Raw genomic sequence first — 222,757 nt, 5'->3', positions numbered from 1 at the left:
CGGGTTGGTCCCGGCCCCGCTGCCGCCCATCTCCTCGGGCGGGTTCACGACGACGTCGAGCTTGCCGTCGTCGGTCGCGACCCGGCCGTCGCGGCCGTTCTCGGCGGTGGCGACGGCGGTGTACAGGACGTCGTTCTGCGTGATGGGCATGCGGGTGTCCTCCTCCTCGGTCCGCCGCGACTCGCGCCCACGATCGACGGCGGATTTCGGAAAGAAGTTACCGCATGCCGAAATCGGCAGGGAAGGGCGGCCGGGGCCTCAGAGCTTGACGATCATCTTCCCGATGTTGTCGCCGCGCAGGACCCCGAGGAACGCCTCCAGGTTGTTCTCGATGCCCTCGACGACCGTCTCGCGGTACTTCAGCTCGCCCGAGGCGACCCACGGCGCGACCTTCTGGACGAACTCGGGCTGCAGGTCGTAGTGGTCGCCGACCAGGAAGCCCTCGATGCGGCCCCGGGTCTGGATCAGCCGGGCGAGGTTCCTCGGGCCGGGCGCGGGCTCGGTGTTGTTGTAGACCGAGATCATGCCGCAGACGGCGATCCGGCCGCCCTCGCGGAGCGAGCCGATCGCTGCTTCCAGGTGCTCGCCGCCGACGTTGTCGAAGTAGACGTCGATGCCGTCGGGCGCGGCCTCGCGCAGCTGCTCGGCGACCGGGCCGTTCTTGTAGTTGAACGCCGCGTCGAAGCCGTACTCCTCGACCAGCAGCTTGACCTTCTCGTCGGAGCCGGCCGAGCCGATGACCCGGGAGGCGCCGAGCAGCTTGGCGAGCTGGCCGACCTCGCTGCCCACGGCACCCGCGGCGCCGGAGACGAACACGATGTCGCCCTCCTTGAAGGAGGCGGTGCGCAGCAGACCGGCGTAGGCGGTCAGGCCGGTCATGCCGAGCACGCCGAGGTACGCCGACAGCGGCACCTCGTGGGCCTGGTCGTCGACCTTGACGGCCGGGATGACCGCAGGGCCCACCTTGACGGCGTTCTTCGCGTCCACGGCCGCGTACTCGCGCCAGCCGAAGAAGTGCAGGATGTGGTCGCCGACCTCGATGCCCTCGGCGTTGGACTCGATCACCTCGCCGACCGCGCCGCCCTGCATGACCTTGCCCAGCTCGAACGGGGCGGCGTACGACTTCGCGGCACTCATCCGGCCGCGCATGTACGGGTCCACGGAGAGGTACTTGTTCCGCACCAGCACCTGGCCCTCGCGGGGGGTCGGGACCTCGGTCTCGACCAGGGCGAAGTCCTCGGGCTTCGGCCAGCCGACGGGACGGCTGAGCAGGTGCCACTCGCGGTTGATCATGACGGGCCTTTCTTCGTGCTGCTGACGGGGGGTGCTGATTGCTGCAAATACTTCAGTACCTGAAACAACCATGCTCCTGAATATTTCATGATGTCAAGTAACGGAGTATCCTGGAGCGCATGTCCACTCCGTCGTCCGCTCCGTCCAGTCCCTTGAGGACCCGCCGCCCCGACGCCCTGACCCTGGAGGTCGTCGAGCTGATCGGCGACGTCGTGGCCCGCTTCTACGCGGACTACGAGAAGGCGGCGGGCGAGCACACGCTGACCGGCCCGCAGGCCCGGCTGCTCAGCCTGCTCTCGCTGGAGCCGCTGCCGATGCGCAAACTCGCGCAGAAGCTGAAGTGCGAGCCGTCCAACGTGACCGGGATCGTGGACCGCCTGGAGTCCCGGGGACTGGTCGAGCGGCGCCCGGACCCCGCCGACCGCCGGGTCAAGCTGGCCGCCGCCACCGACGAGGGCCTGCGCATGGCCAAGGACCTGCGCGAGGGCCTGCGCTTCGCCCGCGAACCCCTCGCCGGCCTCTCCGACGACGAGCGCCGCTCGCTGCGCGACCTGCTGCGGCGGATGCTGGACGACTGATGCCCGGGGCGTGATCCCGCGGGTAAAGTCTCGGCCATGCGTGATCTCGGGGTGGGGTTCGGCTATCTGCTGCGGGGCCAGCGCTGGGCCGGCCGGCACGGCAGGCAGTACCGCTTCGGGCTGCTGCCCGGGCTGATCACCCTGGTCCTGTACGCGGCGGCGCTGGTCGCGCTCGCCGTGTGGGGCGAGGACGCCGTCACCTGGGCGACGCCGTTCGCGGACCACTGGTCCAGCCCCTGGCAGGGCCTGTTCCGCGGCTTCCTCACCGCCGTCCTGTTCGCCCTCGGCCTGCTGCTGGCCGTGCTCACCTTCACGGCCGTGACCCTGCTGGTCGGCCAGCCCTTCTACGAGAGCCTGTCGGAGAAGGCCGACGCGGACGTCTCGCCCGACGGCACCGCCCCGCGCTCGGACCTCCCGCTCTGGCGCGAGCTGTGGATCTCGGGCCGCGACAGCCTGCGCGTGCTGGTGCGGGCCGGGCTCTGGGGCGTCCTGCTCTTCGCGCTGGGCCTCCTGCCGTTCGTCGGCCAGACCGTGGTCCCCGTGCTCGGCTTCTTCGTCACCGGCTTCTTCCTCACCGAGGAACTGGCCGCCGTGGCCCTCCAGCGCCGCGGCGTGGAACTGCGCGCCCGGCTCGTCCTGCTCCGCTCCCGCAAGACCCTGGTCTGGGGCTTCGGCACCCCGCTCGGCCTGGCCTTCCTGGTCCCGTTCGCCGCGGTGTTCCTGATGCCGGGAGCGGTGGTGGGCGCGACGCTGCTGGCCCGGGACCTGCTGGGGGAGGAGACCGAGGAAGGCGGGGCGGGCGGGGCGGGCACCGAAGGCCCCGCGCCCGACGGGCGCCCGCACCCACAGGGCGTCATCCCCTAGCCAGGGGGTGTCGTTTGGATCATCCCGGCGTCGCGGGGTCTGGCACGCGCGGGTCCGCCGGCCCGCACTGTTCCTCACGGCCGACCTGATCCAAACGACACCCCCTGGCCCACCCCCGGCCCGGAATCCGTGCGGCCGCCTCCGGCGTGGTGCGGGAGCCGCCCGCGATCCGGGGCCACTCGCCCGGGGCGCCCCGGCAGCGGCCACCCGTCGGCCGCACCCCGCCCGCCGCTCGCTCCAGCGCCTCGCCGCGGCCCATTGGCCGCGCCGGGCCCGGTACGGGGCGCGGACCGGCGTGGAGACCACCACCGGCTCGACGAATACGGCTTCGTGCGCCGGGAGTTCTGCACGGGGACGCCGCCGACGCAGGAAGTCCCGGAACGGGTCTTGATTCCTTCGCAGGTGGCGGAGGCAGGATTGAGGCGTTCACGCACGCCGACGAGGAGGCACCGCGATGACGGGACCCCGGCCCACCCCGGCCGACTCGACCCGCGAGGCGGTCGTGGAGGCGGCGCTGCGGCGCCTCGGCCTCGACGCCAAGGCGCGGCTGCTGGCCGGGCAGGACGTGTGGACCCTGCCCGCTCTCCCGGAGATCGGCCTGGCCTCGCTCGTCATGTCCGACGGGCCCGTCGGCGTGCGCGGCGTGCGCTGGAGCGCCGACGACCCCTCCGTCGCCCTGTCCTCGCCGACCGCGCTCGCCGCCACCTGGGACCCCGCACTCGCCCGCCGCGCCGGCGTGCTGCTCGCCCAGGAGGCCCGCCGCAAGGGCGTCCATGTGCTGCTCGCCCCCACCGTCAACCTCCACCGCTCCCCGCTCGGCGGCCGCCACTTCGAGGCCTACAGCGAGGACCCGTACCTGACCGGCGCGATCGGCACCGGATACGTCAGCGGCGTCCAGTCCGGCGGCGTCGGCACCACTGTCAAGCACTTCGTCGCCAACGACGCCGAGACCGACCGCTTCACCGTGGACAACCTGGTTCCCGAACGCGCCCTGCGCGAGCTGTACCTGGCCCCCTTCGAGGCGATCGTCACCGGCGCCCGCCCCTGGGGCGTCATGACCGCCTACAACACGGTCAACGGCACGACCATGACCGAGCACCACCACCTGGTCGACGAAGTCCTGCGCGGCGAATGGGGCTTCGACGGCCTCAACGTCTCCGACTGGATGGCCGCCCGGGACACCGTCGGCTGCATCGAGGGCGGCCTCGACGTCGCCATGCCGGGCCCCCGCACCGTCTACGGCGCCGCCCTCGCCCGGGCCGTCCGGGAGGGCCGGGTCGCCGAGGCCGCCGTCGACGCCGCCGTACGGCGCGTGCTGCGGCTCGCCGCCCGCGTCGGGATCCTCGACGGCGCCGAACCCGTCGTCACCGAACCGCCGGAGAGCGTCGACGGCGCCGAACTGGCCCGCGAGATCGCCCGCCGCTCCTTCGTCCTGGTACGCAACGAGCGCGGCGCCCTCCCGCTGAAGCAGAACGGCACCGTGGCCCTCATCGGTGCCGCCGCCCGCGACGCCCGCGTCCTCGGCGGGGGTTCCGCCACCGTCTTCCCGGCCCGGATCGTCTCCCCGCTCGACGGCCTCACCGCCGCACTGGCCGAGGGCACGCTCAGCTACGCGGTCGGCGCCGACCCGGCCACCGAACTCGCCGTCGCCGGACCCGGGTTCACACTCAGGGCCGTGTGCCGGGACAGCGCCGGCACCGTCATCGGCACCCGCTCGGCGCCGGGCGGGCTGATCCAGTGGATGGGGTCCGACCTCCCCGAGGGCGTCACGCACGAGAACCTCCACACCGTCGAGCTGACCGGCACCTTCACGCCCCGCGAGTCCGGCCCGCACACCTTCGGCATCAAGGGCACGGGCCCTTTCACGCTCACCGTCGACGGCACGACGTACTACGACGACGTCCAGCGCCCCGGCAAGGACGACCCCTTCGAGGCCTTCTTCGCCGCCCCCGTACCCCGCGCCCGGGCCGAACTCACCGCCGGCGAACCGGTCGAGGTCTCCCTCGCCCACGTCGTCCGGCTTCCCGACGACCTCCCGATGCGCGTCGTCGCCTTCGCCCTCGCCCACGCCGAGCCGCAGCGCGACGCCGACGAACTGATCGCCGAGGCCGTCCGGGCGGCGCGCGGCGCCGACACCGCCGTCGTCATGGTCGCCACCACCGACCGCGTCGAGTCCGAGGGCTTCGACCGCACCGACCTGCGCCTGCCCGGCCGCCAGGACGACCTGGTCCGCGCGGTCGCCGCCGCCAACCCGAACACCGTGGTGGTCGTCAACTCCGGCTCCCCGGTGGAACTGCCCTGGCGCGAGGACGTGGCCGCCGTCCTGCTGACCTGGTTCCCCGGCCAGGAGGGCGGCGCCGCCCTCGTCGACGTCCTCACCGGCGCCCACGAGCCCGGCGGCCGGCTCCCCACCACCTGGGGCTCCCTCGCCGACGCCCCGGTCACCCGGGTCGTCCCGACCGACGGCCAACTGCCGTACACCGAGGGCGTGTTCATCGGCTACCGCGCCTGGGAGCGGGCCGGCCGCACCCCGGCGTACCCCTTCGGGCACGGCCTCGGCTACACCGACTGGACCTACGAGTCCCTCGCGGCCGCCCCGCGGGCCGACGGCACCGTCACGGCCCGCGTCCGGTTGCGCAACACCGGTGAACGGCCCGGCCGCGAGGTCGTCCAGGTCTACCTCGCCCCGGCCGAGCCCGACCCCGAGCGCCCGGCCCGCCGGCTCGCCGGCTTCGCCTGCGCCCCGGCCGGACCCGGCGAGAGCGCCGAGGTGACGGTCACCCTCCCGCGCCGCGCCTTCGAGGTCTGGGACGAGAAGGCGAACGCGTGGGTGTTTGTGAAGGGTTCGTACGAGATCACCGCCGGACGCTCGATCGCGGACCACCGGCTCGCCGCGCCGATTAACGTCTGATCCGGGACAAGTCCCCCACATGCAGCCCCGGTCCGGGACCTGACCCCTGGACCGGGGCTCGTGGCGTCCGGGCGGGTGTGGCAGACTCCCGGCCCGCGAGAGACACCGGACACACCGGGTACGGGGGAGAGACGACGTGTATCCAGGCCAGCAGCAACCGGGGCCCTACGGCCAGCAACCGCCGGCCGGGCCGTACGGCCCGCAACCGCCCGCCGGGCCGTACGGACAGCAGCCGCAGTACCCGTATCCCCCGTACCAGCAGCCGCAGTACCAGCAGCCGCAGTACCAGCAGCCCTACGCTCCGCAGCAGCCGTACCCGCCGCAGCAACCCGCCCCGGTGCACGGCCAGGAGGTCGGTGAGGGGCGCATGCGGCTGGATCCCGGCCTGACGCCCGCCCAGCGCGAGCTGACGCAGAAGATCCAGGCGAAGTCCAAGCCGATGGCCTACGGCATGGTCCTCGGCCTTCCGCTCACCTTCGGCGGCGTCCACTACGGCATCACGCGGCAGCCCCTCGGATTCGTCGCCGCGCTCGTCGGACTGGGCCTGCTGGGCTTCGGCGTCTACTCACTGCTGCAGATGCAGGCCCTCAAGCGGCAGCTGCGGCTCATCACGGCGGACGCCTGGCGCTCCCCGGCCGCGCACCTGCCCAGCGCCCGCAAGGCCGCGACCCAGGCCGCCTATCTCAACGGCGTGCTGGCGCTGCTGTCCCTGGCCGCGAGCGGCTACCTGCTCTACAAGGGCGCCGGCTGGGGCGCGTACGGCAACTCCTTCGGCTTCGGCGCGCTGGTGACCGCCGCCGCGCTGCCCTTCGGGATGGCGCTGGCGGCCGCGAGCACCATCCCGCAGCTGCTCCAGGTGATCCCGGCCGGCGCCCGGGTCGGCCGGAGCCTGTACTCGATCCTCTTCGCGCTGGCCACGACCGTGACGGTCGAGGGCATCAAGGGCCACGACGTCCCGCAGATCGCGGGCGGCGCGGTGGCCCTGCTCATCTGCGGCGGCGCCATGTCCCTGCTGGGCAAGGCGGTGAAGCGGATGCGGGGCGAACCGGTCTGACCCGACCGCGTCCAGGGCCCGTCCTAGCGGACCGAGAAGGCGTACACCGTCTCCGACCTGAACACCTCGCCCGGCCGCAGCACCGTGCCCGGGAACTCCGGGCGGTTCGGGGAGTCCGGGAAGTGCTGGGTCTCCAGGGCGATGCCGGCGCCCGGGGCGAACGGCTCGGGCAGGTGGTCGGCGGTGTAGAGCTGGAGGCCCGGTTCGGTCGTCGAGAGGGTCAGGGTGCGGCCGGAGGCCGGGTCGTGCAGTTCGGCGGCCTCCTCCGCGGTCGCGGTCAGGCCCTTGTCCAGCACGAAGTTGTGGTCGTAGCCCGAGCCGCTCTTGCGGGCCTCGCGGAAGTCGAAACGGGTGCCGGTCACGTCCGCGAGGACGCCCGTCGGGATCAGGTCCGCGTCGACCGGGGTGAAGCGGGAGGCGGCGATGCGCAGTTCGTGGCCGCCCGCGTGGTCGGCGTCCCGGCCGGCCAGGTTGACGTAGCCGTGGCTCGTGAGGTTGAGGACCGTCGGCGCGTCCGTCGTCGCCTCGTAGGCGAGGCGCAGGGCGCCGGACGCGTCCAGCGTGTACGTGACCGACACCGCCAGCCGGCCCGGGAAACCCTCCTCGCCGTGCGGGCTGACCCGGCTCAGCCGCAGGCCGTGCTCGACCGGCTCGGCGTCCCACACCCGCTTGTCGAAGCCGCGGGCGCCGCCGTGCAGGCAGTTGCGTCCGTCGTTCGGCTCCAGGGCGTGGACCGCGCCGTCCAGCGGGAAGCGGGCGTTCGCGATCCGGTTGGCGTACCGGCCGACCAGGGCGCCGAAGTACGGCTCCGGGTGGGCGAGATAGCCGTCCAGGGAGGAGAAGCCGAGGACCACGTTCGCCCGCAGGCCCTCGCGGTCCGGCACCTCCAGCGCGCGCACGATGCCGCCGTACGTCAGGATCTCGACGCGCGTTCCGCCGCGCTCCAGGGTCCAGCGGTGGACATCCGTGCCGTCGGAAAGTGTGCCGAAAAGTTCGCTCATGTGGGAAACCCTAGGTCAGGGCCGCTTCGCCGTCACAGTCTCGCCGTCACCGTGCGGTAGGCGATCTCGGCCAGTCGGGCCTGGCCGTCCTTGCTGGGGTGGAACCAGTCCCAGTGGCTGAGCTGGTCGGTGCCGAAGTCGTAGGCGTACACCGCGCCCCCGTCGAAGCGGCAGCGGCGGTCCTGGGCGCAGACGTCCTTCAGCACCTTGTTGTACTCCACCACCCGCTGCTGCACCTGGTCCCGGCGCCGGCCGGCCGAGCCGGTCAGGTCGTCCGCGTCGGACAGCATCGACGGGCAGATGCCGAGCTTCCACACCTGCCTGCCCAGCGGATTGGTCCGGCCCTCGGCCCACAGCCGCTTCAGGTTCGGCACACTCGCCACGTACACCTGCGTCTTCGGCGCCTCCTTGCGCAGCGTGCGCAGCGCCTCCTCGAAGTCCGCGCGGAAGTCGGCCACCGGGGTCATCGCCGACGCCGAGTCGCGGCAGGCGTCGTTCGCGCCCGCCATCACCGTGACCAACCCGGGGCTGTGCGCCGCCGCCTGGGTCATCTGCTCGGGCAGGTCCGCCATCCGGGCGCCGGTCACCGCGTAGTTCCAGCTGTTGCGGGCCGCGCCCGTCGCACCGAGCAGGCGCACCGCCAGGCTGTCCACCTGCGCGTCGCTGCCCGTCGCCCACGACACCTCGGGGCAGTCCGACAGCACCGTGCACGCGTCGAAGCCGCGGGTGATGGAGTCGCCGACCGCGGCGATCGAGTCCGGGCTGCGGTTCCACAGCGGGGCGGACCTCGCGGCGCGCGCCTTGGTGGCGTCCGGCGCGGGTGCGCTGCCGCCGCCGGCGTCGCAACCGGCGACTCCCAGCGCGGCCACCGCCACGACGGCGAGAGCGGCTCGCGTACGGCTGCTCGGCTTGCCCATCCCCTGCTGATCCCCTCGTCGTCGGCGCCCGGTGCCACTCCGGTCGTCGTAGGTGCTTCCTCCCCTCACAACGTGCGAGGGTTCCCGGGTCGGGCACCCTGGAACGGCGCACCCCCGTACAAGCGTCCCCCTGGGTGAATGGCGGGGGTTTCCTGGCACCGGGACCGACGGTACGTCACACTCCTTGCGCCGCCGCAGGGTAGCCTCGCCATCAACGCGGCCGTCGCCCCACTGCCGCCCGCCAGTCCGCAAGATGTCCCGCTCTGTCCGGAGGTTCCGGTGACGACACGTGGAGTTCTGTACGTGCACTCCGCGCCGCGCGCGCTGTGCCCGCACGTCGAGTGGGCCGTCGCCGGGGTGCTCGGCACGCGCGTCAACCTCGACTGGATCCGGCAGCCCGCGGCCCCCGGCACCTGGCGCTCGGAGTTCTCCTGGCAGGGCGAGGCCGGTACGGCGTCCAAGCTCGCCTCGGCCCTGCGCGGCTGGCACCTGCTCCGCTTCGAGGTCACCGCCGAGCCCTGCCCGACCGCCGAGGGCGAGCGCTACAGCTGCACCCCCGACCTCGGCATCTTCCACGCCGTCACCGGCATCCACGGCGACATCCTCATCCCCGAGGACCGGCTGCGCGCCGCCCTCCAGCGCAGCCAGCGCGGCGAGACCGACCTGGAGGCCGAAGTGTCCAAGCTGCTGGGCAAGCCGTGGGACGACGAGCTGGAGCCGTTCCGGTACGCGGGCGAGGGCGCGCCGGTGCGCTGGCTGCACCAGGTGGTGTGAGCGGTCGCCGTCGTCCGCCCGGGGACGGGAAAGGGCCCCTGCCGGTCGGCAGGGGCCCTTCGCGCAGGTGTCTCAGACGGTCCGGAAGGCCAGCACCACGTTGTGGCCGCCGAAGCCGAACGAGTCGTTCAGCGCGGCGATCCGGCCCTCGGGCAGCGGGCGGGCCTCGCCGCGGACGATGTCCGCGTTGACCTCGGGGTCGACGTTGTCGAGGTTGATCGTCGGCGGCGCCGTGCGGTTCACGAGCGCCAGGATCGACGCGACGGTCTCGATGCCGCCCGCGCCACCGAGCAGGTGACCGGTCATCGACTTGGTCGCGGAGATCGCCATGTGGTCGACGTCGTCGCCGAACACCTTGCGCAGCGCCTTGATCTCGGCCACGTCGCCCTGCGGCGTCGAGGTGGCGTGCGCGTTCACGTGCACGATCTCGGCCGGCTTCAGGTCGGTGTTGTCCATCAGGTTCTGCAGCGCGTGCGCGATGCCGTCGCCGGACGGCTCGGGCTGCGTGATGTGGTGGGCGTCGGCGGAGATGCCCTGGCCGACCGCCTCGACGTAGATCCGGGCGCCGCGGGCCTTCGCGTGCTCCTCGGACTCCAGGACGATCGCACCGGCGCCCTCGCCGAGCACGAAGCCGTTGCGGTCGGCGTCGTAGGGCCGCGAGGCGCCCTGCGGGTCGTCGTTGTTCTTGCTCATCGCCATCATGTTGCCGAACGCGGCGATGGGCAGCGGGTGGATGGCGGCCTCGGTACCACCGGCCACGACCACGTCCGCACGCCCGGTGCGGATCATCTCGATCGCGTACCCGATGGCCTCCGCGCCCGAGGCGCAGGCCGAGACCGGGGTGTGCACACCGGCGCGGGCACCCAGCTCGATACCGACGTTGGCCGCCGGGGAGTTGGGCATCAGCATCGGCACGGTGTGCGGGGAGACGCGGCGTACGCCCTTCTCCTTGAGGATGTCGTACTGGTCCAGGAGCGTCGTCACGCCGCCGATGCCGGAGGCGATGACCGCGCCCAGACGGTCGGGGTTCACGGACGCGTCCTCACCGGCCCTGGCGGTGAAACCGGCGTCCTTCCAGGCCTCCTGAGCCGCGATCAGCGCGAACTGCGCGGACCGGTCCAGCTTGCGGGCCTGCGGCCGGGGGATGATCTCGCCCGGCTCGACGGCGATCTGCGCGGCGATCTTGACCGGCAGCTCGGCCGCCCACTCCTGCTCCAGCAGGCCGACGCCGGACGTGCCGGCGACGAGGGCGTCCCAGAACGACGCCGCGGTGCCACCCAGCGGTGTGGTTGCGCCGATACCGGTGACGACCACGGTGCGATTGGTCGGGCTCACGGGAATTCTTTCTCCAAGCGGATGGGGATTCTACGGCGAAACACCGCCGGGTGGCGGGGCCTAGCGGGGAGGCTGAGGGGTGGCTCAGCCCTGGTGCTTGAGGATGTAGTCGGTCGCGTCGCCGACGGTCTTGAGGTTCTTGACGTCCTCGTCGGGGATCTTGACGTCGAAGCGCTCCTCGGCGGCGACGACGACCTCGACCATGGACAGCGAGTCGACGTCCAGGTCGTCGGTGAAGGACTTGTCCAGCTGGACGTCCTCAACCGGGATGCCGGCGATCTCGTTCACGATGTCGGCGAGACCGGCGACGATCTCTTCCTGAGTGGCGGCCATGTTGGCGCTCCTTCTTCGATGTTCAGACGGTTTGTGGCAGTTGTCCCCCTGCCGGACCAGGTGATCCGGCACGGAGTGCCTAGGGGAGGGTAACGACCGTGGCGGCGTAGACGAGACCCGCCCCGAATCCGATGACGAGCGCGGTGTCGCCGCTCTTCGCCTCCCCGGTCGCCAGGAGCCGCTCCATCGCGAGCGGAATCGAGGCGGCCGAGGTGTTGCCGGTGGTGCGGATGTCACGGGCGACCGTGACGTGCTCCGGCAGTTTGAGGGTCTTCACCATCGAGTCGATGATCCGCACGTTGGCCTGGTGCGGGATGAAGACGTCCAGGTCGTCCGGGGTGATCCCGGCCGCGTCCAGCGCCTGCTGGGCGACCTTCGCCATCTCGAACACGGCCCAGCGGAACACCGCCTGGCCCTCCTGCGTGATCGCGGGGAACTTGACGTTGCCCTCGCTGTCCAGCGGCAGCTCGGAGACGTCGCCGATCCGGAAGCGGTCCCAGGCCACGGTCTGCTTGATGGTCTCCGACTTGTCGCCCTCGGAACCCCACACCGTCGGGCCGATGGCCGGCTCCTTCGAGGGGCCGACGACGACCGCGCCGGCGCCGTCGCCGAACAGGAAGGCCGTGGCCCGGTCCTCCAGGTCGGTCAGGTCGCTGAGCCGCTCCACGCCGATGACGAGCACGTACTCGGCGGAACCCTCCGCCACCATGCCCTTGGCGAGCGTGAGGCCGTAGCCGAAGCCCGCGCAGCCGGCTGAGATGTCGAAGGCGGCGGCCTTGTTCGTGCCCAGCGTGTCGGCGATCTCGGTGGCGATGGCCGGGGTCTGCTTGAAGTGCGAGACGGTCGAGACGACCACGGCGCCGATCTGCTCGGCGGAGATGCCGGCGTCCGCGATCGCCTTGCCGGCGGCCTCGACGGACATCGCGGCCACGGTCTCCTCGGGACCGGCCCAGTGCCGGGTCTCGATGCCGGAGCGCGAGCGGATCCACTCGTCGGACGAGTCGATCTTCTCCAGGATCACCTCGTTGGGCACCACCCGGGTCGGGCGGTAGCCGCCGACACCGAGGATGCGCGCATAGGGGGCGCCCTTGCTGGGCCTGATCTTCGCCATCTACGGCTCCTTAGGCGCCGGCGCCGGCGTGCTCAGCGATGAGCGCGCGGGCCGCTTCGAGGTCGTCGGGGGTCTTCAGAGCGAGCGTCTTCACACCGGGCAGGGCGCGCTTGGCCAGGCCGGTCAGCGTGCCGCCCGGGCACACCTCAAGCAGTGCGGTGACGCCCAGCTCCTTGAAGGTCTCCATGCACAGGTCCCAGCGCACGGGGTTGGCGACCTGGCCGGCCAGCCGCTCCAGGACCTCGGCGCCGTTGCCGACCGTCCTGCCGTCCTTGTTGGAGACGTAGGCGACCTTCGGGTCGGCCGGCGTCAGCTCCGCGATGGCCTTCTCCAGCGTCTCGACGGCCGGAGCCATGTGACGGGTGTGGAAGGCGCCGGCGACCTTCAGCGCGACGACCTTGCGGACGCCCTCGGGCTTGTCCTCGGCCAGCGCGGCCAGCTGCTCCAGCGTTCCCGCCGCGACGATCTGGCCCGCGCCGTTGATGTTCGCCGGGGTCAGCCCCAGCTTCTCCAGGTGCGGGACGGTCACCTCGGGGTCACCGCCGAGCAGCGCCGACATGCCGGTCTCGGTGATCGCGGCGGCGTCGGCCATCGCCAGACCCCGCCGGCGGACCAGACGCAGCGCGTCGGTGTCGTCCAGGACCCCGGCGAAGGCGGCCGCGGTGATCTCACCGACGCTGTGGCCCGCGACCGCGCCCGGCGCGACCTCGGAGATGTCACCGAGTGCCGCGGCGGACAGCAGGCCGGCGGCGACCAGCAGCGGCTGGGCCACGGCCGTGTCACGGATGGCGTCGGCGTCGGCCTCGGTGCCGTAGTGGACCAGGTCCAGGTCGATGGCGTCCGACCAGGCGGCGACGCGGTCCTTGGCGCCGGGCAGTTCGAGCCAGGGGGTCAGGAAGCCGGGCGTCTGGGCGCCCTGGCCGGGAGCGACGAGTACGAGCACTCTCACACTCTCTCTTGGGGACGGCCGGGGCCGCCCGTGGGGACAGGGACGAAGAACACGGGGGCGTTTTGTGGGCCCCCGACAAAACCCTATGTCTGAGGTTCGCCGTCGACCAGACGCCCCAGGATGAGCGCGATCCGCAGCGTGAAGGCGGATCGTACATCCGAGGGTGACCAGCCGGTGACGTCAGTCACACGTCGGAGCCGGTAGCGCACGGTGTTCGGGTGAACGAAGAGCATCCGGGCCGCGCCCTCCAGACTGCTCGCCTGCTCCAGGTAGACACTCAGGGTTTCCAGGAGCGCGGAGCCCGCTTCCTCCAACGGTCTGTAGATCTCCTCCACCAGCTGCTCGCGGGCGCTCGGATCGCCCGCGATGGCCCGCTCCGGCAGGAGATCGTCCGCCAGCACCGGCCGCGGCGCGTCCTGCCAGGCGGAACACGCCTTCAGTCCGGCGGCGGCGGCCTGCGCGGACCGGGTGGCGGCCAGCAGATCCGGTACGACGGGCCCGGCGACGACCGGTCCGGCGGCGAACGGGCCGATCAGCGACTTGGCGACGGCGAGCGGATTGTCGCTGCCGCCCGCGATGACGACGAGCCGGTCCCCGAGCACCCCGGTGAGCACCTGGAGCTTGGCGTGCCGGGCGGCCCGCCGGATGGCCTCCACGGTCAGCTCGCTGTCCCCGTCGGGCGCGGTCCCGAGGACGACGCACACATGCTCGGGCGAGTTCCAGCCGAGCGCGGCCGCCCGGCTGACGGCCCCCTCGTCGGCCTCCCCGCTGAGCACGGCGTTCACGACCAGCGACTCCAGCCGCGCGTCCCAGGCACCGCGTGCCTCGGCGGCCTGGGCGTACACCTGGGCGGTGGCGAAGGCGATCTCGCGGGCGTACACGAGCAGCGCCTCGCGCAGCACCCGCTCGTCGCCGGGAGCGGCCACCTCGTCGATGGCGCTCTCCATGACCTCGATCGTGGTCCGCACCATCTCCACGGTCTGGCGCAGCGTGATCGCCCGGGTCAGCTCCCGCGGCGCGGTCCCGAAGACGTCGGTGGAGATCGCCTGCGGGGCGTCCGGGTACCGGAACCACTCGGTGAAGGCGGCGATACCCGCCTGGGCCACGAGCCCGATCCAGGAACGGTTCTCCGGTGGCATCGCCCGGTACCACGGCAGCGTCTCGTCCATCCGCGCGATGGCCTGCGCGGCGAGCGATCCGGAGGACTTCTCCAGCCGTTTCAGCGTCGCGGAGTGCGGGTGGACGGCGGGTGCGCGGTGATCGGCGCGGGAATCCGCGTGGGGATCGCTGCTGCGGGATTCGGGTTCGGGCACGGGGACAAGACTGCCTTATCCGGACGACCCCGTGCGCCGCAGGGTGGGAGGCAGGTGAGAGGCAGGAGGCGCGGCGGGGCTACCGTGGTGCCCGTGATGGAGGTACGGCGCGCCGCTGAGCGCTATCGCGGAGGGGACCCGCAGGCCGGGATCGACACCTGGCACGCCTTTTCCTTCGGCCCGCACTACGACCCCGGCAACCTGCGCTTCGGCGCCGTGATCGCCTGCAACGAGGAGCACCTCGCGCCCGGCGCCGGCTTCGACGAACACCCGCACAGCCACACCGAGATCGTCACCTGGGTGATCGAGGGCGAGCTGACCCACCGCGACTCCGCGGGCCACGAGACGACGGTCCGCCCCGGCGACGTGCAGCACCTCGGCGCCGCGGCGGGCGTCCGCCACGTGGAACGCAACGACGGCGCGGCCCCGCTGGTCTTCCTCCAGATGTGGCTGGCGCCGAGGGAGCCGGGCGGCGACCCGTCGTACACCATCGTCCCCGGCATCGCCGACTCCACGCCCTACGCCCTCCCGGCGGCCGGCGCCATGCTCCACGTCCGCCGCCTGGCCCCGGGGGAGCGGACGGCGGTCCCGGACGGTGCGTACGTCTACGTCCATGTGATCCGGGGCACGGTCCGGCTCGCGGAAGAGGAGCTGGCGGCGGGCGACTCGGCCCGGATCACCGGCGCCCAGGGCCTGGCGGCGGTGGGGACGACGGAGGCGGAGCTGCTGGTGTGGGAGATGGCGGGGTGAGGGCCGGCTCAGCCGCGCAGTTCCGCCAGCACCGCGTCCGTGAACACCGGCCACGCCTCGATCGCCCAGGGCCCGAACGCGCGGTCCGCGAGGGCGACCGCCGCCACCCCCGCATCCGGGTCGATCCACAGGAACGTACCCGCCTGGCCGAAGTGACCGAAGGTCCGCGGGGACGACGAACTCCCCGTCCAGTGCGGTGACTTGGCGTCGCGGATCTCGAAGCCCAGCCCCCAGTCGTTCGGGTTCTGGTGGCCGTAGCCCGGCAGCACGCCCTTCGTCCCCGGGTACTGCACCGTCATCGCCTGCGCCACTGTCCGCGGATCCAGCAGCCGGGGCGCCTGCACCTCCGCCGCGAACCGCAGCAGGTCCGCGACCGTGGACACCCCGTCCTTGGCGGGCGAGCCCGCCAGCGACGTCGACGTCATCCCCAGCGGCTCCAGCACCGCCTGCCGCAGATACTCGGCGAACGGAATGTCCGTCGCCTTGGCGATGTGGTCGCCGAGCTGCTCGAAACCGGCGTTGGAGTACAGCCGCCGCTCCCCGGCCGGAGCCGTCACCCGGTGTTCGTCGAAGGCCAGTCCGGAGGTGTGCGCGAGCAGGTGCCGCACGGTCGCACCGGGCGGACCGGCGGGCTCGTCCAGCTCGATCGCGCCCTCCTCGTACGCCACGAGCGCCGCGTACGCCGCCAGCGGCTTGGTGACCGAGGCGAGCGGAAAGCGGTGCTCGACGGGTCCGTGCGTGCCGAGGACGGTCCCGTCGGCCCGTACGACACCCGTCGCCGCGGTGGGCACGGGCCAGTTCTCGATCGACGCGAGGCTCTTCAGCGACATGGGGAACGACATGGGGGCGAGCCTATGCGGCTCACAGGCGCAGCCGCATCGACGGGTCCGGGTCACGCGTGAAGCCGAGGGAGGCGTACAGCGGCTCGGCCTGCGGGGAGGCGTTGAGCAGCACGTGCCCGGCGCCCCGCGCACGGAACCAGGCCAGCAGCTCCTCCATGCACGCGCGCGCGTACCCGCGCCGCCGGGCGTCCGGGTCGGTCGCCACGCTGAAGACGTACCCGACGCGACCGTGCGGGTTGCCGGCCTTCCCGATGCGGTACTCCAGCGCCCCGGCCACCAGCGCGGCCAGCGCCCCCGGCCGGTCGGGGTGGTCCACGACGAAGGCCGCGAAGTCCCCGTCCTCCTCGGCCAGCCGCGCGCGCAGCGTCGGCAGCGACGCCGTGTGCCAGTCGGTCGATCCGTCAGGTCCCGCGATCGGCAGCGCGTCCAGCATGACCTGGCGCAGCCGCAGCACTTCCACGGCGTCCTCGGGCAGGGCCCGGCGTACAAGACTCATGCGGCGCACGCTAGCCATCCGCCCGGCGGTGTGTCCCCCGTATTTCTTACCGGGTTCCGCTTGCCTGGAGTGCACTCGAAGGCCATAGCGTGGGGCCATGACGGTGATGCAGACCAAGCCGGCGGACCCCGCACGCACGGCCTCCGCAGACATCTGCTCCGCCCCGCCCAGACGCCATCCGCGCCCCGAGGGGCAGGACCGCTACACGATCAGCGAAGTCGTCGCGTTCACCGGCCTGACGGCGCACACCCTGCGCTGGTACGAGCGGATCGGGCTGATGCCGCACGTCGACCGCTCCCACACCGGCCAGCGCCGCTACAGCAACCGCGACCTGGACTGGCTGGACTTCGTGACCAAGCTGCGGCTGACGGGCATGCCGGTGGCGGACATGGTGCGGTACGCGGAGCTGGTGCGGGAGGGCGAGAGTACCTACGCCGAGCGCCAGGAACTGCTGGAGTCGACCCGCAGGGACGTCCTGACCCGCATCGCGGAACTGCACGACACCCTGTCCGTCCTGGACCGCAAGATCAGCTTCTACGCGGCGGGGAAGTGATCCCCCAGAGCTGATCCCCGAGAGCTGATCCCCTACAGCTCGGCCAGCAACTCGGCCTTCTTGGAGGAGAATTCCTCGTCGGTGACCAGCCCGGCCTGATGCAGTTCCCCGAGATGCCGGATCCGCTCGGCGATGTCGGCGGGATCCCGCCGCGCCGGGGCCGGCAGCGCGGGTACCGGCCCCCTCGTGCGCACGGCCGCCAGGACCGCCGCGGCGAACGGCAGCGACTCGTGCACCGGGCCGTACCCCAGCCCGAAGACCACGGCCGCCGGGTCCTGGTCGGCCTGCACCGCCGGGGCCGCCGAGTCGGCCGAGCGCCTGATCAGCCGCAGATGCCCCTCGAAGACCTCCGGCGAGCGCCACTGCACCCCGCTGAGGTCGGTGACCGGAAAGCTCTGGTCGCCCGCCTTCCACTTCGCCGAGGACGCGCCCGTCCAGGACCAGCGGAACTGCACGGCTGTCCCGTCGAAGGAGGCCTTCGCGTCGTACGCCTTGAAGTGCAGCGGCGCCTCGGGCGCGGGCACCATGTGGCGGTCGACCGGCCCGGACTCGGTCAGCAGCCCCTTCAGCTCGTCCGCGTAGTACGCGGCGAGCGTCTCCCGCTCGGCCGGCAGCACCAGCCGGTACGGATCGGAGCCGTCCTTGAGCTGCCCGTCGGCCGCCTCCAGCAGCGGATCGGCGCCGGCGCGCGGCAGCAGCCGCAGGACGACGGTGCCACGCCTGCCCGGGGTGAGGCTCACGTCCTCGACCGCGGACAGCGGGATGCGCCGTCCGCCGAGCGCCTGGAACAGCTTCGGTGTTCGAATCCCCCGTTCGTAACGGATGAGCACGGAGTCGGACTCGAACTCCCAGACGGCATGAAATCCCGCCAGTACGTCACCCATGCGGCTCATCGTATGCGGCACGTGCTCCTCCGTCGCCACCCGCGCAGACCGCACTTCCTGCTGTTTCTACGCGCGTCCGGCCGTAGCCGTGCCGGGCGCACCGGCCCGGCACGCGTCGTTGTCCCGGGCGCACGTCACCGCGGCGTACGCGCCGACGCCGACGTCGGCGAGGTTGCGCAGGCTGTCCGTGCCCGGCTGGAAATAGCCGGCGTGACCCTGGGCGTCCCGGGCCGACAGCACACGCGCGCCGAACGCCGAGGACACCGGGTCGGCACCGTGCCCGAGCCCGCCCAGCTCCAGGTACGGCACGTCCTGGATCCAGTCGGTGGCGTCCCGCATCGCCCACACCCGGGCGCCGGTGCGCAGATGAGAGGCCTCGGAGACCCGCATGCCGGGGCTCGCGGCCACCGCTATGTCGGACACCCGGCGGGGCATGTCGTGCGCGGCGACGCCGCAGACCACCGTGCCGTAGCTGTGGCAGATCGCCGTCACCGGCGCGGTGCCCGGCAGGGCTTCCAGCAGGGAGTTCAGCCGCAGGGCCCCCTCCGCGGCGCGCAGGCCGGTGGCCGCGTCCACGCCGAGCCCGTCGGGCGCGGTGTAGTCGGCCCAGGCGATCACGGCCGTGCGGGTGCCGGGGCTCGCCTTGCGCTCCTGCGCGTACAGCGCCGTGGCCATGCCGACCGGGGCGGTGTACGGCCGGTTCGTCTTCTGGAAGGTGAGCAGGTCGGTGTCGACGCCGGGGACGACGACCGAGATCCGCTGGGCCCGGTCCAGGTTTCCGAACACCTCGGCGATCCGGCCCGTGCCCTCGGGGTCGAAGGAGAGGATCTGCCGGCCGGGCGTGAGCAGGGACTCGTAGCGGTGCATACGGCGGCCCGCGTCCTGGTGCCCGGCCGTGCTGAGCCGGCTGTCGTGCATGCGCTCCTGCTCGACCTTGCGGGCCTGCTCCAGCGCGACGCGGTTGGCGCGGTAGCGCAAGGTGACCGGGGCGCCGTTCATGTTGCCGACCGCGAGCGGATAGCGGTGGGCGAGGCGGCTCTGGTCCGCGGGGGAGAGGGACGCGAAGAAGCGGGTGAGCCGCGCCGGGTCGCCCTCGGGGTCCGGCAGGTGGTGGCCGTGCAGCCGGCCGTGCTCCCACGTGGCGAGCGAGGCCTGAAGGGCCGTCGACTCACGGTGGCTGCGCAGGGCGGTCCAGCCGGTGGTCGCGAGCATCACGAACACCACGGCCAGCGCCAGCAGTGCGCGCCAGACGTTCAGTTGCGGGGAGGTGTCGAAGGAAGTCACTGGGAGGACACACTAGGAGAACGGGACGGTCTCGCGGTAACCGAGTGACAGGTATCACGTTTCGTCGAAGATCGAACGCCCTGTCAGTCCGGTCGACGAGCCCCGCCCGCACGCCAGTTGCCGGTGAGCGCCGGACCCACCTGATCCAGGTAGGACGCGGTGAGTTGACGGATCGACTCCAGGCTGAAGTCCTCGCCCGTGCACCACTGCCGCTCGGTGACCCTTATCACCCCGCCGAAAACGGCCACCGCCAGCCTCGGCCGGGGGTCGGCGTCCGGGTCGACGCCCTCGCGCTCGGCCAGCAGCCGCGCGACCGCCTCCTCGGTCGCGGCCGAGCGGCGCAGGTGCGTGGCGAGCAGCGCCGGCGTCGACTCGATCGTGCGGTACATGCGCAGGTACAGCTCGACCGGCACCGCCGACTCGACCGTCTCGCGGATCGCGTCCCAGCCCTCCAGCACCGCCTGGCGCAGCGCCTCCATCGGGGACTCGTGCGCGGGCCGCGCCCGCACGCACGCCAGGAAGTGCTGTTCGGTCATGTCCTGCACCGCGAACGCCGCGTCCTCCTTGCCGGCGAAGTACCGGAAGAAGGTGCGCTGCGAGACGTCGACGGCCTCGGCGATCTCGTCGACGGTGGTGTGCTCGTACCCCTGGGTCGTGAACAGTTCGAGGGCGGCTCGCAGCAGCGACTCCCGGGTGCGCTGTTTCTTGCGTTCGCGCAGAGTTTTCACACGTGTCAGTTACTGACATGTGAAATTGTTTGTCAACTGTCAGCAGCTGTCACTAGCCTCGAACGTATGACTAGTCAGACCACCATCGACGCCTCGGGGGCGGGGGACGGGGCGCCGGCGGCCCCGTTCGAGGCGCCCCCTCCCGCGGGGCTGCGCGGCCATCCGTGGTTCACCCTCATCACCGTCGCCGTCGGGGTCATGATGGTGGCCCTCGACGGCACCATCGTGGCCATCGCGAACCCCGCGATCCAGAAGGACCTCAAGGCGAGCTTCGCCGACGTCCAGTGGATCACCAACGGATACTTCCTCGCCCTCGCGGTCTCCCTGATCACCGCGGGCAAGCTCGGCGACCGCTTCGGGCACCGCCAGACCTTCCTGATAGGCGTGACCGGCTTCGCCGCCGCCTCCGGCGCCATCGGACTGTCGAACAGCATCGCCGCCGTCGTCACCTTCCGCGTCTTCCAGGGCCTGTTCGGCGCCCTGCTGATGCCGGCCGCGCTCGGCCTGCTGCGGGCCACCTTCCCGGCCGAGAAGCTCAACATGGCGATCGGCATCTGGGGCATGGTGATCGGCGCGTCCACCGCGGGCGGCCCGATCCTCGGCGGCGTCCTCGTCGAGCGCGTCAGCTGGCAGTCCGTGTTCTTCATCAACGTGCCGGTCGGTGCCGTCGCCCTGGTCCTCGGCCTGCTGATCCTGCTCGACCACCGCGCCGAGAACGCCCCGCGCTCCTTCGACATCCTCGGCATCGGGCTGCTCTCCGGCGCCATGTTCTGCCTGGTCTGGGCGCTCATCAAGGCCCCGACGTGGGGCTGGGGCGACGGGAAGACCTGGGCGTTCATCGCCGCCTCGGTGCTGCTCTTCGCGCTCTTCTCGGTCTGGGAGACGAGGGTCGCGGAGCCGCTGATCCCCCTCGGCCTGTTCCGCTCGGTCCCGCTCTCGGCCGGCGTGGTCCTCATGGTCCTGATGGCCATCGCCTTCATGGGCGGCCTGTTCTTCGTGACGTTCTACCTCCAGAACGTGCACGGGCTGACCCCGATCAAGGCCGGTCTGCACCTCTTGCCGCTCACCGGCATGATGATCGTCGGCTCACCGCTGGCCGGCGCCGCGATCACCAAGCTCGGCCCGCGCATCCCGCTGGCCGGCGGCATGGCCGCCACCGCCGTCGCCATGTACGGCATGTCGACGCTCAAGGCCGACACCGGCAGCGGCGTCATGTCGATCTGGTTCGCGCTGCTCGGCTTCGGCCTCGCGCCGGTCATGGTCGGCGCCACCGAGGTCATCGTCGGCAACGCCCCCATGGAGCTGTCCGGTGTCGCGGGCGGCCTCCAGCAGGCGGCCATGCAGATCGGCGGCAGCCTCGGTACGGCCGTGCTCGGCGCCGTGATGGCCTCCAAGGTCGACAGCGACCTGGCGGGCAACTGGACGGGGGCGGGGCTGCCGAAGCTGACCCCGGCCCAGCTGAGCCAGGCCTCCGAGGCGGTCCAGGTCGGCGTGGCGCCGCTGCCCAAGGGCACGCCGGAGCCGGTCGCCGCGAAGATCACCGAGGTCGCGCACCACACCTTCATCTCCGGCATGAGCCTCGCCTCCCTGGTCGCGGCGGGCGTCGCGGCGGTCGCCATCCTCGTCGCGCTGCTCACCAAGCGGGGCGTGAACGCCGAGGCGGGCGCGGGCGTGGGTCACATCTGACGCCGATCCGGGCGGAGTTCACCTATCAGGGTGACGCCGCTCAAGATCCCTCGCACCGGGCGCGCGCCGCAGGTCACAGTGGGTCAAGTCCTCCGCAGGGCATGGGAGGACGGCCGGGCCACGGCGCGCGCTGCGGAGGGGGCAGTGCGCGCTTGGCCGACGGAGCCGCAACTCCCCAAGGGGCGCGGGGAACTGCGCGACCAGCCACGCAGTCACCCGCACCCGGCCACGACCCGCAGGCCCTCCCCGGTCGCCGTCGGCCAAGGCCAAGCGCAGCGTTACGCGTCTCCGCCGGCCGCTCCGGGATGCGCCGCCGAGACATCCAGCAGCTGGTACCGGTCGATGGCCTGCTTCAGTACGGAGCGGTCGACCTTGCCCTCCCGGGCCAGCTCGGTCAGGACCGCCACCACGATCGACTGGGCGTCGATGTGGAAGAAGCGCCGCGCCGCGCCCCGGGTGTCGGCGAAGCCGAAGCCGTCCGCGCCCAGCGACTGGTACGTGCCCGGCACCCACCGCGCGATCTGGTCCGGAACCGAGCGCATCCAGTCGGACACGGCCACGAACGGCCCCTCGGCGCCGCCGAGTTTGCGCGTCACGTACGGCACGCGCTGCTCCTCCTCCGGGTGGAGCAGGTTGTGCTCCTCGCACGCCACGGCCTCGCGGCGCAGCTCGTTCCAGGAGGTGGCCGACCAGACGTCGGCCTTCACGTTCCAGTCCTCGGCGAGGATCCTCTGCGCCTCCAGTGCCCACGGCACCGCCACGCCCGACGCCATGATCTGCGCCGGGATCGAGCCCGCCGTGGCCGGGCCGATCCGGTGGACGCCCCTGAGGATGCCCTCGACGTCCACGTCGGCCGGTTCGGCCGGGTGCTGGATGGGCTCGTTGTAGACGGTCAGGTAGTAGAAGACGTCCTCGCCGTGCGGGTGTTCGGCGTCGCCGCCGTACATCCGGCGCAGGCCGTCCTGCACGATGTGCGCGATCTCGTACGCGTACGCCGGGTCGTAGGCCACGCACGCCGGGTTGGTCGAGGCGAGCAACTGCGAGTGTCCGTCGGCGTGTTGGAGGCCCTCACCGGTCAGGGTCGTACGGCCCGCGGTCGCGCCCAGTACGAAACCGCGCGCCAACTGGTCGGCCATCTGCCAGAACTGGTCGCCGGTGCGCTGGAAACCGAACATCGAGTAGAAGACGTAGACCGGGATCAGCGGCTCGCCGTGCGTGGCGTAGGCCGAGCCCGCCGCGATCAGCGACGCCGTGCAGCCCGCCTCGGAGATGCCGTCGTGCAGCATCTGGCCGGTCGGCGACTCCTTGTAGGCGAGCAGCAGTTCACGGTCCACCGACTCGTACTGCTGGCCCAGCGGGTTGTAGATCTTCGCGCTCGGGAAGAAGGAGTCCATGCCGAACGTGCGGTACTCGTCCGGCGCGATCAGCACGAAGCGCCGGCCGATCTCCTTGTCCCGCATGAGGTCCTTGAGGAGCCGGACGAACGCCATCGTCGTCGCGATGGACTGCTGGCCCGTGCCCTTCTTCACCGTCGCGTACGTCTTGTCGTCCGGCAGCGCGAGCGGCTTCGAGCGCACGACGCGCGTCGGGACGTACCCGCCGCACTGCTTGCGCATGTCGTGCATGTACTGGATCTCGTCGGTGTCCCGGCCCGGGTGGTAGTACGGCGGCGGGCCCGACTCCAGCCGCTGGTCCGTGATCGGCAGGTGCAGGCGGTCCCGGAAGCGCTTGAGGTCGTCGACCGTCAGCTTCTTCATCTGGTGCGTGGCGTTGCGGCCCTCGAAGTTGGGGCCCAGCGTCCAGCCCTTGATCGTCTTGGCCAGGATGACCGTCGGCTGGCCCTTGTGCTCCTTGGCCGCCGTGAACGCCGCGTAGATCTTGCGGTGGTCGTGGCCGCCGCGGCCCAGGTGCAGGATCTGGTCGTCGGTCATGTTCTCGACCATGGCGCGCAGCCGGTGGTCGTCGCCGAAGAAGTGGTCCCGGATGTAGGCGCCCGACTCCGTGGCGTACGTCTGGAACTGGCCGTCCGGGGTGTTGTTCATCTTGTTGACGAGGATGCCGTCCCGGTCCTGCGCGAGCAGCGGGTCCCAGGTGCGGTCCCAGATCAGCTTGATCACGTTCCACCCGGCGCCCCGGAAGATCGACTCCAGCTCCTGGATGATCTTGCCGTTGCCGCGCACCGGGCCGTCGAGGCGCTGGAGGTTGCAGTTGACCACGAAGGTCAGGTTGTCCAGGCCCTCGCGGGCGGCGATGGACAGCTGGCCGAGCGACTCCGGCTCGTCCATCTCGCCGTCGCCGAGGAACGCCCACACATGGGAGCCGGAGGTGTCGGCGATGCCGCGCGCCTCCATGTAGCGGTTCATCCGGGCCTGGAAGATCGCGCCGAGCGGGCCGAGGCCCATGGAGACCGTCGGGAACTCCCAGAAGTCCGGCATCGAGCGCGGGTGGGGGTAGCTGGACAGGCCGTTCGGGTACTTCGACTTCTCCTGGCGGAAGCCGTCGAGCTGGTCCTCGGTGAGCCGGTCGAGCAGGTACGCGCGCGCATAGATGCCGGGGGAGGCGTGGCCCTGGAAGAAGACCTGGTCGCCGCCCTTGCCGTCGTCCTTGCCGCGGAAGAAGTGGTTGAAGCCGACGTCGTACAGCGAGGCGGAGGAGGCGAAGGTGGCGATGTGGCCGCCGACCCCGATGCCGGGGCGCTGGGCGCGCGAGACCATCACGGCCGCGTTCCAGCGGGTCGCGTTGAGGATCCTGCGCTCGATCTCCTCGTTGCCCGGGAAGAACGGCTCGCTCTTGGTCGGGATCGTGTTGACGTAGTCCGTGCTGCGCATCTCGGGCACGGCCACGCGCTTCTCGCGGGCCCGCTCGATCAGGCGGAGCATGAGATAGCGGGCCCGCTCCCGGCCGCGCTCGTCCACGGCGGCGTCGAGGGAGTCGAGCCACTCCTGGGTCTCTTCGGGATCGAAGTCAGGGACCTGACTCGGAAGGCCGCCAATGATGATCGGGTTGCGATCGGATCCGGAAGGCACGCTGTTCCTTACCTGTCAGAGGGCCGTTTTTCTGCTGTTTCCTGCGGTTTCCTGCTTGTCCGCACCTGCCTGCGCCGTTCCCCATCGTCTACCTCGGGGCGGCGTACGTCATCTCCACCAGTGATTTCCGTTGGCGGAGGAGGCTCCGTAAAACAGGCAAATGTGTGTGATTTGGGTCACTCTGGATCAGGATGCGGTGCCAGAAGTTGCGGTGACAAGGCCGGGATCGTCACCGTTTCGGCGGTCCCGGGGGCCGGGTACTTGCGCGATCCGCCCCGCACGTGTGGACTACGGCCAAGCATCACGCGCACGCGCGTGGCTGAGTTGTTCCCGAAAACATGATCAGGAGGCAGACCGTGAGCGCGACCGCGGACCACGCGGAGACGAGCCTGGCCGTCAGGCTGGGTTTCCAGCCCGACCAGGTGGTCCAGGAGATCGGCTACGACGACGACGTCGACCAGGAACTCCGCGAGTCCATCGAGCAGGTCATCGGCTCCGAGCTGATGGACGAGGACTACGACGACGTGGCCGATGCCGTGTTGCTGTGGTTCCGTGACGAGGACGGCGACCTGACGGACGCGCTGGTCGATGCCATCGGCTTCCTCGAAGAGGACGGCCACATCGTCCTGCTGACGCCGAAGACCGGCCGGGACGGATACGTCGAGCCCAGCGACATCAACGACGCCGCGCAGACGGCCGGCCTGTCGCAGACCAAGAGCACCAGCGCGGGCAAGGACTGGGTGGGCACCCGACTGCTGAGCCCCAAGGCCGCCAGGAAGTGACCGCCTCCCGCAGGTGAGCGAGGCGGGGGCGGCGGTCCCTCCGGGTGACCGCCGCCCCTTCGCCGTAGGCTGTTCTCCTCCGAACAGCCCACCGAAAGGGAAACATCCCGATGGCGATCCAGGTCGGCGACAAGGCCCCCGACTTCGAGCTCAAGGACAACCACGGCGCCACCGTGAAGCTCTCGGACTTCCGGGGCGAGAAGAACGTCGTCCTGCTCTTCTACCCCTTCGCCTTCACCGGTGTGTGCACCGGCGAGCTGTGCGAGGTGCGCGACAACCTGCCCCACTTCGCCGACCGCGACACCCAGGTGCTCGCCGTCTCCAACGACTCCATCCACACCCTGCGCGTCTTCGCCGAGCAGGAGGGCCTGGAGTACCCGCTGCTGAGCGACTTCTGGCCGCACGGCAACGTCTCGCGCGCGTACGGCGTCTTCGACGAGGACAAGGGTTGCGCCGTGCGGGGCACCTTCATCCTCGACAAGGAGGGCGTCGTGCGCTGGACCGTGGTCAACGGCCTGCCGGACGCCCGTGACCTGAACGAGTACGTGAAGGCGCTCGACACCCTGTAGGCCGACCGTGGGCCGACACCTGTGCGTCGTCGGGTCCAGGGTCTGCGGGGGGCGGGAACCCGTCACTAGGATCGGCACGTTGATCCCGTATCCGAAGCACGACGGGGCTCCCCGCCCCCGGACACCACATGGAGGACTCGTGGGAGTCAGCCTCAGCAAGGGCGGCAACGTATCGCTGACGAAGGAGGCCCCGGGCCTGACCGCGGTCCTGGTCGGTCTGGGCTGGGACGCCCGCACCACGACCGGCAGTGACTTCGACCTCGACGCCAGCGCGCTGCTGCTGAACAACTCCGGCAAGGTCGCGAGCGACCAGCACTTCGTCTTCTTCAACAACCTCAAGAGCCCCGACGGCTCCGTCGAGCACACCGGTGACAACATCACCGGCGAGGGCGAGGGCGACGACGAGGCCATCAAGGTCAACCTGGCCGGCGTCCCGGCCGACATCGAGAAGATCGTCTTCCCGGTGTCGATCTACGACGCCGAGAACCGCCAGCAGTCCTTCGGCCAGGTCCGCAACGCCTACATCCGTGTGCTGAACCAGGCCGGCGGCCAGGAGATCGCCCGCTACGACCTGAGCGAGGACGCCTCCACCGAGACCGCGATGGTCTTCGGCGAGCTGTACCGGCACGGCGCGGAGTGGAAGTTCCGCGCCATCGGCCAGGGCTACGCCTCCGGTCTGCGCGGCATCGCCCAGGACTTCGGCGTCAACGTCTGACGGCCGACGTCCGACCCCGCAACCGTCCGGCGCCGCACCGTTTAGGGGCGGCGCCGGACGCGCAGGACAACCAGAGAAGCACCACTAGGGGAGGACCAGCATCATGGGCGTCACGCTCGCCAAGGGAGGCAACGTCTCCCTCTCCAAAGCCGCACCCAACCTCACGAACGTCATGATCGGGCTCGGCTGGGACGCGCGGTCCACCACCGGCGCCCCCTTCGACCTGGACGCCAGCGCGCTGCTGTGCGGCGCCGGCAACCGAGTGCTGGGCGACGAGTGGTTCGTCTTCTACAACCAGCTCAAGAGCCCCGACGGCTCCGTCGAGCACACCGGTGACAACCTCACCGGTGAGGGCGAGGGGGACGACGAATCGATTCTGGTCGACCTCGCCAAGGTCCCGCCGCAGTGCGAGAAGATCGCCTTCCCCGTCTCGATCCACATGGCGGACGAGCGCGGTCAGACCTTCGGCCAGGTCTCCAACGCCTTCATCCGCGTGGTCAACCAGGCCGACGGCCAGGAGCTGGCGCGCTACGACCTGAGCGAGGACGCCTCCACCGAGACCGCCATGATCTTCGGCGAGCTGTACCGCTACCAGGGAGAGTGGAAGTTCCGGGCCGTGGGCCAGGGCTATGCCTCGGGTCTGCGCGGTATCGCCCTGGACTTCGGGGTGAACGTTTCGTAGCCGCTGGTACCGCCGGTAGGGTGCACCTCTACACTCGGGGTCAACGTTTAGCAAAGCCGAGTACGGCGCGGGGGAGACCCGTACCTAGATGATTGGGTAGCCAGTGCTTCTGAAAACCTTCGGCTGGTCGTTCGCGGTGACCGCGCTCGGCCTGGTCGCCGCGGTCTTCTACGGGGGGTGGGAGGCCTTCGGCGTCGTGGCGATCCTCGCCGTCCTGGAGATCTCGCTGTCGTTCGACAACGCGGTCGTCAACGCCGGGATCCTGAAGAAGATGAACGCCTTCTGGCAGAAGATCTTCCTCACGGTCGGCGTTCTCATCGCGGTCTTCGGCATGCGGCTGGTCTTCCCGGTCGTCATCGTGGCCATCACCGCCAAGCTCAGCCCCGTCGACGCGGTCCACCTCGCCTTCAGCGACAAGGACCGCTACCAGCAGCTGGTCACCGACGCCCACCCGGCGATCGCCGCCTTCGGCGGGATGTTCCTGCTGATGATCTTCCTCGACTTCATCTTCGAGGACCGGGACATCCAGTGGCTGCGCTGGATCGAGCGGCCCCTGGCCAAGCTCGGCAAGGTCGACATGCTGTCGGTCTGCATCGCCCTGATCGTCCTGCTGATCACCTCCTTCACCTTCGCCGTCCACGCCCACCAGCACGGCGGCGCCCATGTCGACAAGGCGCAGACGGTCCTGATCGCCGGCATCGCCGGCCTGATCACGTACATGATCGTCGGCGGTCTGTCCGGCTACTTCGAGGACCGGCTGGAGGAAGAGGAGGAGCGCGAGCACGAGGAGGAGGAAGAGGCCGCCCGCACCGGCAGGAAGAAGTCGGCGGTGCTGCTGGCCGGCCAGGCCGCGTTCTTCATGTTCCTCTACCTGGAGGTCCTGGACGCGTCCTTCTCCTTCGACGGTGTGATCGGCGCCTTCGCCATCACCAACGACATCGTGATGATGGCCCTCGGCCTCGGCATCGGCGCGATGTACGTCCGCTCGCTCACGGTCTACCTGGTCCGCCAGGGCACCCTCGACGACTACGTCTACCTGGAGCACGGCGCCCACTACGCCATCGGCGCCCTGGCCGTGATCCTCATGGTCACCATCCAGTACGAGATCAACGAGGTCATCACCGGTCTCGTCGGCGTCGTCCTGATCGCCCTGTCCTTCTGGTCCTCCGTCCGCCGCAACCGCGCGCTCGAAGCCGCCGGCGAGGACAGCGACGCCCCGGCCGAGGTGTCCTCAGGGGTGTGACGCCCCCGCGGGTGAGGAACGCTCTGAGCGGGGCGGCCGGCACGGGCCGGCCGCCCCGACGGCGTACAGGGGCATCGACGTACCGGCGCACAGCCGCGTGACCTGGGGGCGGGAATGGGTTTCTTCGACGGACTGCGGGGCGCCAGCGCCGCCAACTTCGACTCGGGCGAGGCCGCGACCGGCTCCATCCAGATGTCCGCCCGGCATCACACGGTCTCCCTCACCAAACAGGGCGCGGCCACGGGCAACCTGCGGGTCAACCTGACCTGGCGGATGCGCACGTCCGACGACTTCGACACCGCCCCGCGCGCCGGCCTCTTCCGGCACCCCTTCAGGGTGCTCAAACCGCCGGAGGTGCTCGGGCACGGCCAGAGCATGGTCAACGTCGACCTCGACCTCGGCTGCCTGTACGAACTGGCCGACGGCACCAAGGGCGTCGTCCAGCCGCTCGGCAACCTCCTCGGCGATGTCAACGCCCCGCCGTACATCAAGCTCAGCGGCGACGACCGGTTCGGCTCGGCGTCGGGCGAGACGATGTACGTCAACCTCGACCACCGCGACCAGATCAAACGCCTGCTGGTCTTCGTCTACATCTACGACCAGACCCCGGCCTTCGACCGTACCCATGCCATCGTCACGCTCTATCCCAGCAACGGCCCGCGCATAGAGATCGGCCTCGACGAACGCCATCCGCAGGCGCGCTCGTGTGCCGTGGTGATGATCGAGAACGTGAAGGACGAACTGCTCGTCCGCCGCGAGGTGAAGTTCGTGTACGGCTTCCAGGGCGAGCTGGACCGGCTGTACGGCTGGGGCCTGCAGTGGGGCAGGGGCTACAAGACGGCGGACCGGTGAGGGCGGGCCGCCCCCCTCACCGCCCGATGAACTGGGGCCCCTGCGGCGGCAGCCGGAAGTTCGGGTCCAGCGGCCCGGCGGGCACCGGCACGGGCTGCGGCTGGGGGTAGCCGTACGCAGGCCCGGCCGACGTCGGCTGCGGATAGCCGTACGCGGGCGGCTGCTGCGGCACGACCGACGTCGGCTGCTCGGGAGGCAGCGGCTGGGACGTCGTGGGCTCCGGCGCCGGCTCCGCCCCCTCCGACTCGTCCACCGAGATGCCGAAGTCCGTCGCGAGGCCCTTCAGCCCGTCCTGGTACCCCTCGCCCAGCGCGCGGAACTTCCAGCCCTCCCCGCGCCGGTACAGCTCACCGCAGATCAGAGCCGTCTCCGCGCCGGTCTCCGGCTTGATCTCGAAGGTGGCCAGCGGCTCCCCGTCGGCGGCCGCGTCGTACAGCAGGATGCACAGCGCCGGCACCTGGTCGAACGTGACGCCGTCTGCGGAGGCCACGAGCACGATCCGCCCGACACTCGGCTCGACACCGGGAAGGTCCGACTGGATCGTGTCCGTCAGCCCCTCGGTGACCCGCTTCTTGCCGAGCCGCCACACCTTTCCGGACGGATGCCGGGGCTGGTTGTAGAAGACGAAGTCCTCGTCCGAGCGCACACGGCCGTCGGGTCCCAGCAGCAGGGCCGAGGCGTCCACGTCCGGGACCCCCTGCCCGGGCGTCCAGCGCAGCACGGCGCGGACCGTGGTGGCATCCAGCGGGACGTTCGATCCCTTCAGCATGGCGTGCGTCATGCGGTCATCCTGCCCTCTCGGTCCTGGTCACGACAATGCGGGGGCAGGGCCGCCGACGGCCGCCGACACAAGCGGGTTACCGGAAATTCATGCCCGCAGGGAACCCAGGACATGGATCCGTACGTACTATTACCGGCCACCTTTTACCGAACTCAAACACTCGGGCCCGTGCCCTGGGGGAGTCCTATGCGTCATTTCGGGCACATCGCCCCCGAGGTGCGGCAGCGCCTTTTCCACCGGGAGCCGGCCGCGTTCACCGCCGACTCCCCGGCCCGGCTGCTCGCCGCCGCCCTCGGCGCCACCCTGTACAGCCCGGCCACCCGGCCGCGGCTCGCCGACGACATCGTCAAACAGGCCGGGAACGGCGTGATCTCGATGGTGCTGTGCCTGGAGGACTCCATCGACGACGCGGACGTCATGGCCGGCGAGGAGAACCTCGTCCGCCAGTTCGCCGACCTCGCCGCCCGGCCCGGCTGCGAGCCGCCGCTGCTCTTCATCCGGGTGCGCGCCCCCGAGCAGATACCCGACCTCGTACGGCGGCTCGGCGCGTCCGTCCGGCTGCTGTCCGGGTTCGTGCTGCCCAAGTTCACCGAGGAGCGCGGCATCCCGTTCCTGGAGGCCCTGACGGCCGCCGAGGCCGAGAGCGGCCGCCGGCTGTTCGCCATGCCCGTCCTGGAGTCCCCCGAGCTGCTCTACCGCGAGTCCCGGGTGGACACCCTGGAGGGCATCTTCCGCGCGGTCGACAAGTTCCGCGACCGGGTGCTCGCGCTGCGCCTCGGCGTCACCGACTTCTGCTCCTCCTACGGCCTGCGCCGCGCCCCCGACATGACCGCCTACGACGTCCAGATCGTCGCCTCGGTGATCGCCGACGTCGTGAACATGCTGGGCCGGGCCGACGGCACCGGATTCACCGTGACCGGGCCCGTGTGGGAGTACTTCCGCCTCTCGGAGCGCATGTTCAAGCCCCAGCTGCGGCAGAGCCCCTTCCTGGAGGTGCAGGCCGTCGAGCTGCGCGAGAAGCTGATCGAGCACGCCATGGACGGACTGCTGCGGGAGATCTCCCTCGACCACGCCAACGGCCTGCTCGGCAAGACCTGCATCCACCCCTCCCACGTGCTGCCCGTGCACGCGCTGTCCGTGGTCAGCCACGAGGAGTACAGCGACGCCCAGGACATCCTGCGGCCGGAACGCGGCGGCGGGGGTGTCCTCAGATCGGCCTACACGAACAAGATGAACGAAGTGAAGCCGCATCGCGCCTGGGCCGAGCGGACTCTGCTGCGCGCCGAGGCGTTCGGCGTGGCCCGCGAGGAGGTCGGCTTCGTGGAGCTGCTCGCCGCCGGGATAAGGGACGCATGAGGAACGCAGTGAACGACGGGGTCTGGTCCGGCAGTTGGGTCGCGCAGCGGCTCGGGGTCGAACTCGTGGGGGACGACGGGCTGCGGCCCCTGCTGGGGCTCGCCCTGCGGCGCAACCCGAAGCGGGCCCATCTGCTGGTGTCGAACGTCCTCGGCAAGCACGTCCCGCAGTCGCCCTCCGTGGTGTACGGGCACGGGGTCCGGCTGGGCCGCCGGGTGGCCGGTCTGCTCGGCGAGTCGGAGGCGGCCCGAGCGGTCGTCCTCGGGTACGCGGAGACGGCCACCGGGCTGGGCCACGCCGTCGCCGACGGGCTCGGTACGGCGCCGTACCTGCACTCCACGCGGCGGCCGGTCGCCGGGGTCGCCCGTGCGGGCGGCTTCGAGGAGTCGCACTCGCACGCCACGTCGCACCTGCTGCTGCCGGAGGATCCCGCGCTGCTGGCCGGGGACGGCCCGCTGGTGCTGGTCGACGACGAGTTCTCGACCGGCAACACCGTGCTGAACACGGTGCGTGATCTGCACGCGCGGTATCCGCGGGAGCGGTATGTGGTGGTAGCGCTGGTCGACATGCGGTCGGCGGAGGACGTCGACCGGATGAAACGGTTCGCCACGGAGATCGGGGCGCGGGTGGACCTGGTCGCCGCCGCGTCCGGGACGGTGCGGCTGCCGTCGGACGTGCTGGAGAAGGGGCGGCGACTGGTGGCCCGGCACGAGGGCGCCGGGTGCGGGTCCGCCGTGACCGACCCGACGTCCCCGTACGGCCGAATCGAGCTGCACTGGCCGCACCGCCTCCCCGACGGCGGCCGGCACGGGTTCACCCCCGCCCACCGCGCCCGCCTCGAAGCCGCCCTTCCCGAGATGGCCGCCCGCCTCGCCGACGCCCTGCCCGCCTTCGCCCGCCGCGTCCTCGTCCTCGGCTTCGAGGAGCTGATGTACGCCCCGCTGCGGCTCGCCCGGGAGCTGGAGCAGGTCATGGACGCCGAGGTGCGGTTCTCCACCACCACCCGCTCGCCCGTGCTCGCGCTGGACGACCCCGGCTACGCCATCCGCACCCGCCTGGTCTTCCCCGCCCACGACGACCCGGCCGACGGGCCCGGCGAGCGGTACGCCTACAACGTCGCAGGCGGGGGGTTCGACGCCGTCGTCGCCGTGGTCGACTCCGTCGCCGACACCCCGGCCCTGCACGCGCCCGACGGGCTGGCGGCCCAGCTCGCGGCGCACGTCCCGCACGTCCTGCTCGCGGTCGTCCCGTCCTACGTCCCCGAGCCCCAGCACGCTCCCGAAAGGCCGGCCATGCTGCCCGAGCCCCTCCGCGGCCCCGCATTCTCCTCGTACGCGCCCGAGGAGGTCGGCTGGCTGCTCCAGGACCTCTCCGACGTGAGCCTGGAGGCGCCGACCGAGGAGCGGGAGGAGGCCATCCAGAGCGGCGGGGCGCACTACGCCGAGTCGCTGCCGGTGGAGTACCAGCCCAGCGAGCAGTACCAGGAGCTGTTCCAGGCCGCCCTCGACGCCTCCGCCGCCCGGATCGCGCAGGCCGTCGGCGTGGTGACGGAGACGGTGCTCGCCGAGCGGTCGCCACGGCCGGTGCTGGTGTCGCTGGCCCGGGCCGGCACCCCGGTCGGGGTCCTCATGCGCCGCTGGGCGCAGTTCCGGCACGGGCTCGACCTCCCGCACTACGCCGTCTCGATCGTGCGCGGCCGGGGCATCGACGCCACCGCGCTGCGCTGGCTGGCCGCGCACCACGACCCGCGGGACGTCGTCTTCGTGGACGGCTGGACCGGCAAGGGCGCGATCACCCGGGAACTCGCCCGGGCCGTCGAGGAGTTCGAGCAGGCGGAGGGCATCGGCGGCTTCGACCCGGAGATCGCCGTCCTCGCCGACCCGGGCTCCTGTGTGCGCACCTACGGCACCCGGGAGGACTTCCTCATCCCCTCGGCCTGCCTCAACTCGACGGTCTCCGGCCTGATATCCCGTACGGTGCTGCGCGCCGACCTGGTCGGTCCGGACGACTTCCACGGCGCCAAGTTCTACCGCGAACTCGCCGGCTCCGACGTCTCCGTGGCCTTCCTCGACGCCGTCGCCGCCCGCTTCCCGGAGGTCGCCGACGTGGCCGGGACCGCCGCCAAGGAGCTGATGGCCGAGGACCGCACCCCGACCTGGGAGGGCTGGCGGGCCGTGGAGCGGATCAGCGAGGAGCACGGCATCCACGACGTGAACCTCGTCAAGCCCGGCGTCGGCGAGACCACCCGGGTGCTGCTGCGCCGGGTGCCCTGGAAGATCCTGGCCCGCAAGGGCGCGGGCGCCGACCTCGACCATGTGCGCCTGCTCGCGGACCAGAGGGGCGTACCCGTCGAGGAGGTCGGCGAGCTGCCGTACACCTGCGTCGGGCTGATCCACCCCAAGTACACCCGAGGGGCGACCGGCGCCGACGGCAGGGCGGTGAACGTCTGATGCCGGTGCTGGTGGCGAGCGACCTAGACCGTACGCTGATCTACTCCTCGGCGGCCCTCGCGCTGACCATGCCGGACGCCCGGGCGCCCCGGCTGCTGTGCGTGGAGGTGCACGAGGCGAAGCCGCTGTCGTACCTGACGGAGACGGCCGCGCAGTTGCTGACCGAGCTCGGGGACGCGGCCGTGTTCGTGCCGACGACGACCCGGACCCGCAAGCAGTACCAGCGGATCAGCCTGCCGGGACCGCCTCCCGCGTACGCGGTCTGTGCCAACGGCGGCCATCTGCTGGTCGACGGGGTCACCGACGCCGACTGGCACGCGCGCGTGCAGGCGCGCCTGGCCGCCGCGTGCGCGCCGCTGGCGGAGGTGCACGACCATCTGGCGCGGACGGCCGACCCGGCGTGGCTGCGCAAGCACCGGGTCGCCGAGGGGCTGTTCACCTACCTGGTGGTGGAGCGCGAGCTGCTGCCCGAGGAGTGGGTGAAGGAGCTGGCGGCCTGGGCGGAGGGCCGGGGCTGGGCCGTCTCGCTCCAGGGCCGCAAGCTCTACGCCGTGCCGCGGCCGCTCACCAAGAGCGCCGCGGTCCGCGAGGTGGCCCGCCGCACGGGCGCGGACCTGACCCTGGCCGCCGGTGACTCCCTGCTGGACGCCGACCTCCTGCTCGCCGCCGACCGGGGCTGGCGCCCCGGCCACGGCGAGCTGGCCGACACGGGCTGGACGGCACCGGGGATCACCGCGCTGCCGGAGCGGGGGGTCCTCGCGGGGGAGCGAATTCTCAGGGAATTCTTGCAATCCGCCCGGCAGGGTTAGGGGGTGTCGTTCGGATCAGGCCGGCCGTGAGGAACGGCGCCTGTCGGCTGACCCGAGCGGGGTCTGGTGCGTGCAGCTGCAAGGCGGAGGAGTGAGTCGACGCGGAGCGTCGGCGAGCGACGACAACGCCGCAGATGGGCGTGCCAGGCCCCGCGACGCCGGGATGATCCGAACGGCATCCCCTAACCGCAGCAGCCTCCGCCGCAGCACCCGCCTCCGCCGCCCCCACCGGCCGCGGGGGCCTGCGCGGCCGTACCCCCGACCGCCACGGCCGAGAGCAACTTCACCGTGTCGTCATGGCCGCCCGGGCACGACGCGGGTGCGGCCGACTCCGCCATCGGTCGGCTCAGTTCGAACGTGTCGCCGCAGGTCCGGCAGCGGTACTCATAGCGAGGCATGGGCCCAGGGTAGCCGCCGGGGCCCGGTTCGGGCTCTTGTGATCCGGGCGTGATCCATATCGAACGGGCTTCTTCACAGACACATGTGTGAGGGTTTCGAAAATACGCTGATAGCTTGTTTGCGCCGTTGCGAGAACGCTCAGCTCACCGCGCGAGCAAGAGCGAGTGCGGAGGGGAGACGCCGTCGTGACTGACGCGTCGCGGGGACAGGATCGTCCTCAAGGGGGGGACCATGGTGAGGAGTTGCCCGACAGCGAGGCGACCCTGCACATAAGGGTCGGTGCCGCCCGGGCGGACGAGACCATGCAGTTGCGGGTGCCCGCGCCGCCGGAGCCGCCCGAGCGGGCCGGGGGCGGCCGGGCCGAGCGCCGGCGCAGCGCCCGCCTCTCGGCGCGCCAGCGCGCCGAGGCGACCGCCCGGCGCCTCCTCGCGCTGCTCGCCCCCCTGGCGCCGTACGTCCGCCGGCTCGCGCCCTACGCGCGCCGGCTCAAGCCCGTCTACCCGCGCCCCGGCCGCACCGGCTGGCGCCGCTGGATGCCCTCGTGGCGGCAGTGGATCGGCGGTGTCCTCACGTCGTTCGGCCTGCTCTCCGCCTTCCTCGTCACGGCGTACGCGATGACGGACATTCCGAGCAACCTGAACTCGTACGCCACCCAGCAGGACAACGTCTTCTTCTGGTCCGACGGCACCCCCATGGCCCGCACGGGCTGGGTGCAGCGGCAGGCCATGCCGCTCAAGGACATCCCCCAGGACGTGCGCTGGGCGGTGCTGGCGGCGGAGAACGAGACGTTCTACACGGACCCCGGCATCTCCGTGCGGGGCATCACCCGCGGCCTGTGGCAGACGGTGGGCGAGGGGGACACCGCGGGCGGGTCCACCATCACCCAGCAGTACGTCAAAAACGTGTATCTCAACCAGAACCGGACGATCAGCCGCAAGTTCACCGAGGCGATGATCGCCCTCAAGCTCGACAACAAGATGAGCAAGGACCAGATCCTGGAGGGCTACCTCAACACCAGCTGGTTCGGCCGCGGCAGCTACGGCATCCAGCGCGCCGCCCAGGCGTACTACGGCAAGGACGTCAGCAAGCTCGACGTCTCCGAGGCGGCCATGCTCGCCGGACTGCTCAAGGGCGCCGGCCTGTACGACCCGACGCTCAGCGCGGCCAACCACCACCGGGCCGAGGAGCGCTGGAAGTGGATCCTGGACCGCATGGTCAAGATCCACAAGCTGACCCCGCAGCAGCGTGCCGCGTACAAGGCGTTCCCCGAGCCGCTGAAGACCAACCCGCTCTACAACACCGGTGCGCAGAGCGACTACCTGGTCGAACTGGCCTCGCAGTACGCGAAGAAGGCCGCCCATCTGACCGACCAGCAGTTCGACCTGGGCGGCTACCAGATCTACACGACCTTCGACCGCACACGGGAACAGGCGCTCACCGACGCCGTCACCAAGGCCCGCAAGCAGGCGAAGCAGAAGGATCCGGGCCCGGCGAAGGACGCCCACTACGGCGCCTCCTCCGTCGCCGCGGACGGACGGATCCTCGCGGTCTACGGCGGCCCGGACCACCGTACGCAGGGCTACAACGAGTCCAACGCGGCCACCGTCCCGGCCGGCACCGCCTTCCTGCCGTTCGTCTACGCCGCCGGGCTGGAGCACGGCGTCCACAAGACCCGCGGCGGGCCCGCCACCCCCGTCACCCCGGACAGCGTCTACGACGGCGACGACAACATCCCCGTCATGACCCCCGAGGGGCCGTACTGGGACCGCAGCGGCAAGAAGGTCGCCGCGCACAACGACGGCAACACGTCGTACGGGAAGATCACCCTGCGTCAGGCGCTCGCCCGGTCGGTGAACACCCCGTTCATGCAACTCGGCATGGACGCCGGCCTGGACAAGGTGCGGCAGACCGCCGAGGCCGCCGGGCTGCTGTCCGACAGCTTCGGCCCGCAGGTGCCCGCGCTGTCCCTCGGCACCTCCACGCCGAGCGCGATCCGGATGGCGAGCGGGTACGCCACGTTCGCCGCCGGCGGCACCCACACCGAGCCGTACTCGGTGCGCCGGATCACCCGCAACGGCGCGCCGCTCCCCCTGAACACGCCGCAACCGCAGCGCGCGGTCGCCACCGCGGTGGCCCAGGACGTCACCGACGCGCTCGCCGACTCCTTCCGCGCCGCCCACCCGTCCACGGCCGCCGCGCGGCCGCACCTGGCGGGGAAGGCCGGCACCGCCGCCAACGACACCGCAGCCTGGTACGCCGGCAGCGACGACTCCGTCTCCACGGCGGTGGTCGTCTACCGGATGAACCTGGCCGAGTCCCTGGAGCCGCTGCCACTCCAGGGGCTGGCCGGAACGTCCGCCGACAGCGTGCCGTACCGACTCTGGTCGGCAGCCATGGGACTGGGCTGACCCCCGGACCCGCACCCGCACCCGCCGCCCTCCTCGCAGATTGAGCCGCGCATGTCCCGCAAGAAGTCGCCGCGCCGCAGGCAAGCGCCCGCCCCGGCCCTCATACGCCGGCCGCAGGTCCTGACACTGGCCGCCTTTCTCGTCGTCGCCTCGCTGGTGGCCGGGTACCTGGCCCTGACCCGCGCGGACCGCACCGCACCGACGGCCGCCTCCGGGCCCCAGCCGAAGACCACCGCCAAGCCCAGCCCGACCCCCTCCTGGGACGGCAGGACCAAGATCCTCGGCGACGGCTCCACCTCCTACACCGGCCCGCAGAAGGGCACGCTCAAGCCGGTGCCGCTCAAACCCGGCGAGAAGCCGCCGCAGTTCGTGGTCTTCTCCTGGGACGGCGCGCTGGAGGGCGACGACCATCTCTTCTCGCACTACCGGGAGATGGCCAAGGAGTACAACGCCCACATGACCTTCTTCCTCACCGGCATCTACCTGCTGCCCAAGAGCGAGAAGTCGAAGTACCAGGGCCCGATGCACAGCCCCGGCGACGCCGCGATCGACTACGCCACCGACGAGCACATCCGCACCACACTGGAGCAGTTGGGCCTCGCCTACGAGCAGGGCAACGAGGTCGGCACGCACTTCAACGGCCACTTCTGCGGCGCCAAGGGCGGCGGCGACTGGAGCGTCGAGCAGTGGAAGAGCGAGATCGACCAGTTCTACTCGTTCGTGGAGAACTGGAAGACCAACACCGGCTTCAAGGACGTCCCCGCCCTGCCCTTCGACTTCAAGCAGGAGGTCGTCGGCGGCCGTGCGCCCTGCCTGGAGGGCCAGCCGAACCTGCTGAAGGCCCTGCAGAAGTACGGCTACGGCTGGCGCTACGACGCCAGCTCGCCGGGCGACTTCCAGATCTGGCCGACGAAGAAGAACGGCGTCTGGGACTTCCCGCTCGAAATGCTCCCGTACGCGGGCAAGGACTTCCAGGGCCTGTCGATGGACTTCAACTTCCTCTACAACCAGTCCAACGGCGAGGTGCACGGCGACCCGGCCAAGTACCCGCAGTGGGAACAGCAGACCGTCCAGTCCTACATGGACGGCTTCAACCGCGTGTACTACGGCAGCCGCGCACCGCTGTTCATCGGCAACCACTTCGAGAACTGGAACGGCGGCATCTACATGAAGGCCATCGACCAGGTCATCCCGAAGATCTGCACCAAGAAGGGCGTCAAGTGCGTGTCCTTCAAGGAACTGGCCGACTGGCTCGACGTCCAGAAGCCGCAGACCCTCGCGGCGCTGCGCGCCCTCGACCCGGCGCAGTCGCCGGACTGGTCGGCGGTCGTCCGGTGAACGTCCTCAAGTGACAAGCGAGTAACAGTAGTTCCGCTTGTGCAGCTGTCTTCACACCAGTCACACGATCCGTGCGAGGATGCGTACCGCTCGGTAGGCCTACCGGCATAGAGGGGAACATCATTGAGATCGAGAAAACTGAGCCGTAGCCGCCGCCGCGCCACCATAGTGGGCGCCGCGGCCGCCTCGCTGGTCGCAGGCGTGGCCCTGCTGCCCAACTGGACCGCGGGCGCCGCCGTCGTCGACGACCCGACGGTGAACGCGGCCACCAAGGCGACCTTCCAGAAGCTGGCCGACGCGGTCTTCACCGACCGCACCCAGGCCCTCGTGGACGGCGCCGGCAGCAAGGGCACGCGGCACACGGCGGGCTTCTCCGGGTCCGTGCGCATGTCCGGCGGGCAGAGCCACCAGGAGTCGTCCGCCGTGAAGACGCTGGCGGCCCGCAAGAACCTGCTGGCCAAGCTCGGCGAGAAGTACCGCGCCGGCAGCACGCAGGTCACGCTCGACGCGACCGAGGTGCACGGCCGCAGAGCCAAGGTCGCCGTCACCGAGACCACGACCCTGACCTACGAGAAGCCGTCGGCCAAGGGGCCGAAGACCACCGGCTTCCAGGCCCACCACGAGCTGACCTTCAAGGCGGACCGTCACGGCGACTGGCAGCTGACCGGCATCAAGGACACCGACAACGGCTACCTCGCCGTGAACCAGGTCGTCACGCCGTCGGTCGCCAAGGCGAAGACCACGCCCGCCGACGACGGCCCGCCGGACGCGCCCCGCGCCGCCACCAGCTGGCCCGCACCGGCCAACCCGAAGAAGCTCACCGGCGGCGCCTACGACTACCAGGCCATGGTGGCGTACGCGCAGAAGTACTGGCGCAACTACAACCCGGACTACCCGGACTTCAACGGCGAGGCCGACGGCGGTGACTGCACCAACTTCGTCAGCCAGACCCTGAAGGCGGGCGGCTGGAAGCACGTCCCGGGTGACGGCACGGACTTCCACAAGTGGTTCGGCAACTCCGAGATCCAGTCGGACTCCTTCGTCGGCGTCAACGAGTTCTCCTGGTTCGCCCTGTCCTCCAAGCGCGTCACGCCGCTGGCCGACGTCTACCAGGCGGACCTCGGCGACGTGATCCAGATGGACTTCAACCGGGACGGGTCCAAGGACCACTCGATGATCGTCACGTACCGCGACCGCTACGGCGTTCCGTACGTGACGTACCACTCGAACAACACCTACAACCGGTCGGTGGCGAGCCTCGTCGCGTCGTACCCGGGCGCGTACTTCTACGCCTACCGCACCTGATCGTCCTCACGCCGCTCGGGCTCGCCCTCCGAGGGATGGCGGGCCCGCCAGTACGGGTTGTCGTGCGGCAGGGTCGAGCCGACCCTGCCGTACATGCCGAAGGTCATCAGCAGCAGGCCCACGACGAAGCTGAAGAACACGTTCTGGATCTTGAACGCCAGGAAGTTCTGCGGTGTGTCCAGCAAGCCGAGGAACAGGAAGCCGGCCAGCAGGAACAGCACCCCGAACACCATGTTCAGCGTGGACGCCACGTTTCCGCCGATCACCATGCCGGCCAGCAGGACCGCCCCGACGACGATCGACAGCACGCTCAGGGTGTCGTTGGTGTTCAGCCCGACGACCTCGGCACCGCCGGTGCTGAAGAAGCCGATGTTGTGGAGCAGACCCAGAATGCCGAAGGCGACGAGGAACGCGCCGATCAGGCCCGCGCCGATCCGGTAGACCGTGTTCAGCCGATGGTCCACGGGCAGATGCTGATCGAACCGGATCCGCTGCCGCTGTGGTGGGTGCGCTGCGTGTGTGGCCATATCCGCCTCCCTCGGGCGTGTAGCGGAGGCCATCCGTCCACCCAATATCCGCCCACCTCACCGGGTGGGGCAACAGCAGCGCCCGGCGCTCAGTGCCCCCCGCGCTCCTCACGAATCCGCGCGACGACCTCCGCCGCGGCCCGCCGCACGGCATCCGTCTCGGTCAGGAAATGCCAGTAGTCGGGGTGGCGCCCCTCCAGCGAAGCCGCGGCCCGCTCCAGCCGCCCCACCGCCTCGTCCAACGGCGCCGCATGTCGCGGATCCGGCGTCGCCCGCCCGCTCATCGCCAGCCGCTGGGCGTCCCGGATCGCGAACCGCGTGCGCTCGATCTCGGCCTGCGGATCCTTCTGTACGGCGTTCAGCCTGGTCAGCCGGTCACCGGCGGCCGACACGGCCTCGTCGGTGGTGTTCAGCAACGCCCGGACCGTCGACAACAGCGACGTGGCGTCCGGCCAGCGCTGCGCCTCTCGGGCGGACTGCGCCTCACGGAGCTTCAGCTCGGCCTGCCGTACGTTCTGCGCGGCCTGCTCGGGCACGTGCTGCAGATCCTGCCAGCAGGCCGCCGCGAACCGCCGCCGCAGCTCGCTGAGGACCGGGTCCACCTGCCCGGCCCGCGTGGTCAGCGCCTGCGCGCGCGTGCGCAGCGAGACCAGCCGGTGGTCGATCTCGGCCGCCAGCTCCGGCAGCCGCTCGGCCTCGGCCCGGATCGCCCCGGCCTCCCGCTGCACCCGCTCGGCCCGCTCCAGCGTCTGCTGCACGCCGTGCTGCCCGGCGCCCTGGTTCAGCTTCGTCAGCTCCGGGGACAGCGCGGCGAGCCGGCCCGCGAGGTCGTCGGCCCGCAGCCCGCGCTCCCGTACGGCGTCCAGCGCGTTGCTCGCGCCCAGCAGGGCCTGCCGGGCCCGCTCCACGGCGGGCGCCACCCGGGCCAGCTGGGTCTCGGCCTTGCCCAGCAGCGGCCCGAGCGAGCCGCCGAACCGGTCCAGCTCCTGCTTGACGCGCAGCAGCTCGTCCTTGGCGGCGGTCAGCTCCGAGCGCGCGCGGGACGCGGCGGCGGCCTCCAGGTCGTCCCGGTCGAGATCATGGGCGTCGACGGCCTGGATGTACCGTTGGCTGACCTCGTCGATCCGGCCGCCGAGCGCCGCGAAGTCGCTCGCGGCGCGCCGGGCGGCCGGGGTGTCGTCCACCGCCGTGATGGTCTCGACGGAGATCCGCAGATCCCGCTGGGCGGTGTCCAGTTCGTAGAACGCGGCCGCCGCCGCGTCCTTCGCCGCCTGCGCCTCGGCCCGCTGGCTCTCCGCCCGGCCGCCGAACCAGCGCCGGGTGCCGCCGCCGGCGAACGCGGCGGGCAGCGCGAGCGCGGCCAGCACCGGCAGGCCGATCAGAGTGAGGGTGTCGCGCAGAGCCGTGGATCTGAGAGCCGTGGGCCCTCTCCTCGCCGTCACATCCCTCTCCCGTGCTGTGGTCCGCCCTGGGTGGAGTCATTCTCCCACCCGTGGAAGACGAACACACGGGCCGGTCAGTTGCCGTGGGGCGGGCCGTCAGTTCGCCGTACGGACCGTGATCCCGCCGTTGGAGGTGTCGGCCGTCACCGTGTGCGCGCTGCTGTCGGAGCGCGGCACGGACACCGTGACTCTGCCGTTGGCGGAGCCGGTCCGGACGCGGTAGTCCGCGCGGGGCACGGTGATCGTCACGGATCCGTTGCTGCTGTGGGCGTTCACGCTGTCGGGTATGGAGCTCAGGGCGAGGTGCACCGCGCCGTTGCTCGTGCCGGCCCGGACCTGCCGGGAGGAGGCCTCGGCGCTGACCGCGCCGTTGCCGGAGTGCAGTTCGAGCGGTCCGCTGGAGTCGGTGACGCGCACCGCGCCGTTGCTGCTGCGGATGCTGACCGGATCCGAGAAGCCCTGCGCGCGCACGCCTCCGTTGCTGTCGGTCACCGTCAGGGCGATCCCGCGCGGCACCTCGATGCGGTACTTGGCCGAGCAGTCCGCGATCAATCCGGTGCAGTGCAGGCGCAGCTTCAGCCGGTCGTCCTGGAAGGACCAGCTCACCCTGGGGCTGCCGCCGACGACGACCTTGCCCTGGAACCACCGGGTGACCTGGACCGTGCCCGCCTTGGCGCCCCGCGCGGAGACTATCTCCAGTGCCGCGTCGTCGGAGTCGACGGTGAGCGTGCGGCCGTGCAGCCCGAAGGACTTGTGGTCGGGGTGTTTGTCGTTCCCGGCGGAGGCGCCGCAGGCGCTCACCCCCGCGAGGAGCACCCCGGTGACCACGGCCATGACGGCGGCGCGGACGGCGACGGAACGGGCCATGCGATATCTCCCCCTGAACCGGCCCGCCGGGTGCGGCGGCCGGACTGTGTCGGTCTGTCATGACCGTAGAAGATCGCGGCCGGTCCGGGAATCAGGGAGCCTCCCGGACCTTTGCTGGGGACAACCCCCGTAAAACCCTGACCGAATCCCTGACCGGCCCCCTGCCCGACACCCTGATCGCCCGCCGGAACGGGTTTGCGGTACACGGGCCCCGGCAAGGTAGGCTGTCGACTCGACCTGGGCACTCGCCCGGGTGTTCGGGGTGCGTAGCTCAGGGGTAGAGCGCCTGCCTTACAAGCAGGATGTCGGCGGTTCGAAACCGTCCGCGCCCACCGACGAGGAGCCCCCGGCCGCACGGCCGGGGGCTCCTCTTCATCTACTCCTCTGTCCACTCGGGGGCGTGCTTCAGCCGGGTGCGTATCTCCACCCGGTCCGGCGCCGCGACGTCGGCCCAGAAGCGGTGCGTGCTGATGAACACCGCCAGCTCGTGCTCGCGCCGTCGCAGCTTCTCCACCGCGGCCTGCTCGTCCTCGGTCCAGCCCGGGGACGCGGGCCGCTCCACCTTGCGCCAGCCGGTGTCGTCACTGAACCCGTCCATCGGCGCCACCGACCAGGGCAACTTCTTGAGCAGGGCCGACAGCTCGGCCCTGACCTGATGCAGCTCCTCCTGACCGGCGAGGAGGTCACTGGGGAATTCGTAGGGCGTAGCCACACGGCAATGCTACGCCTGTTCGATTTTGAGGTGCGAGCTCGTTCGCGGGGTCAGAGGGAGGTTCAGCCGAACGGGTGGCGGAGGAGGGAGTGGGGGATGCGGGGCGAACGGACCGGCCCGCCGCCCCGCACCAGGTCAGTGGCCGTCGCCCCGCACCGGGTCAGTGGCCGGCGGCCCGCAACTCGTCCACCAGGCGGTACGTCACCGGTACCGGTACGTCGTGCCGGCCTGCCGCGCGCAGCAGTGCCCCGCCGACGGCGTCCAGCTCCAGTGGGCGGCCCGCCTCGGCGTCGCGCTGCATGGACGACTTGGCCGCGGGCGGGAAGGCGTCGTAGCGGGTGAGGGCGCGGGCCGGGTCGGCGGGGGCGCCGCAGGCGCGGCTGACCGCGGCCGTCTCGGCGACGAGGGACTCCAGCTCCTCGCGGTGCCGGGTGCGGACCTCGCCGAGCGGGAGGCCGTATCGCGTGGTGAGGAGGGCGAACGGCGCCAGGAACGCCATCTTGGCCCACAGTGCCGCCGTCTCGTCCTCGACCACGCGGGCGGCCGTACCGGCGTCGGCGAGCACGGCGGCGAGGGCGTCCAGCCGGGCGCGCGGCACGCCGTCCCCGGCGAGGTCGATCTCCGTGAACGGGCTGCCGTGCTCGATCACGCCGGGGGAGACGCGGGTGGACTCCACGCGGATCACCGCCGGGGCGACCCGGTCGGCGCGGTACCTGGCGCGCAGCGCGGCGGGGTGCTCGACGCCGTTCAGCAGCGGGACGACCAGGGCGTCGCCGAGCACGGCGGGCGGGACACGGGTCAGGGCGGCGTCGAGCGCGGTGTGCTTGACGGCGACCAGGCAGGCGTCCACCGGTTCGCGCAGCTCGGTGTCCGCCTCGACGGACGCGGTGAACACGCCGAACTGCGCGCTGCGGACGGCGATTCCGGTGCGGCGCAGGGTGCCGGCCGTGCCGTCCTGGGCCAGGCAGACGACGCGGTGGCCGGCGCGGGAGAGCAGGGCGGCGAGGAGCCCGCCCGTGCCGCCGGGGCCGAGGACGGCCACGGTGCTCCGCGGGCTCCTGCCGCTCCCGCTCGTGTCGATGGGCCCGCTGTGCTCGGTGGACTCGGCAGGCTCGGCGGGGCCCGCGGGGTCGGTGTGCTCGGTGGCCATACGGCTGTTCCTTTCGACGGTCGGCCCCGGGGATCGGTGGCCGCCTTCGCCGTGATCATCGCAGGGGCGGGCGGCGAGCGGGAGACTGAAGGCATGTGCCGAAGTATCAAGACGCTGCGCCCGCCCGTCCTGCCCGGCGAGGCCACGGACGAGGACATCCATGCCGCCGCGCTCCAGTACGTGCGCAAGGTCTCGGGCTTCCGTGCCCCCGCCGCCCACAACCGCGAGGTCTTCGAGCGGGCGGTGGCCGCGGTGGCCGAGGCGACGGCGGAACTGCTCGACGGGCTGGAGGTGAAGGGGCGGACGCACCCTAATGTTGAACTTGCAAGTACTGATTAGGTTCGCCTAACCTGTGACCCTCGCTCGGTACACCCCCCACGACCGGCCACGTCCCCGGCCGGCGCCGAAGAGGAGAACCCCCACATGTACGCACGCCTCAACTCCGCCCAGCCGTACGCCATCGCGCTCTTCCGCGTCGTCGTCGGCCTGCTCTTCGCCGTGCACGGCGCCGCCTCCCTCTTCGGCGTGCTCGGCGGCGCCGCGGGCACCAACGGCGGCACGATCCCGTCCGGCACCTGGCCGGGCTGGTACGCCGCGGTGATCCAACTGGCCGCCGGCGCCCTGGTGTTCGTCGGCCTCGGCACCCGTGGCGCCGCGCTGATCGCCTCGGGCTCGATGGCGTACGCCTACTTCGACGTGCACCAGCAGGCCGCGCTGTGGCCCATCCAGAACGGCGGCGAGCTGTCCGTCCTGTTCTGCTGGGCGTTCTTCCTGCTGGTCTTCACCGGCTCCGGCGCCTTCGGCCTCGACCGGCTCTTCGGCGGGGGCGCGGCCGCGACCGGCGAGCGGGCCCCGACGGCCGCCTGACGCGCGCCTGACGCGCCCCGCGCCCGGCGCGGGACGGCGCCCTTCCCCGTCACGAAGGGGGAGGGCGCCGCTCTGTGCTGTCAGGCCGTCAGGCCGTCACCGTCACCGGCGTCTTCGCCGACGACGTACGCCGGCCGTCGCTCACGACGCGTTGCCGAACGGCACGGTGAAGCAGGCCGCCCGGGCCCCCTTCGTGCCGGGCTCGCTGTGGATCACCACCGAGGCGGCCTGGCCCTTGCGGAAGGCCCAGTCGTGCCGCGCGGTCGCGTGGCCGATGCCGTTCGCGTCGGCCTTGAAGTCCAGCCAGGCCTCGTTCTTGTCGTTGACGTGGGCGGCGTCCGTGCCGGCCTTGTCCTGGTAGTGCTTGCCGGCGGCGTCGGGCTTGGCCCCGCAGGCCTTCTGGTGGATGTGGGCCCCGTACTGGTGGCCGGCCTTGAGGCCTGCCACCCGCAGCTCGACCGTCGTGGCGCCGCCTGGCCTGGTCTGCTGCCGGACGTTGATCAAGGCGCCCGCCGGGACGAGTTTCTGGTCGTACGTCACGGCCTTCGACGCGACGGTCGCGGTCGGCGGGCTGAACACGCCGGAGGCGTCCAGCGTGAAGCCGGGCGCGCTTGCGGTCCCGGTCGCGAACAGGGCTGCGGCGAGGGCGCCCGTGTATACGGCTGCCACCATGAGTGCACCTTTTCCTGCGCTAATGCGCCGTTTCGTTACTTCATATGCCTTCTGTCCGAAGACAGGCCTCTCTACGTTGCTACGGGACATGGGACCGCTCCGCCGCACGGGGGGCGCCGGAAGAGTGAACCGACGCCCGGAATCGCCCCATCGGCCCCCCTGGCCCCGGCTGTCACACCTCCCGCGTACGCTGTATGGCTGTCAACGGGGGAGCAACGGGAGTCGTGGTGTTCGAGAGTGTGGGGTCACTGGCCGATGGGCCGTGGATCTACGCGGTGGTGGCCCTGTCCGTGCTGCTCGACGTGTTCGTACCGGTGCTGCCGAGCGGTGTGCTCGTCATCGCGTCGGGCACGGCCGCGGCGGCGGGCTCCGGCGCGGCCACCGGCCAGGTCCCGCACGGCGTGCCGGACCTGCTCGTCCTGATCGTCTGCGCGGCGACCGCCTCGGTCCTCGGCGATCTCGTGGCCTACCGCCTGGCCTGGCGGGGCGGGGAGCGGCTGGACCGGGCCATAGCGCGCTCCCGGCGGCTGACCACCGCGCAGGAACGTCTCGGTGACGCGCTGGCCCGGGGCGGCGGCGCGCTCGTCGTGCTGGCCCGCTTCGCCCCCGCCGGCCGCTCGGTCGTCTCCTTCTGCGCCGGCGCCGCCCATCGCCGCGCCCGCGACTTCGTCCCGTGGTCCGCGCTGGCGGGTCTGTCCTGGGCGGCGTACAGCGTCGCCCTCGGCTACTACGGTGCCCAGTGGCTCGGCGCGACCTGGCTCGCCACGGGCGTCTCCCTGGCGGCCCTGTTCGGCGCGGGCGCGGCCGCGGGCTTCCTGGTGCGCCGCCGCCCGGCCTCCTGACCGGCGGCGCGGAGACGGCGGGCCGGACCGGCCCGCCGTTACTCACGAGGCGGCGTTGCCGCGAGGTGAGCGTTCGGTGAGAAACCAATGACGCGTTCATGGCACAGCAAGCCTCGGCTGGTTCACGGCCGAACTTTCACATCCCGTACGATGGGTCGCGCAGAAGGGGAGTAGCTCTTCGCCGGACCGTCGACATACTGCTCAGCGAGCCTGAGCCGGCGCCCGGAGGCGGACCACCGAGTCTCATCGGGATCCGTCGGCGAGACCTTCGGCAAGCAGTGCACGTCCGCGCCCACCGGCGCGGGCGCCGAGTGTGCTGCCATGCCGAGGTGTCATCGCGTGACGTACCACACTCTCGGCGGGGCGGCCCGACCGATTGAGGAACCTTGATCAGCATCACCGTGACGGCGCTCGTCTTCGGCGTCATCTTCCTCGCCGAACTGCCGGACAAGACCGCGCTCGCCGGTCTGGTCCTCGGCACCCGCTACCGGGCGAGCTACGTCTTCGCGGGCGTCGCCGCCGCCTTCCTGCTGCATGTCGTGCTGGCCGTCGCGGCCGGCAGCGTGCTGACCCTGCTGCCGCAGCAGATCGTGCACGCGATCACCGGAGTCCTCTTCCTCGGGGGCGCGGCGATGCTGCTGCTGCAGAAGCCGGAGGACGAGGAGGAGATCAAGAAGCCCGCCGACCAGTCCTTCTGGAAGGTCGCGGGCACGGGCTTCACGCTCATCCTCGTCGCCGAGTTCGGCGACCTGACCCAGATCATGACCGCCAATCTCGCCGCCCGCTACAACGACCCGATCTCCGTCGGTCTCGGCGCGACGCTCGGCCTGTGGGCCGTCGCCGGACTCGGCATCGTCGGCGGAAAGGCCCTGATGAGGAAGGTGCCGCTGCGGCTGATCACGCAGATCGCGGCGCTGCTGATGCTGGGGCTGGGCGTGTGGAGCCTGTACGAGGGCATCGCCGGCTGAGCTGAACGGCGGGTGAACCCTCGACGGAGCCGCTGGCGGGATCGGGAGCTGTTTTGTACCGTGGAGGAACAAAGTAGCTCCCGCCCGTTTTCCCTGACCGGCGGGCGGGGCTCCTTTGTCCCCTGCGGTCCCTCCCCGCGGGGATCCTCTCGTTCCTGGAGCTGCCGATGACGGCCACCGCCACGCCCACCGTCCTCACCGCCCGCGCCCTCCTGCTCGACATGGACGGCACCCTCGTCAACTCGGACGCCGTGGTCGAGCGCATCTGGCGGCGCTGGGCCGAGCGGCACGGGCTGGCCGGCGACGAGGTGATGAAGGTCGTCCACGGCCGCCAGGGGCACGCCTCCATGGCCGTCCTGCTGCCCGAGCGGTCCGTCGAGCAGAACCTCGCCGACAACGCCCGCATGCTCGCCGAGGAGACCGCCGACACGGACGGCGTGGTGGAGATCCCCGGCGCGAGCGCCTTCCTGGCCGCCCTGCGCGGTCTCCCGCACGCCCTGGTGACCTCCGCGGACGTCGCGCTGTCCACCGCGCGCATGAACGCCGCCGGGCTGCCGCTGCCGCAGGTCCGGATCACCGCCGAGTCGGTGGGCGCGAGCAAGCCCGACCCCGAGGGCTTCCTGAAGGGCGCCGCCGAGCTGGGCGTGGCCCCGGCCGACTGCGTGGTCTTCGAGGACTCCGGGGCCGGGATCGCGGCCGGGCGGGCCGCGGGGATGACCGTGGTGGGCATCGGCCCCCGGGCCGGCCTGCACGAGCCCGACGTGGCCGTGGCCGACCTCACGCGCGTACGGGTCGAGGCGGGCGCCGACGGGACCGTCCGGCTGCACATCGGCTGACGCGGGCGGACCGGAGCCGCCGAGCGCTCCGCCGGGAGTGCCGGACGGTGCACGTCGGTCGTCTGCGGCGCCGGTGTGGCCGGTCGCGCCCCCGCGGCGGAGCCGCATATCGATGGAGCCCCGCGCCCCTTCCGGGCGAACGCGGGGCCCGCCCTCACTGCTGCGAGGGCTGTGACGTCTCCGACTCCAGACGCTGCCGGGTCGCAGGGCCGTACTCCCCGTAGGGGTCACCGGTGATGCCCCGGGCCTGCTGGTAGGTGCGCACCGCGTCCTCCACGGGGCGGGTGAAGACGCCGTCGACCTGGTCGGCGTACAGGTTCAACTGGCGCAGCCGCTCCTGGAGTTCGGTCACCTGCGGGCCCTGGTCGCCGCGGCGCAGCACCGGCGCGGCCGCGGGTGTGGTCCGCGCGCTCGCGGAAGCCGTCGCGGTGGGGGAGGGCGAGCGGGACGCCGTGGGGGACGGTGCCGCGGAGGTCGGCGACGCGGACGGCGTGGCCGGCCGGGCCGGGGTCGGCGGGGCCGAGGACGGACGCGCCAGCGAGCGGGACACGGGCGGGGAATCCGCCGCCGGCGAGGAAGACGACACCGGCGCGCTCACGTCCGGAACGCTCGCCCGGACCTCCTGGGCGGCGGAACGGTCCCGGGACGACGGGGTGTCGTACGAGAACAGCCCGCTCGCCAGGCCGGCCGCCGCCACGACCGCCACGCCCGCGCCGGCGGCCGACAGCAGGACGGCGCGCCGGGGACGCCGGCGCGGCGCCTCGCCCGGCACGGTCTCCGCCGTGGCCGCGCCGTCCGCCCCGCTCCCCTCGAACATCCGCAGGTCCGTCGTGCTCGGCCCCGGTATGGGGCGCAGGGGCAGCGTGGCCTCGACGGGCGGCACCGCGCCGGTCTGCGCGGGCTCGTCCACCTCGACGTACGGGCGGATCCGTAACGGGTCGAAGTCCTCCGCCGCTGCCGCCTCGGCCGTCCGCGTCTCCCGCAGGGCCTCGGCCGCCCGCTCGGTGCAGTCGCACGACGGACTCCGGTCCAGGCCCCTCGGCGCCCCGCACCGCGGGCACGTACGGCCCTCGGGACTCCCGGGACTCTCCGGACCCCCCGGCCTCGCGGAATCACTCATGTGTTCGTCCTCCCCTTGCGGACTTCCGAGACTATGCGGACCTTGTCCGCATCCGCCGTCAAAAACGCGGGACTCGACAGGCCATAACCGGTCACACCGACGACGATGGAGAAGGTGCATTCCGAGCCTCCCGGGAGGTCTCCATGACCCTCGACACGCACGGCACGACGAAGGACGTGAAGGACGGCGAACACGTCCCCGGCAATGTGTTCGTCCCCATCGGCGCCCTGCTGCTCGGACTGCTGCTCGCCGCGCTCGACCAGACCATCGTCTCGACCGCGCTGCCGACGATCGTGAGCGATCTCGGCGGCCTGGAGCATCTGTCCTGGGTGGTCACCGCCTATCTGCTGGCCTCGACCGCCGCGACCCCGCTGTGGGGCAAGCTCGGCGACCAGTACGGCCGGAAACGGTTGTTCCAGACGGCAATCGTGATCTTTCTCATCGGCTCGGCGCTTTGCGGCATGGCGCAGAACATGGGCGAGCTGATCGGGTTCCGCGCACTCCAGGGCCTCGGCGGCGGCGGGCTGATGGTGCTGTCGATGGCGATCGTCGGCGACCTCGTACCGCCACGCGAACGCGGCCGCTACCAGGGGCTGTTCGGGGCCGTCTTCGGCGCGACCAGCGTGCTCGGGCCGCTGCTCGGCGGGCTGCTCACGGAGCATCTGAGCTGGCGCTGGGTGTTCTACGTCAACCTCCCCGTGGGCGTCGTCGCGCTGGCCGCGATCGCCACCGCGCTGCGCCTGCCGCGCCGCAGCGAGCGCCACGTCATCGACTACCTCGGCACCTTCCTGATCGCCGCCGTCGCCACCTGCCTGGTCCTCGTCGCCTCGCTCGGCGGTACGACCTGGCCCTGGGCCTCGGCGCAGATCATCGGGCTCGCCGTGCTGGGCGTGCTGCTGGCCGTGGCCTTCGTGGCCGTCGAGCGGCGGGCCGCCGAACCGGTGCTGCCGCTGAAGCTGTTCGGCATCCGCACCTTCACGCTCGCCGCCGTGATCAGCTTCATCGTCGGCTTCGCCATGTTCGGCGCGATGACCTATCTGCCGACCTTCCTCCAGGTCGTGCACGGCGTCTCGCCGACCGTGTCCGGGGTGTACATGCTGCCCATGGTGTTCGGCCTGCTGCTGTCCTCGACCGTGTCCGGACAGATCGTCAGCCGCACCGGGCGCTGGAAGGTGTTCCCGGTCACCGGCACCGCCGTCACCGCCATCGGCCTGCTCCTGCTGCACCGCCTCACCGAGCACAGCCCGACCGCCGTGATGAGCGTCTACTTCTTCGTCTTCGGTCTCGGCCTCGGCCTGGTCATGCAGGTGCTGATCCTCATCGTGCAGAACGCGGTCTCGTACGAGGACCTGGGCGTGGCCACCTCCGGCGCGACCTTCTTCCGCTCCATCGGCGCCTCCTTCGGCGTGGCCATCTTCGGCACGATCTTCGCGAGCCGCCTCGGCGACAAGCTCACCGCCGCCTTCCGGGGAGTCCCCCTGCCGCCCGGCGCCAGTGCGAACGCCGTGAAGTCCGACCCGCGGGGCATCGCCGCGCTGCCGCCGACGCTGCGCCCGGCCGCGCTGCACGCGTACGCCTCCGCCATCACGGACGTCTTCCTCTACGCCGCGCCGGTCGCCCTGCTCGGCTTCCTGCTGGCGTGGTTCCTGAAGGAGGACCCGCTGCGCGGCTCGGTCACCGCACCGGACGTCTCCGAGACCCTCGCGCCCAATCCGGTCGAGCGTTCCTCCTACGACGAGTGCTGCCGCGCGCTGTCCGTGCTCGGCACCCGCGAGGGCCGCCGGGAGATCTACGAGAAGATCACCGCACGGGCCGGCTACGACCTGCTGCCCGCCGCCGGCTGGCTGCTGCTGCGCATCCGCAGGTACGGCTCGGTCGAACCCTGCGTGCTCGCCGAGCACGGCCCCGTCCCGCTGGAGGTCCTCCTCGCCGCCGCCCGCCAGGTCGAGGAACGGCGCCTTGCGCAACGCGAGGGCCTGGACCTGTACCTGACCGACACAGGCCGCGAGGTCGCCGACCGGCTGGCCGCGGCCCGCGAGGAGTCGCTGGCCGAACTCCTCGGCGACTGGTGGCAGCCGGACCGCTCGACCGACCTGACGGAGCTGGTGAAGGAACTCACCGGCGAACTGTGCGGCTCGGCGCGCGAACAGCCACGCGAACGACCGCACGGCCGGCCGGTGACCGGGCTCAGCTGACGGTCAGTTCCTTGCGGAACCAGTGCTCGGCGTACGCGGCGTCGTTGTGCGGCTCGGTCTCCGCGTAGCCGAGGCGGGCGTACAGGGCGCGGGCCTCGACCAGATCGCCGCGGGTGTCGAGCACGATCCGCCGGGCCCCGAGGGCGCGGGCGGCCTCCTCGGCGGCGGCCACGAGCAGCGGGGCGCCGCCCTTGCCGCGCAGGTGATCGTGCACGAACACCCGGGTGAGTTCGGCGGTGTCCGGGCCGAGCAGCCGTACCCCCGCCGAGCCGCCCGCCTCACCCGCGTACCAGCCCACCAGCAACTGCCCGGCGGGCGGCGCGAGTTCGGCCCCGTTCTCGGCCGCGATCTCCCGCTCCAGCTCGCCGGGGTCGGTGCGGTGCCCCTCGTGCAGCACGTACCAGCGGTCGCTGACCTCGGTGTAGTACGCCCGCCACAGGACGGCGGCGATGGGGGAGTCGTACGGTTCCGGGGCGATGGTCCACGTCATGCCGGAGTATCACCCCCGGCCCGTCGCCGGTGCCACTCCCTTACGACCTCCTCGACGTCGTACGGCTTCCTGCCCAGCGGGGGGCCGGGCGGGGGCTTGAACATCATGTCCTTGATCTTGACGTTGACGTCCTCGACGATCTTCCGGGCGATCCGCTCCGAGGGGGCCGCGTAGGCCGCGTCGAGGGCGTCCTCGGCCTCCTTGCGGAGGGCGAGCGCGGGCGGCAGGACGGACAGGCCCTCGCGCGTCATCTTCCGTTTGATCCACCACAGTTCGTCATAGGTGGAGTCGACCTCGCTCGGCAGCGGCTCGCCCGCTCCCGGCAGTCGCTCGAATTCACCGCGCCCCTGCGCGTCACGGATCTGCTTGTCGACAAACGAGTCGAACGACACACCCGGTGGCTTTCGCTCGGTCATGACTCCATTGTGCCGGACGCGGCCCGGCGGGGCGTTCTATCATGCGGCGGCGGCAGGCCGATCCGGCCTCGTCGCGAGGACGTGCACGGACGGTGCACGGACGTGCACGGACATCACAGGGGGAACGCACGTGCTCGAACTCACCATGGCCACCGTCTCCGAGGCCGACTCCGGCGCCACGGCCGGTATGACGATGGCCGACGCGCCGAGCGAGCCGGGCGCCGCGCTCCGGGTCGGCAGGGACGCGGCGGTGTGCAAGCTGGTCACGCCCGACGACTGGCTGTTCGTCTCCCGCGTCCACCTGGAATTCGTGTGCGCCCCCGACGGCGGCTGGCAACTGACCTGGCTGCGCGGCTCACAGGCCGAGCCGTCCGCCGAAGTGCGCCTGGTCTCGGGGGAGTTCAGCCAGCCCCTCGGCTACGGCGCGACCGTACGGCTGCCGCACGGCGGGTCCGGCGAGATCGTCGTCCAGGACCGCACCGCGCCGCGCAGCGTCAACGTCGGCTTCTACCACGAGGCGTAGCGCCACCCACGCACCCGGTGCGGCTCAGGCGAGCACCCGGGCCAGCGCGAACCCGTCGTAGCCCTTGGTGCCGACCGTCTGGAGCGCCGTACCGCTCAGCCTCGGGTGGGTGGCGATCAGGTCGATCGCGGCGCGGGTGCCGATCACGTCCGGATCGGTGCTGTCCGGGTCGGCGACCCGGCCGCCGCGCACCACGTTGTCGATCACGATCACGCTGCCCGCACGGGTGAGCCGCAGCGCCCACTCCACGTAGTGCGCGTTGTTGGCCTTGTCGGCGTCGATGAAGACCAGGTCGAACGGGGGCGGGTTCTCGTCGGCCAGCTTGGGCAGCGACTCCAGGGCCGGGCCGACCCGCACCTCCGCGATCCGGTCCAGGCCCGCCCGGGCGATGTTCCGCACGGCGACCTCGGCGTGCCGGGCGCTGTACTCCAGGGAGACCAGCCGGCCGTCCTCGGGCAGCGCCCGGGCCAGCCAGATCGTGCTGTACCCGCCGAGCGTGCCGATCTCCAGCACGGTGCGCGCGCCCTGCAACTGCGCGAGGAGCTGGAGGAACTTGGCCTGTGCGGCCGTGACGGCGATGTCCGGCAGCCCGGCCGCCTCGTTCTCCCGCAAGGCCGCCTGAAGCGCCTCGTCGTCGGGCGCCAGGTGGCTGATGAAGTAGTCGTCGACGTCGTCCCAGAGCTGCGAGCCGGTCATGCTCCTGCTGCCTTTCCCGAGTGCCTGCGCTTCCCCTGCGCGGTCATCGTCTCAGCCGAGGGGCACCGACGGGGAGATCGGCGGCGGGGCCCGGACCGGTGGCGGCGCGGCCCACGCCGGGAACCTGGCGACGGCGAGGACCGCCTACCGCGCCTCCCGGCCCTCCACCGCCGGCGCCGACCCCGGAAGCGGGCGTCCCGCCGACTCCGCCATCCGCCACACCGCGAACCCGCCCACGACGGCCGCGGCCATCATGTAGTACGCGGGCATCATCATGTTCCCCGTCGCCCCGATCAGCGCGGTCACCACCAGCGGAGTCGTGCCGCCGAACAGGGACACCGACACGTTGAAGCCGATGGACAGGGAGCCGTAGCGCACCCGGGTCGGGAAGAGCGCGGGCAGCGCGGCCGGCATGGCCGCCGTGAAGCAGACCAGAAGCAGGCCCAGCGCGCCCATGCCCAGCGCGACGGCGAGCAGGCTGCCCTGGCGGATCAGCAGCAGGGCGGGGACGGACAGGAGGAGGAAGCCCGCGCAACCGGCCGCGATCACCGGGCGGCGGCCCACCCGGTCGCTCAGCGCGCCCGCGAACGGCTGGACGATCATCATCAGGGCCATCACGCCCAGCACGACCAGCAGCCCGTGCGTCTCGTCGTACTTCAGCTCGCTCGTCAGATAGCTCGGCATGTACGACAGCAGCATGTAGTCGGTGACGTTGAAGACCAGCACCAGCCCCATGCACACGAGCAGGGCCTTCCACTGGCCCGCGACCATCTCGCGCAGCGGCACCTTGGGGCGCCGCGCCTCCGCCTTCTCGACCTGTGCCGCGAACGCCGGGGTCTCCTCCAGCCGCATCCGCAGGTACAGGCCGATGACACCCATCGGACCCGCGATCAGGAACGGGATCCGCCAGCCCCAGGACAGCAGGTCGGCGGGCGACAGCAGGGCCGTCATCAGCGTCACCAGGCCCGCGCCGCAGATGTAGCCCGCCAGCGTGCCGAACTCCAGCCAGCTGCCGAAGAAGCCGCGCTTCCTGTCGGGCGCGTACTCGGCGATGAAGGTCGACGCGCCCGCGTACTCGCCGCCCGTCGAGAAGCCCTGCACCAGACGGGCGGCCAGCAACAGCAGCGGCGCACCCACGCCGATCGACGCGTACGACGGGACCAGGCCGATGGCGAACGTGCCCGCCGCCATCATGATCATCGTGACGGCGAGGACCTTCTGGCGGCCCACCCGGTCGCCCAGCGGACCGAAGACCATGCCGCCCAGCGGCCGGACCAGGAACGCCGCGGCGAAGGCGCCGAACGTCGACAGCAACTGCGCGGTCGGGCTGCCGGAGGGGAAGAAGACCTTGCCCAGGGTGACCGCGATGTAGCTGTAGACACCGAAGTCGAACCACTCCATGGCGTTGCCGAGCGCCGCCGCCTTCACGGCGCGCCTGACGAGCGCGGGGTCGACGACGGTGACGTCGGTGGGGGCCTGCGCGGCCCGCGGGGTCTTCGGGTGCGGGGTGACGGCTGTGGCGACGGCCAAAACGGGGCTCGCCTACCTTTCGACGGGGACAGGGGCAAAAAGTGACCATAGGTGGCTTTCAGGTCCTTACGTGGTGCAAGCGGACGGCTGCACAGCGCAGCCAAAGGGGGTGTGTACAGGCAGGTCCGCACGCTGCGGCCGCGCTCCCCGGCGCCCCCGCTGTGACCCTTCTCGCGCCCCGGCCCCGCAACCGCACAGGGTGCGCACTATCGTCATCCGGACAAAAGGCGGACGAAAACCGGGCGGACGTCAGGTGAAGTGGGGGTTGCCCGCGTCTCTGTCCAGAGCCGGTGGGAATCTCATAGGGTTTTGAGAAGGACGGGGCGGGAGGCCGACGGGGCGTGGCGAACGTGGAGCACAGCGGGCGGCCGACGGATGCCTTCGGGCAGGACTCCCCGGGAGCACGACTGCATGCGGCCAGGCTGGGACTGTGGGCGGTCGCGGCGATCCTCGCCGTACGGCAGATGGCCGCCGTCCTCAGCACCCCGAGCGGCGAGCGGCTGACCGACCTGGAGACCTGGGTCGGCCCGCACGGCGTCCTGCACGTGGACGGCTCGATCTACGACTCCTCCCGCTTCACCGGCACCCCCTTCGGCGGGCTGGTCCTCAAGCCGCTGACCCGCTCCGCCGAGGCCGCGCTCGGCTGGGGCTGGACCTTCGGCACGCTGCTGCTCGTCGTCGCCCTCGGCCTGGCCGCCGCCCGCGCGCTGCCCCAGCCGGTCAGCCGCCGCACCTCGCTGCTGGCCGCGCCGGTCGCGATCAGCCTGCTCATGCTGTCGCTGCCGGTCCGCAACGCGCTGTGGCTCGGCCAGACCAGCGTCCTGCCGGTGCTGCTCGTCCTGCTCGGTCTGTTCGCGGTCCGCGGGGAGCGGGCCAGCGGCCTGTGCATAGGCCTCGCCGCCGCGTTCCAGCCGACCCTGCTGCTGTTCGCCCCGCTGGTGTGGTTCACCGGCCGCCGCCGGGCCGCGCTCAGCACGGCCGGCACCTTCGCCGCCCTGACCGCGCTCGCCTGGGCCGCGCTGCCGCACGACTCGTACGCGTACTGGGTGCACCACATGGCCGGGGCGGGCCTCGGCGGCAAGGCCGACGCCCTCGGCAACCAGTCACTGCACGGCGCGCTGCTGCGGCTCGGCGTGTCCGGGTGGCCGGAGATCACCGTCTTCCTGCTGCTGGCCTCCGCCGTCGCGGCCCTCGCCATGCGCCGCGCGGTGCACTACGCGGCCGACGGGCAACTGCTGCTCGCGGTCGCCGTCACCGGCTGTGCCGTCGTCGCCGTCTCGCCCACCGCCTGGCAGTACCAACTGCTGTGGGTGCTGCTCGCGGTCGTCGGCCGGGTCGGCAGGAAGGCCTCCGACCGCTACGTCTGGCCGGTGGCCGTCGTCCTCGTCACGACGCTCCCGGCGAAGATGATGCTGCCGAACACGCCGGCGCTGTACCCGCTGCGCGACAACCTGGTGCTGCTCGCGGCCCTGGCCGCCGCGACGACGGTCCCCTTCCTCTCTCGAACCTCCCCCTACTACCAGACCCCGATCCGCACGGAGTACGCCCCACCGGTCCCGGCTCGCTTTCGACGCGTCCCCCTCCTCCCCTTCCTGCGCCGCGTCCTGACCCGCCCGAACCTGCTGCTGGAACTGCTCCTCATCCGGGTCGTCTACGCCGCCTACTCACAGGTCCGCCTCGCCGCGACCGGCGGCACCGTCTCCGGCGGCCGGGCGCGCGCCGAGCACCACGGGCACATCGTGCTCGACATCGAGCGGTTCCTGCACATCGACATCGAGCACGGGGTCAACCACACCGTGGCGAAGATCGAGTGGCTGCGGGACTTCTTCAGCTTCTACTACGAGTCCTTCCACTTCGTGTTCCCGCTGACGGTCCTCGCCGTCCTCTACTGGCGCCGCCCGGTCGACTACCGCTGGGCCCGCGCCTCCCTCGGCTTCGCCACCTTCCTTGCCCTGATCGGCTTCTGGTTCTTCCCGCTGGCTCCGCCGCGCCTGATGCCGCACCTCGGCATCATCGACACCGTCCACGGCGCGCAGGACTTCTCCAAGCCGGACTACGGCGCGCTGACCGCGCTCACCAACCAGTACGCGGCGATGCCCTCGCTGCACTTCGGCTGGGCCCTGTGGTGCGGCGTGGTCATCGCGGTCATCGCCCCGAAGCGCTGGATGAAGGCCCTCGGCCTGCTGCACCCCCTCCTCACCGTCTCGGCCATCATCGCGACCGGCAACCACTGGGTGCTCGACGCGATCGGCGGCGCGGTGGTGGTCGCCGCCGGCTTCGGGCTGTCGTACGTGCTTCAGGGGCCGAGGTCGAAGAGGGTCACGGGGATGACAGGCGCCCAGGAGGAGGCAGAGAAGGTGAGCGTCGGCAGCACGTGACCGTGGGGCTCCACGGTCACTCCTCGACTCCGCACTCGAACCACACCGTCTTACGGCCCAGCACCCACGGGGTCACGCCCCACTTGCCGACCACGGCATCCAGCAGTGCGAGTCCCCGGCCGCCCTCTGCATCAAGGTCCAACTGGCGGGGCGGTTGGGGCAGTTGGGAGAACCCGTCGGCCACCTCGACCCGGACGCCGGCGGTCTGCCGTACGAGCAGGACGGTGCAGCGCCGGTCGGGAACGTGCCGCACGACATTGGTGACCAGCTCACTCAGGCCCAGCTCCACGGCGAACGTCAGCTCCGCCAGCTCCCATTCGTGGAGCAGCGAGCGGGCGATACGGCGGATGTGGCGTACCGAGTGCTCGCCGACGGTGAGGTGCATGCGGTACTGGGGAGTGCGGGGAATGTTGAGGTTCACAGGGCGAGGCTGACCTGGGATCACTACGCTGGGCAACTGGACGAACACAACAGGTCCGGGAGGGGACTTGGCATGGTGAACATCAACACCCTCGACCCCAGCGCCTCACCGCTCGACTACTACGGCTTCGAGCTGCGCCGGTACCGGGAGGCGGCAGGACTGACGCAGAGGCAGTTCGGGGACATCATCAACTACACGGGGTCGATGGTCGGCCAGGTGGAGACGGCCCGGAAGCTGCCGACGCTGGACTTCAGCCAGCGGGCGGACGCGGCGCTGGGAACGGGCGGGTTGCTGACGCGGCTCCACCCGCTGGTGATGCGCAGCCAACTTCCGGCGTGGTTCCAGCAGGTGGCGGAGTTGGAGGTGCGGGCGACGGAGATCTGCACGTTCCAGACCCATGTGATCCACGGTCTGCTTCAGTCCCCGTCCTATGTGCGCGCGGTGCTCGGAGTGCTGGATCAGGACAAACTCGGGGATCGCGCGGCCGTTCGGCTCGCTCGCCAGGGCATCTTCGAGAAGGAGGAGCCGCCGGTCTTCTGGATGGTCCTCAGCGAGGCCGCGCTGCACCAGGAGATCGGCGGCCACGAGGTCATGCGCGAGCAACTGGCTCATCTGTTGACCTTCGAGGGCGATCCGCGGGTCAACGTGCAGATCCTGCCGTACTCGGTAGGGGAGCATCCAGGGCTGCAAGGCTCGTTCAACGTCTACCGCTTCGTCGGTGACCCGAGCATCGTCTACACCGAGGGGTACGGCAGCGGGCATACGACCGCCAACCCGGACACCGTCAAGGACTGCTCGCTCCGTTACGATCATCTACGAGCCGCCGCGCTCTCTATCAAGGACTCGGCGGCGCTGATCCGACGGGTGATGGAGGACCGCTATGGAGAGCAACTGGCGTAAGTCCAGCTACAGCGGAGACCAGGGCGGTGATTGCGTCGAGATCGCAGAAGCTCCCACCACCATCGCCATCCGCGACTCCAAGTCCCCGGCGGGACCGATCCTCACCCTCGACCCCGCCGCCTTCACCACCTTCGTCACCTGGACGTCGGCTACAGCCGCTGAATGATCGTCCCCGTCGCCAGCCCCCCGCCCGCGCACATCGTGATCAGCGCGAACTCCTTGTCCGTGCGCTCCAGTTCGTGCAGGGCGGTGGTGATGAGGCGGGCCCCCGTCGCCCCGACCGGATGCCCCAGGGCGATCCCACCGCCATTCACGTTGACCTTGTCCAGGTCCTGCTCGAAGACCTGGGCCCAGCTCAACACCACTGATGCGAAAGCCTCGTTGATCTCCACGAGGTCGATGTCCTTCAACGACATCCCCGCCTTGCCCAGCACCGCGCGCGTCGCGTCGATCGGGCCGTCGAGGTGGAAGTGCGGGTCGGCGCCGACCAGCGCCTGAGCGACGATCCGTGCCCTCGGCCTCAGCTTCAGGGCGCGGGCCATCCGTTTCGACGCCCACATGATGGCCGCCGCCCCGTCCGAGATCTGCGACGAGTTGCCCGCCGTGTGGACCGCCGTCGGCATCACCGGCTTCAGCCTCGCCAGTGCCTCCATCGAGGTGTCCCGCAGGCCCTCGTCCTTGTCGACCAGGCGCCACATGCCCTGGCCGGCGTACTGCTCCTCCTCGGTCGTCGGCACCTGCACGGCGAACGTCTCGCGCTTGAAGCGTTCCTCCGCCCACGCCAGAGCCGCCCGCTCCTGGGACCGCAGCCCCAGTGCGTCGACGTCCTCCCGCGTCAACCCCCGGTGGCGGGCGATGCGTTCGGCGGCCTCGAACTGGTTCGGCAGGTCGACGTTCCACTCGTCCGGGAACGGCTTCCCCGGGCCGTGCTTCGACCCCGACCCGAGCGGGACCCGGCTCATCGCCTCCACGCCGCAGCTGATCCCCACGTCGATCACGCCGCCGGCGACCATGTTGGCCACCATGTGCGAGGCCTGCTGCGAGGAGCCGCACTGGCAGTCGACGGTCGTCGCGGCCGTCTCGTAGGGCAGGCCCATGGTCAGCCAGGCCGTGCGCGCGGGGTTCATGGACTGTTCGCCGGCATGGGTGACGGTGCCGCCGACGATCTGCTCGACCGCGTCGGCGGGGATGCCGGTGCGGCCGAGGAGTTCACGGTAGGTCTCGCCCAGGAGATAGGCGGGGTGCAGGTTGGCGAGCGCGCCGCCGCGCTTGCCGATCGGGGTGCGGACGGCTTCGACGATCACGGGTTCGGCGGCCATGGGTGCGGGTCCTCTCCGAGGGCTCTGCGAGGGCTCTGCGGGGCTCTCCTCCAGAACGTGCAGAACTAGTACGCGTTCTAGTTCTCAGAGCAGTTTGCTGACGTGATGTCCATCACCGCAAGGGTCTTGCAGCGGGTGGAGCCGGATTGGGGGCGTCATGCCTCTTGTGAGTTGTAGAACCCGTTACTACGGTCACGGCATTCAGCATCCACTGATGGACCGTCAGGACTTGACGACGGGAGCCACCGATGCCCTGTCCCGCGCTGCCCGACGGGTTGGACCTCACCGACCCCGATCTTCTCCACCACCGCGTGCCCCTCCCGGAGTTCGCCGAGCTGCGCCGCACCGAGCCGGTCCGCTGGATCCCGCAGCCGCACGGCGTCGCGGGCTTCGCCGACGCCGGCTACTGGGCCGTGACCCGGCACGCGGACGTCAGGTACGTCTCCACGCACCCCGAGCTCTTCTCCTCCACCCTCAACACCGCGATCATCCGCTTCAACGAGCACATCCAGCGCGACGCGATCGACGCACAGCGCCTCATCCTGCTCAACATGGATCCTCCGGAACATACGCGCGTCCGGCAGATCGTGCAGCGGGGCTTCACGCCACGTTCCATCCGCGCCCTGGAGGAGCGGCTGCGGGCCCGCGCCGAGTCCATCGTCGCGGCCGCCCGCGCCCGCTCCGGGCCCTTCGACTTCGTCACCGAGGTCGCCTGCGAACTGCCGCTCCAGGCCATCGCCGAGCTGATCGGCGTACCCCAGGAGGACCGGTCCAAGATCTTCGACTGGTCCAACAAGATGATCGCCTACGACGACCCCGAGTACGCCATCACGGAGGAGGTCGGCGCCCAGTCGGCCGCCGAGATCATCGCCTACGCCATGAACATGGCCGCCGAGCGCAAGCAGTGCCCGGCCCGCGACATCGTGACGACCCTGGTGGCGGCGGAGGACGAAGGCAACCTGAACTCCGACGAGTTCGGCTTCTTCGTGCTGATGCTGGCGGTGGCCGGGAACGAGACCACGCGCAACGCGATCACCCATGGGATGCACGCGTTCCTGACCCACCCCGAGCAGTGGGACCTCTTCCGGCGGGAGCGGCCCGGGACGACGGCCGAGGAGGTCGTGCGCTGGGCGACCCCCGTCAACGCCTTCCAGCGGACGGCCACCCAGGACACCGAACTGGGCGGGGTGCTGATCAAGGAGGGGGACCGGGTCGGGCTCTTCTACGCCTCCGCCAACCACGACCCCGAGGTCTTCGCCGACCCCGACGCCTTCGACATCACCCGCGACCCCAACCCGCACCTGGGCTTCGGCGGCGGCGGTCCGCACTTCTGCCTCGGCAAGTCCCTCGCCGTCCTGGAGATCGACCTGATCTTCAACGCCATCGCCGACGCCATGCCCGGCCTGCGGCTGGCCGACGAGCCTCGGCGGCTGCGCTCGGCCTGGATCAACGGGGTCAAGGAACTCCAGGTCACCACCGGATGACGCACCGTCGTCCGCGCCCGCCCGCTGCTGTGCTCCCGGCTCACTCCTGGCCGGATGCCACCACCGCCAGCACGGCGGAGACGGCCGCCGCGAGGGCGAGCGGCAGACCGAGGCCGTGGTGCAGGACCAGCCACGCGCCCAGGAAGGCACCGGCGAGCATGGCGATCACCGAGGCCGTACGGCGCGGGGAGCGGTGACCGGTGGCGTCGCCGAGCCGGGACTCGGAGGCGAGGCCGGTCAGGGTCATCGTCAGCACGGTGGTCGTCAGGTCGGCGACGCCCAGCTTGCGGACCGTGGCGTTGCGCAGGCCCATCGCGTACCCGGTCAGGGCGATCAGGGCGTAGACGGTGCCGGTGGCGTGCGGCCAGCCGAAGGCGACGGCCGCGGACACGCCGACCAGGGCCGCCTCGGCCACGAGGGTCAGCCGGGTCCAGCGGCGGCGCGAGCCCCCGCCGACGCGGGCGGCGAGCCGGCCGCCGGTCACCGCGCCCAGCAGGAAGCAGCCCAGCGAGGCGGCCGTGTGCGGGACGGAGAAGCCGGGCGCTCCGGCGGCCGCGAAACCGAGGACGACGACGTTGCCGGTCATGTTCGCCGTGAAGACGCGGCCCAGCCCCAGATAGCTGACGGCGTCGATGAGCCCGCTGACCACCGTGAGCATCAGCAGCACGAGCACGAGCCGCAGCCCGCGCGTCTCGGGGTCGAAGGTCTCCTGTGCGGGTGCGTCGTCCGCTGGGCTCATCGCCCCAGTGGACCATGCCGGGGCGGGAGAACGCCGAAGGCGGCGGCCCCGGATCGGGGCCGCCGCCTTCGGCGGTGGTGCGGTGCGGGCCGGCTCAGTACCAGCCGTTCGCCTGCCAGAAGCTCCAGGCCTTGGCCGGGCTGCCGTAGCGGGAGTTCATGTAGTCCAGGCCCCACTTGATCTGGGTGGCCGGGTTGGTCTTCCAGTCACCGCCGGCGGAGGCCATCTTCGAACCGGGCAGGGCCTGGACCAGGCCGTAGGCGCCGGAGGAGGAGTTGGTCGCGGCCGGGTTCCAGCCGCTCTCGTGCGAGACGATCTTGCTGAACGCGTTGAACTGCGCGGCGTCCGGGATCATCTTGTGCGCGATCGCCTGGGCGGAGGAGGCCGTGGCGGGCGTGGCGGCCTGGGCGGGCGCCGCGGTCAGAGCCAGACCGGCGGTGGCGGCGGCCACGGCGGCGGTCGTGAGGGCCTTCTTCGGGGAAGCGATGCGGCGGATGAAGGAGACGGTCACGGAGAACCTCTTGCGTCGGGGACAGGAGATCGCCGGTATGCCGTGCACCGCCGCTCGCGCGTCGGCCGCATCCGTTTGCATACGTCGGCGCCGCGGCCCGGGTGGGCTCGTGGCGCCTGGCGACGTCCTCCACAGAAGCAGGCCCCGAAGCCGCCCGCAATGCCCCCTTTTACTAGTTGTGGCCGGATCCATGGGAATCGTCGGGTCTGTGGCGTGGCTCTCACTGCGCAGGTCAAGAGGGGTGCCAGGGGGGACGTAACGGATATGTGGCACTACGACCCCGGGTCGTAGGTGATCCGGGTCATGTGGGGTGCTTCACCGCCGGGGTGCCGCTGGGTGAGGTGCCGTACTCGTCCGGTGAGGGATCCCGGGCGTCGAATGTGACCGCGGTCTCGAAGGCGGCCCGCCGGGTGGCCCGGCGCAGCGCGCGCAGCACCGCCGGGCCGAGGAACAGGGTCAGCACCACCGTGCACACGGCCCGGCCCAGGTCCCAGCCGAGCGAGGTGGCCAGGCAGTACGCGATGAAACGGGCCAGGTTGGCGGGGACGGAGGCGTGCGCGTCGAAGGAGATGTCCGAGGCGGCGGTGGCGAGGAAGGGCCAGCCGGCGAGGTTCATGACGGTGCCGTAGGCGAGGGAGGCGAGGAAGCCGTAGCCGGCGAGGAGGAACAGCTCCCCCCTGCCCCGCAGGCGCACCGCCCCCGGCAGCAGCCCGGCGCCCATCGTGAACCACCCCATCGACAGCATCTGGAACGGCAGCCACGGCCCGACCCCGCCGGTGAGCAGGGCCGACGCGAACATCGTCACCGAGCCCAGGGTGAACCCGAAGCCCGGGCCGAGGACCCGGCCGCTGAGCACCATCAGGAAGAACATCGGCTCGATCCCGGCCGTCCCCGCGCCGATCGGGCGCAGCGCCGCCCCGGTCGCGGCCAGCACGCCCAGCATGGCCACGGCCTTCGGCCCGAGGTCCGACTCCGAGATCGTCGCCGCCACGACCGCGACCAGCAGGACGAGCAGGCCCGCGAAGAGCCAGGGGGCGTCCTGGGCGTGGGCGCTCAGCTGCGAGGCGGGCGGGGCGAGGAAGGGCCAGCCGAAGGCGACGACGCCCACCGCGCCGACCAGTACGAGCGCGGCGACGGAGCGGGGGCGGACGCGGACGGCGTGCAGGCGGGTCCTCGCGGGCGGGGCGCTCATGCCAGCGCCTCGCGCACCTCGGCCACCGTGAGCCACCGCTGCGGGGCGAGGACCTTCGTCACCTGCGGGGCGAAGGACGGCGACGAGACGACGATGTGGGCGGTCGGCCCGTCGGCGATGACCTCCCCCTCGGCGAGCAGCACCACCCGGTGCGCGATCTCGGCCGCCAGCTCCACGTCGTGCGTGGCCAGCACGATCGCGTGCCCCTCGGCGGCGAGCGCGCGCAGCACGGTCACCAGACGGGCCTTGGCCGCGTAGTCCAGGCCGCGCGTCGGCTCGTCGAGCAGCAGCAGGGGCGGCCGGCCGGTCAGCACGACGGCCAGGGCGAGCGCCAGACACTGCCCCTCGGACAGGTCGCGGGGGTGCGTGTCGTCCGTGATGCCCGGCAGCAGCTCGGACACCAGCGCCCGGCAGGTCCCCGGCTCGGCCCGGGCGTCCCGGTCCGCCGCCGCGCACTCGTCGCCGACCGTGTCGGCGTACAGCAGGTCACGCGGCTCCTGCGGGACCAGGCCGACGCGGCGCACGAGGTCGGGCGGTGCGGTGCGATGGGGGATGACCCCGCCGACGGTCACGCCGCCCGTGGTGGGGGTCACGAGGCCGACGAGGGAGCCGAGCAGGGTGGACTTTCCGGCGCCGTTGCGGCCCATGAGGGCGACGGTCTCGCCGGGCGCCACGGTGAGGTCGATGTGGCGCAGGGCGGTGATGCGGTCGCGGCGCACCGAGAGGGCGCGGATCTCGGCGGCGGCGGACGAGACGTCGGTGAGCGGGGCGGGGGAGTTGCGGCGGCGGAGGCGGAATCGGCGACCGGTACCGGTGTCGGCCGGGAGTGGCATCGCTTGCCGGCGCCCGCCGGGTGCCTCCCCCGCTCTCGGCTTCGCTCGCGCGGGGGGACCCCCGTCGCCCACCCGTGCCGCCCTGGCGGCACGACTGCCCGCAGCTGGGGCGGCTGCCAGTCGTTCCCGCAGGTCACCCGCTCTGCGCCGGGCGTCACGGACCGTCAGGGGAAGGGGCGTCCAGCCGGCCAGCCGGCCCAGGGCGACCACCGGCGGGTACACCGGGGAGACCGCCATGACCTCGGCCGGGGTGCCCACGACCGGGGCCTCGCCGGGGGCCGGGAGCAGGACGACCCGGTCGGCGTAGTGGACGACGCGTTCCAGGCGGTGTTCGGCCATCAGGATCGTCGTGCCGAGGTCGTGCACCAGGCGCTGGAGCACCGCCAGCACCTCCTCCGCCGCGGCCGGGTCCAGGGCGGAGGTCGGCTCGTCCAGGACCAGGACCCGGGGGTGCGGGGTGAGGACCGAGCCGATCGCGACGCGCTGGCGCTGGCCGCCTGAGAGGGTGGCGATCGGGCGGTCGCGGAGCCCGGCGAGCCCCAGCAGGTCGAGGGTCTCCTCGACCCGGCGCCGCATCACCTCGGGGGCGAGGCCCAACGACTCCATCCCGTAGGCGAGTTCGTCCTCCACGGTGTCCGTGACGAAGTGGGCGAGCGGGTCCTGGCCCACCGTGCCGACCACGTCGGCGAGTTCGCGCGGCTTGTGGGTGCGGGTGTCGCGGCCGGCGACGGTGACGCGGCCGCGCAGGGTGCCGCCGGTGAAGTGCGGCACCAGCCCGCTCACCGCGCCGAGCACGGTGGACTTGCCGACCCCGGACGGGCCGACGAGCAGCACCAGTTCGCCCTCCGGCACCTCGAAGTCGATGCCCTGGACACAGGGTTCGGCCGCGCCGTCGTACACCACGGCGACGTCCTCGAAGCGGATCACGACGGCTCCTCGGGGTGCGTGGGTACGGCGAAGGCGGGCAGGAGGGAGAGGAGGACCGCCGCGGCGGGCCACAGGGGCAGGGCCGGGGCGACCAGGGGAACGACCCCCGGGTGCAGCGCCTGCGGGTCGCGGTCGGCGGCGAGGGTGAGGAGCGCGGCGACGGCGGCGCCGGAACCGGCCACCAGCCAGGCGCGCGCGTCCCACGGGTCCGGGCGGTACCGGGTGCGCAGCGAGCGCCGGCCGCCCAGCTTCAGCCCCGCGAGCGCGGCGGCGACCCCGGCGAGCAGCACCGGCAGCCCGTAGGTGCCGCCCTCCGCGGTCAGCAGCCCGTACGTCCCCGCGCACACGCCGAGCAGGCCGCCGAGGGTGAGCGCGGCCGTCGTACGGCGGACCCGGGCGGGAACCTCGGCGCTGCGGCCGTACCCCCGGGCCTCCATCGCGGCGGCGAGCGCGACCGAGCGTTCCAACGCGCCCTCCAGGACCGGCAGTCCGACCTGGAGCAGGCCGCGCAGGCCGCGGTCCGGGCGGCCGCGCAGCCGGCGGGCGGCGCGCAGCCGCTGGACGTCGGCGACGAGGTGCGGCGCGAAGGTGAGGGCGACGACGACGGCCACGCCGGTCTCGTACAGCGCGCCGGGCAGGGACTTGAGCAGGCGGCCCGGACTGGCGAGGGCGTTCGCCGCGCCGACGCAGATCAGGAGCGTCGCCAGTTTCAGGCCGTCGTACGCCGCGAAGACCAGCGCCTCGGCGGTCACCTTCCCGCCCAGCCGGATGCCCTGCGCCCAGTGGGGGAGCGGGACTTCGGGGAGCGTGAACAGGGTGTGGGTGCCAGGGATGGGGGAGCCGAGCGCCACCGCGAACAGGAGGCGGACGAGCAGGACGGCGAGGGCGAGCCTGAGGAAGGCGGCGTAGGAGCGGGCGAGGGGGGCGGGGGTGCGGTGCGTCGCGACGACGTACGCCGACGCGGATATGAGGAGGGCGAGCAGGAGGGGGTTGGTGGTGCGGGTGGCGGCGGTGCCGAGGCTCAGGGCCCACAGCCACCAGGCACCGGGGTGAACGGCACGCCCGCCCTGCTCAGCCATTCCGTTCGTTCCGTCGCCGCCGCGTCTGCCACACCGCCGCGCCCGCCAGCAGGACGACCGCTCCCACGCCGATCGGCAGCCCCAGCGCGGGCCCGTCCGAGGGGCTCTTCTCGGCGCCGTGCCCCGTGATGCGGCGCGGCTTCCGCGTGTCCGACACCTGCTCGCCGCACCCCCGGTGCGGATACCCGGCGATCGCGCACAGCAGGGCGTCGGTGTCGTAGCGCAGCGGCGGCGCGACGGCGGCCAGGGCGTCGGCGGTCGTCGCGTCGTCCGGCACCCGGGCACAGGCCGTACGGCCGGCCGGCGGGCTCTCGCCGGACGGCGCGTCCGCCGGGGTGCCGAAGTCGAGGACCAGCGCCACCCGTTTCATGCCGGACCTGGCCGGCGTGGCCGCGCAGATCGTCCGGAAGTCCGCGGTGCCGCGCGGCCGGCTCGCGTCGGCCGAGTCCGCGCTGACCGCGAAGCGGAAACCCGCCACCGCGCCGTCGTCGGGACGGACGCTCGCCGGGCCCTGCGTGGCGTACGTCCACCGGCCGTCGGTGCGCTCCCAGAAGGACCAGTAGCGGTAGCCGGCGGCATGCGCCTGGGTCACCGCGGCCGCGAGCAGGACGAACGCGGCCAGCGTCAGGCTCACCGCACGGCGGCCCCCGGTCACGGCTGCTGCTTCTTCCGGCCGCTGAGCAGGAAGCCGATGCCGATGCCCGCGACGAGGCAGACACCGACGAACCACCAGAGGCCGAACGGCGAACCGCCGTCGGACTTCTCGGACTTCTCGGGGCTCGTGGACGCGTGCCCGGCGGATTCCATGCTCGGCGCCGGGCCCTGCGCGTTGAGCGAGCGGACCAGGCTGGTGCCGCCGAAGTCGCCCGGTTGCGCGCCCACCGCGTGCGCGGCGAGGATCAGCTGCGCGTACGCCGCCGGGCCGCTCTGCTCGGCCCAGCGCGTGGCGTTGTGCTCCAGCCACGTGTACGACCGCGACGCCTGCTCGCCGCGCCCGTCGGCGGCGAGCGCGACGACCGCGTCCGCCGTGTTGCCGTAGTCCGGCTGGTCCGTGGCGCCGGGCAGCGCGGACGTCAGATGGCCGGTCTTCGCGACGGCCGACGCGAGGTTGGCACCAGCGTTGTCCGCGATCTGCGCCGGGGTGAGGTGCTCGCCGGCGGTGCACGCGCCGCTGCCGGGCGCCTTGCCGGCCGTCGCGACGAACCCCTTGCCGAGCGCGCCGAGTACGCCGGCCGCCGTCGCGTCCGCGTTGGCCGCCAGGGCGCCCTTCTTGTCCGGCTGGAAGGCGAGAGCGCCGCCGCCGGGCTGCTCGCAGGGCACGGACAGGGCGGCGAGGAGGTCGTAGGGGGACTTGCCCGCCCTGGTGGTCCGCGCCGGGTCCGCGCCGGTCGCGGCGAGGGCGCCGATGACGACGGAGGTGGAGTTGGTGTCGCTGGCGCCGCCCGGGTTGTAGCCCCAGCCGCCGTCCGTGTTCTGCACGGACTTCAGCCAGGCGACCGCCTTGCCGACCGCGTCGTCGTGCCCGCCGGTCGCCCGCAGGGCCTGGACGGCGGCGGCCGTGCTGTTGGTGTCCACGACGACCTTGCTGTCGCAGGCCTTGTCCGGGGCGGCGCGGAACGCGGCGAACGCGCCGTTCGCGCACTGCTGGCCGGCGAGCCAGCCGACGGCCTGCGCGGCGGGCCGGTAGCCGAGCGTGCGCTGCGCGACCAGCGTCAGCGACTGGCGCCACACACCGTCGTAGGTCGGGTCGCCCGTGCCGTACAGCCCGGCCGGGATCGTGAGCTTCGCAGACGGCGACGGGGCCGGGGACGCTCCGGCGGCCGTGGCGGGCGCGGCGGCGGCCAGCACGCCTACGGCGGCGAGAGCCGCTGCGCTGCGGCGGACGTTCATGGTCGGCGACTGCCTCTCCTGCGGGGAGCCGGGCAGCGCGCGGGAACCCCCCGGGCGGCTCGACTCCGTAGACCTCGACGGTGCCGTGCGCGGCGGGTCGCCGACGCACGTGAGCCGGTCAACGTCCCGTCCCGGGCGGTCCGGCTCACCGTCCGGCGACGGACGGTTCACGGTTGCGGGCTCAGCGCCGGAATTGCACCGGCTTCCCCCTGTACGGGTGTGATGACGACCCCGCCACCTTACCGGCAGGCATGCGCGAGCCGGGGGGTGGCCGTGGGCACAGGGCGGCGGTGACCGGGGTCACGGTGATCCGGGTGCGACGTCGGAGTGGGCGGGCCCCCTGCACCGGCGATGCCGTCAGGCGGCACCGAGCGCCCGGTCGCACTCCGCCGCGTCCTCCCCCTCCGCCACCCAGTACACCCGGGTCGGCAGACACGCGCCGCCCGCCGACTCCGCGAAGCGGATCGCGGCGGCCCGCTGCCGGCTCGGCGTGGCGTCCACAAACGTCCCGCACGCCATCGCCAGCGCCACCCCGGCCAGATCCACCCCGGTGGCCCGCTCCACCAGCCAGGGAATGAGGTCGCCCGGAAGGAACGGCACGACCCCGGTCACCCGCGGGCCCCGGCCGGTCAGCCGCAGCCGCACGTGCGCCACGGTGTGCGTGAGGCCGAGCGCCCGCACCGCCCGCTCGACCGTCTGCCGCAGGAAGCGGTTGTGCAGCAGGCCATCGTGGGCGTGGACCGAGTGCCGCAGCGGCAGGCCCCCCGGCGCCCCCGGGGTCGTACGGGTGAGCGCGGCGATGCGGACCTCGTCGTCCAGGACCACCGTCTCCGCGGACACCAGCGGGCCGTCGAGGTCACCGGGCCCGTCCGGGGCCAGGCGGTGCCGGGCGAGCAGTGCCGTGGACGTCACGGGGTCGGTGCAGGCCCCGGCCGTCTCGTACGACAGGCCCGGCAGCCCCAGATGCCCGGTGATCCGCGCGGCGGTGCGCAGATGCTCCCTGGTCCAGGTCAGCACGCCCGCGACCGGATGCCGGTCCGCGTACCGCGCGAGCGCACCGGCCGTCTCCGCCTCGTGCGTGGGGTCGGCCGGGAGATGGCCGGACAGGAAGGGCCGCGCCCAGCCGGGGACGGCGGTGTCGACCAGGATCACGGGGCGGGCCTCGGCGATCCGCTCCAGCGGGACCCCGTACGCGGCGGGGCCGGCCCCGAGCAGAAGGACGGGCTGCGGCATCGGCGCTTCACCTTTGCGGGAGAGGCAGGGCGGGACGGCGAGGCGGGACGGTCGTACGGGCAGCGGAACACCCCGGGTGCCGCTCCCCCCGTGTGCGGCACCCGGGGCGGGTCGAAATCTTGCTCTCTGTGTCGTGATCCTCACCCACCGCACGCTCAACTGTCAACTATTCCTGCCTCGTTGGGCAGGGAGCCTTGTCAGATCTGGTCGGCGAACGGACGACCGGGTACCCTCGCCTCTCGTCCCGTCGCCCGGTCGAGGGGACGGACGCCACATGCTCAGGGGGGCCTCGGTGAGTGACGCCTACACCTCGCTGGCCGAAGTTCTGGCCAGACTCGGGGAGTTGACCGGCCGGCCCGGCCGGCTTCCGGAAGCCCTCGACGTGGCCGGCCTCTCCCATCGCACCGGCATCCCCGTCGGCACCGTCGTGGAGCTGCTCGGCGGCGGCCGGGCGGCCGAGGCCGGACTGGCCCAACGCGTGCGCCAGCGGCTGGACTTCATCCGCGAGACCCGGCGCCGGCCGGACGGCAAACGGTACTCGCTGGACGAGCTGGCCAGGATCGCCGGCACCAGCCGGCAGTGGCTGAGCGAGTGGCGCAAGAGCGGGCTGCCGAGCCTGGAGCACACCGACCGGCTGCGCAGGTTCTTCGGGCTGCCGGCCGGCTTCTTCACGGCCGACGAACCGGAGGCGCTGCACGAGGCGTTACAGCCGGTGCTCCAGGGCCTGGAGGCCGAGGCGGACCCGCTGCTGCGGCTGCGCGAGAGCGGCCTGGTCCGGCTCGCCGCGCGGGCCCCGCAGATGAACGCCCGCCAGCTCGCCACGCTCGCCGACCTCGCCGAGATGATCGTCCTCTCGGAACGGGCTTCCTCGGACCGGACTCCCTCGGGCCGGGTCTCCTCGGACCGGGTGGGGGACGCGAGCCGGTGAGGCCTTCCAGGTCACCGAAGCGCTTCCTCGACCGGCTGGTGCGGGACACGGCCCGTACCCTCACCGCGCCGACCGGTGCCGAGGCCTTCCTGCACGCGCTGTGCGACACGCTCAGCCCGCAGCTGGACCGCCCGGTCCGGCTGAAGTTCGTCACCTTCCCGCCCGGGCTGGACGTCTCCGGGATCACGCTCGCGATGGACGAGCGGTACATCGTCGTGGTCGAGAGCCGCGCCCCCGACCCGCACAAGTTCGTCATCGCCGGGCACGAGATCGGCCACATCCACTACGGCACCCTCGACGTGCACCACCCGGCCGGACCGCCCGCTGCCGCCCGCCGCCTGCTGTCCCGGTACGCCGGTGACACCGGGGACGCCGGGGACGCCGGGCGCACCGCAGACGACGCCATCCCCTGGGGGCAGGTCGTCGCCATGGCCACCCGGTGCCCGGCCGCCGCTGCCGCCGCCGCGGCCGAGTGGGAGGCCGAGGAGTGCGGGCTGCGCCTCGCCGCGAAGTTCCCCAGGGTCGTCGGGCCCGGCGCGGCCGCCGGCCGCAGCACCCAGGACACCCTCACCGGCCGCCTGTCGTCCTCCCTGGGCAACATCGGCGGACCCTGATGCGCTGGGACGTCTCCGGCACCGTCGCCGCCTACGCGGTCCCCGGTGCCCTGCTCGCCGTGGCGTTCGTCATCAAACTCCCGCTGCTGCGCCGCGCCTGGCAGGAGGACCCCATCCTGCGGGCCACCGCGCTGCTGCTCGGCATCGGCGCGGTCGTCTTCGCCTCGCTGCCGCCGGCCAACCTGCACCGCCTCAACGCGTTCACCGGCATCCCCAACTTCGCGGGCGTGTGGGTGTACTCACTCCTCACCGCCTACTGCGGCGCCTGCCTCTGGCTCATCATCACCTGGCGCGAACCCCCCTCCGCGGCGCGCCGCCGGCGCACCCGGCTGGTGTGGATCGCGTACACGGCCATCATCGCGGGCCTGTGGACGACGTTCTCGCTCGGCGACCACCACGTGGAGCGGCTGCGCGACCTCGACACCTACTACGCCGACACGCCCTGGATGCGCGAGTTCGGGATGCTGTACCTGGCCGCGCACCTGGTGTCCGCGCTGGTCGCGGCCCGCATGCTGTGGGCCTGGTACAAGGAGGTCGAGGACACCTGGCTGCGCCGGGCCGTCATCTTCCTCCAGGTCGCCTACGCCCTCGGGCTCGTCTTCGACGTCGCCAAGCTCGCCGCGGTCAGCGCCCGTTGGAGCGGCCGTGACTGGGACTGGCTGTCGACGTACGCCGCCCCGCCGTTCGCCATGGCCGAGGCGCTGCTGGTCGCCACCGGATTCATCGCCGGGCAGGCCGGACCGGCGGTCGAGGAGCGCCGCCGGCTGGTGCGGACCCACCGGCTGCTGCGTCCGCTGTGGCAGACCATGCTGGCGGTCGCCGCGCCGGCGGCCCCCGCGACCGGCCGGGTCAGCGGGGCCGCCCTGCGCCTCGAACTGCGCCGGGCCGCCATCAACGACGGCCTGCTCAAACTGGCCCCGCACCTCAGCCGCGCCCGCCGCGAACGGATCCGTACGGCGGCCCGGTCCGCCGGCCACCCGGACGCCGAGGCGCGGGGCATCGCCGGCGCGGTGGACATCCTGATCGCGGCCGACGTGCTGCACGCCCCGGCCGGCGGGGGCGAACCGCCCGCCGCCGCCCACGAGGAACACGCGGACCACGCGGGCCGGACCGGCGCCGCGGCGGGCCTGTCCGACAGCGAGCTGGAGTGCATCGCGCACGCGCTGCGACTCCACGCGCCGGTCGTCGAAAGCTTCCGCCGGCAGACGGCCGCCACGGAGGGGCTCACGCACGGCGGCAGGCCTCAACCAGCCGTGCCGGCCTGGGGAGTCGGCCCCGCGAAGGGCAGCCGCAGCACCCGGTGGACCAGCAGCCACCGGCCGTCGACCCGGCGGAACGAGTCCTCGTAGGTCCCGACCTGGACGGGCGGTCCGGCGGGCACCATGCCTCCGCCGTACCCGTCGACGCGGTAGGTCGCGAAGTACGAGACGGCGGTGGCGGTGTCCCGCCCGGTCACGGTGACGAGGACGTTGGACATGAACCGGCGCGAGAGCCGGTCGGCGGGCCGGGAGCCGAAGTACTCCCGCAGCGCCTCCCGCCCCGCCACCCGCCGTCCGTCCCCCGGCGGGGGCCACTCCCAGACGCCGTCCTCGGTGAACAGCCCGGCCACGCCGGCCGGTTCGCCGAGGTCGAGGCGGTGGACGAAGTCGGTGATCAGGCGCTCGCAGGCGCGTTCGGCGAGCAGAAGCTCCAAAGGTTCCATGAGGCTGTCTACAGGAAATCCGCGCCCGAGGTGACCCGGCTGCCGGTCACACCGCCATGTACGCCACCGGTTCGCTCCCCGTCACCGCCTCCGCCCGGCCCTGTTTCACGAGCCGGCGCAGATGGGCCTCGGCCTCCGAGACGGCGATGTTCCTGGAGCCGTACGGGATCTGTTCCCACGGGCGGTTCCACTCCATCCGCGTGGCGAGCTGCCAGGCGGTGAGCGGCTCGGCGAGCAGGGCGAGCAGGCCGGCCAGCCGTTCCTCGTGGTGATCGAGCAACTCCCGTACCCGGCCCGGCGCGTCGGTGAAGGTGTGCTCGTGTGCGGGGAGGACCTCGGCGGGGGCGAGCCGGCCGATCCGCTCCAGGGAGTCGAGGTAGTCGCCGAGGGGGTCGGTGACGGTCGTGTCGTCGGGGTCCTCGTACAGGCCGATGTGCGGGGTGATCCCCGGGAGCAGGTGATCGCCGCTGAACAGCCGTCCGTGACCGGTGAGTCGGGCCGGATGCTCCTCCTCCAGATGCAGGCACACATGCCCGGGCGTGTGCCCCGGCGTCCAGATCGCGCGCAGCCGGCGGCCGGGCAGGTCGAGGAGTTCGCCCGGGACGATCTCCCGGTCCGGGAGGGCGGGGGAGAGGCCGGGCAGGGGCCGCGGGCGCAGGGTGCGCAGGGGAGCCACGTGCGTTTCGGGCGCCCCGGCAGCCGTCAGCTTGGCCGCCATGTACGTGTACCACCGCTCGGGCGGCGTCTCCCGCGTCCTGCGCACGATCGCCGCGTCGGCCGGATGCAGCGCCACCCAGGCACCGGAGGCCTCACGCACCCGCGCGGACAGCCCGTGGTGGTCCGGGTGATGGTGGGTGACGACGACGCCGTACACCTCGCCCACCGCCGTGCCGCACGCCGCGAGCCCCGCCACGAGGGTGTCCCAGGAACCGGGATCGTCCCACCCGGTGTCCACCAGCACCGGCCCCCGGTCGCTCTCCACGACGTACACCAGCGTGTGCCCGAGGGGGTTGTCCGGGATCGGCACCGCAACGGACCGTACTCCCCCGCCGTGATCGAACGTCGTCGCCATCTGTCCTCCGCCCCACCGCCATTGCTCACTATAACTAGAACTGATATCAGTTCTGAAACAGCGTCAGAAAGGTGGCGGCGGCCATGACCGAGCTCATGGAACACGGACAGCTGTTCATCGGCGGGGAGTTGACCGACCCCGCGGGCAAGGACGTCATCGAGGTGATCTCGCCGCACACCGAGGAGGTCATCGGCCGGGTGCCGCACGCCTCCCGGGCGGACGTCGACCATGCGGTGGCCGTGGCGCGCCGCGCCTTCGACGAGGGGCCCTGGCCGCGGGCGACACAGGAGGAGCGGATCGAGGTCGTCACCCGCATCAAGGACGGCATCGCCGCCCGGCACGAGGAGATCGCCCGGGTGATCTCCTCGGAGAACGGCTCGCCGTACTCCTGGAGCGTCCTCGCCCAGGCGCTCGGCGCGATGATGGTGTGGGACGCGGCGATCAGGGTCGCCCAGGGGTATGTGTACGAGGAGCGGCGCGACGGCGTCCTCGGGCCGATCCTCGTCCGGCGGGAGCCGGTCGGGGTGGTCGCGGCCGTGGTCCCGTGGAACGTCCCCCAGTTCGTCGCCGCCGCCAAGCTCGCGCCCGCGCTGCTGGCCGGCTGCACGGTCGTGCTGAAGCCGTCCCCGGAGTCCCCGCTGGACGCCTACCTGCTGGCCGAGATCGCCCGGGACGCCGGCCTTCCCGAGGGGGTGCTCTCGGTCCTCCCCGCCGACCGGGAGGTCAGCGAGCACCTGGTCGGGCACCCCGGCATCGACAAGGTCTCCTTCACCGGCTCGGTCGCGGCCGGCAAGCGCGTGATGGAGGTCGCCGCCCGCCATCTGACCCGGGTCACCCTGGAGTTGGGCGGCAAGTCGGCGGCGGTCGTGCTGCCCGACGCGGACGTGGCGACGGCGGTCGCCGGCATCGTCCCGGCCGCCTGGATGAACAACGGGCAGGCGTGCGTCGCCCAGACCCGCATCCTCGTCCCGCGCACCCGCTACGACGAGTACGCCGACGCCTTCGCGGCCGCGGCGAGCGCGCTCAGGGTCGGCGACCCGCTGGACCCGGCGACCCAGGTCGGCCCGCTGGTCGCCCGCCGCCAGCAGCAGCGCAACCTCGACTACATCCGGATCGGCCAGGAGGAAGGCGCCAAGATCCTCACCGGCGGCGGCCGCCCGGCGGGCCTGGAGCGCGGCTGGTACGTCGAACCGACCCTCTTCGGCGACGTCCACAACGGCATGCGGATCGCCCGCGAGGAGATCTTCGGCCCGGTGATCTGCCTGCTCCCGTACGGCGACGAGGACGAGGCCGTGAAGATCGCCAACGACTCGGACTACGGTCTGTCGGGCAGCGTGTGGACGGCCGACGTCGAGCACGGCATCGAGGTCGCCCGCCGGGTCCGCACCGGCACCTACTCGGTCAACACCTTCAGCCTGGACATGCTCGGCCCGTTCGGCGGCTACAAGAACTCCGGCCTGGGGCGGGAGTTCGGCCCGGAGGGCTACGGCGAGTACCTCGAACACAAGATGATCCACCTGCCGGCGGGAGCGTGAGCATGGGCGACCGCTGGCACGTCGAGGTCGACCGTTCGGTGTGCATCGGCTCGGCCCAGTGCCTCCACCACGCCCCCGACGCCTTCCGCCTCGACTCCGCCCGCCAGTCCCACCCGGTCGCCCCGGACACGGACGCGACGGAGTCCGTCCTGGAGGCGGCCGAGAGCTGTCCGGTGGAGGCGATTGCGATCACGTTGGCGGGAAGCGGGGAGGGTGTGTTTCCGCCGGAGGAGTGAGGGCCGGGTCAGCCTCTCCAGGTCCGTTCCAGCGTCGTGAATTCGTCGGCGTACGCGCCGTTCGGGAGCGCCGCCCGCAGGTGGGGGAGGTCGGTGGGGCGGCCCGCCTGGCGGGTGCCGATCAGGAGGTCCGGCTGGGCGTCCCGCCAACAGCGCGCGGTCTGGAGCGCGGACGACAGCAGCTCCCGTGACTCCGACGACAGCTGCGACTTCCACAGCATGGCGCGCCGCGGCCAGTTGTCGACGAGGTGCTCGGACCCCACGAACGCCGACGCGTGCACGGCGCCCCCCCCCGCCAGCACCGCGACCAGGAGCAGGTTCGCCTCGTACACCGCGTTCCGGTACGTCCTGGTCACCGCTGCCGGTGCGTGTCCTGGATCGGAACGGTGCGGATCCCACTCGGCCGCCTTGAACAGGGTGGCCAGGAGCGTGGGCAACCGGTCCCGGCCCGTCGGCCAGGCCGTCAGCATGTCACCGAGGTTCTGTACCAGTTGCGCCCGGTCCGTGAGCGGGGTGAAGGACAGCAGCGCGTACAGCTCGCCGTCGTCCACGGCTCCGGACTCCGCCAGCCGGCGCAATGCCCGGTCGATCAGCCGCGCGGCCAGGTGCTCGCCGAAGGTCGCGTGCAGGAACTCGTAGCTGCGCAGGGGCTGTTCCGTCACCACCGCCTGTGCCTCGTGCACGAAGAAGAAGCGGCCGAACAGCGGCTCGGCACCGCGGGGCTCCCCGTGCGGCTCCTCGGTGGCGAATGCGCGCAGGTCCCGGTCCGCCTGCTCGCCACCGATGGCCTGGGTCCCGCGGTGGAGCATCCCGAGGGCGATCACCGACAGGCGGTGCAGCTCGCGGTCGACCGCCGCGTCCTGCTCGGCCACGGGCAGCGGGCCGTCCTTGACGACCTGGCGGCGGGCGAACTCCGTGAGCAGGCGCTCGTACAACTGGGTGCGGCTGATGCGCTCGTAGCGCATCCTGTGCAGGTCGCCGCTGACCGAGTCGTACAGGGCGAGCATCAGCAACAGCAGGGGCTGGGCGGCGAGTTCCGCGTGCTGGAGGACGGGGGCGAGGGCGAGCGGGTGCAGGCCGTGCCGCTCGAAATAGGACCGGTTCGCGCTGTTCCAGATGTCCAGCCAGCGCTCGATCTCGCTCTCGCCGAACGGCTCCAGCCGCAGCACCTGACTCCTCGCGGGGATCTCCGAGCGGTCCGCGACCACGGTGCGGCTCGTCACCAGTACGATCAGCGGACGGCCCTGCTCCGCCTCGCGCGCCTGGAAGCGCTCGATCTCCCGCAGATAGCTCCACTGCCGGGCGGAGTCCAGGAGTTGGGCGCCCGCCTGGAGCAGTTCGTCGAGGCCGTCCAGGAGGACGACCGGGATGGCCCCGGGCACGGCCTCGGACCAGTCGGGCCAGCCGACCGCGCGTCCGGTCTCCCGCCTCAGCGCGTGCTCCAACTGGGCCTGGAGATCCGCCTCCGCCGGTGTGTGCCGCAACTGCACCCGCAGCGGGCGGAACTCGCCGGCCGGGAGCCGGGCGGCCAGCAGTGTCCAGCCGCCCGTGCTCCTCGCCGCCCTCGTCTTCCTCGCCCTCTACGGCGGAGTCGTCCTGCCCGCCGTATGGTCGCGCAAGCCCGCCCGCCGTGCCGCGGCGCTCACGGTGCTCGGCCGGCTCCTGGACACGCTGCGGCACTGGACGCGGCGGTGATCAGGAATGCCCGCCCGGCTCCGTCAGGTCGATCAGGCGGCACACCGTCTCGATGTCGATCTTCACCTGGGCGATGGAGGCACGGCCCGACAGCCAGGTGATGAGGGCCGAGTGCCAGGTGTGTTCGATGACACGCACCGCCGAGAGCTGCTCGGGGGTGGGGTGCTCCAGGCCCATCGCGTCCAGGATGATCACCGTCGTCTGGCGGGAGACCTGGTCGACCTCGGGGGAGACGCTGCGGTCGGCGAAGGTGAGGGCCCGGACCATCGCGTCGGCGAGGTGCGGCTCGCGCTGCAGGGCGCGGAAGGCGCGCATCAGGGTCTCCGCGACGCGCTCGGCGGCCGTGTCGCCCGCCGGGGGCTTCTTGCGCAGCGTGCCGTGCATGTGCTCCAGCTGGTCCTGCATGGTGGCGACCAGCAGGTGCACCTTGGAGGGGAAGTAGCGGTACAGGGTGCCGAGGGCGACCTGGGAGGACTCGGCGACCTCGCGCATCTGGACGGCGTCGAAACCGCCCCGGCTGGCCAGCTGGGCGCTGGCGTGCAGGATCCTGCGACGGCGGGCCTCCTGCCGCTCGGTGAGCGGCGACGAGGCCGACGACGAGGGCCGGACCGTACTCGCTTCCAGCTTGGATTCCGCAGGCATGGGTCCCGCTCCGTGACAGTCGGTGAGGGCGTCTGTAGGGCACGTGATCAAACAGCATGACAGAGCGGTCTGCCGTGGCGTGAATCACCTGATCCACCGCTCACAGCTCCCTTACCTGCCGGTAGATTCAGAGCCTCTTGAACGATCAAGTCTGAAACTTGTTCTAGATTAGCGTCCCGGCGTAGTCTCGCGGGACAGCGCAGGCAGAAGGGGGCACGGAGTGACCGCTGAGGCCCGTGCCGCGGGTGTCCAGGAGGATCCTGCGGCCGACGGCGGGCGACCGCTCGACATCGCGCTCCTCACCTATAAAGGGAACCCGTTCTGCGGCGGCCAGGGTGTCTACGTACGGCATCTCTCGCGCGAGCTGGCCCGCCTCGGACACCGGGTCGAGGTGATCGGCTCGCAGCCGTACCCGGTCCTCGACGAGGGATGTCCCGGGCTCACGCTCACGGAGCTGCCGAGCCTCGACCTGTACCGCCAGCCCGACCCCTTCCGCACCCCCGGACGGGGCGAGTACCGGGACTGGATCGACGGACTCGAAGTCGCGACCATGTGGACCGGCGGGTTTCCCGAGCCGCTGACGTTCTCCCTGCGCGCCCGGCGCCATCTGCTGGCCCGGCGAGGTGAGTTCGACGTCGTCCACGACAACCAGACCCTGGGATACGGGCTGTTGGGCGACATCGGCGCGCCCCTCGTCACCACCATCCACCATCCCATCACCGTCGACCGGCAGCTGGAGCTGGACGCGGCCGAGGGCTGGCAGCGCCGCTACTCGGTCCGGCGCTGGTACGCCTTCACCCGGATGCAGAAGCGCGTCGCCCGCCGGCTGCCCTCCGTCCTCACCGTCTCCGGCACCTCCCGCCAGGAGATCGTGGACCACCTCGGCGTGCGCGACGACCGTATCCACGTGGTCCACATCGGCGCCGACACCGACCTGTTCTCGCCGAATCCGGCCGTGCCCGAGGTACCGGGCCGGATCGTCACCACCTCCAGCGCCGACGTGCCGCTGAAGGGCCTGGTCTTCCTCGTGGAAGCGCTCGCCAAGGTGCGCACCGAGCACCCGGCCGCCCACCTCGTCGTCGTCGGCAAGCGCCCCGAGGAGGGGCCGGTGGCCCAGGCCGTCGAGCGGTACGGCCTCGCCGGCTCCGTCGAGTTCGTCAAGGGCATCTCCGACGCCGAACTCGTCGACCTGATCCGCTCCGCCGAGGTCGCCTGCGTGCCCTCGCTCTACGAGGGCTTCTCGCTGCCCGCCGCCGAGGCCATGGCCACCGGCACCCCGCTGCTCGCCACGACCGGCGGCGCGATCCCCGAGGTCGCCGGCCGCGACGGCGAGACCTGTCTGGCCGTACCGACCGGCGACGCGGGCGCGCTCGCCGCCGGGCTCGTACGGCTGCTCGGCGACCCGGAGCTGCGCGCCCGGCTCGGCCGGGCCGGCCGGCAGCGGGTGCTCGCGCGCTTCACCTGGGCCCGGGCCGCCGAGGGGACCGTCACCCGCTACCGCGAGGCCGTCGCACGCACCGGCGGCCTGCGCCGCAAGCCCCCCATCGAGAGCCGCCCCGCGGCCGCAGCAACAGGCGTCTACACCGAAAGCAGGGCCACGTGCTGACCGTCGACTTCTCCCGGTTCCCGCTCGCCCCGGGCGACCGTGTCCTGGACCTCGGCTGCGGCGCCGGCCGGCACGCCTTCGAGTGCTACCGGCGCGGCGCCCAGGTCGTGGCCCTGGACCAGAACGGCGAGGAGATCCGCGAGGTCGCCAAGTGGTTCGCGGCGATGAAGGAGGCCGGCGAGGCGCCCGAAGGAGCCACCGCCACCGCGATGGAGGGCGACGCCCTCGCACTCCCCTTCCCCGACGAGTCCTTCGACGTCGTCATCATCTCCGAGGTGATGGAGCACATCCCCGACGACAAGGGCGTGCTCGCCGAGATGGTCCGCGTCCTCAGGCCGGGCGGCCGCATCGCCATCACCGTCCCCCGCTACGGCCCCGAGAAGGTCTGCTGGGCGCTGTCCGACGCCTACCACGAGGTCGAGGGCGGCCACATCCGCATCTACAAGGCCGACGAACTGACGGCGAAGGTCCGCGAGGCCGGCCTCAGGCCCTACGGCAGCCACCACGCGCACGCGCTGCACTCGCCGTACTGGTGGCTGAAGTGCGCGTTCGGCGTCGACAACGACAAGGCGCTGCCCGTGCGGGCGTACCACAAGCTGCTGGTCTGGGACATCATGAAGAAGCCGCTGGCCACCCGGGTCGCCGAGCAGGCACTCAACCCGGTCATCGGCAAGAGCTTCGTGGTCTACGCCACCAAGCCGCACCTGCCGCGCGTCGCGGAGAGTGCGCACGAGGCGGCCGCCAAGTGACCACCCCCCGGACAGAACACCTCGTCCTGCCCGGGGTCCTCACCGCCGGGCAGGCCGCCGCGACCGTCCGCGGCATCCTCGCCGTACAGCGGGAGGACGGCGCGATCCCGTGGTTCCGCGGGCATCACCTGGACCCCTGGGACCACACCGAGGCCGCGATGGCCCTGGACGCGGCCGGCGAGCACACGGCCGCCGAGCGGGCGTACACCTGGCTGGCCCGGCACCAGAACGAGGACGGCTCCTGGTACGCCGCCTACGCCGACGGCGCCCACGACGACGTCACCGACCGCGGCCGCGAGTCGAACTTCGTCGCCTACATAGCCGTCGGCGTCTGGCACCACTACCTCTCCACCGGCGACGACACCTTCCTGGACCGCATGTGGCCCAGCGTCTACGCGGCCGTGGAATGGGTCCTGCGGCTCCAGCGGCCCGGCGGCCAGATCGGCTGGCGGCAGGACGACGACGGCACGCCCGCCACGGACGCCCTGCTCACCGGCAGCTCCTCCGTCCACCACGCGCTGCGCTGCGCCCTCGCGATCGCCGAGCAGCGCGAAGAGCCGCAGCCGGACTGGGAGTTGGCGGCCGGCGCGCTGCGCCACGCGATCCGCCGCCACCCGGAGCGCTTCCTCGACAAGGACCGCTACTCGATGGACTGGTACTACCCGGTCCTCGGCGGCGCCCTCACCGGCGAGGAGGCCAGGGCCCGCATCGCCGAGTCCTGGGACCGCTTCGTCGTCCCCGGCCTGGGCGTGCGCTGCGTGGTCCCCAACCCGTGGGTGACCGGCGGCGAGTCCAGCGAGCTCGCCCTCGCCCTGTGGGCCGTGGGGGAGTCGGACCGGGCCCTGACCGTCCTCCAGTCCATCCAGCACCTGCGCGACCCCGACAGCGGCCTGTACTGGACCGGCTACGTCTTCGACGACGACGCGATCTGGCCGCGCGAGCTGACCACCTGGACGGCGGGCTCCCTGCTGCTCGCGGTGGCGGCCCTGGGCGGCCACGAGGCGACGTGCGCGGTGTTCGGGGGCGAGCAGCTGCCGGCGGGACTGGACCCGGACTGTTGTAACTGAGCCCCGCGCCCGCGGGAGAGATCGCAACCGGAAGTCCCCCAAGTGGCGCACCCCGGCCAACCGCGCCACCCTGCCAAGGGAACGAAAAACTCGGGGAAAACGTCCGGAGGACCCCGTGCGCGTACCGAACCGACGCCACGTCGTGGCGCTCACGCTCTCCACCGCCCTGCTGGCCGGTACCGCGGCCTGCGGAACCGGCGAGATGACCAGTACGAAGGACACGAAGGACACCGTGGCGGTCCGGGCCGTCCCCGCTGCCGCCAAGCCCAGCCCGACCACCTCGGCGGAACGCCAGAAGTTCGCCAAGACCCGGTTCGTGGCGAACGCGGGCCTCGCGGCCGGCGCCACCTACCAGTGGATCGTGAAGCCCTGGAAGGCGGGCAAGTTCAAGAAGGGCGCCCACGGCCGCAAGTCGGCCCTGGTGAAGGCCGCGCTGGCCGGTGCCTTCACCTACAACCGCCTCAAGGCCGCCGAGCGCAACGCCCAGGGCGACCCGGCGCTCGCCAAGGCGCTCGCGCCGCTCTCCTCGGGCATCGACGCGCTGAAGAACCTGCCGGCCAAGCTCAAGAACGGCGACGCCGGCGCGGTCGGCTCCTTCAACGACACGATCAACAAGGTCAAGGGCGCGGGCGCGGGCGCGGGCGCCCCGGTCCAGAACAAGGTGCCCTCGGCCGCGCAGCTCACCAAGGGCTAGGCGGCGTCTGGGAGTTCAGCTCCGCCAGCACCCTGAGCGTGTGCGGGTCCGGTGACACGGCCAGCAGGTCCGTCACCGGGCCCGCCCGCCACGCCTCCAGCCGCTCGGCGATCCGCGCACGCGGGCCGACCAGCGAGATCTCGTCGGCGAAGGCGTCCGGCACGGCGCGTACGGCCTCCTCGCGCCGCCCGGCCAGGAACAGCTCCTGGATCCGCCGGGCCTGCTCCTCGTACCCCATGCGGGCCATCAGGTCGGCGTGGAAGTTGCGGGCCGCGTGTCCCATCCCGCCGATGTAGAAGCCGAGCATGGCCTTGACGGGCAGCAGCCCCTCGGCCACGTCGTCGCAGACCCGCACCTGGGCCAGCGGCGCCACCATGAACCCCTCGGGCAGCTTCCGCACCGCCTCCCCGTACGCCTCGGGCCGGCTCGGCGCCCAGTACAGCGGCAGCCACCCGTCGGCGATCCGGATCGTCTGGGCGACGTTCCTCGGCCCCTCGGCACCGAGCAGGACGGGCAGGCCGGGCCGGAGCGGATGCGTGATCGACTTCAGCGGCCGGCCGAGCCCGGTGCCGTCCGGTCCCCGGTACGGCAGCGGATGGAACCGCCCGTCCAGCGCCACGGGCCCGTCCCTGCGCAGGACTTGCCGTACGACGTCCACGTACTCCCGGGTCGCGGTCAGCGGCGAGGCCGGGAACGGACGGCCGTACCACCCCTCCACCACCTGCGGCCCCGACAGTCCGAGACCGAGCATCATCCGCCCGCCGGAGAGATGGTCCAGGGTGAGGGCGTGCATGGCGGTGGCGGTCGGTGTGCGGGCGGCCATCTGGGCAACTCCCGTACCCAGTCTGATCGTCGAGGTCCGCGCCGCGATCCAGGTGAGCGGTGTGAAGGCGTCGGATCCCCAGGACTCCGCGGTCCACACCGAGTCGTACCCGAGCCGCTCCGCCTCGACGGCCAGCGGTACGTGCCCGGCGTCCGGACCGCGTCCCCAGTACCCGAGTGCGAGGCCGAGCCGCATACGCCACCTGCCTTCCGAGCTATCTGACGTAACGTCAGATCACTGACCGGAAGCCGAGGTTACGACAACGGCCCCCCGCCCGGAAGGGCGAGGGGCCGTACGTCCCGGCGTGCGGGGCTCAGCCGCGCTGGATGCCGGAGGTGTCCTGGAGGACGCCGCGACGGCCGTCCTGGGTCTGCGCGACGAGCGTGGCACCGCGCTGCTCGACGGCCAGGTACCAGGTGCCCGGCGCCAGTTCGGCGATCGGGGTCGGCGCGCCGTCCTCACCGAACAGCGGCCGGGTCACCGGCACGGCGAACCAGAACGGCGAGAAGTCCGCCGGGGCCGGCTGCGCGCCGGCCGGAGCGGCCGCCTGCGGCTGCGCGGCGGCGGGCGGCTGCTGCTGCCCGAAGGGCTGACCGGGCTGCGGCTGCGCACCGTACGGCTGCTGCGGGGCCGGGGCACCCGGGTAGCCGTAACCGCTCGGCGGCTGGGCGCCGTAGGGCTGCGGAGCGGCCGGCTTGGCAGCCGGGACCAGGGCGGCCTGGAGGGCGGGGACGAGGGGGGTGGCGATGGCGGCGCCCGCCATGACCAGCGTGGCGATGAGGGCGATGATCAGGCCGGTGCCGGCGCTGAAGCCGTTGCCCGTGGCGTTGCCGATGTTGTCGACGCCGCCCGCCGGGTCGAAGATGTTGCCGAGCGCGCTCCAGGCGGCGAACACGGTGAACGCGACACCGAACTGACGGAGGTCGAGACCGGCGACCTTGGGCGCCTGCGGCAGCCCGCGAGCGACGACGATCAGGGCGGCCCCGATGACGCCCGCCAGGATGACGCCCAGCAGGACCGGGCCGCTGCTCCAGGCGTTGGGGATCTCCGAGCTGCTGACTCCGTCGATCGAGTAGAGGCTGAGGAACGACGCGATCAACAGCACCACCGCTGCTCCGATCACCACGCCGTCGCCTCTAGTGAGGGAGCGGATATTCACTTCAGGTCCTTCGTAGGTCGTCTCTCGTCGTCGGTAGACACTACCGTCCGCAAGATCCGGCCGTCCGGCCGTATCCGCCCGCCGGTCACGACTCGCGCAGGAAACTCACGATTCCGTCAGACATCCCTTGCGCCGCCTTCTGCCGCCAGGCTCCGCTGGTCAGCAGTGCCGAGTCCTTGCTATCGCGCATGTTGCCGCACTCGATGAACACCTTCGGAACTGTTGACAGATTGAGACCACCCAGGTCCGTACGCGTGACGAGACCGGTGCCCTTGCCGACGTAGTTGGAGGGCGGCTCCGCGGTGTCGCGCAGGAAGTTGCCCGCGACGCGGGTGCCCAGGTCGCGGGAGGGGCCGACGATCTTCCGGGTGTCGGCGGCGCCGGCGTGCACGGACCCCGGCAGGATCACGTGGAAGCCGCGGTCGCCCTCGGCGGCGCCGTCGGCGTGGATGGAGATGGCGGCGTCGGCATGGGCGTCGTTCCCGAACCGGGCCCGCTCGTCCACGCACGGCCCCCAGGCCGGGCTGTCCCCGTCACGGGTCAGCTTCACCGTGGCGCCCTGCTTCTCCAGCAGCGTGCGCAGCCGGTGAGCGACGTCGAGGGTGAACCGGGCCTCGGTGTAACCGTCGTTGGTGGACGTACCGGTGGTGTCGCACTCCTTCTTGTTCGTCCCGATGTCGACCTGGCGGTTGATCTCGCCGGCGTGCTGGAAGTTGCCCTGGTTGTGCCCGGGGTCGATGACGACGACCTTCCCCGCGAGCGAACCGGACCCGTCGGCCGCGTCCTTGCCGTCGCCGGCGGGCGAGGCGGAGTCGGTCGAGGGGGACGAGTGGGACGGGTGGGACGAGGACGCGGTGGAGGTGCCGGAGGCCGACGCGGCGGAAGCGGCGTGGTCCGAGCCGCCGCCTCCCACGGCCTCGTACACCGCCCAGCCGAGCAGCGCACCGGGCACCAGCGCGGCGAGCGCCACGGTCAGGGGGCCGCGCCGGGGCCGGCGCGGCTGCGGGGTTTCGAATTCCGGGCCTGTGTACGACACGTCTGCGACTCTAACCGGGGCCTCAGATCCCCGCGCGCGTTCGCCGCAGGACACGGAGCGAACCGGTGACGGAGATCTCCTCGAACGCCCCGGACGCGAGAGCCCTCAGGTACACGCGGTACGGCGCCTGCCCGGTGAACTCGTCCTCGGGCTCCGGGAAGACGTCGTGGATGACGAGGAGGCCCCCCTCGGCGACGTGCGGCGCCCAGCCCTCGTAGTCGGCGCTCGCGTGTTCGTCCGTATGGCCCCCGTCGATGAAGACGAGGCCGAGCGGGGAGTTCCAGACCGCCGCGATCTGCGGGGAACGGCCGACCAGGGCGACCACGTGCTCCTCCAGCCCGGCCCGGAACAGCGTGCGGCGGAAGGCGGGCAGCGTGTCCATCAGCCCGATCTCGGGGTCGACGGTCTCCGGGTCGTGGTAGTCCCAGCCCGGCTGCTGCTCTTCGCTGCCCCGGTGATGGTCGACGGTCAGCGCGCTGACCCCGGCCGCGCGGGCCGCGTCGGCGAGCAGCACGGTGGACCGCCCGCAGTACGTCCCGACCTCCAGCAACGGCAACCCCGCCCGCCCGGCCGCCACGGCCGCGGCATACAGCGCCAGCCCCTCGTCCACGGGCATGAACCCCTTGGCCGCCTCGAACGCGGCGAGGATCTCGGGTGCGGGGGCGGACACAGGGGCGGAGGCGGTTGACATGGGGAGCCTTCCGGTTCGTACGGCGTTTCCGACCGCCCATGCTGCCGCACTCCCGGTCACTGCGTGACAGGGGGTGCGTGCGGTGCCCCGTAAGGGGCGCGGGGAACTGCGCGATCAACCACGACGGCGGGTCTCCCGCGAACCGAACAGCCCCCCGGGCTCCTAGGCGTTCACAACCTCCCCCGGCAACGAGAGATCCAGATCGACAGCCAATTCCTCACCCGGGTGCGTGGCGGACGAAGCCCGCGGCCCATGGCCGGAGGCCTTCGCCGCCAGCACATACGCCCCCCGCTCCGGCACGGCCAGCGCATACGTGCCGTCGGAGCCGGACACCGTCGTCCCCGCCTGCCGCCCGCGCCGGTCGATCAGCGTGACCTTGGCCCGGGCGACCGGAACACCGGTGGCGTCGAGAACGCGCCCGCGGAAGCCGCGCAGCACCTCCTCGGCCCGCTCCAGCACCTCGTCCTCCTCACTGCTGGCCCGCAGCTGCGTGTGCTGCTGCGGGGCCGGCCGGTTGGCCTTCGGCAGGAACAGGGCGAGCAGCAGGCCCACGGCGACGGCGGCCGTGGCGATGAGGAAGGAGACCCGGAAGCCGTGCATGGTGGGGATCGCGAGTCCGCCGACGTTCTTCGCCGTGTTGGCCAGCACCATGCCGACGACGGCGCTCGACACCGATGTGCCGATGGAACGCATCAGCGTGTTCAGGCCGTTGGCCGCGCCGGTCTCCGAGGCGGGCACGGCGCCCACGATCAGTGCCGGCAGGGACGAGTACGCGAGACCGATGCCCGCGCCGAGGACGACGGACGTGACGATCGTCTGCCAGGCCGCGTCCATCAGGCCGAGGCCGCCGCCGTAGCCGATCGCGATGATCAGCAGGCCGAGGATGAGGGTGGTCTTCGGGCCGTAGCGCGCGGACAGGCGGGCGTACACCGGCGCGGTGAACATCATCGTCAGGCCCAGCGGGGCCACGCACAGGCCCGCGACGACCATGGACTGGCCGAGGCCGTAGCCGGTGGCCTTCGGCAGCTGGAGCAGCTGGGGCAGGACGAGCGAGACGACGTAGAACGCGACGCCGACCATGATCGACGCGAGGTTCGTGAAGAGCACGGCGGGGCGTGCGGTGGTGCGCAGGTCGACCAGCGGCGCCGCGCTGCGCAGTTCGAACAGGCCCCACAGGACGAGGACGACGACGGATGCGCCGAACAGGCCGAGCGTGGTGCCGGAGGACCAGCCCCAGTCGCTGCCCTTGGTGATGGGCAGCAGGAGCAGCACCAGACCGGCGGACAGGCCGAGCGCGCCGACCAGGTCGAAGGAGCCCTCGGCGCGCATCGGGGACTCGGGCACGGTGAGGAGGGTGAGGAGGATGGCGAGCACGCCGAGGCCGGCGGCGCCGTAGAAGAGGGCGTGCCAGTTCGTGTGCTGCGCGACCAGGGCGGCGGCGGGCAGCGCGAGGCCGCCGCCCACGCCTATGGAGGAGCTCATCAGGGCCATGGCCGAGCCGAGCTTCTCGCGCGGCAGCATGTCGCGCATCAGGCCGATGCCGAGGGGGATCGCGCCCATCGCGAAGCCCTGGAGCGTACGGCCGACGATCATGAGGAGCAGTTGGCTGGTGAACGCGCTGATCAGCGCGCCGACCACCATGATGGCGAGGCTGAGGACCAGCATCCGCCGCTTGCCGTACAGGTCGCCGAGGCGGCCCATGATCGGGGTGGCGACGGCACCGGAGAGCAGGGTCGAGGTCAGGACCCAGGTGGCGTTGCTGGGCGCGGTGCTCAGCAGCTGCGGCAGGTCCTTGATGACCGGCACGAGCAGCGTCTGCATCACCGCGACGACGATGCCCGCGAAGGCGAGCACCGGGACCACGGCCCCGCTCGCCTGCTTCGGCGGCGGCTGGTCGGTCGTCGTGTGGGTCATTGAGTGAGGCCTCCCGTGAACATAAGTGTCGGGTAAACCTCGTATGCACAGGCAACTATTCCGTTGCTTCGAGCCCCTAACGAATCCTTGACCCACCCATGGGTTTCTGACGTTGCGTCAAGTCTGGTGAGTTGATGGAACACGTTCTAGTCTTGCGTGCCGTGAAGGCCTATGTCGCCGGGGTCGGGATGACCAGGTTCGAGAAGCCCGAGACCCGTTCATGGCAGTACTGGGACATGGTGCGGGAAGCGGGCGAGGCGGCTCTCGCCGACGCCGGGATCGCCTATACGGATGTGGAACAGGTTCCCGTCGGCTACTGTTTCCAGCCCTCCACCGCCGGACAGCGCGCCGTGTACGAGCTGGGTCTCACCGGCGTCCCCGTCTACAACGTCAACAACAACTGCGCCACCGGCGCGACCGCCCTGATGCTCGCCCGGCAGCTCGTCGAGGGCGGTGCCTGCGACTGCGTCCTGGCCCTGGGCTTCGAGAAGATGAAGAAGGGCGCGCTGGGCGGCGGGGCGGACGGCGGCGACTTCGCGACGTCTCCGGTCGCCCGGCACTACGGCGTCATGGCCGCCCGGCACGGCTTCGAACCGGCCCCGCCGACCGCGCAGATCTTCGGCGACGCGGCCCGCGAGCACATGGAGCGGTACGGCACGACGCAGGCGCAGCTCGCCGCCGTCGCCGCCAAGAACCACCGGCACTCCGCGCACAACCCGTACGCGCAGTTCCGGGACGTGTACGAGGTGGCCGACATCCTGTCCGCCCGGACGGTGCACCGGCCGCTGACCAAGCTCCAGTGCTCGCCGACCTCGGACGGCGCGGCGGCCGCGGTGGTGGTGTCGCGGCGGTTCGCCGACGCGCGCGGGCTCACCGGGCTCGTGGAGATCACCGGACAGGCCATGGCCACGGACACCGAGGAGTCCTTCGCCTCCGGTTCCTGCATCGACGTCGTCGGACAGCCGATGTCGCGCGAGGCGGCGCGGCGGGCGTACGCGTTGTCCGGGCTCGGCATCGAGGACGTCGACGTGATCGAGCTGCACGACTGCTTCTCCGTCAACGAGCTGCTGACGTACGAGGCGCTCGGCATGTGCGAGGCGGGGGAGTCCGGGAAGCTGGTCGAGTCGGGCGCGACGACGTACGGCGGCCGCTGGGTGGTGAACCCCTCCGGCGGGCTGATCTCCAAGGGCCACCCGCTGGGCGCGACCGGCCTCGCCCAAACCGCCGAACTGGTCTGGCAGTTGCGCGGCCGGGCGGAGGAGCGGCAGGTGCCCGGTGCGCGGGTCGGACTCGCGCACAACATCGGCCTGGGCGGCGCGGCGGTGGTGACGCTGCTGCGGGGGGTGTGAGGGACACACCGAAGAAGCGGTCCGACGGGGGCGCCCGGCGGGACCGCTCGGCGGATGTCGTCTGGTGGGGGCAGTCCGATGGCGCCGCCCGGCGGAGGCCGTCCGATGTGGGCGCCCGGTGGGGGCAGTCTGGCGGAGGCCGCCCGGTGGGGGCAGTCCGATGGCCCCGCCTGGCGGGGCCGCCTGGCGGGGCCGACCGGTGGAGGGCGTCCGCTGGAGGCGGTCCGGGGAGGCAGTCCGATGGCGCCGCCCGGTGGCGGCTGTCCGGTGGAGGCCGTCCGATGTGGGTGCCCGGTGGGGGCAGTCTGGCGGAGGCCGCTCGGTGGGGGCAGTCCGATGGCGCCGCCCGGCGGGGTCGCCCGATGGGGGCAGTCTGATGGAGGCCGTCCGCTCGGGGCTGTCCGGTGGGGTCGCCCCGCGGAGGCCGTCTGCTGGAATCCGTACGATGCCCGCGCGGCTCAGAGCCACCCCTGTTGTCGGGCCTCCCGTACTGCCTCCGCTCGGTTCCGGGTGGAGGTCTTGCCGATCGCCGAGGACAGGTAGTTGCGGACGGTGGACTCGGACAGATGCAGTCGGCCGGCGATGTCGGCGACCGTCGCCCCGTCCACCGACGCCTTCAGCACGTCGCGCTCCCGGGCCGTCAGCGGGCTCGGCCCGGCGCTGAGCGCGGCGGCGGCCAGCGCGGGATCGACCACGGTCTCGCCCGTGAGCACCCGCCGGATCGCCGCGGCCAGGTCCTCCACGGGCCCGTCCTTGACGAGGAACCCGGCCGCCCCGGCCTCCATGGCCCGGCGCAGATAGCCGGGCCGGCCGAAGGTGGTGAGGATCAGCACCCGGCAGTCGGGCGCCTGCTCGCGCAGCTCCGCCGCCGCGTCCAGCCCGCTCGCGCCCGGGAGTTCGATGTCCAGCAGGGCCACGTCCGGCCGGTGCAGCAGCGCCTCCTCGACGATCGCGTCACCCCGGGCGACCTGGGCGACGACCTCGATGTCGTCCTCCATGCCGAGCAGCAGCGCGAGGGCCCCGCGCATCATCCCCTGGTCCTCGGCCAGCAGCACCCGGATGCACGTGGCGGGTCTGCCGTCCCGGGGCATCTCGTTCATGGGCTCAGCCTACGGCCACCGGGGCGCACGGGCCGTCGGCAAAGAATCCGGTTGATTCGGTGCGGCGGGGGTTGACGGCCGCCAGTGGCGTGAAAACAATCGCCTCTGCATTTCTGAAATCGCCCCCGAAATTCGGCAGTTGAATAGGTTCGTCATTTCGATCGAACGTTGTCCGAGATTCCGAACGAGCCGCTGCCCCACACGAACCGAGGTACACCTTGCTCCCCGGAACCCCCCGCTCAGGGCGCCTGAGAAGCGCCGTCCTCTCCCTGCTCGCCGTCTGCGCCACCGTCGCCGCGCTGCTCCTCGGCACCGGCGCGCCCCAGGCGGCCGCCGCGAGTTCGCTGCCCTGTGACGTCTACGCCGCCGCGGGCACCCCCTGCGTCGCCGCGCACAGCATGGTCCGGGCGCTGTACTCCTCGTACAACGGCTCGCTGTACCAGGTGCAGCGGGCCTCGGACGGCGCCACGAAGAACATCGGGCCGCTCTCCGCCGGCGGCTACGCCGACTCCGCCGCCCAGGACTCCTTCTGCTCCGGCACGACCTGCGTCGTCACCCGGATCTACGACCAGTCCGCCCGCCACAACGACCTCACGGTCGAGGGCGCGGGCGGGGCCGGCAAGGCCGACGTCGGGGCGCCCGCGGACGCGCTGCCGGTGACCGTCGGCGGCCACCAGGTGTACGGCCTGGAGATCTCCGCCGGCATGGGCTACCGCAACGACGCCACCTCGGGCGTCGCCACCAACGGCGCCGCCGAGGGGATGTACATGGTGACCTCCGGCACCCACGTCAACGGCTCCTGCTGCTTCGACTACGGCAACGCCGAGACGAACAACAAGGACACCGGCAACGGGCACATGGACGCCATCAACTTCGGCACCGAGTGCTGGTTCTCCCCGTGCTACGGCTCCGGACCCTGGGTGCAGGCCGACCTGGAGAACGGGCTGTTCCAGTCCGACGCCGGATACAGCAAGAACTCCTCCGACACCGGCACGGGCGCGCTGCCGTTCGTGACCGCGCTGCTGAAGAACAACGGGCAGAACCATTTCGCGCTTAAATGGGGGAATGCGCAATCAGGTGGACTCACGACCACCTATTCCGGCGGTGAGCCGACCACGAGCGGATACTCGCCGATGCACCAGGAGGGCGCGATCGTCCTCGGCACCGGCGGCGACAACAGCAACGGCTCCATCGGGTCCTTCTTCGAGGGCGTGATGACCTCCGGCATCCCGACGGACGCCGCCGACAACTCCGTGCAGTCGAACATCGTCTCCGTCGGCTACGGCGCCGCGACCGGCAGCGCCGGCACGCTGAACGCCGGCTCGGAGATCTCCCTGCGCGCGACCACGTCCTGCTGCACCAGCGACTACGTCCGCCACCAGAACGACGCGGGCGTGCTGTCGTCCATCACCTCGGCCAGCTCCGCCCTCGACAAGAACGACGCCACCTGGATCGTCCGCGAGGGCCTCGCCGACAGTTCCTGCGTCTCCTTCGAGTCGCGCAACTACCCCGGCGACTTCCTGCGCCACTCCGACTTCAAGCTCTACCGGCAACCCATGGACGGCACCGCCCAGTTCCGGCAGGACGCCACCTTCTGCCCACAGGCCGGCAAGAGCGGCACCGGCACCTCGTTCGCCTCGTACAACTACCCGACGAGGTACCTGCGCCACTACGACTACAACCTCTACATAGCGAGCGACGGCGGGTCCAACGCCTTCGACAGCAGCACCTCCTGGACCGACGACGTGAGCTGGGCCGTCAGTACGCCCTGGGCGCCGTAACCACGAAGTCCGACGACTCCGCCGACTCCGCTGATTCCACCGGGAGTTCGGCGGTGACCGTGAAGCCGCCGCGCGGCGACGGGCCGGCCGTCAGGGAGCCGCCCGCCGCCGCGAGGCGCTCGGTCAGCCCCTTCAGGCCGGTGCCGCCGATGCCCTGCTGGGGCCTGCTGACCGGCTTGCCGGTGCCGTTGTCGGTGACGGCGAGCCGGGCCTGTTCGGCGCCGCTCTCCACGGTGATCTCGCAGCGGCTCGCGTCGCTGTGCCGGACCACGTTGGTCACCGCCTCGCGCACCACCCAGCCGAGCAGCGCCTCGGTCTGCGGGGCGAGCGGCACCCCGGACTGGCGGACCTGCGGCTCGATGCTCGCCGCGGACAGCGCCGAGCGGGCCCGGGTCAGCTCGGTGGCGAGGCTTCCCTCCCGGTAGCCGGTCACCGCCTCGCGGATCTCGGTGAGCGCCTGCCGGCCCACCGACTCGATGTCCGCGATCTGGCCCAGCGCCGCGTCCATGTCGCGCGGGGCCAGCCGCCGGGCCGCCTCCGACTTCACCACGATCACCGACAGCGTGTGCCCGAGCAGATCGTGCAGGTCCCGCGAGAACCGCATCCGCTCCTTCTCCACCGCGCGCCGGGCCAACTCCTCGCGCGCGGCCCGCAGTTCCCGCACCGCCTCGGACAGGCCGAGGATCGCGGCGGTCACCATGCTGGAGAGGAACGTGGCGTAGGCGATGTTGACCGCGTCCGAGCCCTCGTGGACTCCGGAGATCGCGCCCGCGTACGCGGCCAGCAGGATGCCCGTCCGGCCCAGCCACGGGCCGCGCAGCGTCGCCCCCGTCGCAAGGCCCAGCAGGGGGAAGAACATCAGCCAGTTGCCGCCGTAGCCGAGGGCCAGGCCCGTGGTCAGCAGGACCATGATCGCCAGCGCCACCCGGGTGGAGACCGCCTCGCGCTTCTCACGGTGGAAGGAGCGGAAGGTGACGTAGACGTACAGCGAGTTGAAGAGCAGCAGGCCCAGGCCGCCGATCAGCGGGTTCGGGGTCTTGCCCTGGAGGAGGTTGGAGAAGGAGCCCATCCCCATCAGCAGCCAGGGCAGCAGTGCGTAGCCGGTGGGCGGCGGGCCCGGGTGGTCGACGGCCGGGGACTTGCCCGTCTTCCTGGCGGCGCGCGCCGCGGCGGTGAAGCGCTTGTGGTCGGCCTTCCAGCGGTCGCGCTCCGCCCTCCATTCGAGCCGCGTCGCCTGCCAGGAGCGTGCCCGGCATTGAATTCCCCGTATCAACGACATCCAGGACTTCCACGACATATCAGATTCCCCCGTCAGACCGTGCCCGCCCCGCGGCGGTACGACAGCACAGCGTACGAACCGAAAAGTCCCAGCCATGCCGTCAGCACGATGATGGCACCGGTTCCCGGGGCGCGCCCCTCCGCGACGGCGGTGCCCAGCTGGGCGAACCGGTGGGTGGGGGTGTACGCCGACACGGCGCGCAGCCAGCCGGGGAAGAGGCTGACGGGGAACCACAGCCCGCCGAGCACCGAGAGCCCCAGACCGCACAGCATGTTCGCCACACCCGTGGCGGGCCCGGTCAGCCGGTAGCCGTTGCCGAGGCCGAGCAGGGTGAACGGCAGCGAGCCGAACCACAGCAGCAGCACGATCGCCGCCCACTGCCACACGGCCAGCCGCACCCCGTTGACCAGCCCGCCCGCCGCCAGCACGGCGAGGATCGCGGGCAGCACGGTCACCGCGCCGGTCAGGGTCCGCCCGGTCACCACCTCGCGCGGGGTCATCGGGGTCACGCGCAACTGCCGCAGCCAGCCGACGGCGCGGTCCTCGGCCACCGCGCTTCCGGTGTTGAGGGCCGAGCCGACGGCGCCGTAGGCGGCCATGCCGACCATCGACGCCGCCTTCCAACTCCCGTCGCTCTGGCCGATGTTCGTGAACAGCAGGTACATCAGCACGGGCATGGCGATGCCGCCGATGACGAAGCCGGGGTCGCGGAGGGTGCGGCGGGTTTCCAGACGTACGTAGGCGAGCATCAGCGGGGCTCCAGGTCGTGGGAGTCGGGTACGGTCCGGGGGCCGGTCAGCGTCAGGAACGCGTCGTCCAGGGACGCCGGTGCCACCTCCAGCCCCCGTATCGCCCCCAGTTCCGCCAGCGCGATCACCGTGGCGTCCGAGTCGTCCGTGCGCAGCCGCGCCCGCTCGCCCCGCACCTCCACCGAGCGGACCCCGGGCAGCAGGGCCAGTCCCTCCGGGTCGCGGCCCGCCAGGTCGAGCGAGACCAGGTTGCCGCCCGCCGCGCGGCGCAGTTCCTCGCCGGTGCCGTCGGCGACGATCCGGCCCCGGTCGATGATCAGGATCCGGTCGGCGTGGGCGTCGGCCTCCTCCAGGTAGTGCGTGGAGAACAGCACGGTGTGGCCGTGCCGGGCGTAGTCGCGCATGGAGTCCCAGAAGGCGTGCCGGGCCTCCACGTCGAGCGCCGCCGTCGGCTCGTCCAGCACCAGCAGCGCAGGGTCCCCGGCCAGCGCGACCGCGAACCGCACCCGCTGCACCTGCCCGCCGGACAGCCGGTCCACGCGCCGCCCGGCCAGGCCGGCGATGCCGGCCAGCTCCAGCGCCCGGCCCGCCGGCATCGGCGCCGGATAGCGGGAGGCGACGAACGCGACCAGCTCCCCGACCGTGACCCGGGGTACCGGGCGCGCCTCCTGGAGCATCGCGCCCACCCGTCCCGCGCGCACCGAGCGCTCGGGCGGCGCGCCGAACAGCTCCACGGCGCCCGCGTCGGGCTCGTACAGCCCGAGCAGCAGCCCGATCGTGGTCGACTTGCCGGCGCCGTTGCGGCCCAGCAGGGCCACGGTCTCGCCGGGCGCGATGTCCAGGTCGACGCCGTCCACGGCGCGGACCTCGCCGTACGCCTTGACCGCCCCCGTGAAGGAGACGGCCCCTCCTCGTTGCCCCCGTTGTGTCATGGGTACGACGGTACGAGGCCAGACCCGGCCTCCGGCAGATGCGCATGTACGGACTCGGGCAGTACAAATGTCACTGCCGACGAGATCTGACACGACGTCAGGAGCCTTCACAAGTGCGGAGTGCTCGGCTATACAAGGGGCGCCGGACTGGAACGCGTTCTAGATCGGCCCGTAGCGACCTCGGTGCGGCCGACGGTGCGGACGGCCGTGCCGGGGTCTTTCACCGCGCAGCCCATGTCAGGAGCCGTATGCCCATCGACGCAGCGTTGGCCCTCGCCGCCGAACCCCGGACCGGCGAGATCACCTGGGACCACAAGGACGTCCAGCTCTACCACCTCGGCATCGGCGCCGGCGTCCCCGCCACCGATCCCGGCGAGCTGCGCTACACCCTGGAGTCCCGGCTGCACGTCCTGCCCAGCTTCGCCACCGTCGCGGGCGCCGGCTCGCCCGGCGTGATCGGCGGTCTGTCCATGCCGGGCGTGGAGGTCGACCTCGCCAAGGTGCTGCACGGCGGGCAGCGCCTGGAGATCCACCGCCCGATCCCCACCCGGGGCACCGCCACCGCCACCTCCCGCATCGCCGCCGTGTACGACAAGGGCAAGGCGGCCGTCCTCGTCATGCGCACCGAGGTCGCCGACGCCGACGGCCCGCTGTGGACCAACGACGCCCAGATCTTCGTACGGGGAGAAGGCGGGTGGGGCGGCGACCGCGGCCCGGGCACACGCCTCGACCCGCCCGCCGGAGAGCCCGACCGGACCGTCGAACGGGCCGTCCGCGAGGACCAGGCGCTGCTCTACCGCCTGAGCGGCGACCGGAACCCGCTGCACGCCGACCCCGACTTCGCCAAGCGCGCCGGATTCGACCGGCCCATCCTGCACGGGCTGTGCACCTACGGCATCACGCTCAAGGCGGTCGTCGACACGCTGCTCGGCGGGGACGTGAGCCGGGTGCGGTCCTACACCACCCGGTTCACCGGAGTCGTCTTCCCGGGCGAGACCCTGCGCATCCGCATGTGGCAGGAGGGGGGGAACGCCGTCCGGGTGGCCGTGAGCGCGATCGAGCGGGACGACGCGCCCGTCCTCGCCGACACCATCGTCCAACACTCCTGATCCAGGCTGTAGTCGAGGGGAGAGCCGCACCATGCGCGCAGCCGTACTGCACGAGATCGGCCAGGAAAAGCTCGACGTCGTCGATGACGTCGAGGCCGTGGGCTTCGGGCCCGGCAAGGTCAGGGTCCGGGTGCGCGCCACCGGACTGTGCCACTCGGACCTGTCCGCGATGAGCGGGGTGCTGCCGCAGCCCGCGCCGTTCGTACCCGGCCACGAGGGCGCGGGCGAGATCCTCGAAGTCGGCGAGAACGTACGGAACATGAAACCCGGTGACCGGGTCGTGCTCTGCTGGCTGCCCGCCTGCGGCGCCTGTGCCGCCTGCAAGCGCGGCCAGACCCAGCTGTGCCTGGCCGGGTTCATGAACGCCGGTACCCCCAACTTCAGGCGCGCCAGCGGCAGTTCCTCCGACGTGTTCGGCTTCGCGGGCACCGGCACCTTCGCCGAGGAGGTCGTGGTCGACGCGGGCTGCGCCGTGCCCATCCCCGAGGACGTGCCCTTCGACATCGCCGCCCTGATCGGCTGCGGGGTCACCACCGGACTCGGCGCCGCCCTCAACACCGCCGATGTGCAGGCCGGTTCGTCGGTCGCCGTCATCGGCTGCGGAGGCGTCGGCATCTCGGCGGTGCAGGGCGCGCGGCTGAAGGGCGCGGCCGAGATCGTCGCCGTGGACCCGGTCGCCTCCCGCCGCGAGGCCGCCCTCCGGTTCGGCGCCACGAAGGCCGTCCCGCCCGACGGACTGGCCGACGCCAAGCAGCGGATCACCGGCGGCGAGGGCTTCGACTACGTCTTCGAGGTCGTCGGCCGCTCCGCCACCGCCCGCACCGCCTACGAGAACACCCGGCGCGGCGGCACCCTCGTCGTGGTCGGGGCGGGCGCCATGGACGACTTCCTCCAGCTCAACATGTTCGAGCTGTTCTTCGACGAGAAGCGCATCCTGCCGTCCATGTACGGCGGCGGGGACGTGCTGCGCTCCTACGAGCGCGCGATCGCCCTGTGGCGGGCCGGCCGGATCGATCTGGCGGGCCTGATCACCCACCGGGTGCCGCTGGCCGAGATCAACGAGGCCCTGGACCAGATGCGTACCGGGACCGCCCTGCGCACGTGCATCGAGATCTGAGGGCGCCGGCCATGACACTGCCACTGGAGGGGATGTCCGCGATCGTCACCGGCGCCGGGCGCGGCCTCGGCCGGGCCGAGGCACTCGAACTCGCCCGGCTCGGCGCGGCCGTCGTGGTCAACGACTACGGGCAGCCCGGCCGGGACGGCTCGGGGCAGGCGTCGGCCGGGCCCGCCGAGGAGGTGGCGCGGGAGATCCGCGCGGCCGGCGGCACGGCGCTCGCCCACACCGGGGACGTCGCCGACTTCCGACAGGCCGCGGAACTGGTCGAGTCGGCGATCGGCGCGTACGGCAAGCTCGACATCCTCGTCAACAACGCGGGCATCCTGCGCGACCGCATGGTCTTCTCCATGACCGAGGACGAGTGGGACCCGGTGATCCGGGTCCACCTCAAGGGCCACTTCAACACCACCCACTTCGCCGCCGCGCACTGGCGGGAGCGGTCCAAGGCGGCCGGCGGCGGGAAGGTCTACGGCCGGATCGTGAACACCTCCTCGGAAGCGTTCCTCGCCGGCTCCGCGGGCCAGCCCAACTACGCGGCCGCGAAGGGCGGAATCGTCGGCCTGACCACCTCGACCGCCCTGGCCCTCGCCAAGTACGGCGTCACGGCCAACGCGATCTGCCCGCGCGCCCGGACCCGGATGACCGAGGACGTCTTCGCGGGCTTCCAGCAGCCGGAGGAGGGCCTGGACCCGCTGGCCCCCGAGCACGTCGCCCCGCTCGTCGGCTATCTGGCCGCACCGGCCGCCGCGGGGATCAACGGCCAGTTGCTCGTCGTCCACGGCGGCATGGTCGCGATCGTCGAACGGCCGCGGGTGCAGGCCAAGTTCGACAGCAAGCAGGAGACGTTCACGTACGACGAACTCGACGCGCTGCTCACCCCGCACTACGCGCAGCGGCCGCCGGGGGAGACGTTCGCGGCGGCGGAGGTGCTGGGGCTGAAACGGGGGTAGGGACAGCGGAAATGGAAAGGGGCGCCCGCCGGGCGGGCGCCCCTTGTGCCACGTACCGTCAGGCAGCTGCCTCGGCGGTCTCCACGGTCGGCTTGCGGTGCTTGCCGTGCGGAGCCGCCTCATTGTCCTGGGCCGCTACCGGGCCCCGGTGCCGACCGTGACCGTCTGTTTCCAGAGAGCCGGCAGACAGCTGCTCGGTGGTGCTGGTGTCGCTCATCGGAAGAATTCACCCCGTCAACATGATCTTTCGTACAGCCCGGCGAGTGTAACCGGCACACCACCGGCCGAATCCAGGCGCACACGCCAACCGGCACTAGTTCGTTACAAGACGTCCGAGCGGCGCCTGCTGCAACGGCACCGGACGCGCCACCACCGGCTGCGGAACCACCGGGGCCGCGGGCTCCACGGGATCCGGAGGATCCGGTTCCGCCGGCCGCCGTGGCGCCTCGGGCGCCCCGTCGGCCGTGCCGTCCCGGCCCGGACCCTCCGGACCCGCCTCCCCCGAGCCCCCCGTCTCCCCCGCGGCCACGGTGGTACCGCCTGCCACGGCCGCCTCCCCCCAGGGCACCGTCGGCTCCGCCACGCCGCAGGGAGTCTCCCGCGTGGCGTACGGCAGCCGCAGCACCCCGTCCGGCGTCCACAGCCCGGTGCCGGTCAGCCACCCCTCGGGCGCCGGGAGGTGGTTCACCCGCCGCCCGGCCGGCCGCCAGGCGCCCACCCAGCTGCCGAGCGGGCCGTCGATCCGCAGCGCCACCGCGCAGTTCTCCGGCGTCAGCACCTGCCCCGGCTGGATCGCGAACGGCGTCACCACGCAGTCGGGCATCCGCAGGGACTCCGGGAAGCGCACCGGCAGCGTGCTGCCGAGCACGCCCCAGCCCAGCCGCTCCCGCCCGGGCGAGGGCGCGTCGGAGGAGAGGAGCAGCAGTCCGCTGTCGGGGTCGGCGAGCAGCAGCCGGTCGTGGCTGCCGGCCGCGATCTGGAGCAGGGGCGAGACTTCGGCGCGCGCCAGGTCCACCACGACCGTCTTCACCGGGCCGCCGGCCGGCCGCCGGTCGAGGGCCAGCATCCGCCCGGCACGGTCCAGCCACACCCCGCCCGAACAACGCCCCGGCACCTCGGCCAGCCGCTCCGGACCGAAGGCCCCGCCCGCCACCAGCCAGACCGTGCTGGAGTGCGGACCGGCGGCGAGGGCGTACGCGCGCGTGCCCCCCGGCGCGGGCGGCAGCAGCGTGAGCCGGGTGCCGGGCTCGGTGCACTCCACCGCGCCCAGCGGCAGCTCACCGGTGCCGGGGCCGGTCGGATAGAGCAGCGAGAAGGCGTGCCGCCGCTCGATCAGCCGGTGGATCAGCACCCGGCCGTCGGCGAGCGGCTGCACCTCGGTGCCCGGCTCCTCCGGCTGGTCGCCGGGCAGCGGCACCGCGTACGGCTCCGGGCCGTCCAGCGTCCAGCGCTCCGGGAACCAGCAGTCCCCGGCCGGCGCGAGCCGGGCGGCGTACGCCCCGTCCGCCGTGAGAGCGCAGCCGCTCCCCCCGGCGTCCGCGCCGGGACCGCCGGTATGGGGTGGTTCGATCGCACAGGCCGTCATCGTTCGGTCACCTCCGGCGACGAAGCTAGTTTTCGTACGCACACGCGGGGGACGGGCCGCTGGCCACTTCACACATACGGGTGGCGCAGAAGCGATTCAGCTGAGGAAGCCGGGGCGTCTGTGCTGACCGGGACAAGACCGTGCGCATGCGGTACGGCCGGGCCGGACGGCCAGGTAGCCTTTTCCCGTGCCCCGTCTGTCTGAAGTCATCGCCGCGCTGGACAACCTGTGGCCCGCCGAGCGGGCCGAGTCCTGGGACGCGGTCGGCACGGTCGTGGGCGACCCCGGCCAGGAGGTCACCCGCGTCCTGTTCGCCGTCGACCCCGTGCAGGACGTCGTCGACGAGGCGGTGAAACTCGGCGCCGACCTGCTGGTCACCCACCACCCGCTCTACCTGCGCGGTACGACGACGGTGGCGGCGACCCACTTCAAGGGCCGCGTCGTGCACACGCTGATCAAGCACGACATCGCCCTGCACGTCGCCCACACCAACGCGGACACGGCGGACCCGGGCGTCTCCGACGCCCTCGCCGGCGCGCTGGACCTGCGGGTCGTACGCCCCCTCGTCCCGGACCCGGCCGACCCGGCGGGCCGCCGGGGCCTCGGCCGGATCTGCGAACTCGACCACCCCCTCACGGTCCGCGAGCTGGCCGCCCGCGCCGCCGAGCGGCTGCCCGCCACCGCGCAGGGCATCCGGGTGGCCGGCGACCCCGAGGCCGTCGTCCGCACGGTCGCCGTCAGCGGCGGCTCCGGCGACAGCCTCTTCGACCAGGTCCGCGCGGCCGGCGTCGACGCCTTCCTCACCGCCGACCTGCGTCACCACCCCGCCTCCGAGGCGGTGGCCACGAGCCCTCTCGTGCTGCTCGACGCGGCGCACTGGGCCACCGAGTGGCCCTGGTGCGAGCTGGCCGCGAGCCAGCTCGACGAGATCTCCGACCGCCACGGATGGGACCTGCGCGTCCACGTCTCCACGACGGTCACCGACCCCTGGACCGCCCACGCGGCGTCCACCACCCCGAACAGCTAACAGGAGCCCCCAACTGAACGCCGCGCCCGCCGACCAGATCCGTCTCCTCGACGTCCAGGCCCTCGACGTCCGCCTCCAGCAGCTCGCGCACAAGCGGAAGTCGCTGCCCGAGCACGCCGAGATCGACTCGCTGAACAAGGACCTCACGCAACTGCGCGACCTGCTGGTCGCCGCGCAGACCGAGGAGAGCGACACCGCCCGCGAGCAGATCAAGGCCGAGCAGGACGTGGACCAGGTGCGCCAGCGCGCCACCCGCGACCAGCAGCGACTGGACTCCGGCGCGGTCACCTCGCCGAAGGACCTGGAGAACCTGCAGAAGGAGATCGTCTCCCTCGCCAAGCGCCAGGGCGACCTGGAGGACGTGGTCCTGGAGGTCATGGAGCGCCGCGAGTCCGCGCAGGAGCGGGTGGCCGAACTGACCGAGCGGGTCGGGTCGGTCCAGTCGAGGATCGACGACGCGACCGGGCGCCGGGGCGCGGCCTTCGAGGAGATCGACGGCGAGGTCGCGACGGTGACGAAGGAGCGCGAGGTCGTGGCCGCGTCCGTCCCGGCGGACCTCCTCAAGCTCTACGACAAGCTGCGCGAGCAGCAGGGCGGTATCGGCGCGGCCAAGCTGTACGCGCGCACCTGCCAGGGCTGCCGCCAGGAGCTGGCCATCACCGAACTGAACGAGGTCCGCGCGGCCGCGCCGGACACCGTGGTGCGCTGCGAGAACTGCCGCCGCATCCTGGTGCGCACGGCCGAGTCGGGTCTGTAGACCTCTGTAGACCTTCGCAGACAAGGGGCTTGTCGGGTGCGGGAGTTCATCGTCGAGGCCGACGGCGGGTCACGGGGCAACCCGGGGCCGGCCGGCTACGGCGCCGTGGTCAGTGACGCGGCGACGGGGGAGACGCTGGCGGAGGAGGCCGAGTTCCTCGGCGTCGTCACCAACAACGTGGCCGAGTACCGGGGTCTGCTGGCCGGCCTGCGCGCCGCCCACGCCCTCGACCCGACGGCCACGGTCCACGTCCGCATGGACTCCAAGCTCGTCGTCGAGCAGATGTCGGGCCGCTGGAAGATCAAACACCCCGACATGAAGCCCCTGGCGACCCAGGCCCGCTCCGTCTTCCCACCCGACCAGGTCACCTACGAGTGGATCCCCCGGGAGCGGAACAAACACGCGGACCGACTGGCGAACGAGGCGATGGACGCGGGGACGAAGGGAGAGACCTGGTCACCGGCCTCGTCCCGGGCGGCGCTGGCGGAGGTCCGCGCGGCGGGCGGCGGCGAGTCCGCCGCAGCTGCGGGCAGTCGTGCCGCTGGGGCGGCACGGGTGGGCGCAGCGGCACCTCCGAGCGAGCAGCGTCCGGAAGCCCCCGATGAGCACGGCGGGGTCAGTACCCCCGACCAGCAGCGCACCTCCGCCCCCGGCTGGAGCTCCGCCCCCGACCTCGGCGCCCCCGCCACCTTCGTGCTGCTCCGGCACGGTGAAACCCCGCTGACCCCCCAGAAGCGCTTCTCGGGCAGCGGCGGCACCGACCCCTCCCTCTCCGAGGCCGGCCGCGAACAGGCCCGCCGTGCCGCCGAGGCCCTCGCCCGGCGCGGCACCATCCAGGCCGTCGTCGCCTCCCCCCTCGCCCGCACCCGCGAGACCGCCGGCATCGTCGCCGAGCGCCTCGGCCTGGACGTGACGATCGAGGACGGCCTGCGCGAGACGGACTTCGGCGCCTGGGAGGGCCTCACCTTCGGCGAGGTCCGCGAGCGTCACCCGGACGACCTGACCGCCTGGCTCGCCGACCCCGAGGCCCACCCCACGGGCGGCGGCGAGAGCTTCGCCGAGACGGCCACCCGGATCGCCGCCGCCCAGGAGAAGCTGGTCGCGGCCTACGCGGGCCGCACGGTCCTGCTGGTCAGCCATGTGACCCCGATCAAGACGTTCATCCGGCTCGCCCTCGGCGCCCCGCCCGAGTCCCTGTTCCGCATGGAGCTCTCCGCGGCCTCCCTGTCGGCGGTGGCGTACTACGCCGACGGCAACGCCAGCGTCCGGCTCTTCAACGACACGTCCCACCTGCGTCCCTGAGCCCGCCGAGCCCGGCCGCCGCCCGCGCCAGCTCCTCGATCCGCGCCCAGTCCCCGGCGGCCACCGCGTCCGCCGGGACCATCCAACTCCCGCCCACACAGCCGACGTTGGGCAGGGCGAGGTACTCCGGCGCGTTCGCCGGACCGATCCCGCCGGTCGGACAGAACCGGGCCTGCGGCAACGGCCCGGCCAGCGACCGCAGATACGCCGTGCCGCCCGCCGCCTGCGCCGGGAAGAACTTCATGTCCCGCACCCCGCGCTCCAGCAGCGCGACGACCTCCGAGGTGGTCGACACCCCGGGCAGGAACGGCAGCCCCGATCCGCGCATCGCCGCCAGCAGTACGTCCGTCCACCCGGGGCTGACCAGGAACCGCGCCCCCGCCGCCGTACTCGCGCTCACCTGCTCCGGCGTGATCACCGTGCCCGCCCCGACCACGGCGGCGGGCACCTCCGCGGCGATCGCGCGGATCGCGGCCTGCGCCGCCGGCGTCCGCAGGGTCACCTCGATCGCGGGCAGCCCGCCCGCCACCAGCGCCCGCGCCAGCGGCACGGCGTCGGCGACGTCGGAGACGACCACCACGGGGACGACGGGCGCCGGCGCGACGAGATCGTGCACGGAGGCAGGCGAGGGCGAGGGCAGCGGTGAGGTCATGCCCTCATCGTGCCCAGCCGCTGCATTGTGCGCAATGAGCGTTGCGCATGCTGCAATACGAAGCCTGGTGGGCGGTGAACCTGGTGAACCTAGTGGATCAGTGGATCTCCTCCACCAGCACGTCCAGCGCCCACGCCCGGCCCGCCTTCTCCGGCGCCTGCGCCTCCACCTCGTACCCGAGGTCCCGCAACGCCTCCACCAGCTCGGCCGGGTTCTTCGGCGCGGCGCCCTCCGACAGCAGGCTGCGCACGATCCGGCCCTTGGTCGCCTTGTTGAAGTGGCTGACCACCTTCCGGGTCGGTGCGTGCAGCACCCGCACCGTCGCCGTCCGCCCGGCGACCTCGCCCTTCGGCTTCCAGGCCGCCGCGTACGCCGCCGAGCGCAGGTCCAGCACCAGGCCGCTCCCGGCCGCCTCGGGCAGCACGTCCGCCATCGGCGCCCGCCAGTGCGCGCCCAGCGCGCCGAGCCCGGGCAGCTTCACGCCCATCGAGCAGCGGTAGGAGGGGATCCGGTCGGTCACGCGCACGGCGCCCCACAGCCCGGAGAACACCAGCAGCGAGCGCGCCGCGCGCTGCTTCGCCGCCGTGTCCAGCGTGGCCAGGCCGAGGGCGTCGTAGAGGACACCGGTGTAGATCTCCCCGGCCGGGCGGGCGCCCGCCGTCGGCAGGCCGGCGTTCTTCGCGACCTCGCCGCGCAGCCCCTCGCTCAGTCCCAGCACCTCGCGCGCCTTCTCGTTCTGGTCGGGGTCCCCGGCGCACAGCTCGACCAGTTCGCCGAGCACCGCCTCCCGCGCGGCGGTCAGCCCCGGCAGGGACAGCGACTCAAGCTTCAGCGGGGCACCCGCGCCCGAGTTCGCCTTGCCCTCGGACGGCGGCAGCAGGACCAGCACCACGTACTCCTCACCTAGACCTCCGCGACAGCGTACGGCGTGCCGGGCCCCTGCCCGCGACCTACGCTCGCTGTATGCCCCGCCGCAAGATCCGCGTGACCGGTGCCCCCGAGGCCCCGCTCCGGGCCGCGCTCGCCGCGCTGCGCACCGAACTCGGCATCCCGCAGGACTTCCCGCCCCCGGTCCGGGAGGAGGCCGAGCGCGCGGCGAAGGCGCCCGCCGTACCGTCGTACGACGCCACCGACATCCCCTTCTTCACCCTCGACCCGCCCGCCTCCCTGGACCTCGACCAGGCCACCCACCTGTCCCGGCGGGCCGCCGGCTACCGGGTCCGCTACGCCATCGCCGACGTCCCCGCCTTCGTCGCACCCGGCGGCGCGCTGGACGCGGAGGCGCACCGGCGCGTCAACACCCTGTACTTCCCCGACGAGAAGGTGCCGCTGCACCCCGTCGTGCTGAGCGAGGGCGCCGCGAGCCTGCTGCCGGACCGGGTCCGCCCGGCCGTGCTGTGGACGATCGACCTGGACACGGACGGGCGGACCACCGCCGTCGACGTGCGCCGCGCCCTGGTCCGCAGCCGCGTCAAGCTCGACTACGCGCGCGTGCAGCGGCAGATCGACGCCGGGACCGCCGAGGAACCCGTCGCACTGCTCAGGGAGATCGGCGAGGCGCGGGAACGGCTGGAGGTGGAGCGCGGCGGCATCTCCCTCAACGTGCCCGAGCAGGAGATCACCGCGCAGGACCACACCTACGTCCTCGGCTACCGCGCCCCGCTGCCCGCCGACGGCTGGAACGCCCAGCTCTCCCTGCTCACCGGCATGGCCGCCGCCGAGCTGATGCTCGCCCACGGCACCGGCGTACTGCGCACCCTCCCGGCCGCGCCGGACGGTGCCGTCGCCCGGCTGCGCCGTACCGCGACCGCGCTGCACATCGACTGGCCGCACCATGTGTCGTACGCGGCCCTGATCCGCTCCCTCGACCCGAGCGACCCGCGTGACGCGGCCTTCCTCCAGGAGTGCACGACCCTGCTGCGCGGCGCCGGGTACACCGTCTTCACCGGCGGCGACCTGCCCGCGATCACCACACACGCCGCCGTCGCCGCCCCGTACACCCACTGCACGGCCCCGCTGCGCCGCCTCGCCGACCGGTACGCCGCCGAGATCTGCCTCGCCGCCGTCGCGGACCAGACCCCGCCCGACTGGGTGCTCGCCGCGCTCGACACGCTGCCCCGGCGGATGGCCGACGGCGCCCGGATCGCCGGGACGGTCGAGCGGGAGTGCATCGACCTGGTGGAGGCGGCCCTGCTCAAGGACCGGATCGGGGACGTCTTCGAGGCCTGCGTGGTGGACGTCGAGGAGCGCCGACCGACCGTCGGCACCGTGCAGTTGATCTCCCCGGCCGTCATCGGCCGCATCGAGGGCGACCACCTCCCGCTCGGCGAACGCCTGCGGGTACGCCTCGCCCAGGCCGAACCGGGCACCTCGAAGATCCTCTTCACGGCCGTGTGAGCGCCCTGACCAGGCCGCCGGAGTTCGAGCGCGCCCTCGGCCGGGGTGTGCGTCAGACGTGTGTCCCGGCGTACGGCGCCGATCGCGGACAGCGGGATCCGCAGGTCCACGTGCGGCCCGTACCGCACCCGGAGCGCATCCGGCGGATCACCTCGGCCTGGGCGGAGCCCCCGGTGGCCCGGCCCGGCCGACGGAGCTGTTCGGGAGCCGTCGACCGCTGCGCAGCGCACGTGCGGGGTCAGTACGACAAGGTCAAGCGGCATCGGTCCGGGGGCCCAGCCAGTGCTCCAGGGCCTTCGGCAGGTCCTTCGTCCCCGCGTCCTCCGGTTCCGTGTCGGCGGCCCAGGCCACGAACCCGTCCGGACGGACGAACAGCGCCCCGAGGCCGGGCCGGGCCGGGCAGGCCAGCGTGCGGACCTCCAGCCGGTCGCCGTAGCCCTCGGCGTGTGCGCGCACCCCGGGGTCGTCGGCGAGGTCGAGCAGCAGGGCGCGGCCGGTGTGCAGATGGTCGCCGAGCCGGCTGCCGTCGGACAGCTCCAGGTCGGGCGCGCTCGCGCCGGTCAGCGGGTGCCCGCCGGGCAGGTCGTAGCGCTGCCAGACGCCGGAGATCTTCGTGACGAGGTACGTCGTGCCCGTCGTGGTCAGCGCCAGGTCGGTCACCACCCGGCGCAGCGCGCGGGCGTGCCGGTCGGGGCGCATCACCGCGATCTGGGCCCGGGTCCAGTCGAGTACCCAGGCGCCGAGCGGATGCCGTTCGGCGGTGTAGGTGTCCAGCAGGGACTCGGTCGCCTGCCCGCGTACGACGGCGGCCAGCTTCCAGCCCAGGTTCATCGCGTCCCCGAGGCCGAGGTTCAGGCCCTGTCCGCCGAACGGCGAGTGCACGTGCGCCGCGTCCCCCGCGAGCAGCACCCGGCCCTTGCGGTAGTCGGCGGCCTGGCGGGCGTTGTCCGTGAACCGGGTGGCGCTGAGCACCTTGGTGACGGTCACCTCCGGCACCTCTGCCACCCGGCGCAGACTGGCCTGGAGTTCCCCTGCGGTGACGGGGGCCGTGCGGTCGGCCGGGGGGCCGTCGAACTCCACGGTGAGGATCCGCCCGGGGAACGGCCCGTGGACGTACGTCCCGGTGTCGGTCGTGTTCCAGCCCTCGCGCAGCCGCTCGCCGCCGGTCAGCTCCACGATCGCCTGATAGCCGGTGATCTCCGGGTCCGTGCCCGGGAAGTCGAAGCCGGCGGTCTTGCGGACCGTGCTGCGCCCGCCGTCACAGCCGACCAGCCAGCCCGCGCGGATCGTCCCCCGACCGGTGTGTACGACGACCCCGTCCGCGCCCGCGTCGAAGCCGGTCAGCTCCACGCCCCGGCGCACCTCGACCCCGAGCCGCTCGGCCCGCCGGGCCAGGATCCGCTCCAGCTCGGCCTGCGGCACGCCGAGCCCGGAGCCGCCGGCCGGGCCGACCTCGGCCCAGGCGGGGTCGGAGCCGTCGAACAGGGCCTGGTCCATCGGGATCCCGGCGAAGTGCCCGGCGAACTTGGGCGGCATCCTCGACTCGGCGTCCTCGCCCCTGAAGGCGCGTATCCGCCGGAGCGCCGCCTCCCACACCGCCGCCAGCTCGGGCAGCAGCCCGCGCCGGTAGAGGGCGACCGCGCTCGGGATGTTGATCGCGCCCGCCTTGATCGTCTCGTCCACCTCGGTCAGCCGCTCCACGACCAGCACCCGCGCCCCACCGAGGCGCAGCTCGCACGCGAGGAAGAGCCCCACGGGCCCGGCACCCGCCACCACCACGTCGTACACGTCGTCGTCAGTCGTCGTCATCGTCATGGCTTTCACTGTAGTCACTAAAAGTTTTGAGCGGATATAGTTTTCTTATGAACGACGAACGCGCGAGCGATGACGAACTCTCCCTGCGGGAGCGCAAGAAGCGCGAGACGCGGCAGCGCATCTCGGACATCGCCACGGGTCTGTTCGCCGAGCGCGGCTTCGACGCGGTGACGGTCGCCGAGGTGGCGCGGGCGGCGGGCGTGTCCGCGATGACGGTCTTCAACTACTTCCCGCGCAAGGAGGACCTGTTCCTCGACCGCATCCCGCAGGCCGCCGAACTCTTCGCCGGAGCCGTCCGCGACCGCGCCCCGGGCGAGTCGCCGCTCGCCGCCCTGCGCCGCCTCACCCTCCGCCTCCTCGACGAGCGGCACCCGCTGAGCGGGGTGGGGGAGCGCTACCCGCGCTTCTTCCGCATCGTCATCGCATCCCCGGCCCTGCGCTCCCGCGCCCGCGAGGGCGTCGAGGAGGTGGAGCGCGGCCTCGCCGCCGCCCTCACGGAAGCGGGTGCGACGGACCCCCACCTCCTCGCCGCCCTGACCGTCGCCGCCTACCGCACGGTCTTCCTCGCCTCCGTGGACCGCCTGCTGGCCGGCGACCCGGTGGCCGAGACGGCCCGGAGCCACCGGGCGCGCCTCGCGGCCGCGTTCACGGCCCTGGAGCGGACGGGCCTTGACGGCTAATGGTGTTAGCCGTACGGTCGCAGGCGAGGCTAACGACGTTAGCCTCGCCGCTCGGCCCTCGCCGAAAGCACCGAAAGCACCGAGAGCGCCGAGGGCATCGAGGACACCGAGAGAGCCGTACGACACCGGAGGCAGCCATGGCCGCACTGGCCGGTACCACCCGCACGTCCCGCTCCCCGCTCACCGTTCTGCGCCGCACCGCCTGGCTGGCGCTCGCCCTGTTCTGGTCGGCCTTCGCGGTGCTGGAGGGCATGAACCACGGCCGGCTCGCCGGCGCCCTGGCCCTCGTCTTCTTCGTCCTGCCGGACCTGGCCTTCCTGGTGGCCCTCGGCGACGCGCCCCGCATGGCCAAGGGACAACTGCCGCCGCGCGCGGTGCCGTACTACAACACACTGCACCGCGCCCTCGTCCCGCTCGCGCTGCTCGTCGCCTACACGCTCCTGCCGGTCTCCTGGCCGCCCGCCTTCGCGGCCCTGTGCGGCTGGCTCGCCCACATCGCGTACGACCGCGCCTTCGGCTACGGCCTGCGCACCAGGGAGGGCTTCCAGCGTGGCTGACCGACCGGGCACCGCACTCACCCCGAGGGCGCGCGAGATCGTGGCCGCCGCCCGGGAGCTGCTGGAGGAGTCCGGACTCGACCGGCTCACCATGCGCACCCTCGCCGACCGCCTCGGCATCAAGGCCCCGTCCCTCTACAAGCACTTCGCCGACAAACACGCCGTCGAGGTCGAGCTGACCGCGCAGATGCTCGCGGAGTCGGCCGAGGCCCTTGAGGCGGCCGAGGCCCGCGCACCCGGCTCCCTCGAAGCCCTCGCCGGGGCCTACCGCTCCTACGCCCTCGCCCACCCGCACCTGTACTGCCTCGCCACCGAACGCCCCCTGCCCCGCGCCGAACTCCCCGAGGGACTGGAGGACCGCGCGGCGCTGCCGCTCATCCGGGTGTGCGGCGGGGACATCGACCGGGCCCGCGCGCTGTGGGCCTTCGCGCACGGCATGGTCATCCTGGAGATCCACGGCCGCTTTCCCGGCGACGCCGACCTGGAGGCGGCATGGAAACGTGGCCTGAAGGCGTTGCACCCCTGACGGGTTCAGTACGACGTACGGCGTTCCGTACGACAAGGGGGTGTTCCATGGCGGAACAGGCGCTGTGGACACGGGCCCGACTGGGCCACTGCGGGCCCCCGCTCGACCTGCTGACCGCGAACTTCCGCCGCCACACCTACGCCCCGCACGCCCACGAGGAGTACACGATCGGCGTCTGCGTCGGCGGCAACGAGGTCATCGACTACCGGGGCGGCCGCATCCGCACCGGGCCCGGCACGATCGTCGTCCTCGACCCCGGCGAGACGCACACCGGCGGCCCCGCCAACGCCACCGACGGCTACGCCTACCGCGCTCTGTACGCCGAGCCGTCCCTGCTGGCCGACGGCGTCCTCGGCGGCCTGCCGTACTTCCGCGAGCCGCTCCTCCAGGACGCCGAACTCGCCGCCGCGCTCCGCCTCGCCCACACCGAGCTGAGCCGCTGCCCCGACCCGCTGGAGGCCGAGTCCCGCATGCCGTGGCTGCTGACGGCCCTGGCCCGCCGCCACTCCACGGCCCGGCCCTGCCCCGACCTGGTGCCGGGCGCGGCCGCCATCGCCCTGACGGTCCGCGACCGCCTGGCCGACGAGCTGACGGCCCCGCCGACGCTCGCCTCCCTCGCCGCCGACCTGGACCTGTCCCGCTACCAGCTCCTGCGCGCCTTCCGTACGACGATGGGCCTGCCGCCGTACGCCTGGCTCGCCCAGTACCGGGTGAGCAGGGCGCGGGTGCTGCTGGAGAGCGGGCTGCGCCCGGCCGAGGTGGCGGGCCTGGTGGGCTTCGCCGACCAGGCGCACCTGACCCGCTGGTTCCGCCGGGTGCTCGGGGTGACCCCGGCGGCCTACCGCAACAGCGTTCAAGACACGCACTGACCGCGCGGCCGAAACTCACCGCATGACTGCACGCGGCTGGTTCCTCTTCTCCCTCATGGGAGTGATCTGGGGCATCCCCTATCTGCTGATCAAGGTGGCGGTGGCCGAGGTGTCCCCGCCGACGCTGGTCTTCACGCGCTGCGCCCTCGGCGCACTCCTGCTGCTCCCCTTCGCCCTGCGCCAGGGCGGCCTGCCCGCGACGATCCGGGCCCACTGGCGCCCCATGCTGGCCTTCGCGGTCCTGGAGATCGTCGTCCCCTGGTTCACCCTCACCGACGCGGAGCGGCACCTGTCCAGCTCCACGTCCGGCCTGCTGATCGCGGGCGTGCCGATCGTCGGGGTCGTGGTGGCCCGTCTGTTCGGCGACACGGAACGGCTGGGCGCCCGGCGCATCACCGGCCTCGCCCTCGGCCTGGCGGGCGTGACGGTCCTGGTGCTGCCCCACCTGACCGGCGGCGACACGCGCTCCCTGGCCGAGGTGCTGGTGACGGTCATCGGCTACGCGACCGCCCCGGCGATAGCGGCCCGCCGTCTGAAGGACGTGCCCTCCCTGCACCTCACCGCGGCCTGCCTGACCCTGGCGGCCGTGATCTACGCCCCGGTGGCGGCCGCGAACCTCCCCTCCTCCGTCCCCTCCGCCTCCGTCCTGGCCGCGCTGGCCGGCCTCGGCGTGATCTGCACGGCGGTGGCCTTCGTCGCCTTCCTGGAGCTGATCAAGGAGGCGGGCCCGGCCCGGGCGACGGTCATCACGTACGTCAACCCGGCGGTCGCGGTCGCCGCCGGCGCCGTCTTCCTGAGCGAGCCCCTGACCTCCACGGTCCTGGTGGCCTTCGCCCTGATCCTCGCGGGCTCGGTCCTGGCGACGGCGGCCACCGGTCCTCGCCGCCCCCGGCTCCCGGTACCATGGTCGACACGGCAGACGAGCCGGGCGGGCGGCCGCGTGGAGTCCCCCTAGGGGGCTTCCCGAGGAACGTCCGGGCTCCACAGGGCAGGGTGGTGGCTAACGGCCACCCGGGGTGACCCGCGGGACAGTGCCACAGAAAGCAGACCGCCGGGGCTGTGCTCTTTTACAGAGTGCGGTCCTCGGTAAGGGTGAAACGGTGGTGTAAGAGACCACCAGTGCCCAGGGTGACCTGGGCAGCTAGGTAAACCCCACCCGGAGCAAGGTCAAAAGGAGCGCCGTGAAACGCGCTCTGCGCGGACGTTCGAGGGCTGCCCGCCCGAGTCCGCGGGTAGACCGCACGAGGCCGGCGGCAACGCCGGCCCTAGATGGATGGCCGTCGCCCCGGCACCCGCGAGGGTCCCGGGGAACAGAACCCGGCGTACAGCCCGACTCGTCTGCCCGCTTCCGCTCTCCCTACGGCCGGCCCGTCACGGCCCGTCACGCGCCTCGTCCCGGTTCACACCGGCGGCCTCGTCCCCCGCTCCCGCACCCTCTCCACATGCCGCTCGAACACCTCGCGTGCCTCCGGTGTCAGCGTGCGCAGGGCGACGAGGGCTGTGATGGCCACGTCGCACAGTTCCGCCTGGACGTCGTCCCAGTCGTGGGTGACGCCCTTGCGGGGGTTCTGGCCGGTCGCCCCGATCACCGCCTCCGCGACCTCACCGACCTCCTCCGACAGCTTGAGGATGCGCAGCAGGAGGCCCTCCTGGCCGGTGTGGGTCCGAGTGGACTCCAGGCGGGACCAGAGGTCGTCGACGGCCGGCCAGAGAGGGGCGGCGGGGTCCTGATCGGTCATGCCGCCCAGCGTCCCACGCCGTACCGCCGGCCACGCCGGCAGTCGGGCTATTCCTCGAACAACGCCTCCTGCTCGCCCTCCTCCTTGAACCGCACCCGGCAGTTCCGGGCACCCACCACCACGGCCGTGGCCGCCGCCGTGACGCCGAGGGCCACCGGGACCATCCAGCCGCGGTCGAAGACGTGGCCGAGGGCGTGGTCGAGGGAGAGCCGGCCGGGGCCGGTCACCGAGAGGCCGGCCGCCGCGAGGCCCAGGGTCGCCGCGTACTCGTAGCCGCCCGCCTGGGCGAAGAAGCCGTTGGGCAGGTGGACCGCCGCCGCCCCTGCCATCGCGCCGGCCGCCGCCGCGCCCGCGGCCGGGGTCGCGAGGCCCAGGGCGAGGAGGGTGCCGCCGCCCGCCTCCGCGAGGCCCGCCGCCGTCGCGCTCGCCTTGCCCGGCCGGTAGCCGACGGACTCCATGAACTGGCCGGTGCCCTCCAGACCGTGCCCGCCGAACCAGCCGAACAGCTTCTGCGCGCCGTGCGCGGCCAGCACCCCGCCGGTGCCCAGCCGGAGCAGCAGCAGGCCCAGATCACGTCGGTCGAAACAGCTCACGGCGACTCCCAGCAGACGGGCGGACAGGAGAAGGACCCCGCTTCCCACCGTCGCAGGCCTCACCCTCACGGGCGCGTCGGGGAGGGCGTTCGGGTGGCGGGGCCGGGGGAGCGGTGTGAGCCTGGCGCCATGACGATCAAACCAGCCAATCTCAGCGACCCGGCCGTCCGGGCCTTCGTCACCGCCGTCAACTCCCATGACCGGGAGGGCCTGCTGCACCTCCTCGCGCCCGGCGCGACCATGGCCGACGACGGCCGCGACCGGGAACTCGACCAGTGGATCGAGGACGAGATCTTCTCCTCCAACGGCCACATGGAGGTCGAGAAGGAGTCCGACGGCGGCCGGGCGCTGCGTGCCCGCTACCGCAACGACACCTACGGCGAGATGAGCACCCAGTGGCGCTTCACCGTCGACGACGAGGGACAGATCTCCCGGTTCGAGACCGGGCAGGCGTGAAGGACGTCCCGGGAATCGTCGTTCCAGGGCTTGTCCTCGTGTGCGCTCCAACTCCTAGCGTCCACAGGCATGACACAAGAGACCAGGAGGACCCTGGGGCGATGGGGGTCCCCCCGCTCGAGCGAAGCCGAGAGTGGGGGAGGGATCGGGGTCAGCGCGCTCGGTTTCGGGTGCTGGGCCATCGGCGGTGAGTGGCAGGCCGTGGACGGGCAGCCGCTCGGGTGGGGCACGGTGGACGACGAGGAGTCCGTACGGGCGGTCCACCGCGCCCTCGACCTCGGCGTCACCTTCTTCGACACCGCCGACTGCTACGGCACCGGGCACAGCGAGCGCATCCTCGGCCGGGCGCTGGGCAAGCGGCGGGACGACGTGGTCGTCGCCACCAAGTGGGGCAACCTCTTCGACGAGCGCACGCGCACCGCCGACGGCCAGGACGACACCCCGGCCCACGCCCGCCGCGCCCTGACCGACTCGCTGCGCCGGCTCGGCACGGACCACATCGACCTCTACCAGCTCCATCTCTCCGACGCCGACCCGGAGCGGGCGGCCGGACTCCGGGAGGCCTGCGAGGAGTTCGTGCGGGAGGGAACCGTGCGTGCCTACGCGTGGAGCACCGACGACCCCGACCGCGCCGCCGTCTTCGCCGAGGGGGAGCACTGCGCGGCCGTACAGCACGCGCTCAACGTGCTGCAGGACGCCCCCGACATGCTGGCGCGGTGCGAGCAGTGGGGGCTCGCGAGCATCAACAGGAGCCCGCTGGCCATGGGGTTGCTGGCCGGGAGGGGGCGGGGGCGGCCGGCGGCCGGGGACATCCGGAGCAGGCCGCCGGCGTGGCTGCCCGGATACGACGCGGACGGGTCCGGCGCCGACGTGGAGTGGCTGGCCCGGATCGACGCCGTGCGGGACGTCCTCACGAGCGACGGCCGCACCCTCGCCCAGGGCGCCCTCGCCTGGCTGTGGGCGCGCAGCCCGCGCACCATCCCGATCCCCGGGTTCCGCACGGTCGCGCAGGCCGAGGAGAACGCCGGGGCCATGGCGAAGGGGCCGCTCACCGCAGGGCAGTTCACCGAGATCGAGCGGCTGCTCGGGCGATGAGCGGATCTGCAGCCGTAAGGGCCGGGAAACGTGAGTAACTCATCGTATTTTCATGACGCGGCAAATTCCGCGCCGTCCAGCACCCCGGTTCAGGAAGTCGCCGCTGGTCGCGGTGTACGGTCCCGGAGTGCGTGAATGTTCCCGGATCAGCCGGCGTGCCGTCCTCGGTCTGACTGCCGCCGCCCTTCCCCTGTCCACGGCTGCAGCCCTTCCCCTGGCCACGGCCGCCGCAGCCGCGCCCGCCGTCGTCGGGGGCGAGCAACTGGCCCGCGGCGGCGTCCAGGTGCGCGGCGCCACCGGCCTTCCCGCGAAGATCACCGCCCGCTCCTGGCTGATCGCCGACTGCGACAGCGGCGAGGTGCTCGCCTCGTTCAACGCGCACCGGCGGCTCCCGCCCGCGTCCACGCTGAAGATGCTGTTCGCCGACACCGTGCTGCAGAAGTTCGACCGCACCCAGCGGTACACGGTCAAGGACTCCGACCTCGCCGACATCCCGGTCGGCTCCAGCCTGGTCGGCATCAAGGCCGGCATCACCTACACCGTCGAGCAGCTGTGGCAGGGCGTGTTCCTGCGCTCCGGCAACGACGCCGTGCACGTGCTGTCCCACATGAACGGCGGCATCGGCACGACGGTCGCCGAGATGCAGGCCAAGGCCACGGACCTGCAAGCCCTGGACACGCACGTGGTCAGTCCCGACGGCTTCGACCACCCGGGCCAGATCTCCTCGGCGTACGACCTCACGCTCTTCGCCCGCCACGGGCTGAAGAACACCGACTTCCGCGGCTACTGCGGCACCCGCGTCGCGAACTTCCCGGCGGGCGGCAAGAAGACCTTCCAGATCCAGAACACCGACCGCCTGCTGACCGGGGCGATGGGCCTGAGGACGTACGACGGCCTGATCGGTGTCAAGAACGGCTACACCAGCAACGCCGGCAACACCTTCACCGGCGCCGCCACCCGGGGCGGACGGACCCTGCTGGTGACGGTCATGCACCCCGCCGAGGGCAGCAACGCCGTCTACGAACAGACCGCCGCGCTGCTCGACTGGGGCTTCGGGGGCGGGCGTTCGGCCCAGGCGGTGGGCACGTTGGTCGAGCCGCTCAGCGAGGGCGGCGCGAAGGCGAGCCCGGCGCCGGGGGCCAAGGGGGCGCAGCCGGCGGGCGGCGGCGCATCGGCGTCGTCCGGCGGCCCGTCCGCCGGCCGCCTGGTGGAGGGTGCCGCGGGTACGGCACTGCTGCTGGCGGCGGGCGCCTGGGTGGTGAAGCGGCGGCGCAGGGCGGTCGCGGCGGCCGAGGCGGCCGCGCCGCCGGAACCCCAGCCGGCGGATCCGGGCGGCGGCCGCCACCGGCGCTGAACCGGCTGCCCCCGAACCGCTCGGACCCTTCGAACCGCTGAACAGCGCGGCGGCCGTTCCACCGACCGGTGCGCACCCCGCGTCCCCGCGAGGTCCACCCCCAACTCCGGTCCGGTGGAACGGCCGCCGCCTTCCCCCCCTCGGTATGGCTTGCGGAATCCACGCGCTCCAACTGTGAAGCTCTCGTGGAGGAAAGTTGAGCATATGCGCTCGACCGGCCGCAATACCGCGGATGTTCGAACTCCGTTTGTGGTAAAGGGGGCCGGTGCGGTCTCAGCCCCGTCCGACGTACGGCATCGCCGTCGCCAGCACCGTCGCGAACTGCACGTTCGCCTCCAGCGGCAGCTCGGCCATGTGCCGCACCGTGCGCGCCACGTCGGCCACGTCCATCACCGGCTCCGGCACCGTCTCGCCGTTCGCCTGCAGCGCGCCGACCCGCATCCGGGCCGTCATGTCGGTCGCCGCGTTGCCGATGTCGATCTGCCCGACCGCGATCCGGTACGGCCGCCCGTCCAGCGACAGCGACTTGGTCAGCCCGGTCAGCGCGTGCTTGGTCGCCGTGTAGGCCACCGAGTGCGGGCGGGGCGTGTGCGCGGAGATCGAGCCGTTGTTGATGATCCGGCCGCCCTGCGGGTCCTGCTCCTTCATCCGCCGGTACGCCGCCTGCGCGCACAGGAACGCCCCGGTGAGGTTGGTGTCCACGACGTGCCGCCAGGCGTCGTGGGGGAGTTCCTCGACCGGGACCCCGCCGGGCCCGAAGGTCCCCGCGTTGTTGAACAGCAGGTCCACCCGCCCGAACCGCGCCACGGTCGCCGCGAACAGCGCGTCCACGTCCTCGGGCCGGGAGACGTCGGTGCGCACGGCGAGCGCGCCGCCCTGCGGGACCAGCGCCGCCGTCTCCTCCAGCGTCCCGGTGCGCCGGCCGGCCAGCGCCACCGACCAGCCGGCCCGCAGCAGCTCCACCGCGACGGCCCGCCCGATACCGGAACCGGCGCCGGTCACCACCGCGATCTTCGATTGCCTGTCAGTCATGGCTCCGCAGCGTAGGCGGGAAGTCCGCCATGCGGAACGCCATGTCCGCCATACGGCTATCCGGCGCCGGTGCGGTGTCCGTATCGCCAGGACCCCCGGGCCCACCCTCCGTTCCGTCGGCCCGGCCGGCTCCGCCCTCGCTCATGTGTGCCCCGGCAGTGTGTGCGAGCTGAGAGCATGGGTGCCGGTTGTCTCGCAGAGGGAGGGAAACATGCGCGAGCGCACGGCACCGGCCGCATCGCGGACCGGGCACCCGGCACCGCTTTCGGCCGCCGCCCGCCGCACCGGCCTGCTCGTCACCTTCATCCTGGGCGGCCTCACCGCGACACCCCCGCTGGCGATGGACATGTACCTGCCCTCGCTGCCCGAGGTCACCACGTCCCTGCACGCCCCCGCCGCCACCGTCCAGCTCACGCTCACCGCGTGCCTGGCCGGCATGGCGCTCGGGCAGCTGGTCGTCGGCCCGATGAGCGACCGCTGGGGACGCCGCCGGCCGCTGCTCACCGGCCTCGCCGTCTACGTCCTCGCGACCGCCCTGTGCGGGTTCGCACCGAACGTCGAGACGCTGGTCGCCTTCCGCCTCGCCCAGGGCCTCGCGGGCGCCGCCGGGATCGTCATCGCCCGGGCCGTCGTACGCGACCTGTACGACGGCGTCGCCATGGCCCGGTTCTTCTCCACCCTGATGCTCATCTCCGGGGTCGCCCCGATCGTGGCCCCGCTGATCGGCGGGCAGATCCTCCGGGTGACCGACTGGCGGGGCGTGTTCGTCCTGCTCACCGTCGTGGGCACACTGCTCGCCGCGCTCGTCTGGCTGCGGCTGCCCGAGACGCTCCCGCCCGAGGAACGGCACGACGGGGGAGCGGCAGAAGCCCTGCGCGCCATGCGGGCACTCCTCACCGACCTGCCCTTCACCGGCTACATGCTGGCCGGCGGCTTCGCCTTCGCCGCGCTGTTCGCCTACATCTCCGCGTCCCCCTACGTCGTCCAGGAGATCTACGGCGCCTCCCCGCAGACCTTCAGCCTGCTGTTCGGCCTCAACTCGGTGGGTCTGGTGGCCGCCGGACAGCTCAACGGCAAGGTGCTGGTCGGCCGGGTCGCCCTGGAGAAGGTGCTGGGCGCGGGCCTCGCGGTGATCATTCTCGCCGCGACGGCGCTGCTGCTGATGGCGACGGGCGCCTTCAGCGACGTCGGCCTCGCCCCGATCGCCACGGCCCTCTTCGTCCTGATGTCGGCGATGGGCGTCACGCTCCCCAACGCCCAGTCCCTCGCCCTGCTGCGCACCCGGCACGCCGCCGGCTCCGCCTCCGCGCTGCTCGGCACCACCTCCTTCCTCGTCGGCGCGGTCGCCTCCCCCCTCGTCGGCGTCGCCGGAGAACGCACCGCCGTACCCATGGCGCTCGTCCAACTGGCCGGAGCACTGGTCGCGGCGGCCTGCTTCGTGGGAATGTGCCGTCCCTGGGACACACGGGGGAACACCCGTACGGGGTCGGAGGGAGACGAGCACTGAGCGCACCGAGACTGCGCGTCGACACGCCGGAACGGGCCGGGCTCGACCCGGCCGCCGTCGAGCACCTGATCGGCGAGCTGCACGCCCTCACCCACGGGGACCGCCCCTGGGCGCCCGGCGCCGTCGCCCTCGCCGGCCGCGGACCCGTGATCGCCGTCGCCGCGGCCGCGGGCTGGGCGGTGCGGTACGCCGGCCACGACGCCGAGACCGACACCGGCATCGAACTGCCGCCCGAGGCCCGGGTCCCGGCGACCGTCGACACGCCCTTCGATCTGGCCTCCCTCACCAAGCTGTTCACCTCGGTGGCGGCCGTGCAGCAGATCGAGCGCGGCACCCTCGGCATGGACGCCCGCGTCGGCGACTACCTGCCCGACTTCCACGCCGCGGCCGCCCACGGCATCACCGTCCGCCAACTCCTCACGCACACCTCGGGGCTGCGCCCCGAACTCCCGCTGTACGACTGCCCGGACGACACCGCCCGCCGCTCGCTGCTGCGGGCCGAGGCCCCGACGGGCGAGCCGGGCACCTACCTCTACTCGGACCTGAACATGCTCCTGCTCCAGTCCGTGCTGGAGCGCATCACCGGCCGCACCCTGAACGTCCTGATCGAGGACGGCATCACGCGCCCGCTCGGCATGACGGCGACCCGCTTCGGCCCCTGCCCCGGCGCGGCGGCCACCGAGGACCAGCGGCGGCCGTGGGCCAAGGCGGAGCGGGGGATGCTGCGGGGCCTGGTCCACGACGAGAACGCCTGGGCGCTCGGCGGCGTCGCCGGCCACGCGGGCCTCTTCTCGACCGCCCCCGACCTGGCGGTCTTCTGCCGCACCCTGCTCGCCGGCGGCTCCTACGGCCCCGCCCGCATCCTCGGCCCCGACTTCGTCGAACTGCTGCTGACCCCGCCCGGACTGGGCTTCGCCGTCGACCAGTCCTGGTTCATGGGCGAACTGGCGGGCGCCGGAGCGGCGGGCCACACGGGTTTCACCGGTACGTCGCTGGTCCTGGACCCGGCGACGGACACGTTCCTGGTGCTCCTGGCGAACACGGTCCACCCGAGGCGCCGGCCACCGGACAGCGGGCCCCGGGCCGCGCTGGCGACACGGCTGGCGAGCGCGGTCATCTGAGCACCGCCGTAGGTTCCGCGGTCGGCCGGCGCCGTAGAATCGCCGGGTGAACGCCCCCGTACCACCGGCCGAAGCCCTGCGCCGAAGCCTCGCCGAACTGCTCGACGGACTCCCGCCCCGGCAGGCCGCCGCGGCCGTCGACCGGCTCATCGCCAACTACCGGGGCGACACCCCCACCTCCGCCCCGATCCTGCGCGACCGCGCCGACGTCGCCGCCTACGCCGCCTACCGGATGCCCGCCACCTTCGAGGCCGTCCGCTCCGCGCTGGCGGCGTTCGCCGACGCCGCCCCCGACTGGACGCCCGGCAGCCATGTCGACGTCGGCGGCGGCACCGGCGCCGCGACCTGGGCCGTCACCGCGACCTGGCCCGGCGAGCGCGCCGTCACCGTGCTGGACTGGGCCGAGCCCGCCCTCGCCCTCGGTCGCGAGCTCGCCGCCGCCAACCCGGCCCTGCGGGGCGCCCGTTGGCGGCGCGCCCGGATCGGCGCGGACCTCGCCCTGGACGACACCGACCTCGTCACGGTGTCGTACGTCCTCAACGAACTCGCCGAGCCCGACCGCGCCGCCCTCGTCGACGCCGCTGCCGCCGCCGCGCAGGCCGTGGTGATCGTGGAGGCCGGCACCCCGGCCGGCTACGCCCGCGTCATCGAGGCCCGCGACCGCCTGATCCGGGCCGGGCTGCGCGTCGTCGCCCCCTGCCCGCACAGCGCCGCCTGCCCCATCGAGCCCGGCCGGGACTGGTGCCACTTCTCCGCCCGGGTGAGCCGCTCCTCCCTGCACCGCCAGGTCAAGGGCGGCACCCTGCCGTACGAGGACGAGAAGTTCTCCTACGTCGCCGCGAGCCGCCTGCCCGCGCAGCCGGCCCCCGCCCGGATCGTCCGGCGCCCCCAGATCCGCAAGGGGCAGGTGCTGCTCGATCTCTGCGAGGCCGAGGGGAGGCTGGACCGTACGACGGTGACCAAGCGGCACGGTGACCTGTACAAGGCGGCGCGGGACGCGGAGTGGGGGGACCCCTGGCCGCCCGCGGATCCGGACGAGTGAGGGGCGCTTGTTAGCGTCGGTCCCATGGCCAAGAACCCCGCCCCCGACGCCAGCCGTCGCAGCGAGAAGTCCCGTCGGGCGATCTACGCCGCCGCCCTCGCCCTGGTCGGCGACGTCGGGTACCCGAAGACCACCGTCGAGGGGATCGCCGCCCGGGCCGGGGTCGGCAAGCAGACGATCTACCGCTGGTGGCCGTCCAAGGCCGCCGTGCTGCTGGAGGCGTTCCTCGACCTCTCGATGCAGGCGGCACAGGAAGCGGGGCAGGCGCCGTACGTCATCCCGGACACCGGCGACCTCGCCGCCGACCTCAAGACCGTGCTGCGGATCACGGTGGACCAGATGGCCGACCCGCGCTTCGAGGTGCCCGCCCGGGCGCTGGCCGCCGAGGGCCTGGTGAACGAGCCGCTGGGCCGCGAGTTCGTCGCCAAGCTGCTCGAACCCCAGCTCCAGCTGTACGTCGACCGGCTGCGGGCCGCGCAGGCCACCGGGGCGGTACGGGCCGACGTCGATCCCCGTATCGCCCTGGAGCTGTTCGTCTCGCCCCTGGCCCAGCGCTGGCTCCAGCACACCGGCCCGATCACCCACGCCTACACGGACACCCTCGTCGACTACGCCCTGTACGGCCTGAGTCCCCGCTGATCCGTGTGAGGCGCGTCTCGTCCGGTTCCTCCGGATCCGCCCCGCGGCCCCCCGAAGCGGAGGAGGATGGGACGATAAGGCATGCTGTCCGCACACCAGCGAGGCACACCAGCGAGGCGATCTGCGAGGCGAGGGGATAGATGAGCGCGACGTTCGGCGGCCGGTCCGGCCGGCAGGGCAGGCTCTCCCAGTGGTTGCGCGGACGCCGGCCGAAGGAGACCGCCGACGACGGCGGCCGTGAGGCCCTGCTGCTCGCCGCTGCCAGAGCGGGCCTGCCGCTCGCCCCCGCCGCGCACCCCGCCCCCGGCTACCGCTGTTCCTGCGACCGCGTCGGCTGTCCCACCCCGGCCCGGCACCCGGTGTCGTTCGCCTGGCAGACGCAGTCCACCACCGACCGCGCCCAGATCGAGCGCTGGGTCCGCCACCAGCCGCAGGCCAACTTCATCACCGCCACCGGCATGACCCACGACGTCCTGGACGTACCCCTGCGGGCCGGCCGGGAGGCGCTGGAGCGGCTGCTCGGATCCGGCGTCGAGGTCGGCCCGGTCGCCGAGAGCGACGACGGCCGCATGCTGTTCTTCACGCTCACCCGCGGCACCCCCGAGGACGAGGACGAGTGGTGGCCGTGCGAGCTGGACTGCCACCCCGAGACCATGGACGAGCACCCCGGCCTGCGCTGGCACTGCCGGGGGTCGTACGTGCTCGTGCCGCCCGCCCGGCTGCCCGGCGACGACCAGCGGGTGCACTGGACACGCGGCCCGGAGCACCCGCTCCCGGACCCGCTCAGCCTGCTGGAGACCCTCACCGACGCCTGCGCCCGGTACGCGGGCGCCGAGCACCAGGCCACCGTCTGGCCGCTGCGGCACTGAGCCGCTCGGCCACCGGTCCTCCGGTCGCTATCCGCCCTGCGCCGACGTCAGCCCCGGCACCCGTCCCAGCAGGGACACCGCGCCGCTGCCCGCCGGGTCCAGGGCGACCTCGTTGGACATGAACTCCAGCGTCAGGGACTGGTTCACCTCGCCCTGGGTCAGCGCCTGCACGTCCTTGTTGTCGGGCGGCATCGTGGTGCCCGCGGCGGCCGTCCGCTTCTCGTAGTGGCGCGAGGAGAAGAACACCAGCGCCCCGCCGTCCGCCGTGCGCAGCGCCAGCGGCTGGTAGTCGCCGCTCGTGAGCGGCTTGTCGATGAACTGCGTGACCAGACCCGGCTTGCGGGCCCGCTGGGCGCGGTTCGCCCGCTCGACGCTCGTGTACGCGCCGTCGGCGAAGGTCTTCCCGCCCTTCTGGAGGTACGCCGCGAAGTCCGCGCTCAACGCGCCGGGCGCGACGGCGAGTTGGGCCGAGCCGGCCGGTACGGCCTCGGCCCAGCCGTCCTTGTCCGTCGTGAACCGCGGTACGGCGCCCGGTGCGACCAGTGTCAGGTACGCCACCTGCCAGCGCTCGTTCAGACCGCTGCGGGTGAACACCAGCAGCCAGCGCGCGTCGCCCGCCTTGTTGCCCCGGGCGTCGGCGAGGAACCAGCGCGGCCAGCCCGCCTTCTCGGGAATGGTGATCTTCACGTCCGACAGCTTCAGCGGCACGTGGTCCGCGTTGCCCGAGGGGCTGTTGACGTGCCCGGCCTTCAGCCGCGCGGCGTCGATGTCGCCGAACGGGCCGGTGACGTAGGGCGCGTCCAGGGAGCTGTCGTAGGCCTTGTCGGCCTTGTTGTACGCGGTCGTGAACGCGGCGACCGCCTTGGCGGCCTCGGCGCGGGTGGCGGCGGGCAGCACCTCGCGCTCCCCGTGCACCACCACGCACCCGCTCGCCGTCAGTGACAGTGCGGTCAGCGAGGCCGCCGTGAGTGCGCCCCGGCGCACCGCCGCGCGTGCGTCGCCGGCACGCCTGCGGAGCCTGCGCGGGCTGCGATCCCTGCTCATCGGGTCCCTTCACCTTCCCCTTCCCGGAGGCGAACCCTACCGGGGCGAGGAACACCGTGAGTGCCGGGACCGGGTACAGCGGCCACACCGTGACCTGGCCGAGCCGCGTCACGACCCCGTGGGCCGCGATGTTTCAATTCCCGGGTGACTGACTACGACATACTCCGCGTCTTCTGCGGACCGGACGGCGGCCACGGCAACGCACTCGGTGTCGTCCGCGACGGCTCGGTGCTGCCCGAGCGCGGCGACCGGCAGAAGCTGGCGGCCGAGCTCGGCTTCAGCGAGACCGTGTTCGTGGACGACCCCGAGCGCGGTGTCATCGACATCTACACCCCCACCCTGCGGCTGCCCTTCGCCGGTCACCCCTGCGTCGGCACCGCCTGGCTGCTCGACGTGCCCGAACTCGTCACCCCCGCCGGAGTCGTCGGGGCCCGGCTGGACGGCGAGTTCAGCTGGATCGAGGCCCGCGCCGAGTGGGCCCCGCCGCGCACCCTGCGCCAGTACGCGACCGCGGCCGAGGTGGACGCCCTGGACGTGCCGCCGCCGGGGGAGTGGCTCTACGCCTGGGCCTGGCAGGACGAGGCCGCCGGCCGGATCCGCGCCCGCGCCTTCCCCGGGCGCGGTGACGGCATCGACGAGGACGAGGCGACGGGCGCGGCGGCCCTTCTCCTCACCGACCGGCTGGGCCGCGCCCTCAACATCACCCAGGGCAAGGGCTCCCAGATCCTCACCGCCCCGCAGCCGCACGGCTGGGTGGAGATCGGCGGCCGGGTGTTCCTGGAGCGCTAGGGGGTGTCGTTTGGATCATCCCGGCGTCGCGGGCCCTGGCACGCTAGGCGCTCAGCGGGAACTCGTCCCCGAGTGCCCTGAACACCGCGGTGTTCAGGGCGAAAGCCCGCCTGCACTCCGCCACGACCCGCTGCCGCTCCAGGTCGTCGACCTGTACGGCGTCCAGCAGCTCGCGGTAACTCCGCTTGAACGCGGCCGGGTTGGCGACCCCCTCGAAGACGTAGAAGCGCACCCCGTCACCCTTCTTCGCGAAGCCCCACGTCTTCTCCGCCCTGTCCCGGATGATCTGGCCCCCGGACAGGTCGCCCAGGTAGCGGGTGTAGTGGTGGGCGACATAGCCGCCGGGCCAGCGTTCGGCGCACTCGCGCACCCGGGCCGCGTACCCCTGCGTGGCGGGCAGGGCGCTCAGGCCTGCCCGCCACCCCGGCCCCCGCAGATGCGCCAGGTCCCGCTCCAGCGCGGCCAGCCGGAACAGCTCGGGCCGCACGAACGGCCCCGCCACCGGGTCCGCCGCCAGTCGCCCGGCGCCGCGCTCCAGGGCCTCGTACACGAACCACAGCTGCTCGGTGTAGCGCGCGAAGGCGGCCACGCCCAGCCTGCCGGCGAGCAGGTCGCTCATGAAGGTCGAGGTCTCCGCCTCCAGGTGCTGCGCGTGGGAGGCGGTCCGGATGAGTGCCGAGAAGGAGTCCATGAGCCCGTCCCTGGATGGTCCGCGGAGCTTTGCCGACACCTTGTCGGTAAAAGTCTACAAGACAAAGCCCACCCCGGCACGGAGTGGGCAAGTCGGTGATCAGGGAAGAGTCAGGATCTCCGCGCCCGAGTCCGTCACCACCAGCGTGTGCTCGAACTGGGCCGTCCGCTTGCGGTCCTTCGTCACGACCGTCCAGCCGTCGTCCCACAGGTCGTACTCGTACGTGCCCAGCGTCAGCATCGGCTCGATCGTGAACGTCATGCCGGGCTGCATGACCGTCGTCGCGTGCGGGCTGTCGTAGTGCGGGATGATCAGGCCGGAGTGGAACGACGAGTTGATCCCGTGTCCGGTGAAGTCACGGACGACGCCGTAGCCGAAGCGCTTGGCGTAGGACTCGATGACCCGGCCGATGACGTTGATCTGGCGGCCCGGCCGGACCGCCTTGATCGCGCGGTTCAGGGCCTCGCGGGTCCGCTCCACCAGCAGCCGCGACTCCTCGTCCACGTCCCCGACCAGGTACGTGGCGTTGTTGTCGCCGTGCACCCCGCCGATGTACGCCGTCACGTCCAGGTTGACGATGTCACCGTCGTTCAGGACCGTCGAGTCCGGGATGCCGTGGCAGATGACCTCGTTGACCGACGTGCACAGCGACTTGGGGAAACCGCGGTAGCCGAGCGTGGACGGGTAGGCGCCGTGGTCGCACATGTAGTCGTGGGCGACCTTGTCCAGCTGGTCCGTGGTGACCCCGGGCGCGATGATCTTCGCGGCCTCCTCCATCGCCTGCGCGGCGATGCGGCCGGCGATCCGCATCGCCTCGATGATCTCGGGGGTCTGCACCTCCGGCCCGGTGTACGGCGCCGGCGCGGGCTTGCCGACGTACGCGGGGCGGCGGATGTTTCCGGGGACCGAACGGGTGGGGGACAGCTCCCCTGGTACGAGCAGCGACTGGCCAGACATGCCAGCGAGTCTATCGAGCGGAGATGGGGGAACATGTCCGTGGCGAGAGGAGCTGTCCATGCCCCTGTTCAAGAAGCGCACCGTCGGCAAGCCGGGCGAGTGGTTCTACTGCCTGGAACACAAGAAGGTCGAGGAGGGGCCGGAGTGCCCGGGCAAGGACCGCTTCGGGCCCTACGCCTCGCCCGAGGAGGCCCGGCGGGCGATGGAGACCGCCGCCGAGCGCAACCTCCAGTGGGAGAACGACCCGCGCTGGCACGACGCGACCGCGCGGGGGAACACCGACGAGGAGTGATCAGCTCACGGCCTGTCCGGCGGCGGCGCGCCGCTCGCGCATGCGCACGGAGTGCTCGTTGGTCCGGGCGTCGTACGTCATGAGCCCCGGCAGGCACAGGGCGAGCAGCCCCATGGCCCCCGCGCAGGCCAGACCGCCGGAGACGACCGAGGTCCGCACGCCCGCCCAGGCGGCGAGAGAGCCCGCGCGGACCTGGCCGAGCTGCGGGCCGACCGAGTAGGACAGCAGCTCGATCCCGGCGAGCCGGCCGCGCAGCTCGTCGGGGATCGTCTGGTTCCACAGGGCGGCCCGGAAGATCCCGGAGACCATGTCGAAGCCGCCGCCGACGGTCAGGAACAGCAGCACCAGCCAGACGTTCCCGCACGCGCCCGCCGCCGCGACGGCGAGACCCCAGCCGGCGGCCGACACCACGACCAGCAGCCCGTGCCGGTGCACCCGGGAGGTCCAGCCGCCGGTCAGGCTCACCAGCAGGGAGCCGGCCGGGAGGGCGGCGTACATCAGCCCGAGCGACCAGTCGGCGTGCAGCTCGTCGGCGAGGAACGGCAGGACCGCGAGCGGCATGGCCAGGAACATCGCCGCGAGGTCGACGGCGTAGGTGCCGAGGAGCTCCTTGCGGCTCCACGCGTACCGGGCGCCCTCCAGGACGGCGTTCAGCGAGGGCTTCGAGGCCTCGTGGGCGGCGGGGGACGGGGCGATCCGCACGATGTACAGCAGTGACACGGCGAAGGTCAGCACGTCGGCGGCGTACGCCCAGCCGAGGCCCGCGTAGGCGACGACCACGCCCGCGACCGCCGGTCCGGCGACTCCGCCGACCGTCCAGCGCAGCGAGTTCAGCGAGGCGGCGGCGGGCAGGTCGGCGTGGGCCACGAGCCGGGGCCAGAGCGAGTCCAGCGCCGGGCGCTGGACCGACCCCAGGGCGGCGGAGAGCGCCGCGACGGCGTACAGCGGCCAGAGCGCGGGGTGCGGGAGCAGGGCGTCGACCAGCAGCGCCGCACTCAGCAGCCCCTGCCCGGCCTCCGTCCACACGATCAGCTTCCGCTTGTCCAGGGCGTCGGCGAGGGCGCCGCCGTAGAGCCCGCAGACGATGAGCGGCAGCAGCTCCACGGCACCGATCGCGCCCACCGCCGCCGCGGAACCGGTGAGGTCCTTCAGCTGGACGGGCAGCGCGACGAAGGTCAGAAAGCTGCCGAAGTTGCTGATCAGCCCTGATTTCCACAGCCGCCGGAAGTCCGCGGAGGCCTTCCAGGGGGACAGGTCGGGCAGGAGGTCACGGAGAAGGTCGCGGGGCACAAGGGGTCATGCTCGGTCGGCCGCGCACTGCGGGCAACCGGATTTCCGGGCACGGGCCACGAAAGCGCAGGTCACCGGCGCGCGGTCACCAAGGGGCCGGCGGCGGTGCCGTCAGGATCTCCGCCAGCCTCGACAACCGGTCACGAAAACCCCGCTGAACCCGCGCGGAGCCCGCGCTGTTCTCGCCGGCCCCCGCGCTCACCAGGTGCTGCACCGAGTCCAGGTCCAGTTCCGCCCCCTGCGGTACCGCCAGCGACTCGTGGGCCATCGCGGCCAGCTCGCCCCCGCCCGCGCCGAGCGCCAGCACCGTCACCCCGGCCCGCCGGGCCGCGTGCACCCGCTCCAGCAGCGGCGCGGGCTCCTCGGGCGCCACGACCAGCAGGGTCTCGCCCCGCCCCGCCGCCTCGATGCGGCCCGGTCCGACGGCCAGATGCGGCGGGTCCGAGGGGCGCACCCGGTGCCGTACGAGCGTCGGCGCCAGCTCCGGCGTACCCGACCACGCGGCCTCGTCCACCAGATGCGCCGCCAGATGCCACGGCTCGTACTCCGGCGTGCCGACCAGCAGCAGCCCGCCCCCGTGCGCCACCACCGACCCGCGCAGCGCCCCCGCGAACCTCCGGGTGGCCCCCAGCCACTCCGTCCCGGCGAGCACTTCCCGCAGCAACGCGACCCGTACGGCGTCCATGCGACCGCATCCTGCCGCAACCGGCCACTCGTGACCCGGAGTTCACCCGGAATTCGCCCGCCTCGGGGACAAGCAGCGGTCACCGCGCGACCCGTACGACCCAGCCGAGCCCGAGGAGCGCCCATGAGCGACGTCACCGTCCCCTTCCGCGCCGGACACGACGGCTACGCCAGTTTCCGGATCGCGGCGATCGTGGCCACCGGCGCCGGCACGCTGCTCGCCCTCTGCGAGGGACGCCACGACTCCGCCGCCGACCACGGCCGCATCGACATCGTGCTCAAGCGCTCCACCGACTGCGGCCGCACCTGGGGCCCCCTCGTCGTCGCCGCGAGCAACGGCACCGGCCTCGCCGGCAACCCCGCCCCCGTCGTCCTCGACACCGGCCGCGTCCTGCTCGTGCACGTCCGCGCCGCCGCCCGGGCCACCGAGGACGCCGTCATGCGCGGCCGGGTCCCGGACGCCGACGGGCGCCGGGTGTGGGTGCAGCGCAGCGACGACGAGGGTCTGACCTGGTCCGCGCCCACCGACATCACCGCGCAGGTCAGGCGGCCCGGCTGGCGCTGGTACGCCACCACCCCCGGGCACGCCCTCCAGCTCGGCGGCGGGCGCGTGGTCGTCCCCGCCAACCACTCCGTGCCGCCCACCGGCACCGACACCGGGGCCGAGCCGCGGTACTACTGCGGCCACTGCCTGCTCAGCGACGACGGGGGCGAGAGCTGGTACCTCGGGTACGTCGACGAGAACACCGACGGGTACATCAACGCGAACGAGACCACGGCCGCCGAACTCCCCGACGGACGCGTCTACTTCAACACCCGCAACATCCCCGGCGCCGGGCCGGCCCCCGGCACCCGCGCCGACGCCCACTCCACCGACGGCGGCCGCACCCTCGCCCTGCCCTTCCGGCCCCAGGCCGGGCTCGCCGGACCGGTCTGCCAGGGCTCCGTCCTCCAGCTCCGCGACCCCGACCTGCTCCTCTACGCCGGCCCGGCCGACCCCGCCGCCCGCGCCCTGATGACCCTGCGCGCCTCCGCCGACGGCGGCACCACCTGGCGCCCGGCGTTCACCGCCGACGGGCTGCCCGCCGCCTACGGCGACCTGGTCCGCGTCGACGCCGGCACGGTCGGACTCCTCTACGAGACCGGCGACTTCGGCCCTTACGAGCGGATCGCGTTCCGCCGGGTCCCGCTGCACCGCCTCACCTGACCAGGTGCCGTGTCGGCCACGGACGTAGAGTCGGGCGCATGACCTCTACCGACAGCGCACAGACCCCTGCCAAGGCCCCCGCCAAGGACCCCTGGGACCTGCCCGACGTCTCCGGGTACGTCGTCGGCGTCCTCGGCGGCACCGGCCCGCAGGGCAAGGGCCTCGCCTACCGGCTCGCCCGGGCCGGCCAGAAGGTGATCATCGGCTCGCGGTCCGCCGAGCGGGCACAGGCCGCCGCCGACGAACTCGGCCACGGTGTCGAGGGCGCCGACAACGCCGAGACCGCGCGCCGCAGCGACATCGTGATCGTCGCCGTACCGTGGGACGGCCACGGCGACACGCTGGCCGCCCTGCGCGCGGACCTGTCCGGCAAGCTCGTCGTGGACTGCGTCAACCCGCTCGGCTTCGACAAGAAGGGCGCCTACGCCCTCAAGCCCGAGGAGGGCAGCGCCGCCGAGCAGGCCGCCGCCCTGCTGCCGGACTCCCGGGTCACCGCCGCCTTCCACCACCTGTCGGCCGTCCTGCTCCAGGACCCGGAGATCGACGAGATCGACACCGACGTGATGGTGCTGGGCGAGCAGCGGGCCGACGTGGAGATCGTGCAGGCCCTCGCCGGGCGCATCCCCGGTATGCGCGGCGTCTTCGCCGGGCGGCTGCGCAATGCCCACCAGGTCGAGTCGCTCGTCGCGAACCTGATCTCCGTCAACCGCCGCTACAAGGCACACGCCGGGCTGCGCGTCACCGACGTGTGAGCCGCGCGGGGCGATGGGGGACACTGGTCGGCGAAGCAGTTCCGAGCAGTGTCCCCGACCGGATCCGACAGGAGCCACCCCGCCATGCCCCGCATCGCCCTCTACCCCCTCGTCGTCTGCGTCCTCGCCGTGGCCGCCGCCGTCGTCTCCTTCGTCCAGGGCAGCTGGCTGGGGATCGTGTGGGTGCTGCTGGCGGGCCTGTCGTCCAACATGAGCTGGTACTACGTCAAGCGCGCCCGGAACGCCGCCGGGCCCGGCGAGTCCGTCACCGGCTGATCGTGCAGATCTCCGGGGTGCCGCGCCAGAAGCGGTACAGCTCCTGGCCGCAGTAGCGGGAGTAGTCGTCGACGCCGAGGAAGCGCAGGACCGCGTCGATCGCGTCGAAGAACACGCTGTTGACCGACGGCACCCACAGCAGCGCGAACACGAACAGCAGGCCGAACTGCGCGTACGGCGCCAGCTGCCGCTTGATCCGGTACGACAGCCACGGCTCGATCACGCCGTAGCCGTCCAGGCCCGGCACCGGCAGGAGGTTCAGGATCGACGCGGTCACCTGGAGCAGCACCAGGAACGCCAGCGCGAACCGGAAGTCCGCGGGCACTCCGTCCAGCGCGTGCAGCCAGAACGGCGCGCTGCACACCGCGGCGAACAGCACGTTCGTCAGCGGGCCCGCCGCCGAGATCAGGCTGTGCTTCCAGCGGCCCCGGATCCGGCCGCGCTCGATGAACACCGCGCCGCCGGGCAGCCCGATCCCGCCCATGACCAGGAAGACCACCGGGAGCACGATGCTCAGCAGCGCGTGCGTGTACTTCAGCGGGTTCAGCGTGAGGTAGCCCTTCGCGCCCACCGTGATGTCCCCGCCGTGCAGCGCCGTGCGCGCGTGCGCGTACTCGTGCAGACACAGGGAGACGACCCAGGCCGCCGTCACGAACAGGAACACCGCGACGCCCGGCTGCGCCGCGTACCCGCTCCAGGTGGCCCAGCCGGTCACCGCCGTCACGGCCATGATCCCGACGAACACGGGACTGACCCGGCGGTCACTGGAGCGGGTGGTGGCGGTGGTCATCTGGGGGCTCCTGTGTGCGGGGACCGTCGGAAAGGCGACCGTACCGGCCGTGCGGTCGTGGGGGAAACGTCTCGCGCAGGCCGTCCGGTTCCTGGAAGGGTGGGGGGATGGTCCCCCCGACGACGCGTCCGACGGCCGTCCTGACCGAACCTGAGCCTCCAGGGACAATGGACCCCGTGCGCTATCGGCTTCTCGGCACCACCCAGGCACTCCGTCCCGACGGTACGACCGTCCCGGTCGGCGGGGCGCGGCTGCGCGCCCTGCTGAGTGTGCTCGCGCTCAGGGCGGGGCGGACCGTGCCTGTGGGCGTGCTCGTGGACGAGGTGTGGGGCGCCGACCCGCCCGCCGACGCCGCCGGCGCGCTCCAGGCGCTGGTCGGCCGGCTGCGCCGTACCCTCGGCGCGGCCGCCGTCGCCTCCGCCGAGGGCGGCTACCGGCTCACCGCCGCCTTTGACGACGTCGACCTCAACCGGTTCGAGCGGCTGACCGGCGACGGGCTCGCCGCGCTCGCCGACGGCGACCCGGCCAAGGCCGCCGCGGTCCTGGACGACGCGCTCGCCCTGTGGCACGGCCCCGCCCTCGCCGACCTGCCCGACCACTCCGCCGAGGCGGCCCGCTGGGAGACGCGCCGGCTGGACGCGCTGCGCGCCCTGCACACCGCCGCCCTCGCCCTCGGCCGGGCCGAGCAGTCGCTGCCCGAGCTGACCGCGCTGTGCGACGAGCACCCGCTGGACGAGCCGCTCCAGGCGCTGCGGCTGCGCGCCCTGCGCGACACCGGCCGCCCCGCCCGGGCGCTCGCCGCCTACGAGGACGTACGACGGCTGCTCGCGGACCGGCTCGGCGTCGGCCCCGGACCCGAACTGCGCGCCCTGCACGCCGAGTTGCTGACGGCCGAGGCGCAGGAACCCCCGAAGCCGCAGCAGGCGCGGCCCGCCGTGGGCAACCTGCCCGCCCGGCTCACCTCCTTCGTGGGCCGGGAAGCCGACATCGACGCCATCGGCGCCGATCTCGCGCGGGCCCGGCTGGTCACCCTGCTCGGGCCCGGCGGCGCCGGCAAGACCCGGCTGTCCCAGGAGGCCGCCGAGGCGGTACGGCACACCGTCCGCGACGGCGTGTGGCTGGCCGAGCTGGCCCCCGTGGACGACCCCGGGGCCGTACCGCAGGCCGTGGTCACCGCGATCGGCGCCCGCGAGACCGTGCTGCACGGCGCCGGCGTCGAGAACATGCGCGCGGTCGCCGACCGGCACGACGAACCCCTCGAACGGCTCCTGGAGCACTGCGCCCGGCGCCGGATGCTGATCGTCCTCGACAACTGCGAGCATGTCGTGGAGGCCGCGGCCGAGCTGGTCGCCCGGCTGCTGGAGCGCTGCCCGGGGCTGGTCGTCCTCGCCACCAGCCGTGAACCCCTCGGTGTACCGGGGGAGTTGGTGCGCCCGGTGGAGCCGCTGCCGGAACCGGTCGCGCTGCGGCTGCTCGCCGAGCGGGGCGCGGCGGCCCGGCCCGGCTTCCGCACCGGGGACGATCCGGAGGCCTGCGCGGAGATCTGCCGGCGGCTCGACGGGCTGCCCCTCGCGATCGAGCTGGCCGCGGCCCGGCTGCGCATGCTGACGCCCCGCCAGATAGCGGAGCGGCTGGACGACCGCTTCCGCCTGCTCACCTCCGGCAGCCGGACCGTGCTGCCCCGCCAGCAGACCCTGCGGGCCGTCGTGGACTGGTCCTGGGACCTGCTGGACGCGGACGAACGGGCCGTCCTCGCCCGGCTGTCGGTGTTCGCGGGCGGCTGCGACCTGGCCGCCGCCGAGGCCGTGTGCGGCCCCGTCGCACTCGACGCGCTCGGCTCCCTGGTGGACAAGTCCCTGGTGGTGGCCGCTCCGTCGGGCGACGGCGGGATGCGCTACCGCCTCCTGGAGACCGTCGCCGAGTACGCCGCCGAACGGCTGGACGAGACCGGTGGCCGCGGCGGCGCCGAACACGCGCATCTGACGTACTACCGCGAACTCGCCCGTACCACGGACCCGTTGCTGCGCGGCCCCGAACAGCGCACCGCCATCGAGCGGTTCCAGCTGGAGTACGAGAACCTGCGCACCGCCCTGCGGCACGCCGTCGCCCTCGGCGACGAGCAGGAGGCGCTGTGCCTGGTGCTGTCCCTGCTGTGGTTCTGGCAGATGCGCGACCAGCGCCTGGAGACCCGCACCTGGTGCGTGGAGGTGATGCGGCTCGGCCCCGACCCGTTCGCCGCACCGGTCCGCCCGGCCCGCCCGGTGTGGCAGAGCTGCACCGACGCCCCGCCCCCGTACACCGGAGAGGTGCTCGCCGAGGCCCGGCGCGGCGTCCATCTGGCCCATCTCGCTTGCATGGAGACCGAGTTGGAGGCCTGGCAGACGCCCGAGGCGCAGGAAAAGCTGAGAGCCGTCACCGAGGTCTACGAGCCCGGCCTGCCGCAGACCTGCCGGGCCCCGGGGATGCTGTGGTTCTTCGCCGAGATGCTGACCGGCGGCATGGACCGGCTGCGCACGATCATGGACGCCACGGTGAAGACGTGCCGGAGCACCCCCGGCTACGAGTGGGAGCTGGCCGGTGCCCTCCAGATGCGCGCCGGCCTGCTCGCCAACCGCACCTCCTGGGCGGGCGACGCCTCCCGCGACGCCGACGAGGCGCTGGAGATCTACCGCCGCATCGGTGACGCGTGGGGCACCGCCGAGGCGCTGTCCGCGCGGGGCGAGGCCCATGAGCGCAAGGGGGCCTACGAGGCCGCGGCCGACGACTACCAGGCCGCCATCGCGTACGCCGAACGCCTCGGCGCCCGCGCCCAGATGGCCGTCCTGGGCGCCCGGTTCGGCAGCGTGCTCATGGAGCAGGGCGAACTGGAGCGCGGCGAGAAGATGCTCCGCGACGTCATCGCCAGCCAGGACGGCTCCTTCAACGAGGCGATGCCCGCCGCCCGGCTCTTCCTCGCCTGCTGGCTCGGCGTGTACGGCCGCACCGGCGAGGCGCGCGAGCAACTCCGGCTGCTCCGCGAGGAGTTCAAGATCGCGCACTTCGTGGTCTTCGACGTGATGATCCTCGTTCAGGAGGCCTGGCTGGACGCCCTCGACCGGCTGCCGGAGCAGGCCCTGGACCGGGTCCGGCAGGCGCTGCGGCTCGCCCAGGACCCGCTGTCCGAGGCCATCAGCCCGCACCTGCCGTCCGTCTGTCTGGCCGTCGCCGCGATGGCCCTGGCCGAGCGCGGTGAGGAGGGTGCCCTGGCCGGGGCCCGCTGTCTGGGCGCCGCCGACGCCATCCTGCCGCCCGGGCACGTCCGCTCCGGCATGGAGCGCCAGGCGCAGGACCTGACCGTGGCCCGCATCCGCGAACGGCTCGACGCCGCCGGATACGCGGCGGCGTACGCCGAGGGCGGTGGCCTCTCCCTCGCGGAGGCCACCGCCCTGTTCTGACCCACGGCGGACGTCAGGTCTTCGTGCGGAACTTGTGGATCGCGACCGGTGCCATCACCACGGTGATCGCCACCGACCAGCCCACCGTCATCCACACGGAGTGGGCGACCGGACCGCCGTTCATGAGGCCGCGGGCCGAGTCGGCGAGCGTCGACAGCGGGTTGTAGTCGGTGAAGTGCCGCAGCCAGCCCGGCATCGACCGGGGCGGGGCGAAGATGGACGACCCGAACTGCAGCGGGAACAGCACCAGGAAGCCCATCGCCTGCACGGACTGCGCGTTCTTCAGGACGACACCGAGGGTGAGGAACACCCACATGATCGAGGTGGCGAACAGCGCGGACAGCCCCACGGTCGCGAGCAGCCCGGGCCAGCTGCTGATGTGGAAACCGACCAGGACCGCGACGACCATCAGGATGGCCGTGGCGAACAGCATCCGCGCCAGCTCCACGGCGATCTTCGCGAACAGCACGGAGCCGCGCCCGATCGGCAGCGAGCGGAACCGGTCCATGACCCCGCTGTTGAAGTCCTGGCTGAACCCGGTGCCGACGCCCTGCGACAGGGTCATGCTCATCATCGCGATCATGCCGGGGATGACGTACTGCACGTACTGCCCCTGGCCGCCGCCGAGCGCCTGCCCGATCGAGCCGCCGAAGACGTACACGAACAGCAGCGTGAAGACGATCGGCATGAGCAGTGCGTCGAACATCGACTCCGGGTCCTGGCGGATCCAGAGCAGATTGCGCCGGACGAGCGCGCCGGTGTGCCGCAGATGCCCGCGCAGCGGGATCCGGCCGTCGGCCTCGGCGACGGTGGTGGTGATCGAGCTCATGCGGCGATCTCCTGACGGGTGTCGGCGGGCGTGGCGTCCTTCTCCGGCGCACCGGCACGGTGGCCGGTGAGGGACAGGAACACCTCGTCCAGGCTGGGCAGTTCGGTGGTGATGGAGGAGATGGTGATGCCGCGCGCGGTGACCGCGCCGACCACCGCGGTCAGCTGCTCGTCGCTGAGGATCGGCACCAGCAGCGTCCCGGACTCGGAGTCGACGGTGGTGGCGGCGAGCCCGGTGATGCCCAGCTCGTCCAGCATGTCGGCGAGCGGGCGCAGCTGCAGCGGATCGACGGGCCGCACGCGCAGGGTGCGGCCGCCGACCTTGGCCTTCAGCTGCTCGATCCCGCCGGTGGCGATGACCTTGCCGCGGTCCACCACGGTCAGCTCGGAGGCGAGCTGCTCGGCCTCCTCCATGTACTGGGTGGTGAGCAGCACGGTGACGCCGTCGCCGACCATGGCCTTCACCTCGTCCCACACCTCGTTGCGGGTGCGGGGGTCGAGCCCGGTGGTCGGCTCGTCGAGATACAACACGGCGGGCCGCCCGATCATGGATGCGGCGAGGTCCAGCCGCCGCCGCATGCCGCCGGAGTACGTACTGGCGGGCCGCTTGGCCGCCTCGGTGAGGGAGAACCGCTCCAGCAGCGCGTCCGCGCGGGCGCGGGCGTCCTTGCGGGAGAGATCGAGCAGCCGCCCGATCATGTACAGGTTCTCCCAGCCGGGCAGCTTCTCGTCGACGGAGGCGTACTGCCCGGTCAGCCCTATGACCCGGCGCAGCTGCCGGGGCTGGCGCAGGACGTCGTACCCGGCCACGGTGGCCTGTCCGGCGTCGGGAGTGATCAGGGTGGACAGGATCCGTACGAGGGTCGTCTTGCCGGCGCCGTTCGGTCCGAGGACGCCCATCACGGTGCCCTCGCGCACGTCCAGGTCGACGCCGTCCAGCGCCTTGGTCTCGCCGTAGTGCTTGACCAGTCCCCGCACCGTCACCGCACGGCCCGCGCCGACGGGGTTGTCATCGATTCGCGTCATGCCACAGACGGTGCCAGGCCCCACCGACAAACGACCGACAAGCCGCCGACGGCCACCGACAGCGGGCCGGCGCGTCCCTCACACAGGGGCAGCCCGCCGACGGGGGAAGATCGGCGGGCTGCCCGGGGTGTTTCCGCAGTGGCTCAGTGGCAACGCCTAGTGGACGGAGTGCTCCTCCTGCGGGAACGTTCCGCCGACGACGTCCTCCGCGTAGGCCTTCGCCGCGCTCGTCATGACCTCACGCAGGTCGGCGTACTTCTTGACGAACTTGGGGACCCGGCCGGAGGTCAGGCCCAGCATGTCCGTCCAGACCAGGACCTGCGCGTCGCACTCCGGTCCCGCGCCGATGCCGACCGTCGGGATGTGCAGCACGCGCGTCACCTCGGCCGCCAGCTCCGCCGGGACCAGCTCCAGGACCACCGCGAAGGCGCCCGCGTCCTGTACGGCCTTGGCGTCGCGGAGCAGCTGCTGCGCCGCCTCCTCGCCGCGCCCCTGCACGCGGTAGCCCATCGCGTTCACGGACTGCGGGGTCAGCCCGATGTGCGCGCACACCGGGATGCCGGCCTCCACCAGCAGGCGGATCTGCTCGTGCGAGCGCTCGCCGCCCTCCAGCTTGACCGCGCCGGCCCCGGCCTCCTTGACCAGCCGGGTCGCCGAGCGCAGCGCCTGCACCGGACCCTCCTGGTACGAGCCGAACGGCAGGTCGGCCACGATCAGCGCGCGCTGCGTGCCGCGCACCACGGCGGCCGACAGCATGGTCATCTCGTCCAGCGTGACGGGCACGGTCGTCTCGTACCCGAGGTGGCAGTTGCCCGCCGAGTCGCCGACCAGGATCACCGGGATCCCGGCCTCGTCGAAGACGGAGGCGGTCATCGCGTCGTAGGCGGTGAGCATGGGCCACTTCTCGCCGCGTTCCTTGGCGAGGGCGATGTCGCGAACGGTGATACGGCGTGTGCCCTTGCCCCCGTACAGCGCCTTGCTGCCGTCGGAGGGCTTCGTCGGGGCAGCCGAAAGCTGCGTCATTGCAACGGCTCCTTCAGTCATCTCGAGGCGCCCGTACGGCGTCCCCGGATCGCCTCCATGGTGGCACTTCGTGCCGGGCAGGGCCAGAGGGGCCCGCCGTGATCCCGTCGTGTAAGGGCTTGGTAAAGGAATTAGATACGAGACCGTTCCGTATCGAAATGAACGTAGTCTCGAACACATGACAAGTCCCGTCCCTGCCTCCCGAATACCGGAAGCGGTGCACCGGCGCCGATGGGCGATCCTCGGCGTCCTGATGCTGAGCCTGCTCATCGTGGTGCTCGACAACTCGATCCTGAACGTCGCCATCAAGACCATCTCCACCCCGGCGCCCGTCGGCCTCGGTGCCAGCCAGGGGCAGATCGAGTGGGCGATCAACGCCTACACCCTCGTCTTCGCCGGCCTGCTGTTCACGGCCGGTCTCGTCGGCGACCGCCTCGGCCGCAAGAAGGTGCTGATCGGCGGCATCGCCGTGTTTGGCATCGGCTCCGCGCTGGCCGCCGAGTCCGGCTCCCCGGCCCAGCTGATCGCGTTCCGCGCGCTGATGGCCCTCGGTGCCGCCTTCGTCATGCCCGCCACCCTCGCCGTCCTGATGAACGTCTTCGAGCGCGAGGAGCAGCCCAAGGCCATCGGCATCTGGGCCGGCGGCGTCGGCCTCGCCATCGCCATCGGCCCGATCACCGGCGGCGCCCTCCTCGACCACTTCTGGTGGGGCTCGGTCTTCTTCGTCAACGTGCCGATCGTGATCGTCGCGCTGGTCCTGATGGCCTGGCTGGTGCCCGACTCCCGCGACCCCAGCCCGGGCCGCCTCGACCCGATCGGCGTGGTCCTGTCCGTCGTCGGCCTCGTCCTGCTGGTCTACGGCATCATCAAGGGCGGCGAGCTGGCCGACTTCACCGACCCGAAGGTGCTGGCGACGGCCGGCGCGGGCGTCGTCGTGCTCATCGCCTTCGTGCTCTTCGAGAAGCGCAGCGACCATCCGTCGCTCGACGTCACCTACTTCAAGAACAAGGTCTTCTCGGCCGCCATGGCCGCCATCGCGCTGGTCTTCTTCGCGCTGATGGGCGTCACCTTCTTCTCGGTCTTCTACACCCAGAGCGTGCGCGGGTACTCGCCGCTGGAGTCCGGTGTGCTGATGCTGCCGCTGGCCGCCGCGCAGATGATCTTCGCGCCGCGCGCCCGGCTGGTGGTCGACCGGTTCGGCAACCGGGCCACCACCACCGCGGGCCTGGTGCTGATCGCCGCGACGCTCGCCGCGTTCGCCACCTTCGAGGCCGACACCCCGATCTGGCTGCTGGAGGTGATCTTCTTCCTCATGGGCACCGGCATGGCGCACATCATGACGCCGACCTCGGTCGTCATCATGCAGGCCCTGCCGCGCGAGAAGGCCGGCTCGGCCTCGGCGCTGAGCAACACCTTCCGCCAGGTCGGCGGCGCGCTCGGCATCGCCGTGCTCGGCTCGGTGCTCGCCACGTCGTACCGCACCGGCGTCGAGGGCAAGCTCGGCCCGCTGCCGCCCGCCCTGCGCGAGAAGGCCGGCGAGTCCATCGAGGCCACCCTCGGCATCGCGAGCAGGCTCGGCCCGCAGGGCAAGGCCCTCGTCACGCCCGCCAACGACGCGTTCCTGCACGCGATGCACGTGACCGCCCTGTGCGGTACGGGCGTCGCGCTGATCGGCGCCGTGGTGACCGTCCTGTTCCTGCCGGGCAGGCCGACGGCCGGTCAAGAGGGCGACAAAGAGCCGGAGTTGGTCGTGGCGGCGGACTGAGCAGCGGCCGCGGACCGCGTACGGATCGATACATGCACGGGGGAAGGAGGCGGCTGCGGGACGATTCCCGCAGCGCAGTGAGAGGACGGGAACCACGTGAGCCTTGCCGACACCGGTACCGGCGCCGACCGCGACACCGAGGGCCCGCTGCGACCCTGCGGACCCGTACGGGGCAGGCCCCGCAGCGAGGCCGTCGAGCGCGCCATCCTCGACAGCGTGATGAAGCTCCTGGAGGACGGCGTCCCCCTCGCCGAGCTCTCCATCGAGCGCGTCGCCCGCACGGCCGGGGTCGGCAAGGCCACCATCTACCGCCGCTGGAACGGCAAGGACGAGCTGTTCATCGACGTCGTGCGGGCCGCCGAGCCCCCCGACCCCGAACTCCCCGGCACCAGCCTGCGCGACGACCTCGTCGCCCTGCTGGAGTCCCTGCGGCAGCGCGGCCTCGCCACCCGCTCCTCGGCGATCCTGCACAACGTGTACGCCCAGATGAAGTCCAGCCCCAAGATCTGGTCCGCGTACCACGCCGGCGTCGTCGCCCCCCGCCGCGAGCTCGTCCTCCAGGTGCTGCGCCGGGGGCGGGAGAGCGGCGAACTCCGGCCGGACATCGACCTGGAGCTGGCGGGCGACCTGTTCGTCGGCCCCATGCTCGTCCGCACCACCCTGCGCCCCGACGGCGAGCTGCCCGAGGGCCTCGCGGAGGAGATCGTCGACACGGTCCTCGAAGGCCTACGTCCCGTCAGGTCGACAGCCTCGTAGCATCCATGTGCGCGTTTCGTCACAGACCCCGCCCGTCCCGGGGGTGAACGGAACTCGCGGCCCCGACCCGTTCGTCCTCGACTTCCGTACGGCCGTCACGGGACGGCGGGAACAGGGCCGATCATCCCCTAGGGTCGACACAGCGCGGGGGAACGACGGCGTGCACGGCAGTGAGGCAGACGGTATGGCGCAGCAGGCGTATGTTTCGGAGACGGCGGGCGGCGGCTCGGGGCCGAAGCGACCCGGATCCCGGCTCCGACGCCTGTTCACCGGCTGGCGCGGCGACCCGCGCGTCTGGCGCCGGGGCATCGTCCTCGCACTCCTCGCGCTCCTGCTGGCCCTGGTGATGCTGCTGCACTCGCACATCCCCAACCAGGTGGGCAACCTCGGCAGCCTCACGGAGACCTTCCTGCCCTGGCTGGGCCTCGCCATCCCGCTGCTGCTGCTCTGCGCCGTGCTCCGCAGGTCGGCGACGGCCCTGCTCGCGGTCCTCCTCCCGGTGATCGTGTGGCTGAACCTCTTCGGCGGGCTGATCGTCGACCGGACCGGGCCGGGCGGCAACCTGATGGTGGCCACGCACAACGTCAACGCCCAGAACCCCGACCCCACCGGGACCGCCACCGCCGTCGCCGCCTCCGGCGCCGACGTGCTCGCCCTGGAGGAGGTCCCGAACACCGCCGTACCCGTCTACGAGAAGGCGCTCGCGCCGACGTACAAGTACCACGCGGTCGTCGGCACGGTCGGGCTGTGGAGCAAGTACCCGATGTCCGACGTCCAGGCCGTCGACATCAAGCTCGGCTGGAAGCGGGCGATGCGCGCCACCGTGACGACGCCCGAGGGCCCGATCGCGGTGTACGTCGCCCACATGCCCTCGGTCCGGGTGAAGGTGGAGGCCGGCTTCACCGCGCGGCAGCGCGACACGAGCGCCGACGCGCTGGGCGAGGCCATCGCCGGTGAGCCGCTGAAGCGTGTGATCCTGCTCGGCGATCTGAACGGTACGATGAACGACCGTTCGCTCAACGCGGTCACCGCCCAGATGCGCTCCACGCAGGGCGCGGCGGGCAGCGGATTCGGGTTCAGCTGGCCGGCGGCGTTCCCGATGGCCCGGATCGACCAGATCATGGTCAAGGGCATCCAGCCCACGAGCTCCTGGACCCTGCCGCGCACGGGCAGCGACCACCTTCCGGTGGCCGCCCGTGTGAAGCTGGACACGTCGTCGTAACCCGCCGGAATACCGGGCCTGAGAGACTTTGTTCCGTAGCTGAACTTAGACTGTACGGAACCCCTCTCCCCTGAAAGGCAAAGGCCCTTCATGCCCCTGGCCCTGCTCGCTCTGGCCGTCGGCGCGTTCGGAATCGGTACGACCGAGTTCGTGATGATGGGCCTGCTGCCCGACGTCGCGGACGACCTGCACATCTCCATCCCCTCGGCCGGACACCTGGTCTCGGCGTACGCGCTCGGCGTCGTGATCGGCGCCCCGCTGCTCGCCGCCGTGACGGCCCGGATGTCCCGCCGCACGGTGCTGATCGCCCTGATGGGACTGTTCGTCGTGGGCAACGCCCTGTCGGCGTTCGCCCCGGGCGACGACTCACTCCTCGCGGCCCGCTTCCTCAGCGGCCTGCCGCACGGCGCCTTCTTCGGCGTCGGCGCGGTCGTCGCGACCTCGATGGTCGCCCCGGAGCGCAAGGCCCGCTCCGTGTCGCTGATGTTCCTCGGCCTGACCGTCGCCAACATCGCGGGCGTCCCGGCGGCCACGCTGATGGGCCAGCACCTCGGCTGGCGGGCGGCCTTCCTGGGCGTGAGCGTGATCGGCCTCGCGGCCATCGCCGCGCTCGCCCTGCTGATCCCGCGGGACGGCGGCCACGCCGCCCCGCAGACGGGCCTGCGCGGCGAACTGGCGGCGCTGAGGTCCCTGCCGGTCTGGCTCGCCCTCGGTACGACGGTGGCGGGCTTCGGCGCGCTCTTCGCGGCGTACAGCTACGTCACCCCGATGCTGACGCGGTCGGCCGGTTTCGCCGAGTCGAACGTGACCCTGCTCCTGGCCCTGTTCGGGGTGGGCGCGACGGCGGGCAACCTGCTGGGCGGCCGGCTGGCGGACCACTCCCTGCGCGGCACGCTCTTCGGCGGCCTGGCGTCGCTGGGCGCGGTGCTGGCGCTGTTCCCGCTGCTGATGCGGGCGGAGTGGAGCGCGGCCCTCGCGGTGACCCTGCTGGGCATGGCGGCGTTCATCACCGGTTCCCCGCTCCAGCTGATGGTCATGGAGAAGGCCTCGGCGGCCCCGTCCCTGGCCTCCTCGGCCAACCAGGCGGCCTTCAACCTGGCCAACGCCGGCGGTGCCTGGATCGGCGGCCTGGCCATCGCGGCCGGCTTCGGCGTCACGTCCCCGGCACCGGCCGGCGCGGCCCTGGCCGTCCTGGGGCTGGGCGTGGCGAGCGTGGCGTACGCGGTGGACCGGCGCCGGGCGACTCCGTCGGCGGGGCGGATCGTCACCTCCCACGTGCCCGACGAGCCGGCGGCGCTGCACCACTGACTGAGGCCCCGGCCCGCCTGCCCGTCCCGGGACGGGCAGGCGGGCCGACGGTCAGCGCCGGCGCGTGCTGTGCAGCACGCGTGAGCTGCCGCCACAGGTCGCCGCCACCGGACGGAATTTGCAGCTGAAGTCCAGAGGGATGTCCAGGGCCAGGAAGTTCTTCCCGCTCCCCGTCCGTGCGCGCAGCCGGATCCGGTGCCGGGCCACCGGCACCGTCTCGGGAATCCGAAGCGTCCACGTCTGCTGCCACGGCCCGGCCGGCAGCCTCGGGTCACCGGGCAGTCTCGCCCCTATGCGCGCCAGCAGATCGGGCAGCCGGTAGCTGCGGTCCAGCATCTTCACCGGACCGAACTTCATGATCACATTGCAGGTGACCCGGGTCAGGTCGACGGTTTCCTTGAGGCGACCGCTCATCTCCCAACGGACCTGCCGCCCGAGCCATGGCAATGCCGGGGTCAACGTGATGTCGAGGATGTCCAGGACGTAGGTGTCGTCGCTCGTGTCCTCCACCAGGCGCATGCTCATCTCGCCCACCCTGCGGTGTCGTGGATACGAAGGGTGCCTCCCCGCCCGCCGGACAGCGGGAGGGGAGGCCGGGACGACCACTGCGCCGTGCCGCTTGCGCCGAGTTGCCGTGCGCGCCCTTTCGCACCCGTTCGGGGTGGGGTTACGCCGGGGAAGGAAGCCGGCGGCCACGCCACGGGGGTAGCGCCCGCAGGGGGCGTTCGGGTGACTGGCACCAGGAAGGGTCGGCTGGCGAGGGCAGGGACGGCCGCCCGTACGACAGGCTGAGGTACCTGGCGTCCGGCTCGGCGGGGTGTGGACGGCGCGGGGTTGTCGGACAATGCCGGGGACGGAGTCCCCGGCCCGATTGCGGCGGGCCGGGGTTCCGCATCACGGGGTCGGCGCCGGACTAGTCCCAGTCCCCGCCGTGGCCGTGGTGCCGGACCACCCGGAAGCTGGCCAGCACGCCGTCCTTGACCCTGACCCCCTCGGGCGGGCACGCGCGCACGCCGAAGCTGTCGCTGTGGGGGCCGACGGTGGCGATCGGAGCGCCGTTGTCGCAGACCGCTCCACGGAACACCTCAACGGTCTTGTGGCTGTCGTTGCGGATGTTCAGGGTCTTGGCGCCCAGGCCGCTGACGACGGTGATGCAGTCGCCCGGGTGCGCGGAGTAGGACCGTTCGTTGATCATGATGCGGCCCTCCCTGTGCTCCCTGCGCTCACCGCCCCGGCGGCCCTCGTTGCCCTTGCCCTCGTTGCCCTTGCCCCAGTTGTCGTTGTTGTTGTTCTGGTTGTTGTTGCTGCTGCCGCTCCCGCCGAAGGGGGCGGCGACAGCGGCAGCCGGGGCCTCCTGCGGGGCGGAGGCGGCGGAGGCATAGGTGATGCCGGTGACGGCAAGACCCGCGGCGCCTGCGACGGCGCCGGCCATCATGGTGGAACGGGCGAGCTTCATCGTGGTGCTCCTGTCTCGTCTCTCGGAGATGCCGACCGTCGGCCGGTTCGAGATCAAAAGTACTGAGATCTGACATCTCGGCAATTTCAGGAGAGTGACACCAAGGCGCCAATCGGGGTATTTGTGGGGTCGAATGCCGCGTTTTCGAGCGAGCGGTGGGAGGTCAAATCGCCATAGAAAAGGTGGGATTGAAATACTATTAGCCCTTCAGAGTGATCTCCTGGCTCCCTCTCACCCGTCGTCAGAACGTGTCGGTGCGTACGTGATGCGGCGAGTCGTGCTAAACGGCCCCGCTCGGAAGGCTCGTGCACCGGAAAACAGAGAAGGGGGCGTGAGGTCCGTCAGGACCCCACGCCCCCGCCGCTCAGCGGAGCGTCAGTGCTGCTTCGCGGCCTTCGCGTACGACTGCACGTAGCCGTCGGCCGGAGAGCCGACGCCCGTCACGTCGTCGTAGCCCTTCGTCGCGGACAGCGAGCTGTCCTTGCCGAGGCTGCGGACCGAGTACAGCAGGCCGCCCTTGGCGTCCAGGCCGTTGGCGAAGTCCACGCGGGCGACCGCCAGGCCGGAGCCCGTCGGGTTGTCCGTGACGTCGTGGAAGACGCCCTTCTTGCCGTAGCCGGCGTAGATCGTCGGGTTGGCGAAGCCGATCGCCCTGCCGCCCTGCGCCTCCTGGGCCAGGGCCTGGATGGCCGCGATGGTCGGCGCGGCCAGCGACGTGCCGCCGATGCGGTACTCGCTGTACTGCTGCGACCCGTCCGGGAAGGTCTGGGTCTGGCCGACCAGGAAGCCGGTGTTCGGGTCGGCGATGGCCGCGATGTCCGGGACGACGCGGTTGGCCGTGGTGCCGTTCGCCTTCGCGAGCGCGTCCGGGACGACGCCCTTCTGGTAGTACGGCTGGGCCACCGTCTTGCTGGTGCCGCCGCCCGCGCCCGAGGTGAAGGCGCCGGGGAAGTTCGTCCAGCTCTTGCCGTCGGCCGACAGGGTCGCCTTCTCGGTGCCCCAGCCGGTCTCCCACTGGTACGTGTCGCCCTTGCCGACGGCCAGGGACGTACCGCCGACCGCGGTCACCCAGGCGGAGTTGGCCGGGGTGTCGACCTGCTTCGTGCCGGTGTTGGCGACCTCGTCGCCGTTGTCACCGGAGGAGAAGTAGAAGCCGATGCCCTGCACCGCGCCCAGCTGGAAGACCTGGTCGTAGGCGGCCGCGAGGTCCGGGGTCTGGCTGGCCTCGACGTCGCCCCAGGAGTTGGAGACGATGTCGGCGAGGTGGTTGTCGACCACCTTGCTGAGCGCGCCGAGCAGGTCGTCGTCGTAGCAGGAGGCCGCACCGACGTACGTGACGTCGGCGTTCGGGGCCACGGCGTGCACGGCCTCGACGTCGAGGGTCTCCTCGCCGTACCAGCCGGCCGCCTTGCACTCGGTGGTCCTGGTCCAGCTGCCCGGCAGCGACTGGTGCAGCTGGCTGGTCTTCCAGGCCTGGTCGCCGTTCTTCGCCGCGTACGTGCCGGCGTCGTAGGCGATGGTCGGCGAGGCGTAGGCGTCGGTGATGGCGACGCGGACACCCTTGCCGGTGTACGTGCCGGCGCCGTAGGCGGCGCGCAGCTGCTTGCCCGTGTAGCCCTTGATGGCGTACGGGATCTTCTGGCCGTACGCGTCCGGCAGCGTGCTCGCGATCTTCGAGCCGTAGTACGACGAGAACGGCCCGGCGTTCTTGAACACGGCGTCCGGCGCCGGCAGCGTGTCGTCGTGGTTCGCCATGTGCGGGGCGTTGTCCAGGCCGGTGACGGTCAGGACGGCGCCCTGGAGGCCGGCCGGGACCGAGGCGGCCTGCGCGGGGGCGCGGTAGGTCTTCGTGCCCTTGGTGTAGTTGTGCAGCTGGGTGCCGAACGCCTTCTCGGCGGCGGCCACGTCACCGGAGACGGCGACGTAGTGCTGGGTGACCTCGGTGACCTTCAGGCCGGCCGACGTCAGCCAGGACTTGACCGCGGCCACCTGGGCCTTGGTGGCCCCGAAGCGGGCCTGCGTCGTCTTGGCGCTCAGGTACTTGCCGTGCAGCGGCGAGCTCGGGTCGGACACGGCCTTGGCGTAGGCGGCGAGGCCCGCCGCGTCCTTGCCGGCCAGGTAGACCTTGGCGTTCACCTGGGCGCTGTTCGCGGTCGCACCCTTGTCCGCCTTGGCCGTCGCCCAGAGGGGCTTGGTGCCCTTCAGGGACTGACGAGCGGGGCTGTCCGCGGCGTGGGCCGCGGGTATGCCCAGCGCCAGCGCACCGGCGATCATGGGCAGCGTCGCTGCCATGCTCACGGTGCGCAGCTTGGCGCGGTTGGATCTCATAGAACCCCCTGCGATGCGGTTCGCATGCATGTCGTGGTCGGTACGTCATGCGGTCCGCGTGCCGGCCCGGCGGCGGTTCGACCGGCCGTATGGATCACACGATGGGGGTCACTCTCTCCGATGAACCGTTCATGTCAGGGGAACGGAAAGGTCAAGAGACACTCAAGTAACCGTCAGGTGGGGGGATTTGGATCCATTTATCCTTACGGCTGTGTTACGAAACCGCTTGTCCGCTGTTCACAACCGCTCGCCCGCTCTTCACATGCGCGGTCACGAACGCGGCTTCGCGCCCCGCTCCTTGAGCATCCCGGCCATCACCTGAAGCTCCGACTGCTGGGCGTCGACCATGCCCTGCGCGAGCCGCTTCTCCACGCCGACGGTGCACCTGGCCACGCACCCCTCGGCCATGTGGATGCCGCCCTTGTGGTGGTCCGTCATCAGCTGGAGGTAGAAGACCTCGGCCTGCTTGCCGCTCAGCGACTGGAGCTTCCTCAGCTCCGTGTTCGTCGCCATGCCCGGCATCAGCGAGCCGTCCCCCCGCTCGGGCATGTCACCCATGCCCATCCAGGCCATCGGCGCCTTGGCCGACACCTTCGGCAGCCCCCACAGATCCAGCCAGCCCAGCAGCATGCCGCGCTGGTTGGCCTGCGTCTGCGCGATGTCGTAGGCGAGCCGCCGGACGTCCGCGTTCGTCGTGCGGTCGCGGACGATGTACGACATCTCGACGGCCTGCTGGTGGTGCACGGCCATGTCCCGGGCGAAGCCGGCGTCGGCCGACTCCGCTCCCGGCACCGTCGACCGCGCCCCGCCACCGCCCGAGTCCTCGGCGACCGCGTACGTGACCCCGCCGGCCGCGACGAGCACCGCCGCCGCGGCCCCGGCGATCCAGCCGATGCGCCGGCGGGTCACTTCATGGCTCCGCCGGTGCACGAGGCACCCGGCTCGGGCGTCTGCGGGCCCTGCACGTACGCGGCGAAGAACTTGGCGACCTCGGGGTCCTTCGCGCTCTTCACGGCCACCTGGCGACCCCACGCCGACAGGATCAGCGGCGCGGCCTGGTTCTCGTACGGGCTCATCAGCGAGTACGGCGTCCGCTTCACCTTCGCCGCGAGCGCGACGACGTCCGCCGTGCTCGCCTTGGCGGTGTACGTCACCCAGACGGCGCCGTGCTCCAGCGCGTGCACGGCGTTCTCGTCCTGCACCGGCGCGGTGTAGACGTCACCGTTGCAGTTCAGCCAGACCGGGTTGTGGTTGCCGCCGACCGGCGGGTGCATCGGGTACGACACCTTCGTCATCACGTGCGTGCGCGACAGCGTGCCGCTCCAGGTCATCACCCCGTCCTTGCCCTTGACGAAGTGTCCGGAGTCACCGGAGGTCCCGGCGTTCTTGCCGTCGCTCGCCGTGTCCGACGTCTTGGCCGAGGAGGACTGGGAGTTCACGAGGACCACTCCGCCGGCCACGAGGGCGGCGACGACCACCACGCTCGCGCTGACGGCCAGGATCCGGTTGCGGCGCTCGCGGGCGCGCTCCGCGCGTCGCATCTCCTCTATGCGCGCCGTGCGCGCCGCGCTGCCGTTGCTCTTGGCGGAACCCATGAGGCGTGTGTCCTTCTGGGGGAAAGGGACGGACGGGTGGGGTGGGGCGTGCTGATCGTAATGGGGAACCCGTGCCGCACCGTAGAGCACGACAGCAAACAGATAATTTGAACCCCGGATGCGTATTACCTAGGCTCGCGGTATGCGGCTCCTGCGCTCCACCGACCTGGCCCTGCGGGTCCTGATGCGACTCGCCGTCGCCGCCGACGCCACGCCCACCACCCGCCAGGTGGCGGCGGACATGGACGTGCCCTACACGCATGCCGCGAAGGTCGTCGCCGAACTCCAGCACCTGGGCCTGGTGGACGCCCGGCGCGGCCGGGGCGGCGGCCTCACGCTCACCGGGAAGGGCCGTACGGCGTCGGTGGGCGCCGTCGTGCGGGTCTTCGAGGGCGACGGCGACGTGGTCGAGTGCGAGGGCGCGACGCCGTGCCCGCTGCGCTTCGGCTGCCGGCTGCGGGGCGCGCTGCGACAGGCCCAGGAGGCGTTCTACGCCAGCCTGGACCCGATCACGATCACGGAGATCGTCGCGGAGCCGACGGGACCCCTGCTGCTGGGGATCTCCCGGGCCCCGGCCGGCTGACGGCCGCGGCCGCCCGGCGTTCACCTGGTCACCTCCCTGAGCTCGCACCCCACGGACCACGAGGTGGGCGTGCTGGCGCCGCCCACCGGATCCGGTCTGCGGACGCTGCCGGCGGACAGCGCTCTGGTGCAGTCCTTCGCCGGACACTCCAGGCTGCTCGTGGTCGGCCTGGCCCAGTGGCCGGACGGCCGCGGCGCCGACTACCAGAGCCTTGTCGCGAGGCTCCAGCCGCTCCTGGACAAGGTGACCGAGGTGGCCGCCGGACACGACCGGGGCCGACCCCGTCAGGCGGCCTGATGCGCCAGCCACAGGTCCGGACCGAACACCTCGTAGTGGACGTCGGCCGGGGCCACGCCCTTGTCGATCAGCTGGGTGCGGACCGCGCGCATGAAGGGCAGCGGGCCGCACAGGTACGCGCGCGTGCCGGGGGCCACGGCGACGTCGGCGAGGTCGACCAGGCCGGTGCGGGTGCCGGGCTCGGCGTCGCGCTCGTAGAAGAGGTGGACCGAGGCGTCCGGGAGCTTCGCGGCCCAGGCCTCGTGGTCGCCGCGCAGGGCGTGGTCGGCGGGGGAGCGGTCGCCGTGCACGACGGTGACCGGGGCGCGGTGGCCGTCGGCGGCCAGCGCGGCGAGCATCGCGACCATCGGGGTCACCCCGATGCCCGCGGAGGCGAGCAGCAGGGGACGGTCCCCGGTGTCGCCGAGGACGAGGTCGCCGTACGGCTCGGACAGGAGCACGACGTCACCGGCCCGCACGCGCGCGTGGAGGTGGTTCGAGACCTCGCCGCCGGGCGTTGCGCCGTCGCCCGGTACGCGCTTGACGCTGAACTGGCGCACGTCCTCGCCCGGCGCGCCGGACAGGCTGTACTGGCGTATCTGGCGGGCGCCGTCGGGCAGTTCGACCTGGACGGAGACGTACTGGCCGGCCCGGAAGCCGCGCACCGGGCCGCCGTCGGCCGGGCGCAGCCGGAAGGTGACGACGTCCGCCGTCTCCTCGACGCGCTCCACGACCTCCCACGGCCGCCGCCCGGTGCTGCCGCTCTCCTCGTACAGCCGCTTCTCGACGGCGATGAGCGCGTTGGCCATCAGCCAGTAGACCTCGTCCCAGGCGGCGGCCACCTCGGGCGTGACGGCCTCGCCGAGGACCTCGGTGATCGCGGCGAGGAGGTGCTCGTGGACGATCGGGTAGTGCTCGGGGGCCACGCCCAGGGCGGCGTGCTTGTGCGCGATCCGGCCGAGCATGGCGTCGGGCCGCTGGTCCGGGTGCTGGACGAGATGCGTGGCGAACGCGGCGATGGAGCCGGCGAGGGCCTGCTTCTGGGCGCCGGAGGCCTGGTTGCCCCGGTTGAACAGGTCGCGCAGCAGCTCGGGGCGGGCGGCGAAGAGCCGGTCGTAGAAGCGCTCGGTGATCTCGCCGATGGCCGCACCGACGGCGGGAAGGGTGGCGCGGACGGTGCTCGCGGACTGCTCGGACAGCATCGGATCTCCTCGGATCTCGTCGGATCTCTTCACATCGCGGCTGATCGGCACGCTATGAAAACTTGCATCTGAGATGCAAATTAAACGGGCGTGGTCTCCCTCACGTCCCGCGAGGATCCGGCCATGACGAATGCCGGTCCGAGCGGGCAAGATGGGCGGGAGACGGCAGTACACCTGTCGTACGAGAGCCGTTCAGGCCGAGGACGCTCGGGCGATCAAGGTCCGCAACGCGCTCGAAACGCTGTTGTGGTGTGATGCTCAGGTGCCCGACCGTCTCCCGCGCTCGCGTGTGAAGGCGGCCTGACCAGCAAGGATGGGGAAGCGGAAGATGGACAAGCAGCAGGAGTTCGTGCTCCGGACATTGGAGGAGCGCGACATCCGGTTCGTACGCCTGTGGTTCACGGACGTGCTGGGCTTCCTCAAGTCCGTCGCCGTGGCCCCCGCCGAGCTGGAGCAGGCCTTCGACGAGGGCATCGGTTTCGACGGCTCGGCCATCGAGGGCTTCGCCCGCGTCTACGAGTCCGACATGATCGCCAAGCCGGACCCCTCCACCTTCCAGGTCCTGCCCTGGCGCGCCGAGACCCCCGGCACCGCCCGCATGTTCTGCGACATCCTCATGCCGGACGGCTCCCCGTCCTTCGCCGACCCGCGCTACGTCCTCAAGCGCGCCCTGGCCCGCACCTCCGACCTGGGCTTCACCTTCTACACCCACCCGGAGATCGAGTTCTTCCTGCTGAAGGACCGCCCGCTGGACGGCACGCGCCCCACCCCGGCCGACAACTCCGGCTACTTCGACCACACCCCGACCAACGTCGGCATGGACTTCCGCCGCCAGGCGATCACCATGCTGGAGTCGATGGGCATCTCGGTCGAGTTCTCCCACCACGAGGGCGCCCCCGGCCAGCAGGAGATCGACCTGCGCTACGCCGACGCGCTCTCCACGGCCGACAACATCATGACGTTCCGCCTGGTCATGAAGCAGGTGGCCCTGGAGCAGGGCGTGCAGGCGACCTTCATGCCGAAGCCTTTCTCCGAGCACCCGGGCAGCGGCATGCACACCCACCTGTCCCTCTTCGAGGGCGACCGCAACGCGTTCTACGAGTCGGGCGCCGAGTACCAGCTCTCCAAGGTCGGCCGTTCCTTCATCGCGGGTCTGCTCAGGCACGCGGCGGAGATCTCGGCGGTCACCAACCAGTGGGTGAACTCCTACAAGCGCATCTGGGGCGGCTCCGAGCGCACGGCCGGCGCCGGCGGCGAGGCCCCGTCGTACATCTGCTGGGGCCACAACAACCGCAGCGCCCTGGTCCGCGTCCCCATGTACAAGCCCGGCAAGACCGGCTCCGCGCGCGTGGAGGTCCGCTCCCTGGACTCGGGCGCCAACCCCTACCTGGCCTACGCCCTGCTCCTGGCCTCCGGCCTGAAGGGCATCGAGGAGGGCTACGAACTGCCGCCCGGCGCCGAGGACGACGTCTGGGCCCTGTCCGACGCCGAGCGCCGCGCGATGGGCATCGAGCCCCTGCCCCAGAACCTGGGCGAGGCCCTCGCCCTGATGGAACGCAGCGACCTGGTCGCCGAGACCCTCGGCGAGCACGTCTTCGACTTCTTCCTGCGCAACAAGCAGGCCGAGTGGCACGAGTACCGCAGCGAGGTCACCGCGTTCGAGCTGAGGAAGAACCTGCCGGTGCTGTAGGGCCGCCGTCGCAACCCGGCCCCTCGTGGGCCGGGTTGGCGGTACGGCGCAGGGGTGACTCTCCGGCGCGGGTCGGCTACGGTCGGTTCTTCTCGTCCCTCGGGCCGCCGTGGGTGCGCTGCGTTAGGCTGGGAAAAAGGTGTCCGGCCCCGCCGGTCTCCCCTCGGGGGCGGGGCGGTTGTCCACCGCAGGCCGGTTCTCCGTAGGTCGGTTCTCATGGACCTCAACACCATCACCGAAGTAGTCCGGCGACCGTCCGAACGGCCGGGCGCGGACTGGCGCGAGGGGGACGCCTGGCTCGCCGGGGGGACGTGGCTCTATTCCGTGGAGCAACCGGACCTGAGCCGGCTGATCGACCTGACGGCGCTGCGCTGGGAGCCCCTCGTCCGCAGCGACGAGGGCCTGGAGATCGGTGCCACCTGCACCGTCCGCGACCTGTACGCCCAGACCTGGCCCCTGGACTGGACGGCGGGCATCCTCTTCCACGCGGCCTGCGACGCCTTCCTGTCCTCGTTCAAGGTCTGGAACGCGGCGACCGTCGGCGGCAACATCTGCATGTCCCTGCCCGCCGGCCCGATGATCACGCTGGCCGTGGCGCTGGAGGCGCGGTACGAACTGTGGGCTCCCGACGGCTCCGGGCGCTTCGTCGACGCCCTCGATTTCGTCACGGGCGAGCACCACAACATCCTCACGCCCGGCGAGATCCTGCGGCGCGTCACCATTCCCGCGCACGCCCTGCGCAGACGCACCGCGCACCGCCGCTTCAGCCTGACCCGGCTCGGCCGTTCGACGGTGTTCCTCGTCGGCACCCAGCGACGGGGCGGGAGCGACCTGGCGCTCACCCTCACCGCCGGCACCACCCGGCCCGTCCGCATCGCCTTCCCCTCCGTGCCCGATGCCCGGACCCTGCGGCAGCGCATCGACGCCCTGCCGGCCGACGTCTGGTTCGCCGATCCCAACGGGACCCCCGAGCACCGCCGCCATCTGACGTACCACTTCGCCGAGGAGATCCGCCGCGAGCTCACGGCTGGGGACCTGCCATGACCTACCTCGTGAACGGCCGGACGTTCGACCGGGAACCGGCCCCCGGCCAGTGCCTGCGTACCTTCCTGCGCGAACTCGGCCACTACGGCGTCAAGAAGGGGTGCGACGCGGGCGACTGCGGAGCCTGCACGGTATGGCTGGACGGCGACCCCGTACACAGCTGCATCACCCCCGCGTTCCGGGCGGACGGACGTGCGGTGACCACGATCGAGGGCCTCGGGCGGCCCGGCGCACCGCATCCCGTGCAGCGGCGGTTCGAGGAAGCCCCGGGATTCCAGTGCGGCTTCTGCACCGCCGGGATGATCATGACGTCGGCCACCTTCACCGAGGAGCAGAAGGCCGATCTGCCCCGGGCGCTGAAGGGCAACCTCTGCCGCTGCACCGGCTACCGGGCGATCGAGGACGCCGTGAAGGGCGTCGGCGCGGTCGAGACGGCCGCGCCCGGCAAGGCCGTCGGGACGAGCGTCGGCGCGCCCGCGGGCCACGACGTGGTCACCGGCCACGCCGAGTTCACGATGGACACGCACATCGACGGCATGCTGCACCTCAAGGTGCTGCACTCGCCCCACGCACACGCCCGGATCCTCTCGATCGACAGGAGCGCCGCGCTCGCGGTGCCCGGCGTGCACCGGGTCTACACCTGGCAGGACGTGCCCCGTAAGCGCTTCACCACGGCGATCCACACCGACCACCTGGTCGACCCGGACGACACCTTCGTCCTCGACGACACGGTCCGCTTCGCCGGCCAGCGCGTCGCCGCGGTCCTGGCCGACACGGTCGGCGCGGCGGAGGAGGGCTGCCGCCGCCTGGACGTGGAGTACGAGATGCTGCCGGCGGTGTTCGACCCCGAGGAGGCGATGGCCGACGGCGCACCCCGGCTGCACGGCTCGGACGACCCGTTCGTGCGCGACCCCGACCACAACATCCTGGTCGAACTGCACTCCCGCATCGGCGACGTCGACACCGGCTTCGCCCAGGCCGACGTGATCCACGAGGGCACGTACTTCTCGCCGCGGGTGCAGCACGTCCATCTGGAGACCCATGGCGCGATGGCCTGGCTTCAGGACGGCCGGCTGAACGTCCGCACCAGTTCGCAGTCACCGTCGATCGCCAAGGTCAAACTGGAGTACCTGTTCGCGCTGCGGCCCGAACAGGTGCGGGTGTTCTGCAAGCGCGTCGGCGGCGGATTCGGCGGCAAACAGGAGGTGATAGCGGAGGACCTGGTCGCGCTCGCCACCCTGGACACCGGGCGGCCCACCTGCCTGGAGTACACCCGCGAGGAGGAGTTCACCACCGCCTCGCCGCGGCACCCCATGACCCTGACGGTCAAGCTCGGCGCGAAGGCGGACGGCACGCTCACCGCCTTCCAGGTGCGCAACGTGTCCAACACCGGCGCCTACGGCAACCACGGCGGCGAGACGCTGTACGCGGGCGGCGCCGCCGTCATGGTCTACCGCTGCCCCAACAAGAGGTACGACGCCTACTCCGTCTACACGAACACCGTGCCGAGCGGCGCCCTGCGCGGCTACGGGATGACCCAGCCGGCGTTCGCGGTCGAGTCCGCGATGGACGAACTCGCCCGCGCCCTGCACCTCGACCCGCTCGAACTGCGCCGGCGCAACATCGTGCGGCCCGGCGAGCCCCTGGTCGCCCTGCACGACGGCCCCGACGATGTGGTCTTCACCGAGGACGCCCTCGCGCGGTGCATCGATCTGGTGGGCGACGCCCTGGCCCGTACCGCCGGCCGGCCGCCCCCCGGCCCCGAGTGGCTCGTCGGGACCGGCGTGGCGAGCTCCCTGCACGAGACCGCGCCCCCGACCGAGCACCTCTCCGAGGCCTGGGTCACGCTCGGCGACGACCTCGTCTACGAACTGGCCGTGGGAACGGTCGAGTTCGGGGAGGGCACCTCCACCGCCCATGTCCAGATCGCGGCCGGCCAACTGCGCACGACGCCGGCGCGGATCCGTCTGGTGCAGTCCGACACCGACCGCAACGGATTCGACACCGGCGCCTTCGCGAGCGCGGGCCTCTCCGTGGCCGGCAACGCCGTGCTGCGCGCGGCCGGTGCCGTACGCGACCGCATCCTGGAGTTCGCCGCGGCGCACACGGGCGTGCACGTCGTGCTGTGCTCCATGGACGACGACGGAGTCGTCTGCGGGGACCGGCGGGTGTCGCTGGCCGAGCTCGTCGCCGCCGCCCGGGCGCGCGGCATCCGGTTCACCGCCGCCCGCAAGGCCTACGGCTCGCCCCGAAGCGTCACCTCCAACACCCAGGGGTTCCGGGTTGCCGTGCACCGGGTGACGGGGGAGATACGGATCCTGTACAGCGTGCAGGCGGCGGACGTCGGCGTGGTGATCAACCCCGCCCAGGTCCGCGGGCAGGTGGAGGGCGGTGTCGCCCAGGGGATCGGCTTCGCGCTGACCGAGAACCACCACGTCGACGACCACGGCGTCATGACCAACCCCAGCCTGCGGAACTACCGCATCCCCACCTACGCGGACGTCCCCCGCACCGAGGTCCTCCTGGTCGGCTCGGCGGACTCGGTGGGGCCCCTGCACGCGAAGGGCATGGCGGAGTGCTGCATCAACCCGGTGGCCCCCGCGCTGGCGAACGCGGTCCATGACGCGACCGGCATCCGCTACCGTGCGCTGCCGCTGACCCCGGAACGGATCTACGGCCGGCTCCAGGCACAGCAGTCGGTGGCGGCAGGCCGAGCACCATGAACACCGCGAGGAACGTGAACACCGCGAAGAACGTGGCCGCCGCCGCCACGGCGATCATCGGTCAGAAGGTCCTGCCCGGGGCCGAGGAGGACTTCGCGTCCTGGCAGGCGGACCTCAACACCGCGGCCTCCTCCTACCCCGGTTTCCTCGGCGCCGAGACCTCGCGGCCGACACCGCTGCAACCCGACTGGGTCGTCGTGTACCGCTTCGACTCGGTGCCGCATCTGCAGACGTGGATCAACAGCGCGACCCGGCAGGCGTATCTCGACGCCGGTGCCGGGTACTTCGACGGCCCGGCGACCCAGCAGGTGGTCAGCAGCGGCACCCAGACCCTCGACCCCCTCGTGACCGTGGTGGTCACTCACCGGGTCGCCCCGCGGCACGTCGACGAGTTCCTCGACTGGCAGCACCGCATGACACAGGAGGAGAGCAAGTTCGCGGGGTTCCGCGGGACCGAGCTCTTCCGCCCCGTCGAGGGCCTCCAGGAGGAGTGGACGACCCTGTACCGCTACGACAGCGCGGAGCACCTCGACGCCTGGCTGACGTCACCGCAGCGGCAGCGGATCCTGGCCGAGGGCGAGAAGTTCGACGACTTCCGACTGCACACGATCGACAACTCGTTCGGCAGCTGGTTCGCCTTCGGGGGCGACGGCGAGGAGACACCGCCGCCGCCCTCCGTGACGAAGACCTCGCTCGCCGTCTGGGTCGGGCTCTACCCGACCGTCGTACTCCTGACGCTCGCCCTGTTCCCGCTGCACCTGCCGCTCTGGATCGGCCTGCTCGTCGGCAACCTGCTGTCGAGCTTCCTCATGAGCTTCCTCACGATGCCCTACTACGTGAACCCGCTGCTCGGCCGCTGGCTGCGTCCCCCCGCCGCCGAGCCGTCGCTCGGAGCCAACATCCGCGGCCTGGGCATCGTGGCGGCGGCGATGGTCTTCTGGGCCGCCGTCTTCTATCTGGTCACCGTCAGGTTCTGGACGCTGCCCTGACCGGGGGCCTCAGTCCGGGAACGCGGGGGACAGCGCGGCGGAGGCGATCCGGCGCGGCACGCCGGAGCCGTCCGCGGGAACGGTGTACAGGTCGGCGCCGTAGTCGGCCGGCAGCGCGTACACGAGCGTGCGCGCGTCGCGCCACACCACCTGATCGTCCACGCTCCTCGACTCGGCCAGGGCGGTCTCCTTCATCGTCCGCAGGTCGAGGACGTACAGATGCCAAGGGGCGTCCTTGGGCAGGCCCTTGACGCGCTTCTTGTAGGCGACGCGCGTGCCGTCCGGCGACAGCGACGGGCACTCCACGTTCGCGTGCAGGGTCGTCACCGTACGCGTGCGCAGGTCGCCCCGGACCAGGTAGGTGCTCCCGCCCGTGGCGAGCGTGGCGTAGAAGGTGCGGTCGTCCGCCGCGAACGTGACTCCCCAGAAGTTGGCGTCGGCCGCCCGGTACGGATGCCCGTCCTTGACGATCCGGAAGTCCTCCAGCGACGGGATCAGCTCACCGCTCCGCGTGTCCACGATGGCCGCGCGGGTGGAGAAGTTCGTACCGGCATAGCTGTCACCGCCCACGAACGCGGTCCAGGCGGCGAAATGGCCCGTCGGCGACACCCGCGCCCGCGACGGGATGCCCGGCACGTCGTAGCGGTGCACCGTCCGCAGCCGCGCGTCCAGGATCACCGCCCGGTACGTGTCCGACACCGGGCCGTGCACGGCCTGGAGGCACACCCCCACGCCCGAAGCGGCGTAGAAACGCAGGCACTTGACGCCGGAGGCCGTGCGCGTCCCACCCGGGTCGTCCGCCGGAACCGACGTCAGCTCGTCCCGGTGCGGCCCCCAGGACATGTTCCGGAAGACCATCCGCCCCTTCCCGCTCCCGGTCCCGGTCAGCGTGACCGTCCCCGGGGCGACCCGCGGCCCGCCCGCCTGAACCTGGTCACGACGTTCGGCGCGGGCCGAGGCGTGCAGGACGGAGGCCACCCCGATCGCGGCCAGCACGGCGACGGCCGAGACCAGGACCAGGATGCGGTTGCGTACGCTCATGCGGTGGTCACCGTCCCCTTCGGACGCACGGTCAGGGCGAACGCGGCACAGCCGACCAGCGCCACCGCGGCCCCGGACAGCGCCGCCCGGTCGCCCCACACCGTCCAGGCCGCCCCGAACAGCAGCGAGCAGGCGAACCGGGCCATCGCCTGCCCGGTCTGCACGAGCGCCAGCCCGGACGAACGCAGCGCCTCCGGCACCCCCTCCGAGGCCGCCGCCATCAGCACCCCGTCCGTGGCCGCGTAGAAGGTGCCGTGCAGGGCGAGGACGACGTACGGCAGCCCGGCGCCGTGCCACGACGTGAGGAGAAGCGCGTACGCGACGAGCAGCGCCCCGTGCCCGCCCAGGAACACGGCCCACCTCCCCACCCGGTCCGCGAGCCGGCCGAGCGGGACCGCCAGCAGCAGGAACGCGCCGGCCGTGCCGAGCGGCAGCAACGCGAACCACCGGTCGGGCACGCCCAGCCGCCGCTGGAGCAGCAGATACACGAACGAGTCACTGACCGTCGCCAGACCCAGCAGCAGCGCGCACACGGTGATCCGGCGCAGATCACGGCGCCCCAGCAGCCGCAGGGCGGCCGACAGGGTGGGCCGCTCGCCAGGAACCGCGCCCGCGCCCGCGCCACGGTCCCCCCGCCCGCCCGGCACGAACAGCACCAGCACCAGCACGCCGAGCACCGCGACGCAGAAGCTGACGGTGAACACGGCGTCGTACCCGTCCACCGTCGCCCGCAGGATCAGGAACGCCACCAGCGGTCCGAGCAGCGCGCCCGCCGTGTCCATGGCCCGGTGCACCCCGAAGGCCCGCCCTCGCGCCTGCGGCGTACTGGACAACGAGATCAGGGCGTCCCTCGGCGCCGTCCGCAGCCCCTTCCCGGTCCGGTCGGCGGCGAGCACGAGCCCGATCGGCGTCAGCGAGTGGGCGACCAGCAACAGCGGCTTGCACAGGGCCGAGAGACCGTACCCGAACCCGGCGACCCACTTGTGCCGCCCGCCGCCCCGGTCCGCCAAGTGCCCGCCCACGAGCCGTACGAGCGCCGAGAAACCGTTGTAGACGCCGTCGAGCAGCCCGAAGCCCAGCGGCGACAGACCGAGCCCCGTCACCAGGTACAACGGCAGCACGGCCGTGACCATCTCCGACGACACGTCCGTGACGAGACTGACGGCACCCAGGGCGAGGACGGCAGGAGCGACCACGCTCCGGCGCCGCCCGGCCGAAGGCCGGGCGGCGCCGTCGGCGGACGTCTGCCGTGTCGCGCGGCTGTCCGCTACGTACACCTCAGGACGCCCAGATCCCGGTGATGTCCTGAGCGGAGGAGGCGTTGCCGGCGTGCGTGCTCAGCCCCTGCGTGTCCTCCAGGGTGCGCAGCAGGTCGTAGTGGTTGTACGTCGTGGAGCTGGACGCCCCGGCCGTGACCGGCTGCCCGTACAGAACCGTCGGAATGCGGTTGCCGCTCAGCCGGTTGTCCTCGTCGAACGTGACGACGAGCAGGCTGTTGTGGGTCTTGGCCCACGTGGCGTACGCGCCGAGGTTGTTCTTCAGCCAGGTGTCACCGGTGGACACCGAGCAGTCGTGCATGTCGCTGCACAGGTTGGGGATGACGTACGACATCTGCGGGAGCTGGGTGTAGTCCGTCGGGAACTGGTCGAACGTCATGGCGCTGTCCGTCGGGATGTTGCTGAACCCGAACCAGGGGTTGTGCTTCTGGGCGTAGTCGCCGCTGCTGCACGAGGTGTCGCCCTGGCTGGGCAGATCCTCGTTGTAGCTGGCCCAGGTCCGGCCCGCGGCGATCACCTCGGACGCCAGGTTCGCGGCCGACGAGAACCCGGGGGTGACACAGCTGTCGTCCGTCACCCCCTGCGTGTCGCCGGAGAACATGGCGTAGTAGTTCGGCTGGCTGGGGTGGGTCTCGGCGTACGACTGCGTCAGCTTGGCACCTCCCGACACCAGCGAGTTGATGTAGGGGGCGCTGGAGGAACCGATGACCTGGCTGTACGCATGGTTCTCAAGGACCACGACGACCACGTGATCCGGGCTCGGAACGGCGCTCGCGGCGTGCGCGGACGCGCCTCCGAGGCCGGTCCACAGCCCGACCGCGACCGCGGCGAAGGCGGTTGTCGACGCCACGGCCGTACGGGCACGGCGGTAGACGGAACTGCCGGACACATCAACCTCCGGGTGGGGGGGAGGAACGGGGTTGGCGGTGCGGACAGAGCATGCACACGCCAACATTCCCCCACCCCAAGCCCCTCAACCCAGACGGTGAAGACCGGATGAACGCCTGGCGCGACCGACGCTCCCCGAACCCGACCGGACGGACGGCCGCCCACGGACGACGACCGGCGCTTCCCGTGGCCGCCCGGACGACCGCCCACGGACGGCGCCCGGTCCTCCCCGGAACCAGACGGACGGCCGCGGACGGCGACGGGCGCTTCCCGCGGCCGCGACCGGGGGATGGCCGCACACGGCGGGAAGGGGACGTGCCGGGTGGTGTCCGCCCGCAGCGGCCGGCGCACACACCGCCCCACCCCTCTCCCAAGAGTCCGCCGGACCGAGGACGGACACCACCCGGCGCGGCACCGACCCACCGCCCCCCTGGGCGCGACCCGCACCCCCACGGGCCCGCACGGGCCGCCGCAGGCATCCACCCACCACCTCCGCGCAGGCGCGGCACCGACTCCCCACCCGCCTGGGCGCGACCTGCACCCCCACGGCCCCGCACGGGCCGCCGCAGGCATGTCAGCCCCGCACCCCGCACCCGCACCCCGCACCCGCACCCCCGCCCCGGCCCCACCACCCGCTCCCCACCCCCCCGCATCCGGCTAGGCTCGGCCCAGGACGACCGAGATCCCCAGGGGAGGCCGAGCATGACGCCGGGCCGCAGGAGCAGCACCTTCACCCGCCTGCTACGACACGGCTTCACCGACCCCTCCGCCGCCGAGCGCCTCCTCGACGGCCCCGAACTGGCCCCCGTCCGCAACGACCCCGTCCTCCTGGCAGCCCTGGGCGCGACCGCCGACCCCGACCTGGCCCTGCACGGCCTCGTCCGCCTCCTGGAGGCCCAGCCCACCTCCACGGACCACCGCGAACTCCTCGACACCCTCATCGCGGCCAAACCCCTGCGCGACCGCCTCCTGGGAGTCCTCGGCGCCTCCACCGCCCTCACCGACCACCTCGCCCGCCACCCCGCCGACTGGCAGGCCCTGGTCACCTACGAGCCGCACGACCTCCACCCCGGCCTCGCGGAGTTCGAGCGCGGCCTGGCCGAGGTTTCCGACCCGGTCTCCCTCCGCGTGGCCTACCGCCGCTGCCTGCTCTCCATCGCCGCCCGCGACGTCTGCGGCACCACGGACGTGGCCCAGACGGCGGCGGAACTCGCGGACCTCGCGGCCGCCACCCTCCGCACCGCCCTGGCTCTGGCGCAGGCGGCCGCCCCCGAGGACGCCGCGGCCTGCCGCCTGGCGGTGATCGCGATGGGCAAGTGCGGCGGACACGAACTGAACTACGTCTCCGACGTGGACGTGATCTTCGTGGCGGAGGCGACGGAGTCCGTCACCGAGGCCAAGGCCCTCACCGCCGCCACCCGCCTCGCCTCGCACCTGATGCGCATCTGCTCGGAGACCACGGTCGAGGGCTCGATCTGGCCGGTGGACGCCAACCTCCGCCCCGAGGGCCGCAACGGCCCCCTCGTCCGCACCCTCTCCTCCCACCTCGCCTACTACCAACGCTGGGCGAAGACCTGGGAGTTCCAGGCCCTGCTCAAGGCCCGCCCGGTCGCGGGCGACGCCGCCCTCGGCCGGGCCTACGTCGACGCGCTCGACCCCCTGGTCTGGCAGGCCGCCGAACGCGAGAACTTCGTACCGGACGTCCAGAAGATGCGCCGCCGCGTCATCGACAACATCCCCGCCTCCGAGATCGACCGGGAACTCAAACTCGGCCCCGGCGGCCTGCGCGACGTCGAGTTCGCCGTCCAGCTCCTCCAGCTCGTCCACGGCCGCGCCGACCAGTCCCTGCGCAGCGGCACCACCCTGGACGCCCTCCAGGCCCTCGCCGCCGGGGGCTACGTGGGCCGCGAGGACGCCGCCCGCCTGGCCGAGGCGTACCGCTTCCTGCGGGCCATGGAGCACCGCATCCAGCTGTACCGCCTGCGCCGCACCCACCTCGTCCCCGTGGCCGAGGAGGACCAGCGCCGCCTCGGCCGCTCCCTCGGCCTGCGCACGGACCCCGTCGCGGAACTGAACCGCGAATGGAAGAGACACACCGGCGTCGTACGGCGCCTGCACGAGAAGCTCTTCTACCGCCCCCTCCTGGACGCCGTCGCCCAACTCGCCCCGGGCGAGGCCCGCCTGAGCGCCGTCGCGGCCCGCGAACGCCTCGTCGCCCTCGGCTACGCCGACCCGGCCGCGGCCCTGCGCCACCTGGAGGCCCTGGCCTCCGGCGTGACCCGCAAGGCGGCCATCCAGCGCACCCTCCTGCCCGTCCTCCTCGGCTGGTTCGCCGACTCGGCGGACCCGGACGCGGGCCTGCTCAACTTCCGCAAGGTCTCCGACGCGCTCGGCAAGACCCCCTGGTACCTGCGCCTCCTGCGCGACGAGGGCGCGGCGGCGGAGAACCTCGCCCGGGTCCTCTCGGCGGGCCGCCTCGCCCCCGACCTCCTCATGCGCGCCCCCGAGGCGGTGGCCCTGCTGGGCGACGGCGACGGCACCGGCATGCCCGGAGCCGGCCTCACCCCCCGCGAGCGCACCCCCCTGGAGCAGGAGATCCTCGCCGCGGTGGGCCGCGCCGAGAACGCCGAGCAGGGCGTCACCGCGGCCCGCGGCGTACGCCGGCGCGAGCTGTTCCGTACGGCCGCCGCCGACATCGTCGGCTCCTACGGCACCGAGACCCGCCCGGCCGAGGCCCACCAGGGCGCCCTGGTGGACCAGGTCGGCGCGGCGGTCTCGGACCTCACCGCGGCCACCCTCGCCGGCACCCTGCGCGCCGTGGTGCGGGACGGCTGGGGCGACACGCTCCCGACCCGTTTCGCGATGATAGGGATGGGCCGGTTCGGCGGTCACGAGCTGGGCTACGGCTCGGACGCCGACGTCCTCTTCGTCCACGAACCGCAGGACGGCGTGCCCGAGCACGAGGCGGCCGCCGCCGCGAACAAGGTGGTCGCCGAGATGCGCCGCCTGCTCCAGATCCCGAGCGCCGACCCGCCGCTGCTCATCGACGCCGACCTGCGCCCGGAGGGCAAGTCGGGCCCGCTGGTGCGCACCCTGAAGGCGTACGAGGCGTACTACCGCCGCTGGTCGCTCGTCTGGGAGTCGCAGGCCCTGCTGCGCGCCGAGCCGGTCGCCGGGGACGAGGACCTCGGCCGGCGCTTCACCGAACTGATCGACCCGCTCCGCTACCCCCGCCACGGCCTGGCCGAGGACGCCGTCCGCGAGATCCGCCGGCTGAAGGCCCGCATGGAGTCCGAGCGCCTCCCGCGCGGCGCCGACCCCAAGCTGCACACGAAGCTCGGCCCGGGCGGACTGTCGGACGTCGAGTGGACCGTCCAGCTGCTCCAGCTCCGGCACGGCTGGGAACTGCCCGGCCTGCGCACCACCCGCACCCGCCAGGCCCTCGTCGCCGCCCGCGAGGCCGGGCTGCTGTCCGCCGAGGACACGGAGATCCTGGACGAGGCGTGGGTCCTGGCCACCCGGGTGCGCAACGCGGTGATGCTGGTGCGCGGCCGGGCGGGCGACACCTTCCCCACGGAGCCGCGCGAGCTGGCGGCGGTGGGCCGCTACCTGGGCTACGGCGCCGGTCACGCGGGGGACATGCTGGACGCCTACCGCCGTACGACGCGCCGGGCGCGCACCACCGTCGAGGAGCTGTTCTACGGCGACGGAACGTGACGGCCGGCCGGTGCCGCAACGGGATCCGCCCCGACCGGCTCCGCCACGCGCCGCGGCAGCCGGTGCGGCACCGCCCCGTACACGACCCCGGCCACCCCGAACCCGAAGCTCAGGCAGAGCACACCGCCGACCGCGTCGAGCCAGAAGTGGTTGGCGGTGGACACGATGACGAGGAGCGTGGTCATCGGATACAGCAGCCCCAGCACCCGCACCCACGGCACGGACGCCAGCGCGAAGACCGTCACCCCGCACCACAGCGACCACCCGATGTGCATGGACGGCATCGCGGCGTACTGGTTGGACATGTGCTTGAGGTCGCCGGAGGCCATCGAGCCCCAGGTGTGGTGCACCAGCACGGTGTCCACGAAGTGCCCGCCGCGCATCAGCCGGGGCGGCGCGAGCGGGAACAGGTAGTAACCGACGAGCGCCACACCCGTGGTCGCGAACAGCACCAGCCGGGCCGCCGCGTACCGCCCGGGATGCCGGCGGTACAGCCACACCAGCACACCCAGCGTGATGATGAAGTGCAGTGTGGCGTAGTAGTAGTTCATCCCGATGATCAGCCAAGTCACCGAATTCACGGTGTGGTTGACCGACCGTTCCACGGCGATGCCCAGAAGATGCTCGACGCGCCAGATCCAGTCCGCGTTGCGCAGCGCCTCGGCCTTCTGCTCCGGGACGGCGTTGCGGATCAGTGAGTACGTCCAGTAACTCACCGCGATCAGAAGGACTTCGAACCAGAGCCGGGGCCGCCGGGGCCGGCGCAGCCCGCGGCGCGGACCCGGTGTGCCCTCGCCCGTGACCGCCCTCGGAGCGGCCGCCTCCTGGCGACCTTCCGACTGCGTCACGGCCGAGTCACTCATGGGCATCAAGTCTGCCAGAAAAGGCTTCTCCGACAGATCATCCCAAGGTCGGGTCCGAACCGCACCTTCTACGACGCACGGAGGACATTCGGCGCCGAAGCGGTCGAACCGCGCACCACCAGCTCCGGCATGAAGACGAACTCGCTGTGCGGCGCGGGCGTTCCGCCGACCTCCTCCAGCAGCGTGCGCACCGCGGCCTGTCCCATCGCCGGCACCGGCTTGCGCACGGTGGTCAGCGGCGGGTCGGTGAACGCGATCAGCGGGGAGTCGTCGAAACCGACCACCGAGACGTCGCGCGGCACCTCCAGCCCCCGCTGCCGGGCGGCCCGTATGGCACCGAGTGCCATCATGTCGCTCGCGCACACCACGGCCGTGCACCCGCGGTCGATGAGCGCGCTCGCCGCCGCCTGGCCGCCCTCCAGGGTGTACAGCGAGTGCTGGATCAGCTCCGCCTCGACCGCGGCGGCGTCCAGCCCCAGCTGGTCCTGCACGGCCCGCACGAAGCCCTCGATCTTGCGCTGCACGGGCACGAACCGCTTCGGCCCGAGCGCCAGCCCGATCCGGGTGTGGCCCAGCGACACCAGGTGGGTCACCGCGAGCGTCATCGCGGCCCGGTCGTCGGGGGAGATGAAGGGCGCCTGCACCTTCGGCGAGAAGCCGTCCACCAGCACGAACGGCACGCCCTGCGCCCGCAGCCGCTCGTAGCGCTGCATGTCGGCGGTGGTGTCCGCGTGCAGCCCGGAGACGTAGATGATCCCGGCGACCCCGCGGTCCACGAGCATCTCGGTCAGCTCGTCCTCGGTCGACCCGCCCGGCGTCTGCGTGGCGAGCACCGGCGTATAGCCCTGGCGGGTCAGCGCCTGGCCGATGACCTGGGCCAGGGCAGGGAATATCGGGTTCTCCAGCTCCGGCGTGATCAGGCCGACCAGGCCCTCGCTGCGCTGCCGCAGCCGCACCGGGCGCTCGTAGCCGAGGACGTCCAGCGCGGCCAGCACGGACTGACGGGTGGTGGCGGCGACGCCCGGCTTCCCGTTGAGGACCCGGCTGACGGTCGCTTCGCTCACCCCCGCCTGCGCAGCGATGTCGGCAAGCCGTGTGGTCACGGCACTGGACTGTACCGGTCGTATGACGCCTTGCCCACCAGCCGGACGCCGGGCCCGGGCGGCCTGCCGGCCCCGTGCGGATTGCTGTGCCATGGGCACTCCTCGTCCTTGTGTCGGCCTGGTGGTGGCAAGAGCTTGCAGAGTCTTGCACAAGCAACATGCCTTTGCTGAGCGGTCACAACAGAGTAACCATCGTGTTCCCTTGCACTTTTTTTCTGCAAGGTCTTTCGCAACGCTTACAACGCTGTTACGTTCCCAGTCGCCCGGCGGCCGCAACGGCGCAGTCGGCACCACACGGGCTCAACCCTCAAGGAGAACTCATGCGGCGTGGCATAGCGGCCTCCGCGCTGGTGGCGTCCTTCGCCCTCGCGGCGACGGCCTGCGGCGGCGGGAGCAGCGACAGCGGCAAGGCCGGCGGGCCGGTCACCATCACCTGGTGGGACACCTCCAACGCCACGAACGAGGCGCCGACGTACCAGACCCTGGTCCAGCAGTTCGAGGCCCAGAACAAGAACATCAAGGTCAAGTACGTCAACGTGCCCTTCGACCAGGCGCAGAACAAGTTCGACACCGCGGCCGGCTCCAAGGGCGCCCCGGACATCCTGCGCTCCGAGGTCGGCTGGACCCCCGCCTTCGCGAAGAAGGGCTACTTCCTGCCGCTGGACGGCACCGAGGCCCTCTCCGAGCAGAGCAGCTTCGAGCCGAACCTGATCAAGCAGGCGCAGTACGAGGGCAAGACCTACGGCGTCCCGCTGGTCACCGACACCCTCGCGCTCGTCTACAACAAGGCGCTGTTCAAGAAGGCCGGCATCACCGAGGCCCCCAAGACCTGGGACGAGCTGAAGTCGGACGCCGCCAAGGTCAAGGACAAGACCGGCGCCGACGGCTACTGGGGCTCCACCCAGGCCTACTACGGCGAGCCGTTCCTCTACGGCGAGGGCACCGACACCGTCGACGCCGCCGCGAAGAAGATCACCGTCGACTCGGCCGCCGCGAAGAAGGCCTACGGCACCTGGCTGGGCCTGTTCTCCGGCAAGGGCCTGCACAAGGCCGACACCACCGCCGACGCCTACGCCCACATCTCGGACGCGTTCGTCAACGGCAAGGTCGCCGCGATCCTCCAGGGTCCGTGGGAGATCACGAACTTCTACAAGGGCAGCGCCTTCAAGGACAAGTCCAACCTCGGCATCGCCGTCGTCCCGGCCGGCTCCACCGGCAAGGCGGGCGCCCCGACCGGCGGCCACAACCTCTCGGTCTACGCCGGCTCCGACAAGGCCCACCAGGACGCCGCCCTGAAGTTCGTGAAGTTCATGACCTCGGCGAAGTCCCAGGAGACCATCGCCCTGAAGAACTCCACCCTGCCCACCCGCACCGACGCCTACACCGCCCAGGTCAAGTCCGACCCCGGCATCGCCGGTTACCAGGGCGTCCTCTCCGCCGCCCAGCCGCGCCCGGCGCTGCCCGAGTACAGCTCCCTGTGGGGTCCGCTCGACACCGAGCTGCCCAAGATCGCCGGTGGCAAGGAGTCGCTGGACCAGGGCCTGAGCAACGCGCAGGTCGCCATCGCCAAGCTGGTGCCCGACTTCAGCAAGTAAGCCCGCGTGGCCGCCGGGTCCTCCGTCGAGGGGGGAAGGACCCGGCGGCCACCGCCCTGTGCCCGGCCCACTCTCCTTGATCTCTGAAGGTGTCGAACCATGACAGTCGCCATCGACCGCGCGACCGGCAAGCGCCGCGGTGACCGCGCGCCTCGGCCCGGGCTGGGGCAGCGCATCAGACACGGCTACCAGAAGTACTGGTACGCGTACGCGATGATCGCCCCGGTGGTCGTCGTGCTCGCCGGCATCGTCGCCTACCCGCTGATCCGCGGCGTCTACCTCACCCTCACCGACGCCAACAGCCTCAACTCGGCGCGCACGATCGGCGTCAACCACATCGCGGCCACCTACAAGTTCATCGGCCTCGGCAACTACAAGGACATCCTGTTCGGCCCGCTGTCGTACGACCGCTTCTGGTCGCACTTCCTGTGGACCGTCGTGTGGACCGCCGCCTGCGTGGCCCTGCACTACACCCTCGGCCTGGGCCTCGCGCTCATGCTCAACGAGAAGCTGCGCGGACGCACCCTCTACCGGGTGCTGCTCGTCGTGCCCTGGGCCGTGCCGACCTTCGTCACCGTCTTCTCCTGGCGGATCATGCTCTCCGACTCCGGAGTGATCAACCAGGTCCTGCACTCCCTGCACCTGCCCCAGCCGCAGTGGCTGGAGGACACCTTCTGGCAGCGGTTCGCCGCCATCATGGTCAACACCTGGTGCGGTGTGCCGTTCATGATGCTCTCGCTGCTCGGCGGCCTGCAGTCCATCGACTCCTCCCTCTACGAGGCGGCCGAGATGGACGGCGCGAACGCCTGGCAGCGCTTCCGGCACGTCACCCTGCCGGGCCTGCGGTCCGTCAGCTCCACCGTCGTACTCCTCGGCATCATCTGGACCTTCAACCAGTTCGCGATCATCTTCCTGCTGTTCGGCCCGACCAGCGCCCCGGACGCACAGATCCTCGTCACCTGGGCCTACTTCCTGGGCTTCGGCCAACAGCCGCGCGACTTCGCCCAGTCCGCCGCGTACGGCGTACTGCTGCTGTCGATCATCACCGTCTTCACCTCCTTCTACTTCCGCTGGCTGAAGCGCAATGACCAGCTCGCCGTCTGACGCCGCAGGAGCCGCCGCCATGAGCACCACGACCCTCGAAGAGACAGTGGCCGCACCGGCCCCCGCCGCCCGGCCCGCGCGCCGGGCGCGCCGGCGCGGCGAGCGCGGCCCGCTCGGCGCCGCCCTGCTGCACGGCGGTCTCGCCGTCGCCAGCCTGATCGCGCTCGCCCCGGTGGCCTGGCTGATCTTCCTGTCCCTCGGGCCCGAGAAGGACGACTATCTGCACCCGGGCAAGATCCTGGGCAAGCTCACGTTCTCCAACTACGGCTTCGTGCTCCAGCACACCGGCTTCTTCGACTGGTTCAAGTCGACGATGATCGTGGCCGGCGGCACCACCTTGATCGGCGTCTTCGTCGCCGCCACCACCGGTTACGCGGTCTCCCGGATGCGCTTTCCCGGCTACAAGCAGCTGATGTGGGTCCTGCTGCTGACCCAGGCCTTCCCGATCGCCATCCTGATCGTGCCGATGTACGAGATCTTCAGCGAGCTGGATCTCATCGACACCTACTGGGCGCTGATCGTCATCAACTGCACCACGGCCGTGCCGTACAGCGCCTGGCTGCTCAAGGGGTACTTCGACACCATCCCCTTCGAGATAGACGAGGCCGGACGCGTCGACGGGCTCAGCCCGTTCGGCACCTTCTTCCGGCTGATCCTGCCGCTGGCCCGCCCGGGCCTGGCCGTGGCCGCCTTCTACAACTTCATCACCGCCGTCGGCGAGGTCGCCTTCGCGACGACCTTCATGCTGGACGACTCGAAGTACACCTTCGCCGTGGGCCTGCAGACCTTCGTCAGCGAACACGACGCCCAGTGGAACTACATGGCCGCCACCGCGGTGCTGATCGCGATACCCGTGTCCGCGTTCTTCTACCTCGTGCAGAAGAACCTCGTCACCGGCCTGACCGCGGGCGGCACGAAGGGCTGACGGCCCTCAGGAAGAGAGGCTCCCGCGCACGGCGTGCGCGGGTAGGCGGCCGCGGTCCCCATCCGACCCCGCTGTGATCGCGGCCGCCTCGCACACCACCCCCGGTCCCCGGCAACCGTCGCCGTACCCACGCGCCCATGACCAGAACTCCCTTACCCATCAAGGACGCCATGAGCCAGCAGCACCCTGCCGCACCGGCCCCCCACTCCGCCGCAGCCGCCGTCGCCGACCGCCGCGACTGGTGGCGGGACGCGGTCATCTACCAGGTCTACCCCCGCAGCTTCGCCGACAGCGACGGCGACGGCATGGGCGACCTGGCAGGCATCCGCGCCCGCCTGCCGTACCTGCGCGACCTCGGCGTCGACGCCGTGTGGCTCAGCCCCTTCTACGCCTCCCCGCAGGCCGACGCCGGCTACGACGTCGCCGACTACCGCGCCGTCGACCCGATGTTCGGCAACCTGCTCGACGCCGACGCGCTCATCCGCGACGCGCACGAGCTGGGCCTGCGCATCATCGTCGACCTCGTTCCGAACCATTCCTCCGACCAGCACGAGTGGTTCAAGCGCGCCCTCGCCGAGGGACCGGGCTCGCCGCTGCGCGACCGCTACCACTTCCGCCCCGGCAAGGGGAAGGACGGCGAACTCCCGCCCAACGACTGGGAGTCCATCTTCGGCGGCCCGGCCTGGACGCGGGTCACCGAACCCGACGGCTCGGCCGGAGAGTGGTACCTCCACCTCTTCGCGCCCGAGCAGCCCGACTTCAACTGGGAACACCCGGCGGTCGGCGACGAGTTCCGCTCGATCCTGCGCTTCTGGCTGGACATGGGCGTCGACGGCTTCCGCATCGACGTCGCCCACGGCCTGGTGAAGGCCGCCGGTCTGCCCGACCTGGGCGCGCACGACCAACTCAAGCTGCTGGGCAACGATGTCATGCCGTTCTTCGACCAGGACGGCGTGCACACGATCTACCGCCAGTGGCGCACGATCCTGGACGAGTACTCCAAAAACGGGGGGCCCGAAGGGCCTTCGTCAGAAGGGCGGTGGCGGGAGACGGGCGGGCGAATCTTCGTGGCCGAGGCCTGGACGCCGACCGTCGAGCGCACCGCGAACTACGTCCGCCCGGACGAGCTGCACCAGGCCTTCAACTTCCAGTATCTGTCGACGGAGTGGGACGCGAAGGAACTCCGCACGGTCATCGACCGCACCCTGGAGGCGATGCGCCCCGTCGGCGCCCCCGCCACCTGGGTCCTGTCCAACCACGACGTCACCCGGCACGCCACCCGCTTCGCCAACCCGCCCGGCCTCGGCACCCAGATCCGCACGGCGGGCGACCGCGAACTGGGCCTCACCCGGGCCCGCGCCGCCACCCTCCTCATGCTCGCGCTGCCCGGCTCGGCGTACGTCTACCAGGGCGAGGAACTGGGCCTGCCCGACGTGGTCGACCTCCCTGACGAGGTCCGCCAGGACCCGGCGTACTTCCGCGGCGCCGGCCAGGACGGCTTCCGTGACGGCTGCCGGGTGCCGATCCCGTGGACCCGCTCGGGTCCGTCGTACGGTTTCGGCGACGGGGGCAGCTGGCTGCCGCAGCCGGCCGAGTGGGCCGAGCTGAGTGTCGAGGCGCAGACCGGAGTGGCCGGCTCCACCCTGGAGCTGTACCGGGCCGCGCTCGCCGCGCGTCGGGAACACCCAGCGCTCGGCGCGGGCGACGCGGTGGAGTGGCTGCCGGCGCCGGACGGCGTCCTGGCCTTCCGCCGGGGCGCGTTCGTGTGCGTCGCCAACACTACGGGGGAGGCGGTGACCGTTCCGGCCTACGGGCGGGTCCTGCTGGCCAGCGGTGAGCCGGTCGCGACCGACGGCGAGGCGACCGTGCCGGCCGACACGACGGTGTGGTTCACCACCCGTCACTGAAATCTCTTGCACCAACTTCACACGGCCCGCTGCCTTTTCAGGCGGCGGGCCTTTAACATCTCCGTCACCGCAAGTTGGCTGAAATTTTTCAGCAAGAGCCTTCAACGGTGAAGGAACCCCCACATGGCACGCAGAACACTCCCCACGGCACTCGCGCTCACCATGGCCGCCTTCGGCCTCACGGTTGGCATGAACCCGACCACCGCCGAGGCCTCCCCGCCCGGCACCAAGGACGTCACCGCCGTCCTCTTCGAGTGGAACTACGCCTCGGTCGCCCGCGAGTGCGCCACCACCCTCGGCCCCGCCGGCTACGGCTACGTCCAGGTCTCCCCGCCCGCCGAGCACATACAGGGCCCGCAGTGGTGGACGTCGTACCAGCCGGTGTCGTACAGGATCGCGGGCCGGCTCGGTGACCGGACCACCTTCAAGAACATGATCGACACCTGTCACGCGGCCGGGGTGAAGGTCGTGGTCGACACCGTCATCAACCACATGTCGGCGGGCAGCGGCACCGGCACCGGCGGCTCGTCGTACACGAAGTACGACTACCCGGGCCTGTACTCGTACCCCGACTTCGACGACTGCACCTCCCCGGTCACCAACTACCAGGACCGCTGGAACGTCCAGCACTGCGAACTCGTGGGCCTGGCCGATCTGGACACCGGCGAGGAGTACGTCCGCAAGACGATCGCCGGCTACATGAACGACCTGCTCTCACTCGGCGCCGACGGCTTCCGCATCGACGCCGCCAAACACATCCCGGCCGAGGACCTGGCCAACATCAAGTCCCGCCTGACGAACCCTTCCGTCTACTGGAAGCAGGAGGTCATCTACGGCGCGAACGAGGCCGTCCAGCCCTCCGAGTACACCGGCAACGGCGACGTCCAGGAGTTCCGCTACGCCTACGACCTCAAGCGCGTCTTCAACACCGAGAAGCTGGCCTACCTCACCAACTTCGGCGAGGGCTGGGGCTACCTGAGCAGCTCCGTGGCGGGTGTCTTCGTGGACAACCACGACACGGAACGGGGCGGCTCCACCCTCAACTACAAGGACGGCGCCACCTACACCCTGGCCAACGTCTTCATGCTCGCCTGGCCCTACGACGCCCCCGACATCAACTCCGGCTACGAATGGTCAAACGCGGACGCCGGACCGCCCAACGACGGCCAGGTCAACGCCTGCTGGCAGGACGGCTGGAAGTGCCAGCACGCCTGGCCCGAGATCAAGTCCATGGTCGCCTTCCGCAACACGACCCGCGGCGAGGCCGTCTCCAACTGGTGGGACGACGGCAACAACGCCATCGCGTTCGGCCGGGGCGCCAAGGGCTACGTGGCCATCAACCACGAGTCCTCCGCCCTGACCCGTATGTACCAGACCTCACTCGCGGCGGGTACCTACTGCGATGTGCAGAGCAGCAGGACAGTGGCGGTGAACTCCAGTGGGCAGTTCACCGCCACCTTGGGCGCCAATACGGCGCTGGCGATCTATGCGGGGAAGTCGGGCTGTTAGTTAGTCGTTCTGCACGTCGCATTGACGATTTCGCTGCCGTTCACCGGCCGCGATTCCCGTTGTCCGCCCCGGAGGGCGGGTTGGGCTTCACGCAACCGCCTCCGGGGTTGCCCGGGACTCGGCACCGTTGGGCGCCTGCGCGTGCTGTTGGTGACCGAGCCACCCGTCCGGCGGGCTCGGGCGTGAATCTCGACGGCGGCATTGTGGTCGGCGTCGTCCTCGTGCCCACAGTGCACGCAGACGAACAGCCGGCCACATCCCGGACGTGACTCCGGGTCGACCTTTCCGCAGTTGGGATTTCCGCAGGTGTTGGAGCTGTGAAAGGCAGGAACCACGCGAAGTTCCGAGCCGTGGAGCTTGCACTTGTACTCAAGCTGTCGACGCCGCTCTCCAGGACAGTTGTCCAGGATCGACTGGTTCAGGGCCGCCTTGGCCTTGACGTTTATGCCGGGACGCTCAACGTTTCCGTTGGCGCTCTTGGTCATGTTCTTCACACGTAGGTCTTCGATGCCGACGTAGCCGTGGTTCTTGGCGAGATCGGTCGTGAGCTTGTGCGTGAAGTCTCTTCTCCGGTTAGCCTGGCGGGACTTGATCTTGGCGATCTGCTCGATTGTCCGGCGCAGACGGTTGCTGTACCGGCGTCCTTGGTGCTTCTTCGCATAGGTGAGCTGCCGGGCCTTCTTCTGTTCCAGATGCTTGAGTCGGGCCTTCTCCGCTTTGGTGAGCGTCTGCGGCATTCGCCTGGGCTGGTCTTCCGTGGACACGAAGGCGGAGGCTGCAACGCCGAAATCCACGCCACACCCCGGCTTGTCGAGCCGTGGCATCGGCTTGATCCCCGTCGCCACGCCGAAGGAGACGTGCCAGCCAGTACCGTCCTTGCTGACCGTCGCGTTGCGAAGAGTCCCACCCAGTGCGCGGGAGAGACGGAATCGCACCCAGCCGATCTTGGGTAGTCGTACCTCCGCCCAGTGGCGACTGAGTTTGCGCACCGTGAGATTCTGTCCTGGGAGAGACACCGTCAGCCGATGGCCACGCTTCTTGAACTGGGGATACCTGGCCGGGTGAGAGGGATTGAAGAAGTTGTCGAACGCTCTGTCCAGGTGATGGAGTACCTGCTGGCCAGCGGCTGCGGGAAGCTCCGCGAGCCAGTCGATTTCGGCTCTCGCTGCCGTGAGATGCAGGCATTGCTCCACGGCCCGCAGTGTCACGCCGCGCTGCTTGTAGACGTGCTGTCGTTGCTCCAGCGCTAAGTTCCACAAGGCTCGTGCGGTGTGACCCCACTTGGTCAGGACCTCCTCCTGCCCGTGGGTGGGGTACAGGCGATACTTGCGTCCCGTGTCGGCTTTCATACGACCGGATCAACGACGCTCGTGGCGATCGGTCATGGTTTCGGGTCTCGGAAGAGAGAACGGGCTGTCACCGATGGTGATTCGGTGACAGCCCGTTCGGCGGGGCTGTTACGGCTACTGCCAGGTGTCACTGGTCGTGTAACCCGATGAGCTGCCCGTTGTATAGGAGCGGTTGCTTCCCGACTCCCAGGTCACGTTCCCGGAGCTGTCCCTCTTCAGGAATTTGTACTCGAATGTCGTGCCCTTGGGGACGATGGCGAGCTTGTTCCAGTCCGGGTACGACGCCGAGGACAGCGGGATGGCGTCGGCCGTGTTCCAGGAGCCGAGCGAGGGGATGGAGCCGGAGACGTAGACGTTGGTGCCCCAGTCCGTCGTCGCGTTCTCGTGGAAGGTGACGTCGGTGGCGTCCGTGTCCGCCACGTTCCAGGAGTTGTTCAGGGTGAGGGCCGAAGTCGCCGTCGCCGCCGACCTGTTGGCGTTCGACTCCCAGGTGACGTTGCCGGCGCTGTCCTTCTTCATGTACTTGAAGGTGAAGGACGTGTTCACCGGCACGCTCACCTCGCCGGACCACTCCGGGTAGCCGGACGACGAGAGCGCCACCGCCTTCGAGGTGTCCCAGCCGCCCAGGGCGGCGATGGAGCCGACCACGTAGACGTTGGTGCCGGACGTGGTCGAGGCGTACTCGTTGAAGGTCGCGCTGACCGTGTCGCCGGAGCCGCCGCCGGCGTTCCCGCAGCCCACCGTGCAGGTGTAGGAGGAGTTGAAGAAGGCGACCGCGCCCTTCGCGGGGATGGTGATCGAGGCGCTGCCGCCGGAGACGGTCACGGTCGTCCTGCCGCCGTCGATCACGTTGGTGTACGTGCCGTCGGCCATGCCCGTCGTGAACGTGTAGGTCGCCGCCGTCGTGCCGTTGTTGAGGGCGAAGAAGCCCTTGCCGCCGCGGCCGAAGCCGATCACGTTGGACGACATGGTCTGCCAGTCGGAGACCGCGGCCGTGTCGGTCGCGTTGTGCCAGGCCACCATGCCGACCACAGCGGTGTCACGGTCGAGGCAGTACCAGGCGCCGCTGGAGCAGTCCGTGTCCGTCACCATGCCCGACGAGTTCGGCGGGGCCTGGTCGCTCTGGGTCCACTCCCAGCTGGCGTACACCGTCGGGGTCGACCACTGGTAGGCGAGCTGGAAGAGGTTGGCGAGCTTGTAGGTGTCACCGTCCTTGTACGACATGTGCAGGCCGTTGCGTTCGGTGTCGTGGTTGGTCACGAAGGACACCGAGTCGGCGGCGGGCAGGATGCCGGACGACGACAGTGAGGCCAGGTCGCTCACGTTGCCCTGGAAGGCCGACTTCATCTTGCTGGCGTAGGTGAAGTCCAGGACGTCACCGGTGCCGTAGTAGTCGCTCGGCTGCGGAGTCGAGCCGGGGTAGATCTCCTGGAAGACGTACGGCGCCGTCCCGGACGCCGTGTTCGTCAGCTTGCCCTCGATCGCCGCGATGTCGGCCTCGGGGATGTGCTTGGCGGCGTCGATGCGGAAGCCGTCGACGCCCAGGGCGAGCTGGGAGTTGAGGTAGTTCGCGAGGCCCGCGCGCACGGTGTCCGACTCGGTCTTGAGGTCGGGCAGGCCCAGCAGCTCGCAGTTCTGGACCTGGGTCAGGTTCGAGTAGTCCTGGATGGTCAGGTCCGAGGTCGGGCACTCGCTGGAGTCGTGGTAGTCGGTGCGGGACCAGTTGGGTGTGGCGTACTTGTTCGTGATGGTCGTGCCGTTGTAGCCGGTGCCGGTCTGGGCGGCGGTGTGGTTGATCACCGCGTCGGTGTAGACCTTCACGCCCGCCTTGTGGCACGCGGTGATCATGGCGCTGAACTTCGCCTGGCTGCCGAAGCGGCTGTTCAGGGAGTAGGAGTACGGCTGGTAGACGTCCCACCAGTAGTAGTTCGTCTGCTTCAGGGACTCCTCCGGCGGTGCCACCTGGACCGCGCCGTAGCCCGCCGGGCCCAGCACGTCGGTGCACTCCGAGGCGATCGAGTCCCAGTTCCACTCCCACAGGTTGGCGATCACGTCGCCCTTGGCGGTCGTCCTCGCCTGCGCGGGCGTCGCCGGCAGGGCGAGCACGCCCGCGAGCGCCAGCGCTCCGGCGGCCATGGCCCCGGCCGTCCGGCGGAAGACGCCCGCGGGACCCGGTGGTCGGTGTCGGTTTCCGGTCATCTGCGGCTCCGAGAAAGGATGGGGTTTGACAACCGGTGAGCGTGCGGCAGTTGAGAAGGGCACGTCAAGGTTGACGTTGAAACTTCTTGCTGTGAGTTTCAAGCCTCTTGCTGTAAAGCTTTCGTTGGGGATACGGTCGCGCGGGGTCGGACCCAAGAGAGCCGCATTCGCTAGGAGTTACGCGTGATACCCAGAGCGAGACGGGCCGCGGCCGTCACCGCCGCAGCCCTCGCCGCCGCCCTGATCCAGCCACTGGCGGCCCACGCAGCCACCCCGCCCGCACCCCCGTCGGACGCGGCGCTCGCCGCCCAGCCCGCCCGGCACGACGACACCCGCGAGCAGTTCTATTTCGTCATGCCGGACCGCTTCTCCAACGGCGACAAGGCCAACGACAGGGGCGGCCTCACCGGCTCGCGCCTCGCCACCGGCTACGACCCCACCGACAAGGGCTTCTACCAGGGCGGCGACCTCAAGGGCCTGACCAGCAAGCTGGACTACATCAAGGGCCTCGGCACCACCGCCATCTGGATGGCCCCGATCTTCAAGAACAAGCCGGTCCAGGGCACCGGGGCGGGCGCCTCCGCCGGATACCACGGCTACTGGATCACCGACTTCACCCAGGTCGACCCGCACTTCGGCACCAACCAGGACCTGAAGGCCCTCATCGCCAAGGCCCACGCCAAGGGCATGAAGGTCTTCTTCGACGTCATCACCAACCACACCGCCGACGTCGTCACCTACAAGGAGAACTCCTCCGGCTACCTCTCCAAGGGCGCCTTCCCGTACCTGACCAAGGACGGGAAGCCCTTCGACGACGCCGCCTACGCGGACGGAAGCAGGAAGTTCCCGGCCGTCTCCGGCGCCTCCTTCCCGTACACCCCGCGGGTCACGAGCGACAGCAAGGTCCCGGCCTGGCTCAACGACCCGACGATGTACCACAACCGGGGCGACTCGACCTTCGCCGGCGAGTCCGCGACCTACGGCGACTTCTCCGGCCTCGACGACCTGTGGACCGAGCGTCCCGAGGTCGTCCACGGCATGGAGCAGATCTACGAGCGCTGGGTGAGGGACTTCGCCGTCGACGGCTTCCGCATCGACACGGTCAAGAACGTGAACATGGAGTTCTGGACCCAGTGGGCCACCGCGCTGGACACGTACGCGGCCGCGCACGGGCGGAAGAACTTCTTCATGTTCGGCGAGACGTACGACAGCGACACCTCGGTGACCTCGCCGTACGTCACCCAGGGCCGCCTCGACGCCACCCTCGACTTCCCCTTCCAGGACGCGGCCCGCGCCTACGCCTCCCAGGGCGGCAGCGCCCAGAAGCTCGCGAGCGTCCTCGGCGACGACTGGAAGTACACGACCGACAAGGCCAACGCCTACGAGCAGGTCACCTTCCTCGGCAACCACGACATGGGCCGCATCGGCCACTTCCTGAAGCAGGACAACCCGAAGGCGACCGACGCCGAGATCCTGAAGAAGGACAGGCTCGCCAACGAGGTGATGTTCCTCAGCCGCGGCAACCCGGTCGTCTACTACGGCGACGAGCAGGGCTTCACCGGCTCCGGCGGCGACAAGGACGCCCGCCAGACCATGTTCGCCTCCCAGGTCGCCGACTACCTCAAAGACCCCGAGATCGGCACCACCCGCACCCACGCGAGCGACTCCTACGACACGAGCGCCCCGCTCTACCGCGACATCGCCGCCCTCTCCAGGCTCCGCAAGGCCAACCCGGCCCTGACCGACGGCGTGCAGACGGAGCGGTACGCGGCCGACGGCGCCGGGATCTATGCCTTCACCCGGACGGACGCCAGGACGGGCGCCGAGTACGTCGTCGCCCTCAACAACGCGGACAGCGCGAAGACGGCCACCTTCGCGACGGGGTCGGCGGACATGGCGTACCGGGGGATCTACGGCGTGGACGGCTCGGTGCGGACCGGCGGGAACCGTGAACTCACCGTCACCGTCCCGGCCGAGTCCGCCGTCGTCTACCGGGCCGCCGGCCATCTCGCCGGGCCCGCCGCCAAGCCGGCGGTCACCCTGACCGCCCCGGCCGCCGGAGCCACCGGGACCGTGGACCTCGCGGCCGACGTCGACGGGGGACAGCTCGACCGGGTCGTCTTCGCCGCCCAGGTCGGAGACGCCCCGTGGCAGGTGCTCGGCTCCGCCGACCACGCCCCGTACAAGGTCACCCAGACCCTCGGCAAGGCCGTACCCGCCGGAACCGCCCTGCGCTACAAGGCCGTCGTGATCGACTCGGCCGGGCACACCGCGAGCGCCACGGCGAGCAGCACCAGCGGCACCCCGCCCGTGACGCCCGTCCCCACGGCCTCCTCGCGGGACTACGTGATCGTCCACTACAAGCGCGCCGACGGCGACTACGGCAACTGGGGCCTGTACGCCTGGGGCGACCTCGCCGACGGCGAGTCCACCACCTGGCCGGCCGGGCACCCCTTCACCGGCCGGGACGCCTGGGGCGCCTTCGCCTACGTCAAGGTCAGGCCGGGCGCCTCGAACGTCGGCTTCCTGGTCGTCGACAAGAACGGCGACAAGGACGTCTCCGCCGACCGGAGCATCGACGTCACCAGGACCGGTGAGGTCTGGGTCGAGCAGGGCAAGGCCGACGTCCTCACCCAGCGGCCCGCCGGATATCCCGCACAGGACACCGCCAAGGCCGTCCTCCACTACCACCGCGCCGACGGGAACTACGACGGCTGGGGCCTGCACGTCTGGACGGGTGCCGCGAACCCCACCGACTGGTCGAAACCGCTCCAGCCGGTCAAGACTGATGCCTATGGCGCGGTCTTCGAGGTGCCGCTCGGCGCGGGTGCCACCAGCCTCAGCTACATCATCCACAAGGGCGACGAGAAGGACCTCGCCGCCGACCAGTCACTCGACCTCAAGGCGAACGGCTACGAGGTGTGGCTGTTGAACGGCCAGGAGAAGTACCTGCTCCCGCAGCCGGCGGGCAGCGCGGCCGCGCTCGACCTGACCACGTCCAAGGCGGTCTGGATCGACCGGGACACGGTCGCCTGGGACGGCGCCGACGGGGCCGCCTCCACCCAGCTGCTCTCCTCCCACGACGGCTCGATCACCGTCAAGGACGGGGCGCTGACCAGCGACGACGAGCGCTGGATCCGGCTGGAGAAGACCACGCTCACCGACGCCCAGAAGGCGAAGTTCCCGTATCTGAAGGACTACACGGCATGGTCCGTCGATCCGCGTGACCGGGATCGGGTGCGTACGGCGCTGACCGGTCAGCTCGTGGCCTCGCAGCGGGCCGCGAACGGCGCCGTCCTGGCCGCGACCGGCGTGCAGATCGCGGGCGTGCTCGACGACCTCTACCCGGGTGCCACCAAGGCCGCGCTCGGGCCGGTCTTCCACGACGGCAGGCCCACCCTCTCCGTCTGGGCGCCGACCGCACAGAGCGTCGCACTGGAACTGGACGGCTCGGTCAGGGCCATGCACCGCGACGACACGACCGGCGTCTGGTCCGTCACCGGGCCCGCCTCCTGGAAGGGCAAGCCCTACCGGTACGTCGTGAAGGTCTGGGCGCCCAGCGTCCGCAAGCTGGTCGTCAACAAGGTCACCGACCCGTACTCGGTCGCGCTCACCGCGAACTCCGCGCGCAGCCTCGTCGTCGACCTGAACGACAGGTCCCTCGCCCCGAGCGGCTGGGCGGGCCTGCACAAGCCCAGGGCCGTGCCGATGAGGGACGCGCAGATCCAGGAGCTGCACGTCCGGGACTTCTCCGTCGCCGACAGGACCGTCCCGGCGAAGGACCGGGGCACCTATCTGGCCTTCACCGACAAGAACAGCGACGGGTCGAGGCATCTGCGGGAGCTGGCGAAGGCCGGAACGTCGTACGTGCACCTGCTGCCCGCCTTCGACTTCACCTCCGTCCCGGAGACGAAGGCCGACCAGCAGAGCCCGGCCTGTGACCTCGCCTCCTACCCGGCCGACTCTGACCAGCAGCAGGCGTGCGTGGCGAAGACCGCCGCGAAGGACGCCTACAACTGGGGCTACGACCCGTACCACTTCACGGTCCCCGAGGGCTCGTACGCCACCGACCCGGACGGCACCGCCCGCACGGTCCAGTTCCGGCAGATGGTCCAGTCCCTCAACCAGGACGGTCTCAGGGTCGTCATGGACGTCGTCTACAACCACACCGCGGCGAGCGGCCAGGCGGACACCTCCGTGCTCGACAAGGTCGTGCCCGGCTACTACCAGCGGCTCCTGGCCGACGGCTCGGTGGCCAACAGCACCTGCTGCTCCAACACCGCGCCCGAGAACGCGATGATGGGCAAGCTGGTCGTGGACTCGATCGTCACCTGGGCCAAGGAGTACAAGGTCGACGGCTTCCGCTTCGACCTCATGGGCCACCACCCGAAGGCCAACATCCTGGCCGTCCGCAAGGCCCTCGACGCGCTGACCCCCGCCAAGGACGGCGTCGACGGCAGGAAGATCATCCTGTACGGCGAGGGCTGGAACTTCGGCGAGGTCGCGAACGACGCCCGGTTCGTGCAGGCCACGCAGGCGAACATGGCCGGCACCGGCATCGCCACCTTCTCCGACCGCGCCCGGGACGCCGTACGCGGCGGCAGCCCCTTCGACGCCGATCCCGGCGTCCAGGGCTTCGCCTCCGGCCTCTACACCGACCCCAACTCCTCGTCCGCCAACGGCACCCCGGCCGAGCAGAAGGCCCGGCTGCTGCACTACCAGGACCTGATCAAGGTCGGGCTCAGCGGCAACCTCGCGAAGTACCGGTTCACGGACACCGACGGCAAGGCGGTCACCGGAGCGGAGATCGACTACAACGGCTCGCCCGCCGGTTACGCGGACGCGCCCGGCGACGCCCTCGCCTACGTCGACGCGCACGACAACGAGTCGCTGTTCGACGCGCTGACCTACAAGCTGCCCGCGCGGACGAGCGCCGCCGACCGGGCCCGGATGCAGGTCCTGGCGATGGCGACCGCCGCCCTCTCGCAGGGCCCGTCCCTCTCCCAGGCGGGCACCGACCTGCTGCGCTCGAAGTCCCTGGACCGCAACTCCTTCGACAGCGGCGACTGGTTCAACGCCATCCACTGGAACTGCGCCGACGGCAACGGCTTCGGGCGCGGGCTGCCGATGGCGGCCGACAACCAGGCCAAGTGGCCGTACGCCAAGCCGCTGCTGAGCCAGGTCAGGGTCGGCTGCCCGGACATCACCGGCGCCTCGGCCGCCTACCGGGACCTGCTGAGGATCCGCACGACCGAGCCGGCGTTCTCCCTCGGTACGGCCGCGCAGGTGCAGGACGCGCTCTCCTTCCCGCTGTCCGGGACGGACGAGACGCCCGGGGTGATCACCCTGCGCCTCGGCGACCTGGTGGTCGTCTTCAACGCCACCCCGCAGCGGCAGGAGCAGACCGTCGCGGCCCTGGCCGGGACGCCGTACCGGCTGCATCCGGTGCAGGCCTCCGGTGCGGACGCGGTGGTGAAGACCTCGGCCTACGCGGCCGGGTCGGGCACGTTCTCCGTCCCGGCGCGGACGGTGGCGGTGTTCACCCGGGCAGGGAAGTAGGGTCGGGCTCTCGTCCCGGAACGGTCGTAGAAAACCGTCGTGGAAAACCGTCGTAGAACAGGAACGCCCATGCCGCAGATCACCATCGACTACTCGGACCTCCTGGCGGACGCCTTCGACCGTGAGGGCTTCGCCCGGGAGCTGCACGAGGCGACCGTGGCGATCGCGGCGGCGAAGCCGGAGGCCTGCAAGACGCAGTTCCGGCCGAGCGCGTACACGGTGTTCGGGTACGAGGACCCCGGGGCGCGCGGGCACGCGATCGTGCACGTGACGATCGGGCTCCTCGCCGGACGCAGCGACGAGACGAAGGCGAGGCTCACGGAGACGGCCCTGGAACTGCTCCGCGGGCACGTGGCGGACGCGGGTATCGCCCTGCACGCCTCCGTCGAGGTCCGCGAACTCGACGCGTCCTACCGCAAGTTCGACCGGTAGCGGCCGCCGCTCAGGGCGCGAGGGTGATGAGCCGGCCGACCAGCTCCGCGAAGGTGCCGTCGGCCGGCTCGTCCTTCACCATCTGCTTGAGCAGGGTCGCCATGTCCGCGTCGTAGGCCGCGCTGACCGCGACCAGCGCGGCGAAGTCGTGCACGAGCTGGAGCTCCAGCTCGGCGCGCGGGACGCGGCGGCCGTCCAGCCACAGCAGCGCCGTCGACTCGGCGAGCGAGATCCAGGACCGGACGACGAGCTCCAGGCGCGGGGAGGCGTCCGTGACGCCGAGGTGCGCGAGGATCTGCTCGTAGGCGGCCTGGCGCACGGAGTCGATGAGCGCGTTGGTCGTGGAGACGTGGTCCTTGGTGCCGATCCCGTCGGCGGAGACGGCCGGGCCGCCGCGCATCAGCGCCGAGAAGCCGGGTCCGTGTTCGTCCACGAAGTCGAAGTAGCGGCCCATCACGCGCAGCAGCCGGGCGCCGAGCGGACCCTCGTGCGGCTCGGCGAAGCGGGCCGCGAGCTCCTCCGAGGCGCGCTTCAACGCGGCCTCGTACAGGCTGAGTTTGCCGGGGAAGTAGTGGTACACGAGCGGCCGCGAGATGCCCGCGGCCGTCGCTATCTCGTCGATCGAGACCTCGTCGGGCGAGCGTCGGCTGAACAGGTCGAGCGCGACGCCGATCAGCTGCTGCCGCCGCTCCTCGACGCCCATCCTGCGGCGAACCCCGGTACTCATGCGAACACCTTACCGATCGAATCCGGCCGCAGGTGTTCACATGTCGATCACCAACCGACCGCTTCGGGCCCGCGACACACAGATCAGCATCGAGTCGGCACGCTCCGTGTCCGTCAGCAGCTCGTCCCGGTGGTCGATCTCCCCTTCCAGCACCCGCTGTTGGCAGGTCCCGCAGAATCCCTGCTCGCAGGAGTACGCGGTGTCCGGCAGCTCCCGGCGGATCGCGGCCAGCGCGGTGGAGTCGGCCGGGACGGTCAACGTGCGCCCGCTGCGCCGGAGTTCGACCTCGAACTCCGTGTTCCCGTCGGACGACGTACGTGGCGCGAACCGTTCGAGACGAACGTCCGGGAAACGCTCCGCGACCGCCGCCATGAGCCCCTCGGGACCGCAGCAGTAGACGACGGCCCCCTCATCGGCCTCCAGCGCGTCGAGATCGGGCACGCCCTCGACCACGGTCACCCGGTCGCGGCCCAGCTTCTCGACCTCCTCCAGGAACGGCATCGAGGCACGGTCGCGCCCCGCGTACAGCAGCCGCCAGGGGGTGCCGTCCGGGAGCGAGCGCAGCATCGGCAGCAGCGGGGTGATCCCGATCCCGCCGGCGACGAAGACGTACGACTCCGCCTCGACCAGCGGGAAGCGGTTCCGCGGCCCCCGCACCTCCAGCTCCATGCCCTCCGTCACCTGCTCGTGCACCTCGCGCGAACCGCCCCGCCCGTTCTCGACGAGCCGGGTCGCGACGGTGTACGACGAGGTGTCCTCGGGGTCGCCGCACAGCGAGTACTGCCGGACCAGCCCCGAGGGCAGCACGAGGTCGAGATGCGCGCCGGGCTCCCAGCGCGGCAGGTCCGTTCCCTCCAGCCGCAGTTGTACGACGCCGTCCGCCACCGTCTCGTGCGCGGCGACCAGCAGCCGCAGCGCCCGCGAGCGCGGCCGGCCCGAGGTGGGCTCCTCCAGGGCGGGCAGCGGCCACAGCGGCGAGACCTGGATCCGGCGGCGCAGGGCACCCCGGGTCACCAGCACGGCGCCCGCGAGGAGCGCGACGGTACGCAGCTTCGGCATCACGCGGCCCCCTTCTCCGCCGCCGTGGCCGCCGGGGAGGACGCGAGGTAGGCGACGGCCTGTGCGGTGTCGCCCTCCTGCGAGGGGTGGTAGTCACGGCTCAGATAGCGGGGGATGGACCGGACCATGTCCCCGGCCGAGGGGAGCAGGCCCCGCCGGCCGCGGACGTAGAACTCCTTGAAGGACGCCCTGCCGTCGACGAGGGTCGGGTCGTTCTCCATGAAGAACCGCGTCCCGCGCTGCCACAGGAACACCAGTGCCGTGAAGGCCGTCGCCCAGGTCCGTGCGCGCCGCCGGTAGCTGCCGTCGACGTGCATGAACAACTCGAAGGCCACCGAACGGTGTTCGACCTCCTCCGCGCCGTGCCAGCGGAGCAGGTCCAGCATGGTGGGATCGGCGCCCTGCCGGTCCAGTTCCCCGGCGTTGAGCACCCAGTCGCCGAGGAACGCGGTGTAGTGCTCGATGGCCGCGATGAGCGCGACCCGTTCCATCAGCCACCACCTGCGTGGCCGCCCCGGCGGCAGTGTGCGGTCGCCGAGCAGCTTCTCGAAGAACCAGTCGACCTGCGCGGTGTACGGCGTCGGGTCGAGGCCCTGCTCGCGCAGGTGCGGCAGCACCTCGTCGTGCGCCTGGGAGTGCATCGCCTCCTGGCCGATGAACCCGATGACGTCCGCACGGAGCCGCTCGTCCCGGATGTACGGCAGTACCTGCTTGTACACGTGCACGAACCACCGCTCACCGGCGGGCAGCAGCAGATGCAGCACGTTGATGGTGTGCGTGGTGAAGGGATCGCCCGGCACCCAGTGCAACGGCGTGCCGTCCCAGGAGAAGGACACTTTGCGTGCCTTGAGCGGCACCCGGGCCTGCGTGTTAGACATGGCGTCAATGTACTGATGGGTAAGGCCGCTGAGAACCCCCGTGACGCATCTTGTTTACGCCGGTGTCAGCAACCGGGATCAGTGCAGTCCGCTGATCGCCCGGCCGTTCGCCAGAGTGCCCTTCAGCGTGGCCTGCGCCCCCTGCGTGGCCCGGGCCATGAGCAGCGGACCCTGGCCGGACGCGGTGATCCCGCCCACGGCACTGATCGTCGCGGTGTCCTTGCTGCCCGCCGCCAGCAGGAACCAGTGCCCGGCTGCGGACTTCCACAGCACCCCGGCCAGCACATGGGGATCGAGCGGCCCGCAGCCCCGTACGTCCGTGCCCTTGGCGACCACCGCGCCGACCGGCCGGCCCGGCGTGCGGAACTGGGCCAGCGCCGCCGTGCCGTCGCCGCGCCAGGTCTCGGCCCGGGTGCACACCCAGTCCGCGGCGCCGGTGCCGTCGGGCAGTGGCTGCTCCGCGAACTGCCAGGCGTTCACGCTCCGGACGCCCGCCGAGCGCTCGGCCGCGAGCGAGCAGGCGAACGGCGCCCAGGCGCGCAGCCCCGCGGTACCGGACGCGTCCTCGGGCGCACCGGGCGGGCCCGCGGTCAGCCGGGCCGGGACCAGCTCGCCGAGGTCGGTGGAGAGCGCGGTGCCCGGGGCGCCGGTCAGCTGCAGCACGGTCCACGAGGTGCAGCGGCCGGGCTGGAGCGCCGGGCTGGTCAGCGGTGCGGTGACACCGCCGGTGAGGGTCAGCGGGGTCGCGGCCGCGGCCGGCTTCATCAGGTTCCGCGCCGCCGCCTTCTTCACCCAGGGCGCGGTCAGGTACCGCACGTTGCCGTCGGAGCGGCCGAGCAGCAGCGCGCTCGCCTCGGCGCCGGTCGCGCCGTCGGCGCGCGCGAGGTCGAGGGCGGCGCCCTCGGTGCCGCTCACCGGCTCGGCGTAGCGGACGATGCGCAGGCCGTCGTAGAGGATCACCACCCGGGCGTTGTCGACCTGGCCCGCGTACAGCAGCTGGGGCGGGCCGGCCGGGCCGCCGGTCTGGGTGCCGGGGGTCGCCGAGACGCGGACCGCGCTGCCGGGGCGGGCCCAGACGGCGAGGGCGCGGCGCAGCAGGCCCTGGTCGCCGGTGAGCGGGCCGCGCGCGGGCCACACGGAGAAGTCGCTGCGTGCGGAGGTCTCCCAGGCGGTGGGCGGGACATGGGTGAGCCGGGCCGGATCGAGGGCGGCCTGGGCGGCCGGGTTCTCGGCGTAGACGGGCGCGGCGGCGCCGTCCGGGCCCCAGCCGTCGCCCGGCAGGGTGACCAGTGCCCCGCACACCGCGAGCGCGGCGGCCGCGGCGAGGACGGCCTTGGTGTGCTGGCGGCGGCGCATCAGGTCGGTGGGCCGGGCCTGGAGCGAGCACGCGTCGAACTCGGCCGAGGCGAGCAGCGCGGGCTGCAGGGGCACGCCGTTCGCCGAGGCCAGCGCGCCGCCCGGGTCCTCGACACCGGCGGCGGACAGCAGCCTGCGCACGTCGGCGTCCGAGAGCTGCTCAAGGCCGCGCAGCACATAGGCGGCGCGGGCCGGGCCGGACAGGGCGGACAGCCGCTGGTCCAGGGCGAGTTCGTCGGCGCCGCCCGAGCGCGGGAACAGCCTCAGGCCCCAGACCTGGGGCAGCAGCGGCGGCAGTTGGGTGAGCCGGGGCAGGCCCTTGCGGGGGGCGGCCGCCTCCAGGGCCGTACGCAGGACGCGCTCGCGCAGGAACGCGTACCCGGGGTCGTCCGGCCGGCCCGAGGTCTGGGCCGGGATCGTGGCCGACTGCTGCTTGCGGCCCCGGGGCAGGGCGCGCTGGACGAGGGCGTGCGCGGTCAGCACCCGGCGGCTGCGGCCGAGGTTCGGCGGCAGCACCAGATAGGCGATCCGGACCAGCCGTGGATAGTGCTCGACGAGCGCGGCCTCGGCCTGCTCGACGTCGACCGGGCCGGATTCCCCGGCGGAGGAGGCTGCGTGACGCTGGGCTACATCCTGTGACTGCACGCCATGGAGAACGAGCGGGGCGGCGGTCGGTCACCACCGGATGGGTGATTATCGCATTTGAGCGTACGGCGGCCGGGGTCCGTATCCGAAGGAGTCGAGCCATGCTGGGGCCGCGAGGACCGGAGGAACTGATGAGGGTGACACGACTGCTGCTGGGTGCGAGCGCCGTGCTGGCGCTGGCGGGCTGCGGCGCGGGCGGGGAGACCAAGGCGGTCCCGCCCACCGCGACCGGCAGCCTGGAGAGCCTGGCCGCCGAGGTGAGGTGCAAGCCGGACATGCAGACCGACGCCGACACGATCCGGCAGGCCATCTGCACGAACACCGACGGGAAGTTCATCCTCGCCACCTTCTCCACCGACCGCGGCCAGCGCGAGTGGATCAACACCGCCGAGGACTACGGCGGTTTCTACCTCGTCGGCCGCAAGTGGGTCGCCGTCGGTGCCGATGACACCGTCACGGCGCTGCGCGGCACGCTCGGCGGGGACGTGGAGGTCGGCGCGAACCACTCCGCGCACTCCTCCGGGCACGGCGGCTGAGTGCTGAGCACGCTGAGCACCGCTGGGGACACGGAAAGGCCGGTGACGGGAGGGGGGCTCCGTCACCGGCCTCGTCGTGTGGCCCGTGTCAGGGTTTCACGTGCGGCATCACGCGCAGTTCCGGCCGCTGTTGAGGCAGTTGGCGATCTTGTTGGCCAGACCGCCGGTCGTGACGCTGATGAAGTCGTCGTGGTCGGTGATCGCCTTGTGCAGCTCCTCCGGGAAGCCGTCGACCGCGTAGGCGTTCTTCACCGTGCCGTTCGCCTGGATGACCGGCTGCGGCACGTTGTAGACCAGGCGCATCGTCAGCTGCGGGATCGCCTTGAAGCCGTTCGGGCAGACCCCGCTCGCGGGATCGGCGAAGGCCACGTGCGTGCGGTGGTTGGCGCTGTCGATGTTCTGGCCGTCCCAGCAGCTCTGGAAGGCGAACGAGCGCACCACCTGGCTGCCCTGCGGACAGATCGGGTACTTGTCCGTCAGCTGCACCTTGTTCTCGAAGCCGGTGCAGCTCCAGTGCGCGTTGGCGTTGGCCGGGCCGTTGACGAAGGCCTTGGCGTCACCGGTGATGATCCGCAGGAACTGCGGCATCGCGACGACCTTGCTCGCCGGCGAGCCGACGTACTTGATCTGCGCCTGCTGGGCGACCAGGATCTTGCCGACGTTGAGGTCCTTGCCGCCGCCGTCGGCGTTCGCGTCCTTCTCCTGCGTGCCGTCCTGCTCGCGGATGACCGGCCAGTAGTACGCCGACAGGTCGTTGCGGTTCTGGCAGCTGGTGCCGCCCTGCAGGAAGGTCTGGTTGCTGGAGAACGCGTTGACCTTCTGGTTGCCCACGTAGTCGTGCACGTGGTGGGCGCCGTTGGTCACACCGGGCGCGACGATCACGTTGTCGCTGTTGTGGTTCTGGTTCGCGTTCACGCCGCAGCGCGTGATGAACGTGCCCGTCGAGGCGTTCTGCAGCTTGGCCGGCTTGCCCTGGACGTTGGGCGCCACCTTCGTGATGTCCACGAAGTCCGCCGCGGCCGGGCCGTCACCGCCCTGCCCGCCGTTGTTGCCCTGCTGTTGGCCGCCCTGCTGCTGACCGCCCTGCTGTTGGCCGCCGTTGTTGTTCTGCTGTCCGCCGTTGTTCTGCTGACCGCCGGTCTGGCCGTTGTTCTGGCCGCCGGCGTCGGTCTGGTTGGCGGACTGCGTCGTGCAGGCGGCGAGCTGGGACAGCGCGGTGTTGAACTGCCCGCCGACCCGCTGGATGTCGATCCGGATCCGGTCGATCGTCGCCGCGCGCTTGTCCTTGAGCGGACCGACGATCGCGTTCTGCACGAAGCTCGGGTCGTTCGTCTGCGCCTGCCGGGTGGAGGCGAGCCGGTTGTACGCCTCGGTGATCTGCTTGTCGAGGGTGGCCAGCTCGGTCGCCACGCCCTGACGGGCCCGCCAGGGCACGTTCGTCAGCTTCTGGCCGACGTCCGGGCAGGAGATGGTCGCGACCTGCGCCGTCGCGGCCTTCGTCTGGTTGCCTCCCCATGTCTGGTTGTTCGACTCATGCGCGGAGGCATAGAAGTTCGCCCAGATCAGCCCGCCCCCACCGAGCGCTAGGGCCGCCGCCCCGGCAAGGGCCTTGGTGGCCAGCGGCGTACGGCGTTTTCGTATGTTGCGTCCCATGGAACTCCTCTGACTTCCTTGCGGGGCAGCATCGAGGCGCCCGACAGGAGTGAAGCGGCGCCCTTGTGTACGGACGCCGCCCCAGAGGTGTTCACCGGTCTCACAAATTCCTCGTAGAAACAGGTGAGTTGGCAGGTCGCAGACGTCGGCTCCGGTCGCGTCAGCGGTCCTGGTCGAGGTGGGCGAGCACCGCCAGCACGCGCCGGTTGTCGTCGTCCGACACCTCAAGTCCCAGTTTGGCGAAGATGTTGGAGGTGTGTTTGGCGATGGCCCGTTCCGTCACCACGAGCTGGGCGGCGATGCCCGCGTTCGACCGGCCCTGCGCCATCAGCTCCAGCACCTCCCGCTCGCGCGGGGTGAGCCGGGCGAGCGGCCGGTCCTCGGCGGAGCGGCGGGCCAGCAGCTGCTGGATCACCTGCGGGTCCATCGCCGTACCGCCGGCCGCGACCCGGCGTACCGCGTCGATGAACTGCTCGGCGTCGAACACCCGGTCCTTCAGCAGATAGCCGATCCCGCCGGTGCCGTCCGCGAGCAGCTCACGCGCGTACAGCTGCTCCACGTGCTGGGAGAGCACCAGCACCGGCAGCCCGGGCCGCGCCCTGCGGGCGGCGAGCGCGCACTGGAGCCCCTCGTCGGTGTGCGTGGGCGGCAGCCGGACGTCGACCACGGCGATGTCCGGCTCCGACTCGGCCAGCGCGCGGGTGAGTTCGGGGCCGGTCTCGACGGCGGCCGCGATCTCGAAGCCGAAGGCCGTCAGCATCCGGACGAGCCCGTCGCGCAGCAGGAAGAGGTCTTCGGCTAGGACAACACGCACGGGATCTCCATGGTCACCATGGTGGGGCCGCCGGCGGGGCTGCTGACGGCCAGGACGCCGTCGAATGTACCGAGCCTGCGCTCGACCCCGGCGAGCCCCGAACCGGCGCCGATCGCCGCCCCGCCCCGGCCGTTGTCGGTGACCGTGATCCGCAGCCGGCCGTCGGTGTGGTGCAGGTCGGCCCAGATCCGGTCGGCGCCGGAGTGCTTGACGGCGTTGGTGAGCACCTCGCTCACCGCGAAGTAGGCCGCCGACTCCACCGGGGCGTCCGCGCGGCCCGGCAGCTCCACGGCCACCTCGGCCGGCAGCGGCAGCCGCAGCGCCAGCGCCCGTACCGCGTCGCCGAGTCCGCGCTCGGCGAGGACCGGCGGATGGATGCCGCGCACCAGGTCGCGCAGCTCCTCCAGGGCCTCGGCGGAGTTCCTGCGGGCCTGCGCGAGCAACTGCTTGGCCTGCGCCGGGTCGTGCTCCACCAGCATCTCGATCGTGCCGAGGTCCATGCCCATGGCGACCAGCCGGGCCTGGGCGCCGTCGTGCAGGTCGCGCTCGATGCGGCGCAGCTCGGCGGCGGAGGTGTCCACGGCGTCCCGCCGCGTCTCGGTCAACACCCGTACCCGCTCGGCGAGTTCGGCGTCGCCGCCGAGCACCGCCCGGGCCAGCCGGAAGTGGGCCGTCAGCGTGCGCGGGGTGTACCGGTAGGCGGCGACGAGGAGCAGGGCGGCGAGTACGGCCGCGCCGAACGCGCTGGTCAGGCCGGTGACCGGCACGAAGGCGTACCAGTAGGGGGTCCCGTCGGCCGGCACGTACGCCCGCCACAGCCCGGCCGGCAGCAGGAGCCCCTCGACCGGGTAGAACACCAGCAGGGCCGGCAGCAGCGCGGTGACGAAGCCCGCCGTGAAGAGCACCGGCAGCCACAGCACGTCGCGCCGGACCTGCGGGTCGGCCAGCAGCCGGAAGGTGCGGGTCCACGGCCGGGTCCCGGCCGGGACGGGCCGGTAGACGGCCGGGACCAGTATCCCGCACCACTGCTCCGCGAGCCTGCGGTGCACGTCCGCCAGCGCGCGCACCCCGGTCAGGACCACGGGAGTCGTGAACAGCCCGATGCCGAGCGGGACGAAGGCGACGGAGAGGAGCGTCAGGACGAGGAACGCCACACCGAGGGGCAGCACGGTCACGGCCAGCGTCAGGCCCTGAACGGCGGCCAGCAGGACCCCGCGTGTCCGCTCCCGGAACGTGCCGTGACTGATGTCGGTGTTCATGGCACCAGTGTCGCCGAGACCCCTGCCTCAGTCAGTCGCCCGAAGTCCCCTCCTCGGGGGTGGTGCCAGGTACACCCCCGGCCGCGGCCAGCACCTTCGCCTCCGTCTGCGGATCGAGGCCGTTGCCCGTGCGGTCCGGCCGGACCGGCGCCACGCCGCCGATCGCCGTCAGCCACCGCCAGGTGTCGGCGACGGTCTCGGCGGCCGGCCGGCAGACGAGACCGGTGGCCAGCGCCCGGGAGACGTCCGTGCGGTGGGCGGCGGCGTACAGCTCGCTCTCCGGCGGCACCCACACCGGCAGCTGGGTCCAGGGCTCGATCCCGGCGGCCAGGATCGTCTCCGGGTCGGTCCAGCGCAGCTCGGCGTCCGCGCCCGTGACCCGGACACAGCTGTCGAGCAGCTCGCCCATGGTGGTGTGCCCCGGCGGGCCGATCAGGTCGTACGGCCCGCTCAACCCCTGCCGGAGCGCGGCGAGGAGCCAGCCGGCCAGGTCGCGGGCGTCGATGAACTGCACCGGCAGCTCGCGCGGGCCGGGGGCCAGGACGGGGCCGCCGCGCGCGATCCGGTTCAGCCACCAGGGCAGCCGGCCGACGTTCTCGTACGGGCCGAGGATCAGCCCGGCCCGCACCAGCAGCGAGGCGTCCGCGCCGAAGGCCTCGGCGGCGGCCAGCTCGCCGCCCCGCTTGTCCCGGGCGTAGTCCGTCGGCCCCGCGTCGGCGGTGGCGCCCTCGACCACCGCCGCGCCGGGCCCGCCCGTGGTGGGCCAGGGCCAGGCGTACACCGACCGGCTGGAGACGTACGCGTACCGCGCGGCACGGCCCCGCAGCAGTCGTGCCGCCGTGAGCACGGCACGCGGCTGCGCCGACCAGGTGTCGACGACCGCGTCCCAGCCGCCCGGTTCGGCGGCGAGGGCCGCGAGGCCGTCGGGAGCGGTGCGGTCGCCGTGCAACGACCGCACCCCGGACGGCGGTTCGTGCCGTCCCCGGTGGAAGACGGTCACCTCCCAGCCGCGCGCCACGGCGGCCTCGGCCACCGCCCGTCCCACGAACTCCGTACCGCCCAGCACCAGAAGTCTCATGCCGCTGATCGTGCCCGCTCCGGGCGGGCGGCGGTACGGGACTCTGCCGAGGGCAGAGCCGGGGGAGAGTCAGTGGCCGGTCGGCGGGGTGTACTTGTAGCCGACCCGGCGCACCGTCTGGATCGTCTGCCGGTACTGCGCGCCCAGCTTGCGGCGCAGCCGGGCGATGTGCACGTCGACGGTGCGGCCGTCGCCGACGTGGCCGTAGCCCCACACCGTGGTGACCAGCTGGTCGCGGGTGTGTACCCGGTGCGGGTGGGCCACCAGGTGGGCCAGCAGCTCGAACTCTAGGTAGGTCAGGTCGAGTTCGCGGCCCGCGACGTCGGCGGTGCGCTGCACGGGGTCGATCCGCACCACCTGCTCGGCGCCGGGCCCGGTCTCGCCGCGTCCGGCCTCGGCTTGCTCGGTCTCGGCCGGCTGCTCCGGCAGCGCGACCGGCAGGAACGGCGGCCGCTGGTCGGCCGGGACCAGCACCAGGTACCCGACCATCGGCGGCTGGCCGGGCAGGGTGGGCAGGGTGTGCTGCGGCGCGGGCAGCCAGGTGGCGCCGGGCGGCAGGAAGTCCGGGACCTCGATCACCTCGTCCCGGTCGACGGCGCGCAGCCGGTGCCGGGCGGGAGCGGTGAGGGAGGTGGCGGACGAGAGGGAACGAGTGGTCGCCATGAGAGGTCAGCTCTTTCGCGCGAGAGGTTCGTCGGGAAGGGCGACGGCCGCGATTCGTGGTCGGGCGCGCCGGCGGGACGTACGTCGTTTCGCGCTGGCCGGAAGGCCGGGGGTTACGGCTCTACAGGGCCCGCGCGTCGGTCGCGCGACAACACACCCGGTCGAAGTCGTGGTGCTGACGGGAAGGCCAGAAGGGCTCAAGGTCATGGCGACCTGTCGCGGTGCACTTCTGGGAACTGGCCATGCGCCCATTGAAGCAGACGCGGCCGCCGACGAGGACCCTCCTCTCACTGCTTGGACGCTTCCTTGGCGGGAAGTTGACGCCGGCCCGTGCGTGATACGCCGCAGGGGCGCCCGCCGGAATGGCGGGCGCCCCTGGGTGCGTGGAGGGAGGGATCAGACCTGGCCGGCCTTCTCCAGGGCGGAGCAGCAGGTGTCCACGAGCAGGCGGGTCACCACGTACGGGTCGACGTTGGCGTTCGGGCGGCGGTCCTCGATGTAGCCCTTGCCGTCCTTCTCGACCTGCCACGGGATACGGACCGAGGCGCCGCGGTCGGAGACGCCGTACGAGTACTCGTCCCACGGGGCGGTCTCGTGCAGGCCGGTCAGGCGCTCGTCGATGCCGGCGCCGTAGTTCTTGACGTGGTCCAGCGGCTTGGAGCCCTCGCCGAGCGACTCGCACGCGGTGATGATCGCGTCGTATCCCTCACGCATCGCCTTCGTGGAGAAGTTGGTGTGCGCGCCCGCGCCGTTCCAGTCGCCCTTGACCGGCTTCGGGTCGAGGGTCGCGGAGACGCCGAAGTCCTCGGCGGTGCGGTACAGCAGCCAGCGGGCCACCCACAGCTGGTCGGACACCTCCAGCGGGGCGAGCGGGCCGACCTGGAACTCCCACTGGCCCGGCATGACCTCGGCGTTGATGCCGGAGATGCCGAGACCGGCCTTCAGGCAGTTCTCCAGGTGGGCCTCGACGACGTCGCGGCCGAAGATCTCGTCGGCGCCGACGCCGCAGTAGTAGCCGCCCTGCGGGGCCGGAAAGCCGTTCTCGGGGAAGCCGAGCGGGCGGGTGCCGTCGAAGAAGGTGTACTCCTGCTCGATGCCGAAGACCGGCTCCTGCGCGGCGAACCGCTCGGAGACCTCGGTGAGCGCGGCACGGGTGTTGGACACGTGCGGCGTCATGTCGGTGTCGAGGACCTCGCACAGCACCAGGATGTCCTCGCCGCCGCGGATCGGGTCCGGGCAGGTGAAGACCGGCTTGAGCACGCGGTCCGAGGCGTGGCCCTCGGCCTGGTTGGTGGAGGAGCCGTCGAAGCCCCAGATCGGCAGCGCGTCGAGACCGGCCGGAGAACCCGCGATGATCTTCGTCTTGGAACGGAGCTTCGCCGTCGGGGCGGTGCCGTCGATCCAGATGTACTCGGCCTTGAAGGTCACGGGGCCACTTCCTTCGGGTGGGTCGGGCGCACTTGTCGCGGGTGCTGCGGTGCTGCGGTGCTGCGGGTTGCTGCGGCGCCACGGCACCGGGGCGCCGCGTCGATCTGGCGGGCAGCCTCGCAACAGGCGATTTCTCGTCCGTTGCCCTTGTGTGAACCCCGTGTTACCTGATGTTTCTGTGGTGCGTCTCACGCGGTGAGGCGCTACCGTGCGGCGGTGGACTTCCGGGACGCGTACGACAGGGTGCTGGCCAAGTGGCCCGCCGACCGCGAGGCGCTGACCGTCCGCACCCCCTTCGGGGACACCCGCGTCAACGCCTGCGGCCCGCGCGACGCACCCCCGCTGCTCCTGCTCCCGGGCGGCGGGGCGGCCACCTCCGTCTCCTGGTACGGCCAGGCCGCAGCCCTCGCCCGCGTCCGCCGGGTGTACGCCGCCGACCTGATCGGTGCCCCCGGCCTGAGCGTCCCGGCCGCCGACCGTCACCCCCGTACGGTCGCCGACCTGTCCGCCTGGCTGGACGCCCTGCTCGACGGCCTGGGCGCCGACGAGGCCGACCTGGGCGCGCACTCGTACGGCGGCTGGATCGCCCTGCACCACACCCTGCGGGCGCCCGGCCGGGTACGCCGCCTGTTCCTCCTGGACCCGACCCAGTGTTTCGCCGGGTTCAAGGCGGCGTACCTGCTGCACGCCCTGCCGATGCTGCTGCGGCCCTCACCCCGCCGGGTCCGGGCCTTCCTGGAGTGGGAGACCGGAGCGGGGGCGCCGCCCGACCCGGACTGGCTCGCCCTCCAGGAGGCGGGTGCGGGCTTCCCGGCCCGCAGGCCGGTCACGGGGCCGCGCCCGGCGCCGGACGCGCTGCGCGCGCTCAGGACGCCGGTCCTGCTGCTCGTGGCCGCGAACAGCAGGACCCTCCCCCGCTCTCGACTTCGCTTGAGCGGGGGGACCCCCATCCCCCGCGAGGTGGCGGCCGGGGCCGCCGAGCTGCTGCCGCGCGTGGAGACGGCGGTCCTGCCGGGCGTCTCCCATCACGCGCTGCCCCAGTCGGCGCCGGGCGGCCTGGCGGGCCGTATCACCGCGTTCCTGTCCGCCGACTGATGCTCCCCGGCCTCACCCCACCTTCTCGATCAGCGCGTGACGGATGAGGAACTTGCCCGATTCCCGGACCTGTTCGAAGGCCGCGTTGTTCAGCAGGACACAACTGCCGGAGACCGAGGTGACCTTCACCGTCGTGGACTTGTTGTTGTCCAGGTTGGTGACCTTCAGGGTCGTCCCCGCCGGGAACCGGTCGCTGGACGCGGCCGGGGCGCCGCCCTCGCCGGAGAGCGTGACGGTGGAGCCGTTGCAGACCTGCTGACCGGAGGCGGCGGCACCACCGGCACTGCCGGCGGCGGACTGCGAGGGCTGTGCGCTCGGCTGGGCACCGCCGGACTGCTGCCCCGCACCCTGCTGACCCGCACCCTGCTGACCCGCGCCCTGCTGACCCGCGCCCTGCTGCCCCGCACCCTGCTGACCCGCGCCCTGCTGCGCCGACTGGGAGCCCTGAGCCGACTCCCCAACGGTGCAACCGGCCGCCTTCTGCTGGACCTTGATCTGCGCGATGACCGCCTGCCGGTTGGCGATCCGGGCCGCCGACTGGGCGTCCGGGGCGGCCTGCTGCCCGGCGATGAACCGTTCGTTGTTGCCGAGGGCCGTGGCGAGCCCCTGGCAGACGGTCGAGTTCCCGGCGGACAGGGTCTTCGCGTTCTGCGCGGGCTGGGCGGCGTTGGACGTGGTGGCGAGCGCGAAGGCCCCACCGCCCGCCACCGCCGCGGCACCGACGAGCAGCGCGATCGTCTTCTTCGGACCGAGAGTTCGCCTGCGCGACATGCGCGCCTCCTGTAAGAGGTAGGGGAGCGTACGTCGCTATGTACGAGATACCGAACGAGGTGACTCAGCGACCACGGGAGCCGCTGAAGTGACCTGCGCCACACGGGACTTGCTCCCGGCTCAGCCCTTGCTGTGGGAGAGGGCCTCGCGTACGGCGTCCTCGGTGCGGGCCACCAGGGCCGTTCCGTCGTCGGCGGTGATGATCGGGCGCTGGATGAGCCGGGGGTGCTCGGCGAGGGCGGTGATCCACCGCTCGCGCGTGCTCGCGTCCTTCGCCCAGTCCTTGAGCCCCAGTTCCTTGGCGTCGGCCTCCTGGGTGCGGGTGATGTCCCACGGTTCGAGGTTCAGCCGGTCGAGCACGGCCCTGATCTCGTCCGTGCCGGGCACGTCCTCCAGGTATCGCCGGACGGTGTACTCGGCCCCCTCGGCGTCGAGCAGGCTGATGGCGCTGCGGCACTTGGAGCAGGCCGGATTGGTCCAGATTTCCATGGGGGACACGGTACGCGCCCCGGGTCAGGGGTCGGTCCAGCGCCAGCGGCTGCCACTGGGGGAGCACGTGACGGGCGTACCGCTCGCGTCGGTCGTCGCGGCCCCGTGGTCGCTGTTGCGGCAGAACTCGCCCGCCGCGTAGCGGTTGCCTGCGGCGGAGACGATCGAGCAGGTCCCGGTGCTGCCGGTGGCGCTGCCGGCCCAGGCGCGCTTGTGCTGGCGCAGGGGGCGGATGTCCACGGGCCGTGGCGCGGGCGGAGCGGTGTGCGGATCGTTCATGCCATCCCCCCTCTGTTCGAATTTCTGCCGCCCCACATGCATCGTGAAGACCGTGGGTGACACAACGACAATTCCCTTGTTCACCTGGATGTTTGCCGGGCTCCGCGGGCTCCCTCGATGTCAGTGCCCGGCAGTAAACTGGAGGCAGTGTTCGAGGGTGCCGCCGGGCTGTCCGGCAGGCGCCCTGACCGCGACAGGAGGATGCCTGTGCCCGCTGCCGCCCTGAGGCCGAAGCCGTCCCGGACCCAGTCCACCGCCCAGCACCCCGTGCTGTTCGACTCGCCCGTCCAGCCCGTGACGAAGCGCCCGCTGCCGGCCGGACGGCCGCGCCAGTGGTACGTCACGCACAACCGCCGGCTGAAGGCCATGCGCCTCGCCATAGCCCTGCTCGACTCCGGCGTCTACCTCCCGTCCCAGGCCTCCGACGCCGCGATCCGCACCACGGCGGAGGACATCGGCATGCGCCCGCCGTCCGACACGACCTGCCACATGGTCCGGGCGTTCATGCGCTACAACCGCTGAGACCGGCCGTACCCGACCGCGCACCGGGTGCCCGCGCCATCGCCGGGCACCCGGTCCGCGCTGACGCCGGCGCGGCCGGCAGCCGCTCCACGAACGCCCGCCAGCGCGCGGGATGCTCCCGGAACCACAGGCCCAACCGGTGCTCCGCGTCCGGGAGTTCGAAGCGGGAGCAGCGGGCGCGTGCCGACAGCGCGTCCTGAAGGGCCTCGGTCACGGCCGGCGGGACGACCGCGTCGTCGCCCGGTACGTCTCCAGCGCCCGCGACCGCCGCCGGCTGTCCGGCGCGCGGATGATCTCGCTGAACCGTCCCTGGCGGTTCCCGAACGGCACCTCCCGGGCCTCGGGCGCGTAGACAGCGGGCGAGCACAGGCCGACGGCCCTCACCCGCGGCCCGTCGTGCCGTACGAGATCGGCGACCGCCTCGCCGCTCATGCCGACCCCGACCAGCACCAAGGGGTCGTCCGCCGGAGCGTGCGCGTCGAGCACCGCCACCGCCTGCTCGGACCGCCGCCGCAGGCTCAGCTCGGCGAGCGCGCCCGTGCTGTCGCCGTGGCCCGGGAAGCCGAAGGCCAGGGCGTGGCAGCCGTGCCCCGTGAACGCGTCGGGCAGCGGCAGGAGCCGCTCCTTGCTGCCGTTTCCCGCACCGTGCAACAGCACCGCCGTGGCCCGCCCGGGGGTGCCGGCGCGCGGCGGCGGAAAACGGGGTGCGGGCACGGTCGTGGGCTCCCTACCCTGAACAAACGGCGCGAAGCCGACACACCCCACCCCCGCCACACTCACCCCACGGAGGTCTGTCATGCGTGGCGTCATCGCGACCGGGACCCTCGTCCTGGTGATCCTCGGATTCGGAAACCATCTCTGGTGGCTGGCCGCCGTCGCGCTGCTCTACCTGTACGCGGCACTCGCGAGACAAGGACGCGGTTCGCCCGGACCGCCCCCGCCCACCGGCACGGGCACCCCGCCCGACAGCTACCGCGCTTACCGCGACCGCCGGGACCGGCAGGCCAGGTGGGAGCGGCGCTACCGCCGGGAGCGGCCCTTCGAGACCCGCCGGCAGGAGAAGCAGAAGAGCAGGTGAGCGCAGGCGCCCCCGGTCACAGGCCGGGGGCGCCCCACACCGGGAACCAGCGGCTCAGATCCTGCTCGATACGCAGGTCGTTCGCGAGGGCCGCCTTCACCTGGAGTTCCAGCGCGCTGTCCCGCCGCTCCCCGCCGCCGGGGACGGGAGCGAAGGGGTAGAACGTGCCCCGCTTGTAGAGGTAGACCAGCGCCAGTGTGCGGCCGGCGTCGTCCCGGAACGCGGCCAGCGAGCACAGCAGCTGCGGGCCGAAGCCGTTGACCTCCATCGCGCTGTTCACCGCGTGCAGATCGTTGACCAGCTGCACCAGCTGGTCCGGGGTCCGCTCGGACACCAGCCACGAGTAGCCGTACGTGTCCCGCTCCAGCTTCACCGGCGGGCCCGTGCGGTCGGTGTCCGCGTCCAGCAGCGCCTGCACCTCCCGGTGGGTCTGCTCGAAGGCCGCCCCCTCCACCGTGGCGAAGCACACCGCCCCGCCCCCGGTGGGTGTGAAACCGGCCGCGGCCTCAAGGGTCACGGCCGCCGAGGGCAGCGCGAAGAGCTGATCCAGATCGGGCGCGACCGGTTTCGTACGGCCCAGCAGGATGTCCAGCAGCCCCAATGCTCAGCCCGCCTTCCCGGGAGTGGTGGCCTCGCCCAGCTCCGCCGAGATCCGGCCCAGCTGCTCCAGGCGCTGCTCCAGGGTCGGGTGGGTGGAGAAGAACCGCTCCAGACCCGGCTCCTTGCCCTTGGCCGGGGTGAAGAAGAACGCGTTGAACGCCTGGGCCGTGCGCAGGTCCTTGGTCGGGATCCGGGCGATGTCCCCGGAGACCTTGGTCAGCGCCGAGGCGAGGGCCGAGGGGCGGCCGGTGAGATGCGCGGCCGCGCGGTCCGCCGCCAGTTCCCGGTACCGCGACAGGGCCCGGATCAGCATGAAGCTGATCGCGTACACCGCCACCGAGACGGCCAGCACGGCGCCCATGACGGCCGCCGTGTTCTGGTCCCGGCGGCCGCCGAAGAGGCCCGAGTAGAGGGCGAACCGGACGATCAGGCCGGCCAGCACGCCGAGGAAGGACGCGATCGTGATCACGGCGACGTCCTTGTGCGCCACGTGCGACAGCTCGTGCGCCAGCACGCCCTCCAGCTCGGCGGGCTCCAGCCGCCGCAGCAGGCCCGTCGTCACGCAGACCACCGCGTGATCGGGGTTCCGCCCGGTCGCGAACGCGTTCGGCATGTCCATCTCGGACACGGCGACGACCGGCTTGGGCATGTCCGCGATCGCGCACAGCCGGTCCACGACCGCGTGCAACTCGGGATACTCCTCGCGCTCCACGACCCGACCGCGCATCGCGAACATGGCGATCTTGTCGGAGAACCAGAACTGGGCCACGAACATCGCCCCGACCACGACGACGACCAGCACCCAGGACCTCAGCAGCACGATCAATGCCGCGACGAAGCCCACGTACAGCAGCCCGAGCAGGAACATCGTGAGTCCCATGCGCACGGTCAGCCGTCGGTCGCTCCGGAACCGGCTCTGCATCTTGCATCACCCCGCAGTCACGCACTCGTCCCGCAGTCCAGTGTGCACCTGCCGAATGCCATGAAGCGGTCCCGAACGGCCCTAGGCGCGGCAAAGGCTACCTGTGAGCGCCCCTCCCGGTACGCGCAGTGAGCTCTGCCCCTACGAGGAGGAGCTGAACTGCACGAGCGCGAGCAACGCCATCACCACGACCACACAGCCGACCACCACGGCCGTCGACGCCCACGACGCCCGGCGCGGCGCCCCGTCCGGGTCGGCGCGGAAGGGCGCCGGGTCCGGCGGGTTCTCCTTCCAGCGGGCGGCGAGCATCCGCGCCCGGGCCGAGGGCTCCTTGTGCTCGGCGGACTCCGCCCACCGGTGATCGAACTCCCGCTCCCAGTCGTCCTGTTGCGACATCCCCGTTCAACCTCTCTCGTCCGTCAGGGTCAGGAGGGATGATCCCCCGAAAGGAGGAAGCCTGGGAAGCGGAAAAGGTTGCGCTCAGGCCAGCGACGCGGCCGACGGCACGACGACGCCGTAGAGGTCCGCGACCGTGGCGAGCGCGCTGTGGTGGAGCTGGGCGGCCCCGACCCCGGCGACCGGGGTGGTGAGCGGGCGGGTGGCACAGGCGTCGGCGACGACCGTGGGGCGGTTGCCGCGCAGGAAGGCGCCCTGGGCGGTGAAGGCGACGCACATGTGGGTCATGAAGCCCGCGAGGATCACGTCCTGGTGCCCGGCGGCGTCCACGTGCGCGCCCAGCTCGGTGTCCCGGAACGCGTCCGGCGTCTTCTTGACCACCACCGGCTCGCCCTCGGCCGGCGCGACCCGCGGATGGATCGCGCCGATCTCGGCCCGGATGTCGTACGGCGTCCCCGGGCCGCCGTCGTTGACGACGTGCACGACCCTCGCCCCGGCCGAGCGGGCCCGCGCCAGCAGTTCGGCCCCGGCGTCGAGGGCGGCCTCCCAGCCCGCCAGCTCCATGACGCCCCGGGTGTACGTGTTCTGGTAGTCGATGAGGATCAGCGTCGCACCGGCGAGCGAGGCCGGGGTCTGATCGAAGCCGTTGAGGTCACGCAGTGTCGTCGAAGTCATGACCCTCACGCTATGAGCGGCTCCCGGATGGCGGCAATGTCAGGTAACTTGCAGATTCGGACATCGCTGGCGTCGAAGGGGAGCGGGGGACCGCATGGGTGGTGTCGAGCGGGTCATCGTCGTGCTGCTCTTCGACGGCGTCGACCTGCTCGACGTCACCGGCCCGCCGGAGGTGTTCGCGCTGTTGCGCCGCGAGACGGACGAGGCGGCCGGCTGCCGGGTCGTCCTCGCCGCCGAGACCCTGGACCCGGTCACCACGTCGGCCGGGGTGCGGGTGCTGCCCGACGTCACGTGCGAGGAGGCCGCGCGGCGCACCATCGACACCCTGCTGGTGCCCGGCGCGGTCGAGGTCGACGGGGGACGCCGGGTGCGGGCCCTGACCGACGAGAACGTGGTCCGCTGGGTACGGACGCTCGCCGGCCGCTCCCGGCGCGTCGCCTCCGTCTGCGTGGGCGCGCATCTGCTCGCCGCCGCCGGACTGCTCGACGGCCGACGGGCCACGACCCACTGGTCGACCGCGCGGCAACTGGCCGACGAGCATCCGGCCGTACGGGTCGACGCCGACCCGATCTTCCTGCGCGACGGCACGGTGTGGACCGGCGCGGGCATCACCGCCTGCCTCGATCTGACCCTCGCGCTGGTCGCCGAGGACTTCGGCGAGGCCGTCGCGCTGCGCGTGGCCCGGCAACTGGTGATGTACCTGAAGCGGCCGGGCGGCCAGAGCCAGTTCAGCGTGCCGATCGAGCCCGTCTCGACCACGCGCCGCATGGACGACCTGCGCCGGTACGTCGACCGGCACGCCACCGGCCGGCTCACGGTCGCCGACCTCGCCGCCCACGCGCACGTCAGCGAGCGCCAGCTGACCCGGCTGTTCAAGTCCGAGCTGGACACGACCCCGGCCGCCTACATCGAGTCCGCCCGTGTCCAGGTGGCCCGGGGCCGCCTGGAGTCCACCGACGACACCCTCGACCGGGTGGCCTCGGCCTGCGGCTTCCAGACGGTCGACACCCTCGTCCGCGCGTTCCGCCGCCGCCTGGACACGACCCCGACGGAGTACCGCAACCGCTTCCGGCACACGGGCCGGACATGAGCGAGGCCCCCCGGCACGAGCCGAGGGGCCTGCTGATCCCGGGGGATCCCTCTGTCACACGTCGAAGTACAGCTCGAACTCGTGCGGGTGCGGACGCAGCTGGAGCGGCGCGATCTCGTTGGTGCGCTTGAGGTCGATCCACGTCTCGATCAGGTCCGGCGTGAAGACGTCACCCTGGAGGAGGAACTCGTGGTCGGCCTCCAGCGAGTCGAGGACGGCCGGGAGGGAGGTCGGGACCTGGGCGACGTTCGCGTGCTCCTCGGGAGCCAGCTCGTACAGGTCCTTGTCGATCGGCTCGGCCGGCTCGATCTTGTTCTTGATGCCGTCCAGACCCGCGAGGAGCAGGGCCGAGAAGGCGAGGTACGGGTTGCCGGAGGAGTCGGGCGCGCGGAACTCGACGCGCTTGGCCTTCGGGTTGGAGCCCGTGATCGGGATGCGCATGGCCGCGGAGCGGTTGCGCTGCGAGTACACCAGGTTGATCGGCGCCTCGAAGCCCGGCACCAGACGGTGGTACGAGTTCACCGTCGGGTTGGTGAAGGCCAGCAGCGACGGGGCGTGCTTGAGGATGCCGCCGATGTAGTAGCGGGCGGTGTCCGACAGGCCCGCGTAACCGGCCTCGTCGTAGAACAGCGGGTCGCCGTTGCTCCACAGCGACTGGTGCACGTGCATGCCCGAGCCGTTGTCGCCGAAGATCGGCTTCGGCATGAAGGTCGCGGTCTTGCCGTTGCGCCAGGCCACGTTCTTCACGATGTACTTGAAGAGCTGGAGGTCGTCGGCGGCGGCGAGCAGCGTGTTGAACTTGTAGTTGATCTCGGCCTGGCCGGCGGTGCCCACCTCGTGGTGCTGGCGCTCGACCTTCAGGCCCTGCCGGTCCAGCTCCAGGGAGATCTCGGCGCGCAGGTCGGCGAAGTGGTCGACCGGCGGGACCGGGAAGTAGCCGCCCTTGTAGCGGACCTTGTAGCCGCGGTTGTTCTCGACGGCGCCGGTGTTCCAGGCGCCCGCCTCGGAGTCGATGTGGTAGAAGGACTCGTTCGCCGAGGTGGCGAAGCGCACGCTGTCGAAGACGTAGAACTCGGCCTCGGGACCAAAGTACGCGGTGTCCGCGATGCCGGTCGACGCGAGGTAGGCCTCGGCCTTCTTCGCCACGTTGCGCGGGTCACGGGAGTACTGCTCGCCCGTGATCGGGTCGTGGATGAAGAAGTTGACGTTGAGGGTCTTGTCCCGGCGGAACGGGTCGATCCGGGCCGTGGACAGGTCGGCGCGCAGCGCCATGTCGGACTCGTGGATGGCCTGGAAACCACGGATCGACGATCCGTCGAAGGCCAGCTCCTCGTCGGGGTCGAACGCCTCGACGGGCACCGTGAAGTGCTGCATGACGCCCGGCAGGTCGCAGAAGCGGACGTCGACGAACTTGACGTCCTCGTCCGCGATGAACTTCTTGGCCTCGTCGGCGTTCTGGAACATCCAGCTCCTCCTACTCCCGACCGTCCTCGCCGGGGTGGTAGATCGTTCGTGCGGCCAGTGCGGTGGCACACGCTGGTCTCGACCCTAGGGACGGGTGATTTCTCGGGCGTGACCCATTTGTTTCGCAGAAGTTAACCGGCCACCTGTCCACCGTAGCCCCGACACACCCCTCGGCACAGGGCTCGCGGCCGGGCGCAGTACCGTTGACGGGTGGACAACAGGCAGGCCATCGGATCATGGCTCTCCGGGCCCCGCGAGGCCATGGAAGACGCCGGCGCGGACTTCGGCTACCGGGGTGAACAGCTCGGTCTCCCGCAGGACGGGCCGAACTCGATCGCCCGGCCCGGCCGGCGCCTGGGCGCCCTCGCCGTGGACTGGGCGATGAGCGTCCTGATCGCATACGGCCTGATCACCAACGGCTACAGGCAGGCGACCGGCAACTGGGCCCTCGGTGTCTTCTTCGTCCTGAGCGTCCTGACCGTCGGCACGGTCGGCTTCACCCCGGGCAAGCGCCTGTTCGGCATCCGCGTCGTGGCCCTGGAGACCGGCACGGTCAACCCGGTCCGCGCCCTGGTCCGCACGATCCTGCTGTGTCTCGCGATCCCGGCCCTGGTCTGGGACCGCGACGGCCGCGGCCTGCACGACCGGCTGGCGAAGACGGTCGAAGTACGGATCTGAGCGTCGCCGGGCGCCCCACGCGCACCCGGCCGTGATCCGGTTGCCCCGCCCCCTGCCCGGCGGCATAGTCGTGACCGTGGTCGTGACCGCCCGGACACGGACGGTCGTCGGACCGACGTCGCGGGACAGGTGGTGCACGCAATGACCGATGGCCAGGATGTGATGGCGGCCGAGGTGACCCCCGAGGACTTCCGGGACGCCATGGCCCGCTTTCCGTCGGGCGTGGTGGTGGTGACCGCCCACTGCGAGGACGGCACCCCCCGCGGCTTCACGGCCAGCTCCTTCTGCTCGGTCTCCCTGGAGCCCCCGCTGGTCCTGGTGTGTCTGTCGGACACGGCCGACTCGGCGCTGGTCTTCGCGGGCTGCGAGCACTTCGCGGTGAGCGTGCTGGCCCCGGAGCACCAGCATCTGGCGCTGCGCTTCGCCACCAAGGGGGCGGACAAGTTCGCCGACCCGGTGCTCAAGCCGAGCCCCACCGGGCTGCCGACGGTGTACCAGGCGCCCGTACAGCTGGACTGCGCCGCATACGCGCGTTACCCGGCCGGGGATCACACGATCCTGATCGGCCGGGTAACGGGAGTGCGGCTGGGCGAGGGGTCGCCGATGGTGTACTGCGAGCGGGAGTTCCGCTCGCTGAACTAGCGTGTGAGGGGGCTCAGCGGCCCTTCGGCATGCGCATGCCCTTGGGCATGGGGCCCTTCGGCACCGGCATGTTGCTCATCAGGTCGCCCATGGCGCGCAGCCGGTCGTTGGTGGCCGTCACCTGGGCGCCGGTCAGCACGCGCGGGAACTTCAGCATGGTCGTCCGCAGCTTCTTCAGCTCGACCAGGCCCTCGCCGTTGCCGACAATGACGTCGTGCACGGGCACGTCGGCCACGATGCGGTTCATCTTCTTCTTCTCGGCGGCCAGCAGGGTCTTCACCCGGTTCGGGTTGCCCTCGGCGACCAGCACGATGCCGGCCTTGCCGACCGCCCGGTGCACCACGTCCTGGCTGCGGTTCATCGCCACCGCCGGGGTCGTCGTCCAGCCCCGGCCGACGTTGTCCAGCACGGCGGCCGCGGCGCCCGGCTGGCCCTCCATCTGGCCGAAGGCGGCACGCTCGGCCCGGCGGCCGAACACGATCGCGGCCGCCAGCAGAGCGATCAGCAGGCCGAAGATGCCCAGGTAGACGGGATGGCCGAGCAGGAAGCCGATCGCGAGGAAGACGGCGAAAATGCCGATTCCGACGGCCCCGAGCACAAGACCGATCTTCTTGTCGGCCTTACGGGTCATCTTGTACGTGAGAGCGATCTGTTTCAGTCGCCCTGCGTTCGCGGCGTCCGCCGCGGTTTCCTTCCTCGCCATGGCACGAAGTCTACGTGGCCCGTGGAGTGCCGACGACGGCAGTGCCCGGGGAAGGAGCGGTCAGGAGCGGTCCGCGGCCTGCTCCAGGACGCGCTGTGCCTCCACGCGGTCCTTGGCGCGGCGGCGGTCCTCCAGCACGGAGGTCCAGGCATTGCGGCGGGCGGTGCGCTGACCGCCGCTCATGAGCAGGTGCTCGACGGCGCGGAGAGCATCGGTGAAGGACGGGATGGCGGTGGCGCGTACGGGCGCGGCCTGCATGTTCGAGGTCCCCCCTCGGAGCGGCGGGTGGTGTACGGGGCGTGATAGCAGAGTCACTGTTTGGTGTTACCAGGGCGTGTCCGACCGGTCAAACGCCAATGAAACCTTGATGCGGTACACCCAAAAGCTGACGCGGCCCTGATGAGCGCCCTCATCAGCGAGGACGGTCAGGGCCGCGTCGACTCGGCCATTACTGGCCGGTAATTGCTTGTGCGTGAATTCACACAGCCTGGGAGGCGATGTAACTCCCACGCTTCTCGACGGCCATCTGGTACAGCCGCCCGGCCCGGTACGAGGAGCGCACCAGCGGACCCGACATCACCCCGGAGAAGCCGATCTGCTCGGCCTCCTCCTTCAGCTCCACGAACTCCTGCGGCTTGACCCAGCGCTCGACCGGGTGGTGCCGGACGGAGGGGCGCAGGTACTGCGTGATGGTGACCAGCTCGCAACCCGCGTCGTGCAGCTGCCGCAGCGCCTCGCTGATCTCCTCGCGGGTCTCGCCCATGCCGAGGATCAGGTTCGACTTGGTGACCAGGCCGAAGTCGCGGGCCTCGGTGATGACCTTCAGGGAGCGCTCGTAGCGGAAGCCGGGGCGGATCCGCTTGAAGATCCGCGGCACCGTCTCGACGTTGTGCGCGAAGACCTCGGGGCGGGAGTCGAAGACCTCGGCCAGCTGCTCCGGGACCGCGTTGAAGTCGGGGGCCAGCAGCTCGACCTTGGTGCGGCCGGCCTCGCGGTCCGCCGTCTGGCGGTGGATCTGGCGCACGGTCTCGGCGTACAGCCAGGCGCCGCCGTCCTCCAGGTCGTCGCGGGCGACGCCGGTGATGGTGGCGTAGTTCAGGTCCATCGTGACCACGGACTCGCCGACGCGGCGCGGCTCGTCGCGGTCGAGCGCCTCCGGCTTGCCGGTGTCGATCTGGCAGAAGTCGCAGCGCCGGGTGCACTGGTCGCCGCCGATGAGGAAGGTCGCCTCGCGGTCTTCCCAGCACTCGTAGATGTTCGGGCAGCCGGCTTCCTGGCAGACCGTGTGCAGGCCCTCGCTCTTCACGAGGTGCTGCATCTTCGTGTACTCGGGACCCATTTTCGCCCGGGTCTTGATCCACTCGGGCTTGCGCTCGATGGGGGTCTGGCTGTTGCGGACCTCCAGGCGCAGCATCTTGCGTCCGTCGGGTGCGACTGCGGACACGACCGGCTCCCTAAGCTTTGATTCCTCGGCGCACACCAGAGTACGCCCGTGCAAAATGCGCCCTGCCGCTGGAGCCAACCCCGCTGCCGCAGGGCGCATTCCCGGCGGAACGGGTCAGGCGGAGGCCTTCTCGACCACCCGGGGGCGCAGTTCCGCGTTTCCGAGGACGTCCCGCAGATGCTTCTCGGCGATCGGCAGCACCTCGTCGATGGTCACCTCGCGGCCGAGTTCGTACGAGAGGGAGGTCACGCCCGCGTCGCGGATGCCGCACGGGATGATCTTGTCGAAGTTCGAGGTGTCCGGGTTCACGTTCAGGGCGAAGCCGTGCATCGTGACGCCCTTGGCGACGCGGATGCCCATGGCGCAGATCTTGCGGTCCTCGCGGCGCTGGCCCGCGTTCGAGGGCGCGTACTCGGGGCCGTTGAGCCGGGGGTCGAACTCGGGGTCGGCTGCGCGCGGGTCGAAGTCGAGGGTGAGTCCGCCGAACCCGGGGCGCTGCTCGACCGGGTCGCCGAGCACCCACACGCCGGCGCGGCCCTCGACGCGGGAGGTCTCGACGCCGAACTCGGCGCACACCGCGATCATCGCGTCCTCCAGGCGGCGCAGATGCGCGACCACGTCCACCGGGCGGGGCAGCTTCTGGATCGGGTAGCCCACCAGCTGGCCCGGTCCGTGCCAGGTGATCTTGCCGCCGCGGTCCACGTCGATCACGGGGGTGCCGTCCAGCGGACGCTCCTCGGGCGCGGTGCGGCGGCCCGCCGTGTACACGGGAGGGTGTTCGAGGAGGAGGACGGTGTCCGGGACCTCGTCGGCGAACCGGGCCGCGTGCACCCGGCGCTGCTCGTCCCAGGCCTCCTGGTATTCGACGGCGTCCGCGCCGAACCCCTTGCGGACGAACCGCAACTCACTCACGGCAAGCGCCTCCCTCGGTGACCGGGCCATCGACCGGGCAATCGGTGTGACAGGCACGTAACGCGCCCACGCCACTGTACGTCCGACCGGAGTACGTCAGCCCTACGGGTGTTTCTCACACGATCGGATGAATGGGTGGCGGAATGTGTGATCGCGCCCTCACTCTCCGCTACATTCGCGCCGTTCACGAGGCCATAAGGGCTGCTCAACGGCAATCCGGGCACTGCGTCAGCCCGGAAGGCAGGAGACCGCACCGCAGATGACGGACCGACCCGCGCAGCGCACCCCCAACCGCCAACTCGCCGCGCTCATCGCAGAAGCGGGGTTCTCCAACGCGGGGCTGGCCCGTCGCGTCGATCAGCTCGGCCTGGAGCACGGGCTGGACCTCAGATACGACAAGACCTCGGTCACCCGCTGGCTGCGCGGACAGCAGCCCAGGGGCACCACCCCCGCCCTGATCGCCGAGGTGTTCACGCGTCGGCTCGGACGCCGGCTCACAGCCCAGGACCTCGGCCTGGACGCGTGCGCCCCGGTGTACGCCGGGCTGGAGTTCGCGGCCACCCCGGAAGAGGCCGTCGACATCGTCAGCGGGCTGTGGCGCAAGGACTCCGGCAGCCACGCCGAACTGCGCAAGATCGCCTTCACCCCGGCCGGGCTCGTCGTGCCCAGCCGGGACTGGCTGATCGGCAAGGCCGACGACAAGGTGGCCCGGGAGCCCGCGCCCCGGGTGCCCGCGCAGGCCCGGGCGGGCCTCGCCAAGCCCCAGCCGCTCGCCCCGCCCCGCTCCCGCGGGCACGCCGAGCGCGTCCCCGGGCACAAGGTCAGCGGCGGTGACATCGCCGCGCTCCGCTCGGTGGGCGAGCTGTTCCGCACCCTCGACGACCGCTTCGGCGGCGGCCACGCCCGTCAGGCCCTCGTGCGCTATCTGGAGCACGAGTGCGAGCCGATGCTCCGCGGCACCTACGACGAGCAGACCGGCCGCCGGCTGTTCGGCGCCGCCGCCGACCTGACCCGCCTCGCGGGCTGGACGTCGTACGACATCGCGGCGCACGGCCTCGCCCAGCGCTACTTCGTACAGGCACTGCGGCTCGCGCAGGCGGCCGGCGACCGGGCCTACGGCTCCTACGTGCTGGTCACCATGAGCCGCCAGGCCGTCTACCTCGGGCACGGCAGGGAGGCCGTGCAGCTGGCCCGGGTGGCCCAGCAGGGGGTCGGCACCGGCGCACCGCCGGTCGTGCAGGCGCTGCTGCACGCCTCCGAGGCGCGGGCGCACGGCGTGCTGGGCGAGGTGCGGGCGTGCACCGCGGCGCTGGTCCGGGCCGAGCGCGCCCTGGAGGCGGCCCGGCCCGGGGACGACGTGCCGTACTGGGCCAAGTTCTTCGACGAGGCCCAGCTCGCGGACGAGTTCGGGCACTGCCACCGGGACCTTCAGCAGTTCCGGGCCGCCGCCCAGCACGCCGAACGCTCCCTCCAGCTGCGCGCGCCCTCCTTCGCCCGCAGCCGGCTGTTCTGCCGCATCGTGCTCGCCACGGCCCGCCTGGGCCTCGGCGAGCTCGACCAGGCGTGCACGCTGGCCGCGGAGGCCGCCGGCGCGGCCGCCGAGATGAGGTCCGCTCGCGCGATCGAGTACGTGCGGGACTTCGAGCGGCGGTTGGAGCCGTACCGCGACGCGGCGCCCGCGAGGGGGTACCGGGAGAAGGTGGCCGCACTGGGCTGAGGGCTTCCCGGCTACGCCGCCTTCGGCAACGTCGGCGCCGGGTCCGCGCTGTGCATCGAACCCGCCGCCCCCAGGTCCGCCAGGATCGCCCCCGCCGCCCGGTGGGCCGAGTGCAGCGCGCCCTGGACCGTGCTGGTGTCGCGGTGGTCGCCGCAGACGTACAGGCCCGCCAGGAGGCGCACCGGGCGGCGCAGGTCGTGGGGCGGGCGCATCGCCGGGACCGCCTCCGGCGTGTGGTGCACGGCCAGCGTCTCCCAGCGGCGCGTCGAGGTGCCGTAGAGCCGGGAGAGGTGGATGCGCACGGCGGTGTCCACGCCCTCCGGCGGGCGGCCGAGGACCGTCGAGGAGATCAGGGCGCGGCCGACCGGTGCCCGGCTCGGGTCCACGTTGCTGAGCACCGCCGTGTGCGCCACCGGCCCGCCCCGGTCGGCGTCCAGCAGGAGCGAGGTGCCGGTGGCGAAGGCGGCCGCCGCGTCGTCGGTGGTGTGGTGGACGACGGTGACCGGATGGAAGTCCGGCACCCGCAGGCCCGGCAGCAGCTCCGCCGCCGCCCGCGCGTCCGTCGCCAGCAGCACCGCCCGGCAGCGGATCTCCCCGTGCTCGGCCGTGGTCACCGACGTGGTGCACACCGAGGTCACCCGCACCCCGGTGTGCACGGTGCCGGGCGGCAGCGCGCGTGCCAGCAGTTCCGGCAGCACGTCCGCGCCCCCCTCCGGCACACACAGCCGCCCGCTCGCGAAGGCGCGCAGCGCGAGGTCGGCGCACCGGCTGGACGTGGTCAGCCCGGGGTCGCACAGGAGCGTGGCCAGCAGGGGGCGCAGAAAGCCCTCGACGGTGCGCGCCGGGACCCCGCGCCGGGCGAGGGCCTGGGCGGCGGGCATCTCGGGGCGGGCCAGGATGCGCTCGACGGGGGTGGTGGCGATCCGGCCGAGGGCGACGCCCAGCCGGGCCTGGTCCACCGCGCCGCCCACCGGCGCGCCGGTCCGGCCGGGGGCGGCCGCCGCACCCCTGGGGGCGCTCGCCAGGGCGCGTACGGCATGGAGTGCGCCCCTCGCGCTCCCTCCGGCCGCTGGTGCGCCCGCGCGCTGGGTGCGGCCGTCGCGGTGCAGCAGGACGCCGGGCGCGAAGGTGCGCAGGACCAGGGAGTCCAGGCCCGGGGTCGTGCGGAGTTCGGGATAGGACGTGGACAGCAGTTGTCCGATGCGGTCGAGCCGGAAGCCGTCGACCTTCTCGGTCGACATGCGGCCGCCCACGTAAGGGGCGGCCTCCAGGACTGCGGTGGTTACTCCTGCGCTGGTGAGCCGATGAGCCGCCGAGAGACCGGCGATTCCGGCTCCCACGATGACGACGTCCACCTGGTACGCGGGCTCAAGCACGAGGCCCCTCCTGTGGTTGCGCGGCCGGTGGAGACGTCATGCCCCCAACAGGCTCCGGGGATACCCGAGTTCGGGTCGAGGTTAGGGCCGTGATCGGTCGTAAACAGTCGCGCATGGACAGGGCACGGTCGCATGGAGGTCGCATACGGTCACATGCGTTCGCCGGTCTCCCACGGCCGGTTCAGTCCGCCGCGCGGATCGCCTCCTCGGCACCGGGGAACGCGAACCGGAACCCCGACGCCAACAGCCGCTTCGGCACCACCCGTTGACTGCCCAGCACATCCCCGGCCAGCTCACCCAGCACCACCCGCAGCACCGGCGCCGGAACCGCGAACGGGGCCGGACGGCGCAGGACACGGGACATCGCGGCCGTGATCTCACGGTTCGTCAGCGGCTCGGGCGCGGTCAGGTTGAACGGCCCGGACAGGCCCTCGTGGTCGATGAGATGCCGGATCGCCGCGACCTCGTCGTGCAGCGCGATGTACGACCAGTACTGCCGCCCGTCGCCCAGCCGCCCGCCGAGCCCCGCCCGGAACAGCGGGAACAGCCGCCCCCAGGCCCCGCCGCCGCGCGCCACCACCAGTCCCGTCCGCGCGAACACCGTCCGCACCCCCGCCTCCTGCGCGGGCGCCGCCGCCTCCTCCCACTCCACGCACAGCCCGGGCAGGAACCCGTCGCCCGGCGGCGCCTCCTCGTCCACCGCCCGGTCGCCGGTGTCGCCGTAGATGCCGATCGCGCTGCCGCTGACGAAGACCCGCGGCGGCTCGGGCAGCGCGGCCACCGCCTCCGCCAGCGCGGCCGTGCCCAGCACCCGGCTGTCCCGCAGCAGCCGCTTGTACTGCGGCGTCCAGCGCCGGTCGCCGATCCCGGCCCCCGCCAGATTGACCACGGCCGTACAGCCGGTCAGCCCCGCGGCGTCCACATACTGTCCCTCGGGGTCCCAGCAGACCTCGTCCGGCCCCGCCGCCGCCCGGCGCACCAGCCGGACGACCTCGTGCCCGTCCGCCGTCAGGGACCGGGCCAGGGCGCTGCCGATGAGCCCGGACGCACCCGCCACCGCGATCCGCATACGTTCCTTCGCCTCCATGGACCCAGCATGCCCGCGCGAAAACCCCCTGGGGCGCTTCCGGCCGCCCGCCGTAGGGTGATCGTCATGCCGGAGCCGTACAAGCAGCCGAACATACGCATCGCCGTGGCCGGTGACGAGGAGGGCCTCGCGCTCCTCGACCGCGCCACCTGGTCCACCCTGCACGCCGTCTCGCCCCCGCCCGAGCCGCCGTTCTTCGACGAGCGCCATCTCCCGCAGGACCACCTGGTCGCCGAGGCTGACGGGCGCATCGTCGGCTACATCCGCCTGGCCCGCGCGACGCCGCTCGCCTCCAACGCGCATGTCCTGTCGATCCAGGGCCTCGCCGTCGCCGACGAGGCGCGCGGGCAGGGCCTCGGGCGGGCGCTGATCCGGGCCGCCGTCGCGGAGGCACGCCGCCGCGGGGCGCGCCGGCTGAGCCTGCGCGTGCTCGGGCACAACGCCCCCGCCCGCGCGCTGTACGCGTCAGAGGGGTTCGCCGTCGAGGGCGTGCAGCCCCAGGAGTTCCTCCTCGACGGCGTCTACGTCGACGACGTGCTCATGGGCCGCACCCTGTGACGGGCACCTTCTAGGAGCTGACCAGGTGGCCCGTGCCCACCGGGGTCGTCGCCGTGGCCGCGCGCCGGGCGGCGTCCGCCACCTCGGCCGCCGTCAGCGCGTACCCCGTCTCGGCGTCCGAGGTGGAGCGGGCGAAGACCACGCCGAACACCCTGCCGTCCGTGGTCAGCAGCGGACCGCCGGAGTTGCCCGGGCGGACCGTGGAGCGGATCGAGTAGATGTCCCGGGTGACCGTGCGGTCGTTGTAGATGTTCTGCCCGGTCGCGTTCACCCGGCTCGCCACCGTCGCCGCCTGGAGGTTCAGGCTGCCGTCCTGCGGATAGCCCGCGACCACCGCCGAGTCCCCGCGCGCCGCGCTCGTGTCGAAGCGCAGCACCGGCGCCCGCAGACCCGGCACGTACAGCACGGCCACGTCCCGGTCGGGGTCGAAGAGCACCACCCGGGCGTCGTACGACCGCCCGACCCCGCCGATCCGCACGCTCGGGTGGTCGATGCCCGCCACCACGTGCGCGTTGGTCATCACCCGCTCCGTGGCGTAGACGAAGCCGCTGCCCTCCCGGCCCTCGTTGCCCGAGACACCCTCGATCTTCACGGTGCTCAGCCTCGCCGCGCTGGTCGCGGCCGGGGTCACGCTGTCGCCGGAGGGCCGGGCCACCTGGGCCGTCGACTCGTTCTCGAACGGGTTGAAGACCTGCGGGAAACCCGCCTCGGTCAGCGCCGACGTCGCCCGCGAGAACCACGCCGGCGTCGTCTGCGGCATCGCCTCCTGCACCGCGCCGAGCAGCGTCGAGTTCCGTATCGCCGTCGTCAGCGCCTGTGACGGGGCCGCGCCCAGCACGCTCGCCGCCACCCAGGCCACGATCAGCACCGCGACCGAGTTGGCCGCGGCACCGCCTATCCCGTCCGCCACCCGCAGCGGGCCGCGGTCCAGCTCCCCGCGCAGCCGCAGCGCCAGCCGGCCCGCCAGCTCGTGCCCCACCACCGCCGGCACCAGCACCGTCATCACCGCGAGGACCGTCGCCTCCGCCGTACCGCGCGCCACCAGGCCCGCGACCCACGGCAGCACCCACACGCCGACGACGGCGCCGCCGACGAACCCCGCCAGCGAGACGCAGCCGGCCACCAGACCACGCCGGTATCCGGACACCGCGTAGACGATGATCACCAGCACAAGCACCAGGTCGAGCAGGTCCACGGAGCCGCCTTTCTCTCGGACCCCTACGTACGGACGGGACGGGCCCGGTGATCAGTCACCCACACCTGAACGGCCGCCGCGCGGCGAACCGGCCACGTATGTGTGTACCCGCAGAAACGTCCCGGACCAGGACGATGGTTCCACCGGGTGGCACAGCGCACATCGCGGGCGCGGCGCATCGCCGTGAGAGTGGGATCATGCGCGTTGTCCGAAGACCGCTGAGCCGGTCGCTGCGAAGGTCGTCGAGAAGGTCGCCGAAAAGGCCGCTGGCGAGATCGTTCAGAAGATCGCCGATAGGACCGGGAACACCGCGGGCGCAGGGGGTGTACGGGCCGCCGGAGCCGCCGGGCCGGCCGACCCGGCCCGCTGAGCCGGACGGGGTACGGCGGTGGGGACCGGGCACGCGGGTCTCCGGACCGGTGCTGGTGCTGCTCGGGTGTCTGCCCGGCGTCTGCGCCCTGCTGGCGCTCGTACTGTTCGTCCGCGGGGTCGGCGGACCCGCCACCGTGCGCGTCGAGCGGCACGGGGCGGGGTCGGCCGCGACGGCCTACCGCGCCGCCCGGCCGGCCATCGTGCCGCGGTCGGTCTGGCTGGGCCCCGGCGCCGCCCAGCAGCCGCCCCCGCGCTACGACGACAAGGTGGTCGCCGTCTTCCTGCACCACACCGACTCGCCGAGCAACTACGACTGCGCGGACGCGCCCGCCATCATCCGGCACCTGTACGCCGGCCAGCGCAGCGACCGCAACTGGGACGACCTCGGCTACAACTTCGTCGTCGACCGCTGCGGCACCATCTACGAGGGCCGCGCCGGAGGCGTCGACCGGCCCGTCACCGGCGCCCACACCCTGGGCTTCAACCACCGCACCGCCGGCATCGCCGCCCTCGGCACCTTCACCGCCGGCGTCCCGGTGCCCCGGGCCATGACCGACGCGATCGCCGCCCTGGCCGCCTGGAAGCTCGGCCTCGCCGGGATCGACCCGCGCGCCACCATCCGGCTGCTCTCCAGCAGCAGCCACAGCCGCTACCGGGCCGGCACCACCGCCACCCTGCCCGTCCTGGCCGGCCACGACGCCGGCTACATGACCAGTTGCCCCGGCGCCGCGCTCAGCGCGCGTCTCCCCGAGATCCGCCGACAGGCCGCCCGCCTCCAGGGCCGCCCCGTCGCCCCGCCGATCCCGCCCCGCACCGCGACCCCGGTGCACGTCCCCGCCCCGGCGCACCGGCCCGCCCCGGCTCACACACCCGCCCCGGCGCACGCGCCCACCGCGGCCCGTACGCCCGCCGCGTCCCGTACGCCGTCCACAGCGACGCCATAGGCGCCGCGCAGGCTTCTCCGAGCCCCGCCTCCTACGGTCGGCCACGACAGCAGGCCGAGACAGGCCGACCGGAGGTGGGGTTGACGATGAGCGGTCGTACGCGACAGCAGGAACAGCACGCCGAGAACCATCGGCGGTCCGCACCGGAATCCGTGTGGGGCCGGGCGGTGCGCGGCCCCTGGACCGTGGTCTGTGTCATCGCCGCGGTCGTGGTCGGGCCGGCGGCCGGCACGGCCTCCGCGCTCGACCGGGCCAACGCCGCGCCGCCCCTGCACACCCCGGCCCGTGAGATCCCCAAGTCCCTTGCATGACAAGGGAGTTCGGGCATCGCCGGGGAATCAGCCCTTGAAGCGATCCCAGAGTCTGGGGTAACGCTCCGCCAGGACGGCTTCGTTCTCGAAGTCGATCGAGGCGCCCTCGGGCTCGGCGGGCGCCGGGGCGATGCCCAGCTCGGGAGCGACCGTGCCGGTCAGCTGCTCGTACGCCTCGTCCGCGGCGTAGCCCAGCTCCTCGCCGTCGCCGTCGATCTCCTCGTCGAACTCGCCCAGCAGGTCGGCCAGCGCGTCCGGGTCGTGCAGAGCGCCCTCGAAGACCTCCCGGCCCTGGCCGATCAGCCAGCACCGGAAGAAGTCGAACGCGTCGTCGCTGGCCCCGTCCAGCAGCACCCACGCGGCGCCCCACAGATCCCAGCGGTAGGCGCGGTTGTAGCGGGCCTCGAAGTGACGGGCGAAGTCCAGCACCAGGTCCGGCTCCAGCTGGAGCAGCCGGTCCACGAGCAGGTCGGCCTGTTCCTCGGCGTCCCCCTCGGCGGCCTCGCGGCTGGTGTCGATCAGCTCCCAGAACTCCGTCTCGTCCATCACGGCACCAGCATCGGGCCTCGGCCCGTGCGACGCACGCGGAGTGCCCGGGAGTACGGCGGATCGTTATCAGGCGCCCCCGCGCCCGTACCGCGCGGCGAGCCGGGCCGCGTCCGCCGCGAACCGCTCCCGCAGGGTCGCCGGCGCCAGTACCTCCGCCTCCGCGCCGAGCGCCGTCAGCTGCGCGTGGGCCACCTCCTCGGACTCCACCGGGACCGTCACCGTCACCCAGCCCTCGCCGTCCGGCTCGCCCCCGGCGCCGAGCGCCGCACGCGCGGCCGGCGGATCGACGGCGTGCCGCAGCCGCCGCACCCCCTCCGGGGACAGCCGTACGACGACCTCGGCGCGCAGGATCGAGCGCGCGAACCGCTCGGCCTGCCCGGCCCAGTACACGGGCAGATCGAAGCCGGAGTCCCGGTCGAAGCACTCGGCCAGGACCTCCACGGCGCCGAACCGGTCGAGCCGGTACGTCCGGAAGGCACCCGCTCCGGCATCGGCGCCGGCGACCCGTGCGCACAGGTACCAGACCCCCGCCTTCAGTACGAGCCCGTACGGCTCCAGCTCACGCTCGACCGTGGTCTCCCCGCGCCGGTAGAGCGCGCGGACCCGTCGGTCGGCCCACACCGCCTCGGCCAGCACCGGCAGCGGCGCGGGCGTCTCCGGCTCGCGGAACCAGGCCGGCGCGTCCAGGTGGAAGCGCTGGGCCGCGCTGTCCGGGGCGTCCCGCAGCGAGGGCAGCAGGGCGGCCGACACCTTCAGCCGGGCGGCGGAGGCGGCGTCCTCAAGGCCCATCTCCCGCAGCGCCCCCGGCACCCCGCTCAGGAACAGCGCCTCGGCCTCGCTCCTGGCCAGCCCCGTCAGCCGCGTGCGGTACCCGCCGACCAGCCGGTAGCCGCCGGCCCGCCCCCGGTCGGCGTACACCGGCACCCCCGCCTCCGACAGCGCCTGCGCGTCCCGCGTGACCGTCCGCTCCGACACCTCCAGCTCCTGCGCCAGCTCGGCGGCGGTCATGACGGGCCGGGACTGGAGGAGGAGCACCATTTTGATGAGCCGGGCGGCGCGCATACGGCCATCATGCAACGAGGCCCCCGCCGCGGTGTCCGCGGCGGGGGCCTCGTCGGCCGGCTCTCACAGCCCGTTCCTACAGCCCGTACTTCTCCCGTGCCTCCTTGACCGCCGTGGCCTTGACCTCGCCGCGGCGGGCGAGCTGGGCCAGGGCCGCGACGACGATCGACTCGGCGTCGACGCCGAAGTGGCGGCGGGCGGCGTCACGCGTGTCCGACAGGCCGAAGCCGTCGGCGCCCAGCGAGGAGTAGTCCTGCTCCACCCACTGCGCGATCTGGTCCGGGACCTGGCGCATGTAGTCGGAGACGGCGAGCACCGGACCCTCGGCGCCCTGCAGCGCCTGGCGGACGTACGGCACGCGCTCCTCGCCGCGCAGGAGGGCCGCGTCGGCCTCCATCGCGTCCCGGCGCAGCTCCGTCCAGGAGGTCGCGGACCAGACGTCGGCCGCGACACCCCACTCCTCGGCGAGCAGCCGCTGCGCCTCCACGGCCCAGTGGATCGCCGTACCCGAACCCAGCAGCTGGATGCGCGCGGCGTTGGCGGCCGGGGACAGACCCGCGGACTCCGCCGTGCTGAAGCGGTACAGACCCTTGACGATGCCCTCGTCGATGCCGAGGCCCTGCGGCTTCGCGGGCTGCGGCAGCGGCTCGTTGTAGACCGTCAGGTAGAAGAAGACGTTCTGGTCCTCGCCCGGCTTGGCCTCGCCGTACATCCGGCGCAGACCCTCGCGGACGATCACCGCGATCTCGTAGGCGAAGGCCGGGTCGTAGGAGAGGGCCGCGGGGTTCGTCGCCGCGATCACCGGCGAGTGGCCGTCGGCGTGCTGGAGGCCCTCGCCCGTCAGGGTCGTACGGCCCGCCGTGGCGCCCACGAGGAAGCCGCGGCCGAGCTGGTCGCCGAGCTGCCACATCTGGTCGGCCGTGCGCTGCCAGCCGAACATCGAGTAGAAGATGTAGAAGGGGATCATCGCCTCGCCGTGCGTCGCGTACGACGACGAAGCGGCGATGAAGTCGGCCATCGAACCGGCCTCGGTGATCCCCTCGTTGAGGATCTGGCCGTTCTTGGCCTCCTTGTAGTACATCAGCTGGTCGCGGTCGACCGGCTCGTACGTCTGGCCCTTGGGGGAGTAGATGCCCAGCGAGGGGAACAGGGACTCCATGCCGAAGGTGCGCGCCTCGTCGGGGACGATCGGCACCCAGCGCCTGCCCGTCTCCTTGTCGCGGACCAGGTCCTTGACCAGGCGGACGAAGGCCATCGTGGTGGCCACGTTCTGGGAGCCGGAGCCCTTGTCGAAGGAGGCGAAGGCCTTCTCGGCGGGGGCGGGCAGCGGGGCCAGGGCGTGCGTGCGGCGGGCCGGGGCCGGGCCGCCGAGGGCCGCGCGGCGCTCCTGGAGGTAGCGGACCTCGGGGGAGTCGGCGCCCGGGTGGCCGTAGGGGACCACGCCGTCGACGAAGTCGCTGTCCTTGATGGGCAGTTCGAGAAGATCGCGCATCGTCTTGAACTCGTCCACCGAGAGCTTCTTCATCTGGTGGTTGGCGTTCTTCGACGCGAAGCCCTCGCCGAGGGTGTGGCCCTTGACCGTCTGGGCCAGGATCACGGTCGGCGCGCCCTTGTGCCCGACGGCGGCCTTGTACGCGGCGTAGACCTTGCGGGCCTCGTGACCACCACGGGAGAGGTGGAAACACTCAAGGATCTTGTCGTCGCTCAGCAGCTTCGCCAGCTCGACGAGCGCCGGGTCCTTGCCGAAGAAGTCCTGGCGGATGTAGGCGGCGTCGCGGGTCTGGTACGTCTGGACCTGCGCGTCCGGTACCTCGCGCAGGCGGCGTACCAGCGCGCCCGTCGTGTCGAGGGCGAACAGCTCGTCCCAGGCCGAACCCCACAGCGTCTTGACGACGTTCCAGCCGGCGCCGCGGAACTGGGCCTCCAGCTCCTGCACGATCTTGAAGTTGGCGCGGACCGGGCCGTCGAGGCGCTGCAGGTTGCAGTTGATGACGAAGGTCAGGTTGTCCAGGCCCTCGCGGGAGGCGAGCGCGAGCGCGGCCGTCGACTCCGGCTCGTCCATCTCGCCGTCGCCGAGGAACGCCCACACGTGCGAGGCGGAGACGTCCTTGATGCCGCGGTTGGTCAGGTAGCGGTTGAAGCGCGCCTGGTAGATGGCGGAGAGCGGGCCGAGGCCCATCGACACCGTCGGGAACTCCCACAGCCAGGGCAGCCGGCGCGGGTGCGGGTACGACGGCAGGCCGTTGCCGCCAGCCTCCTGGCGGAAGTTGTCGAGGTGCGCCTCGGTCAGGCGGCCGTCGAGGAAGGCGCGGGCGTAGATGCCGGGGGAGGCGTGGCCCTGGATGTACAGCTGGTCGCCGGAGCCGTCGCCCTCCTTGCCCTTGAAGAAGTGGTTGAAGCCGGTCTCGTACAGCCACGCGGCCGACGCGAAGGTGGCGATGTGGCCGCCCACGCCGTGCTTGGCGCCCCGGGTCACCATGGCGGCCGCGTTCCAGCGGTTCCAGGCGGTGATCCGGGCCTCCATCTCCGGGTCGCCGGGCAGGCCCGGCTCGGCGGAGGTGGGGATGGTGTTGACGTAGTCCGTCTCGAGGAGCTTCGGCAGCGCGATGCCGCCCGCCTCGGCACGCTCCAGCGTCCGGCGCATCAGGTACGCGGCGCGGTGCGGCCCGGCCTGCTGGGCGACGGCGTCCAGGGAGGCCTGCCACTCGGCGGTCTCCTCCGGATCGCGGTCGGGGAGCTGGTCGAGCGCGCTCGGCTGGATGGCGTTGGGGTCGGTCATGTCGCCGCCTTCCTCAGTCGAAGGGGGTTCCCTCGTCGGTAAGGGTTCGGGTTGCCCTAGGTCTGGCAGGACAGGGCGAGGACTTCGGTGACAGTGTCGATTTGCGACTCCGTCGCGTGTCCGTCGGCGACAATAACTCCTTGATCGATGATCGATCAAAGGGTTGAGGGGCAAAACTTCTCGATTGCGAGAAAGTCGGCACGCGGTGCCTTCGATCAGGGCACCGAGTGTCGGTTCAGAGCCATGTTTTCGCAGGTGGAGCCACGTTTGAGCGGGGCTCTGCTCGACGGTGCCGGGGCAGGCTACGGGCGCGCCACGGGCGCGGGGGCGCAGCCGAGGACGTGGGCCTTCACCAGCTCCGCGATCTGCGGATCCCGGCGCTTGAAGGCCTGCACCAGCTCCTCGTGCTCCTCGGCGTACGACTGCTGGACCGTGCCCAGCCAGCGGATGGACAGCGCCGTGAAGACCTCGATGCCGAGACCCTCCCAGGTGTGCAGCAGCACCGAGTTGGCCGCCGCGCGGACCAGTTCGCGGTGGAAGCCGACCGTGTGCCGGACCTGCGCGGTGCCGTCGGCGTCGCGGTCGGCCTCGTACAGGGCCAGGACGTGCGGCTCCAGGGCCGAGCAGTCCGCGGCCAGGCGGTCGGCCGCCAGCTCCGCCGCGATGGCCTCCAGTCCGGCCCGGACCGGGTAGCTCTCCTCCAGGTCGGCCGCGGTCAGATTGCGGACCCGGACGCCCTTGTTCGGCGCCGACTCGATCAGCCGCAGCGACTCCAGCTCGCGCAGGGCCTCGCGGACCGGGGTCTGGCTGACCTCCAGCTCGGTGGCGATACGGCGCTCCACGATGCGCTCGCCCGGCTGCCAGCGACCGCTCACGATTCCCTCCACGATGTGCTCGCGGATCTGTTCGCGCAGCGAGTGGACGACGGGCGCGGTCATGGAGGGCTCCTTAGGGAGGGCTGACGTTTAGACAATACGGCGGGTTCGCTTCGTCGGCGGGACGTGTGGGGGGCTTTTGCGCAGGTGAGACGAGGCTTACACGCAACGCGCGCCGACAAACACGAACACCCCGCCCGGAAAGCTCCGGACGGGGTGCCGTACTGCCCGATCAGGCCAGGAGGGTCACAGGCCCAGTTCGACCTCGAACTCGCCCGCCTCCAGGATCGCCTTGACGGCCGTCAGGTAACGGGCCGCGTCGGCGCCGTCCACCAGACGGTGGTCGTAGGAGAGGGTCAGGTAGGTCATGTCGCGGACGCCGATGACCGTGCCCTCCTCGGTCTCGATGACGGCCGGACGCTTGACCGTGGCACCGATGCCGAGGATCGCGACCTGGTTCGGCGGCACGATGATCGTGTCGAACAGCGCGCCGCGCGAGCCGGTGTTGGAGATGGTGAAGGTCGCGCCGGACAGCTCGTCCGGGGTGATCTTGTTGGCGCGGACCTTGCCGGCCAGGTCGGCCGTGGCCTTGGAGATACCGGCGATGTTGAGGTCACCGGCGCCCTTGATGACCGGGGTCATCAGGCCCTTCTCGGAGTCCACCGCGATACCGATGTTCTCGGTGTCGAAGTAGGTGATGGTGCCCTCGGCCTCGTTGATCCGGGCGTTGATGACCGGGTGGGCCTTCAGCGCCTGGGCGGCGGCCTTGACGAAGAACGGCATCGGGGAGAGCTTGACGCCCTCGCGGGCCGCGAACGAGTCCTTGGCCTGGGTGCGCAGGCGCATCAGGCGGGTCACGTCGACCTCGACGACCGAGGACAGCTGGGCCTGCTCGCGCAGCGCCTTGACCATGTTGTCGCCGATGACCTTGCGGATGCGGGTCATCTTGACGGTCTGGCCACGCAGGGGGGAGACCTCCAGCGCCGGGGCCTTCTTGGCGGCATGGCCTGCGGCAGTCACAGCGGCGGCGGCCACGGGGGCCGGGGCAGCGGCGGCGGCCTTCGCGGCCTCGGCGGCGGCGATGACGTCCTGCTTGCGGATACGGCCGCCGACGCCGGTGCCCTTGACGGCGCCCAGGTCGACACCGTTCTCGGCGGCGAGCTTGCGCACCAGCGGGGTGACGTACGCGCCCTCGTCCGTCGCCTGGGCGGCGGCCGGAGCGGGAGCGGCGGGGGCCGGGGCGACCGGAGCCGGAGCGGCCGGCGCGGGGGCCGGAGCGGCGGCGACCGGGGCGGGCGCCGGAGCCGGGGCC

210 protein-coding genes, 1 tRNA gene, 1 other RNA gene, 2 pseudogenes and 1 riboswitch (1 of these 215 cut by a window edge) are annotated in these 222,757 nt (G+C 72.0%); of the genes and pseudogenes, 100 read left to right on the top strand and 114 right to left on the bottom strand.

The genetic code is table 11. The features are described from left to right. Together ACFC8N_RS01070 and ACFC8N_RS01065 are read right to left on the bottom strand one after the other, a co-directional pair. Positions 1–150, bottom strand: the 5' end (the start) of a protein-coding gene (locus ACFC8N_RS01070; RefSeq protein ID WP_376285204.1) for an organic hydroperoxide resistance protein. Its footprint begins 270 nt before the window's first position; 150 of the gene's 420 nt are visible here — the first part of the coding sequence; its start codon is at positions 148–150; the stop codon falls past the left edge of the window. Positions 151–258: 108 nt separating this feature from the next. Beyond that, positions 259–1,293 carry an NADP-dependent oxidoreductase gene (locus ACFC8N_RS01065; protein WP_356031294.1) on the bottom strand — a complete coding sequence of 345 codons (1,035 nt, stop codon included), beginning with the start codon at positions 1,291–1,293 and terminating at the stop codon, positions 259–261. 119 nt (positions 1,294–1,412) lie between these two features. Here ACFC8N_RS01065 and ACFC8N_RS01060 point away from each other — a divergent pair, with 119 nt between their 5' ends. From ACFC8N_RS01060 to ACFC8N_RS01045, 4 genes are all read left to right on the top strand, one after another. Next, positions 1,413–1,871, top strand: coding sequence for a MarR family transcriptional regulator (locus ACFC8N_RS01060; protein ID WP_356031291.1), 459 nt, complete (start codon positions 1,413–1,415; stop codon positions 1,869–1,871). A gap of 36 nt (positions 1,872–1,907) precedes the next feature. Further along, the gene (locus ACFC8N_RS01055; RefSeq protein ID WP_376285201.1) at positions 1,908–2,735 is read left to right on the top strand and encodes an EI24 domain-containing protein; all 828 of its coding nucleotides are present in this window, start codon (positions 1,908–1,910) and stop codon (positions 2,733–2,735) included. A 454-nt stretch (positions 2,736–3,189) separates the two neighbouring features. Next, complete coding sequence (locus ACFC8N_RS01050) at positions 3,190–5,646, top strand: glycoside hydrolase family 3 protein (RefSeq protein ID WP_376285198.1); 2,457 nt, start codon at positions 3,190–3,192, stop codon at positions 5,644–5,646. A gap of 136 nt (positions 5,647–5,782) precedes the next feature. Next, a complete protein-coding gene (locus ACFC8N_RS01045) occupies positions 5,783–6,700 on the top strand; it encodes a hypothetical protein (RefSeq protein WP_376285195.1) in 918 nt (305 codons plus the stop codon). Between the two features lie 23 nt (positions 6,701–6,723). On the opposite strand, the gene ACFC8N_RS01040 is transcribed toward ACFC8N_RS01045, so the two are convergent. Both ACFC8N_RS01040 and ACFC8N_RS01035 read right to left on the bottom strand, forming a co-directional pair. Further along, positions 6,724–7,701, bottom strand: a complete 978-nt coding sequence (locus tag ACFC8N_RS01040; RefSeq protein WP_376285193.1) for an aldose epimerase family protein — start codon at positions 7,699–7,701, stop codon at positions 6,724–6,726. Between the two features lie 32 nt (positions 7,702–7,733). Next, entirely contained in the window at positions 7,734–8,618 is an 885-nt protein-coding gene (locus ACFC8N_RS01035; RefSeq protein WP_356031278.1) for an SGNH/GDSL hydrolase family protein, read from the bottom strand. 279 nt (positions 8,619–8,897) lie between these two features. Between ACFC8N_RS01035 and ACFC8N_RS01030 the strand changes: the two genes are divergently transcribed. Then, entirely contained in the window at positions 8,898–9,392 is a 495-nt protein-coding gene (locus ACFC8N_RS01030) for a DUF3145 domain-containing protein (protein WP_356031276.1), read from the top strand. Positions 9,393–9,464: 72 nt separating this feature from the next. Here ACFC8N_RS01030 and fabF read toward each other — a convergent pair whose 3' ends face one another. The 5 genes from fabF to ACFC8N_RS01005 form a co-directional block, all read right to left on the bottom strand. Beyond that, positions 9,465–10,727, bottom strand: coding sequence for a beta-ketoacyl-ACP synthase II (gene fabF / locus ACFC8N_RS01025; protein ID WP_356031275.1), 1,263 nt, complete (start codon positions 10,725–10,727; stop codon positions 9,465–9,467). An 84-nt stretch (positions 10,728–10,811) separates the two neighbouring features. Beyond that, complete coding sequence (locus ACFC8N_RS01020; RefSeq protein ID WP_004001566.1) at positions 10,812–11,060, bottom strand: acyl carrier protein; 249 nt, start codon at positions 11,058–11,060, stop codon at positions 10,812–10,814. A gap of 79 nt (positions 11,061–11,139) precedes the next feature. Beyond that, positions 11,140–12,171: a ketoacyl-ACP synthase III gene (locus tag ACFC8N_RS01015; protein WP_356031273.1), complete on the bottom strand. Its 1,032-nt coding sequence runs from the start codon at positions 12,169–12,171 to the stop codon at positions 11,140–11,142. Between the two features lie 10 nt (positions 12,172–12,181). Continuing rightward, complete coding sequence (locus ACFC8N_RS01010; RefSeq protein ID WP_362821562.1) at positions 12,182–13,114, bottom strand: ACP S-malonyltransferase; 933 nt, start codon at positions 13,112–13,114, stop codon at positions 12,182–12,184. An 89-nt stretch (positions 13,115–13,203) separates the two neighbouring features. Then, positions 13,204–14,433 (bottom strand): helix-turn-helix domain-containing protein, encoded by a 1,230-nt coding sequence (locus ACFC8N_RS01005; protein ID WP_356031269.1) that lies wholly within the window; start codon positions 14,431–14,433, stop codon positions 13,204–13,206. A 96-nt stretch (positions 14,434–14,529) separates the two neighbouring features. Between ACFC8N_RS01005 and ACFC8N_RS01000 the strand changes: the two genes are divergently transcribed. Next, positions 14,530–15,183, top strand: a complete 654-nt coding sequence (locus tag ACFC8N_RS01000) for a pirin family protein (protein WP_362821573.1) — start codon at positions 14,530–14,532, stop codon at positions 15,181–15,183. A gap of 8 nt (positions 15,184–15,191) precedes the next feature. Here ACFC8N_RS01000 and ACFC8N_RS00995 read toward each other — a convergent pair whose 3' ends face one another. Both ACFC8N_RS00995 and ACFC8N_RS00990 read right to left on the bottom strand, forming a co-directional pair. Further along, a complete protein-coding gene (locus ACFC8N_RS00995) occupies positions 15,192–16,013 on the bottom strand; it encodes a serine hydrolase domain-containing protein (RefSeq protein ID WP_376286233.1) in 822 nt (273 codons plus the stop codon). Positions 16,014–16,044: 31 nt separating this feature from the next. Then, positions 16,045–16,521 (bottom strand): GNAT family N-acetyltransferase, encoded by a 477-nt coding sequence (locus ACFC8N_RS00990; RefSeq protein WP_356031268.1) that lies wholly within the window; start codon positions 16,519–16,521, stop codon positions 16,045–16,047. Positions 16,522–16,618: 97 nt separating this feature from the next. On the opposite strand from ACFC8N_RS00990, the gene ACFC8N_RS00985 reads away from it, so the two are divergent. After that, complete coding sequence (locus ACFC8N_RS00985) at positions 16,619–17,074, top strand: MerR family transcriptional regulator (protein ID WP_376285184.1); 456 nt, start codon at positions 16,619–16,621, stop codon at positions 17,072–17,074. A gap of 32 nt (positions 17,075–17,106) precedes the next feature. Here ACFC8N_RS00985 and ACFC8N_RS00980 read toward each other — a convergent pair whose 3' ends face one another. The 3 genes from ACFC8N_RS00980 to ACFC8N_RS00970 all read right to left on the bottom strand — a co-directional run bounded on the left by ACFC8N_RS00980 (position 17,107) and on the right by ACFC8N_RS00970 (position 19,970). Continuing rightward, positions 17,107–17,958 (bottom strand): DUF4429 domain-containing protein, encoded by an 852-nt coding sequence (locus tag ACFC8N_RS00980; protein ID WP_376285181.1) that lies wholly within the window; start codon positions 17,956–17,958, stop codon positions 17,107–17,109. 66 nt (positions 17,959–18,024) lie between these two features. Further along, complete coding sequence (locus ACFC8N_RS00975; protein WP_356031263.1) at positions 18,025–19,242, bottom strand: alpha/beta hydrolase; 1,218 nt, start codon at positions 19,240–19,242, stop codon at positions 18,025–18,027. Between the two features lie 83 nt (positions 19,243–19,325). After that, on the bottom strand, positions 19,326–19,970 hold the full coding sequence (locus ACFC8N_RS00970; protein ID WP_356031262.1) for a TetR family transcriptional regulator: 645 nt from the start codon (positions 19,968–19,970) through the stop codon (positions 19,326–19,328). 66 nt (positions 19,971–20,036) lie between these two features. On the opposite strand from ACFC8N_RS00970, the gene ACFC8N_RS00965 reads away from it, so the two are divergent. Continuing rightward, entirely contained in the window at positions 20,037–21,656 is a 1,620-nt protein-coding gene (locus ACFC8N_RS00965) for an MFS transporter (protein WP_356031260.1), read from the top strand. A gap of 278 nt (positions 21,657–21,934) precedes the next feature. Here the strand turns inward: ACFC8N_RS00965 and aceE (ACFC8N_RS00960) are convergent, their stop codons facing one another. Beyond that, positions 21,935–24,682 (bottom strand): pyruvate dehydrogenase (acetyl-transferring), homodimeric type, encoded by a 2,748-nt coding sequence (gene aceE / locus ACFC8N_RS00960; protein ID WP_362821565.1) that lies wholly within the window; start codon positions 24,680–24,682, stop codon positions 21,935–21,937. Between the two features lie 356 nt (positions 24,683–25,038). Here aceE (ACFC8N_RS00960) and ACFC8N_RS00955 point away from each other — a divergent pair, with 356 nt between their 5' ends. The 6 genes from ACFC8N_RS00955 (at position 25,039) to ACFC8N_RS00930 (ending at position 29,525) form a co-directional block, all read left to right on the top strand. Then, a complete protein-coding gene (locus tag ACFC8N_RS00955) occupies positions 25,039–25,464 on the top strand; it encodes a DUF3052 domain-containing protein (RefSeq protein ID WP_356031256.1) in 426 nt (141 codons plus the stop codon). Positions 25,465–25,574: 110 nt separating this feature from the next. Then, positions 25,575–26,033, top strand: a complete 459-nt coding sequence (locus tag ACFC8N_RS00950) for a peroxiredoxin (RefSeq protein WP_356031254.1) — start codon at positions 25,575–25,577, stop codon at positions 26,031–26,033. 139 nt (positions 26,034–26,172) lie between these two features. After that, positions 26,173–26,748, top strand: a complete 576-nt coding sequence (locus ACFC8N_RS00945) for a TerD family protein (RefSeq protein ID WP_356031253.1) — start codon at positions 26,173–26,175, stop codon at positions 26,746–26,748. 103 nt (positions 26,749–26,851) lie between these two features. Then, a complete protein-coding gene (locus ACFC8N_RS00940; RefSeq protein WP_071370379.1) occupies positions 26,852–27,430 on the top strand; it encodes a TerD family protein in 579 nt (192 codons plus the stop codon). A gap of 103 nt (positions 27,431–27,533) precedes the next feature. Then, positions 27,534–28,673: a DUF475 domain-containing protein gene (locus ACFC8N_RS00935; protein ID WP_376285174.1), complete on the top strand. Its 1,140-nt coding sequence runs from the start codon at positions 27,534–27,536 to the stop codon at positions 28,671–28,673. A gap of 114 nt (positions 28,674–28,787) precedes the next feature. Further along, the gene (locus ACFC8N_RS00930) at positions 28,788–29,525 is read left to right on the top strand and encodes a Tellurium resistance (RefSeq protein ID WP_356031250.1); all 738 of its coding nucleotides are present in this window, start codon (positions 28,788–28,790) and stop codon (positions 29,523–29,525) included. Positions 29,526–29,541: 16 nt separating this feature from the next. Here ACFC8N_RS00930 and ACFC8N_RS00925 read toward each other — a convergent pair whose 3' ends face one another. Next, positions 29,542–30,306, bottom strand: coding sequence for a TerD family protein (locus ACFC8N_RS00925; protein WP_356031248.1), 765 nt, complete (start codon positions 30,304–30,306; stop codon positions 29,542–29,544). A 186-nt stretch (positions 30,307–30,492) separates the two neighbouring features. On the opposite strand from ACFC8N_RS00925, the gene ACFC8N_RS00920 reads away from it, so the two are divergent. Genes ACFC8N_RS00920 through ACFC8N_RS00910 form a run of 3 tightly spaced genes read left to right on the top strand, consistent with a single transcriptional unit; the run spans position 30,493 to position 34,921 of the window. Beyond that, on the top strand, positions 30,493–31,662 hold the full coding sequence (locus ACFC8N_RS00920; RefSeq protein WP_362821566.1) for an HpcH/HpaI aldolase/citrate lyase family protein: 1,170 nt from the start codon (positions 30,493–30,495) through the stop codon (positions 31,660–31,662). After that, entirely contained in the window at positions 31,659–34,112 is a 2,454-nt protein-coding gene (locus tag ACFC8N_RS00915) for a phosphoribosyltransferase (RefSeq protein WP_376285171.1), read from the top strand. Before ACFC8N_RS00920 ends, ACFC8N_RS00915 begins: the two co-directional genes overlap by 4 nt. Continuing rightward, positions 34,112–34,921, top strand: a complete 810-nt coding sequence (locus ACFC8N_RS00910; RefSeq protein WP_376285168.1) for an HAD family hydrolase — start codon at positions 34,112–34,114, stop codon at positions 34,919–34,921. Before ACFC8N_RS00915 ends, ACFC8N_RS00910 begins: the two co-directional genes overlap by 1 nt. A gap of 182 nt (positions 34,922–35,103) precedes the next feature. Here ACFC8N_RS00910 and ACFC8N_RS00905 read toward each other — a convergent pair whose 3' ends face one another. Then, positions 35,104–35,319, bottom strand: coding sequence for a zinc ribbon domain-containing protein (locus tag ACFC8N_RS00905; RefSeq protein ID WP_356031242.1), 216 nt, complete (start codon positions 35,317–35,319; stop codon positions 35,104–35,106). A 303-nt stretch (positions 35,320–35,622) separates the two neighbouring features. On the opposite strand from ACFC8N_RS00905, the gene ACFC8N_RS00900 reads away from it, so the two are divergent. The 3 genes from ACFC8N_RS00900 (at position 35,623) to ACFC8N_RS00890 (ending at position 40,371) form a co-directional block, all read left to right on the top strand. After that, on the top strand, positions 35,623–37,728 hold the full coding sequence (locus ACFC8N_RS00900; protein ID WP_376286230.1) for a transglycosylase domain-containing protein: 2,106 nt from the start codon (positions 35,623–35,625) through the stop codon (positions 37,726–37,728). A gap of 51 nt (positions 37,729–37,779) precedes the next feature. Next, positions 37,780–39,066 carry a hypothetical protein gene (locus ACFC8N_RS00895; protein ID WP_356030523.1) on the top strand — a complete coding sequence of 429 codons (1,287 nt, stop codon included), beginning with the start codon at positions 37,780–37,782 and terminating at the stop codon, positions 39,064–39,066. Between the two features lie 189 nt (positions 39,067–39,255). Continuing rightward, entirely contained in the window at positions 39,256–40,371 is a 1,116-nt protein-coding gene (locus ACFC8N_RS00890; RefSeq protein WP_356030678.1) for an amidase domain-containing protein, read from the top strand. On the opposite strand, the gene ACFC8N_RS00885 is transcribed toward ACFC8N_RS00890, so the two are convergent. From ACFC8N_RS00885 to ACFC8N_RS00875, 3 genes are all read right to left on the bottom strand, one after another. Continuing rightward, positions 40,359–40,898 (bottom strand): DUF4383 domain-containing protein, encoded by a 540-nt coding sequence (locus tag ACFC8N_RS00885; protein WP_356030524.1) that lies wholly within the window; start codon positions 40,896–40,898, stop codon positions 40,359–40,361. The genes ACFC8N_RS00890 and ACFC8N_RS00885 overlap by 13 nt on opposite strands. An 89-nt stretch (positions 40,899–40,987) precedes the next feature. Further along, on the bottom strand, positions 40,988–42,340 hold the full coding sequence (locus ACFC8N_RS00880) for a hypothetical protein (protein WP_362822178.1): 1,353 nt from the start codon (positions 42,338–42,340) through the stop codon (positions 40,988–40,990). 96 nt (positions 42,341–42,436) lie between these two features. Next, complete coding sequence (locus ACFC8N_RS00875) at positions 42,437–43,207, bottom strand: DUF4097 family beta strand repeat-containing protein (RefSeq protein ID WP_376285162.1); 771 nt, start codon at positions 43,205–43,207, stop codon at positions 42,437–42,439. A gap of 260 nt (positions 43,208–43,467) precedes the next feature. Here ACFC8N_RS00875 and ACFC8N_RS00870 point away from each other — a divergent pair. Beyond that, positions 43,468–43,539, top strand: a tRNA-Val gene (locus ACFC8N_RS00870). A 44-nt stretch (positions 43,540–43,583) separates the two neighbouring features. Here ACFC8N_RS00870 and ACFC8N_RS00865 read toward each other — a convergent pair. Together ACFC8N_RS00865 and ACFC8N_RS00860 are read right to left on the bottom strand one after the other, a co-directional pair. Continuing rightward, positions 43,584–43,919, bottom strand: a complete 336-nt coding sequence (locus ACFC8N_RS00865; RefSeq protein ID WP_356030527.1) for a hypothetical protein — start codon at positions 43,917–43,919, stop codon at positions 43,584–43,586. Between the two features lie 160 nt (positions 43,920–44,079). Then, positions 44,080–45,069 (bottom strand): ketopantoate reductase family protein, encoded by a 990-nt coding sequence (locus ACFC8N_RS00860; RefSeq protein WP_376285159.1) that lies wholly within the window; start codon positions 45,067–45,069, stop codon positions 44,080–44,082. A gap of 93 nt (positions 45,070–45,162) precedes the next feature. Between ACFC8N_RS00860 and ACFC8N_RS00855 the strand changes: the two genes are divergently transcribed. Both ACFC8N_RS00855 and ACFC8N_RS00850 read left to right on the top strand, forming a co-directional pair. Next, the gene (locus ACFC8N_RS00855; RefSeq protein ID WP_376285156.1) at positions 45,163–45,408 is read left to right on the top strand and encodes a DUF2277 domain-containing protein; all 246 of its coding nucleotides are present in this window, start codon (positions 45,163–45,165) and stop codon (positions 45,406–45,408) included. Positions 45,409–45,492: 84 nt separating this feature from the next. Further along, positions 45,493–45,936, top strand: coding sequence for a DoxX family protein (locus tag ACFC8N_RS00850; RefSeq protein ID WP_376285153.1), 444 nt, complete (start codon positions 45,493–45,495; stop codon positions 45,934–45,936). A 141-nt stretch (positions 45,937–46,077) separates the two neighbouring features. On the opposite strand, the gene ACFC8N_RS00845 is transcribed toward ACFC8N_RS00850, so the two are convergent. Further along, positions 46,078–46,608, bottom strand: a complete 531-nt coding sequence (locus tag ACFC8N_RS00845) for a superoxide dismutase family protein (RefSeq protein WP_356030532.1) — start codon at positions 46,606–46,608, stop codon at positions 46,078–46,080. Positions 46,609–46,835: 227 nt separating this feature from the next. Between ACFC8N_RS00845 and ACFC8N_RS00840 the strand changes: the two genes are divergently transcribed. The 3 genes from ACFC8N_RS00840 to ACFC8N_RS00830 all read left to right on the top strand — a co-directional run bounded on the left by ACFC8N_RS00840 (position 46,836) and on the right by ACFC8N_RS00830 (position 49,254). Next, entirely contained in the window at positions 46,836–47,450 is a 615-nt protein-coding gene (locus tag ACFC8N_RS00840) for a VTT domain-containing protein (RefSeq protein WP_356030680.1), read from the top strand. Between the two features lie 386 nt (positions 47,451–47,836). Continuing rightward, on the top strand, positions 47,837–48,418 hold the full coding sequence (locus ACFC8N_RS00835; protein ID WP_356030533.1) for a TMEM165/GDT1 family protein: 582 nt from the start codon (positions 47,837–47,839) through the stop codon (positions 48,416–48,418). A 167-nt stretch (positions 48,419–48,585) separates the two neighbouring features. Continuing rightward, positions 48,586–49,254, top strand: a complete 669-nt coding sequence (locus ACFC8N_RS00830) for an HAD-IA family hydrolase (protein ID WP_356030534.1) — start codon at positions 48,586–48,588, stop codon at positions 49,252–49,254. Positions 49,255–49,408: 154 nt separating this feature from the next. Here ACFC8N_RS00830 and ACFC8N_RS00825 read toward each other — a convergent pair whose 3' ends face one another. Continuing rightward, positions 49,409–50,374, bottom strand: a complete 966-nt coding sequence (locus ACFC8N_RS00825) for a peptidoglycan-binding protein (protein ID WP_376285148.1) — start codon at positions 50,372–50,374, stop codon at positions 49,409–49,411. A 143-nt stretch (positions 50,375–50,517) separates the two neighbouring features. Between ACFC8N_RS00825 and ACFC8N_RS00820 the strand changes: the two genes are divergently transcribed. Further along, positions 50,518–52,569, top strand: a complete 2,052-nt coding sequence (locus ACFC8N_RS00820; RefSeq protein ID WP_376285145.1) for an MDR family MFS transporter — start codon at positions 50,518–50,520, stop codon at positions 52,567–52,569. Here ACFC8N_RS00820 and ACFC8N_RS00815 read toward each other — a convergent pair. Both ACFC8N_RS00815 and ACFC8N_RS00810 read right to left on the bottom strand, forming a co-directional pair. Continuing rightward, positions 52,562–53,059 (bottom strand): GNAT family N-acetyltransferase, encoded by a 498-nt coding sequence (locus ACFC8N_RS00815; protein WP_356030539.1) that lies wholly within the window; start codon positions 53,057–53,059, stop codon positions 52,562–52,564. The genes ACFC8N_RS00820 and ACFC8N_RS00815 overlap by 8 nt on opposite strands. Continuing rightward, positions 53,056–53,475 (bottom strand): DUF1992 domain-containing protein, encoded by a 420-nt coding sequence (locus ACFC8N_RS00810; protein WP_356030540.1) that lies wholly within the window; start codon positions 53,473–53,475, stop codon positions 53,056–53,058. Before ACFC8N_RS00810 ends, ACFC8N_RS00815 begins: the two co-directional genes overlap by 4 nt. Before the next feature lie 130 nt (positions 53,476–53,605). Here ACFC8N_RS00810 and ACFC8N_RS00805 point away from each other — a divergent pair, with 130 nt between their 5' ends. Next, complete coding sequence (locus tag ACFC8N_RS00805; RefSeq protein ID WP_376285141.1) at positions 53,606–53,998, top strand: hypothetical protein; 393 nt, start codon at positions 53,606–53,608, stop codon at positions 53,996–53,998. Between the two features lie 24 nt (positions 53,999–54,022). Here ACFC8N_RS00805 and ACFC8N_RS00800 read toward each other — a convergent pair whose 3' ends face one another. After that, entirely contained in the window at positions 54,023–54,694 is a 672-nt protein-coding gene (locus tag ACFC8N_RS00800; RefSeq protein WP_356030543.1) for an O-methyltransferase, read from the bottom strand. Between the two features lie 144 nt (positions 54,695–54,838). Further along, positions 54,839–56,224: a glycine betaine/L-proline transporter ProP gene (gene proP / locus ACFC8N_RS00795; protein ID WP_376285138.1), complete on the bottom strand. Its 1,386-nt coding sequence runs from the start codon at positions 56,222–56,224 to the stop codon at positions 54,839–54,841. A 341-nt stretch (positions 56,225–56,565) separates the two neighbouring features. On the opposite strand from proP, the gene ACFC8N_RS00790 reads away from it, so the two are divergent. Beyond that, positions 56,566–58,602: a bifunctional glycosyltransferase 87/phosphatase PAP2 family protein gene (locus ACFC8N_RS00790; protein WP_376285135.1), complete on the top strand. Its 2,037-nt coding sequence runs from the start codon at positions 56,566–56,568 to the stop codon at positions 58,600–58,602. Positions 58,603–58,618: 16 nt separating this feature from the next. Here the strand turns inward: ACFC8N_RS00790 and ACFC8N_RS00785 are convergent, their stop codons facing one another. Further along, positions 58,619–58,987 (bottom strand): ATP-binding protein, encoded by a 369-nt coding sequence (locus ACFC8N_RS00785; protein ID WP_362822236.1) that lies wholly within the window; start codon positions 58,985–58,987, stop codon positions 58,619–58,621. A 108-nt stretch (positions 58,988–59,095) separates the two neighbouring features. Here ACFC8N_RS00785 and ACFC8N_RS00780 point away from each other — a divergent pair, with 108 nt between their 5' ends. Then, positions 59,096–59,923 (top strand): helix-turn-helix transcriptional regulator, encoded by an 828-nt coding sequence (locus ACFC8N_RS00780; protein ID WP_356030546.1) that lies wholly within the window; start codon positions 59,096–59,098, stop codon positions 59,921–59,923. Beyond that, entirely contained in the window at positions 59,904–60,089 is a 186-nt protein-coding gene (locus ACFC8N_RS00775) for a DUF397 domain-containing protein (RefSeq protein WP_376285132.1), read from the top strand. Before ACFC8N_RS00780 ends, ACFC8N_RS00775 begins: the two co-directional genes overlap by 20 nt. Here the strand turns inward: ACFC8N_RS00775 and ACFC8N_RS00770 are convergent. After that, positions 60,073–61,242, bottom strand: a complete 1,170-nt coding sequence (locus ACFC8N_RS00770; RefSeq protein ID WP_362822189.1) for a steroid 3-ketoacyl-CoA thiolase — start codon at positions 61,240–61,242, stop codon at positions 60,073–60,075. The genes ACFC8N_RS00775 and ACFC8N_RS00770 overlap by 17 nt on opposite strands. Positions 61,243–61,490: 248 nt before the next feature. Here ACFC8N_RS00770 and ACFC8N_RS00765 point away from each other — a divergent pair, with 248 nt between their 5' ends. Further along, positions 61,491–62,726 carry a cytochrome P450 gene (locus ACFC8N_RS00765; RefSeq protein WP_356030551.1) on the top strand — a complete coding sequence of 412 codons (1,236 nt, stop codon included), beginning with the start codon at positions 61,491–61,493 and terminating at the stop codon, positions 62,724–62,726. 40 nt (positions 62,727–62,766) lie between these two features. Here the strand turns inward: ACFC8N_RS00765 and ACFC8N_RS00760 are convergent, their stop codons facing one another. From ACFC8N_RS00760 to ACFC8N_RS00725, 8 genes are all read right to left on the bottom strand, one after another. Next, positions 62,767–63,465, bottom strand: coding sequence for a YoaK family protein (locus tag ACFC8N_RS00760; protein WP_356030552.1), 699 nt, complete (start codon positions 63,463–63,465; stop codon positions 62,767–62,769). A gap of 94 nt (positions 63,466–63,559) precedes the next feature. Further along, complete coding sequence (locus tag ACFC8N_RS00755; protein ID WP_356030554.1) at positions 63,560–63,976, bottom strand: transglycosylase SLT domain-containing protein; 417 nt, start codon at positions 63,974–63,976, stop codon at positions 63,560–63,562. A 301-nt stretch (positions 63,977–64,277) separates the two neighbouring features. Next, positions 64,278–65,168, bottom strand: coding sequence for an ECF transporter S component (locus ACFC8N_RS00750; protein ID WP_376285127.1), 891 nt, complete (start codon positions 65,166–65,168; stop codon positions 64,278–64,280). Continuing rightward, positions 65,165–66,928 (bottom strand): ABC transporter ATP-binding protein, encoded by a 1,764-nt coding sequence (locus ACFC8N_RS00745; protein WP_376285124.1) that lies wholly within the window; start codon positions 66,926–66,928, stop codon positions 65,165–65,167. Before ACFC8N_RS00745 ends, ACFC8N_RS00750 begins: the two co-directional genes overlap by 4 nt. Continuing rightward, entirely contained in the window at positions 66,925–68,007 is a 1,083-nt protein-coding gene (locus ACFC8N_RS00740) for a CbiQ family ECF transporter T component (RefSeq protein WP_376285121.1), read from the bottom strand. Before ACFC8N_RS00740 ends, ACFC8N_RS00745 begins: the two co-directional genes overlap by 4 nt. Next, positions 68,000–68,662: an SCO2322 family protein gene (locus tag ACFC8N_RS00735; RefSeq protein ID WP_376285118.1), complete on the bottom strand. Its 663-nt coding sequence runs from the start codon at positions 68,660–68,662 to the stop codon at positions 68,000–68,002. The genes ACFC8N_RS00740 and ACFC8N_RS00735 overlap by 8 nt, the downstream gene beginning before the upstream one ends. Beyond that, positions 68,659–69,897: a prenyltransferase/squalene oxidase repeat-containing protein gene (locus ACFC8N_RS00730; RefSeq protein ID WP_362822196.1), complete on the bottom strand. Its 1,239-nt coding sequence runs from the start codon at positions 69,895–69,897 to the stop codon at positions 68,659–68,661. Before ACFC8N_RS00730 ends, ACFC8N_RS00735 begins: the two co-directional genes overlap by 4 nt. A gap of 116 nt (positions 69,898–70,013) precedes the next feature. Beyond that, a riboswitch (cobalamin riboswitch) is annotated at positions 70,014–70,146 on the bottom strand. 108 nt (positions 70,147–70,254) lie between these two features. Next, complete coding sequence (locus ACFC8N_RS00725) at positions 70,255–71,130, bottom strand: hypothetical protein (protein WP_356030563.1); 876 nt, start codon at positions 71,128–71,130, stop codon at positions 70,255–70,257. 292 nt (positions 71,131–71,422) lie between these two features. Between ACFC8N_RS00725 and ACFC8N_RS00720 the strand changes: the two genes are divergently transcribed. The 3 genes from ACFC8N_RS00720 to ACFC8N_RS00710 are packed head-to-tail and all read left to right on the top strand — an operon-like array spanning position 71,423 to position 74,021. After that, positions 71,423–72,058 (top strand): XRE family transcriptional regulator, encoded by a 636-nt coding sequence (locus ACFC8N_RS00720; protein WP_356030564.1) that lies wholly within the window; start codon positions 71,423–71,425, stop codon positions 72,056–72,058. Continuing rightward, positions 72,055–72,672 (top strand): hypothetical protein, encoded by a 618-nt coding sequence (locus ACFC8N_RS00715; RefSeq protein WP_376285114.1) that lies wholly within the window; start codon positions 72,055–72,057, stop codon positions 72,670–72,672. Before ACFC8N_RS00720 ends, ACFC8N_RS00715 begins: the two co-directional genes overlap by 4 nt. Next, positions 72,672–74,021: an MAB_1171c family putative transporter gene (locus tag ACFC8N_RS00710; protein ID WP_376285112.1), complete on the top strand. Its 1,350-nt coding sequence runs from the start codon at positions 72,672–72,674 to the stop codon at positions 74,019–74,021. The genes ACFC8N_RS00715 and ACFC8N_RS00710 overlap by 1 nt, the downstream gene beginning before the upstream one ends. Here the strand turns inward: ACFC8N_RS00710 and ACFC8N_RS00705 are convergent. Further along, positions 73,916–74,374 carry a nuclear transport factor 2 family protein gene (locus ACFC8N_RS00705; RefSeq protein WP_376285109.1) on the bottom strand — a complete coding sequence of 153 codons (459 nt, stop codon included), beginning with the start codon at positions 74,372–74,374 and terminating at the stop codon, positions 73,916–73,918. The genes ACFC8N_RS00710 and ACFC8N_RS00705 overlap by 106 nt on opposite strands. 46 nt (positions 74,375–74,420) lie before the next feature. Further along, positions 74,421–75,446, bottom strand: a complete 1,026-nt coding sequence (locus ACFC8N_RS00700) for an MBL fold metallo-hydrolase (protein WP_376285107.1) — start codon at positions 75,444–75,446, stop codon at positions 74,421–74,423. An 83-nt stretch (positions 75,447–75,529) separates the two neighbouring features. Here ACFC8N_RS00700 and ACFC8N_RS00695 point away from each other — a divergent pair, with 83 nt between their 5' ends. Both ACFC8N_RS00695 and ACFC8N_RS00690 read left to right on the top strand, forming a co-directional pair. Beyond that, positions 75,530–76,981 (top strand): aldehyde dehydrogenase, encoded by a 1,452-nt coding sequence (locus tag ACFC8N_RS00695; protein ID WP_376285104.1) that lies wholly within the window; start codon positions 75,530–75,532, stop codon positions 76,979–76,981. Positions 76,982–76,983: 2 nt separating this feature from the next. Then, positions 76,984–77,217, top strand: coding sequence for a ferredoxin (locus ACFC8N_RS00690; protein WP_356030575.1), 234 nt, complete (start codon positions 76,984–76,986; stop codon positions 77,215–77,217). 8 nt (positions 77,218–77,225) lie between these two features. Here ACFC8N_RS00690 and ACFC8N_RS00685 read toward each other — a convergent pair whose 3' ends face one another. Then, positions 77,226–78,701, bottom strand: coding sequence for a hypothetical protein (locus tag ACFC8N_RS00685; RefSeq protein WP_376285101.1), 1,476 nt, complete (start codon positions 78,699–78,701; stop codon positions 77,226–77,228). Positions 78,702–78,765: 64 nt separating this feature from the next. Here ACFC8N_RS00685 and ACFC8N_RS00680 point away from each other — a divergent pair, with 64 nt between their 5' ends. Further along, positions 78,766–78,912: a hypothetical protein gene (locus tag ACFC8N_RS00680; RefSeq protein WP_356030578.1), complete on the top strand. Its 147-nt coding sequence runs from the start codon at positions 78,766–78,768 to the stop codon at positions 78,910–78,912. On the opposite strand, the gene ACFC8N_RS00675 is transcribed toward ACFC8N_RS00680, so the two are convergent. After that, the gene (locus ACFC8N_RS00675) at positions 78,913–79,554 is read right to left on the bottom strand and encodes a TetR family transcriptional regulator (RefSeq protein WP_356030580.1); all 642 of its coding nucleotides are present in this window, start codon (positions 79,552–79,554) and stop codon (positions 78,913–78,915) included. A gap of 220 nt (positions 79,555–79,774) precedes the next feature. Here ACFC8N_RS00675 and ACFC8N_RS00670 point away from each other — a divergent pair, with 220 nt between their 5' ends. The 4 genes from ACFC8N_RS00670 to ACFC8N_RS00655 all read left to right on the top strand — a co-directional run bounded on the left by ACFC8N_RS00670 (position 79,775) and on the right by ACFC8N_RS00655 (position 83,670). Further along, entirely contained in the window at positions 79,775–81,160 is a 1,386-nt protein-coding gene (locus ACFC8N_RS00670; RefSeq protein ID WP_376285096.1) for a glycosyltransferase family 4 protein, read from the top strand. After that, positions 81,154–81,909 carry a class I SAM-dependent methyltransferase gene (locus ACFC8N_RS00665; protein WP_376285093.1) on the top strand — a complete coding sequence of 252 codons (756 nt, stop codon included), beginning with the start codon at positions 81,154–81,156 and terminating at the stop codon, positions 81,907–81,909. The genes ACFC8N_RS00670 and ACFC8N_RS00665 overlap by 7 nt, the downstream gene beginning before the upstream one ends. Continuing rightward, positions 81,906–82,976 carry a prenyltransferase gene (locus ACFC8N_RS00660; protein WP_356030585.1) on the top strand — a complete coding sequence of 357 codons (1,071 nt, stop codon included), beginning with the start codon at positions 81,906–81,908 and terminating at the stop codon, positions 82,974–82,976. The genes ACFC8N_RS00665 and ACFC8N_RS00660 overlap by 4 nt, the downstream gene beginning before the upstream one ends. Before the next feature lie 115 nt (positions 82,977–83,091). Continuing rightward, the gene (locus ACFC8N_RS00655; protein WP_356030587.1) at positions 83,092–83,670 is read left to right on the top strand and encodes a hypothetical protein; all 579 of its coding nucleotides are present in this window, start codon (positions 83,092–83,094) and stop codon (positions 83,668–83,670) included. Here ACFC8N_RS00655 and ACFC8N_RS00650 read toward each other — a convergent pair. From ACFC8N_RS00650 to ACFC8N_RS00630, 5 genes are all read right to left on the bottom strand, one after another. Continuing rightward, complete coding sequence (locus ACFC8N_RS00650; RefSeq protein WP_376285089.1) at positions 83,657–84,688, bottom strand: LLM class F420-dependent oxidoreductase; 1,032 nt, start codon at positions 84,686–84,688, stop codon at positions 83,657–83,659. The genes ACFC8N_RS00655 and ACFC8N_RS00650 overlap by 14 nt on opposite strands. Positions 84,689–84,806: 118 nt before the next feature. After that, positions 84,807–85,652, bottom strand: coding sequence for a hypothetical protein (locus ACFC8N_RS00645; protein WP_356030591.1), 846 nt, complete (start codon positions 85,650–85,652; stop codon positions 84,807–84,809). A gap of 85 nt (positions 85,653–85,737) precedes the next feature. Continuing rightward, positions 85,738–86,688: an N-acetylmuramoyl-L-alanine amidase gene (locus ACFC8N_RS00640; RefSeq protein ID WP_356030592.1), complete on the bottom strand. Its 951-nt coding sequence runs from the start codon at positions 86,686–86,688 to the stop codon at positions 85,738–85,740. 22 nt (positions 86,689–86,710) lie between these two features. Next, the gene (locus tag ACFC8N_RS00635; protein ID WP_376285085.1) at positions 86,711–87,379 is read right to left on the bottom strand and encodes a class I SAM-dependent methyltransferase; all 669 of its coding nucleotides are present in this window, start codon (positions 87,377–87,379) and stop codon (positions 86,711–86,713) included. Positions 87,380–87,541: 162 nt separating this feature from the next. Next, entirely contained in the window at positions 87,542–89,293 is a 1,752-nt protein-coding gene (locus tag ACFC8N_RS00630) for an MFS transporter (RefSeq protein WP_376285082.1), read from the bottom strand. A 161-nt stretch (positions 89,294–89,454) separates the two neighbouring features. On the opposite strand from ACFC8N_RS00630, the gene ACFC8N_RS00625 reads away from it, so the two are divergent. Next, on the top strand, positions 89,455–90,642 hold the full coding sequence (locus ACFC8N_RS00625; RefSeq protein WP_376286226.1) for a lipid-transfer protein: 1,188 nt from the start codon (positions 89,455–89,457) through the stop codon (positions 90,640–90,642). A 458-nt stretch (positions 90,643–91,100) separates the two neighbouring features. On the opposite strand, the gene ACFC8N_RS00620 is transcribed toward ACFC8N_RS00625, so the two are convergent. After that, positions 91,101–91,742 (bottom strand): response regulator transcription factor, encoded by a 642-nt coding sequence (locus ACFC8N_RS00620; RefSeq protein ID WP_362822208.1) that lies wholly within the window; start codon positions 91,740–91,742, stop codon positions 91,101–91,103. 218 nt (positions 91,743–91,960) lie between these two features. Between ACFC8N_RS00620 and ACFC8N_RS00615 the strand changes: the two genes are divergently transcribed. Beyond that, positions 91,961–93,523 carry an alpha-L-arabinofuranosidase B gene (locus tag ACFC8N_RS00615; RefSeq protein ID WP_376285079.1) on the top strand — a complete coding sequence of 521 codons (1,563 nt, stop codon included), beginning with the start codon at positions 91,961–91,963 and terminating at the stop codon, positions 93,521–93,523. Here ACFC8N_RS00615 and ACFC8N_RS00610 read toward each other — a convergent pair. Genes ACFC8N_RS00610 through ACFC8N_RS00600 form a run of 3 tightly spaced genes read right to left on the bottom strand, consistent with a single transcriptional unit; the run spans position 93,501 to position 96,483 of the window. Beyond that, positions 93,501–94,802 carry a sensor histidine kinase gene (locus ACFC8N_RS00610; protein WP_362822210.1) on the bottom strand — a complete coding sequence of 434 codons (1,302 nt, stop codon included), beginning with the start codon at positions 94,800–94,802 and terminating at the stop codon, positions 93,501–93,503. The genes ACFC8N_RS00615 and ACFC8N_RS00610 overlap by 23 nt on opposite strands. A gap of 32 nt (positions 94,803–94,834) precedes the next feature. Next, complete coding sequence (locus tag ACFC8N_RS00605; protein WP_356030603.1) at positions 94,835–95,551, bottom strand: ABC transporter permease; 717 nt, start codon at positions 95,549–95,551, stop codon at positions 94,835–94,837. Next, positions 95,551–96,483 carry an ATP-binding cassette domain-containing protein gene (locus tag ACFC8N_RS00600; RefSeq protein ID WP_376285075.1) on the bottom strand — a complete coding sequence of 311 codons (933 nt, stop codon included), beginning with the start codon at positions 96,481–96,483 and terminating at the stop codon, positions 95,551–95,553. Before ACFC8N_RS00600 ends, ACFC8N_RS00605 begins: the two co-directional genes overlap by 1 nt. 248 nt (positions 96,484–96,731) lie before the next feature. Between ACFC8N_RS00600 and ACFC8N_RS00595 the strand changes: the two genes are divergently transcribed. Genes ACFC8N_RS00595 through ACFC8N_RS00585 form a run of 3 tightly spaced genes read left to right on the top strand, consistent with a single transcriptional unit; the run spans position 96,732 to position 99,662 of the window. Continuing rightward, positions 96,732–97,592 (top strand): MaoC/PaaZ C-terminal domain-containing protein, encoded by an 861-nt coding sequence (locus ACFC8N_RS00595; RefSeq protein ID WP_376285072.1) that lies wholly within the window; start codon positions 96,732–96,734, stop codon positions 97,590–97,592. 31 nt (positions 97,593–97,623) lie between these two features. Further along, complete coding sequence (locus ACFC8N_RS00590) at positions 97,624–98,709, top strand: Zn-dependent alcohol dehydrogenase (RefSeq protein ID WP_376285069.1); 1,086 nt, start codon at positions 97,624–97,626, stop codon at positions 98,707–98,709. Positions 98,710–98,720: 11 nt separating this feature from the next. Beyond that, the gene (locus tag ACFC8N_RS00585; protein ID WP_376285065.1) at positions 98,721–99,662 is read left to right on the top strand and encodes a 3-oxoacyl-ACP reductase; all 942 of its coding nucleotides are present in this window, start codon (positions 98,721–98,723) and stop codon (positions 99,660–99,662) included. Between the two features lie 58 nt (positions 99,663–99,720). Here ACFC8N_RS00585 and ACFC8N_RS00580 read toward each other — a convergent pair whose 3' ends face one another. Both ACFC8N_RS00580 and ACFC8N_RS00575 read right to left on the bottom strand, forming a co-directional pair. After that, entirely contained in the window at positions 99,721–99,879 is a 159-nt protein-coding gene (locus ACFC8N_RS00580) for a hypothetical protein (protein ID WP_356030611.1), read from the bottom strand. A gap of 96 nt (positions 99,880–99,975) precedes the next feature. Next, on the bottom strand, positions 99,976–101,247 hold the full coding sequence (locus ACFC8N_RS00575) for a hypothetical protein (protein ID WP_376285062.1): 1,272 nt from the start codon (positions 101,245–101,247) through the stop codon (positions 99,976–99,978). Between the two features lie 187 nt (positions 101,248–101,434). Here ACFC8N_RS00575 and ACFC8N_RS00570 point away from each other — a divergent pair, with 187 nt between their 5' ends. From ACFC8N_RS00570 to ACFC8N_RS00560, 3 genes are read left to right on the top strand one after another with little or no spacing between them, the layout of a single operon-like run. After that, positions 101,435–102,274, top strand: coding sequence for a Nif3-like dinuclear metal center hexameric protein (locus ACFC8N_RS00570; RefSeq protein ID WP_376285059.1), 840 nt, complete (start codon positions 101,435–101,437; stop codon positions 102,272–102,274). Between the two features lie 13 nt (positions 102,275–102,287). Continuing rightward, complete coding sequence (locus ACFC8N_RS00565) at positions 102,288–103,031, top strand: C4-type zinc ribbon domain-containing protein (RefSeq protein ID WP_356030683.1); 744 nt, start codon at positions 102,288–102,290, stop codon at positions 103,029–103,031. Positions 103,032–103,067: 36 nt separating this feature from the next. Continuing rightward, on the top strand, positions 103,068–104,333 hold the full coding sequence (locus ACFC8N_RS00560) for a bifunctional RNase H/acid phosphatase (RefSeq protein ID WP_376285056.1): 1,266 nt from the start codon (positions 103,068–103,070) through the stop codon (positions 104,331–104,333). Here ACFC8N_RS00560 and eda read toward each other — a convergent pair. Together eda and yaaA are read right to left on the bottom strand one after the other, a co-directional pair. Continuing rightward, entirely contained in the window at positions 104,305–104,985 is a 681-nt protein-coding gene (eda, locus tag ACFC8N_RS00555) for a bifunctional 4-hydroxy-2-oxoglutarate aldolase/2-dehydro-3-deoxy-phosphogluconate aldolase (RefSeq protein WP_356030619.1), read from the bottom strand. The two genes, ACFC8N_RS00560 and eda, sit on opposite strands and share 29 nt — an antisense overlap. 97 nt (positions 104,986–105,082) lie before the next feature. Then, positions 105,083–105,874 carry a peroxide stress protein YaaA gene (gene yaaA / locus ACFC8N_RS00550; RefSeq protein WP_356030684.1) on the bottom strand — a complete coding sequence of 264 codons (792 nt, stop codon included), beginning with the start codon at positions 105,872–105,874 and terminating at the stop codon, positions 105,083–105,085. A gap of 74 nt (positions 105,875–105,948) precedes the next feature. Between yaaA and ACFC8N_RS00545 the strand changes: the two genes are divergently transcribed. Beyond that, a complete protein-coding gene (locus ACFC8N_RS00545) occupies positions 105,949–107,382 on the top strand; it encodes an RNB domain-containing ribonuclease (protein WP_356030621.1) in 1,434 nt (477 codons plus the stop codon). Between the two features lie 252 nt (positions 107,383–107,634). On the opposite strand, the gene ACFC8N_RS00540 is transcribed toward ACFC8N_RS00545, so the two are convergent. Next, complete coding sequence (locus tag ACFC8N_RS00540; protein ID WP_376286222.1) at positions 107,635–109,191, bottom strand: FAD-dependent monooxygenase; 1,557 nt, start codon at positions 109,189–109,191, stop codon at positions 107,635–107,637. Between the two features lie 53 nt (positions 109,192–109,244). On the opposite strand from ACFC8N_RS00540, the gene ACFC8N_RS00535 reads away from it, so the two are divergent. The 6 genes and pseudogenes from ACFC8N_RS00535 to rnpB all read left to right on the top strand — a co-directional run bounded on the left by ACFC8N_RS00535 (position 109,245) and on the right by rnpB (position 113,170). Next, positions 109,245–109,877, top strand: a complete 633-nt coding sequence (locus ACFC8N_RS00535) for a TetR family transcriptional regulator (RefSeq protein ID WP_356030624.1) — start codon at positions 109,245–109,247, stop codon at positions 109,875–109,877. Positions 109,878–110,014: 137 nt separating this feature from the next. Next, the gene (locus ACFC8N_RS00530) at positions 110,015–110,434 is read left to right on the top strand and encodes a DUF4260 family protein (protein WP_356030626.1); all 420 of its coding nucleotides are present in this window, start codon (positions 110,015–110,017) and stop codon (positions 110,432–110,434) included. Further along, positions 110,427–110,960, top strand: coding sequence for a TetR/AcrR family transcriptional regulator (locus ACFC8N_RS00525; protein WP_376285051.1), 534 nt, complete (start codon positions 110,427–110,429; stop codon positions 110,958–110,960). The genes ACFC8N_RS00530 and ACFC8N_RS00525 overlap by 8 nt, the downstream gene beginning before the upstream one ends. 47 nt (positions 110,961–111,007) lie before the next feature. Next, positions 111,008–111,829: an AraC family transcriptional regulator gene (locus tag ACFC8N_RS00520; RefSeq protein WP_362822220.1), complete on the top strand. Its 822-nt coding sequence runs from the start codon at positions 111,008–111,010 to the stop codon at positions 111,827–111,829. Between the two features lie 22 nt (positions 111,830–111,851). Further along, positions 111,852–112,631: pseudogene (locus ACFC8N_RS00515) on the top strand (DMT family transporter); the annotation flags it as partial. Positions 112,632–112,749: 118 nt separating this feature from the next. Beyond that, positions 112,750–113,170: RNase P RNA component class A (rnpB, locus tag ACFC8N_RS00510), an RNA gene on the top strand. 59 nt (positions 113,171–113,229) lie between these two features. Here the strand turns inward: rnpB and ACFC8N_RS00505 are convergent. After that, positions 113,230–113,568, bottom strand: a complete 339-nt coding sequence (locus ACFC8N_RS00505; protein ID WP_356030631.1) for a MazG-like family protein — start codon at positions 113,566–113,568, stop codon at positions 113,230–113,232. A 47-nt stretch (positions 113,569–113,615) separates the two neighbouring features. Beyond that, entirely contained in the window at positions 113,616–114,161 is a 546-nt protein-coding gene (locus ACFC8N_RS00500) for a DoxX family membrane protein (protein ID WP_356030632.1), read from the bottom strand. Between the two features lie 129 nt (positions 114,162–114,290). On the opposite strand from ACFC8N_RS00500, the gene ACFC8N_RS00495 reads away from it, so the two are divergent. The 3 genes from ACFC8N_RS00495 (at position 114,291) to ACFC8N_RS00485 (ending at position 117,066) form a co-directional block, all read left to right on the top strand. After that, positions 114,291–114,617 (top strand): nuclear transport factor 2 family protein, encoded by a 327-nt coding sequence (locus ACFC8N_RS00495; protein ID WP_356030634.1) that lies wholly within the window; start codon positions 114,291–114,293, stop codon positions 114,615–114,617. 69 nt (positions 114,618–114,686) lie between these two features. Then, positions 114,687–115,712 (top strand): aldo/keto reductase, encoded by a 1,026-nt coding sequence (locus ACFC8N_RS00490; protein ID WP_362822222.1) that lies wholly within the window; start codon positions 114,687–114,689, stop codon positions 115,710–115,712. Positions 115,713–115,839: 127 nt separating this feature from the next. Next, on the top strand, positions 115,840–117,066 hold the full coding sequence (locus ACFC8N_RS00485; RefSeq protein WP_376285045.1) for a D-alanyl-D-alanine carboxypeptidase family protein: 1,227 nt from the start codon (positions 115,840–115,842) through the stop codon (positions 117,064–117,066). Between the two features lie 273 nt (positions 117,067–117,339). On the opposite strand, the gene ACFC8N_RS00480 is transcribed toward ACFC8N_RS00485, so the two are convergent. After that, on the bottom strand, positions 117,340–118,098 hold the full coding sequence (locus ACFC8N_RS00480; protein WP_376285042.1) for an SDR family oxidoreductase: 759 nt from the start codon (positions 118,096–118,098) through the stop codon (positions 117,340–117,342). A gap of 211 nt (positions 118,099–118,309) precedes the next feature. Between ACFC8N_RS00480 and ACFC8N_RS00475 the strand changes: the two genes are divergently transcribed. The 5 genes from ACFC8N_RS00475 (at position 118,310) to ACFC8N_RS00455 (ending at position 123,276) form a co-directional block, all read left to right on the top strand. After that, the gene (locus ACFC8N_RS00475; protein WP_376285039.1) at positions 118,310–119,605 is read left to right on the top strand and encodes a multidrug effflux MFS transporter; all 1,296 of its coding nucleotides are present in this window, start codon (positions 118,310–118,312) and stop codon (positions 119,603–119,605) included. Then, complete coding sequence (locus ACFC8N_RS00470; RefSeq protein ID WP_376285036.1) at positions 119,545–120,726, top strand: serine hydrolase domain-containing protein; 1,182 nt, start codon at positions 119,545–119,547, stop codon at positions 120,724–120,726. Before ACFC8N_RS00475 ends, ACFC8N_RS00470 begins: the two co-directional genes overlap by 61 nt. Before the next feature lie 46 nt (positions 120,727–120,772). After that, positions 120,773–121,768, top strand: a complete 996-nt coding sequence (locus tag ACFC8N_RS00465; protein ID WP_362822226.1) for a small ribosomal subunit Rsm22 family protein — start codon at positions 120,773–120,775, stop codon at positions 121,766–121,768. A 24-nt stretch (positions 121,769–121,792) separates the two neighbouring features. Next, positions 121,793–122,407 carry a TetR/AcrR family transcriptional regulator gene (locus ACFC8N_RS00460; RefSeq protein WP_362822227.1) on the top strand — a complete coding sequence of 205 codons (615 nt, stop codon included), beginning with the start codon at positions 121,793–121,795 and terminating at the stop codon, positions 122,405–122,407. 140 nt (positions 122,408–122,547) lie between these two features. Continuing rightward, positions 122,548–123,276 (top strand): bifunctional DNA primase/polymerase, encoded by a 729-nt coding sequence (locus ACFC8N_RS00455; RefSeq protein WP_376285032.1) that lies wholly within the window; start codon positions 122,548–122,550, stop codon positions 123,274–123,276. A gap of 27 nt (positions 123,277–123,303) precedes the next feature. Here the strand turns inward: ACFC8N_RS00455 and ACFC8N_RS00450 are convergent, their stop codons facing one another. Together ACFC8N_RS00450 and ACFC8N_RS00445 are read right to left on the bottom strand one after the other, a co-directional pair. After that, positions 123,304–124,320 carry a hypothetical protein gene (locus ACFC8N_RS00450; RefSeq protein ID WP_376285029.1) on the bottom strand — a complete coding sequence of 339 codons (1,017 nt, stop codon included), beginning with the start codon at positions 124,318–124,320 and terminating at the stop codon, positions 123,304–123,306. Beyond that, positions 124,283–124,417: pseudogene (locus ACFC8N_RS00445) on the bottom strand (iron transporter); the annotation flags it as partial. The gene ACFC8N_RS00450 and the pseudogene ACFC8N_RS00445, both read right to left, overlap by 38 nt. A 47-nt stretch (positions 124,418–124,464) precedes the next feature. Between ACFC8N_RS00445 and ACFC8N_RS00440 the strand changes: the two are divergent. After that, on the top strand, positions 124,465–125,109 hold the full coding sequence (locus ACFC8N_RS00440) for a PhzF family phenazine biosynthesis protein (RefSeq protein ID WP_356030652.1): 645 nt from the start codon (positions 124,465–124,467) through the stop codon (positions 125,107–125,109). 43 nt (positions 125,110–125,152) lie between these two features. Here the strand turns inward: ACFC8N_RS00440 and ACFC8N_RS00435 are convergent, their stop codons facing one another. Together ACFC8N_RS00435 and map are read right to left on the bottom strand one after the other, a co-directional pair. Further along, entirely contained in the window at positions 125,153–125,800 is a 648-nt protein-coding gene (locus ACFC8N_RS00435; protein WP_376285026.1) for a heme oxygenase (biliverdin-producing), read from the bottom strand. A gap of 99 nt (positions 125,801–125,899) precedes the next feature. Next, entirely contained in the window at positions 125,900–126,757 is an 858-nt protein-coding gene (gene map, locus ACFC8N_RS00430) for a type I methionyl aminopeptidase (protein ID WP_356030655.1), read from the bottom strand. Between the two features lie 58 nt (positions 126,758–126,815). Between map and ACFC8N_RS00425 the strand changes: the two genes are divergently transcribed. After that, positions 126,816–127,049, top strand: a complete 234-nt coding sequence (locus ACFC8N_RS00425; RefSeq protein WP_376285022.1) for a hypothetical protein — start codon at positions 126,816–126,818, stop codon at positions 127,047–127,049. Here ACFC8N_RS00425 and ACFC8N_RS00420 read toward each other — a convergent pair whose 3' ends face one another. Further along, entirely contained in the window at positions 127,050–128,339 is a 1,290-nt protein-coding gene (locus ACFC8N_RS00420) for an MFS transporter (protein ID WP_362822230.1), read from the bottom strand. Positions 128,340–128,424: 85 nt separating this feature from the next. Next, complete coding sequence (locus ACFC8N_RS00415) at positions 128,425–129,024, bottom strand: hypothetical protein (protein ID WP_356030659.1); 600 nt, start codon at positions 129,022–129,024, stop codon at positions 128,425–128,427. Between the two features lie 123 nt (positions 129,025–129,147). On the opposite strand from ACFC8N_RS00415, the gene ACFC8N_RS00410 reads away from it, so the two are divergent. The 3 genes from ACFC8N_RS00410 (at position 129,148) to ACFC8N_RS00400 (ending at position 131,258) form a co-directional block, all read left to right on the top strand. Beyond that, a complete protein-coding gene (locus ACFC8N_RS00410; RefSeq protein WP_376285019.1) occupies positions 129,148–130,230 on the top strand; it encodes an exo-alpha-sialidase in 1,083 nt (360 codons plus the stop codon). 38 nt (positions 130,231–130,268) lie between these two features. Further along, a complete protein-coding gene (gene npdG / locus ACFC8N_RS00405; RefSeq protein ID WP_356030662.1) occupies positions 130,269–130,982 on the top strand; it encodes an NADPH-dependent F420 reductase in 714 nt (237 codons plus the stop codon). A gap of 84 nt (positions 130,983–131,066) precedes the next feature. Beyond that, positions 131,067–131,258 carry a hypothetical protein gene (locus ACFC8N_RS00400; RefSeq protein WP_356030664.1) on the top strand — a complete coding sequence of 64 codons (192 nt, stop codon included), beginning with the start codon at positions 131,067–131,069 and terminating at the stop codon, positions 131,256–131,258. Here ACFC8N_RS00400 and ACFC8N_RS00395 read toward each other — a convergent pair. Next, a complete protein-coding gene (locus ACFC8N_RS00395) occupies positions 131,248–132,048 on the bottom strand; it encodes a site-2 protease family protein (RefSeq protein WP_356030666.1) in 801 nt (266 codons plus the stop codon). The two genes, ACFC8N_RS00400 and ACFC8N_RS00395, sit on opposite strands and share 11 nt — an antisense overlap. A 167-nt stretch (positions 132,049–132,215) precedes the next feature. On the opposite strand from ACFC8N_RS00395, the gene ACFC8N_RS00390 reads away from it, so the two are divergent. Then, positions 132,216–135,482, top strand: coding sequence for a BTAD domain-containing putative transcriptional regulator (locus ACFC8N_RS00390; protein ID WP_376285014.1), 3,267 nt, complete (start codon positions 132,216–132,218; stop codon positions 135,480–135,482). A gap of 13 nt (positions 135,483–135,495) precedes the next feature. Here the strand turns inward: ACFC8N_RS00390 and ACFC8N_RS00385 are convergent, their stop codons facing one another. The 3 genes from ACFC8N_RS00385 to panB form a co-directional block, all read right to left on the bottom strand. Then, positions 135,496–136,311 carry an ABC transporter permease gene (locus ACFC8N_RS00385; protein WP_376285011.1) on the bottom strand — a complete coding sequence of 272 codons (816 nt, stop codon included), beginning with the start codon at positions 136,309–136,311 and terminating at the stop codon, positions 135,496–135,498. Next, positions 136,308–137,336, bottom strand: a complete 1,029-nt coding sequence (locus ACFC8N_RS00380) for an ATP-binding cassette domain-containing protein (RefSeq protein WP_356030670.1) — start codon at positions 137,334–137,336, stop codon at positions 136,308–136,310. The genes ACFC8N_RS00385 and ACFC8N_RS00380 overlap by 4 nt, the downstream gene beginning before the upstream one ends. A 156-nt stretch (positions 137,337–137,492) precedes the next feature. After that, positions 137,493–138,359: a 3-methyl-2-oxobutanoate hydroxymethyltransferase gene (gene panB / locus ACFC8N_RS00375; RefSeq protein WP_356030672.1), complete on the bottom strand. Its 867-nt coding sequence runs from the start codon at positions 138,357–138,359 to the stop codon at positions 137,493–137,495. A gap of 178 nt (positions 138,360–138,537) precedes the next feature. Between panB and ACFC8N_RS00370 the strand changes: the two genes are divergently transcribed. The 4 genes from ACFC8N_RS00370 to ACFC8N_RS00355 all read left to right on the top strand — a co-directional run bounded on the left by ACFC8N_RS00370 (position 138,538) and on the right by ACFC8N_RS00355 (position 143,410). After that, positions 138,538–140,124: an MFS transporter gene (locus ACFC8N_RS00370; RefSeq protein WP_356030674.1), complete on the top strand. Its 1,587-nt coding sequence runs from the start codon at positions 138,538–138,540 to the stop codon at positions 140,122–140,124. A 96-nt stretch (positions 140,125–140,220) separates the two neighbouring features. Continuing rightward, positions 140,221–140,880: a TetR/AcrR family transcriptional regulator gene (locus tag ACFC8N_RS00365; protein WP_376285006.1), complete on the top strand. Its 660-nt coding sequence runs from the start codon at positions 140,221–140,223 to the stop codon at positions 140,878–140,880. 184 nt (positions 140,881–141,064) lie between these two features. After that, the gene (locus ACFC8N_RS00360; RefSeq protein ID WP_376285003.1) at positions 141,065–142,102 is read left to right on the top strand and encodes an endonuclease/exonuclease/phosphatase family protein; all 1,038 of its coding nucleotides are present in this window, start codon (positions 141,065–141,067) and stop codon (positions 142,100–142,102) included. Positions 142,103–142,192: 90 nt separating this feature from the next. Then, on the top strand, positions 142,193–143,410 hold the full coding sequence (locus ACFC8N_RS00355; RefSeq protein WP_356030677.1) for an MFS transporter: 1,218 nt from the start codon (positions 142,193–142,195) through the stop codon (positions 143,408–143,410). Positions 143,411–143,461: 51 nt separating this feature from the next. On the opposite strand, the gene ACFC8N_RS00350 is transcribed toward ACFC8N_RS00355, so the two are convergent. From ACFC8N_RS00350 to ACFC8N_RS00330, 5 genes are all read right to left on the bottom strand, one after another. After that, positions 143,462–143,935: a hypothetical protein gene (locus ACFC8N_RS00350; RefSeq protein WP_362820516.1), complete on the bottom strand. Its 474-nt coding sequence runs from the start codon at positions 143,933–143,935 to the stop codon at positions 143,462–143,464. 388 nt (positions 143,936–144,323) lie between these two features. After that, the gene (locus ACFC8N_RS00345; protein ID WP_356020639.1) at positions 144,324–144,866 is read right to left on the bottom strand and encodes a hypothetical protein; all 543 of its coding nucleotides are present in this window, start codon (positions 144,864–144,866) and stop codon (positions 144,324–144,326) included. Positions 144,867–145,241: 375 nt separating this feature from the next. Further along, complete coding sequence (locus ACFC8N_RS00340) at positions 145,242–147,194, bottom strand: protease pro-enzyme activation domain-containing protein (RefSeq protein ID WP_376284998.1); 1,953 nt, start codon at positions 147,192–147,194, stop codon at positions 145,242–145,244. 270 nt (positions 147,195–147,464) lie between these two features. Continuing rightward, on the bottom strand, positions 147,465–148,103 hold the full coding sequence (locus tag ACFC8N_RS00335; protein WP_376284995.1) for a DUF305 domain-containing protein: 639 nt from the start codon (positions 148,101–148,103) through the stop codon (positions 147,465–147,467). Continuing rightward, entirely contained in the window at positions 148,100–148,789 is a 690-nt protein-coding gene (locus ACFC8N_RS00330; protein ID WP_376284992.1) for a DUF3105 domain-containing protein, read from the bottom strand. Before ACFC8N_RS00330 ends, ACFC8N_RS00335 begins: the two co-directional genes overlap by 4 nt. Before the next feature lie 142 nt (positions 148,790–148,931). Between ACFC8N_RS00330 and ACFC8N_RS00325 the strand changes: the two genes are divergently transcribed. Together ACFC8N_RS00325 and ACFC8N_RS00320 are read left to right on the top strand one after the other, a co-directional pair. Then, on the top strand, positions 148,932–149,372 hold the full coding sequence (locus tag ACFC8N_RS00325; RefSeq protein ID WP_356020647.1) for an Rrf2 family transcriptional regulator: 441 nt from the start codon (positions 148,932–148,934) through the stop codon (positions 149,370–149,372). 63 nt (positions 149,373–149,435) lie between these two features. Then, on the top strand, positions 149,436–149,669 hold the full coding sequence (locus ACFC8N_RS00320; RefSeq protein WP_376284989.1) for a hypothetical protein: 234 nt from the start codon (positions 149,436–149,438) through the stop codon (positions 149,667–149,669). On the opposite strand, the gene ACFC8N_RS00315 is transcribed toward ACFC8N_RS00320, so the two are convergent. After that, entirely contained in the window at positions 149,657–150,850 is a 1,194-nt protein-coding gene (locus tag ACFC8N_RS00315; protein WP_376284986.1) for a globin domain-containing protein, read from the bottom strand. The genes ACFC8N_RS00320 and ACFC8N_RS00315 overlap by 13 nt on opposite strands. Positions 150,851–151,178: 328 nt before the next feature. Between ACFC8N_RS00315 and ACFC8N_RS00310 the strand changes: the two genes are divergently transcribed. The 4 genes from ACFC8N_RS00310 (at position 151,179) to ACFC8N_RS00295 (ending at position 157,296) form a co-directional block, all read left to right on the top strand. Continuing rightward, positions 151,179–152,540, top strand: coding sequence for a glutamine synthetase family protein (locus ACFC8N_RS00310; RefSeq protein ID WP_071382540.1), 1,362 nt, complete (start codon positions 151,179–151,181; stop codon positions 152,538–152,540). Between the two features lie 216 nt (positions 152,541–152,756). Continuing rightward, positions 152,757–153,584 (top strand): FAD binding domain-containing protein, encoded by an 828-nt coding sequence (locus ACFC8N_RS00305; protein ID WP_376284983.1) that lies wholly within the window; start codon positions 152,757–152,759, stop codon positions 153,582–153,584. Beyond that, positions 153,581–156,307 (top strand): molybdopterin cofactor-binding domain-containing protein, encoded by a 2,727-nt coding sequence (locus ACFC8N_RS00300; protein ID WP_362820521.1) that lies wholly within the window; start codon positions 153,581–153,583, stop codon positions 156,305–156,307. Before ACFC8N_RS00305 ends, ACFC8N_RS00300 begins: the two co-directional genes overlap by 4 nt. Then, the gene (locus ACFC8N_RS00295; RefSeq protein ID WP_376284979.1) at positions 156,304–157,296 is read left to right on the top strand and encodes an antibiotic biosynthesis monooxygenase; all 993 of its coding nucleotides are present in this window, start codon (positions 156,304–156,306) and stop codon (positions 157,294–157,296) included. The genes ACFC8N_RS00300 and ACFC8N_RS00295 overlap by 4 nt, the downstream gene beginning before the upstream one ends. 9 nt (positions 157,297–157,305) lie before the next feature. Here ACFC8N_RS00295 and ACFC8N_RS00290 read toward each other — a convergent pair whose 3' ends face one another. The 3 genes from ACFC8N_RS00290 to ACFC8N_RS00280 are packed head-to-tail and all read right to left on the bottom strand — an operon-like array spanning position 157,306 to position 160,503. Then, positions 157,306–158,337 carry a TolB family protein gene (locus tag ACFC8N_RS00290; protein WP_376284976.1) on the bottom strand — a complete coding sequence of 344 codons (1,032 nt, stop codon included), beginning with the start codon at positions 158,335–158,337 and terminating at the stop codon, positions 157,306–157,308. Continuing rightward, a complete protein-coding gene (locus tag ACFC8N_RS00285) occupies positions 158,334–159,614 on the bottom strand; it encodes an MFS transporter (protein ID WP_376284973.1) in 1,281 nt (426 codons plus the stop codon). The genes ACFC8N_RS00290 and ACFC8N_RS00285 overlap by 4 nt, the downstream gene beginning before the upstream one ends. A gap of 1 nt (position 159,615) precedes the next feature. Then, positions 159,616–160,503: an alkaline phosphatase family protein gene (locus ACFC8N_RS00280; RefSeq protein ID WP_356020713.1), complete on the bottom strand. Its 888-nt coding sequence runs from the start codon at positions 160,501–160,503 to the stop codon at positions 159,616–159,618. Positions 160,504–161,204: 701 nt separating this feature from the next. Here ACFC8N_RS00280 and ACFC8N_RS00275 point away from each other — a divergent pair. Beyond that, the gene (locus ACFC8N_RS00275) at positions 161,205–164,219 is read left to right on the top strand and encodes a bifunctional [glutamine synthetase] adenylyltransferase/[glutamine synthetase]-adenylyl-L-tyrosine phosphorylase (RefSeq protein WP_356020716.1); all 3,015 of its coding nucleotides are present in this window, start codon (positions 161,205–161,207) and stop codon (positions 164,217–164,219) included. Here ACFC8N_RS00275 and ACFC8N_RS00270 read toward each other — a convergent pair. Together ACFC8N_RS00270 and ACFC8N_RS00265 are read right to left on the bottom strand one after the other, a co-directional pair. Continuing rightward, positions 164,201–165,082: a phosphatase PAP2 family protein gene (locus tag ACFC8N_RS00270; protein ID WP_376284970.1), complete on the bottom strand. Its 882-nt coding sequence runs from the start codon at positions 165,080–165,082 to the stop codon at positions 164,201–164,203. The genes ACFC8N_RS00275 and ACFC8N_RS00270 overlap by 19 nt on opposite strands. Before the next feature lie 68 nt (positions 165,083–165,150). After that, positions 165,151–166,185, bottom strand: coding sequence for a LacI family DNA-binding transcriptional regulator (locus ACFC8N_RS00265; protein ID WP_362820526.1), 1,035 nt, complete (start codon positions 166,183–166,185; stop codon positions 165,151–165,153). 320 nt (positions 166,186–166,505) lie between these two features. Between ACFC8N_RS00265 and ACFC8N_RS00260 the strand changes: the two genes are divergently transcribed. From ACFC8N_RS00260 to ACFC8N_RS00240, 5 genes are all read left to right on the top strand, one after another. Beyond that, positions 166,506–167,780: an extracellular solute-binding protein gene (locus tag ACFC8N_RS00260; protein WP_356020724.1), complete on the top strand. Its 1,275-nt coding sequence runs from the start codon at positions 166,506–166,508 to the stop codon at positions 167,778–167,780. Between the two features lie 99 nt (positions 167,781–167,879). Continuing rightward, on the top strand, positions 167,880–168,884 hold the full coding sequence (locus ACFC8N_RS00255; protein WP_356020726.1) for a sugar ABC transporter permease: 1,005 nt from the start codon (positions 167,880–167,882) through the stop codon (positions 168,882–168,884). 19 nt (positions 168,885–168,903) lie between these two features. Next, complete coding sequence (locus tag ACFC8N_RS00250) at positions 168,904–169,809, top strand: sugar ABC transporter permease (RefSeq protein WP_376284965.1); 906 nt, start codon at positions 168,904–168,906, stop codon at positions 169,807–169,809. 170 nt (positions 169,810–169,979) lie between these two features. After that, positions 169,980–171,716: a glycoside hydrolase family 13 protein gene (locus ACFC8N_RS00245; RefSeq protein ID WP_356020729.1), complete on the top strand. Its 1,737-nt coding sequence runs from the start codon at positions 169,980–169,982 to the stop codon at positions 171,714–171,716. A 123-nt stretch (positions 171,717–171,839) separates the two neighbouring features. Continuing rightward, complete coding sequence (locus ACFC8N_RS00240) at positions 171,840–173,225, top strand: alpha-amylase family protein (protein ID WP_376284963.1); 1,386 nt, start codon at positions 171,840–171,842, stop codon at positions 173,223–173,225. Here the strand turns inward: ACFC8N_RS00240 and ACFC8N_RS00235 are convergent. Together ACFC8N_RS00235 and ACFC8N_RS00230 are read right to left on the bottom strand one after the other, a co-directional pair. Beyond that, a complete protein-coding gene (locus tag ACFC8N_RS00235; protein WP_376284960.1) occupies positions 173,222–174,574 on the bottom strand; it encodes an RNA-guided endonuclease InsQ/TnpB family protein in 1,353 nt (450 codons plus the stop codon). The genes ACFC8N_RS00240 and ACFC8N_RS00235 overlap by 4 nt on opposite strands. Positions 174,575–174,688: 114 nt before the next feature. Then, positions 174,689–176,773 (bottom strand): carbohydrate-binding module family 20 domain-containing protein, encoded by a 2,085-nt coding sequence (locus ACFC8N_RS00230; RefSeq protein WP_376284957.1) that lies wholly within the window; start codon positions 176,771–176,773, stop codon positions 174,689–174,691. 183 nt (positions 176,774–176,956) lie between these two features. Here ACFC8N_RS00230 and pulA point away from each other — a divergent pair, with 183 nt between their 5' ends. After that, positions 176,957–182,332, top strand: a complete 5,376-nt coding sequence (gene pulA / locus ACFC8N_RS00225; protein ID WP_376284954.1) for a pullulanase-type alpha-1,6-glucosidase — start codon at positions 176,957–176,959, stop codon at positions 182,330–182,332. Positions 182,333–182,401: 69 nt separating this feature from the next. Next, on the top strand, positions 182,402–182,764 hold the full coding sequence (locus ACFC8N_RS00220) for a 5-carboxymethyl-2-hydroxymuconate Delta-isomerase (protein WP_376284951.1): 363 nt from the start codon (positions 182,402–182,404) through the stop codon (positions 182,762–182,764). A gap of 10 nt (positions 182,765–182,774) precedes the next feature. Here ACFC8N_RS00220 and ACFC8N_RS00215 read toward each other — a convergent pair whose 3' ends face one another. The 4 genes from ACFC8N_RS00215 to ACFC8N_RS00200 all read right to left on the bottom strand — a co-directional run bounded on the left by ACFC8N_RS00215 (position 182,775) and on the right by ACFC8N_RS00200 (position 187,429). Continuing rightward, positions 182,775–183,491 (bottom strand): TetR/AcrR family transcriptional regulator, encoded by a 717-nt coding sequence (locus ACFC8N_RS00215; RefSeq protein ID WP_356020740.1) that lies wholly within the window; start codon positions 183,489–183,491, stop codon positions 182,775–182,777. Between the two features lie 36 nt (positions 183,492–183,527). Beyond that, positions 183,528–184,550, bottom strand: coding sequence for a PDR/VanB family oxidoreductase (locus ACFC8N_RS00210; protein ID WP_376284948.1), 1,023 nt, complete (start codon positions 184,548–184,550; stop codon positions 183,528–183,530). Continuing rightward, complete coding sequence (locus ACFC8N_RS00205) at positions 184,550–185,428, bottom strand: metal-dependent hydrolase (protein ID WP_356020743.1); 879 nt, start codon at positions 185,426–185,428, stop codon at positions 184,550–184,552. The genes ACFC8N_RS00210 and ACFC8N_RS00205 overlap by 1 nt, the downstream gene beginning before the upstream one ends. Positions 185,429–185,506: 78 nt before the next feature. Further along, the gene (locus ACFC8N_RS00200) at positions 185,507–187,429 is read right to left on the bottom strand and encodes a hypothetical protein (RefSeq protein WP_376284944.1); all 1,923 of its coding nucleotides are present in this window, start codon (positions 187,427–187,429) and stop codon (positions 185,507–185,509) included. A 131-nt stretch (positions 187,430–187,560) separates the two neighbouring features. Here ACFC8N_RS00200 and ACFC8N_RS00195 point away from each other — a divergent pair, with 131 nt between their 5' ends. Beyond that, complete coding sequence (locus tag ACFC8N_RS00195) at positions 187,561–187,965, top strand: hypothetical protein (RefSeq protein ID WP_376286220.1); 405 nt, start codon at positions 187,561–187,563, stop codon at positions 187,963–187,965. Positions 187,966–188,073: 108 nt separating this feature from the next. Here the strand turns inward: ACFC8N_RS00195 and ACFC8N_RS00190 are convergent, their stop codons facing one another. From ACFC8N_RS00190 to glnII, 6 genes are all read right to left on the bottom strand, one after another. Beyond that, positions 188,074–189,618 (bottom strand): DUF1996 domain-containing protein, encoded by a 1,545-nt coding sequence (locus ACFC8N_RS00190; RefSeq protein WP_376284941.1) that lies wholly within the window; start codon positions 189,616–189,618, stop codon positions 188,074–188,076. A 160-nt stretch (positions 189,619–189,778) separates the two neighbouring features. Then, positions 189,779–190,432: a response regulator transcription factor gene (locus ACFC8N_RS00185; RefSeq protein WP_356020749.1), complete on the bottom strand. Its 654-nt coding sequence runs from the start codon at positions 190,430–190,432 to the stop codon at positions 189,779–189,781. Continuing rightward, on the bottom strand, positions 190,417–191,691 hold the full coding sequence (locus ACFC8N_RS00180) for a sensor domain-containing protein (protein ID WP_356020752.1): 1,275 nt from the start codon (positions 191,689–191,691) through the stop codon (positions 190,417–190,419). The genes ACFC8N_RS00185 and ACFC8N_RS00180 overlap by 16 nt, the downstream gene beginning before the upstream one ends. A 31-nt stretch (positions 191,692–191,722) precedes the next feature. Continuing rightward, positions 191,723–192,769, bottom strand: coding sequence for an NAD-dependent epimerase/dehydratase family protein (locus tag ACFC8N_RS00175; RefSeq protein WP_376284937.1), 1,047 nt, complete (start codon positions 192,767–192,769; stop codon positions 191,723–191,725). 69 nt (positions 192,770–192,838) lie between these two features. Further along, positions 192,839–193,432: a winged helix-turn-helix domain-containing protein gene (locus tag ACFC8N_RS00170; RefSeq protein WP_356020755.1), complete on the bottom strand. Its 594-nt coding sequence runs from the start codon at positions 193,430–193,432 to the stop codon at positions 192,839–192,841. A gap of 396 nt (positions 193,433–193,828) precedes the next feature. Beyond that, a complete protein-coding gene (gene glnII, locus ACFC8N_RS00165; protein ID WP_376284934.1) occupies positions 193,829–194,860 on the bottom strand; it encodes a glutamine synthetase in 1,032 nt (343 codons plus the stop codon). 216 nt (positions 194,861–195,076) lie between these two features. Here glnII and ACFC8N_RS00160 point away from each other — a divergent pair, with 216 nt between their 5' ends. Then, entirely contained in the window at positions 195,077–195,955 is an 879-nt protein-coding gene (locus ACFC8N_RS00160; RefSeq protein WP_376284931.1) for an alpha/beta fold hydrolase, read from the top strand. 12 nt (positions 195,956–195,967) lie between these two features. Here the strand turns inward: ACFC8N_RS00160 and ACFC8N_RS00155 are convergent, their stop codons facing one another. The 3 genes from ACFC8N_RS00155 to ACFC8N_RS00145 form a co-directional block, all read right to left on the bottom strand. After that, positions 195,968–196,726: a hypothetical protein gene (locus ACFC8N_RS00155; protein WP_376284928.1), complete on the bottom strand. Its 759-nt coding sequence runs from the start codon at positions 196,724–196,726 to the stop codon at positions 195,968–195,970. A gap of 120 nt (positions 196,727–196,846) precedes the next feature. After that, a complete protein-coding gene (locus ACFC8N_RS00150) occupies positions 196,847–197,215 on the bottom strand; it encodes an ArsC/Spx/MgsR family protein (protein ID WP_376284925.1) in 369 nt (122 codons plus the stop codon). 24 nt (positions 197,216–197,239) lie between these two features. Continuing rightward, on the bottom strand, positions 197,240–197,494 hold the full coding sequence (locus tag ACFC8N_RS00145; RefSeq protein ID WP_376284922.1) for a hypothetical protein: 255 nt from the start codon (positions 197,492–197,494) through the stop codon (positions 197,240–197,242). A 207-nt stretch (positions 197,495–197,701) separates the two neighbouring features. Here ACFC8N_RS00145 and ACFC8N_RS00140 point away from each other — a divergent pair, with 207 nt between their 5' ends. Next, positions 197,702–198,016 (top strand): hypothetical protein, encoded by a 315-nt coding sequence (locus tag ACFC8N_RS00140; protein WP_356020766.1) that lies wholly within the window; start codon positions 197,702–197,704, stop codon positions 198,014–198,016. On the opposite strand, the gene ACFC8N_RS00135 is transcribed toward ACFC8N_RS00140, so the two are convergent. Together ACFC8N_RS00135 and ACFC8N_RS00130 are read right to left on the bottom strand one after the other, a co-directional pair. After that, positions 197,997–198,230, bottom strand: a complete 234-nt coding sequence (locus ACFC8N_RS00135; protein WP_356020768.1) for a hypothetical protein — start codon at positions 198,228–198,230, stop codon at positions 197,997–197,999. The genes ACFC8N_RS00140 and ACFC8N_RS00135 overlap by 20 nt on opposite strands. Beyond that, the gene (locus ACFC8N_RS00130) at positions 198,227–198,730 is read right to left on the bottom strand and encodes an alpha/beta fold hydrolase (RefSeq protein WP_362820539.1); all 504 of its coding nucleotides are present in this window, start codon (positions 198,728–198,730) and stop codon (positions 198,227–198,229) included. Before ACFC8N_RS00130 ends, ACFC8N_RS00135 begins: the two co-directional genes overlap by 4 nt. A gap of 82 nt (positions 198,731–198,812) precedes the next feature. On the opposite strand from ACFC8N_RS00130, the gene ACFC8N_RS00125 reads away from it, so the two are divergent. Continuing rightward, positions 198,813–199,094 (top strand): hypothetical protein, encoded by a 282-nt coding sequence (locus ACFC8N_RS00125; protein WP_376284917.1) that lies wholly within the window; start codon positions 198,813–198,815, stop codon positions 199,092–199,094. A gap of 16 nt (positions 199,095–199,110) precedes the next feature. Here ACFC8N_RS00125 and ACFC8N_RS00120 read toward each other — a convergent pair whose 3' ends face one another. The 4 genes from ACFC8N_RS00120 to ACFC8N_RS00105 all read right to left on the bottom strand — a co-directional run bounded on the left by ACFC8N_RS00120 (position 199,111) and on the right by ACFC8N_RS00105 (position 201,687). Beyond that, positions 199,111–199,695, bottom strand: coding sequence for a hypothetical protein (locus tag ACFC8N_RS00120; RefSeq protein ID WP_356020775.1), 585 nt, complete (start codon positions 199,693–199,695; stop codon positions 199,111–199,113). Between the two features lie 3 nt (positions 199,696–199,698). Further along, positions 199,699–200,616 carry a zinc metalloprotease HtpX gene (htpX, locus tag ACFC8N_RS00115; RefSeq protein WP_362820540.1) on the bottom strand — a complete coding sequence of 306 codons (918 nt, stop codon included), beginning with the start codon at positions 200,614–200,616 and terminating at the stop codon, positions 199,699–199,701. Positions 200,617–200,757: 141 nt separating this feature from the next. Next, positions 200,758–201,012 carry a hypothetical protein gene (locus ACFC8N_RS00110; RefSeq protein WP_356020778.1) on the bottom strand — a complete coding sequence of 85 codons (255 nt, stop codon included), beginning with the start codon at positions 201,010–201,012 and terminating at the stop codon, positions 200,758–200,760. Positions 201,013–201,096: 84 nt separating this feature from the next. After that, on the bottom strand, positions 201,097–201,687 hold the full coding sequence (locus tag ACFC8N_RS00105) for a cysteine hydrolase family protein (RefSeq protein ID WP_376284913.1): 591 nt from the start codon (positions 201,685–201,687) through the stop codon (positions 201,097–201,099). 94 nt (positions 201,688–201,781) lie between these two features. On the opposite strand from ACFC8N_RS00105, the gene ACFC8N_RS00100 reads away from it, so the two are divergent. Then, the gene (locus tag ACFC8N_RS00100; protein WP_376284910.1) at positions 201,782–202,777 is read left to right on the top strand and encodes a GlxA family transcriptional regulator; all 996 of its coding nucleotides are present in this window, start codon (positions 201,782–201,784) and stop codon (positions 202,775–202,777) included. Between the two features lie 54 nt (positions 202,778–202,831). Here ACFC8N_RS00100 and glnA read toward each other — a convergent pair whose 3' ends face one another. Further along, the gene (gene glnA / locus ACFC8N_RS00095; protein WP_071382506.1) at positions 202,832–204,241 is read right to left on the bottom strand and encodes a type I glutamate--ammonia ligase; all 1,410 of its coding nucleotides are present in this window, start codon (positions 204,239–204,241) and stop codon (positions 202,832–202,834) included. A gap of 210 nt (positions 204,242–204,451) precedes the next feature. Between glnA and ACFC8N_RS00090 the strand changes: the two genes are divergently transcribed. Together ACFC8N_RS00090 and ACFC8N_RS00085 are read left to right on the top strand one after the other, a co-directional pair. After that, on the top strand, positions 204,452–204,919 hold the full coding sequence (locus ACFC8N_RS00090) for an RDD family protein (RefSeq protein ID WP_356020784.1): 468 nt from the start codon (positions 204,452–204,454) through the stop codon (positions 204,917–204,919). Between the two features lie 141 nt (positions 204,920–205,060). Further along, a complete protein-coding gene (locus ACFC8N_RS00085) occupies positions 205,061–205,561 on the top strand; it encodes a flavin reductase family protein (RefSeq protein ID WP_356020786.1) in 501 nt (166 codons plus the stop codon). 13 nt (positions 205,562–205,574) lie between these two features. Here the strand turns inward: ACFC8N_RS00085 and ACFC8N_RS00080 are convergent, their stop codons facing one another. The 4 genes from ACFC8N_RS00080 to lipB all read right to left on the bottom strand — a co-directional run bounded on the left by ACFC8N_RS00080 (position 205,575) and on the right by lipB (position 208,650). Further along, a complete protein-coding gene (locus tag ACFC8N_RS00080) occupies positions 205,575–206,264 on the bottom strand; it encodes a DUF4191 domain-containing protein (protein ID WP_356020789.1) in 690 nt (229 codons plus the stop codon). 60 nt (positions 206,265–206,324) lie between these two features. Continuing rightward, the gene (locus tag ACFC8N_RS00075) at positions 206,325–206,522 is read right to left on the bottom strand and encodes a hypothetical protein (RefSeq protein ID WP_356020791.1); all 198 of its coding nucleotides are present in this window, start codon (positions 206,520–206,522) and stop codon (positions 206,325–206,327) included. Between the two features lie 220 nt (positions 206,523–206,742). Beyond that, positions 206,743–207,708, bottom strand: coding sequence for a lipoyl synthase (lipA, locus tag ACFC8N_RS00070; RefSeq protein WP_356020794.1), 966 nt, complete (start codon positions 207,706–207,708; stop codon positions 206,743–206,745). A gap of 114 nt (positions 207,709–207,822) precedes the next feature. Then, positions 207,823–208,650, bottom strand: coding sequence for a lipoyl(octanoyl) transferase LipB (gene lipB, locus ACFC8N_RS00065; protein WP_356020796.1), 828 nt, complete (start codon positions 208,648–208,650; stop codon positions 207,823–207,825). A gap of 229 nt (positions 208,651–208,879) precedes the next feature. Between lipB and ACFC8N_RS00060 the strand changes: the two genes are divergently transcribed. Continuing rightward, positions 208,880–210,337 (top strand): regulator, encoded by a 1,458-nt coding sequence (locus ACFC8N_RS00060; protein ID WP_356020797.1) that lies wholly within the window; start codon positions 208,880–208,882, stop codon positions 210,335–210,337. Between the two features lie 11 nt (positions 210,338–210,348). Here ACFC8N_RS00060 and ACFC8N_RS00055 read toward each other — a convergent pair whose 3' ends face one another. Together ACFC8N_RS00055 and ACFC8N_RS00050 are read right to left on the bottom strand one after the other, a co-directional pair. Further along, positions 210,349–211,713: an NAD(P)/FAD-dependent oxidoreductase gene (locus ACFC8N_RS00055; RefSeq protein WP_362820544.1), complete on the bottom strand. Its 1,365-nt coding sequence runs from the start codon at positions 211,711–211,713 to the stop codon at positions 210,349–210,351. 181 nt (positions 211,714–211,894) lie between these two features. Then, positions 211,895–212,800, bottom strand: a complete 906-nt coding sequence (locus ACFC8N_RS00050) for a TIGR01777 family oxidoreductase (RefSeq protein ID WP_376284901.1) — start codon at positions 212,798–212,800, stop codon at positions 211,895–211,897. 66 nt (positions 212,801–212,866) lie between these two features. Here ACFC8N_RS00050 and ACFC8N_RS00045 point away from each other — a divergent pair, with 66 nt between their 5' ends. After that, positions 212,867–213,358, top strand: coding sequence for a GNAT family N-acetyltransferase (locus ACFC8N_RS00045; RefSeq protein ID WP_356020803.1), 492 nt, complete (start codon positions 212,867–212,869; stop codon positions 213,356–213,358). Between the two features lie 10 nt (positions 213,359–213,368). On the opposite strand, the gene ACFC8N_RS00040 is transcribed toward ACFC8N_RS00045, so the two are convergent. Then, entirely contained in the window at positions 213,369–214,553 is a 1,185-nt protein-coding gene (locus ACFC8N_RS00040) for a MarP family serine protease (RefSeq protein WP_356020805.1), read from the bottom strand. 323 nt (positions 214,554–214,876) lie between these two features. On the opposite strand from ACFC8N_RS00040, the gene ACFC8N_RS00035 reads away from it, so the two are divergent. Further along, positions 214,877–215,869, top strand: coding sequence for a peptidoglycan recognition protein (locus ACFC8N_RS00035; protein ID WP_376284896.1), 993 nt, complete (start codon positions 214,877–214,879; stop codon positions 215,867–215,869). Between the two features lie 86 nt (positions 215,870–215,955). After that, positions 215,956–216,180 carry a hypothetical protein gene (locus tag ACFC8N_RS00030; protein WP_362820608.1) on the top strand — a complete coding sequence of 75 codons (225 nt, stop codon included), beginning with the start codon at positions 215,956–215,958 and terminating at the stop codon, positions 216,178–216,180. A 27-nt stretch (positions 216,181–216,207) separates the two neighbouring features. Here the strand turns inward: ACFC8N_RS00030 and ACFC8N_RS00025 are convergent, their stop codons facing one another. From ACFC8N_RS00025 to sucB, 5 genes are all read right to left on the bottom strand, one after another. Further along, positions 216,208–216,726: a DUF4240 domain-containing protein gene (locus ACFC8N_RS00025; RefSeq protein WP_356021344.1), complete on the bottom strand. Its 519-nt coding sequence runs from the start codon at positions 216,724–216,726 to the stop codon at positions 216,208–216,210. Between the two features lie 69 nt (positions 216,727–216,795). Continuing rightward, positions 216,796–217,791, bottom strand: a complete 996-nt coding sequence (locus tag ACFC8N_RS00020; protein WP_376284893.1) for a helix-turn-helix transcriptional regulator — start codon at positions 217,789–217,791, stop codon at positions 216,796–216,798. 76 nt (positions 217,792–217,867) lie between these two features. Further along, complete coding sequence (aceE, locus tag ACFC8N_RS00015) at positions 217,868–220,570, bottom strand: pyruvate dehydrogenase (acetyl-transferring), homodimeric type (RefSeq protein WP_376284890.1); 2,703 nt, start codon at positions 220,568–220,570, stop codon at positions 217,868–217,870. 302 nt (positions 220,571–220,872) lie between these two features. Further along, positions 220,873–221,508, bottom strand: coding sequence for a GntR family transcriptional regulator (locus tag ACFC8N_RS00010; protein ID WP_356020813.1), 636 nt, complete (start codon positions 221,506–221,508; stop codon positions 220,873–220,875). A 183-nt stretch (positions 221,509–221,691) separates the two neighbouring features. Then, a partial coding sequence (gene sucB / locus ACFC8N_RS00005; protein WP_376284885.1) for a 2-oxoglutarate dehydrogenase, E2 component, dihydrolipoamide succinyltransferase occupies positions 221,692–222,757 on the bottom strand: 1,066 nt, incomplete at its 5' end.

The sequence above is a fragment of the Streptomyces sp. NPDC055966 genome (assembly GCF_042269865.1).
Lineage (GTDB): Bacteria > Actinomycetota > Actinomycetes > Streptomycetales > Streptomycetaceae > Streptomyces.
This window is presented reverse-complemented; position numbering and strand designations above follow the sequence as displayed.

Bases quoted from the DNA above. Each gene is read 5' to 3' on its own strand.
- lipB (WP_356020796.1), bottom strand. From the start codon at position 208,650: ATGGCCCGGTCACCGAGGGAGGCGCTTGCCGTGAGTGAGTTGCGGTTC.
- ACFC8N_RS01060 (WP_356031291.1), top strand. From the start codon at position 1,413: ATGTCCACTCCGTCGTCCGCTCCGTCCAGTCCCTTGAGGACCCGCCGC.
- ACFC8N_RS00425 (WP_376285022.1), top strand. From the start codon at position 126,816: ATGCCCCTGTTCAAGAAGCGCACCGTCGGCAAGCCGGGCGAGTGGTTC.
- ACFC8N_RS00220 (WP_376284951.1), top strand. From the start codon at position 182,402: ATGCCGCAGATCACCATCGACTACTCGGACCTCCTGGCGGACGCCTTC.
- ACFC8N_RS00415 (WP_356030659.1), bottom strand. From the start codon at position 129,024: ATGGACGCCGTACGGGTCGCGTTGCTGCGGGAAGTGCTCGCCGGGACG.
- ACFC8N_RS00010 (WP_356020813.1), bottom strand. From the start codon at position 221,508: ATGACCGCGCCCGTCGTCCACTCGCTGCGCGAACAGATCCGCGAGCAC.
- ACFC8N_RS00675 (WP_356030580.1), bottom strand. From the start codon at position 79,554: ATGCCTGCGGAATCCAAGCTGGAAGCGAGTACGGTCCGGCCCTCGTCG.
- ACFC8N_RS00595 (WP_376285072.1), top strand. From the start codon at position 96,732: ATGCCCATCGACGCAGCGTTGGCCCTCGCCGCCGAACCCCGGACCGGC.
- aceE (WP_376284890.1), bottom strand. From the start codon at position 220,570: ATGACCGACCCCAACGCCATCCAGCCGAGCGCGCTCGACCAGCTCCCC.
- ACFC8N_RS00390 (WP_376285014.1), top strand. From the start codon at position 132,216: ATGGACCCCGTGCGCTATCGGCTTCTCGGCACCACCCAGGCACTCCGT.
- ACFC8N_RS00915 (WP_376285171.1), top strand. From the start codon at position 31,659: ATGAGGAACGCAGTGAACGACGGGGTCTGGTCCGGCAGTTGGGTCGCG.
- ACFC8N_RS00020 (WP_376284893.1), bottom strand. From the start codon at position 217,791: ATGCGCGCCGCCCGGCTCATCAAAATGGTGCTCCTCCTCCAGTCCCGG.
- ACFC8N_RS00345 (WP_356020639.1), bottom strand. From the start codon at position 144,866: ATGAAGCTCGCCCGTTCCACCATGATGGCCGGCGCCGTCGCAGGCGCC.
- ACFC8N_RS00885 (WP_356030524.1), bottom strand. From the start codon at position 40,898: ATGGCCACACACGCAGCGCACCCACCACAGCGGCAGCGGATCCGGTTC.
- ACFC8N_RS00410 (WP_376285019.1), top strand. From the start codon at position 129,148: ATGAGCGACGTCACCGTCCCCTTCCGCGCCGGACACGACGGCTACGCC.
- ACFC8N_RS00305 (WP_376284983.1), top strand. From the start codon at position 152,757: ATGGACCTCAACACCATCACCGAAGTAGTCCGGCGACCGTCCGAACGG.
- ACFC8N_RS00850 (WP_376285153.1), top strand. From the start codon at position 45,493: ATGTACGCACGCCTCAACTCCGCCCAGCCGTACGCCATCGCGCTCTTC.
- ACFC8N_RS00705 (WP_376285109.1), bottom strand. From the start codon at position 74,374: ATGGAACCTTTGGAGCTTCTGCTCGCCGAACGCGCCTGCGAGCGCCTG.
- ACFC8N_RS00180 (WP_356020752.1), bottom strand. From the start codon at position 191,691: ATGAACACCGACATCAGTCACGGCACGTTCCGGGAGCGGACACGCGGG.
- npdG (WP_356030662.1), top strand. From the start codon at position 130,269: ATGACCTCTACCGACAGCGCACAGACCCCTGCCAAGGCCCCCGCCAAG.
- ACFC8N_RS00215 (WP_356020740.1), bottom strand. From the start codon at position 183,491: ATGAGTACCGGGGTTCGCCGCAGGATGGGCGTCGAGGAGCGGCGGCAG.
- ACFC8N_RS00985 (WP_376285184.1), top strand. From the start codon at position 16,619: ATGACGGTGATGCAGACCAAGCCGGCGGACCCCGCACGCACGGCCTCC.
- glnA (WP_071382506.1), bottom strand. From the start codon at position 204,241: ATGTTCCAGAACGCCGACGAGGCCAAGAAGTTCATCGCGGACGAGGAC.
- ACFC8N_RS00295 (WP_376284979.1), top strand. From the start codon at position 156,304: ATGAACACCGCGAGGAACGTGAACACCGCGAAGAACGTGGCCGCCGCC.
- ACFC8N_RS00855 (WP_376285156.1), top strand. From the start codon at position 45,163: ATGTGCCGAAGTATCAAGACGCTGCGCCCGCCCGTCCTGCCCGGCGAG.
- ACFC8N_RS00770 (WP_362822189.1), bottom strand. From the start codon at position 61,242: ATGGCCGCCGAACCCGTGATCGTCGAAGCCGTCCGCACCCCGATCGGC.
- ACFC8N_RS00155 (WP_376284928.1), bottom strand. From the start codon at position 196,726: ATGTCGCGCAGGCGAACTCTCGGTCCGAAGAAGACGATCGCGCTGCTC.
- ACFC8N_RS00575 (WP_376285062.1), bottom strand. From the start codon at position 101,247: ATGACGGCCTGTGCGATCGAACCACCCCATACCGGCGGTCCCGGCGCG.
- ACFC8N_RS00275 (WP_356020716.1), top strand. From the start codon at position 161,205: ATGACGCCGGGCCGCAGGAGCAGCACCTTCACCCGCCTGCTACGACAC.
- ACFC8N_RS00250 (WP_376284965.1), top strand. From the start codon at position 168,904: ATGAGCACCACGACCCTCGAAGAGACAGTGGCCGCACCGGCCCCCGCC.
- ACFC8N_RS00235 (WP_376284960.1), bottom strand. From the start codon at position 174,574: ATGAAAGCCGACACGGGACGCAAGTATCGCCTGTACCCCACCCACGGG.
- ACFC8N_RS01015 (WP_356031273.1), bottom strand. From the start codon at position 12,171: ATGGCGAAGATCAGGCCCAGCAAGGGCGCCCCCTATGCGCGCATCCTC.
- ACFC8N_RS00780 (WP_356030546.1), top strand. From the start codon at position 59,096: ATGGTGAACATCAACACCCTCGACCCCAGCGCCTCACCGCTCGACTAC.
- ACFC8N_RS00630 (WP_376285082.1), bottom strand. From the start codon at position 89,293: ATGACCCACACGACGACCGACCAGCCGCCGCCGAAGCAGGCGAGCGGG.
- ACFC8N_RS00255 (WP_356020726.1), top strand. From the start codon at position 167,880: ATGACAGTCGCCATCGACCGCGCGACCGGCAAGCGCCGCGGTGACCGC.
- ACFC8N_RS00725 (WP_356030563.1), bottom strand. From the start codon at position 71,130: ATGCCGCAGCCCGTCCTTCTGCTCGGGGCCGGCCCCGCCGCGTACGGG.
- ACFC8N_RS00150 (WP_376284925.1), bottom strand. From the start codon at position 197,215: ATGGAAATCTGGACCAATCCGGCCTGCTCCAAGTGCCGCAGCGCCATC.
- ACFC8N_RS00315 (WP_376284986.1), bottom strand. From the start codon at position 150,850: ATGCTGTCCGAGCAGTCCGCGAGCACCGTCCGCGCCACCCTTCCCGCC.
- ACFC8N_RS00620 (WP_362822208.1), bottom strand. From the start codon at position 91,742: ATGAACGAGATGCCCCGGGACGGCAGACCCGCCACGTGCATCCGGGTG.
- ACFC8N_RS00730 (WP_362822196.1), bottom strand. From the start codon at position 69,897: ATGAACGTCCGCCGCAGCGCAGCGGCTCTCGCCGCCGTAGGCGTGCTG.
- htpX (WP_362820540.1), bottom strand. From the start codon at position 200,616: ATGCAGAGCCGGTTCCGGAGCGACCGACGGCTGACCGTGCGCATGGGA.
- ACFC8N_RS00190 (WP_376284941.1), bottom strand. From the start codon at position 189,618: ATGGGACGCAACATACGAAAACGCCGTACGCCGCTGGCCACCAAGGCC.
- ACFC8N_RS01035 (WP_356031278.1), bottom strand. From the start codon at position 8,618: ATGGGCAAGCCGAGCAGCCGTACGCGAGCCGCTCTCGCCGTCGTGGCG.
- ACFC8N_RS00110 (WP_356020778.1), bottom strand. From the start codon at position 201,012: ATGTCGCAACAGGACGACTGGGAGCGGGAGTTCGATCACCGGTGGGCG.
- ACFC8N_RS00545 (WP_356030621.1), top strand. From the start codon at position 105,949: ATGCCCCGCCGCAAGATCCGCGTGACCGGTGCCCCCGAGGCCCCGCTC.
- ACFC8N_RS00540 (WP_376286222.1), bottom strand. From the start codon at position 109,191: ATGACGACGACTGACGACGACGTGTACGACGTGGTGGTGGCGGGTGCC.
- ACFC8N_RS00350 (WP_362820516.1), bottom strand. From the start codon at position 143,935: ATGAGCATGCGCCTGGTGGAGGACACGAGCGACGACACCTACGTCCTG.
- ACFC8N_RS00535 (WP_356030624.1), top strand. From the start codon at position 109,245: ATGAACGACGAACGCGCGAGCGATGACGAACTCTCCCTGCGGGAGCGC.
- ACFC8N_RS00290 (WP_376284976.1), bottom strand. From the start codon at position 158,337: ATGAGCGTACGCAACCGCATCCTGGTCCTGGTCTCGGCCGTCGCCGTG.
- ACFC8N_RS00080 (WP_356020789.1), bottom strand. From the start codon at position 206,264: ATGGCGAGGAAGGAAACCGCGGCGGACGCCGCGAACGCAGGGCGACTG.
- ACFC8N_RS00635 (WP_376285085.1), bottom strand. From the start codon at position 87,379: ATGTCAACCGCCTCCGCCCCTGTGTCCGCCCCCGCACCCGAGATCCTC.
- ACFC8N_RS00905 (WP_356031242.1), bottom strand. From the start codon at position 35,319: ATGCCTCGCTATGAGTACCGCTGCCGGACCTGCGGCGACACGTTCGAA.
- ACFC8N_RS00600 (WP_376285075.1), bottom strand. From the start codon at position 96,483: ATGACACAACGGGGGCAACGAGGAGGGGCCGTCTCCTTCACGGGGGCG.
- ACFC8N_RS01050 (WP_376285198.1), top strand. From the start codon at position 3,190: ATGACGGGACCCCGGCCCACCCCGGCCGACTCGACCCGCGAGGCGGTC.
- ACFC8N_RS01055 (WP_376285201.1), top strand. From the start codon at position 1,908: ATGCGTGATCTCGGGGTGGGGTTCGGCTATCTGCTGCGGGGCCAGCGC.
- ACFC8N_RS00530 (WP_356030626.1), top strand. From the start codon at position 110,015: ATGGCCGCACTGGCCGGTACCACCCGCACGTCCCGCTCCCCGCTCACC.
- ACFC8N_RS00520 (WP_362822220.1), top strand. From the start codon at position 111,008: ATGGCGGAACAGGCGCTGTGGACACGGGCCCGACTGGGCCACTGCGGG.
- ACFC8N_RS00270 (WP_376284970.1), bottom strand. From the start codon at position 165,082: ATGAGTGACTCGGCCGTGACGCAGTCGGAAGGTCGCCAGGAGGCGGCC.
- map (WP_356030655.1), bottom strand. From the start codon at position 126,757: ATGTCTGGCCAGTCGCTGCTCGTACCAGGGGAGCTGTCCCCCACCCGT.
- ACFC8N_RS00380 (WP_356030670.1), bottom strand. From the start codon at position 137,336: ATGACGCGAATCGATGACAACCCCGTCGGCGCGGGCCGTGCGGTGACG.
- ACFC8N_RS00800 (WP_356030543.1), bottom strand. From the start codon at position 54,694: ATGACCGGCTCGCAGCTCTGGGACGACGTCGACGACTACTTCATCAGC.
- ACFC8N_RS00370 (WP_356030674.1), top strand. From the start codon at position 138,538: ATGACAAGTCCCGTCCCTGCCTCCCGAATACCGGAAGCGGTGCACCGG.
- ACFC8N_RS00385 (WP_376285011.1), bottom strand. From the start codon at position 136,311: ATGAGCTCGATCACCACCACCGTCGCCGAGGCCGACGGCCGGATCCCG.
- ACFC8N_RS00145 (WP_376284922.1), bottom strand. From the start codon at position 197,494: ATGAACGATCCGCACACCGCTCCGCCCGCGCCACGGCCCGTGGACATC.
- ACFC8N_RS01065 (WP_356031294.1), bottom strand. From the start codon at position 1,293: ATGATCAACCGCGAGTGGCACCTGCTCAGCCGTCCCGTCGGCTGGCCG.
- ACFC8N_RS01020 (WP_004001566.1), bottom strand. From the start codon at position 11,060: ATGGCCGCCACTCAGGAAGAGATCGTCGCCGGTCTCGCCGACATCGTG.
- ACFC8N_RS00245 (WP_356020729.1), top strand. From the start codon at position 169,980: ATGAGCCAGCAGCACCCTGCCGCACCGGCCCCCCACTCCGCCGCAGCC.
- ACFC8N_RS00205 (WP_356020743.1), bottom strand. From the start codon at position 185,428: ATGTCTAACACGCAGGCCCGGGTGCCGCTCAAGGCACGCAAAGTGTCC.
- ACFC8N_RS01040 (WP_376285193.1), bottom strand. From the start codon at position 7,701: ATGAGCGAACTTTTCGGCACACTTTCCGACGGCACGGATGTCCACCGC.
- ACFC8N_RS00740 (WP_376285121.1), bottom strand. From the start codon at position 68,007: ATGGCTGAGCAGGGCGGGCGTGCCGTTCACCCCGGTGCCTGGTGGCTG.
- ACFC8N_RS00400 (WP_356030664.1), top strand. From the start codon at position 131,067: ATGCCCCGCATCGCCCTCTACCCCCTCGTCGTCTGCGTCCTCGCCGTG.
- ACFC8N_RS00605 (WP_356030603.1), bottom strand. From the start codon at position 95,551: ATGCTCGCCTACGTACGTCTGGAAACCCGCCGCACCCTCCGCGACCCC.
- ACFC8N_RS00580 (WP_356030611.1), bottom strand. From the start codon at position 99,879: ATGAGCGACACCAGCACCACCGAGCAGCTGTCTGCCGGCTCTCTGGAA.
- ACFC8N_RS00300 (WP_362820521.1), top strand. From the start codon at position 153,581: ATGACCTACCTCGTGAACGGCCGGACGTTCGACCGGGAACCGGCCCCC.
- ACFC8N_RS00775 (WP_376285132.1), top strand. From the start codon at position 59,904: ATGGAGAGCAACTGGCGTAAGTCCAGCTACAGCGGAGACCAGGGCGGT.
- ACFC8N_RS00590 (WP_376285069.1), top strand. From the start codon at position 97,624: ATGCGCGCAGCCGTACTGCACGAGATCGGCCAGGAAAAGCTCGACGTC.
- ACFC8N_RS00210 (WP_376284948.1), bottom strand. From the start codon at position 184,550: ATGCCGAAGCTGCGTACCGTCGCGCTCCTCGCGGGCGCCGTGCTGGTG.
- ACFC8N_RS00125 (WP_376284917.1), top strand. From the start codon at position 198,813: ATGCGTGGCGTCATCGCGACCGGGACCCTCGTCCTGGTGATCCTCGGA.
- ACFC8N_RS00030 (WP_362820608.1), top strand. From the start codon at position 215,956: ATGAGCGGTCGTACGCGACAGCAGGAACAGCACGCCGAGAACCATCGG.
- ACFC8N_RS00490 (WP_362822222.1), top strand. From the start codon at position 114,687: ATGACACAAGAGACCAGGAGGACCCTGGGGCGATGGGGGTCCCCCCGC.
- ACFC8N_RS00980 (WP_376285181.1), bottom strand. From the start codon at position 17,958: ATGGGTGACGTACTGGCGGGATTTCATGCCGTCTGGGAGTTCGAGTCC.
- ACFC8N_RS00340 (WP_376284998.1), bottom strand. From the start codon at position 147,194: ATGAGATCCAACCGCGCCAAGCTGCGCACCGTGAGCATGGCAGCGACG.
- ACFC8N_RS00845 (WP_356030532.1), bottom strand. From the start codon at position 46,608: ATGGTGGCAGCCGTATACACGGGCGCCCTCGCCGCAGCCCTGTTCGCG.
- ACFC8N_RS00925 (WP_356031248.1), bottom strand. From the start codon at position 30,306: ATGACGCACGCCATGCTGAAGGGATCGAACGTCCCGCTGGATGCCACC.
- ACFC8N_RS00860 (WP_376285159.1), bottom strand. From the start codon at position 45,069: ATGGCCACCGAGCACACCGACCCCGCGGGCCCCGCCGAGCCTGCCGAG.
- ACFC8N_RS00360 (WP_376285003.1), top strand. From the start codon at position 141,065: ATGGCGCAGCAGGCGTATGTTTCGGAGACGGCGGGCGGCGGCTCGGGG.
- ACFC8N_RS00700 (WP_376285107.1), bottom strand. From the start codon at position 75,446: ATGGCGACGACGTTCGATCACGGCGGGGGAGTACGGTCCGTTGCGGTG.
- ACFC8N_RS00260 (WP_356020724.1), top strand. From the start codon at position 166,506: ATGCGGCGTGGCATAGCGGCCTCCGCGCTGGTGGCGTCCTTCGCCCTC.
- ACFC8N_RS00995 (WP_376286233.1), bottom strand. From the start codon at position 16,013: ATGTCGCTGAAGAGCCTCGCGTCGATCGAGAACTGGCCCGTGCCCACC.
- ACFC8N_RS00920 (WP_362821566.1), top strand. From the start codon at position 30,493: ATGCGTCATTTCGGGCACATCGCCCCCGAGGTGCGGCAGCGCCTTTTC.
- ACFC8N_RS00750 (WP_376285127.1), bottom strand. From the start codon at position 65,168: ATGAGCGCCCCGCCCGCGAGGACCCGCCTGCACGCCGTCCGCGTCCGC.
- eda (WP_356030619.1), bottom strand. From the start codon at position 104,985: ATGACCTCACCGCTGCCCTCGCCCTCGCCTGCCTCCGTGCACGATCTC.
- ACFC8N_RS00480 (WP_376285042.1), bottom strand. From the start codon at position 118,098: ATGACTGACAGGCAATCGAAGATCGCGGTGGTGACCGGCGCCGGTTCC.
- ACFC8N_RS00695 (WP_376285104.1), top strand. From the start codon at position 75,530: ATGACCGAGCTCATGGAACACGGACAGCTGTTCATCGGCGGGGAGTTG.
- ACFC8N_RS00760 (WP_356030552.1), bottom strand. From the start codon at position 63,465: ATGAGCCCAGCGGACGACGCACCCGCACAGGAGACCTTCGACCCCGAG.
- ACFC8N_RS00025 (WP_356021344.1), bottom strand. From the start codon at position 216,726: ATGGACGAGACGGAGTTCTGGGAGCTGATCGACACCAGCCGCGAGGCC.
- ACFC8N_RS00355 (WP_356030677.1), top strand. From the start codon at position 142,193: ATGCCCCTGGCCCTGCTCGCTCTGGCCGTCGGCGCGTTCGGAATCGGT.
- ACFC8N_RS00690 (WP_356030575.1), top strand. From the start codon at position 76,984: ATGGGCGACCGCTGGCACGTCGAGGTCGACCGTTCGGTGTGCATCGGC.
- ACFC8N_RS00895 (WP_356030523.1), top strand. From the start codon at position 37,780: ATGTCCCGCAAGAAGTCGCCGCGCCGCAGGCAAGCGCCCGCCCCGGCC.
- ACFC8N_RS00475 (WP_376285039.1), top strand. From the start codon at position 118,310: ATGCGCGAGCGCACGGCACCGGCCGCATCGCGGACCGGGCACCCGGCA.
- ACFC8N_RS00060 (WP_356020797.1), top strand. From the start codon at position 208,880: ATGACGGACCGACCCGCGCAGCGCACCCCCAACCGCCAACTCGCCGCG.
- ACFC8N_RS00310 (WP_071382540.1), top strand. From the start codon at position 151,179: ATGGACAAGCAGCAGGAGTTCGTGCTCCGGACATTGGAGGAGCGCGAC.
- ACFC8N_RS00825 (WP_376285148.1), bottom strand. From the start codon at position 50,374: ATGAGTGATTCCGCGAGGCCGGGGGGTCCGGAGAGTCCCGGGAGTCCC.
- ACFC8N_RS00710 (WP_376285112.1), top strand. From the start codon at position 72,672: ATGCGCTGGGACGTCTCCGGCACCGTCGCCGCCTACGCGGTCCCCGGT.
- ACFC8N_RS00085 (WP_356020786.1), top strand. From the start codon at position 205,061: ATGACCGATGGCCAGGATGTGATGGCGGCCGAGGTGACCCCCGAGGAC.
- ACFC8N_RS00765 (WP_356030551.1), top strand. From the start codon at position 61,491: ATGCCCTGTCCCGCGCTGCCCGACGGGTTGGACCTCACCGACCCCGAT.
- ACFC8N_RS00990 (WP_356031268.1), bottom strand. From the start codon at position 16,521: ATGAGTCTTGTACGCCGGGCCCTGCCCGAGGACGCCGTGGAAGTGCTG.
- ACFC8N_RS00170 (WP_356020755.1), bottom strand. From the start codon at position 193,432: ATGGCGACCACTCGTTCCCTCTCGTCCGCCACCTCCCTCACCGCTCCC.
- ACFC8N_RS00940 (WP_071370379.1), top strand. From the start codon at position 26,852: ATGGGCGTCACGCTCGCCAAGGGAGGCAACGTCTCCCTCTCCAAAGCC.
- ACFC8N_RS00395 (WP_356030666.1), bottom strand. From the start codon at position 132,048: ATGACCACCGCCACCACCCGCTCCAGTGACCGCCGGGTCAGTCCCGTG.
- ACFC8N_RS00810 (WP_356030540.1), bottom strand. From the start codon at position 53,475: ATGACCGAGCGAAAGCCACCGGGTGTGTCGTTCGACTCGTTTGTCGAC.
- panB (WP_356030672.1), bottom strand. From the start codon at position 138,359: ATGACGCAGCTTTCGGCTGCCCCGACGAAGCCCTCCGACGGCAGCAAG.
- ACFC8N_RS00325 (WP_356020647.1), top strand. From the start codon at position 148,932: ATGCGGCTCCTGCGCTCCACCGACCTGGCCCTGCGGGTCCTGATGCGA.
- ACFC8N_RS00175 (WP_376284937.1), bottom strand. From the start codon at position 192,769: ATGAGACTTCTGGTGCTGGGCGGTACGGAGTTCGTGGGACGGGCGGTG.
- ACFC8N_RS00435 (WP_376285026.1), bottom strand. From the start codon at position 125,800: ATGGACTCCTTCTCGGCACTCATCCGGACCGCCTCCCACGCGCAGCAC.
- ACFC8N_RS00050 (WP_376284901.1), bottom strand. From the start codon at position 212,800: ATGGAGGCGAAGGAACGTATGCGGATCGCGGTGGCGGGTGCGTCCGGG.
- ACFC8N_RS00045 (WP_356020803.1), top strand. From the start codon at position 212,867: ATGCCGGAGCCGTACAAGCAGCCGAACATACGCATCGCCGTGGCCGGT.
- ACFC8N_RS00610 (WP_362822210.1), bottom strand. From the start codon at position 94,802: ATGTCGTTGATACGGGGAATTCAATGCCGGGCACGCTCCTGGCAGGCG.
- ACFC8N_RS00965 (WP_356031260.1), top strand. From the start codon at position 20,037: ATGACTAGTCAGACCACCATCGACGCCTCGGGGGCGGGGGACGGGGCG.
- ACFC8N_RS00450 (WP_376285029.1), bottom strand. From the start codon at position 124,320: ATGAGCAGGGATCGCAGCCCGCGCAGGCTCCGCAGGCGTGCCGGCGAC.
- ACFC8N_RS00330 (WP_376284992.1), bottom strand. From the start codon at position 148,789: ATGGGTTCCGCCAAGAGCAACGGCAGCGCGGCGCGCACGGCGCGCATA.
- ACFC8N_RS00585 (WP_376285065.1), top strand. From the start codon at position 98,721: ATGACACTGCCACTGGAGGGGATGTCCGCGATCGTCACCGGCGCCGGG.
- ACFC8N_RS00240 (WP_376284963.1), top strand. From the start codon at position 171,840: ATGGCACGCAGAACACTCCCCACGGCACTCGCGCTCACCATGGCCGCC.
- ACFC8N_RS00230 (WP_376284957.1), bottom strand. From the start codon at position 176,773: ATGACCGGAAACCGACACCGACCACCGGGTCCCGCGGGCGTCTTCCGC.
- ACFC8N_RS00505 (WP_356030631.1), bottom strand. From the start codon at position 113,568: ATGACCGATCAGGACCCCGCCGCCCCTCTCTGGCCGGCCGTCGACGAC.
- ACFC8N_RS00100 (WP_376284910.1), top strand. From the start codon at position 201,782: ATGGGTGGTGTCGAGCGGGTCATCGTCGTGCTGCTCTTCGACGGCGTC.
- ACFC8N_RS00495 (WP_356030634.1), top strand. From the start codon at position 114,291: ATGACGATCAAACCAGCCAATCTCAGCGACCCGGCCGTCCGGGCCTTC.
- ACFC8N_RS00910 (WP_376285168.1), top strand. From the start codon at position 34,112: ATGCCGGTGCTGGTGGCGAGCGACCTAGACCGTACGCTGATCTACTCC.
- ACFC8N_RS00650 (WP_376285089.1), bottom strand. From the start codon at position 84,688: ATGCGGCTCGGCCTCGCACTCGGGTACTGGGGACGCGGTCCGGACGCC.
- ACFC8N_RS00820 (WP_376285145.1), top strand. From the start codon at position 50,518: ATGACCCTCGACACGCACGGCACGACGAAGGACGTGAAGGACGGCGAA.
- ACFC8N_RS00785 (WP_362822236.1), bottom strand. From the start codon at position 58,987: ATGCACCTCACCGTCGGCGAGCACTCGGTACGCCACATCCGCCGTATC.
- ACFC8N_RS00815 (WP_356030539.1), bottom strand. From the start codon at position 53,059: ATGACGTGGACCATCGCCCCGGAACCGTACGACTCCCCCATCGCCGCC.
- ACFC8N_RS00075 (WP_356020791.1), bottom strand. From the start codon at position 206,522: ATGCAGGCCGCGCCCGTACGCGCCACCGCCATCCCGTCCTTCACCGAT.
- ACFC8N_RS00105 (WP_376284913.1), bottom strand. From the start codon at position 201,687: ATGACTTCGACGACACTGCGTGACCTCAACGGCTTCGATCAGACCCCG.
- ACFC8N_RS00830 (WP_356030534.1), top strand. From the start codon at position 48,586: ATGACGGCCACCGCCACGCCCACCGTCCTCACCGCCCGCGCCCTCCTG.
- ACFC8N_RS00460 (WP_362822227.1), top strand. From the start codon at position 121,793: ATGGCCAAGAACCCCGCCCCCGACGCCAGCCGTCGCAGCGAGAAGTCC.
- ACFC8N_RS01000 (WP_362821573.1), top strand. From the start codon at position 14,530: ATGGAGGTACGGCGCGCCGCTGAGCGCTATCGCGGAGGGGACCCGCAG.
- ACFC8N_RS00875 (WP_376285162.1), bottom strand. From the start codon at position 43,207: ATGGCCCGTTCCGTCGCCGTCCGCGCCGCCGTCATGGCCGTGGTCACC.
- ACFC8N_RS00950 (WP_356031254.1), top strand. From the start codon at position 25,575: ATGGCGATCCAGGTCGGCGACAAGGCCCCCGACTTCGAGCTCAAGGAC.
- ACFC8N_RS00930 (WP_356031250.1), top strand. From the start codon at position 28,788: ATGGGTTTCTTCGACGGACTGCGGGGCGCCAGCGCCGCCAACTTCGAC.
- ACFC8N_RS00900 (WP_376286230.1), top strand. From the start codon at position 35,623: ATGCAGTTGCGGGTGCCCGCGCCGCCGGAGCCGCCCGAGCGGGCCGGG.
- ACFC8N_RS00455 (WP_376285032.1), top strand. From the start codon at position 122,548: ATGAGCGCGACGTTCGGCGGCCGGTCCGGCCGGCAGGGCAGGCTCTCC.
- ACFC8N_RS00195 (WP_376286220.1), top strand. From the start codon at position 187,561: ATGAGGGTGACACGACTGCTGCTGGGTGCGAGCGCCGTGCTGGCGCTG.